Origin of the sequence: Mesorhizobium sp. M1307, assembly GCF_040318155.1 — a bacterium.
In the GTDB taxonomy this organism is placed as follows: domain Bacteria; phylum Pseudomonadota; class Alphaproteobacteria; order Rhizobiales; family Rhizobiaceae; genus Mesorhizobium.
Window position 1 is genome coordinate 1 of the sequence record NZ_JAMYLR010000001.1, and the last position, 229,333, is coordinate 229,333.

Consider the following 229,333-nt stretch of genomic DNA (forward strand, 5'->3'; position numbering starts at 1 on the left):
GGTCGGCGCCCGACAGCGTGAACTCGTCGGTGTGGCAGATGCCGGTTGCCTTGATCTCGACCAGCACCTCGCCATCACGCGGACCGTCGAGGTCGACCTCCATGATCTGCAGCGGCTTTCCGGCGGCGACGGCGACAGCGGCGCGCGTTTTCATCAGGCAATCCTCCCAAGGCAGTCTGCAATCCAGGTTAGATTTAACTTACCATTCAGCTCTGCGCTATGCACGAAGCGACGTTCTGACCCCGGATTTTCGTCAGCGCCCGCCGATTTGCATGCGGGATAGGCTCCGACTTTGCCTTGACCGGCCCCCTGAAGCCCATAAAACGGGAAGCCCGTAAAAGAAGGGCAGCCGAGGGACGAGGCCTGCATGTTCACAAAGATCCTGGTCGCCAACCGTGGCGAGATCGCCTGCCGCGTGATCAAGACGGCGCGCAAGATGGGCATCGCCACCGTCGCGGTCCATTCCGACGCCGACCGCGACGCCGTGCATGTCGAAATGGCCGACGAGGCGGTGCATATCGGGCCTTCGCCGGCTGCGCAAAGTTATCTGGTCGCGGAAAAGATCATCGCCGCCTGCAAGGCGACAGGAGCAGAGGCCGTGCATCCCGGCTACGGTTTCCTGTCCGAGCGGGCATCCTTCTGCGAAGCGCTGGAGCAGCAAGGCATCGTCTTCATCGGCCCGAAGCCCAAGGCCATCAAGGCGATGGGCGACAAGATCGAATCGAAGAAGTTCGCCAACGCGGCCAAGTTGTCGACGGTGCCCGGCTGGCTCGGCGTCGTCGAAAGCGCCGCCCATGCCGAAAGAATAGCCGGCGAAATCGGCTATCCCGTGATGATCAAGGCTTCGGCCGGCGGCGGCGGCAAGGGCATGCGCATCGCCTGGAGCAAGGCAGAGGTGCGCGACGGCTTCGACCGGGCGCGGTCGGAGGCGAAAAGCTCGTTCGGCGATGACCGCGTCTTCATCGAAAAATTCATCGTCGATCCGCGCCATATCGAAATCCAGGTGCTCGCCGACGCGCATGGCAACACGCTCTATCTCGGCGAGCGCGAATGCTCGATCCAGCGCCGCAACCAGAAGGTCGTGGAGGAGGCGCCGTCGCCGTTCCTCGACGCCAAGACCCGCAAAGCCATGGGCGAGCAGTCGGTGGCGCTGGCCAAGGCCGTCGACTACCAGAGCGCCGGCACCGTCGAGTTCATCGTCGACAGCGACAAGAACTTCTATTTCCTGGAAATGAACACGCGGCTGCAGGTCGAGCATCCGGTGACGGAACTCGTCACCGGCATCGACCTGGTCGAGCAGATGATCCGCGTGGCAGCCGGCGAAAAGCTCGCCATCAAGCAGAGCGACGTCAAGCTGAATGGCTGGGCGGTGGAAAGCCGCCTCTATGCCGAAGATCCGTATCGCAACTTTCTGCCGTCGATCGGCAGGCTGACGAAATACCGGCCGCCGGAAGAGGGAAAATTCGGCGAAATCGTCATCCGCAACGATACCGGCGTTACCGAAGGCTCGGAAATCTCGATGTTCTACGACCCGATGGTCGCCAAGCTGTGCACCTGGGCGCCGACACGGCTGGCGGCGATCGACGCGATGTCGGAAGCGCTGGACAGTTTCGTCGTCGACGGCATCGAGCACAACATACCGTTCCTGGCGGCGCTGATGCAGCATCCGCGCTGGCGGGAAGGGCGGCTATCGACGGCGTTCATCGCCGAGGAGTATCCCGACGGCTTCGCACCCATTGTGCCGAACAGCGAAGAAAACGCGGTGCTGGCCGCGATCGCAACCGCGGTCGAACTGCTGCGCCGCGACCGGCTCGACCGGCTGGGCGGGCGGCTGGCGCCGCATTCGGGCGCCTTGAAACGCGATTGGGCGGTGAAGATCGGCCGGGATTATCTTTCGGTTGCCATCGTCGAAGGCATGATTTCCATTCCGATGGAGCTCGACCTCACAATCGACGGCGGCAAACCGCTAACGGTGGCATCCGACTGGCGGCCGGGCGATCTCATCTGGCGCGGCACGGTCGGCGGCCGCAAGGTCGCGGCGCAAGTCAGGCCGGTGCTGAACGGGTTCCGCATCGCCTGGAAAGGCATCTCGGTGACAGCCCGCGCCATGCTGCCGCGCACCGCCGAGCTCGAACGGCTGATGCCGGAAAAAGTGGCGCCGGACACCTCCAAGATGCTGCTCTGCCCGATGCCCGGCCTCGTCGTCTCGATCGCCGTTGCCGAGGGGCAGGAGGTCAAGGCCGGCGAGACGCTGGCCGTGGTCGAGGCGATGAAGATGGAAAACGTGCTGCGCGCCGAGCGCGATCTCATCGTCTCGAAGCTCAACGCCAGGCCAGGCGACAGCCTTGCCGTTGATGCGGTGATCATGGAATTCGCGTGAGGCCGAAACCCCCGCCCTCGACGCCCGTCAGAAGTTGGCGGGACAGCGCCCCCCTCTGTCCTGCCGGACATCTCCCCCTCCAGGGGGGAGATTGGCAGCCTCGGCGCCTCGCTCGCTCCTGCAACGTTGGAAATTGGCGAAAGCCGAGATGATGGCCAATCTCCCCCCTCGTGGGGGAGATGTCCGGCAGGACAGAGGGGGCGCGAAGGAACGCGACTTTGCAATTGGTTGAGCATGCTCGCTTGAGGAGGGACAAGGCGAGGCCGTGAGGAATTCGCACTTTTTTGCCGTCACAACGTATTTTGTTCTTGCTTTGTGCCGGCAGCTATGCTAGTAATTTGGTGCTAATTGGCTCCAACGACCCGCCCGCTGTGGCGGGTTTTGTGTTTCCGACCTGAGGTTGGCGGGACAGCGCCCTCTCTGTCCTGCCGGACATCTCCCCCACGAGGGGGGAGATTGGCAGATTCGGCGGTTGCTCTAAACTTCCAAAGCTCCAATCACTACCGCTGGACTCGTGTTACCCGGTGCCGGACAATACATCTTCATCGACTGAGTCCTTGTGAGGCGGCGCGAAAAAACCATGGCGGATGAGAGACTTCCACGCGATCCCTTGCTGCGCGAGGCCTATGCAAAGGCGTCGCGGGCGGAGGCGGCGGCGCGTCGGTTCATTCATCTGCGCGTGCATTCGGCCTATTCGCTGCTCGAAGGTGCCTTGCAGCTCGGCAAGATCGTCGGCCATGCGGTGCAGGACGAATGCCCGGCAATCGCCGTCACCGACACCAACAATCTGTTCGGCGCGCTGGAATTCGCCCAGAAGGCGGTAAAGGACGGCATCCAGCCGATCATCGGCTGCCAGATCGACCTCGCCTTTTCCGGCGAGGCGAGCGACAGCCAGCGCGACCGCCGGCGGCAAGGACCGGAGATGCGGCCGGTCGTCCTGATCGCCGCAACCGAGGCCGGCTACGGCAATCTGGTCAGGCTGGTCAGCCGCGTCTACCTCGAGACACCGCCCTGCGAAGCGGTGCATCTGACGAGCGAGATGCTGCAGGGCCACACCGACGGATTGATCTGCCTTACGGGCGGGCCGCGCGGTCCGATAGGCACTGCATTGAAACAGGATCGCCGCGAACTCGCCGAGACCCGGCTCTCGGCGCTCAAGAGCCTGTTCGGCGACCGGCTCTATGTCGAGCTTGAGCGCGTGTCCGGCTATGACCGCGCCATCGAGCAGTCGTCGGTCGATCTCGCCTACCGCCACGATCTGCCGCTGGTTGCCACCAACGAGGCGTTTTTCTTCTCTCGTGAAGACTATGAGGCGCATGACGCCCTGATCGCCATCGCCGAAGGTTCCGTGGTTGCGGCCGACAATCGCCGCCGCCTTTCGCCCGACCACTTCCTGAGAGGCCAGGCCGATATGGCGAGGCTGTTCGCCGACCTGCCGGAAGCAATCGACAACACCGTCGAGATCGCGCTGCGCTGCTCGTATTACCCGAAGACCCGCAATCCGATTCTGCCGCGCTTTGCCGGCCGCGATGTCGCCGACGCCGATGCTGCGGTCAAGGCGGAGGCGCAAGAGCTTGCCAGGCAGGCGCATGAAGGGCTAGAGGCGCGGCTGGCGGCGCACGGGCCGACGCCCGGCTATACCGTCGAGCAATATCGCGAAAGGCTGGATTTCGAGCTCGGCGTCATCGAGAAGATGAAATATCCGGGCTATTTCCTGATCGTTGCCGACTTCATCAAATGGGCCAAGGCACAAGGGATTCCGGTCGGCCCGGGCCGCGGATCGGGCGCCGGCTCGCTGGTCGCCTATGCCACGACCATCACCGACATCGACCCACTGCGTTTTTCGCTGCTGTTCGAGCGCTTCCTCAATCCCGACCGCGTGTCGATGCCCGACTTCGACATCGACTTCTGCCAGGACCGGCGCGAGGAAGTCATCCGCTACGTCCAGCAGAAATACGGCCGCGACCAGGTTGGCCAGATCATCACCTTCGGCACGCTGCAGGCGCGCGCGGTGCTGCGCGACGTCGGCCGCGTGCTGCAGATGCCTTACGGGCAGGTCGACAAGCTGAGCAAGATGGTGCCGTCGAACCCGGCCAATCCGGTCAAGCTCGCCGACGCCATCGCCAACGAGCCGCGCTTTGCCGAAGAGGCGGAGCGTGAGCCGATCGTGCAGACGCTGCTCGATACGGCGCAGAAACTGGAAGGTCTTTATCGGCACGCCTCGACGCACGCCGCCGGCATCGTCATCGGCGACCGGCCGCTGTCGGAGCTGGTGCCGATGTACCGCGATCCGCGCTCGGACATGCCGGTCACGCAGTTCAACATGAAATATGTCGAGCAGGCCGGGCTGGTGAAATTCGACTTCCTTGGCCTGAAGACGCTGACGGTGCTGGACAGGGCCGTCAAGCTGATCCGCCGCCGCGGGATCGAGATCGATCTTGCCCACATTCCGCTCGACGACCCCGAAACCTACGCCATGCTGTCGCGCGGCGAGGTGGTCGGCGTGTTCCAGGTGGAAAGTGCCGGCATGCGCAAGGCGCTGATCGGCATGCGGCCCGACTGTATCGAGGACATTATCGCGCTGGTCGCGCTCTACCGGCCGGGGCCGATGGAGAACATACCGACCTACAACGCCAGAAAGCACGGCGAGGAGGAGATGGCGTCGATCCACCCGAAGATCGACCATCTCGTCAAGGAGACGCAAGGCGTCATCGTCTACCAGGAACAGGTGATGCAGATCGCGCAGGAGCTCTCCGGCTATTCGCTGGGCGAAGCCGATCTGCTGCGCCGCGCCATGGGCAAGAAGATCCGCGCCGAGATGGACAAGCAGCGCGAGCGCTTTGTTTCGGGCGCGGTCGAGCGCGGCGTCGGCAAGCCGCAAGCCGACTTCATCTTCGACCTGCTGGCAAAGTTTGCCGACTACGGTTTCAACAAATCGCATGCCGCCGCCTATGCCGTCGTCTCCTACCAGACCGCCTATCTGAAGGCGCATTACCCCGTCGAATTCCTGGCGGCATCGATGACGCTCGACATGGGCAATACGGACAAGCTCGCCGATTTCCGCCAGGATGCGCTGCGCCTCGGCATCGAGGTGGTGGCGCCGTCGGTCATGACGTCGTTCCGGGATTTCGAGGTCGGCGAGAACCGCATCTTCTATTCGCTGGCCGCGCTCAAGGGCGTCGGCGATGCGGCGGTCGAGCACATCGTCGCCACGCGCGGCGAAAAACCCTTCAAGAGTCTCGCCGATTTCTGTGAAAGGGTCGATCCGAAGATCGTCGGCAAGCGCGTCTTCGAAAGCCTGATCATGGCCGGCGCGCTCGACTGCTTCGGTCATGACCGCGCGGCGATGATGGCCGGCGTCGAGCGGATGATGGGGCTGGCGTCGCTGGCGCAGCAGAATGCCGTCACCGGCCAGCATGACATCTTTGGCGCCTCGCTCGGCGCACAGTCGCAGGCGCTCAACTTGCCGGCGACCGATCCCTGGCTCGCCGCCGACCGCCTGCATCGTGAATTCCAGGTGGTCGGGTTCTATCTCTCGGCGCATCCGCTCGACGAATACAAGGCGGCGCTGCAGAAAATGCGGGTGCAGACCTGGGGCGAGTTTTCGGCCGCCGTCAAACGCGGTGCTGCCGCCGGCCGGCTCGCCGGCACGGTGACCACCAAGCAGGAGCGCAAGACGCGCACCGGCAACAAGATGGGCGTCGTGCAGTTCTCCGACACGTCCGGCCAGTATGAAGCGGTGCTGTTTTCCGAGGGGCTGGCGCAATACCGCGACTTGCTCGAACCCGGCCGCTCGGTGGTGATCACCGTTTCGGCCGAGGACAGGCCTGAAGGCGTCAATCTGCGCATCCAGACCGTGCAGTCGTTGGAGGAAGAGGCAAGCCGTATCCAGAAAGCGTTGCGCATCTTCGTCAGAAATGACGCACCGGCATCGACAATCCAATCGCAGCTTGGCCAGCGTGGCGACAGTCAGGTGAGCATCATCGTCATCAAGGAAGGCGGCGAGGGCGAGGTCGAGATCGAGTTGCCCAACCGCTACCGCGTATCGCCGCAGATCGCGTCGGCGATGCGGGCGGTGCCGGGCGTGGTCGAGGTGGAACTGGTCTAAGAGTTAGCGCACGCTTATGAAGCGGCGATCTCCGCCGGTTGCGGTGCTCTCCGCTGCAGGTTGAGCAGATTTCCCATGAGGATCAGCAGGGCGCCACCGGCGGTGAAGGCGTCGATCTGCTCGTGATAGAGCAGCCATCCGATCACCGCCGACAGCGGCACGCGCAAAAAGTCCATTGGCGAGATGACCGTCGCATCGGCATAGACAAGTGCGCGGGCCATGCAGAAATGCGACGACATGCCGGTGAAGGCGATGAGCAGGATCCACGGCCAGAGCTCAAGCGGCGGGTTGCGCCATTCGTAAAGCGCCGGGACGAGGCCAAGCAGCGACTGGATGATCAGCATCCAGAAGATGATGCGCACGACGCTGTCCGTCCGCGTCAGCGACTTGACGAGGACCACCGAGACGCCGAAGCAGACCGCGGCTCCCAGCACGATGACATGTCCCGGATTGACCGCGCCGACGCCCGGACGCACGATGATCACAACGCCGATCAGCCCGAGCACGATCGCCGCCAGCCGTGGCCGGGACAGCCTTTCGCCGAGGAAAGCGACGGCCAGCAAAGCGGTCCAGATCGGCGTCGTGAATTCGATCGAGATCAGTACCGCAAGCGGGATCAGCGTCAGGGCGTAGAGCCAGGCAGTCTGGCCGGTATAGTGGACGACGTTGCGGGCGATATGAGCCAGCGGGCGTCCGGTGCGCATCGCCGCAAAACCGCCTGACATCATGACCAGCGGCAACAGGATGAAAAAGCCGATCACCGAGCGCAGCTCGAGCACCTGGAAGACGTTTAGTTCGGCCGTCGTGGCACGGCCGGCCACCGACATCGCCAGGAACGAGGCGATCGACAGCGCCATCCAGAACGCGGCCTTGGGGATCGAGGGTGCGGGTGCCATGCGGCTATGTCGCAAGCCGGAGCGCTCATCGCAACCGCTAGCCGACGCATTCGACTGGGCCAGCCGTGCAGCGTTGCAAACAGTGATGTTGAAGCCGGAACCCGCCGCTGAGGGAAGCGTTGGTCCCTCAGTGTTTGCGTGCTGTGTTTTGGATACCAACGAGGAGCGGTCCGATGAAATCACTTGCACGATTTGTACTTGCCGGCTGCCTGACGGCCGGGGCCGGGGCCGGGACAGCGCATGCCGACGATCCGGATTTTCTTCGCTCATTCCAGGGGAATTTCGCCGGCAAAGGCATCGTCAAGGTGACCACCGATGCGCCGACGGTGAATGTCTCCTGTTATTTCAATTCCGACGCAACGTCGAGCTCGCTATCGCTCGACGGCAGCTGCCGCGGTCTTATCGTGGTAACGCGCGCCATCAGCGCCGATCTCAAATCGAGCGGGACGAAATACACCGGCACCTATGTCGGATCGCGCACCGGGCCGGCGCAATTGAGCGGCAGCCGCTCCGGCAACGCAATCAATCTCGGCATCCGTTGGGCCAAGGAGGTCAATGGCGATCGCAAGGCGCAAATGACGGTCGAGAAGAACGGCGAGAATGGCATGCGGCTGATCGTCGTCGATACCGATCCGAAAACCGGGAAGAGTGTGGTGACCACCCGGATCGATCTGCAGCGCACGTGACTGGGGCAAGTTGATATTCAGGTGAGGCCGGCCTGCGAAAGGCGGTTTCCTGCGCATCCAGTGCTCACGTACTCACAAGTGCGCTCCGCTCCGGTTCTCGGAAACCACCCTTCTCGACTCGGCCTGACCTGAATCTCAAACATGCCGGTATCATTCCTCGACCGGTTCGGGCGGATGGGCATCGCGGCCCTTGCCGAAGGTATAGCCGGTTTCCACCGCCCTGCGGCCGAACTTGCCGCGCAGCGTGTCGATGGCGCCTTCGGCCATGGCGCGCTTGCGTGACTGGACGTCGACCAGATCGGGCGGGTCCGCCCGGTCATCGTCGGAGAGATCGCTGACGCCAATGCCGAGCAGCCGGTATTTCGTGCCATCCGCTTCCTTGCGCAGCAGCTCGAGCCCGGTCTGAAAGATGCGGTCGGCCAGCCGGGTCGGATCGCCGAGCTGGCGATTGCGCGTGCGGATCTTGAAATCCTGGGTCTTCAGCTTGAGGACGACGGTGCGTCCGGCAATGCCGGATTTCTTCAGCCGGGCCGAGACTTTTTCCGACAGCGCCCTCAGCACCGAAACCAGTTCGTCGACGGAGGCGATGTCGGTATCGAAAGTGGTTTCCGCCGAGACGCTTTTCGCGTCCTGGTCGGGAACGACGCGACGGTCGTCCTCGCCGCGCGAAAGCCGGTAGAGCCGGTCGCCCATGACGCCGTAGCGGCGCATCAGATCGCCACGTTCCATGCGCTGCAACTGGCCGATGGTGCGGATGCCGTCGCGCTCGAGGGTGGCGGCAAAGGCCTTGCCGACCCCCCAGATCAGCGTCACCGGCTGCTCGGCCAGGAAGCCGATAGCCTCGGCCTCGCCGATCACCGAAAAGCCGCGCGGCTTGCGGAAGTCCGATGCCACCTTGGCCAGGAACTTGCAGTAGGAAAGACCGGCCGAAACGGTGATGCCGATCTCCTTTTCCACGCCGAGTGCGAAGCGCGCCAGCACCACCGCAGGCGGCAGGCCATGCAGGCGCTCGGTGCCGGCGAGGTCGAGAAAGGCCTCGTCGATCGAGAGCGGCTCGACCAGCGGCGTCAGCGCCTGCATCATAGCGCGCACCTCACGGCCGACGCGGACGTATTTTTCCATGTCCGGCGGCAGGACCACCGCTTCCGGACAGGCTTCGAGCGCCTTGAACATCGGCATTGCCGAGCGCACGCCGTGGATGCGGGCAATGTAGCATGCGGTGGAGACGACGCCGCGCTTGCCGCCGCCGATGATCAATGGCCGGTCCTTCAACGCCGGGTTGTCGCGCTTTTCGACCGCCGCGTAGAACGCGTCGCAATCGATATGCGCAAGGCGCAGCCGGTAGAGCTCCGGATGGCGGGCGAGCCGTGGACTGCCGCAGCGCTCGCAACGGCGTGCCTCGCTGCACTGAAAACTCAGGCAGTCGCGGCAAAAACCGTGTTCGGAATTGTTGACAGGGGCCGCCATCGCTGCGAACATAAAGAGAACAAATGCAATGGTACGTCAGGACGGATGCCACGACAAGGCGGTGGGCCGGGAGAGAGCTCATGAATACGACCATAGCGCCGCTAGTGCCCGAGCTTTGGGCGGATTTCGAAGATCTTTTCGGTAGGCAAGGCGCCTGCTACGGCTGCTGGTGCACACATTTCCGGCTGTCGCCCGCAGCACGCCGCGCGAGCAACCGGGAGCGCAACAAGGACCACATCAAGGCGCGGATCGAGGCCGGGCCGCCGCCCGGCCTGCTGGCTTTCGAGGGTGGCCAGGCGGTCGGCTGGATGCAGATCGGCCCGCGTGCCGACGTGCCCGAATGGAACAACCAGGGCAGGGGGTCGGCGCCGATCGACCCCGCCGACGCCAGCGATCTGGGCGTCTGGGCGATCTCCTGCTTCTTCATCCGCACCAAAGCACGGGGCAAGGGCCTGTCGCACCGCCTGGTCCAAGGCGGCATCGAGTTCGCCCGCGAGAACGGCGCGCGGCTGATCGAGGCCTGCCCGATCGACCTGTCGAAGGATTCGCGCTCGATCGGGCTGTTCGTCGGCTCGTCGCGGGTCTTCGAAAAGGCCGGGTTCCAGCGATTGGTCGAACGTAAGCCAGGCCGACCGCTGGTGCGGCTGGTGCTTTAGCCGGATGCGCTTTTGGCCTACAGTCGGCGTCTTGCCGCTGTAACGCTGTTTCACTAACACAAGCAATGATTTGGCCCGAGACAACGGAGAATCGACGTGAAGCGTGTATTGCCACTTGTTCTCGCCGTCGCGTTTAGCGCGCCCGCTTTCGCCCAGACCGTCGACAGCCAAGGCGCGAAGAAGCTTACCGATGATCTGGCACATTATTTCGGCAGGCAGGGTTTCGATATCGGGCTGGTGAAAATCACTGCCGACGGCGATGCGTACAAACTCGCCGTCGATTTCAAGCCGCTCGTCGCTTTGCTGTCGAAACAGGATTCCTTCAAGTTCGACGTCACGCCTTACGACATGCGGGTCAAGCCGCGCCAGGACGGGCAGTGGGACGTGTCGGCGGATACGTCGCTGACCGGATCGTTCGATTTCAAGGGGCCTCAAGGGCCGCAGCACATCGACTTTTCGGTGTCGAACAACAAGTTCACCGGTGTATATGATCCGGCCCTGGTGGCCTTCGTCAGCGCCACGGGGTCAATGGACGCTATAACGATGAAAACCCGGGAGCCGAAGCAAGAGGCCGATGTCTCTGCCGGTGCCGGCACCGCCACGCTAAATTCGACGAAATCGGCGAACGGCGGCATCGATTTCACTGTCGCGGAAAAGATCTTGAATTTTGCTGAAGTCCTCAAAATCAACGATCCCGAGCGAGGGTTGAATTTCCCGGTCACCCTCAATGCGCCGGAACTTTCGGTGCATGCAAACGGCAAGGGTGTTCGGACAAAGCCGTTGATGGATCTGCTTGCTTTTGCCGTCGCTAATGAAGACGAGGCGAAACTGAAAGTAAATCAGGCGGAACTTAAGTCACGTCTCCTTGCGGCGTTGCCTGTCTGGGAAAGAATCGACGGAACGTACGCCTTCAAGGATTTCGCAATTGAGAGCCCAGTCGGCAAGTGGGGTGCGAAGCAGTTGGATTTGGCTAGCGGCATGGATGGCGTCTCCCAGAACGGCAAAATCAACTATGGGATCAAGGCCTCCGGTCTGACGATCCCCCGGCAATTGCTGCCCGCCTGGACTGGTCCACTGGTGCCGACGGATATCGACCTTAACTTCGGCGGTGCCAATATCGATCTCGACACGATGGCGAAGAAGGCGATCGAAGCCTTTGATCTCAATAAGAATCCGCCGTTGCCGGGGGAATTCGGCAAGGCTTTGGTCGCCGATTTCAAGGCCAAGAAACCCAAAGTAATCCTCGGCCACTCGACCGTGAAGAATGGCGACGTCGAAGTCGCCATGGAAGGCGAGATGACTTTCCCGGGCGGCGAAAAGCCTGATGCGACCGTGACCGTCGCTGTGGCCGGCTACGACAAGATCGTCGATGCCCTGAAGGAAGGCGCCAAGAGCGATGAGCAGATGGCGCAGGCCTTCCCCTTTGCGCTGGCCGTCAAAGGTTTTGGCAAGACGCTGCCGGATGGCCGGCTTGAATGGGTGATCAACACCAAGGCCGATGGGTCCGTTGCGGTCAACGGCGCCATGCTGAAGGGGCCGGATGAAGTCCAGGACGACAGCGCCGGCCAGGATGACAACTCGGGCGATGATGGCGCGAATGGAACGGACAATTCGACCGGGGGCGAGGATTCGGACGGCGGCGACAATGGCGGGGCAGGACCGAAGCTGCAGCCCTGAGCGCTCGCATTAAAGCCCCAGAGCGCTCGCGATCTTCGGCGCGGCGTCGCGCCAGTCTTCGACGACTCTGACGCCGTCCGGCGGCGGCGGCAGGAAAGCGCGCAGCGAATTGTCGGCCATCAGATGGAAGAGATACGCATCGGCGACCGAGTTCTGCACCGACACAAGATTGGACGGCTGATCGTCGACGAAAGCGACCGGGCGGCCCTTGTTGCCGCGCAATTTGGCCACCGCCGGTCCCTTGGCCATTTCGGTGGTCAAAAGCGGGTAGGGCAATCCGAACGCGTCGAGATGCGCACGGCGCACCACGCGGTGCTTGTGCGGCATGGCGGTTAGCAGAACGATCTCGGCGCTGTCGCTAAGCGCTGCAAGAGCATCCTCGGCACCGTCGGTGATGCTTTGCCAATCGGCCTGGGCGTCAAAGAATTCCCCCAGAAGTGCCGTAACCTGGGGCTGTTCGATCAAACGGCCGCTCGCCGTTTCGGTGATGTTGCCGGTGAGGCGGAAGGAAGCCAGCGTCAGGCCGAAGCCGCGCGATTTGAGGAAATGCGGAAACGGCCGGATGAATTCGAGCACGACGTCGTCGACATCGAGCACCAGCAGCGGCCGGTCGTCGTCGGCCAGCTCCTCGATCTGCCGCGCCGTCTCGGGATCGTCGCTCATACCGAACGCTCGTGGTCGTCGTCGCCGAGCGGCAGCGCCCGCAATGCCTTGCCGACTGCGGCGGGCGGCGTTCCGGTCTCCTCGGAAAAACGCATCAGCGTCGGCTCGTGGGCAAGGATGAACTGCAGCACGCCGGCCAGGAATCCCGGCTCGCCGGCCGCCCGGCGGATGGAATGGGCTTCGATGCCGGTGATCGCCAGGAAGCGGGGCAGAAGTTCCGGATCGGCGGCGACGAAGCCCAACGCCTTTACGGCAACCGTTTCCGCTTCCTCGCGCATTGACGCTGCGTTTGCCATCGCTACCTTCCTTCATGGGCGGAATCGTTCTGTTTTCGCAGTAGTGGCAAGTGTCGCCGGCAGCAAGCTCGCCGACCTGGAATCCGAACGCTTTTAGGGCGACCGGTTTCCGTTTCGTCAATCATATTGCCGTATAGTGGGAACAGGTTTGGTGCGTGCCGACAAGGGGCGCATGACGGCACCCTTCGAGTGGAAGGCCAGCCGGGACGGGAAATCGATGCCAAAGAAGGTTATGATCGTCGAAGACAACGAGCTCAACATGAAGCTCTTTCGCGACCTCATCGAAGCGAGCGGCTACGAGACGGTGCGCACACGCAACGGCCTGGAAGCGCTGGATCTGGCGCGGCAGCACAGGCCGGACCTCATCCTGATGGACATCCAGCTGCCGGAAGTGTCGGGCCTCGAGGTCACCAAATGGCTGAAGGAGGACGATGATCTCCACGTCATCCCGGTCATCGCCGTCACCGCCTTCGCGATGAAGGGGGACGAGGAGCGCATTCGCCAGGGCGGCTGCGAGGCATATATCTCCAAGCCGATCTCGGTGCCGCGTTTCATCGAAACCATCAAATCCTACCTGGGCGATGCCTGATGTCCCTTCTCAGCCGAGCCGGAGCTTTGTGAAATGACCGCGCGGATCCTCGTCGTCGACGACATCCCAGCCAATGTCAGGCTGCTGGAGGTTCGGCTGCTCGCCGAATATTTCGAGGTCCTGACCGCCACCAACGGGCCGGACGCGATCGAGATCTGCGAGAACGGCAAGGTCGACGTCGTGCTGCTCGACGTGATGATGCCCGACATGGACGGATTCGAGGTCTGCCGGCGGCTGAAGGGCGACCCGGCGACATCGCACATCCCTGTCGTGATGATCACCGCGCTCGACCAGGTTTCGGACCGGGTGCGCGGCCTCGAGGCCGGCGCCGACGATTTTTTGACCAAGCCGGTCAACGATCTGCAGCTGATGACGCGCGTCAAGAGCCTGGTCAGGCTGAAATCGCTGACCGACGAGCTGCGGCTGCGCGCCTCGACGACACGCAATATCGGCATCGAGGAGCTTTTGAGCCGCAACTTCGCTGCCGACGACGCGGTGCCGAAGGTGCTGCTGGTCGACGAGCGCAAATCCTCGTTCGAGCGCGTCCAGAAGATGCTGCGCGGCAGTGCCGATCTCGACGTCGCCAACGATCCGCATGCAGGCTTCTTCCAGGCCGCCGAGCAGCCGTATGAATGCGTGATGATCTCGACGGCCTTCGCCGATTTCGACCCGCTGAGGCTCTGCTCGCAATTGCGCTCGCTCGATCGCACCCGTTTCCTGCCGATCATCCTTCTGGCGGACGAGGGCGAGGAGGGGCGTATCATCCGCGGCCTCGAACTCGGCATCAACGATTATCTGATGCGGCCGATCGACCAGCAGGAGCTGACCGCGCGGCTGCGTACGCAGGTGCGCCGCAAGCGCTACAACGACCAGCTTCGCGCCAGCGTCACCCAGACCATCGAGATGGCGGTGACCGATGCCCTGACCGGCCTGCACAACCGCCGCTATCTCGACAGCCATCTGCAAACGCTGTTTGACCGCGCCGTGGCACGGCGCCGGCCGCTGTCGGTGATGATCACCGATCTGGACCGCTTCAAGAGCATCAACGACGCGCATGGCCATGACGGCGGCGACGACGTGCTGCGCGAATTCGCGCGGCGGCTGCGCAAGAATGTGCGCGGCATCGACCTGGCCTGCCGCTTCGGCGGCGAGGAGTTCGTCGTGGTGATGCCGGACACCGACGGCGCGGTGGCCGAAAAGGTCGCCGAGCGCATTCGCGCCGAAATCGCCCAACTGCCGTTTCCCGTCGGCGCCGAAGGCAAAGCCGTCGAAGTCACCGTCAGCGTCGGCGTTTCGTCGGTGCTGAAAGGGGTGGACACGGTCTCGGCGCTGATGAAACGCGCCGACCTTGCGCTCTACGAAGCCAAGAGCGGCGGCCGCAATCGCGTCGTCGCCAAGGCGGCTTAGCACCGAACACCAATTGCCGGGTCAACGCGACCGCAAGACCCGGAAAACGCTTGTTTTTTTCGCGGCAGCGACAGCGCCCTTTGAAATAGCCGGCTGGGCAGAGCGTATGCGCCCGCAGTCGGTTGACAGGGCCTGTCTTCTATGCAGAAATTGGTTGGACCATTGAGCCATTTGGTGACCCGTCGGCATGACCGAATTCGGCCTTTCCCCCATACAGGCAACTGCTCGCGACGACGCGGTGCTCAAGGCGCTGGCCGGCTTTGTGATGCGGGAAGCTCTCGGGCCCGGCCAGAGACTGCCGACCGAACGCATCCTTGCCGAGCGCCTCAAGGTGAGCCGCAACACCGTGCGCGAGGCGCTGACGCGCTGGGAAGGGCTCGGCCTGGTCGAACGGCGGCAAGGCAGCGGCACCTATCTCAAGGGAGTGGTCTCGCTGGACATGCTGCACATGCCGCTGACGCTGGCCGGCGGCAATGATTTCACCAGCCTGATGCAGACGCTGGAAATCCGCCGGGCACTGGAAGCGGAAGCCGCCGCCCTGTGCGCCGTCCGCGCGGGCCAGGCAGATCTCGTGGAGATCGGGCGCAAGCTCGACATTATGGAGCAGGCCTTCCACACCCGCGCCGGGATGTCGGCGGAGGAGGACTGGGAATTCCACCAGTCGATCTACCGCAGTTCCGGCAATCCGCTGTTCGAGCAGATCATCGCCGCCATGCACGAACTGTTCCATCGTTTCTGGGAGCATCCGCTCGGCGTGCGTGATTTCGGCCACGCCAGCTTTCCTTACCACCGCACCATCTACGAACGCATCGCCGCGCACGATCCGGAGGGGGCCCGGGCCGAGGCGCTCAAGCTGATCGCCACCGTCGAGGACGATCTGAAGCGCGGCGCGGCCAAACTCGAACTTTCAGGCCAGAAATGAGCGATCATCCCGCCGGTTTCGAAAACGACTATCTCGCCGAGGCAGCGACGCTTCTCGCCCATGACGAGCCTTTCCCCGGCGGCGCGGTGGTCCCGCCGATCTACCAGACTTCGCTCTTCACCTTCGCCAACTATTCCGAGATGGCCGACACATTCGCCGGCAGGCGACGTCAGCCGATCTATTCGCGCGGCGACAACCCGACGGTCATGGAGTTCGAGGCGCGTGTCGCCGCTCTCGAAGGCGCGGAGGCCGCGCGCGGCTTTTCCAGCGGCATGGCGGCGATCAGCGCCACGGTGCTTGCTTTCGTCGGTGCCGGTGAGCGCATGGTTGTCGTGCGCAATTGCTACGGCGATGCCTACCGGCTGTTCGAACGGCTTTTGCCACGGCTCAACATCAAGGTCGACTATGTCGACGGTTCCGATCCGGACGCGGTCGCGGCAGCACTTCCCGGCGCCAAGCTGCTCTACCTGGAAAGCCCGACGTCGATGATGTTCGAGCTCCAGGACATAACCCACCTGGCGCGGCTGGCCAAAGAGCAGGGCATCATCACCTCGATCGACAATTCCTGGGCGACGCCGGTGTTCCAGAAGCCGATTTCGCACGGTGTCGACCTGGTGCTGCATTCGGCCTCGAAATATCTCGGCGGCCACAGCGACACCGTTGCCGGTGTGGTGGCCGGTTCGGCCGCCCATATCCGACATATCAACGAGCAGACCTATTCCTATCTCGGCGGCAAACTTTCGCCTTTCGAGGCCTGGCTGTTGCTGCGTGGCCTGCGCACATTGCCGCTGCGGTTGCCGCATCACATGAAGAGCGGGCTGACCATCGCCGAACGGCTGAAAGCGCATGACCATGTCGAGCGGGTCAACCACCCGGCCTATTCCAACCATCCAGGCAAGGCGACGCTTGCCGGCTATGCCGGGCTGTTCTCGTTCGAAGTGACGGAAGACGTCGACATCCCGGCTTTCGTCGATGCCCTGAAACTCTTTCGCATCGGCGTCAGTTGGGGCGGCCATGAGAGCCTGGTCGTTCCGGCAAAGGCCTCGCTCGAGCAGACGCCGGGCCTGAATTCGATGGCGCGCTTCGGCGTCAGCCCACGAACCATCCGCTTCAGTGTCGGATTGGAAAGTGTCGAAGACCTGTGGGCGGATGTTGCCCAGGCCTTCGACAGAGCAAAAAGATAAAGGAGCCGTTCAAAATGGGAGTGCTGAACATGAAAAAACTGAGCATCCTTCTTGGTGCCGTCGCGGGTCTGGCGATTTCCGCCGGCAGCGTGCTGGCCGATTCCACGGTCAAGATGGTCGAGGTAATCACCAGTCCGCCGCGTACCGAATTCCTCAAGAAGCAGATCGCCGAATTCGAGGCGGCCAATCCGGGCGTCAAGGTCGAGCTGGTATCGCTGCCCTGGGGCCAGGCGTTCGAGAAGTTCCTCACCATGGTGCAGGCCGGCGACACGCCCGACATCGTCGAGATGCCGGAACGCTGGATGGGTCTCTATGCGACCAACGGCCAGCTCGAGGATCTCGGGCCATACATGGCCAAATGGGACGATGCCAAAACGCTGGGCGAGCGTGCCAAGCAGTTCGGCTCGACGGTCGATAACAAGCAGTACATGATCCCTTACGGCTATTACCTGAACGCGCTGTTCTGGAACAAGAAGCTGTTCAAGGAGGCCGGTCTGGACGGTCCGCCGGCGACGCTTGATGAATTCGTCGAGGACTCCAAAAAAATCTCGGCGATACCGGGCAAATACGGCTACTGCCTGCGCGGCGGCCCGGGCGCCTTCAACGGCATGCATATGTTCATGAACATCGCCGCCGGCAAGGGCGGCTATTTCAACGAGGACGGCACCTCGACCATCAACGAGGAAGGCTCGGTCAAGGGCCTGCAGATGCTCGCCGACATGTACAAGAACGGCCTGGCGCCGAAAGATGCGGTGAGCTGGGGTTTTAACGAGACCGTCACCGGCTTCTACAGCGGCACCTGCGCCATGCTGAACCAGGATCCCGACGCGCTGCTCGGCATCGCCGACAAGATGAGCGCCGACGACTTCGCCGTGGCGCCGATGCCGGTCGGGCCGAGCGGCAAATCCTATCCGACGCTCGGTTATGCCGGCTGGGCGATGTTCGCCAATTCCCAGCACAAGGACGATGCATGGAAGCTGATGGCGACGCTGTTGTCGCCCAAGGACAATCTGGAATGGGCAAAGGAAGTCGGCGTCATTCCAATCCACAACGGCGCCGACCAGGACGCCCACTTCAGGACCGAGCAATTCAAAGGCTGGTTCGAGGAACTGAACAACGGCGACAAATACGAGATGGTGACGCCTCCGACGCATTTGGAAAATCTCGGCAATTTCGTCGACCAGGTGGCGATCAAGAATTTTCAGGAAGTGCTGCTTGGTCAGAAGGCGGCCAAGGACGTGGCCGACGAATGGGCCAAGTTCCTGACCAAGGAACAGCAGGACTGGCTGGCCAAGAACAAGAAATAGCTTTTGTTCCTTCTCCCCGTTCACGGGGAGGGGGTGCCACGACGTGACGGATGAGGGGCGGCGCCAACCCGTCGCGGCTCGTGTTGCCTCTCATCCGCCTGCCCGTCCTCCGCAGCAGCTGCGCTGCAGCTGCGGAGGGTGGACCGGCATCTCCCCGCAAACGGGGAAGGCGCTGTCGCCAGCCCGTGCTTACCCAGGAGACGATCCAGTACCAATGACCTATGCCGTGTCCGAAATCCGATCCGCCGGCAGGCCGCGAAAGAAGCGGCTATCCCATGCCGCGATCGAGCCTTGGCTCTATCTTAGCCCGGCGATCGCGCTGCTGGTCGTCGTGCTCCTGGTGCCGCTGGTTATCGGTGTCGGCTACTCGTTCCGCAAATTCTCTGCTTTCAAATCCGAATATGTCGGGCTTGGGCAGTATCAGGCGATGCTGTCGGATCCTGTGCTCGGGCAGGCGCTCGTCAACACGCTATGGTGGACGGCAGCCAGCCTGTTCTTCCAATTTTTCCTTGGACTTGGCCTGGCGCTGCTGCTCGACACGCCGTTCCGGGGCAGAAAGATCGTGCAGGCGGTGGTGTTCCTGCCCTGGGCGGTACCATCCTTCCTCTCGGGCCTGACCTGGGCCTGGCTGTTCAACCCGATCATCGGGCCGCTGCCGCATTGGCTCTACGCCTTGGGGCTGAAAGCCGAGCCGACCAACGTGCTCTCCGATCCCTCGACAGCCATGTGGGGGCCGATCGTCGCCAATGTCTGGTTCGGCATTCCCTTTTTTGCCATCACGCTTTTGGCGGCGTTGAAGTCGATCCCGTCAGAACTGCATGAGGCGGCGGCGATCGACGGCGCCTCGCCGTGGCAGCGCTTCACCAAGGTGACGCTGCCGTTCCTGGCACCAACCATCGTCATTACCGTCATGCTGCGCACGATATGGATCGCCACCTTCGCCGACCTGATCTTCGTCATGACCGAAGGCGGGCCTGCCGGTTCGACCGCTACCGTCCCGGTCTATATCTACGTCAGCGCGTTCAAGTCGCTGGACAAAGGCTATGCCTCCGCGGTGGCGGTGCTGCTGCTTGTGCTGCTCATCGTCTATGCGATTGCACTGATCGGCATCCGTCGCTCGCTGGTGAGGCACGTCTGATGATTGCCGGACGCTCCGTCTCCTCGCGCATTCTCGGCGGCATCGGCCTTTACGGCGGCATCGGTGCCTATATGGCCTTCGCGTTGTTCCCGATCTTCTGGACGTTGAAGATCTCGGTTACGCCGGAGCGGCTGCTCTATTCCGAAGGCATCACTTTTTGGCCGTCGCAAGCGACGCTGCAGAACTTCGTCACCGTGCTCGAAGCCACCGACTTTCCACGCTATTTCCTGAACAGCGTTATCGTTTCGGTGTCGACGGCAGCCTTCGTAACGGTGATTGCCACGCTGGCCGGCTACGCCATGTCGCGATTTTCCTTCCGCGGCAAGGCGACCCTGGCCATCCTGCTTTTGCTCACCCAGACTTTTCCGCTGGTGATGGTCATTCCGCCGATCTACCGCATCATGGGGCAGATCGGCCTTATCAACAGCCTGACCGGCCTCGTCATCATCTACACCGCGTTCAATACGGCCTTTGCGACCTTCCTGATGCAATCTTTCTTCGACGGCATCCCGAGAGACCTGGAAGAGGCAGCCATGATCGACGGCTGCACGCGCCTGCAGGCGATGCGCAAGGTGATCGTGCCGCTGACGCTACCCGGCATGGGCGCGACGCTCGGCTTCGTCTTTACCGCCGCCTGGAGCGAGTTGCTGTTTGCGCTGATGCTGATTTCCAGCGACGACCAGAAGACCTTCGCGGTCGGCCTGCTCACCTATATCGGCAAATTCGCGGTCGACTGGGGACAGATGATGGCTGCTTCCATCCTGGCGCTGATCCCGGTCTGCGTCTTCTTTGCCTTCCTGCAACGCTACCTCGTCACCGGCCTTACCGCCGGCGCCGTCAAGGGATAGATCGATGGCCTCCGTTACACTCGACAAAGTCCGCAAAGACTATGGAGCCGTGCGCGTTCTGCACGCGGTCGATCTCGAAATCGCCGACGGCGAGTTCGTCGTTCTGGTCGGCCCGTCCGGCTGTGGGAAATCGACACTGCTGCGTATGATCGCCGGGCTGGAGGAGGTCTCCGACGGCGAAATCCATATTGGTGAGCGCCTGGTCAACGACATTGCGCCAAAGGACCGCGACATTGCCATGGTGTTCCAGTCCTACGCGCTCTATCCGCACATGGACGTGTCGAAGAACATGGGTTTCAGCCTGATGCTGAGAAAGGCCGGCAAGCCGGCGATCGATGCAAGGGTGGACAGTGCCGCCAAGCGGCTCGGGCTCGATGCGCTTCTGCAGCGCCTGCCTCGGCAATTATCCGGCGGCCAGCGTCAGCGCGTCGCCATGGGACGGGCCATCGTGCGCGATCCGAAGGTCTTTCTCTTCGACGAGCCGCTTTCGAACCTCGACGCCAAGCTGCGCGTTCACATGCGTGCCGAGATCAAGGCGCTGCACCAGCAATTGAAGACCACTTCGGTCTATGTCACCCACGACCAGACCGAAGCGATGACAATGGCCGACCGCATCGTCGTCATGCATGACGGCCTCGTCCAGCAGGTCGGTGTGCCGCTCGATCTGTACGACCGGCCGGTCAACATGTTCGTCGCCGGGTTCATCGGCTCGCCCGGCATGAATTTTCTGCCTGCCGTAGTTGAAAAGGGCGCCAAGCCGGATGCCATCCTGGCCGACGGCCAGAAGCTGAGGCTGCCGGACGGCCTGCCGCTCAGGGATGGCGATACGATCACCGTCGGCTTGCGGCCCGAGCATATCCGGCTCGCCGACAATGGTGCGCTAAAGGGCGAGGTGGGCGTCGTGGAGCCGCTCGGCCTGTCCACCCAGTTCTATGCCAGGCTTGCCGGCCAGCAGGTCTGCGTGTTTGCCATGGGCCGGGCCAGCGTGAAGCCGGGTGAGGCCGTGCGCCTGTCGGCTGATCCGGCATCGCTCCATCTGTTCGATCCGGCAAGCGGCGATCGCATCGGCTAGTCCTGAATTCCCGAAACGAAAAACGCCGCCCGGAAGGCGGCGTTTCAGTACTGCGAGAGAAACCCGATTACTTGATCTTGGTTTCCTTGAATTCGACGTGCTTCTTGGCGACCGGGTCGTATTTGCGGAACGACAGCTTGTCCGTCTTGGTGCGGCTGTTCTTGCTGGTCACGTAGAAGAAACCGGTGTCGGCGGTCGACAGAAGCTTGATCTTGATGTTTGCGGCTTTGGCCATGATATTCGTCCGTTAAATGTTCGTGGAGTTTTGGCCGCTGGAGCACGGGGAAACACCCGGACGCGGGAAACTTGCCGCGACACATAAAGAACGCGCCCGGAAAGTCAACCCTTGTCCAGGTTCTGTGTCGTAAGCAGATGAGTTGTCCGGATTAGGTAGCACATGAGTTGTCCGGGTTTATTGCCAGCCGATGGAGGCTGGGGACGAAGCGGACATTGATGTGCTACCAAAACCCGACAATTTGATTGGGTGCCGACAGCCGCGGGAGGCTCCTGTGTGCCTCCGGCCGTCCTCCGGGTGGCGTCTCAGTTTGAATGCTGGCTATGAGTATCGAGCGATGGACGGCTGATCGATCACCCAAAGCCAGTTCCCGTCACCTTGCCGGCGAGCGATTTCCGCAGTAACGGTGCCGTCGGCAAGGCGCGTGGAAGTGAGCGCCAAATCCCTGTTGATGATAGCCGGACGCTGATCTCCGAGATCAAACTTTCGTCCCGCTGCCACCAACTTGGCGTAAAATCGGCGGATGGCATCTCTGCCGCAGGCCAACTGTCCGTTGCCGGTATTGAGGATGGCACCGGGTTCGTAAAGAGCAGCCATTCCTTCCGCGTCTCCCGCTTGCTCACGAGAAACCAATAGCCGCGCCAGGTCCTGGGGATCGCTTGCCGGTTTGCGGTTTGCTTCATCATTCATCGGCAGGCTTCCTGACAGCCAAAATTCAAACCGAGATACGACCAGGTTCCGGTCACTCCGCCGCGACGGTTTCCGGTTGCAACGCCTTCTTCCAGTCTCCCGTCGTGTTCCACCAGCGGTTCGGGTTGGCGCGGTCGTCGAGACCCTTGGAGCGGCTGGCAAGCAGTGGCTGAATCCGGATCACCGGCTCCTGATAGCTGTGAACCTGGTAAATCGCTTCGACGACGCGAGCGGCGAGCTTCTGGTCATCGGGCAGTTCGAACGACACCTCGACAGTGCCCGACCGCCTGCGCAATTCCGTCTCGGCGCCGGCGGCGGCACCTTCAAGCGGCCGGTAACGTTCGATGCCGTCCGCCGACTGAAAGGCATTGCTGTCATATTTGCCCATTCCGAGCGGCGCGATCGCGACCACCGCTTCCATGATGCGGTCGACATCGGCTGCCGGTGCCTGAAAGGTCACCAGCAGCAGCAATTCCATCCGCAGCGATTTCGTTTCAAAGCCACTATCGATCATCCGAGGTCTCCCTGCTTATGCACTTTGGGGAGCATATACTCGAGCCCTCCTGACATGGTTGTGTCAGGAGTTGGTCAGCAGTGGGAGCGATGTCGGCAGCTGGCCGACTCAGAGGATTTTGCGGAGCAGCCTGGTGCCGACGAGCACGATATAGCAGGCGAAGAACAGGCCGAGCGCCCAACCGAAGCCCGACGGCCCGAAAGCGTCCATGCCGATGCCGATCGCCTGCGGGCCAAGCACCATGCCGACGCCGTAGCAGAGCACGAAGGCGGCGTTGGCGGAGGCCAATTCGTGGCCGGAAAGCTGCGAGCCGAGATGCGCCAGGCCGATTGTGTACATGGCAGCGACCACACCGCCCCAGACGAACAGAAGCGCTGCCATCAAATGCCAGTTCTGCGCGAAGTACGGCATGAAGACCGTGCCGGCAAGCCCGACGGTGGCACAGGCCATCAGCAGATAGCGACGGTCGCTTACGCGGTCGCTGATCATGCCGATCGGGATCTGCAACAGCACGTTGCCAAGCCCGATCATGGTGAGCAAAAGGGCGGCGTCCGCCTCTGAGTAGCCGATGCGGCTACCGTAGACCGGGAACAGTGCAAAGCCGCCGGTCTCGACTGCGCCGAACACCAGCACGGCCGCGGTCGCAGTCGGCACCAGCCAGATGTAACGCAGGAAATTGCTGGTTTCGCCGTCCGAGACGATCGTCGGGCTCTCGTTGCGTGCCGCCAGGACCGGTATGGCAGCGAGCGTAACCAAGGCGATGGTAACGCCGAAGGGCAGGAAGCCACTGCTGCCGAGATGGGCGAACAGCCAAGGCCCGGCGGCAAAGCCGAGAGACAGCACGGTGGCATAGATGCCGAGGACCAGTCCGCGCCGGTGTGGCGGCGCCGAGGTGCTGATCCAGAATTCCGACAGGATGAACAGCACCGTCAGCGCGATATGCAGCAGCACGCGCAGCGGAAACCACATCCAGAAAGCTGGCGCGAAATGGAAACCGACAAAGGCCAGCGCCCCGGCGGCGATCATGGCAAGCATCGTCCAGGCGACCCCGAACCGCATGGCGAGCGGGGTGGCGAGGGGCGCGCCGGCGATAGAGGCGAGGCCGGCGACCGCGGTGTTGAGACCGATCATCGACGCGGAATGGCCACGCGTTTCCAGGATCACGCTGAGCAGCGGCATGCCAAGGCCGATGGCAATGCCGACGACGCTGATCGACGAGATCGCCGCGACCATCGGCAGCCAGTGTACGCGTTCCTTGCCCTGCGGCTGGATGTCGACTGTCATGGAATGCCTGGCTGCTCTAGAGAATTTCGCGGACGAAGCGATTGCGGACAAGCCGGTAGAACGGCACGGGACCGCCGGGGCTCAGCAGCGGATCCCGGGCGAGCCGGGTTTCCAGCTCCTCCAGGACCGTGCGCGTGATGTCTGGAATATCGGCTTGCCGGGCCTTGGCCAGCGGCAGCCAAACGACGTCTTCCAACTCGTCGGTCGGACCGCCATCCGGCAGTTGCACGGCGACATCGTCGCGCCATGCGGCGAGAAAGCGCGTATCGAAGCGGCGCACCCGGTTGGGCGGGGTGATGGCGCGTGCGACGAAGCGCAGCGCTTGCAGTGATGGGATGACGCCGTGTTCGACAAAGCCCTGCCAGTCGCGCCTGCCGGTTGCGAACACGCCTTTTTGACCGATCAGCAGGCCGGCCTCCTCATAGGTTTCGCGGATTGCCGACAAGGCAATGGCGCGGGCGCGAGCCGGGCTGGTGCGACCGATGCCAGCGGTCAAACTCGCTTCTTCCTCGGGATGAAGTGCGGTGGCTATCGAGATGCGGCTGTCGGCCGGATCGGTGCGGCCGCCGGGAAACACGAATTTTCCTGGCATGAAGGCATGACGGGCGTGGCGCCGGCCCATCAGCACCAGGAACTCGTCGCCCTTGCGGTCGAGCAGGATCAGCGTCGCGGCGTCGCGCGGGCGTATAGGCTTGGCATCGAGCGCGATCCGCGCAACCTTGTCGATTTCCGCCTTGGTCATAACGTCCATGCGCTCGACCTAGCGGAATCTTCTCCGATGCGAAAGTGGCGTCCAGCCATGCCGATTTGCGCCAGCCTCGGTTTCAAGCCTCGGGATGCGACTCGATCAGATCTTCTTCACCGCCAAAGCCGTGCATATAAAACGCCCATTGCAGGCCGATGACAGCGCCCTTGACCGGCTGCAGCAGGACGACGGCGAGAATGATGGTCAATGGCACCCAGATGGCGATGTGCTGCCAGGTCGACAGCGTCGAGGTCGCTTCGACACCCATGAAGGCGCCGAGCACGATGTGGCCGACAATGACCACCACAAGATAGGCCGGCAGGTCGTCGGCGCGATGGTGGTGAAGTTCCTCGCCGCAATGATCGCATTTGTCGACGGTCTTGACGAAGGCGCGAAACAGCTTGCCCTCGCCGCAATGCGGGCAGCGGCCGAGCATGCCGCGCTTCATTGCCGTCCATAGCGGCCGGGCGGTCCGGCCCGAGTGATGTTCGCCGCCGAAAATCCGTTCTTCCACCTGCAGTTCTGTTGGCATTACCGTCTCCTGCCGCGCGAGCCTGGACGCGATTGCGACGCCCGGGCGCGGCCTTTGGCCTTGTGGAACGACCGTTTGGAGCCGGGCAGCGGCTTTGGCTCGGTCAGCATCTCGAAACGCATCGCGCCGGCCATCGGCGCCACCTCGATCAGGCGAACCTCGACGCGATCAGCAAGCTGATAGCCCTTGCCGGTGCGTTCTCCGAAAAGCGATCGAGCAGTTTCGTCGTATATATAGTAGTCGCCGCCCAGGGTTGAAACCGGAATGAAGCCATCCGCGCCATACTGCGGCAATTGGACAAACAGGCCCGATTTGGTGACGCCCGAGATGCGGGCGTCGAAACGGTCGTCGATGCGCTCGGCGAGATAGGCGGCGATCAGCCGGTCGACCGTGTCCCGCTCGGCGGCCATCGCGCGCCGCTCGGTCGCCGAAATCAGCGCCGAGACCTCTTCCAGCCGCTCCGCCTCGTCCTGCGTCAGGCCCGCCGGACCAAGGCCGAGTGCGGCAATCAGCCCGCGATGCACGATGAGGTCGGCATATCTGCGGATCGGCGAGGTGAAATGCGCGTAGCGCTTCAGGTTGAGGCCGAAATGGCCGATATTGGCGGGCGAATATTCGGCCTGGCTCTGCGAGCGCAGCACCACTTCGTTGACCAACCCCTCATTGTCGGCGCCGCGCACGCGAGCGAGGATGCCGTTGAACTGGTTCGGCCGCATTTGCGCGCCGCGGGCCAGCGACAGGCCGAGCGTCTGCAGGAATTCACGCAGCGATTCCTGCTTGGCGAGCGAAGGCGCATCGTGGATGCGGTAGACTAGCGCCTGCCGCTTCGCCTCGAGTGTCTCGGCGGCGGCGACATTGGCCTGGATCATGAACTCTTCGATCAGCTTGTGCGCGTCGAGCCGCTCCGGCACGACGACCTTGTCGACGGTGCCGTCCTGCTTGAGCAGGATCTTGCGCTCGGGCAAATCGAGTTCGAGCGGCTGGCGCGTGTCGCGGCCGCGCTTCAGGATCGCGTAGGCGTCCCATAGCGGCTTCAGCACCGTATCGACGATCGGGCCAGTCGTGTCATCCGGTGCGCCGTCGATCGCCGCTTGCGCCTGCTGATAGGCGAGTTTCGCCGCCGACTTCATCATGACGCGATGGAAGGAGTGTCTGAGTTTGTGGCCATCGGCCGAGAAAGTCATACGCACCGCTATCGCCGGACGATCCTGGCCCTCGCGCAGTGAACAGAGGTCGTTCGAGATGCGCTCCGGCAGCATCGGCACGACTCGGTCCGGAAAATAAACCGAATTGCCGCGCTTCAGCGCTTCGCGATCGAGCGCCGTGGCATAGCGCACGTATGCAGCGACATCGGCAATGGCGACGGTGACAACCACGCCGCCGGCGTTCTTCTCGTCGGTGTCGGGCATGGCGAACACCGCGTCGTCATGATCCTTGGCGTCGGCCGGATCGATGGTGAGCAGCGGCAGCTCACGCCAATCCTCGCGACCGGCAAGCGTCGCCGGCTTGACCGCCTCCGCCTCGGCGATGACGTCGGCCGGGAAAATATGCGGAATGTCGTGTGCGTGGATGGCGATCATCGAGACCGCCTTTTCGCTGGTCAGCGACCCCAACACCGCCAGAACCTTGGCTCGCGGCAGCCCGTAGCGCGAGGCCCGCGCCGGCTCGACCTCGACCAGATCGCCGTTCTTGGCGCCGTTCTGGAATTCCTTGTCGACGACCAGCTCCGGCTGGCGCCTTTCCACCGGCTCGATGCGGAACGTGCCGTCCTTCAGCACACGGAAAACGCCGAGAACCGCATCGGTGCGCTTCTCGAATATCTTCATCACCCGGCCGGTATAGGCGGGGCCTGCCGGATCGTCGGTCGGAAAGGTCTTGGCCAGCACGCGGTCGCCGATGCCAGGCGTCGGCCCATTGCCGCCGCGCGACACGCGGATCGCTATGACCGGAGGTTCGCCATTGCCAATCGCTTCGGTCGGGTGCGCCAGCAGCACACCGTCGGCGTCACGGCCGAAGATGTCGAGCACCGCGACGTGGGGCAGGGCGCCGACACGGGCAAGCCGCTTGCGCTCCTTGGTCAGCAGGCCTTCATCCTGCAGGTCGCGCAAGACGTCCTTCAGCCAGATACGGTCTTCGCCGCGCAGCGCAAACGCCTTGGCGATGTCGCGTTTTCCGGCGCGGTCCGGATTTTCGGCGATGTAACGCAGTATCTCGTCGCGTGAAGGCCGGTAATTGTCCCTGACCTTGGCACGGGTATCGGCGGTGCGCAGATCGCCGTGGCTTCTTCCGGAGACTTTGCGCGCCAACCCGTCCTATCCCTTTTTCCTGGCCGCCGGTTTTTTGGCCGCAGCCGATTTCTTCGCAGGCACGGCCGCTTTGCGGAAGGGCTTCCTGGCGCCATTGCCGCCCTTGGCTTCCTTTTCCGCAATGAGCGCCACCGCATCCTCGATCGTCACCGATTGCGGATCCTTGCCCTTCGGCAGCGTCGCATTGACCTTGCCGAAATTCACATAAGGCCCGTATTTGCCGTCGCGCACGACGATCTTGCCGCCGCCGGCAGGATGCTCGCCAAGTTCCTTGAGCGCAGCGGCTGTGCCGCCATTGCGGCCGCCTTTGCCCTTCAATTGCTTCTCGGCGATCACGGAGACGGCGCGATTGAGGCCGATCGAGAACACGTCCTCGATGCTGTCGAGATTGGCGTAGGTGCCGTCATGCAGCACGAACGGCCCGTAGCGCCCCAGCCCGGCCGAAATCATCTTGCCGGATTCCGGATGCTTGCCGACGTCGCGCGGCAGCGACAAAAGGGCGAGCGCCTTTTCGTGATCGATCGAATCGACCGTCCAGCCCTTGGGCAGGCTGGAGCGCTTGGCATCCTTGCCGTCGCCGCGCTGGATATAGGGGCCGAACCGGCCATTGCGCAGCGTGATCTCCTCGGCGGTATAGGGGTCCTTGCCCAGCACTTTGGTGCCGTCTTCGCCACCGCCGTTCTCGCCATTGGCATTGGCGGCGTCGCCGAGCTGGCGGGTGAAGGAGCATTCGGGATAGTTCGAACAGCCGACGAAGGCGCCGAACTTGCCGAGCTTCAGCGACAGGTTGCCGGTGCCGCATTTCGGACAGATGCGCGGGTTCGAACCGTCTTCCCGCGCGGGAAAGACCAGCGGCGCCAGTTCCTCGTTCAATGCATCGAGGACGTCGGTGACGCGCAACTCCTTGATGTCGGCGACGGCGCCGGAAAAATCCTTCCAGAAATCGCGCAGCACGTCCTTCCATGCGAGCTTGCCGTCGGAAATCTCGTCGAGCTTTTCCTCCAGCGAAGCGGTGAAGTCGTACTCGACATAACGCTCGAAGAAGCTTTCGAGGAAGGCTGACAATAGCCGGCCCTTGGCCTGCGGCACCAGCTTGCGCTTGTCGATGGTGACATAGTCACGATCCTCGAGCGTCTTCAGGATCGCCGTATAAGTCGACGGCCGGCCGATGCCCAACTCTTCCAGCTTCTTGATCAGCGAAGCTTCCGAATAACGCGGCGGCGGCTCGGTGGTGTGCTGGGTGGCGTTGATCGCCTCGCGTGTGAGCTGCTCGCCGGGACGGATCTCGGGCAGGCGGCGGCTTTCCTCGTCTTCCGAATCTTCTTCCTTCTGCTCGATGTAAGCGGCAAGGAAGCCGTCGAAGCGAACAACCGAGCCTACAGCGCGAAGCTCGGCGGTGCGCGGGCCGTTGACTGCCTCGATCTCGACCGTGGTGCGCTCTATCTCGGCCGGCTGCATCTGGCTGGCGATGGCGCGTTTCCAGATCATCTCGTAAAGCCGCGCCTGGTCGGCGTCGAGATACTGCCTGACGGAGGCCGGCGTGCGCATGAAATCGGTCGGACGGATCGCTTCGTGCGCCTCCTGGGCATTCTTGGCCTTGGCGGAATAGACGCGCGGCTTTTCAGGCAGGTATTTAGAGCCGAATTCCTTGGCAATCGCATCGCGCGCGGCAGAGATCGCCTCCTGCGCCATCTGCACGCCGTCGGTTCGCATGTAGGTGATCAGGCCGGTGGTCTCACCGCCGATCTCCATGCCCTCATAGAGCCGCTGCGCCACCTGCATGGTGCGGTTGGCCGAAAAGCCGAGACCCGATGAGGCTGCCTGCTGCAGCGTCGAGGTGGTGAAGGGCGGCCCGGGATTGCGCTTGGTCGGCTTGGCTTCGACAGACGCCGCCTTGAAGCTGGCGCCTTCGAGCATCGCTTTGATGTCGTCGGCCTGCGCCTTGTTGGAAATGTCGAGCTTTTGCAGCTTCTTGCGCTCGAAGGCGGTCAGCCGCGCCTCGAAATTTTCCTTGCGCGGCGTACCGAGAATGGCGGCGACCTGCCAGTATTCCTCGCGGATGAAGCGCTCGATCTCGGATTCGCGGTCGCAGACCAGACGCAGCGCCACCGACTGGACGCGGCCGGCGGAGCGGGCGCCGGGCAGCTTGCGCCACAGCACGGGCGACAGCGTGAAGCCGACCAGATAGTCGAGCGCGCGGCGGGCGAGATAGGCATCGACCAGCGGCGCGTCGATCTGGCGCGGATTGGCCATCGCCTCCAGCACCGACGCCTTGGTGATGGCGTTGAAGACGACGCGGCTGACCGGCTTGTCCTTCAACGCGCGCTTTTGCTTCAGCACTTCCAGGACATGCCAGGAGATCGCTTCGCCCTCGCGGTCCGGATCGGTGGCGAGGATCAGCCCGTCGGCGTCCTTGACCGCCTTGGCGATATCGGCGAGACGCTTTCCAGACGCGGTGTCGACGGCCCAGGACATGGCAAAGTCCTCATCCGGACGCACCGAGCCATCCTTGGCCGGCAGATCGCGGACATGGCCGAACGAGGCCAGAACCTTGTAGTTCTTGCCGAGGTATTTGTTGATTGTCTTGGCCTTGGCCGGCGATTCGACGACGACGACGTCCATACGGTCTCATATCAGTTGTGATGCGGCAGAAGAATTCCGCTGCGCGCGACGAAATCTCGTTCAATGTGTCGCTCACATGGCCGCGCTTTTGCATCCGGTCAAGGCCAAGCAGTCAAAATGCGGCCCTGTACCGAATGCGCAACCCAACGGCGCCATGCGATTTTCCGCAATCCTGGCTAAGGGAAATGGCCAGCTTATCGCTGGACAAGCCCGGCAATTGATCCTGGAGAACGGGACAAACTCTCCCGCGGATATAAGAGAAACATCGAGCACGCGCCAGCCCTGCTTGAACAGATGCTGTGAAGCGCGCAGTCGGTAGCCCGGCATTTTGCTCGGACAGTCGCAAGGAAGTACCGTGCTGAAAAGCTGGCCGCCGGGGCGGTTGAGTCGAGTTCCCAGCGACCAACCGTGTTACCGCCTGTTACAGCCGATCAGAAGCTCAAGGCCTAGTCGGCCTTGGCGATGTGCCAGACGCCGCCGACACCCTCGCCGGTCACGTCGCCGGCCTTCTTGTCCTTGATGAACGTGTAGAGCGGCTTACCTTCGTAGGCCCACATCCTGGTGCCGTCGGTGCGGTCGACGATCGTCCACTCGCCCTCGGCCTTGGCGTTGGCGTCAGCCTTCAGCGGCGGCCAATTGGCGGCGCATTTGTCGTAGCAGTTCGACTTGCCCGTCTCGTCCTTGTCGTAGGTGTAGAGCGTCATGCCGCTGGCGTCGGTGTAGATCTTGGTGCCGCCGACTTCCGCTTCCTTCCACGCCTCGGCGGCGAAGGATGCGGCAGTGCCGAGCAAAAGCGCGGCCGTGCCAATTGCGATCGTTTTCATGGACTTCTCCCTGGATCATTCGAAGAGCGCGCGGAACAACGCAGCTTCGTTTGATCAACGCTGCCTGGCTGCCCTTTCTTCCCGGGCGGGCGTCGACTTGCTACCCAATGTGATGGGGCCACGCGATGGTGATTGGCGGACGGCCGTTGTCGCGGCTATATGGCTGCGCAGTCATCGGGAGACGGAAATGGCATTGGACGTCGGCTATGTCAGTGCGATCGGGGCGGGAGCGATTTCGTTCCTGTCACCCTGCGTGCTGCCGCTGGTGCCGCCTTACCTGTGCTATATGGCCGGCGTGTCGGTCGACGATTTCCGCGGCGAGGCCGGCATTACGGCAAAGGCCGGTGCGCGAGGCGCGCTGGTTAATTCCTCCATCGCCTTCGTGCTCGGCTTTTCGACCGTCTTCGTCGCGCTCGGCGCCGGCGCCTCGACCATCGGCCATCTGCTGCGAGTCTGGCAGGAGCCGCTGGCAATGGCGGCCGGCGTGCTGATCATCCTGATGGGGCTGAATTTCCTCGGCGTACTGCGCATCCCTTTGCTTTCACGCGAGGCGCGCTTCCAGTCGCAAGGCAAGCCGGCCAGCCTGGTCGCGGCCTATGTCATGGGCTTGGCCTTCGCCTTTGGCTGGACGCCCTGCATAGGCCCGGTGCTGGGGCCGATCCTGACGCTTGCCGGCGGCCGCGAGACGGTGGGCGAGGGCGCGCTGCTGCTTGCCGCCTATTCGCTCGGCCTCGGTATTCCCTTCCTGGTCGCGGCGCTGTTTTCAGGCGCCTTCATGCGCTTTCTCGGAAAATTCCGCGTCCATCTCGGGCGTGTCGAAAAGGCCATCGGCGCGCTGCTGGTGGTCGCCGGCGTGTTTTTCCTGACCGGCGGCGTGCAGGCGGTGTCATACTGGCTGCTCGAGAATTTTCCGGTGCTCGGGCAATTGGGATAGGTTTGCCGCCCGGCCGAAGCGCGAGGCCGTAGCTGCGGCGCAAGGGCACCGCAGCTAAGTGATCCGTTCAGCCTTCGAAATAGCCCGGCTGGTCGATATCGGCGATGAGCCCGGGTCCGCTCGGCGCCCACCCCAGCAGCGCGCGAGTCCGCTCGCTCGAGGTCGGGACATCCATCGCCGCGAACATCGCGAACCAGCCAAAATGATCGGCGGCTTCTTCCGCGGACTTGGCGACGACCGGCACGTTCAGGCGCCGGCCGATCACGCCGGCGATGTCCTTGAACGGCACGCCTTCTTCGGCGATCGCGTGATATCGCCCGCCATCGGCTCCATGCTCGAGCGCAAGCCGGTAAACGCGGGCGGTATCGAACCGATGCACGGCAGGCCAGCGATTGAGCCCTTCGCCGATATAGGCCGACACGCCCTTCTTGCGAGCGAGGTCGATGAGAATAGGAACAAAAGCGTGGTCGCCCTGGCCATGGACCGACGGAGGAAGGCGCACAACCGACGCGCGCACGCCGCGTGCCGCCAGCGCGGCGGCTATCGCTTCGGAGGCGCGGGGATACGAAGCGGAAGAGGGGACAGGCGCATCTTCCTCGGTCGCGATACGGCCCCGCGCCTGGAGCGCGGTTCCGGAGGTGACGAGCAGGGGCCGCTCGGAGCCTTCGAGTGCACCGCCCAAGGCCTCGATGGCGCGCCGGTCCATCTCGCAATTTTGCGCGAATTTCGAGAAGTCGTGGTTGAAGCCGGTATGGATCACTCCATCAGCTGCCGCTGCGCCCCTGCTGAGGCTTTCGAGGTCTTCGAGGTCACCTCGATGCACCTCGGCTCCGGTGGCTGCAAGCGACTTGGCCGACGCCGCCGAGCGGGCGAGGCCGAGCACCTGATGGCCGGCGCCGATGAGTTCTTGAACGACGGCAGAACCGACGAATCCGGTCGCTCCGGTAACGAAAACACGCATCACGACTTCTCCTTGTTCGTTTCTGACCACGACCATTTTCGCGGCTCAGTTGTGTCGTGATAGGCGCTTGAGAAAATACGATCTATGCGGTAAAGTCCGTATTGTCTTCGCAATCGTCCGGAATGACCTGTGGATCCCCTTTCAGATGTGCTCTCGCTGCTGAAGCCGCGAAACTATATGTCGGCCGGTTTCGATGCTGGTGGTGAATGGTCGATCCAGTTCCCCGACCAGCAGCAAAGCATCAAGACCGGAGCGGTGGTCTCCGGTCGGTGCTGGCTATCTGTGGAGGGCGTTGCTGACGCAGTGCGCCTTGAGACGGGAGACTGCTTCCTGCTGCCGCGTGGACGGCCTTTCCGCCTTGCAAGCGACATGAGCTTGACGCCTGTTGAAGCCGTCAAGATTTTTCCGCCTGCGCGAGCCGGCGGTGTCGTGACCCACAATGGCGGTGGTGATTTCTTTCTGGTCAGCAGCCGCTTCGCGCTTGGCGGCAATCATGCCGGCATCCTGTTGCGGATGCTGCCAGCCATTGTGCATATCCGCAAAGAGTCGGACCAGTCGGCGCTGCGCTGGTCGGTGGAGCGGATGATGCAGGAGCTGCGCAAGCCGCAGCCGGGCGGCTTTCTGATGATCCAGCACCTCGCCCACATGATGCTGGTTCAGGCGCTGCGGCTGCATCTTTCGGAAGGATTGAAAGGTGGCATCGGCTGGCTCTTTGCCCTCGCGGATAAACAGATCGGCGCGGCGATCAGCGCGATGCATGACGATCCGGCGCATGGCTGGACGTTACAGGAACTGGCGGAACGGGCCGGCATGTCGCGATCGACCTTTGCGCTCAGATTCAAGGAGACGGTCGGCGCGTCGCCGATGGACTATTTGACGCGCTGGCGAATGCTGCTGGCCGGCGACCGGCTGACGAATTCCAGCGATCCCGTCGCCGTCATAGCGCTTTCGCTCGGCTACGAATCCGAAAGCGCCTTCAGCACAGCCTTCAAGCGGGTCATGAACTGTTCGCCACGGCAATACGGCCGTGGGCGAGCCTCCAGTTTCGCATCACGCAACGAGGCGGAAGCCGCCTGAGCCGATCGGTCTGAGCGTGTCGCGGGTTGGAGGTTCCACCGTCTCACCGGAATTTAACCGCATTGGTGCAGCATGGCGCCGGTGCTACTAACGCTTCGATTCCAGACCCCTTTCAACGGTTGCTGTCCCCATGAGCCAGAGATCCTGCCTGTCCATCATCCTCGCCGCCGGCGAAGGCACGCGCATGAAGAGTGCAGTGCCGAAAGTGCTGCACACAATCGCCGGCCTGCCGATGGTTGCCCATGTCGTCAAGGCGGCCGAAGCCGCCGGCAGCGGCGAGTTGGCGCTGGTGATCGGCCACGGCGCCGATGAGATGCGCAAGGCCGCACTCAAGTTTGCGCCGAAGGCCGAGGCTTTCGTTCAGGAAAAACGTCTCGGCACCGCGCACGCCGTGCTTGCCGCACGCGCAGCAATATCAAAAGGTTATGACGACATCTTGGTGATGTTTGGCGACACGCCGTTGATCGATCCGGAAGCGCTCGCGGCGGCGCGGCTGAAGCTGGCGGAAGGTGCGGCCGTCGTCGTGGTCGGCTTCCGTACGGAAAATCCTTCGGGCTACGGCCGGCTTATCGAAAAGGCCGGCAGGCTCGTGGCCATCCGCGAGGAGAAGGACTGCTCGGACGAGGAGAAGAAAATCACCTTCTGCAATGGCGGGCTGATGGCGGTCGCCGGCAGGCACGCGCTGAATCTGCTCGATCAAGTCGGCAGCAAGAACGCCAAGGGCGAGTATTATCTCACCGACATCGTCGAGATCGCCGCTGCGCAGGGACTTGATGTCGTAGCCACCGAAGCCAGTTTCGAGAACGCGCTCGGCATCAACAACCGTGCCGAGCTTGCCCAGGCGGAAGGTATCTGGCAGGCGCGCCGGCGGCGCGAGGCGATGCTTTCTGGCGTTACGCTGATCGCGCCCGAAACCGTGTTCTTCTCGCACGACACCGAGATCGGTGCCGACACGATCGTCGAACCCAATGTCTGGTTCGGGCCGGGCGTGAAAATCGCCACGGGGGCCAAGATCCATGCCTTCAGCCATATCGAAGGCGCCACCATCGCGTCGAATTGCGATGTCGGGCCGTTCGCGCGGCTGCGGCCCGGGGCCGATCTGAGAACCAAGGCCAAGGTCGGCAATTTCTGCGAGGTCAAGCAGGCGATCGTCGAGGAGGGCGCCAAGGTCAACCATCTGACCTATATCGGCGATGCCCGCATCGGCGCCGGCGCCAATATCGGCGCCGGCACCATCACCTGCAATTATGACGGCTATTCGAAATTCTTCACCGATATCGGCGAGGGCGCCTTCATAGGCTCGAACTCCTCGCTGGTGGCGCCGGTGTCGATCGGCAAGGGCGGCTACATCGCCTCGGGCAGCGTCATCACCGAAAGCGTACCCGACGATGCGCTGGCCTTCGGCCGCGCCCGCCAGCGGACTCTAGCCGGCAAGGGCAAGGAGTTGCGAGAGCGTTTTTCTCAGGCCGCGGCGGCCCGCAAAAAAGGGTAGACTAGCGGAACTCGGCGACAAGCTGGATTTCGCCAACGATTGCATTGTTGAACGTCGACAGGTCTTCGGCCGGGATCCAGTATTCCAGATGCGCCCGGCTGCCGGCATGCTGGACGCTGTAACGGTCCAGAAAGCTGCGACGCACCTCGAAACGCGTCACGAAACCTGATCCGCTCGCGGGCACATTCCAGTCTCGGGCGATCTGGGTGGCATAGGCCTCGCTGGTGACCGGATAGAAGATCGGCTGATCGGCAAGTCGAGGAGGAAAGGCGCGCATCCCTGCCCTCTGGATCAACTCCAGTTCGCGGGGGCCAACCGGACGCCAAAGCGTCACCGTGTCAATTCGTTCGTTCATAGCCGCATCATGTCTTTGACTGATTTCTGGAGCCGTTGAGCCGAGATAGGATACATAAGCGGAGAAACTGAGCAATTGCAGTAACCGGATTGCAAGTGCGCCCTGTCATGGTGCATCTGTGCAGGATAGTCCGGCTGATACCGGACGAAATGGAATGTGATTTTTCGCGACAGCCCGGCAGTCTCTAAATAGCGCCGGGTTTGAGGTCGGAATCGGGGGCAAGCGCCATGTGCGGTATCGTTGGAATTGTGGGTAACTCGCCGGTCGCGCCGCTTATCGTCGATGCGCTGAAAAGGCTCGAATATCGCGGCTATGACTCGGCCGGCGTCGCCACGATCGAGCATGGCAGGCTTGACCGCCGCCGCGCCGAGGGCAAGCTGGTCAATCTCGAGCGCCGGCTGAAGGACGAACCGCTCGACGGCATGATCGGCATCGGCCACACGCGCTGGGCCACACATGGCGTTCCAAACGAGAGCAATGCGCATCCGCATTTTTCCGACGGCGTCGCCATCGTCCATAACGGCATCATCGAGAATTTCGCCGAATTGCGCGACGAGCTGATGCGCGACGGCTACAGCTTCGCCTCGCAGACCGATACCGAAGTCGTCGCTCATCTGGTGGCGCGCGAACTGGCCAAGGGGCTGAAGCCGGTTGAGGCGGCGCACAAGGCGCTGAAGCGGCTGGAAGGCGCCTTTGCGCTCGCCATCATGTTCAAGGGCGACGAGGATCTGATCGTCGGCGCGCGCAATGGCCCGCCGCTCGCGGTCGGTCATGGCGACGGCCAGATGTTCCTTGGCTCCGACGCCATTGCGCTTGCCCCTTTCACCAATTCGATCACCTATCTGGAAGACGGCGACTGGGCGGTGGTGCGCCGCAACGAGGTCGATATTTTCGACATGGGCGGCAACAAGGTCGACCGCAAACGCCAACAGTCGCTCAGCACGAGCTTCATGGTCGACAAAGGCAACCGCCGCCATTTCATGGAAAAGGAAATCCATGAGCAGCCGGAAGTGATCTCGCACACGCTGGCGCATTATGTTGATTTCGTCAGCGGCGTCTCGAAGCCGCTCGACCTGCCGTTCGATTTCGCCAAGATCGACCGGCTGGCGATCTCGGCCTGCGGCACCGCCTATCTCGCCGGGCTGATCAGCAAATACTGGTTCGAGCGCTATGCGCGGCTGCCGGTCGACATCGATGTCGCTTCGGAGTTCCGCTATCGCGAGATGCCGCTGTCGAAGAACGATGCCGCTTTCTTCATCTCGCAATCGGGTGAGACCGCCGACACGCTGGCGTCGCTGCGCTACTGCCGCAAGGCCGGCATGAAGATCGGCGCGGTCGTCAATGTGCGCGAATCGACCATGGCGCGCGAATCCGACGTCATCCTGCCGACGTTGGCCGGCCCGGAGATCGGCGTCGCTTCGACCAAGGCGTTCACCTGCCAGCTTTCCGTGCTGGCCTCGCTGGCGGTGCGGGCGGGCGTGGCGCGCGGAACGATTTCGCAGGAGCAGGAGAAAACGCTGATACGCGAGCTGTCGGAAGCGCCGCGTTATGCGAACCAGGTGCTAAAGCTCGACGGGCAGATCGAAAAGGTCGCGCGCGACCTCTCGCACTACAAGAATGTGCTTTATCTCGGCCGTGACACCAATTTTCCGCTGGCCATGGAAGGTGCGCTGAAGCTCAAGGAGATCTCCTACATCCATGCCGAAGGCTATGCTGCCGGCGAGTTGAAACACGGCCCGATCGCGCTGATCGACGAGAACATGCCCGTCATCGTCATCGCGCCGCATGACCGCATCTTCGAAAAGACCGTGTCGAACATGCAGGAGGTCGCGGCACGCGGCGGCAAGATCATCCTGATCACCGACAGCAAGGGCGCTGCACACGCTACGGTGAAGACGATGGAGACGATCGTTTTGCCGGACGTGCCGGAAATCATCTCGCCGATCATCTACGCGCTGCCGATCCAGATGCTCGCCTATTTCACCGCCGTGTTCATGGGCACGGATGTCGACCAGCCGCGCAATCTGGCGAAATCGGTAACGGTGGAATAGGTCTCGTTTAAAAACTTCGCCATTCCAAAGCGCCTTGGGGTTCAGTAGTGTCGCGCTGCAAACACACGCTGCGGTGAACCATGTCGGATGCTCTCAAGACCTCAGGCATGACCCGGCTGAGAAACTATTTCCTGACCGGCTTCGTCGTTTGCGCGCCGCTGGCGATTACCGCCTACATTGCCTGGTCGCTGATCGGCTGGGTCGATTCCTGGGTGAAACCCTACATTCCGGTACGCTACAATCCGGACACCTACCTGCCGTTTCCAGTGCCGGGTTTTGGGCTGATCGTTGCCTTGATCCTCATCACCTTCATCGGCTTTATGACCGCCAATATCGTTGGCCGCGCCATCGTCAATTTCGGCGAGCGCCTGCTTGGCCGCATGCCGCTGGTGCGCGGCATCTACCGTTCGCTGAAGCAGATTTTCGAGACCGTGCTGTCGAACAAGGGCGACATGTTCCGCCAGGTCGGGTTGGTCGAATATCCGCGCAAAGGGGTCTGGTCGCTGGTCTTCGTCGCCAGCGAGAAGGAAACCGAGATCAACCAGAAGCTCGACCGGGAAGGCGATCCGCTGATTGCCGTATTCATGCCATGTACGCCCAACCCGACGACGGGCTTTCTGATGTATGTGCCGAAATCCGACATTGTGCTGCTCGACATGACAATCGAGGACGGAGCCAAGCTGATCGTGTCGGCCGGCTTGGTGGCGCCGGCGGTCAAAATGGTGACGGTGAACGGCGAGCAGATCCACGGCGCGCTTGCCAATCCTCCGCTCGACACGATGCCTCAGCCGGCACGCAGGAGCCGCACGGCCTCGTCGCGGCCGAACAGATAGAGCAACAGGCGCAGCGCCGTGCCGCGATCGGACTGCAATTCCGGATCGCGCGACAGGATCAGCCGCGCATCGTCGCGAGCGGCCTCGAGCAGGTCGGCATGCGCCTCGATGCGCGCCACCTGGAAGCCCGGCGTGCCGGACTGGCGGGTGCCGAGCAACTCGCCTTCGCCGCGCAGCTTCAGATCCTCTTCGGCGATACGGAAGCCGTCCTCGGTCTCGCGCATTACCGACAAACGGCGTTTTGCCGTCTCGCCGAGCGGATCCTTGTAGAGCAGCACGCACGATGAAGGCTTGTCGCCACGCCCGACCCGGCCGCGCAATTGGTGCAACTGGGTAAGGCCAAAACGCTCGGCATGCTCGATAACCATGATTGTCGCATCAGGCACATCGACGCCGACCTCTATCACTGTGGTGGCGATCAGGATACGGGTGTCACCCTGCTTGAAGGCGCGCATCGCCTCGTCCTTGTCGGCGCCTTTCATGCGACCATGCACCAGGCCGACGCGGTCGCCGAACAGCGGCTTCAGCGAGGCAAAACGGTCCTCGGCCGACATCAGCTTGATCTCCTCGGATTCCTCGACCAGCGGACAGATCCAGTAGATTTTCTGGCCATCGGCGACGGCGTCGAGCATGCGTCCGATCAGTTCGTCGAGCCGTTCAAGCGGCAAGGTGACGGTGCGGATCGGCTGGCGGCCGGCCGGCTTTTCCGTCAGCTTCGACACATCCATGTCGCCGAATGCAGTCAGCACCAGCGTCCGCGGTATCGGCGTTGCTGTCATCACCAGCATGTCGGGCGCATCGCCCTTGGCGGTAATGGCAAGGCGCTGATGGACGCCGAAACGGTGCTGCTCGTCGACGACGGCGAACACGAGGTCACGGAACGTCACCGTTTCCTGGAACAGCGCATGGGTGCCGACGACGATGTCGATGTCACCATTGGCCAGCCCGGTCAGCGTGTCGGCACGCTCGCGGCCCTTTTCGCGACCTGTGAGGACAGCGACACGCAGGCCGGCCCGTTCCGCCAACGGCGCAATCGTTGCCAGATGCTGGCGCGCCAGGATTTCGGTCGGCGCCATCAATGCCGCCTGGCCGCCGGCCTCGACGGCACGCGCCATGGCAAGCAACGCGACCACCGTCTTGCCGGAGCCGACATCGCCCTGCAAAAGGCGCAGCATGCGTTCGGGGTCACCGAGATCGGCGTTGATTTCGGCAAGCGCCATTTCCTGCGACATGGTCAGCGAATAGGGGAGTGCCACGCGCAGTTGTTCGACTATGCGGCCGTCGCCGACGAGTGGCCGGCCAGATAATCGGCGGACCTTGGCCCGCACCAGCGCCAGCGATACCTGGCCGGCCAAGAACTCGTCATAGGCAAGGCGCCGCCACGCTGCGCCGTCGACAGAGATGTCGATCGGGTCGGCAGGATTGTGGATGCGGTTGAGCGCATCGCTAAAAGCAGGAAAGGCATGGCGGCGCTGGAACTCACCGTCCTGCCATTCGGGCAGCACCGGCAGGCGGGCCAGCGCCTGGCCGATGGCCCGGCGCAGCACCTTGCCCGAGAGCCCGGCGGTCAGCGGATAGACCGGCTCGACCAGCGGCAGGTTTTCCGCGTCGCCGGCAAGTGCGATATGGTCGGGGTGAACCATGGTCGGGCGGCCGTTGAACCATTCCATGCGGCCGGAGACGACGACATGCTCGCCTGCGGGCATTGCTTTTTCGAGATAGGCGGCATGGGCATGGAAGAAGGTCAGCGCGATCTCGCCGGTGTCGTCATGGGCGTAGACCCGGTACGGGACCGACCTGTTGCCGCGTGGCGGCGGCTGGTGGCGGTCGATGCGGACGTCGAGCGTAACGATGGCGCCTTCCGCCGAGCCGGCGATGCCAGGCCGGTTGCGGCGGTCGATGACAGTATGCGGCAGCACGAACAAGAGATCCCCGGCGCGCGCGGCCCGGTCGCCGAGGTCGGCTGCCACGACTTTTTCGATCAGGGCGCCAACTTTTGGCCCGACCCCGGCAAGCGAGGTGATCGGGACAAACAGCGGATCGAGGAGGGAGGGACGCATGATGTCAGCTTATGTTGCGGCGACTGTAGCGCAAGGCTGACACCGCCTCCTATCCACGCTATATGCGCCGCCTGGGCAAGGATGTTGCAAGATGACCGGAACGAAACGATCAAGCGAGGGGCTCGATGCCCGCCGCCGCAAGCTTCTGTTTCGTTCGTGGCACCGCGGCATGCGCGAGATGGACCTTATACTCGGCAGCTTCGCCGACGCCGAGATCGGCGCCTTGACCGGCGACGAAATCGACCAATATGAGAGGCTCCTCGACATTCCCGACACCGAATTCCTGCCTCTCGTCACTGGCGAACGCCCGGTTCCGGCGGATATCGACTGTGCCGTCCTGCAAAAAATCCTGGCTTCGCGCCGGGAGATGACCTTCTGAACAACGTGTAGCCATGAGCCTTATCCCTACGATCGGTCTGCCGAAAGGCCGCGCCGGCCAGTTCATCGTCGATGGCGTCGCCGACGGCTACGAAGCCTTTGCGCTGGTGCAGGCTGCGCACGAGATCGCCCCTGACAAGCCGGTGCTGTTCGTGGCACGCGACGGCCAGCGTCTGCCGGCGATCGTCGAGGCGCTTGCCTTTGCGGCGCCGGGCCTGCCGGTGCTGGAACTGCCGGCCTGGGACTGCCTGCCTTACGACCGCGTCTCGCCCGGCGCCGACGCCGCCGCAAGGCGGCTCGATGCACTGGCCGCAATGATTGCGCTGGCGAAGAAGCCGCACCGAGCCGTCGTCCTCACCACCGCGAATGCGCTGTTGCAACGCATTCCGCCGGCTGAACTCGTCGAGGCGCAGACCTTCCACGCCAAACCCGGCAACCAGATAGACATGAACGTGCTGGTGTCGCGGCTGGAGAATTCCGGCTTCGAGCGAGTGCCGACGGTGCGCGGCATCGGCGAATTTGCGGTGCGCGGCGGCATTCTCGATCTCTTCGCGCCCGGCTGGACGGAGGCACTGCGCCTCGATTTCTTCGGCGATACGCTGGAATCGATCCGCGTCTTCGACACCGCAACCCAGCGCACCATCGGCCAACGCAAATCGATGGCGCTGCAGGCGATGAGCGAGGTGGCGCTGACGCCGGAAACCATCAGCCGCTTCCGCCGCGCCTACATCGAAGCCTTTGGCGCGCCCTCCCGCGACGATGGGCTCTATGCGGCGGTCAGCGAGGGCAGGCGGTTTGCCGGCATGGAGCACTGGCTGCCGTTCTTCTATGAGCGGCTGGAAACCGTCTTCGACTACCTGCCCGATGCGCCTGTGGTTTTCGACCATCTGGCGCATGAGGCACTGGCCGAGCGCCACACTCTAATCCTCGACCACTACGAAGCGCGCAAGAAGCAGGCCGACGGCGCCTTGAAGGACGCGGTGCCCTACAAGCCGGTGCCGCCGGATCTGCTCTATCTGTCGCCCGAGAACCTGATTGCCTCGCTTGGCCCGCGCGAGGCGATAGATTTCACGGCCTTCGACGCGCCCGATGCCGGCGCGAAAAAGGTGTTCCATGCCGGCTCGCGCCACGGCCGCAGCTTCGTCGAGGAACGCGCCGATCCTAACGCCAACGTTTTCGACGTCGTCGTAAAACACATTTCCGACGAGCGCGCTGGACGCCGCCGCGTCATCGTCGCCGGCTGGACCGAGGGTTCGCTCGACCGGCTTGGTCAGATCCTTGCCGAGCATCATCTTGGCAATCTGAAGCCGGTGGCGACGCTTGCCGAAGCCGAAAAGCTTGAGCCAGGGGAGGCGGCGCTGGCCGTGCTGCCGCTCGAATCCGGCTTCGAGACCGAGAAACTGGTCGTCGTCGCCGAGCAGGACATTCTCGGCGACCGGCTGATCCGGCGCTCGAAGCGCAAGAAGCGTGCGTCCGACTTCATCGCCGAGGCTTCGGCCTTGTCGTCAGGCGATATCGTCGTCCATGCCGACCATGGCATTGGCCGTTTCATCGGGTTGCGTACCATCGAGGCGGTTGGTGCGCCTCACGATTGCCTCGAGATCCACTATGCCGGCGACGATCGGCTATTCTTGCCGGTGGAAAACATCGAGCTGCTGTCGCGCTATGGCTCGGATTCGGCCGAGGCGACGCTCGACAAGCTTGGCGGTGGCGCCTGGCAATCGCGCAAGGCGCGGCTGAAGAAACGCCTGCTCGACATGGCCGGGCAGCTGATCCGCATTGCCGCCGAGCGGCAAATGCGGGCAGCACCGGCGCTGGTGCCGGCGGAAGGCCTCTATGGCGAGTTTGCAGCGCGTTTTCCTTATGAGGAGACCGATGACCAGCAGACCGCGATCGATTCAGTCGTGGATGATCTAGGCGCCGGAAAGCCGATGGACCGGCTGATCTGCGGTGACGTCGGCTTCGGCAAGACCGAAGTTGCACTTCGCGCCGCCTTCATTGGGGCGATGGAAGGCTTTCAGGTGGCCATAGTAGTGCCGACGACATTGTTGTCGCGCCAGCATTTCAAGACTTTCTCGCAGCGCTTCTCCGGCCTGCCGATCCGCGTCGCCCAGGCCTCGCGGCTGGTCGGCGCCAAGGAATTGGCGGAGACCAAGAAGGGCATCGCCCTAGGCCAGATCGACATCGTCGTCGGCACGCATGCACTGCTCGGCTCCTCGATCTCGTTCAAGAATCTTGGTCTGCTGATCATCGACGAGGAGCAGCATTTCGGCGTCAAGCACAAGGAGCGGCTGAAGGATCTGAAGACCGACGTCCACGTTCTGACTTTGTCGGCGACGCCGATCCCACGCACGCTGCAGCTTGCCTTGACCGGCGTGCGCGAGTTGTCGCTGATCGCTACGCCGCCGGTCGACCGCCTGGCGGTGCGCACCTTCATCTCGCCCTTCGATCCGCTGGTCATCCGCGAGACGCTGCTCAGAGAACGCTACCGCGGCGGCCATTCCTTCTACGTCGTACCGCGCATCAGCGATCTCGCGGAAATCCATGATTTCCTGCGCGAATCCGTGCCTGAGCTGAAAGTGGCCGTGGCCCACGGCCAGATGCCGCCCGGCGAACTCGACGACATCATGAACGCCTTCTATGACGGCCAGTACGATGTGCTTTTGTCGACCACAATCGTCGAATCCGGCCTCGATATACCGACCGCCAACACGCTGATCGTGCACCGCGCCGATATGTTCGGACTGTCGCAGCTCTATCAGCTGCGTGGCCGCGTCGGGCGTTCGAAGGTGCGCGCCTATGCGCTGTTCACGCTGCCGGCCAACCGCAAGCTCACCGATACGGCCGAGCGTCGGCTGAAAGTGCTGCAGTCGCTCGACACGCTCGGCGCCGGTTTCCAGCTGGCCAGCCACGACCTCGATATCCGCGGCGCCGGCAATCTGCTTGGCGAAGAGCAGTCGGGCCACATTAAGGAGGTCGGCTTCGAGCTCTACCAGCAGATGCTGGAGGAGGCGGTGGCCGAAGTGAAGGATTCCGGCGAGGTGCAGGACGGCGGCTGGTCGCCGCAGATCGCCGTCGGCACGGCGGTGATGATCCCGGAAAGCTACGTCCCGGATCTGCAGCTCAGGCTGGCGCTCTATCGCCGTCTTGGCGATCTCGAAAATACGGAAGAGATCGATGCTTTCGGCGCCGAGCTGATCGACCGGTTCGGGCCGCTGCCGGAAGAGGTAAAGCATCTGTTGAAGATCGTCTTCATCAAGGCGCTTTGCCGCAAGGCCAACGTGGAGAAGCTCGACGCCGGGCCGAAAGGCGTCGTCATCCATTTCCGCAAGCGGGAATTCCCCAATCCGGTCGGGCTGGTCAAGCTCATCGGCGAACAGGGCTCGCTGGCCAAGATCCGACCCGACCAGAGCGTCGTCTTCAGCCGCGACTGGGCGACGCCCGAGAAGCGGCTGGCTGGCTCAGCGGTTGTCATGACGCAGCTGGCGCGGCTGGTGGAGAAGGCGGCGTAGCAGCGCGTCGCTGGTGCTCTGGGCACAGCCGCACCGGCACTTTCGCAGTGCCGTGCTCATTCGCCACGCGACCACTTCCGGTCTAGAATAGGAAATCGGCTTCGTGTATGGAGCCGCGACCCCATATGGGGCGGATTGGCGGGCGATGGCGTCCGTGTGAAAGAGCGTTAGGTGTTTCGATGACGAAATGGTCGCCGAATTCGTGGAGAGCTAAGCCGATCCAGCAGGTTCCTGCCTATCCGGATCTTGCCGCGCTGAGGAACACGGAAGCCCAGCTTGCCACGTTTCCGCCGTTGGTTTTTGCAGGTGAGGCACGCAAGCTGAAGAAGCAGCTTGCGACCGTCGCTGCCGGAGACGCATTCCTTCTGCAGGGCGGCGATTGCGCCGAGAGCTTCGCCGAGCATGGCGCCGACAATATCCGCGACTTCTTCCGCGTCTTCCTGCAGATGTCGGTGGTACTGACCTTCGCCGGCGCGCAGCCGGTGGTGAAGGTCGGCCGTGTCGCCGGCCAGTTTGCCAAGCCGCGCTCGTCCGACAATGAGACCAAGGGCGGTGTGACGCTGCCGAGCTATCGCGGCGACATCATTAACGGCATCGAGTTCGACGCCAAGTCGCGCATTCCCGATCCTGCAAGACAGGAGATGGCGTACCGCCAGTCGGCGGCGACGCTCAACCTTTTGCGTGCCTTCGCCCAAGGTGGCTATGCCAGCCTGGAGAACGTGCATCAATGGATGCTTGGCTTCGTGTCCGACAGCCCGCAGGGGGAGAAATACGAGTCGCTCGCCAACCGCATCACCGAGACGATGGACTTCATGAAGGCCGTCGGCATCACCTCGGAGACCAATTACGCGCTGCGCGAGACCGATTTTTACACCAGCCACGAAGCGTTGCTGCTCGGCTATGAGGAGGCGCTGACCCGCGTCGATTCGACCTCCGGCGACTGGTACGCCACCTCCGGCCACATGATCTGGATCGGCGATCGCACGCGCCAGCCCGACCATGCCCATGTCGAATACTGCCGTGGCATCAAGAACCCGCTCGGCCTGAAATGTGGCCCGTCGCTGACGCCGGATGGCCTGTTGCAGCTCATCGACCTGCTCAATCCGGAGAACGAGCCCGGCCGGCTGACGCTGATCGCGCGTTTCGGTTCCGACAAGGTTGCTGACCACCTGCCGAAGCTGGTGCGCGCGGTGCAGAAGGAAGGCCGCAGCGTGGTGTGGTCGTCCGACCCGATGCATGGCAACACCATCGAGGCCGCCGGCTACAAGACACGGCCGTTCGACCGCATCCTGAAGGAGGTGCAGACCTTCTTCGAGGTGCATCGCGCCGAAGGCACGCATCCGGGCGGCATCCATGTCGAGATGACCGGCAAGAACGTCACGGAATGCACCGGTGGCGCCCGCGCCATCACCGCCGAAGAGCTGCAGGATCGCTACCACACCCATTGCGATCCGCGCCTCAACGCTGACCAGGCGATCGAGTTGGCGTTCCTGGTCTCCGATCTGCTCAAGAAGACCCATCCGGTGCAGCACAAGCAGGCCGTCAATGGCTGATACGATCTGAACTGTGATGTCATTGAAGAAGCGCCGGGCGAAAACCGGCGCTTTTTCTATTCAATCCCGCCGGTGTCGCATTTGCTCGTGCCTAACGCGCGCAAAACTGGAATCCTGCCAGGCGATGGCAATTGCATCGGGAGGCCGACATGACTGACAGTCACTGCGGATCATGCTTGTGCGGGGCAGTGCGGTTCCAGACACGAGGACCGCTACGCGGTGTCGTCTACTGCCATTGCTCGCAGTGCCGGAAGCAGAGCGGGCATTTTTATGCGGCGGCCAACGTTGCCGACCGCGACATCACAATCACCGGCGCGGAGAGCATCACCTGGTACGAGGCCTCTTCGTTCGCCAGGCGCGGCTTCTGCAAGACATGCGGCTCTCTGCTGTTCTGGAAGCCGAGCGATGACGGCTATGTTTCGGTCATGGCAGGGCTGTTCGACGCGCCAACCGGGCTTCAAGGAGAATGCCATATCTTCGTCGGCGACAAGGGCGATTATTACGCCATCGATGATGGGCTGCCGCAGTTCGAGAAGTCGACGCCGTCGATCAAGGTGGCAGGCGACTGATTTTGAAGAGGTCGCCTTATTCCCTTGGTCCAGCCATTGCGCTAATCCCCTGCCGGTGATTCCGAAGGGTTTTGGTATGCAGCGGCTGATCGACGCTTTTTACAATTCGGTGCGGGCGTTTCGCAAACTGGCGGCCAGCGAGGAGGCTTTCCAGCTGGAGCTGACACTGCTCGTGCTTGCCTTGCCGCTCGGCTGGTTCCTTTCGGAATCGTGGCGCGGCTATGCGTTGCTGATCGGCGCGGTGCTGCTCATGATCATGATCGAGGTGTTGAACACCGGCATCGAGGCGGCATGCGACGCGTTCAGCCGCGAATTCAACATCGATATCCAACTGGCCAAGGATTGCGGTTCGCTGGCGGTGCTGATTTCGGTGGCGATCGCTGCCGGCGTCTGGGGCGTCGCCGTCATCGAGCGGATCCTCGGGGTACCGATCTGAGGTTTCAGACACTACATGCCGTCACTGCATCTCTCGTTTTGACCATGATCTTTTCCGAAGACCGGTACCACTTTCGGGATCATGGTCTGAGGAAACCGATATGGCCGATACCGCCGGATTTCTGCTGCTCGAACGTGAGGGCCTGCCGGACGATCTTCGCTGGCTGGTTGAAAAATTTCCACGCGAGGTCTGGCAGGCGCATGCCAACATCCACGGCATAGCCAATATGTGGCTGCAGCGGCACGACATGTTCCGCGAGCTTGGCGGCATGCTCACCAGTGGTATTGGCGATTATCGGGATGGTAGGCTGAACGCGCAGGAATTCGCGCGCTGGTTCGCGCCGCGCCTCAACCATTTCCTCGGCAATCTCGACGGCCACCACAATGTCGAGGACCATCATTATTTCCCGGTCTTCGCCAGGGCCGAGACCCGTCTGAAGCGCGGCTTCGAAATCCTGGATGCCGATCACCACACAATCCATGAGGGACTGGAGCGCAATGCCCAGGCGGCAAATGCCTTCATCCGCACGCTTCAGGAGAGCGAAGACAAACAGCGTTTCGCCGCCGATGCCTATGCTGACGAGAACAGCCGGCTGATCGCCATGTTGACCCGGCATCTTGCCGACGAGGAAGACCTGATCATTCCGCTGATCCTCGAGAAGGGTGATCGTGCGCTCGGCATTGATTGACGATCAGCTTCCCTTGTGGAGTTCCTTCTTGGCGACGATATGGGCCGCGAGCCAGCCGAGGATGGCCACAACGAGGCCGATTGCCAGAGCGATCAGCAACCGCTCGTGGCGGGCCAGCGCCTGGCCGACGATGTGCTCCGCGCCCAGCCCGAAGACATAACCGACAGTGCAGAACAGTGCCGCCCAGACTACCGACGAGATGGCGTTGAGGATGATGAAGTGCGCCGCGGCGATGCCCGACAGCCCGGCCGCGATTCCGCCGACCAGTCGCAGGCCATAGATGTAACGGTTCGACAGCACGAAAATGTTGGGATGAGAGGTGACAAGGCGGTAGGCGTGGCTGAAGCCCGGCCGGGCTCGGAGCCTGATCACGAATTTATGGTCGGCGAAGCTCCGTCCCAAGATGAAGAAGAACGTGTCGCCACCGAAGGCGCCGAGCGCCGCCGCGAGGAAGGCCTGCCACGGGACGAAGACATGCTGATGCGCGAAAAAACCGCCGAGAATGGCGGCGCTTTCGCCCTCGGCGACGCAGCCCAGAAAAACCGCGACCAGCCCATATTGCTCAATGAGACGATGGATGACTTCCGTCATGAAGACGTTCGCTGCTTCGACAGAATGTCGTCGATGCGCTTCACCTGCTCGGCCAGCCGGGCGATCTCGTCTCGCATGCCGATGATCTGGCTGTGGCGCAGTTCGTCGAGCTTTTCGTGTAACGCCATGATCTCGATCTCGGCCTTGAGATTAACCTCATAGTCGTGCGCGGCGTCGATTCGATCGCGCTCCGTCTGGCGGTTCTGCGCCATCATGATCACTGGCGCCTGCAGGGCGGCAACCATGGAAAGCACGAGATTGAGGAAGATGAAGGGATAGGGATCGAAGGCGGCGCGCGACAAGAGCCAGACATTGCCTGCCGTCCACAGGATCAGGAAGCCAATGAATGCCAGGATGAAGGACCACGAGCCGCCGATCCGGGCGATGGTGTCGGCCAGGCGATCTCCAAACGTCTGGTGAAAGGCGACGGCCTTGTTGGTGTCCTTGGAGATCGTGGTGCGCTCGAGCGTAGATTGCAGTACCCGACTTTCGAGCGCGCTGAGGCCGTCCGGCTTTCGCTTCAGCCAGCGGCTTGCCAGGTCCTCGATCGTTTTGTTCATCGTCGCCTCCGTCGTCAGCGATGAGGTAGAAGCTGCCGGTTCATACGGGAAGTGGTAGATTGACGCGATGGGATCAGGAAACAATGGTGGATTTTCAGAAAATTCGCGCCCGTGCAGCGAAGCGCAAAGGCGGTGAGGCAGCGCTGACGTCGCTGCTGGGTCCTATGCCCGATAATGCCGCGGTGGCAAAGATTGCGGACGACCGGATCCTGTCGACCATGGCCGAGCGGGTTTTTGCCGCCGGCTTTGTCTGGCGCGTCATCGAGCAGAAATGGCCGGGTTTCGAGGAAGCATTTCTTGGCTTCGAGCCGAAGCGGCTGCTGTTCCAGCCTGACGATTTCTGGCACGATCTCACAGCCGACAAGCGCATCGTCCGCAATCCGCAGAAGATCAAATCCGTACGCGACAACGCAGCCTTCGTCGAGCGCGTGTCGAAGGAGCATGGCAGCTTCGGCAAGTTCCTGGCCAATTGGCCGGCGGATGACCAGGTCGGATTGATGGCCTATCTCGGCAAGCACGGCAGCCGGCTCGGCGGCAATACCGGCCAGTATTTTCTGCGCTGGCTGGAGTGGGACGCCTTCATCGTCTCGGCCGACATGGCGGCAGCGCTGCGCGACGCCGGGCTCGACCTCGCGCAGAGCCCGACATCGAAGAAGGACCTGGGCAAGATCCAAGTGCAGATAAACGCCTGGGCGGCGGAAACCGGGCTGCCGCGCCGGCACATTTCGCGCATTCTGGCAATGTCGATCGGCGAGAACCATCCGCCGGAAGCCTTGCGCGAATATATGGGCGAATAGGATCGACTGTTTGGTCCAAACGAACGCCATTGCCCGACGAATTTTGCCGCGCTAAACCCACGGGCATGACAGACAAGACCGCTCCAGACATATTGCGCATCGCCGTCGCCCAGCTCAATCCGACGGTCGGCGACGTCGCCGGCAATCTTGCCAAGGCACGCGAGGCGAGGGCGGATGCCGCCCGCCAAGGCGCCGACCTCGTGCTGTTTACCGAGCTTTTCCTTGCCGGCTATCCGCCTGAGGATCTGGTGCTGAAGCCCGCCTTCCTGAAGGCCTGCGAGCGGGCGGCGGAGGATTTCGCCGGCGATACCGCCGACGGCGGCCCGGGTTTCGTCATCGGCACGCCGTTGAAGCGCAAGACCGGCACGCACAATTCGATCATCTTTGCCGATGGCGGCAAGATCCTTGCCGAACGCTACAAGCTCGATCTGCCGAATTACGGTGAGTTCGACGAGAAGCGCGTCTTCCAGGCCGGCCCCGAGATCCAGGGGCCGGTCAATTTCCGCGGCGTGCGCGTGGGAGTGCCGATCTGCGAAGATATCTGGGGCGAGGTTGCCGTCTGCGAGACGCTGGCCGAAAGCGGCGCGGAAATCCTGCTGGTCCCGAACGGCTCGCCCTATTACCGCGGCAAGGTCGACGTCCGCCACCAGATCGTCATCCGCCAGGTCATCGAATGCGGACTGCCGATTATCTATGCCAACCAGCTTGGCGGCCAGGACGAGCTGGTTTTCGATGGCGCATCGTTTGCCATAGGTTCTGACAAGACGCTGGCCTTCCAGATGAGCCAGTTCGAGGAGACGGTCAACGTCACCACCTGGAAGCGAAAGAATGACATCTGGGTCTGCTCTGACGGACCGATGTCGAAAATCCCGGAAAAGGAGGAGGCCGACTATCGCGCCTGCATGTTGGGCCTGCGCGATTACGTCAACAAGAACGGCTTCAAGAATGTCGTGCTCGGCCTCTCCGGCGGCATCGATTCGGCGATCTGCGCGGCACTTGCCGTCGATGCGCTCGGCGAGGAACGGCTGCGCGCCGTGATGATGCCTTACCGCTACACTTCGAAGGACTCGCTCAAGGATGCCGAGGACTGCGCCCGCGCGCTCGGCTGCCGCTACGACATCGTGCCGATCTTCGAGCCAGTCGAGGGTTTCCTGCACACGTTGACACAGCTTTTCGAGGGCACCAAGGAAGGCATCACCGAGGAAAACCTGCAGAGCCGGGCCCGCGGCACCATCCTGATGGCGATTTCCAACAAGTTCGGCTCGATGGTGGTCACCACCGGCAACAAAAGCGAGATGTCGGTCGGCTACGCGACGCTCTATGGCGACATGAATGGCGGCTTCAATCCGATCAAGGACCTCTACAAGATGCAGGTCTATGCGCTGTCGCGCTGGCGCAACGCGCATGTGCCGCCGGGTGCGCTCGGTCCGTCCGGCGAGGTGATCCCGAACAACATCATCGACAAGGCGCCCTCGGCGGAACTGCGAGAGAACCAGACGGACCAGGATTCGCTGCCGCCCTATCCGGTGCTCGACGACATATTGGAGTGCCTGATCGAAAACGAGATGGGTGTCGACGACATCGTCGCGCGCGGCCATGACCGGGCGACGGTGACGCGCGTCGAGCACCTGCTTTACGTCGCCGAATACAAGCGCCGGCAGGCGGCGCCCGGTGTGAAGATCACCAGGAAGAATTTCGGCCGCGACCGCCGCTATCCCATTACCAACCGGTTCAGGGATGGCGGGTAGGCGATTGGCCTGTTTAACGGTTTAGCCATGGCCAACCTTGAAATCAGCTTTGACCCGTCGCGGATCGACTTCCGGGCGACGTCCGACATTTTGAAGGAGAGCTATTGGGGCAGTGGCCGCAGCGACGAACTGCACCGCCGCGCCTTCGCCAACTCACTGTGCGTCGGCGCCTATGTCGGCGGCAATCAGGTCGGCTTCGGCCGGGCGATCACCGACCGCACGGTATTTGCCTATCTCGCCGACATAATTGTCTGGCCCGGGTATCGCGGACAAGGCATCGGAACCCGGCTTGTCCAGGCGCTTATCGACCACTCGGACGTCAAGACGGTCACGCATTGGAGCCTGTCGACCAACGACGCCCATGCGGTTTACGAAAAGCTCGGCTTCAGGCCTTCCACCGACGGCCGCTATATGCGCTTCGACCGTATCCCGGCAACCTGAACAGAGGCAGCGCACAACCCGCGATTGTTGCAAAATCGTCTCACTGCTTGGACCAGATGCGCTTTTGGCTATCTACTGACTTGGCGCGGCGTTGAGGCGTCTCTATAAACACCTCTCCGCGATTCCCCTTCAGGAGGAACCGAATGCCAGGATTTGACATCGTTATGCGAGGCCGCGAAGCCTAGGTCTTGGTCAGTGCGCCGCGAGATAGCCTCGCGGCAAGGCTGAACCGAGGCAGGTATTTCGCCGCTGCCGGTCGCCGCCCCTCTACAGGGCCGCCAAATACGCCAAACCTCCGCATCTCCGGGCGCCAAACGGCGCCGACGCGGTTTTTCAATTTCTACTTTCGTGGGATCGGGCTCGTTTGCGCCCGAATGACATCATGACTCGTTTTCGAATAGATTTGCGCGCGGGCGCCTTTCGCAGCGTTCTTGGCTTCACGCTCAGCCATTGGCGACGTCAGCCGTGGCGGCTTGCCGGCATTATGGGCACGTTCCTGCTGTCGACCTTGGCCGACGTGCTGACGCCGCTCTATTCCGGCCGGCTGGTCGACGCCGTTGCCAGTAGTGCCACAGCCGACGATGCCGCATGGAATGCGGCGATGGCTGCCTTTTCGATGCTGGTGGCGCTGGCGCTCACCGGTGTCGTGCTGCGCAATCTCGCCTTCATGGCCATCGTCGAGCTGACGTTGAAGATGATGGCGGATATTGCCGCCGACGCCTTCCACCGCGTCCAGCGCTTTTCCACCGACTGGCATGCCAACAGCTTCGCCGGATCGACGGTGCGCAAGATAACGCGCGGCATGTGGGCGCTCGACCTGCTCAACGACACGATCCTGATCGCGCTGCTGCCATCGGTCGTCATGCTCGTCGGCTCGACGCTGCTGCTTGGCTGGTTCTGGCCGCTGATGGGTGCTGTCGTCGCCACCGGTTCGGTTCTGTTCATCGCGGTGACGACGATGCTGTCGCTTGGCTATGTCGCGCCCGCGGCAAGGCTTGCCAATGCGTGGGATACACGGCTTGGCGGCTCGCTGGCCGATGCGGTGAGCTGCAACGCCGTGGTCAAGGGTTTTGGCGCCGAGGAACGCGAGGAGACGCGGCTTGCCGAGGTCGTCGCCAAATGGCGCGGTCGCACGCGCCGCACCTGGATGCGCGGCACCGTCAACGGCACCACGCAAGGGACGATGCTGCTGCTTTTGAGGGCAGCGGTCATCGGGTTCTCCCTGCTGTTGTGGTCGTGGGGGCAGGCGAGCGCCGGCGATGTCGCCTTCGTGCTGACCTCATTCTTCGTGCTGCAAGGCTATCTGCGCGACATCGGCACACATATCCGCAATCTGCAGCGCTCGATCAACGACATGGAGGAACTGGTCGACTTCCAGTCCGAACCACTCGGCATTGAGGATCGGCCCGGCGCCAAACCGATCCGGATCACCGATGGCCGTATCACCTTCGACAATGTCACGTTCCATTATGGCAGCCACCGCCTGCCGCTCTATCGCGACTTTTCGGTGGACATCGCGCCGGGCGAGCGGGTCGGGCTGGTTGGCCATTCGGGCTCCGGCAAAACGACATTCGTCAAGCTGATCCAGCGCCTCTATGACGTGACCGCGGGAAATATCCTGATCGACGGCCAGGACATTGCCGGTGTCGCGCAGGCGTCGCTGCGCGCACAGATCGCCATTGTCCAGCAGGAGCCGATCCTGTTTCACCGGTCGCTGGCCGAAAACATCGCCTATGCCCGGCCGGCCGCCACGCAGGCCGAGATCGAGCACGCGGCGCGGTTGGCCAGCGCGCATGACTTCATCGCCAATTTGCCGAAAGGCTATGGCACGCTGGTCGGCGAGCGTGGCGTAAAGCTATCGGGTGGTGAGCGTCAGCGCGTTGCAATCGCACGCGCCTTTCTTGCCGATGCGCGCATTCTCATCCTGGATGAGGCAACGTCGAGTCTCGATTCGGAATCGGAGGTGCTGATCCAGCAGGCGATGGAGCGGTTGATGGTCGGCCGCACGACGCTGGTCATTGCCCACCGGCTGTCGACGGTACGGGCGCTGGACAGGCTTTTGGTGTTCGATCGCGGCCGCATCGTCGAAGAGGGCTCGCATGACCAGCTGATCCGGCTGCAAGGCGGCATCTACCGCCGGCTGTTCGAACGCCAGGCGCTTGAGCTGACCAAAAGCATGGTGATCTGACGGTTGCGGCGCCGCGCGTCCTGATGGACGCGTGGCGCTGCAGTCTTTTCTTCGCCTTCGTCATGTTCTATGTCTGCCGCCGAGCGCGGGGGCGCGTCTTGTCAACAGCAAAACCATCCGGTACGCCCCGCTCATGACAGTTACCGTCCGTTTCGCCCCGTCACCGACCGGCCGCATCCATATCGGCAATGCGCGCACCGCTTTGTTCAATTGGCTGTTTGCCATCAAGAACAAGGGCCGCTTCATCCAGCGCTTCGACGATACCGACGTTGCCCGTTCGACGCAGGAATTTTCCGACGCCATCCTTTACGACCTGCATTGGCTGGGCATCTTCCCCGACGCCACGGAGTATCAGTCGCGGCGGGTCGAAATCTATGATGCCGCACTGGAAAGACTGAAGGAGGCGCGCCTCGTCTATGCCTGCTATGAGACACCTGAAGAGCTCGACCTGAGGCGCAAGGTGCGCCGCACGCGTGGTCTGCCGCCAGTCTATGGCCGCGAGGCGCTGACGCTGGCACCCGAGCAGGTCGCGGAATATGAGGCCGATGGCCGGCGGCCGCACTGGCGCTTTCTGCTGCCCAACTTCACCGGCGATCCGCTGCAGCCGGAGCGCACTGAAATCCACTGGAACGATCTGGTGCGCGGCGAGGAGACCGTCGACCTCGCCTCGCTTTCAGATCCAGTTTTGCGGCGCGAGGACGGCACCTATCTCTACACGCTGCCTTCGGTGATCGACGACATCGAAATGGGCGTCAGCCATGTCATTCGTGGCGACGACCACGTCACCAATACCGGCGTCCAGATAGCCCTGTTCCGGGCGCTCAGCGCCGAGCCGCCGGTGTTCGGCCACCACAATCTTCTGACAACAGCATCAGGCGAGGGGCTTTCCAAGCGCACCGGCGCGCTGTCCATCCAGAGCCTGCGTGAGAGCGGCATCGAGCCAATGGCGGTCGCTTCGCTGGCGGTGCTCGTCGGTACCTCGGAAAACGTCGTGGCGGTGCCGACGATGGCTGAACTTGCCGAGCGCTTCGATCCGGCTGCAACATCGAAATCCGCCGCCAAATTCGATCCGGACGAGCTCTTCGTGCTCAACCGCACGTTGCTGCACCACATGCCGTTTTCCGAGGCGCGCGACCGGCTGATCGTGCTCGGCATCTCTGGCGAACAGGCCGAGCCTTTCTGGCTGGCGGTGCGCGGCAATCTCGACAGGCTGGCTGATGCGGCGATCTGGTGGCGTACGCTTCGAGACGGTCCAGAGGAGCCGGCGGAGTTTTCCGACGATGACCGCGACTTTCTTCGCCAGGCGTTCGAACTGCTGCCGGAGGAGCCTTGGAACGGCGCCGTCTGGAAAGACTGGACCGGCAAGATCCGAGAAGCGAGCGGTCGTAAGGGCAAGGCGCTGTTCATGCCGCTCAGGCTGGCGCTTACGGGACAGCCTTCGGGTCCGGAGCTTGCAGATCTGTTGCCGCTGCTGGGTCGGGAAGGAACGTTGGCCCGACGACCCTGACCTTGCGCTGTTCCGGCGGCGGCAGCGATGTCGGCGAAGGCACGGGCTTGACGGCAAGGCGTCTGATCGCCTCACGGTCGAGGCCGCCTTGCGCATTGGCCAAGGACTCCGGGTCGACGCCCGGATCAGGCTTGGCAACCGGCAGCGGCATGAACGGGGTACTCTCTACATTCGACTCAGATTGTTCCCGGGTTGGCGGGTTGCCGGCGATGATCTCGAAATTCTGCGCGGCATTGCAGCCGCAGGCCGGCGGCCGCGGCATGTCGGACTGCTTGTAGAGGTAGGCCGTCGGCAGTTCGATATAAGGCCTGCCGGTCACCGAAGACGTCATGGACGCCGAATCGCCATTCATGCCGCGCGTGTAGAAAACCTGCATTTCGGTGCCGGGGCAGCTCGATTCGCAATTCTTCTGGTCGCGCTCGAAATCGCCCAGTGAGGCGGCATTCGACATCGGGAAGAAATAACCGTCGCAGGTGCGCACGCACATGGTGCGGAATTCGCCTTGGGGCTGGCCCATGTCGGCGTTGTTGAGCATGGTGCGGATGTTGCCCGGCTGGCTTAGCTCTTCGGCCTGGCTGGGCCCTTCAGGCTGGTCGGGCGCGCCCGGTTCACTTGTGTCACTGCCCAAAAGCTGGTCGAGCAGGTTTCGGTGGCCGTTTTCACGGCTGGCTTCGCGGACCGGTGCGGGCGTCGGCGGCGCCGCATCATCGCGGCAGCCATTGGCGTCAAGCAACGTCAATATGCGCGCGCGATCGCGTCGCGAACCACCGCCGGCAAGGTCGGCGCGCTTGGCCTGCAGGGCGTCGAGATTGGCTGCCATGCGATCGATGGTGGCGTCAAGTGCCGCGCATGCGTTGGCGTTGCGGCGAGACAGCGAAAAGCCGCAGCCGGCGCTGCTGGCCTGGCTGACGGCCTTTGAAATCTGCTGGCGTTGCCGGACGATTGCGTCGTCATATTTCCTGAGCAAGGCCGGTTTGCCGCCGCCACCACGAGAAGCGGCGGCAAGATCGGCTTCAAGCTGGCGGCAGAGGCGCGGAGCGGCCTGCGCCTGAGTGACGGCAATGTCGCACAGTAGCAGGGCACCGAGCAGCGCGGCGGCACGCGTCAGCTTCCAACATGCGCCCGTCATCCCTCCGAAACTCCGCCTGCCTGTCGTTCAGAAAGCTACCGCGCTTGCGGTTAACCGTTTGTTTAGCATACCGCCGATTCCAGCTTCAGCCCAAATCGGCGATGGCTTGCGCCAGTGCGCGGCTTCGATCACGACGGTGCTGTCATATCGACCACGCCACACGACATATTCGGACAGAGCCAGAACCGCGACATCCTGGCGTTGCACGAAAAAAGGCGTATTCGCCCAGAAGAATGCCTGCATCCAGCAATGCCCGGAGGCTTGGCATGACCGCGATTACCCGTCGAGCCGCACTGCAATTTGGTCTTTTGTGCCTGGCGATGCCGGTTGCCATGGCGCAGGAAAAGCCCATCACGCCGGATTGGGGCACCAAATTGGTCGAAGCCGCCCGTGAGCAGATCGGCGTCACCACACTCTACGATCCGACCTATACACGCCTGGCCTATCCGGGCGGGGACGTTGAGCCCGAGCGGGGTGTGTGCACGGATGTCGTGATCCGTGCCTATCGCCGCGCCTTCGATGTCGATCTGCAAGAGCTGGTGCATGAGGATATGCGGGCCAATTTTGCCGCCTATCCGAAGGTTTGGGGCTTGAAAGCGCCCGACCGCAACATCGACCACCGCCGTGTGCCCAACCTTGCGGTCTATTTCGAGCGGCGCGGTGCTGCCTTGCCCGTCAGCCAAGACCCGGCCGACTATCGGCCAGGGGATCTCATCGCCCAGATGCTGCCCGGCAATCTGTCGCATATTGCCATCGTGTCGTCCAATCGCTCCACATTGGTACCGACAAGAAGACTGGTCATTCACAATATCGGCGGCGGCGCCAGGGAAGAGGACACTTTGTTTGCCTTCAGGCAGACAGGGCATTTCCGGTTCAGGCCAATCTGAGAAAGCCCGCGGCTACCCCAGATCGACGATGGCTTGCGCCTTGTGCGCGGCTTCCACCACGGCCAGTGCCGTCATGTTGACGACGCCGCGCGACGTGACCGACGGGGTCAATATGTGCGCCGGGCTATCGGTGCCGAGCAGGATCGGGCCGACATGCAGCGCGTCCATCATTGTGCGCAGTGCCGTCAGCGTGATGTTCGCCGAATCGAGATTGGGAAACACCAGCAGATTGGCTTCGCCCTTCAGCCGCGAATGCGGATAGACGCGTTGGCGCAGCTGTTCCGACAGTGCCGAGTCGGCATGCATCTCGCCGTCGCATTGCAGGTCGGGCGCGATGCGCGCCAGGATTGCCGCTGCCTGCCGCATCTTCATGGCGCTTGGCGAATCGCGGGAGCCGAAATCCGAATGCGAAAGCAGGGCTGCCTTGGGCTCGATGCCGAAACGCTGAATCTCCTCGGCCGCCAGAACGGTCATTTCCGCAATCTCCTCGGCGGTCGGGTCGACCGAGACATGGGTATCGGTGAGGAAAATGATGCCTCGCTGCGAGATCAGCATCGAAAGCGTCGACAGGTCGCGATCCCTAATGCCGGCGCGCGGTCCGATGATCAGCGTGACGTTGCGCAAATGGCGCTCGAAACGGCCTTCGAGGCCGCAGACCATGGCGTCGGCATCGCCGCGTTTCAGGGCAAGGGCGGCGATCACCGTATTGTCGGTGCGCACCATGGTGCGCGCCGCTTCCGTCGTCACGCCACGCCGGCCGGCAAGCTCGATCAAGAGATCGACGTAGTGACGGTAACGCGGATCGTCTTCCGGGTTGATCAAGCCGAAATCGACGCCCGGCTTGATGCGCAGCCCGTAGCGCTTCAGCCGCACCTCGATGACATGCGGGCGGCCGATCAGGATCGGTTCGGCAATGCCTTCCTCGAGCACGACCTGCGCGGCGCGAAGCACGCGCTCGTCCTCGCCGTCGGCATAGATGACGCGCTTGGCGCTCGACGTCTTGGCCATCGAGAATACCGGCTTCATGACCAGGCCGGAGCGGAAGACGAAGCGGTTCAGCTTGTCGATATAGGCGGCGAAATCGGTGATCGGCCGGGTCGCGACGCCGGTCTCGCAGGCTGCCTTGGCGACGGCAGGGGCAATGCGCAGGATCAGCCGCGGATCGAAAGGCGAGGGGATCAGGAACTCAGGACCGAAGATCGGCGTCTCGCCGGAATAGGCGCGGGCGGCGACATCGGACGGCTCTTCGCGGGCAAGGGCTGCGATCGCCCGCACCGCAGCCATCTTCATCTCCTCGTTTATGGCGCTGGCTCCGCAGTCCAGCGCGCCACGGAAGATATAAGGAAAACAGAGTACGTTATTGACTTGATTGGGGAAATCGGAGCGGCCCGTGCAGATCATCGCGTCGGGCCGTGCTGCACGTGCCGCTTCCGGCATGATCTCGGGATTGGGGTTGGCCAGCGCCAGGATGAGCGGCTTGGGCGCCATGTGGTGCAGCAATTCCGGTTTCAGCACGCCGGCGGCAGACAGGCCGAGAAACACGTCGGCGCCGGGCAGAACGTCGGCCAGCGTGCGCGCTTCGGTGTCCTTCACATAAGGGTCTTTCCAGCGGTCCATCTCCTCGACGCGGCCCTTATGGGCGACGCCGAACCGGTCGGTGACCCAGATGTTTTCGACCCGCGCGCCGAGCGAGACCAGAAGGTTGAGGCACGCAAGCGCCGCAGCGCCGGCGCCTGACGTGACGATCTTGATGTCCGAGATGGACTTGCCGGCGAATTCCAGCCCGTTGAGCACGGCGGCGGCGACGATGATGGCGGTGCCGTGCTGGTCGTCATGGAAGACCGGTATGCCCATGCGCGCTTTCAACTGCTCCTCGACCTCGAAGCATTCAGGCGCCTTGATGTCTTCCAGGTTGATGCCGCCGAAGGTTGGTTCCAGCGCCGAGATCGTCTCGACCATGCGCTCGATGCCCGGTGCGTCGATCTCGATGTCGAAGACATCGATGCCGGCGAACTTCTTGAACAGCACCGCCTTGCCTTCCATCACCGGCTTGGAGGCGAGCGGGCCGATATTGCCGAGGCCCAACACCGCCGAACCGTTGGAGACGACGCCGACCAGATTGGCGCGCGCCGTATAGTCGGCCGCGGTTGCCGGATTGTCGCGGATCTCCAGACAGGGCGCCGCCACGCCGGGCGAATAGGCGAGCGCCAGGTCGCGCTGGTTGCCGAGGGGCTTCGTTGCCTGGATTTCGAGCTTTCCGGGCCTCGGGTGCTTGTGGAAGTAGAGGGCGGCTTCGTCGAGGTCGGATCGGGCCGCCTTCTTGCTTTCGCCTGTCATGACGGCCGCCTCCTCAGTTCAGTCCGTTTGATGTTTTGAGTCTCTTAGCATGCAGCCGAGCCTTTTCGAGGGGTGATATGTCGCAAGCGCGAGCTTACGGCTTGCACCCCCGCCCTCCTGTGCGGTCTGCCATTGAGATGTTGGGGCGATAGGCGGGGTGCTGCGGCGAGGTACGCCGCCCAGTTCGAATGTCTGGTGGCGCTCGTCACTCACAGAGGCCTCGCGGCGAAACAAGTCGACATTGCAGTTCTCCAAAATCCGTGAGATTCTTCGAAAAGTCGCACGAAATAGCGTGCGAACAACAAAGCGCCCCGACGTTTTCGGCGGACATCCAAACGCGTCACAGATCGTGCCCCTGATTGTCGGTCGGACTGCTTAACCTGCCAAGGGAGGACGACAATGACTGTACGGCCAGACCCGACTTTCCACGCGACTGCCAAGCTCGCAATGCAGGCGCCAGTCGAAAATTTTGCCTACACTTTGATGTTGAGTCCCGACTTCTCTCAGCCAGATGGACTAGCCATAGTTGACGTAAACCCGAAGTCGAAGGACTACGGCAAGGTCGTCCATAGCGTGATAATGCCGAACAAAGGCGACGAGTTTCACCATTTCGGCTGGAACGCGTGCTCGTCGGCCCTTTCGCCGCTGAATGGTCACCCGTTTCTCGAGCGCCGCTTTCTGATCATTCCCGGTATTCGATCTTCGCGCATTTACGTCATAGACACCAAGGGCGGACCGACCAAGGCCAAGATCCACAAGGTCATCGAGCCAGAAGAGGTGTTTGCCAAGACGGGCTATTCCAGGCCTCATACGATTCACTGCGGTCCGGAAGGTATTTATGTCTCGACGCTTGGGGGCGGTGGCCCTGACGGCACCGACGGACCTCCCGGCATCTTTGTCATGGATTGCCAGACGTTCGACGTCATCGGGCGCTACGAGATCGATCGCGGGCCGCAGGACAAGCAATATGATTTCTGGTGGAACCTGCCACGCGACTACATGGTGTCGAGCGAGTGGGCCCTTCCGCCCCAGTTCGAGCAGGGCATCGTGCCTGAAGACCTCCTGTCGAACAAATATGGACACCGGGTGCATTTCTGGAATTTGCGCGAACGTAGGAACGTGCAGACCATCGATCTGGGCGCCAACCACCAGATGGCGCTGGAAGTCCGCCCCGCCCATGACCCGGTCAAGGAATACGGTTTCCTTGGAGTGGTCGTCGACACGACAAACCTCGAGGGATCGATCTGGACCTGGTGGCGCGAGGGCGGCAAATTCCATTGCGAAAAGACGGCGACCATCCCGCCCGAGGCAGCCGCCAAGGATGACCTGCCGCCGTTGCTTCAGGGCTTCGAGGCGGTGCCGCCGCTAGTAACCGACATCGACCTGTCGCTCGATGACCGATTCCTCTACGTATCCTGCTGGGGCACCGGCGAGATGCGCCAATACGATGTGACCGATCCGATGAAGCCTAAGGTTGCAGGGTCCATCCATATTGGCGGCATCACGCGCAAGACCAAGCATCCCGGCGGCGGCGACTACAGGGGCGGACCGCAGATGGTCGAGATCAGCCGCGACGGCAAACGCGTTTACTGGACCAACTCCCTGTATTCGACTTGGGACGACCAGTTCTATCGCGATGGTATTCCGGCAGCCATGGTCAAGGCCAATGTCGGCGAGAACGGTGGGATCACCCTGGACAAGAACTTTTATGTCGAATTCCCCGAGGGGTATCGCTCCCACCAGATTCGTCTGGAAGGCGGCGATTGCTCGACGGATTCGTTCTGCTATCCGTCGGTGTAACCGACTGCCCGGGTCAATGAAGCGATGAGCGAGTGGACGACGGCCGGTCTCTGGCTGGCCGTCGTCGCCAGCGGTATTTATCACGGTATCAATCCTGGCATGGGCTGGCCGTTGGCCGTTTCGACCGGACTTTTGGACAGACGTGCCGGCGAATTGTTCCGGGCGCTCGGCCTTTTGGCAATGGGCCACTTTGTGGCGATGATCGGTATCCTGCTGCCCTTCGGCGCGATGCTGACGCTCATCGTCTGGGAACGACAGATTCGCATCGCGGCGGGATTGATTGTGATCGCAGCCGGGATCTATCTCCTGATCAACCGGCGCCACCCGCGTGTTCTTGCCCGTATCCCGCCGGCACAACTGGCCTTGTGGTCCTTCGCGGCCGCCACCGCGCATGGCGCCGGGCTGATGCTGGTGCCGATTTATCTCGGCCTGTGCCAGGCAGGCGATCTCGATGTTGGACACCAGGCGGCTATCACGCTCATGGCAGGTAATCTGATCACCGCCACCGCCGTCTCCGTAGTCCATACGGCCGCGATGATTGTAAGCGGCGGTGTTATCGCCATTGCCGTCTATCGATGGCTCGGACCCAAGTTCATCTCACAAAGCTGGTTCAATCTCGACACTGTGTGGGCCGTGAGCCTGATCCTGGTGGGGGGAATTGGGATCGCGAGTATCGGATTCGCTCGGTAGGTTGCATGCATTGGCAAAGGAATTCTCCCTTCTCCGGATGTCAGGAAAGATCAGATCGCATCATGCGGCGCTCGCAACCCAACAACCGCAAAGGGTCGTTCTTCCGCCGTCCAGAGGGTAACCAAGCCTTGGATTCTGCCACTAAAACGCGCTGACGTAGAGGCCGCCGTCGACCGGTATGTTCTGCCCGGTCAGGTAACCGGCATGAACCGAGCACAGGAAGGCGCAGATCTGGCCGAATTCCTCCGGTGTACCGAGCCGTTTGGCCGGAACGTTGGCTGCTGCTTGCGCTTTGCGCGCGGCGGCGGCGGCCGGATCTTCGGGCGTGCCGGCCTCGTGCGGGCCGCGCAGCCGGTCGGTATCGAGTTTTCCCGGCAGCATGTTGTTGATCGTCACATTGCGGTCGATCACCGTGCGCGCGACGCCGGCGAGGAACGAAGTGAGGCCGGCGCGGGCGCCGGACGACAGGTCGAGGCCGGGGATAGGCACATAGACCGACAGCGAGGTGATGTTGACGATGCGGCCGAAGCCGCGCGCCGCCATGCCGTCGATCACGGCCTGAACCAGTTCGACAGGGGTCACCATGTTCTGGGTGACGCCCTCGAGGATCTTTTCGCGGTCGAGCGCGCGGAAATCGCGAAACGGCGGACCGCCATTGTTGTTGACGAGGATGTCGGGATCGGGGCAGGCGGCAAGCAGCGCCTTCTGGACATCGGGCTTGGATACGTCGCCGACGATTTCGGTCACCTTGACGCCGAATTTCTCGCGCAGTTCAGCGGCGGTTTTGGCCAGCACGTCGGCGTTGCGGCCATTGATCACCAGATCGCAACCTGCCTCTGCCAGTGCCATGGCGCAGCCGCGTCCCAAGCCTTTGCTCGAAGCGCAGACGATGGCCTTCTTGCCGCGAATGCCGAGATCCATGGTGATTTTCTCCTCTGATTGCCGCGGCAACCTATCCGGATGGCTGGACCAATCGCAACCGTCATACGGTTGTTGCATGAATCGGAGCATAGGCTCAGGCGAAAGCAACGGTGACAAATGATGTCCGGCGCAGAGCCTCGCACTTTCCGCAGCATGTTCATCTCCGACGTCCATCTCGGATCGAAGGCGGCGAAGGCCGAATTCCTGATCGATTTCCTGCGCCATCACGATGCCGATATCATCTATCTCGTCGGCGACATCGTCGACGGCTGGCGCCTGAGACGAAGCTGGCATTGGCCGCAAAGCCATAACGACGTGATCCAGAAATTGCTGCGCAAGGCGCGCAAGGGCGCCAGCATCACCTACATCGCCGGCAACCATGACGAGTTCGCGCGACAGTTCCAGGGCGTTCATTTCGGCGGCATTGTCGTCGCCGACCGCGCCATCCACGAGACCGCCGACGGCAAACGCCTTCTTGTCATCCATGGCGACCAGTTCGACACCGTCGTCCATAATGCGCGCTGGCTGGCCTATCTCGGCGACTATGCCTACGACGCGGCGATCCTGCTCAACCGCGTCATCACACGTCTGCGCCAGGTGCTCGGCCTGCCTTACTGGTCGTTCTCGTCCTGGGCCAAGGTCAAGGTCAAGAAGGCGGTGAATTTCATCGGCTCGTTCCAGACCGTGCTGACCGAGGAGGCGCGCCGCTCGCATGTCGACGGCGTGATCTGCGGGCACATCCACCATGCCGCGATCGAAAGCTATGAGGACGTGCAATACATCAACACGGGCGACTGGGTGGAGAGCTGCACGGCGGTGGTCGAGCATTTTGACGGCAGGATGGAGATCCTGCACTGGGCGCATGTCCTGCCGGAGACTCCGGTCGGCAGCGAGGTGCTCGTGCCGATCGACATCAAGGGCAGGGCAGTCCAGGCGGCTTGACCAAATCCGGCCGCATCTCGCTTCAATCGGTTAGTCCAGCGGTTTCATCGACTTTTTCGCCGTGTTAAGCAGCGGCAGGTGTGGCGGGCCGACCCGGCTGAATGCCGTGCCGACGGATCGCCTGTCAATGTCCTCGCTGCCGCCGCTTTCGCCCGAACAGCTCGTCAAGCCACGCCATTTCGAACTGCGCATGAGCTTGATCTTCTTTACGCTCTTCGTTCCGCTCGGGACGCATGTGCCGTATTTCCCGCTGTGGCTGCAGGCGAAGGGGTTCCATGCCGAACAGATAGCCGTGATCCTCGCCGCGCCGATGTTCCTGCGCGTGGCGACGACGCCTTTTCTTACTGCGCTGGCAGACAAAGCGAGCGACCGCGCCAATGTCTATGTTGCGCTGGTCGCCGCATCGCTGATCCTGTCCGCCGGCTACCTCCTGCCGCCGACCTACGCAACGGTACTTGCCGTGTCGCTGGCCCTGACGGTCGTCTGGACGCCGCATTCGCCGATTGCCGATTCGCTCGCCCTTTCAGGTGTTCGCCGCTTCGGCTCGAATTACGCAAGCATGCGCAAATGGGGCTCGATCTCCTATCTCTGTGCCAATCTCGCCGGCGGTTTCATCCTGTCGGCGAGCGGTGCCCAGGCTGTCCCGGTGATCATCTTCGCGGCGCTGTGTGCCGCGCTAGCCGCCGGACTGATTGCGCCGCGCCTTGGCCGTCCACGCCGCGCCTCGCCGCTTTCGGCCGCCGATATCCAGCAATCGGCACCGAAACTCCTCAACCGGTACTTCCTCTATTTTTCGACAGGCGTCGGCGTCATCACCGCCAGCCACGCATTTCTCTACGGTTTCGTGTCGATCTACTGGAAGTCGATCGGCATCAGCGATTCGGTTGTCGGGCTTCTGTGGGGGTGGGGCGTCGTCGCCGAGATATGCATGTTCGTCGTTTTCACCCGCGCTTTCGCCTCCTTCTCGGTCGTCTCGATCATGCTGATTGCCGGGATCGGCGCGATCGTGCGCTGGTTCGCCTTTCCGCTGATCTGGCCGCTTGGGCTTGGCGTTGGCGGGTTTTTCGCGATCCAGACGCTGCACGTGGTTTCGGTGGCGCTGGTGCTGATCGGCCTGCAAAAGATGATCGGTGAGACGGTCGCGGAAGAACGCACCGGGGCGGCGCAAGGCATCGCCTACTTCTCCAATGGCTTCTTCATGGCGGCGGCGACGCTGATTTCCGGTCCTCTTTACGACCGCTTCGGCGCGAATGGCTTCTTTGCGATGATCCCGATCGCCCTGACGGGCCTGGCTCTGATCGGGCTTGCCGCGCGTTCAGCCCCACAGCGCCCGCTCGGGCGGTGACACCAGCGAACCTTGGTAGACGAGACCGGGAACGCGGTCGCGGGCCAGCAGCAGCGGACCGTCGAGATCGACGAAATCGGCATCCTGCGCCAACAGCACGGCCGGCGCCATCGCAAGCGATGTGCCGACCATACAGCCGACCATGACACCAAGACCCAGTTCCCGGGCGCGGTCGCGAAGCACGAGTGCAGCGGTCAGGCCACCCGATTTGTCGAGCTTGATGTTGACGGCGTCGTAAAGGCCGACAAGCGCTTCAAGGTCCTTCGCCTCGTGCACGCTTTCGTCGGCACAGATCGGTACCGGATGTGCGATGTGGCGAAGAATACCGTCATGTCCCGCCGGCAGCGGCTGTTCGATCAAGGCGATACCGTGCTCGGCGGCAAAGGCGAGGTTTGCGACGATATTGTCGTCATTCCAGCCCTCATTGGCGTCGAGAATGATTCGGCTGTCGGGTGCTGCCGCCGTCACTGCACGGATGCGCGCGATGTCGTTGTCGCCGCCGATCTTGACCTTGAGTAGCGGGCGCTGGGCGTTAGCGCGGGCCTGCCCCGCCATCGCCTCCGGCTCGGCGAGCGACAATGTATACGCCGTCTCAAGCGGTCGTAACGGAACGGTTCGTATCGTATGCGCCACGGGTGTTCCGCTGATCTTCGCTTCCAGGTCCCAGAGCGCGCAGTCGATGGCACTGCGTGCCGCGCCGGCAGGCATGGCATCGAGCAGGGCGATGCGGCTGATGCCGCGCGCGATCTCGCTGCGCATCGCCTCGATCGCGTCGCGCACATCCTCCATGGTTTCGCCATAGCGCTTGTAAGGGACGCATTCGCCGCGTCCTGTACGGCCGTTTTCGGTGATGGCGCAGGAAATCACCTCCGCTTCGGTCTTCGAGCCGCGCGAAATGGTAAAGGTCCCGGCTATCGGAAAGCGCTCGGCCTCGACCGAAATGACACGCGCCATATTTTTCTGCTCCGGCTGTGCAACAAGGAGGATATCGGCAAATCGACAGGTCGGCCCCGTCAGGCTAAACAGGACGCCATGTTGACCATCCGCAAACGCGACGCAAGCGGCCCTGCCAAGGAGCCCGACCACCAGCCGCGCATCGCGATCGGCGAGGAGGGCGGCGTTCTCGGCTGCGCTTTCTCGGGAACCTGGACGACGCGCACCGTGGCGCTGGTCGATGCCGAGATGCGCAAGATCGAGAAGCGCAGCGGCTTCAAGACGCTGGCGCTCGACCTTTCACAAATCGAGAAGATGGACACAGCCGGGGCGTGGCTGATCGACCGCCTGGTCAGCAGCTTCGAAAAGAAGGGCGTCGAGATCACGATGCAGGGGCAAAGCGAGATTGCCTCGATCCTGCTCGGCGCCGTCGGTGATGCGGTCCGACGCGAGCCCGAATCAGGTCCGGCAAAGCCGCCCAACTTCATCATTCGCGGGCTCGAGGCGGTTGGCCGGCGCGTTTATGAGATGCGCGACGATTTCCTGGCCGCAATGAATATCCTCGGCGCCACGATACGCGGCTCGCAGATGAAGCTTGGCCGTGGCCATGCCGTCAACATGGCGGCGATCTTCAACCAGATCGATCGCATGGGTGTCGGCGCCATACCGGTAGTCGTGCTGATGTCGGCCATCGTCGGTGCGATCGTCGCCCAGCAAGGCGCTTATCAGCTCAGCTATTTCGGCGCCGACATCTTCGTCGTCGACCTGGTCGGGGTGCTGATCCTGCGCGAGCTCGGCGTGCTGATGACGGCGATCATGATCGCCGGCCGCTCCGGCAGTGCGATCACCGCCGAGATCGGCTCGATGAAGATGCGCGAGGAGGTCGATGCGCTGAAGGTGATCGGTCTTAATCCAATCGGCGTGCTGGTGTTTCCGCGGCTGGTCGCGCTGGTCATCGCGCTGCCTTGCCTGACGATCGTCGCCAACTTTGCCGCGTTGGGCGGCGGCATTTTGGCTGCATGGCTCTACTCCGATATTGCACCGGCAGCGTTCATCGACCGGCTGCGTGTCGCAATCGACCTCAGCACCATCTTTGCCGGCCTGATCAAGGCGCCGTTCATGGCCATGATCATCGGCATAATCGCCTCGGTCGAGGGCATGAAGGTTGGCGGCAGCGCCGAATCGCTTGGCCAGCATGTGACCGCCTCAGTGGTGAAGTCGATCTTCGTGGTCATTATCCTCGACGGGCTTTTCGCCATGTTCTATGCAGCGATCGAGTTCTGAGATGGCGCTGCCGGGCACAAACACGACCAAGGTGGCGGCGAAAGCCAAAGAAGACGAGATCGTGCTGTCGGCGCACGACGTCACGGTGTCGTTCGCCGATCAGGTCGTTCTCGACAAATTATCGCTCGATATCTGGCGCGGGGAGATTCTCGGCTTCGTCGGTGCCTCCGGTGCCGGCAAATCTGTTCTCTTGCGCACCATCCTTGGCTTGACGCGCAAGCAATCGGGAACAATCAAACTGTTCGGGGTCGACGTCGAGAGGGCAACCGAAAGGGAGCGCCTTCGCATCGACATGCGGCTTGGCGTGCTGTTCCAGCATGGTGCGCTGTTTTCGGCGCTGACCGTCCTCGAAAACGTCCAGGTGCCGATGCGCGAATATCTCGATTTGCCGAAGAAGCTGATGGACGAACTTGCCATGCTCAAGGTCGAGTTGGTGGGATTGCCGCCGGATGCGGCGCAGAAATTCCCCTCCGAGCTCTCCGGCGGCATGATTAAGCGTGCTGCGCTGGCGCGCGCTCTGGCGCTCGATCCGGATATCGTCTTCCTCGACGAACCGACTTCCGGGCTCGATCCGATCAGCGCGGCTGAGTTCGACGAATTGGTCGTCAAACTGCGCGATACGATGGATTTGACCGTGTATATGGTCACGCACGATCTCGACACGCTGTTTACCGCGTGCGACCGCGTGGCGGTGCTCGGCAACAAGAAAGTGCTGGTCGAGGGCACGATCGACGACATGCTCAGGAGCGAAGAACCCTGGGTAAAATCCTATTTCCGCGGAAAACGCGCCCGGCAACTTGATCTTGCGGCGCGCGCATAGCCATAAGTGAGCAATGGAAACCAGGGCCAACTACGTCATTGTCGGCATTTTCACGCTGGCCGCGATCCTCGCGGCTTTCGCTTTCGTCTATTGGACGGCGGCAATCGGCGAAAAGGGTGAGACGACGGTGCTGCGCGTGCGCATTCCAGGCTCCGCTTCGGGGCTCGGCCGTGGCAGTTTCGTGCTGTTCAATGGCGTCAAAGTCGGCGACGTGCGCCGTGTCTATATCGACGTCGACAATCCGACCGCTGCTATCGCCGACACCGAAATAGACCGGAATACGCCTATCACCAAGTCGACGCAGGCCGATATCGGGCTTGCCGGCCTCACCGGCCAGGCCAACATCGAGCTCAAGGGCGCCGACCCCAAAGAGCCAAAACTTCTCGACGAGGCGGAAAAGGAAGGCCGTGTCGCCGAGATCGTTGCCAACCCGTCGGCGGTCACCAATCTGCTACAGACAGCGCAGAACATCTTCACCCGCGCCGACAAGGTCCTTTCGGAGCTCGAAGGCTTCACCAAGGATGTTCGCGGGCCGCTGACGCAGACCGTCAACAATGTCCAGACCTTCTCCGATGCACTGGCCAGGAATGCGGACGGCGTCGACAAGTTCCTGGCCAGCGTCAGCTCGCTGGCGGACGAACTGAAGGGTGTTTCGGGCAAACTCGACGGCACCCTGAAGGCGGCGGAAGGGCTACTCAACGCCGTCGACAAGGACCAGATCAAGAGCATCGTCGCCAATGTCGACACGGTCACTTCCAACCTCAAGGAAACCAGCAAGCAGTTCGACACGGTCATCAAGAACGTGGACACCGCGGTCGGCTCGATCAACGACTTCGCCCAGAAGACGCAAGGCACACTGGCCAAGGTCGACGGCGTTCTCGACGGCATCGATCCGGCTGAGGTTCGCACCGCGCTGGCCAATATCCAGAAGGCCAGCGAAAACGCCAACGAGGCTGCCGCCGACATCGCCAAGGTGACCAACAAGTTCGCCAACCGGGCCGACGACATCGACGAAACCATCAAAGACGCGCACCAACTCGCAGGACGCCTCAACGATGCCTCGGTGCGAGTCGACGGTATCCTTGCCAAGGTCGACAAACTGCTCGGCTCCGGTCAGGCCGACGGCGTCATGGCCGATGCCAGGGCGACGCTCAAATCGTTCAAGCAGGTCGCCGACACGCTGAACGCCCGCCTCGGCACCATCACCGACAATCTGGCGCGGTTCTCGGGACAGGGGCTGCAAAACGTCGAATCGCTGGTCCAGGACAGCCGTCGTTCGATCAACCGCATCGAAGAGGCGGTGACCGACCTCAGCCGCAATCCACAGCGGATCCTGTCCGGCGGCGAGGGTGAGGTCCGGCAGTTCGACGGCAGGGTGCGCCGTTGACTTCGGCCTGCGCCCACCGCAAGAACATAGCTGGCAGATGCGCATTGTTTCCACGATCCGGGGGGGATCGCGTTTGAAGTCGATCAGTTCAGGCAGCGTCAGATCGAGTGGGTTCAAGGCCGGAGTGGCACTGCTGGCGCTTTCGCTCGCCGGCTGCGCGGCGCTGGGCGGCAAGCCGGCGCCGCTGGATACGTTCGAGCTTTCGGCGCCGTCGCTGGAAGCGCGTGCCCACAGCCGTCGCCAGATCCTCATCGCCCAGCCATCGGCGCTCAAGGCGCTGGACAGCCAGAACATCGTCATTAAGCCATCGCCGCGATCGATCCAGTATCTCAAGGGCGCGCAATGGGCCGACCGGCTGCCGATGATCGTACAGGCGCGGCTGGCAGAGACGTTCCAGCGCTCGGGCAGCTTCACCGGCGTTGGCAAGCCAGGCGAGGGGCTGGCGATCGACTATCAGGTGATCGTCGAGATCCGCTCGTTCGAGGTGCGTGTCGACGGCGGCGAACATGCCGAGGTCGAGCTGTTCGTGCGCCTGTTGAACGATCGCAACGGTGAAGTGCGGGCGTCGAAGACGTTTAGCGCCATCGCGCCCGTTTCGGGCAATGGCAACCAGGCCTATGTCGGCGCGCTCGATGCCGCGTTCGGCGATGCGGCAGGGCAAATCGTCCGCTGGACGGACACCGTGATCTGACACAGCCGAAACTGCCGGCACGGCACTCTACAGCGCCAATGGAATTCAGTACGGCATAAAAAAGGCGGGAAATCCCGCCTTTTCGTTTGTTCTCTGTCGCCCGCTTAGTGCAGGCGGCCGCTGGCGTGGGCCAGCATGGTGTAGACCTTGCCGGTATCCGACGTCAGGTAGGTCTGTGCCATGATGTTGTCGCGGTCGTTGCGCGACACGTCCTTGAGCAGCTTTTCGAAATCGTCACAGTAACGATCGACAGCAGCGCGGAACTCCGCCTCCGACTGATATTTGCGGCGGATCTCGTCGAACGTCTGCTGGCCCTTCAGCGTGTAAAGTCGGCGCGTGAAGACGTCGCGCTCGCCGCGCCGGTAGCGGTTCCACAGCTCGATCGAGGCATCGTGATCGATGGCGCGTGCGATATCGACCGAGAGCGAGTTCAGCGATTCCACGACATGAAGCGGCGACCGCGCAGCGGGAGCCGGGCGCGGCGCTTCGGCAGGCGCTGCCGGCTTGGCGTCGTCTTCGCGTGATGCACCGGTCAGGAGGTCACGCACCCAACCGCCCTGCGGCGTGCGGCCGTTGGGGTCGCGCTGGCGCGGCGCTTGGTCTGCGGGACGTTCGAGGTCGAGCGTGCCGCGCAGCGCCGTCTCGCCCGAAGGCGCCTGCGGTGCACGGCGCTGTTCGGGAGCCGGAGCCGGGCGACGTGGCGGTTCGGCGGGGCGTGCGGCAGGCGCTTGCGGCGCCGGACGCAGGTTGCGCTGTTCCGAACTGTCGGCGCTGCGGCCAGATTTCGCAACGATTTCAGAAAGTTCCTTCAGCGCGTTGATCTGCTCTGAAACGGCACGGCGGATAGCCGTGGTTGATTCCTTTGCCTCTTCCGGCATCTCGATGACGCCTTTCTTAAGCTCGGCCCGGGTGAGGTCGAGCTCGCTCTTGATCGAGCCGGCGGTACGCCGCATCTCCTCGGTCGCATCGGCAAAGCGCTTGGTTGCCGAATCGACCACTTCGGAAATCGCGGTACGGATCTTGTCGGCGGATTCCAGCGTCTTGCCTTCGGCGTTCTGCAGCGTCTGGCCGACCAGATTCTCGAACGAGCGCATGACCCTTTCGAGATCTTCCGATTTCTTGACAAGACCGACGGCAAGGTCCTCCAGCGACGATTGCCTTTCGAGCGTGTGCTCAAGATTGCTCTGGGCCGAGCTCAACAGGTCCGAGGCACTGGAAAGCAACCGGCTGTGCTCGTCGAACTTGGTGGCGATTGAAGCAACCTCGCGCAAGGTCGACGACGACAGCTCGGTGAGCCGCGTCGTGTTCGAATCGACCAGACGCGCCGAACTGGCGAAGGTCTGCGCGGTCTTTTCCGTGGTCGCCGCGAAGCTTTGCGTGCTCCCGGTCAGGCGTTCGTCGACCTGGCCGAGATTGGTCGCCGCCTGCTCGATCAACTGACCGAGCTGCGAGCTGGAGGTGGTCATGCGGCCGATGAGGTCGGCAACGCTGTCGGCAAGCGTCGAGCGCGCGCCTTCGACGGCCGACAGGGTTTCGGCCGTACGGCTGGCGAGGGCGTCGACGAGGGCGGCGTTTTGAGTGCGCAGCTTCTCGGTCGCACGTTCGGTGACCTCTTCCATGCTCTTTTGCAGCTCGGAGCCGCCCTGGGCGAAGCGCTCGACCAGAGGCCGTGCCGTCTCGTCCAGGATTTTCGATATTTCGGCCGAACGTGCCGCAAGCATCGTATTGAGCTCGCGAGTATTGGCACCGATGGTCTTTGCAGCGTCATTGGTGCTCTGGCCGATATGCTGGCCGACCGCGGTGAAGGTTTCGGCGATCGAGTTGGCGCGCGAGACCAGTTGCGCCTCGGCACCCGAGACTTGTTCGTTGAGCTTTTGGCCCATTGTCTCGGCGGAGTAGGCGAGGCGGTTCTCGACGGTGGCGACCTGCTCCTCGACGCGGGCCGCAGTGGCGGCAGCACTCGATGCCAGGCGTTCGTCGGCACCGGCAAGCAGCTGCTCGATTTCACGGGCATGGACGGCGAGTTCCTGGCCAGTCTGCCTGGCGCGTTCGGCAACCCGCTGCTCGGTGCTGGTGAAGGCACCGACAATGGTGTCGGCATGTTCGCCGATTGCGGTGCTGCTGTCAGCGATACGGGCCACCAGGCGATGATCGGCCTCCTCGAAGATGCGGCCGATCTCGGACGCACGGGCCGAAAGTGCTTCAGAGCCTTCGGCAATGCGCGAAATAAGTTGCTGGTCGGCGGCATCGAAAATGCGACCGAGATCCGACGCACGTGCCGCGAGCGCTTCGGCGGATTCGCCGATGCGCACGCCCAGCCGCTCGTCGGCTGTTTCGAAATTGCGCAGGATGTCGCCGGCACGCGCAGCCAGCGACTGGGCCGTTTCGATGGCGCGAGAGACCAGCCTGTGGTCCGCCGCGTCGAAGGTACCGGCAATCTCACTTGCCCGGGCTGCCAGCTGATCGGCCGTTTCCTGGGCACGCGCGAACAAGGTGTTCGACGTGTCGTCGACGCGGGCAATCAGTGCGCTCGACGTATCCTCGGCGCGGGCGGCGAGGCGACGATCCGCCTCCTCGAAGGTGCGGGCGATGTCCTCCGCCCTGGCGAGCAGGGCGGCCGAGGTCTGCTCGGCGCGCTCGGCGATCTTGCGGTCGGCATCGCTGAATGCCGCGCCCGCCTGCTCATGCAGCGCGCTGGTAACTTCCATGACCTTCTCGCGCAGCGCGCCGGCGACGAAGACCGCGCTTCTTTCGAGCACACTGCGCACGTTGTCGACACCCGTCGACAGCGCCCGCTCCATTGTGCTGGCGCGCTCTTCAATGATGCCTGTCTGCCGGCTGAACGCCTGCTCGATCTTTTCTACGTCCGCAGCGATCGCATCGGAGATGTCGGTGCTCCTGGCGGCGATCTGGTCGATATGGCCGGACAGCGAACGGTCGACATCCTTGCGCGTTTCGGCGAGCCTGGAGAGATCGTCCTGCAATGCGCGGGTCAGCACGTCGCGGCCCTCGCTCAGCTTGCCGACATGACCGGCGACGATCTCGTCGACTTCGCTGCGGCTCATTGCAAGCCTCTCCAGATCGGCTTCCAACGCGCGCCTGAGTATGTCGCGGCCTTCCGCCAGTTTCTCAACCTGGCCGGCAACCAGCCCATCGATGCTCGAGCGGCTTTCGGCCAGCTTGGCGAGATCGTCCTCGAGCGCCTTCGACAGGGTCGAGCGGTCCTGGACGAGCTTCTCTGCGTGGGTTGCGACAAGGCTGTTGACGTTGCCGAGATCGGCTTCCAGCGCACGCGAAAACTGCGCGCGATTATCGGTCAATAGCTGCGACTGATCGGCGATGGCGCCCCTGATCGTGCTGAGATCGGCCTCCAAGGCGCGCTTGAGGATGTCGCGGCCTTCGGCCAGCTTCTCGACCTGGCCGGAAACCAGTCCGTCGATGCTCGAGCGGCTTTCGGCCAGCTTGGCAAGATCGTCTTCCAGCGCGCGCTTGAGGATGTCGCGACCCTCGGCCAGCTTCTCGACCTGGCCGGAAACCAGTCCGTCGATGCTCGATCGGCTTTCGGCCAGCTTGGCAAGATCGTCTTCCAAGGCGCGCTTGAGGATGTCGCGACCCTCGGCGAGCTTCTCGACCTGGCCGGCGACCAGCCCGTCGATGCTCGAACGGCTCTCTGCCAGCCTGGCAAGATCGTCCTCGAGCGCTTTCGACAGGGCCGAACGGTCTTCGGCAAGCTTGTTCATATGTTCGGAGACAACGCCCCGCACGGTCTCGAGATCGGTCTCCAGTGCCCGCGACAGCTGACCGCGATCCTCGGCCAGCTTCTCGGATTGACTGGCGATAATGCCCTTGACGGTGCTCAGATCGGCTTCGAGCGCACGCTTGAGGATGTCGCGGCCCTCTGCCAGCTTTTCGACCTGGCCGGCAACCATCACATCGATGCTCGAGCGGCTTTCGGCCAACTTGGCGAGATCGTCTTCGAGCGCCTTCGAAAGGGTTGAACGGTCTTCGGCGAGCTTGTTCATGTGATCGGAGACAACGCCCCGCACAGCCTGCAGGTCGCTCTCCAGTGCCCGCGACAACTGGCCACGGTCTTCCGCCAGCTTTTCGGACTGGCCGGCGATGACGCCCTTGATAGCGTTCAGGTCCGATTCCAGCGCGCGCTTGAGGATGTCGCGGCCTTCGGCCAGCTTCTCGACCTGGCCGGCAACCAGCCCATCGATGCTCGACCGACTTTCGGCCAGCTTGGCAAGATCGTCTTCAAGCGTCTTCGAAAGCAGGCTGCGATCATCGGCGAGCCTGCCCGAATGATCGGCGATCAGGCTCCTGAGGTCGGACAGGTCGTTATCGAGTGACTGGGAAAGCCCACTGCGGTCTTGCGCCAATTTCGCCGAATGGGCCTCGATGAGGCCATTGATGCCGGCAATGTCGGCTTCCAGCGCACTGGCGAGTATGGCGCGGCCCTCGGCGATCTTTTCGACTTGACCGGCGACGAGGCCGTCGATGCTGGCGCGACTCTCTGCCAGTTTGCCGAGGTCGGCCTCGAGCGCGCGCGAAAGGATGCTGCGGCCTTCGGCGAGCTTGCCGACATGCCCGGCAACCATTTCATCAATTATCGTGCGGGCTTGCACGAGTTTTCCAGAGTCTTCGTTCAAGGCCTGGGCAAGCCTGTTGCGACCCTCTTCAAGGCTTTCGAGATGGCTGCCCAGCGAAGCGTCGATCGCTGCGCGCGATTCGTTGACCTTGCGCAGATCCTCTTCAAGGGCGCGCGAGATCAGGCCGCGGCCTTCGGCTAGCTTCTGCACCTGGTTAGCCACCGCTGCGTCGATTTCGGCGCGACCTTCGGCGAACTTCGCCAGATCGGCCTGCATTGCCGCCGCCATCCGGTCGCGGCTTTCGGAAAGCTTGCGGCTGTGGTTCTCGACGGCTTCCTCGATGCCGGCGCGAGCATCGGCAAGCCGCTCGATGTCCGTATCGAACGAACGCGATACGACATGGCGCGCCGCTTCCATGCGCCCGGCGAAATCGCCGGCGCGGGCTTCAAGCATGGTCGAGGTCGATGAAATGATGTCGGCCATGTCGGCGCCGATCTGGGTCTTGCCCTGATCGATCATCGCCGACAGCGTCTCCTTGCTATCCTGGAAGGTGTGGGCGATTTCGCGGGCGCGCTCGACCAGCGTCTCGTTGATCTGGCGTGCGCGAGCCTCCAGCGCGGCGTTGAGCTTCTGCGTGCCGGTGTCGAGCGCCTCGGCGCGGGTCTGGAACTCGCTGATCAGCGCCTGGCCACGTTCGGCAAGCGTCCGCTCGATGCCGTTGAGGCTGGCTTCGAATTCCGAATTGAGTGTGCGGGCGGCACCGCCGAGCAGCGACACCATGCCGCTCGTGCGGTCGTCGAGCAGGTCGGTCAGTGACCGCGTCAGGCCATCGGTGGTGTCCGTCAGCTTGGCGATCCGGGTGTCGAGCAGGCTGGCGAAGGCCTCGCCCGACGTCGACAGCCGATCGGTGATCGATTCGAGCCGGCCTTCCACCGAATCGAAGATCGACATCGAGCTTCCGTTGATCCTGTCGATCAGCGTGTCGCCGGATTCGTTGATCGTCATCGACAGCTTGGTCGAGGCGTTGAGAATGCTGTCGCGAATGATATCGCTGGCGGCGTTGATCTCGTCTTTCAGTGTCTCGTGGGCGCCGGTGATCGAGGCGCGCACGCGCTCGGCATGGGTGACGACCGCTTCGCGCTCGCTGCCCAGCCCGTCGACCAGCGAGCGGATGCGGGACTCGTTCTCTGAATAGGAGCGCTCGATCTGGTTCACCTCGCTGTGGACCAGCGTTTCGAGCTCGACGGCACGCGCAAGCGTGCGTTCGATGCCTTCGCCCATGGCTGCCACCTCGCGGCGAACCGCTTGGCCGATCATCATGACGCGATCCTGGGCAAGATTTTCCGGCTCGGCCAGACGGAAGGCCACCTCGGTCATCGACTGCGCGGCAAGGCGCATCTCCTGAGCGCGGCGAATCATCACTGCGAATGCCCAGAACAGGATGACGGGCACGATTGCCGCGACCGCCAGGCCGATCAGCTCCGGACGAGCGAAAAACTGATCGAAGGTGCGGATGTTCCAGATGCCAGGTCCGAACAACAGGTTCGCAAGGCCGCCAGCGCCGGCGATCCAGGCCAGCGAAACGAAAGCCACGACCCAGTAGATCGTGTTCGAGGCGCGCCGATTGAGGGTGTGCAGGAGCGTCTTATAGTCTTTTTGACGATCGTCGTTGGCCGGCGAGAAAGCTGCCGGCTGCGAGCCATTGCGCGTTGCGACAGGACGCAACTCAGCCGGCTTGGCCTTTGGCGCGGGATTTGCGATCTGGCTTTGATTGGCGGCAGGTGCCGCGTTCTGGGTCTGGTCCGGGGCAGGCGCTTCGTTCTGGCTGCGACCTTCGCGCGCCAGCTCGTCGGCGGCTTGCGATATTTGCGCTTCGAGATCTTCCATGGATGCAGCCATGTCGAAGTCGCCGCCGGCATCGCCGCTCAGATCGATATCAAGTGCCTTTTCAAGTTCCCTGGCTACGTCGCTGTCGAGCGTTCTTGTCGTCGTTGGTTTCTTCGCCATGCCTTCGCTACCCTGTACAAGCTGCCGCGGGACTTATGGTTCTGCTTATTGATTCTGCCTAGCGTGTCCCGCGCAGGAGGCTGAAAATGGACCTGTCGTATCGTAATGACACAGCCGGGTAAAGAAAACATGCATTCCGCCCGATACGTAAAACTTTAAATATAAGGTTAACACAGCCGTGATTCCGGCGCCGTTATCGCGACATTTTTCCGGGCCAATCATTAACCCGTTGTCCACCGGATACGCCTAGTTTTTGCGGCGGTCGAAGAACGGAGTCTCAAAGTGATACGTGGCGAAAACGGCATTGCCTTCTCGATGCCCGGCGGCGACGTGTCGGGGACAGCCGGGGCGCGGCCGATCGACCTGGCGCATCTTGCGCGCCAGACGATGGGCGATCGGAGCCTCGAGCAGGAGGTGCTGGCTCTGTTCGTGCAGCAGGCGCTGTCGGTGCGCGACAAGATCGTCGATGCGGATGTCAGGCAGCGGCTGCTATTGGCACACGGGCTCAAAGGCTCGGCGCGCGGGGTCGGCGCCTTCGCCATTGCCGATTGCGCCAGCGCGATCGAATGCCGGCCCGAAGACGCCAGCACGCTGAAGCGGCTTGGCTCGCTGATCGAAGAAGTGCGCGACTTCGTCGCCGCCATCAGCCGGTAGCGCTTATTCCCAAAACGCCACACAGCGGCGCTTTGGCGCCGCAGTTGACTTGTCCGGCAGAGTGATTATGTCGGCTCAGACTCCCTTCAGGTGACAAATGACCAAGCTGACCTTCATCGCCCATGACGGCACGCATTTTGACGTGGATGCCGAAAACGGCTCGACCGTCATGGAAAATGCGATCCGCAATGCGGTGCCGGGAATAGAAGCGGAATGCGGCGGCGCCTGCGCCTGCGCGACCTGCCATGTTTATGTCGACGAAGCCTGGACGGCGGAGGTCGGCGAGCCGGAAGCCATGGAAGAGGACATGCTGGATTTCGCCTACGAGGTCCAGCCGAACTCGCGGCTGTCATGCCAGATCAAGGTGCGCGACGCCCTCGACGGGCTGGTCGTGCGTGTGCCGGCCCGCCAGGGCTGAAGCCGATTTTTGCGGCTGCCGCTTGGCAGCGGACCAATGGTCATGCAGTGTCGCGCCGTTTTCCCATAAAGGCGCATGCTTCATGACCGCTATCACCAAGACGGACGTACTCATTGTCGGGGCAGGGCCTATCGGCCTGTTTGCCGTATTCGAGCTCGGCCTCTTCGACATGAAGTGCCATCTGATCGACATACTCGACCGGCCCGGCGGGCAATGCGCCGAACTCTACCCGGAAAAGCCGATCTACGACATTCCGGCTTGGCCCTCGATCTCGGCGCAAGGCCTGGTCGACAAGCTGCTTGAGCAGATCGCGCCGTTCAAGCCCGAATTCACCTATAGCCGCATGGTTTCGAGCCTGGAAAGGCTGGACGACGGCAGCTTCCGCGTCATTACCGACGAAAACGAGGTGTTCGAAACCAAAATTGTGGTGATTGCCGCCGGCGGCGGTTCGTTCCAGCCGAAGCGGCCGCCGATTCCAGGCATCGAACCCTATGAAGGCAAGAGCGTGTTCTACTCGGTGCGCCGGATGGAGGACTTTCGCGGCCATGACCTCGTCATCGTCGGCGGCGGCGATTCGGCGCTCGATTGGACGCTGAACCTGCAGCCGGTCGCCAAGAGCGTGACGCTGGTGCACCGGCGGCCCGAATTCCGCGCAGCGCCCGACAGTGTCAACAAGATGTATGCCATGCAGGAGATGAAGCAGCTGGAATTCCAGGTTGGACAGGTGACTGGCCTGACCGGCAGCGACGGCCAGCTAGTCTCGGCCACGATCAAGGGGCCGGAGGGCGATGTCGAAGTGCCGTGCACGCGGATGCTGCCGTTCTTCGGCCTGACGATGAAGCTCGGCCCAATCGCCGAATGGGGGCTCAACCTCCACGAGAACCTGATCCCGGTCGACACCGAAAAATTCCAGACGTCGGTTCCCGGCATCTTCGCCGTCGGCGACATCAACTGGTACCCCGGCAAGCTGAAGCTGATCCTGTCGGGCTTCCACGAGGTCGCCTTGATGGCGCAGGCAGCCAAGCGCATCATCAGCCCCGGCGAGCGCATCGTATTCCAGTATACGACCTCGTCGACCAGCCTGCACAAGAAGCTCGGCGTGGTCGACTGAAGCTCGCCGGATTTCGCCGGACAGGTCTATTCGGCCAGGGTTGGGGCCACAGCCTCGGCATGGCCGCGAAGCGTTTTCTCCGGCATCAGCCAGAGCGTGATGAGCGACAACAGCAAGATCGCGGCCGCGGCAAGAAAGATCATCACGAACGGCATGGCCGAGGCGATATGGCCGGCCGGCTGCGTGCCTTCGCTGGCCAGCGGCAGCCCGTAACCAAGGGCGACGGCACCGAGCATAGCGACGCCAAGCGCGCTGCCCAGCGAGCGGAGGAAGGTGAGAACGCCGGTCGCCACGCCAAGGTGCATACGATCGACGGCGTTCTGGACCGAGACGGTGGCAACCGGAAAGGTCGTGCCTGTGCCCAGGCCTACGCAGGTCGTCAACACCTCGACGAGCAACAGTGAGGCATGCCCGGCGACCAGGCTGAGCACGCCGAGGCACAGGATCGAGAAAACAGTTCCGATCATGGCAATGCGTTTATAGTGAAAAAAGCGCGGGATCATTCGCGCGCTGAAGGTCGCACCGGCCACCGTGCCGAGCATCAGCCCAAGCAACGCGGTGCCCGATTGACTGACTGACAGGCCGACGACCGACTGCAGGTAGACCGGCAGATAGACCGACAAGCCGACATTGGCGGCCTGCAGCAGGAACATCGACAATGTGCCGGCGAGAACGATCGGATTGCCGAGCACTTCGAGCGAGATCAGCGGTTCGGCCGCGCGCATGAGTCGCAGCGCGAACGCGCTCCAGAACACCGCCGAGCAGGCGAGCAGTCCAAGGATTTCAGGCGACAGCCACGGATACTCGCTGCCGCCCCAGTTCAAGGCAAGCAGCAGCAGCGAGGTGGCCGCGACCAGAAGCAGCGCGCCGAGGCCGTCGATGCGGTGATGTTTTGCGGCGATCGGCAGCTTCTTGAGCGGGTTGTTGATGATCGCCATGGCCAGCAGGCCCAGCGGAATGTTGATCCAGAAGATCAGCGACCAATGCAGATGTTCGGCGAAGGTGCCGCCGAGCAGCGGCCCGGCGATGCTGGCGACGGCCCATGTGCCCGAGATCCAGGCGGCGTATCGGGCCCGCTCGCGCGGCGGCACGAGGTCGCCGATCACGGTCTGCGTCAGGGCGAACAGACCACCGCCGCCGGCGCCCTGGATCGCCCGGCCGACAACCAGGACCAGCATGTTGGGGGCCGTGGCGCTGACCAGCGAACCGGCGAGAAAGATCAGGATTGCAGCATAGACGGTCGGCCGGCGACCATAAATATCGGAGATCTTGCCGTAGAGCGGCGCCACGGCGGTCGCGGTCAGAAGATAGCCGGTCACGATCCATGGCAGATATTCGGCATGCCCGAGCAGACGTGCCATCGTCGGCATCGCCGGCGCGACGATGGTCTGGTCGAGCGCCGCCAGCAGCATCGACAAAAGCACGCCGCCGATGATGGCGTTTTTCTCGGTTTCGGTCAGCGGCGCGCTGGTTTCCACCATCGTTTGCTTGTCGACAGCCTGGTCCATATCCGTTCATCCATTATGCCTGCGTGCACGTCCGCGACGGGCTGGGAAGCATCTAGTACGCCGATTGGCGTTTGCCGGAGGCTGATCCCTGCGAACCTGGCATATGTCGTTCGCTATAGGCCGATTTCGACAGCGGCTCGAAAGTTTTCCGAAGCTGGCACTATGTTTCGGCAAAATTGGCTTTGTCCGACGACGCGGAGTTCAGCCGGGAGCGAGCCGGCCGTTCTCAATGCGCTCGATGCGATAGTGCAAAAGCCGCAGGATGCGGCTTTGGAAATTGGCGCTTTCGACGCGATCGAAGCGCATCTGGTCCTGGTCGTGTTTGGCAAGCATGGCCGCAGTGATTTTTGCGGCTTGGGCCTTTGCCAGTTCGCAGGTCTTTTCCGGGTAGCTCGCCTTCAAGGCGTCTTCTAGTTCGCGGCCGTGGTTCTTGGCAATCTCGACGTGGCGTTCCTCATGGCGCTTGATGTCGGCGGACAACGTATCCCAGAACAGCCTGACGCCGGCATCGGCTTTGCGCGGGCGGCGCCACTCAGGAAGGATGACCTTGACCTTGACGGTGACGACAGCGTCGGCAATCCAGCACGAGCCCGGCTTTTGCGCATAGCTGACGCGGGTGGTGAACGCCATCTGGGTAGCTCCCGGATGCCGCGACCCGGTGCTTTTCACCTGAGGCCCGAGTTTCGACAGCTGGGTCTCGATGTCGTCGAGCGTCCTGCCGCCGATCGGGAAATAACTATATGTCTTGACGAGAGTTGCAGCGCCGGCCGGGAATGCGGTCAGAGCGAGCATCAGGGCGCAAAGGAGGGATCGTTTCATCGTGTTGCCTCTTTCCCCACCTTGCTTTACCGCCGTCCTCGGCGCAACGGAATTGATCCCCCGCCACGCCGCGGGATCGAACATGGTTGATGGGCAATGATGACAGGGCGATGGCAGTTGGCGCACGGACGCCATCTCGACCTTGACGGCAAGGCCGTGATCGTCGGCATCCTCAACATCACGCCGGACAGTTTTTCCGACGGCGGCCTGTTCGATGCGCCGGAAAAAGCAGTGGCCCAGGCGCGCCGCATGGTCGAGGAGGGGGCCTCCGTCATCGACATCGGCGGAGAATCGACACGTCCCGGGGCGTCTGCGGTCTCCGCAAAGGAAGAGCAGGCTCGCATATTGCCGGTCATCGAGGCGCTCGCGACGTCTGGCGGAACGCTGATCTCGGTCGATACCTATCGCGAGGATACGGCCCGGCTTGCCGTCCAAGCCGGCGCGCATATCGTCAATGACGTCTGGGGCCTGCAGCGCGAACCGGGCATTGCCCGCGTCGCGGCCGAAACCGGCGCTGGCCTTGTCGTCATGCACACGGGACGGGACCGGCAGAAACTGCCCGACGTGATTGCCGATCAGCTCTTCTTCCTCAGGAAGTCGCTGGAAATCGCGCGGCGGAGCGGTGTTGCCGACGATCATATCGTGCTCGATCCGGGCTTCGGCTTCGCCAAGGAGACGGCCGCGGAAAATCTTGACCTGATGGCACGGTTTTCCGAACTTCATGCGCTGGGTTTTCCACTGATGGCCGGCACATCGCGAAAGCGCTTTATCGGCACAGTCACCGGCCGCGACGCAGCCGCAAGAGGCGCCGGGACCGCGGCCACCAGCGTCATCCTGAGGCTCAAAGGCGCGCATCTCTTTCGCGTCCACGATGTCGCAATCAACGTGGATGCGCTGGCCATCGCCGATGCTATGCTGGCACGTGAGATCGGGGAAAGCTGAGCCAATGTATGTCATCCGCATGAAGAACTGCGCCTTCTTTGCCCGGCACGGTGTGCTGGACGAAGAAGAGACGCTCGGCCAGCGCTTTTATGTCGATGCGGCACTCACGGTGGATCCCGGGCGGGCGCTGGTCGAGGATTCCATCGAGGACACCGTCAATTACGGCATCGCCTTTGCGGTCATCGAGAAGATCATTACCGGCGAACGGCGCTTTCTGATCGAAGCGCTGGCGCTCGAAGTGGCGAGGGCGCTGACGGCGCGGTTTCCGCAGATCAAAAAGGCCGAGATCACCGTGCGCAAGCCGAACGCCCCGGTGCCGGGTGTGCTCGATCATGTCGAGGTGACCGTTGTCTGGCCAGAATAGTAACAACAACAACACCGTCTATCTCAGCCTTGGCGGCAATCTCGGTGATCCGGCGACGTCGATGGCTGCGGCACTGGGCATTCTGGATGCCAACGAGAGAACGCGCGTCGTTGCCGTTTCGTCGCTCTACCGCACGCCGCCCTGGGGCAAGCTCGATCAGCCGGATTTCCTCAATGCTGCGGCCGAAATCTCGACCGCGCTCGCGCCACGGGCTTTGCTCGACCTTTGCCTCGACGCCGAGCGAAAACTGAAGCGGGTGCGCGAGGAGCGCTGGGGTCCACGCCTGATCGATATCGACATTCTGGTGTTCGGCGACCGCATCATCCACGAGACCGGACTGGAGGTGCCGCATCCGCGCATGCTGGAGCGCGCCTTCGTGCTGGCGCCGCTGGCAGAAATTGCGCCGGAGCTTGTGGTCGACGGCAAGAGCGTATCGGAGCGGCTGGCCGCCGTCGACACATCGGGCATTGAACGGCTGCCGTCAGGCCGGGATTGGTGGAAAACCTGACGCTGCCGCCATCGGTGCCTGAAATCAGCCGGAGAACCCACCTCCGTCGAGGAACATTTGTTCGTCCGGTGTCGTCTCGCGGCCAAGCATCCTGTTTCGATGCGGAAAGCGGCCGAAGCGCTGGATGATGTCGCGATGCTCGATCGCATATTTCAGATAGATCGGGGCTTTGGCGGCGGTAAGCTCTACCGATTTGAGCTGATCGGCGAGGTCCTCCGAATGCTCATAGGGCAGATAGAGAAAAACGCGGAGCTCTTCGTCGAGTGCCAAGTCATGGCCGGCAGCGATCGCTTTCCCGGCGAAATGCCGCGCCAGCGGGTCCGTGGCGTACATGTGGCCGGTGGCGCGAAAGCAGTTTCGCGGAAACTGGTCGAGCAGGATCATCAGTGCCAGCGACCCTTCGGCGTGTTCGGACCAGCCGTCGCATTCGCGGCGGGCGGCGGCAAAGTGCAGATCGAGAAACCGGGTGCGGAAGTCGGCATCAAAGGCGTCGTTCTTCTCGAACCACGCGTCCTCCCCGGCGTCGCGCCAGAATCTGGTGATGGAGACAGCGCGGTCGTCCAGTTCGTTCATCATTCGCGTCTTTCCAACGTTTAATCGGCCGGTTCGGATTTCTGCAGCACGCCGGCGGTCTCCTCGTTGAGCGCCTGGCCCACGCGCCGTGGCGTGCTGAGCGGCGTCGGGATGGGGGTGCCGATATTGCCTTTGAGGAAGCGCCGCCCGGCGCGGATGCCTTCTGCCTGTTGAAGTTCGAAACGGGCAGCATCGCGGCGGCGGACGTCCTCGACTACTTCGGCGACCTCTTCCGGATCGACGCCGAGAGCTTCCAGTGTCGAGCCGCCGAAGACAAGCGCCGATTCGAACGTCTCGCGGAGCTGATAGTCGACGCCGGCACGAATGAGCTGCAACGCCGTGCCGCGGTCGAAAGCCCGCGCCAGCACTGTCAGCAACGGAAACTCCGCCTTGATGAGCTCGGCGATGCGCACGGCGGCATCGGGCTTGTCAACGCAGATCAGCACGGCGCGTGCGCGCCCGGCTCCCGCGGCACGCAGGATGTCCAGCCGCGTGCCGTCGCCGTAATAGACCTTGAAGCCGAAATCGGCCGCCGCCTGGATCATCTCGACCTCATTGTCGATGATCGACACATCAATCCCGCGCAACAAAAGCGGCTGGCTGGCGATCTGGCCGAACCGGCCAAAGCCGATGATCAGCACGCTGCCGGTCAGGCCTTCGGCGACATCGACGCCTTCAAGCGACTGCTCGTCGCGTGGCGTCAGATACCGCAATGCTATGATCGCTAAGGGCGTCAGCACCATGGAAATGATGACGATGGCGGTCAGCATCGCATTGGCCTGGCTATCGATGATACCGACAGCCGCCGCTGCGGAATAGAGGACGAAGGCGAATTCGCCGCCTTGCGCCATGAAGACCGCGCGCTCGAGCGCTTCCCGGTGGCCGGTTTTGAGAATGCGGGCGACGATATAGATGCCGATCGCCTTCATCATCATGTAGGCGACGACATAGATGGCAATGAGCTGCCAGTTGACGACGACCACATGCAGGTCGAGCGACATGCCGACGGCGAGGAAGAACAGTCCGAGCAGAATGCCGCGGAATGGTTCGATGTCGGCCTCCAGCTGATGGCGGAAGGTCGATTCCGACAAAAGCACGCCGGCCAGGAAGGCGCCCATGGCCATCGACAGGCCGGAAAGCTGCATGGCGAGCGCCGACCCAAGCACGACCAGAAGGGCGGCTGCGGTCATCACCTCACGGGCGCGCGCATCCGCCAGGATACGGAAGAACGGATTGAGCAGATAGCGTCCTGCAAGCACCAGCCCGACGATCGCGGCAAGGCCGATGCCGACCTCCGTCAACCGATCCGACAGGCTCATATCGGCGCCGCCCGGCGCGAGGAAGGCGATCAGCGCCAGCAGCGGCACGATGGCCAGGTCTTCCAAAAGCAGGACCGAAACGATGCGCTGGCCCTTGGGCGTGGCCAGTTCGCCGCGTTCTTCCAGCAATTGCATGACGATTGCCGTCGAGGTGAGCACGAAACCGGCGCCGGCGACGAAGGATTGCGCGATAGGAAAACCTCCCGCCAGCCCGACGCCGGTCAGCAGGACCGCGCAGACGCCGACCTGCAGCGCGCCAAGCCCGAAAATCTCGCGGCGCATGCCCCATAGCCGTGACGGCTGCATCTCCAGCCCGATGATGAACAGAAACATGACGACGCCGAGTTCGGCGACATGAAGAATGGCTTCCGATTCGGAAAAGATGCGCAGCCCGAACGGACCGATCACGACGCCGGCCGTCAAATAGCCGAGGATGGAGCCAAGTCTGATGCGCCTGAAGATCGGCACCGCAACGACGCCGGCGGCGAGCAGCGCCACCACCTGGATCAGATCGCTGTTCGATGCTTCTGCCGCCATGCCTGCCGTTCCGCTCTCTTGCAACAAGCGGCCAAGATAGGGGCTACGGGGCGGATCGAACAGTGCGAATCCGGCGCGTTGTGAAGGCGATATTGCAGGCGCACTGAATAGGATAATGGGCTCCCGGGCGTTGCTTGTTCCAGCAATCCGGCGCTAAGGACGCCCGGCTTCGGCCAGTGAAGGGCGAGCGACGATCAAGTCGCGGCCCTTTCAGGCGGTGACAACCAAGTATCAGGGCGGCACGACAGCAGCCGAGGCCTGCAAGGCCTATGACGAGGTGACTGCCGCGATCAAAGCCTGAGCGCCCAGTTGCATGTCAAAGAGGGCGGCGCCGTTTGGCTGCCGCCTTTTTTCATGCCGGGGGCTCAGTTCGGAGAGATGGAGCCAACTTCTACCGCATCGACCCGCTTCAACTTCATGCCGATGACCGGGACCAGCTGCTGGTCGACGCGCACGGCAACGGTCACCGTCATTGAATTGTCGTCGGGGACAAGCGCCTGCATAACGCCGCGCAACTGATTGCGATTGATGGTGAAAACCACCTTGTGCGCATCGACGACATTGCCGCCGATAATGTCGAGGCCGGAGCCGGCGGCCCCGCCCATAAAGCTGCCCTTGTAGCCCTGCCGGCCCTTGTGTTCGATCGTTGCCGACATCTGCTGGGTGAACATGCCTACCCGGCAGCCGCCGTCGAGCGACATGCCGACCTTGCCGTCAGGCGTCGAGCCGATGAAGCTGCAGGTGAACTTTGTGCCCTTGTATTTGCCGGCAACGATTTCCCCGGGGCCGACCCATTTGCCTTCGACCGACCGAAAGAACTGCTTGTCCGGTTCCGCCGCCGAGGTCTTTCCGGCAATGCCGACGGTTGCGACAAGCGCGAGCGCCACGGGCAGCCCGCTGGACAGAATAACGCTTTTCATCGACGACACCCGGCAACAAAGAGACTGGTTTGGACGCTTCCGACCATGGACAAGATTGGTTAATGCTTTGTCACCCCAAGGCAATAGTCATGTTCCGGAAGCGGATGTTTCTTTTTCTTTCTTTGCTGCAAAGGAGGTCAGCGCGGAGAGGAAATCGCCCAATCCGGGGCGCCTGACCGCGTAAAAGGGCAGGGGCCTTGCGGTTTCCATCGCTGCAATGCCGATGCGCGCAGTCATCATGCCGTTGACGACGCCTTCGCCGAGCTTGGCCGAGAGCCGGGCGGCAAGGCCGTGGCCGACGATCTGCTGGACGAAACTGTCGCCGACGGCGATCGACCCGGTGACCGCGAGATGGGCCAGAACGCTGCGCGCCAGGCGAAAAAAGCCAAGCGTGCCGGGGCGGCCGCCATAAAGCTCCGATAGCCGGCGAATCAACCGGCCGGCTTCGAACACGACATAAGCGACGTCGACCAGCGCGCGGGGGCTGACCGCGGTCACCAGGGAGACGCGCTTCGCCGCTTCGAGGATCATCACCCTGGCGCGGGCATCGAGCGGGCCGAGTATCTCGGTCTCGGCCAGCCGCACCAGATTGCCGCCGTCAATGATCTCGCCGCGCAATTCGGCCAGCGAGCGCCTGCCGGCCGCGGTTTCAGGCTTGGCCGAGACAAAGACCGACAACTCGTCGACCACGGCGCGGGCGGCCTTCGGATCGTCACGGGCAATCGCATCGAGCGCCCGCTTCTGCAACTTTTCGACCTCGGCAAGGCGGGCAATCGCCATGAATTCGCGCACGAGGATGATCAGAAGCGCCAGGATGGCGATCGCGGCCATAGCGGCAGCCAGCCAGCCCAGCCACTCGGCGCGCTCGAACAGGTCGCGAATCAGCTGGTCGGTCCAGAGGCCGACGGCGAGCGAAACCAGAACGCCCAGCGCGCCGAAGAACAGGCTGCCAAGCGGCGAACGTTTTCGCGGCGCAATCGCCGGCGGCGGTTCGGCAGCGACGATATCAGGCTCGTCGAAGACGTCGATCTCCGCCGGTGTGACCACGGCAAGATCCGCCGTCACGGTACGCGGCTTTCGCGCCGGCGCGGCCTCGGACGCAGCATGGTGAGCCGTCGAATCTTCCTTCTGCTGGGGCTCCGGCTCTATGCGAAAGGCCGCCGGTCTGCGGGGCGCACTCATGCGAGATGATCTCCGATCAGGAACTGCAGCGCGCGGTCGAGCCTGATATGCGGCAGCGACAGCGTCACACCCTCGGCGGTGCGCTCGAGTTTCGGCGGGCGAAAGCGCACGAAGCGGATCGCGGGGTCGTCATTGTTCTGCGGGCGGGTCGATTCGGAAACGTCGAACACCGCATCAACTTTCTCCGGCAAGTCACCGGGAAATATGGCTGTTTCGGTCTTTCCGTCAAAGGTTTTGCCATCGATTTTTTCGCCGCGCAATGGCGTGCCGATAATGACCGGCAAAGTCTCGCGGCCCTGCTTGACCGTGCCTTCCCGGGTCGCGCGCATGGCAGCCATAGCGACGACGTCGACGTCGGCGCCGGTGAAATTCGCCCGCGCCACGGCTCGGTCGGCTAGCCGCCGCACGATCGCCTGCAGCCGGTCGTGGCTTTCGTGGTGCAGATGGTCGGCCTTGGTCGCGGCCACCAATATGCGGTCGATACGCCTCGAAAACAGGTCGGTCAGGAAGTTGCCCCGGCCGGGCCGGAAACAGGACAGGATTTCGGTGACCGCGCGCTCCAGATCGGCCATCGCACCGGGGCCGGCATTCAATGCCTGCAATGCGTCGATGAGCACGATCTGGCGGTCGAGACGCGTGATGTGTTCGCGAAAGAACGGCTTGACGACATGCGTCTTGTAAGCCTCGTAGCGCCGCTCCATCATAGCCTGCAGCGATCCCGAGCGGGCGCGCCGGCCGCCCAGATTCGGCAGCGGCGCGAAGGTGAGAGCGGGCGAGCCTTCAAGATCGCCGGGCATCAGGAAGCGGCCGGGCGGCAGGGTCGAAAGCGCCCGCTCGTCAAGTTTGCAGGCCTTGAGATAGGCGGCGAAGCTCTCGGCGAGACGGCGCGCCGTCATCTCGTCGGCGTCGGCGTTGGGGTCGACGGAGGCGGAGAGCGCCTGCCATTCCCGCGAAAGATCGACACGCACCGGCAACACGGCCATCTCGAAGGCCTCACGCGAAAAATCGGCGTAGGACTTGCCGAGCAGCGGCAGGTCGAGCAGCCATTCGCCGGGATAATCGACGATGTCGACCGACAATTTGCCGGCGGAAAACATGCGGCTCCAGCCAGAGGCCGATTCGTATTCGATGGTCAGCCTCAGTTCGGAAATCGCACGCGTCGAATCCGGCCAGACGCGGTCGTCGACAAGAGCCGCGATGTGATCCTCGTACTGGAAGCGTGGTACGGCGTCGTCCGGCTGCTCTTCGAGAAAAGCGCGGGCGATGCGCCCCGATTTTTGTGCCTCAAACAGCGGCAAGCGTCCGCCATGGACCAGATTGTGCACAAGGGCCGAGATGAACACCGTCTTGCCGGCGCGAGACAGCCCGGTCACGCCAAGACGCAGTGACGGAGCGAAAAGCCCGGCAGCGCGGCCTGACAACGTATCCAAGGCAATCTTCGCCTCGTCGGTAAAAGTCGTCAGCGATGATGCCAAATCTGTTCTCGCGGGCCGGTCAGGATCCGATATAGGCTTTGATGCGCGGCTTTGAAATGGCCTCAGATATCGGCAGGCGTCAGGAAGGCTTCGAGATAGCCGGTGCCTGGCGCAGCCTCGGCAAGTCTGCCGTTGAACCGGACCACCGCAAGTGCGGAGGTCGGGAAGCCGTGGTTCAGCATGGCCCGCGCGGTCTCGTCGCCGTCGCCTGAGAGCGCCATGGCGAGATCCTCAATCATCGGATTGTGGCCGATGACGAGCAAGGCATCCAGCCCGCCATTCTGCCGGATGGCAGTGAGGTATGCGGCGGCATCGTCGCTGTAGAGGGTGTCACAGAACAGCACCCGGCCCGTGTCCGTATGGCCAGCCAAGCTTTCCAGCGTCTGGCGGGCGCGCCTGGCGCTTGAGCAAAGGGTGAGGGCCGGTGCATATTTGCGCGAACGCATCAGCACGCCCATCGCTTCGGCATCGGCGAAGCCGGATGGATCGAGCGGGCGGTCGAAGTCAGCCACGCCAGGCAGCGCCCAGCCGGCCTTCGCATGCCTCAGGAGGTAAAGTCTGATCACCGGGTCCCCGTTGTGCCGGGCACCGAACCCGTCAGCACGCCGCAGGATTTGCCATCAGAAGAGCTCCGTGCGCAATGGCAAGCACCCCTCAAGCATAGCGAATCATGTACGGATTCGGTCGTATTCTTCGCAAAAAGGGCATCGCCGATGCTGGTTTGTCCGAGACTAACAATTGCGTGAAACTGTTGTCGATTGACCTTGTGCAGCTTTCGGTCCGCGAATATATAGGCGCCAAATTTGGGGTTTGTTGGGTGAGTCGAATGAACGACATCGTTACCGCCGATTACGTGCCCTCCGAAGACGAGCCGTTCATGAACGAGCGGCAGAAATCCTACTTTCGCATGAAGCTCGTCACCTGGAAGAACGACATCTTGCGCGAAGCGCGCGAAACTCTCGAAATCCTGCAGCAGGAAAACGCCAACCACCCCGACCTCGCCGATCGCGCCTCCTCCGAAACCGACCGCGCCATCGAACTTCGCGCCCGCGATCGCCAGCGAAAACTCATCTCCAAGATCGATTCGGCCCTCCAGCGCCTTGACGAAGGCACTTACGGTTATTGCGAGGAGACGGGCGAGCCGATCGCGCTGAAGCGGCTCGACGCGCGCCCGATCGCCACCTTGTCGATCGAGGCACAGGAGCGCCATGAGCGGCGCGAGAAGGTCTACCGCGACGACTGAGTCGCCGGGAAAAACAGCGGCATCGGTAAAGCGTTCACAATGGCCGGTTTTCCGGCCATTTTCATTGGCCGTTCGCTATCGGCCTATCTTTTCTGATTGGACAACTCGCCGAGGAGCTTCGTCATCTCGTCGTCGAGAGAGGGCGATGCCTTCGCCACCGGCTTGCTCGGCGTTTGGCTGAAGCGTGGCTCGTCGAGGGAAACCTCCAGCTCCTTCATCAGCGCATCGTCAATCGACTCGTGCTGTGCCGGCGGCTCGTATCTTGCCGGGGAGTCCTGTCTTGCCGGCGGCTGCGCATGCCGCGAGGCATTGGCGTTGACGGATCCATAACTTGGCAACGGTGTGACGTTCGATGCCGGTTTCGGCGCCGGCGCCGGCATTGTTGCCGGCATCGTCGCCGTCTGGCGGGCTTGGACAGGGGTCGCGGTTACGCTTGCCGGCTGCGGTGGCGCTTGCCTCACCGGCGCGGCTGTGGTCGAAGCAGACCTTGCTGCCGGCTGGTGGCCGTTGTCTCCGGTCAATGCCGGGCGCCGCAACGCCGAGAGCCTGATGTCGCGCTCGACGACGACGTCGGTCGGACCACCGATCAAGAGCAGGTGCTCGATATCGTCACGGCGCACCAGCACCAGCCGCCGGTGACTGTCGACCGCTGTGGCATCCATGACAGCCAGCCGCGTCTTGCGGTTCCTGCCGCCGGCGACGAATGTCCCGAACGTCAGGCTGCGGATCAGCCTGATGATAAGAAGAATGATGAGCAGAAGGACAAGTACTGCAAACGTCCATAGGATTGCTGCGGCATAACCAGGACCCGCCACGCCATCCAGCCATTGCAGCATTGGTTCCCCCAAAATCAGCTTTCGAAGAGAAGCGACACTAGACTGTTGCGGCAGGCCACCGCAAGTTGCCTTTCACGCTTCGTGAACAGCTTGAAACGCCGGGAGCCGAACGGCGTCATTTTTAGCGGACATCTGCAGCCGGGCCTTTTCCCAACCCTGAGAATATGATTCAACCGACACCGGAATTCACGAGCAGGGGGCACATGGCCAAGGAAGCGCGCGGCGATTTCTATCCGGTACCTATCGTCGACCAGAACACGCGACCGGGAGCGGTCACCCGGCTCATCGTCTTCATCGTCGTCCTGACTGGGGCAGCGATCGTCTTCGGCCTTTTCCGCGAGCGCCTTGGCGATCCATTCCTGCTTGGCATGCTTGGCGTGCTGGCGATGATCGGCGTCGGCTTTCTATTCGCCACTGCGATCGGCTTCGTGCACATCACGCCGCGCTCGACAAGCGACGAACTGTCGAAAGCTTTCGTCGATTCGATGTCGCAAGGTCTCCTGGTCACCGACACCAAAGGCCGTATCATCTACGCCAACCGGACCTATGCCGATATGACGGGTGCCGAGTCGGCCGCCGACCTCAAGACCGTCGAAGGTTTGCTTTCAGACGTTCCCGAGGCCTCGGTGACCATATACCGGCTGGCGTCCGGCCTGCGGGACGGCCAGCCGGGCGACGGCGAGTTTCGGCTCGCGCAGTCCATTCGGCCAGGCGCCGAACCGGGCGCGCGCTGGTACCGCGTTCGGGCCCGCGCCTTCAGCGTTCCCGGCCAGCGGCTGCCCATGCTTGCCTGGCAGCTTGCCGATATCTCGCGGGAACGGGCCGAGCAGGAGCGGTTCTTTCTCGACCTCCAAAAGGCGATCGATCACCTCGACCATGCGCCGGCCGGTTTCTTTTCGGCCGACCAGGAAGGCCGCGTCACCTATATCAACGCGACTCTTGCGGAGTGGCTGGGCATCGACCTGGCCAGCTTCACTCCCGGCGCCATCACGCTGCCGGAGATCGTCGCCGGGGACGGCATGGCGCTGGTCCGTTCGGTCAAGGCCGACGCTGGTACCACGCGCAATGCCGTTATCGACCTCGATCTGACGACGATGACCGGCGAGGCGCTGCCGGTGCGCTTCATGCATCGTGTCTCGGCCAGCCGAGAGGGTCTCAACGGCCCGACTCGCACCATCGTGCTCAACCGGACGCAAGGCGAGGACGCTTCGGCCGACCTCCGCGCATCGGAAATACGCTTCACGCGGTTCTTCAACTCGACGCCGATGGCGATAGCCGGCGTCGACCATGCCGGCCGCATCCTGCGCACCAATGCGCCATTCCTGTCGCTGTTTTCCTCGGTCGTCGACCGCGACGCGGTCGATCGGCGTGTGCGGCTGGATACGGTGATCCACGAGCGCGACCGGCCGGCTTTCGCCGCGGCCTTTGAAAAGGCACGCCAGCAACAGGCTGACATCGAGCCGATCGATACGGTGCTGCCCGGCAATGAGGAGCGCCACATACGCTTCTACGTCAACGCGGTCGCAGACGGTACCGGTGGCGAGGGCGCCGAGGAATCGGCCATCGTCTATGCCGTGGAGACTACTGAGCAAAAGGCCCTCGAGGGCCAGATGGCGCAGAGCCAGAAGATGCAGGCGGTCGGCCAACTCGCCGGCGGCATCGCGCATGATTTCAACAATGTGCTGACCGCCATCATCATGGCCTCGGACCTGCTGTTGACCAACCACCGGCCGTCCGATCCGTCATTCCCGGACATCATGAACATCAAGCAGAATGCCAACCGGGCGGCCTCGCTGGTGCGGCAGTTGCTGGCCTTCTCGCGCAAGCAGACGCTGCGGCCGGAGGTGCTCAACCTGACCGACGTGCTCGCCGATCTCAGAATGCTGCTTGCCCGGCTGGTCGGCAACGATATCAAGCTCAAGATCGACCATGGCCGCGACCTGTGGCCGGTCAGGGTCGATATCGGGCAGTTCGAGCAAGTGGTGGTCAATCTGGTGGTCAATGCGCGCGATGCGATGCCGGCCGGCGGCGACCTCACGGTGCGCACCCGCAACGTCAGCGCCGGAGAGTGCAAGACCTTTTCCTACCGCGAACTTACTCCGGCCGACTATGTGCTGGTCGAGGTCGAGGACAGCGGCAGCGGCATCGCGCCTGATGTGCTGAAAAAGATCTTCGAGCCCTTCTTCACGACAAAGGAGGTTGGCAAGGGAACCGGACTCGGCCTGTCCATGGTCTATGGCATCATCAAGCAGACAGGCGGCTTCATCTTCTGCGATTCCGAAGTCGGCAAGGGATCCGTGTTCCGCATCTTCCTGCCGCGGCACATTGCGGAGGCAAGGAAGGCGGGCGAGGCTGGAGAAGTGCCGGCCGCCCCCGCCAAGATCGCCGACTCAGCCAAGGATCTGTCGGGCTCGGCCACGGTGCTGCTGGTCGAGGACGAGGACGCCGTGCGCATGGGCGGCATGCGGGCGCTGAAATCGCGCGGCTACACCGTCCACGAGGCGTCGTCGGGCGTCGAGGCGCTTGAAGTCTACGAAGCGCTCGGCGGCAAGGTCGACGTCGTGGTGTCGGACGTGGTGATGCCGGAAATGGACGGCCCGACGCTGCTTGGCGAATTGCGCAAACGGCAGCCCGACATCAAGTTCATCTTCGTGTCCGGCTATGCCGAAGACGCGTTCGCCAAGAACTTGCCGGCCGACGCGCATTTCGGCTTCTTGCCGAAGCCGTTTTCGCTCAAGCAATTGGCCACGATCGTAAAGGACATGCTGGAATCCTGACCGCTTCCAACGCTCCGCTTGCGCAATGTCGTGAGACTGCCATGATTGCAGGCGAAACGGGCGACGGGTTTTGGAAAGCATGCCGTGACGCCACACAACGAGGCTAGCAAAGGCGACTACGCAAGCACGGTGCTGCTGCCGGGCGACCCGCAGCGCGCTGAATGGATGGCGGAGACCTTTCTGGAAGCGCCGCGCTGCGTCAACCGCCGCCGCGGCGCGCTCGGCTTTACCGGGTTGTTTCGCGGCAAGCCTGTCAGCGTCCAGTCCACCGGCATCGGCGTCCCGTCATTCCTGGTCTACGTGCACGAGCTGCTGGATTTCTACGGTGCGAAAACGTTGATCCGCACCGGCACCTGCGGTGGCCTGACCGCCGAGACGGCGCTGCGCAGCCTGGTGATCGCACAATCGGTGCGTGGCGAAAATGCGGAGAGCGGCCAGGTTTTTGGGCTCTATCGTGCCGATGCCGGCCCCGATCCGGCATTTTTGGCCCAGGCGTTGGCCCGGGCTGCGGAACTCGGCATCGACCATCGGGCCGGGCTGACGATCTGCAGCGACATTTTTTATCATCCGCTGGGGCGCGAACGCTTTGCCGAAGCACAGGCACAGGGGGCGCTCGCCGTGGATATGGAAACCAGCGCACTCTACCGCATTGCGGCCGATTTCGGCGCCCGGGCGCTGTCGATCCTGACCGTCGTCGACAATGTGGCAACCGGCGAGCAGACCGACTATTCCGAACGCCAGGGCCTTTTCACCGATATGACCCGGCTGGCGCTCGACATGGCGGCGGAGAGCTAGGCGGCTTCTACTTCGGAGTAGGGAAGCTCGCCAGGTTCCGTACTTTTCAACGCTTCGTGCAGGTCGAGGCGGTAAAGGCGCCGTCTGGCTGCTTCATGATGATGTCGAAGGACGGGGTGGTTCCGCTTTCCAGCGTCGCTTGCGTAAGCGAGATCGAGTTGCCACCGCTGGTGTAGCCGCCCAGCGGACCCAGCCAGGTAATCACCCCGTCTGCATCCATCTGGTAGTTATAACTCTGCGGCGCGGTGCCGAAGCTAACCGGACCGCCATAGACGTTTCCCTTGATGGTAATGTCGCCGAGGCTGAGGAACATGCCCAGCAGATAGACTTCGCAATGATAGGAGCCGTCCGGCAGCTTGCCGTCGCTGAAGCCGGTGCGCGCTACGGTCGTCGTCGCCAGCAGAAGCATGGTGATGAAAATGCAAGACGTTCGGAAGGCCATGGCGTCGCTCGTTTAAGGGTTCGAACTTGCCCCATTTCGCTGCGGCGCTGCAATCCTCGCCAGTGCTCATATGATGCTGCTCAAAATTCGGGCATTTGCCTGTATATGAGTAAAACTTAGGCTGATACGAGTGATCTTTTCTCATTTCAAACCTGGCAGGCGAGGTTCATCTCCTGCGGCTAATACATTAACCGACTGACAGGGCTGGGAAATCTCAAACCCTCCGATCTTTCGCCGGTGATTGGCACAGCCGTTGCATGGTCTGTTCCGATGCAGTTAACCAGCTTGGGAGTTTAAAAGTATGAGGGGCAGTTTCTCGACAATAACAAAAATGTTTTCGGCCGGCGTGGTCACCGCCGGCCTGCTGATGAGCGTTCCCGCCAAGGCGGCCGACGACACCATCAAGGTCGGCATCCTCCATTCGCTGTCGGGAACCATGGCGATCTCGGAGACGACGCTGAAGGACGCCATGCTGATGCTCATCGAAGAGCAGAATGCCAAGGGTGGCCTGCTCGGCAAGACGCTCGAGGCGGTGGTCGTCGATCCGGCTTCCAACTGGCCGCTGTTCGCCGAAAAGGCGCGCGAGCTGATCTCCAAGGACAAGGTCGCGGCGGTGTTCGGCTGCTGGACCTCGGTGTCGCGCAAATCGGTGCTGCCGGTGTTCAGCGAACTCGACAACATCCTTTTCTATCCCGTCCAGTATGAGGGCGAGGAGAGCGAACGCAACGTGTTCTACACCGGTGCGGCGCCGAACCAGCAAGCCATTCCCGCGGTCGACTATCTGATGAGCGAGGACGGCGGTTCGGTGAAGCGCTGGGTTCTCGAAGGCACCGACTACGTCTACCCGCGCACCACTAACAAAATCCTCGAGGCCTATCTGAAGGCCAAGGGCGTCGCTGCGGAAGACATCATGGTCAACTACACGCCGTTCGGCTTCTCCGACTGGCAGACCGAAGTTTCGGCGATCAAGAAGTTCGGCTCGGCCGGCAAGAAGACCGCCGTGGTCTCGACCGTCAATGGCGACGCCAACGTGCCGTTCTACAAGGAGCTCGGCAACCAGGGCATCAAGGCCGAGGACATCCCGGTCATGGCCTTCTCGGTCGGCGAGGAAGAGCTTGCCGGTCTGGACACTGCGCCGCTGGTCGGCCATCTCGCCGCCTGGAACTATTTCGAGAGCGTCGACACGCCCGAGAACGCGAAGTTCATCGCCGACTGGCACAAATTCATCAAGAACGACAAGCGCACCACCAACGACCCGATGGAAGCCCATTATATCGGCTTCAACATGTGGGTGAAGGCGGTCGAGAAGGCCGGCACCACCGATCCGGACAAGGTAATCGACGCCATGGTCGGCGTCTCGGTGCCGAACCTGACCGGCGGTTATTCGACGATGATGCCGAACCATCACATTACCAAGCCGGTGCTGATCGGCGAAATCCAGGCCGACGGCCAGTTCGAAACCGTTTCGCAGACGCCCGGCCTGGTGATGGGCGACGAGTGGTCCGACTATCTGCCTGACTCCAAGGACCTGATCTCCGATTGGCGCGCGCCTCTGTCCTGCGGCAACTTCAACGTTGCCACCGGCAAATGCGGCGGCAAGGGAACCAACTGATCCTCCCGGTCTGTCCTCCCAGACCCGCAAGCCTCCGGGCAGGCTCCTCCTCCAGCCTGCCCGGAGGCGACATTCAATCTTCATGAGCCACCAGAAACCAATGATCCTGATCCGCGCGATTGGCCTGATGCTGCTCCTTCTCCTGGGGATGCTGCTGCCGTCGAACGCCAGCGAAGCAGATCTGCGCGTGGTCATCGCCAAATTCGCTACCGCCGCCAATTTTCCGGCGATAGAAGCCGTGGTGCGGGAGCTTGCGGCTTCCGGCGATCCGGCCGTAGAACGGCCGCTTGCCGCGCTTGCGGAGGGCAGCCTTTACGTGCGCAAGGCCGATTCACTGGTCTTTGTCGGCAAGGAGAGCGGCGACGGCATCGAGCTGCTCGATGCGCTTACCGGCGAAAGATCGGGCGAAGCTGCCAAGGCCGACATCACCAAGATCAAGGTCAACAACACGCTGCGCCGCGTTATCCGCGACGCGCTGGGCACACTGACGCTTGGCTCCAAGGATCCGGCCGTGCGCATTGCCGCCGCCGACACAATGTTCAAGACGCCGGACGCGGCAAACATCGAGCCGCTCGACACCGCGATCGCAAATGAGAGCGTGGCAAGCGTCAAGGCGCTGCTAGAACAGGCCCGCGCCGCGTCGATTCTCGTTTCCGACAGGCCGGAGGCCGACAAACTGGCGGCAATCGGGCTCATCGGTGCGCGCAGCGACCGCGATGCGGTGTCGCTGCTCACGTCGGTAGAGGCCAATTCCGAAGGTGCGGTGAAGGACGCGGCGACGGCTGCGATCGCCAACATCAATTCGACGCTGGCGCTGTGGGATGCCGGCCAGAATATCTGGTATGGCATATCGCTTGGATCGGTGCTGCTGCTGGCGGCGATTGGCCTGGCCATCACCTTCGGCGTCATGGGCGTCATCAACATGGCGCATGGCGAGATGGTCATGCTCGGCGCCTACACGACCTTCGTCGTGCAGGAGGTTATCCGCAATTCCTTTCCCGGCCTGTTCGACTGGTCGCTGGTCATCGCCCTGCCGCTGGCCTTCCTGGTGGCGGCGCTCGTCGGCCTTGTCATCGAGCGCGGGCTGATCCGCTTCCTCTATGGACGGCCGCTGGAGACGCTGCTGGCGACATGGGGTGTGTCGCTGATCCTGCAGCAGGCCGTACGCACCATCTTCGGGCCGACCAACCAGGAGGTAGGCAACCCGTCATGGATGTCCGGCTCGTTCAATATCGGCCAGCTTGCCGTGACCTGGAACCGGCTCTGGATCCTGGTATTCGCGCTCGGCGTGTTCGCGGTGCTGCTCTACGTGATGAAACGCACGCCCTGGGGGCTGCAGATGCGTGCCGTCACCGCCAATCGCCGCATGGCCGCCTCGATGGGCATCAGGACGCCTTGGGTCGATGCGCTAACGTTTGCACTCGGCTCCGGCATTGCCGGCATCGCCGGTGTCGCGCTCAGCCAGATCGACAACGTCTCGCCCAATCTCGGCCGCGGCTACATCATCGACAGCTTCATGGTCGTCGTTTTCGGCGGTGTCGGCAATCTTTGGGGCACGCTGGTCGGCGCTTTCTCGCTCGGCATCGTCAACAAGTTCCTCGAACCTTATGCCGGAGCAGTGCTCGGCAAGATCGTCGTCCTGGTGCTGATCATCCTGTTCATCCAGAAACGCCCGCGCGGTCTGTTCGCGCTAAAGGGCAGGTCGGTGGAAGCATGATCACGGGACGCTTCTTTGCCGCCGGCGCCGACCGCCGCGTCGCCATCACCATCTTCATCCTACTGGCGGTTGCAATCGTCGTGCCGCTGCTCAATCTTGCGGTCTCGCCGACAAGTGCGTTTTACGTGCCGTCCTATATCGTCGCGCTCACCGGCAAATACCTCTGCTATGCACTGCTCGCCTTGGCGCTCGATCTCGTCTGGGGCTATTGCGGCATCCTCTCGCTCGGCCACGGCGCCTTCTTCGCACTCGGCGGCTATGCGATGGGCATGTATCTGATGCGCCAGATCGGCTCGCGAGGCGTCTACGGCAATCCGTTGCTGCCGGATTTCATGGTGTTCCTTAACTACAAGGAATTGCCATGGTTCTGGTATGGTTTCGACCATTTCTGGTTTGCCGCGGTCATGGTGCTTGCGGTGCCCGGCCTGCTCGCCTTCGTCTTCGGCTGGTTTGCCTTCCGCAGCCGCGTCACCGGCGTCTACCTGTCGATCATCACCCAGGCGATGACCTATGCGCTGCTGCTTGCCTTTTTCCGCAACGACATGGGTTTCGGCGGCAATAACGGCCTGACTGATTTCAAGGACATTTTGAGCTTCAACGTGCAGGCCGACATGACGCGCTCGGCGCTGTTCGCGGCCAGCGCCGTCATGCTGGCGTTTGCCGTCTTCGTCACCTGGGCAATCGTCGGTTCCAAGTACGGCAAGCTTTTGATGGCGGTGCGCGACGCCGAAAGCCGCACACGCTTCCTCGGCTGGCGGGCGGAGAACGTCAAACTGTTCGCATTCACCCTGTCGGCGGTGATGGCCGGCATCGCCGGTGCGCTTTACGTGCCGCAGGTCGGCATCATCAACCCTGGCGAATTCGAGCCGTCCAATTCGATCGAGGTGGTGGTGTGGGCGGCCGTCGGCGGGCGCGGCACTATCGTCGGGCCGATCATCGGCGCGCTTCTGGTCAATGCCGGTAAATCCTGGTTCACCGGCGTGCTGCCTGAATTCTGGCTGTTTGCGCTGGGCGGACTGTTTGTCGCCGTCACGCTGTTCCTGCCCAAGGGCATCATCGGCATGTGGGATTCCTGGCGCGGCAACGCCAAGGCGCTGCGGGCGGCCTCGGTTGCCGAGGAAGTCGGCATCGATCCCGATGCGCCGGTGCCGCCGAAAACCGACCGCTCGGCGGCGAGAAGGCCGGGCGACTGGTCGGCCTCCGGCGCCGAACCGCAGCCGGCGGAGTGATGGCCTGATGTCGAAGAGCAACACCATCCTCTATCTCGACGGCGTGTCGGTTTCCTTCGACGGGTTTCGCGCCATCAACAACCTTTCGCTGGTGCTCGACAAGGGCGAGATGCGGGCGATCATCGGCCCCAACGGCGCAGGAAAGACGACGATGATGGACATCGTCACCGGCAAGACGCGGCCCGACGCGGGTGAGGTTTTCTTCAACGGTGAGGTCGACCTAACCAAACACGACGAGGCCGAAATCGCCATGATGGGCATCGGCCGTAAATTCCAGAAGCCGACCGTCTTCGAAAGCCACACGATCGAGGACAATCTGATGCTGGCGCTGAAAGGCCCGCGCTCGATCTTCCCGGCATTGTTCCATCGTCGTTCGGCCGCGGACGTGCGGCAGATCGACGACATCCTCGGCATCATTCGGCTTGGCGACAAGCGTGACGAACTCGCCGCCAATCTGAGCCACGGCCAAAAGCAATGGCTCGAGATCGGCATGCTTCTGGCGCAGGATCCGAAGCTGCTGCTGGTCGACGAACCGGTTGCCGGCATGACCGACGCCGAGACCGAGGAAACCGCGCGGCTGCTCAGGGACATCGCGCGCGACCATTCTGTCATTGTCGTCGAGCACGACATGCATTTCGTGCGCGAGCTCGGCGTCAAGGTCACCTGCCTGCACGAAGGCTCGGTGCTTTCCGAGGGCAGTCTCGACTTCGTTTCGGCCGACGAGCGCGTCGTCGAAGTCTATCTGGGGAGATGAACATGGTCTGGCGCGTTCCGTTCCATCATTTCGACCTTTCGTTCTTCACGCGTTGGAGAAAGCGCTGACCATGCTCGAAGTCTCCAATGCCACGCTGCACTACGGCGCTGCCCAGGCGCTGCGCGGCGTCTCGCTGAAGGCCGGCGCCGGCAAGATCACCTGCGTGCTCGGCCGCAACGGCGTCGGCAAGACCAGTTTGATGAGATCGATCGTCGGCCATCACCGGCTGACGAGCGGAAGCGTTGCCTTCGAGGGGAAGGCGCTCGACCGGAGCGCGGCGTATGATCGCGCCCGGTCGGGCATCGCATTCGTGCCGCAGGGCAGGGAGATATTTCCGCTGCTTACGGTGCGGGAAAATCTCGAATCCGGTTTTGCGCCGTTGAAGCGCGCCGATCGCAACATTCCCGCTCACGTCTTCGAATTGTTTCCGGTGCTGAAGCAGATGCTCGCGCGCCGCGGCGGCGATCTTTCCGGCGGCCAGCAGCAGCAGCTTGCCATCGGCAGGGCGCTGGTGATGCGGCCGAAGCTGCTGGTGCTCGACGAGCCGACCGAAGGCATCCAGCCGTCGATCATCAAGGACATCGGCCGCGCCGTCCGCTATCTGCGCGACCAGGCCGGCATTGCGGTGCTTTTGGTCGAACAATATCTCGATTTCTGCCGGGAATTGGCCGACGAGGTCAATATCATGGACCGCGGCCAGATCGTCCATACCGGCCCCGCCGAGGATCTCGACCGGGCGGACGTCCGCAAATTCCTGACTGTCTGAATTCTTATTGATTCCATTGGTTTGCAACTCTGGCGCGCCGAAGATTGCGTGCTAGATTTTGCTTGGCCTTGGTGAGTCGGCCGCTTTCCGTACCAGTTCCAATTTGGCAGATCAGGGGAAGGCGCGGGCCGCGCCGGCACGCTTGCGCGCAAGCCGTTCCAACGATCTGTTGTCGTCCAACATTTCGGGTGCTTGGGAGCCAGGGCCAGACGATGGAGCGCTATGTCGAGGACTACCAGAAACGACGGCTCACGGAGCGCGTCGATATCCTGACAGCCATCAACATTCTGAAATCGCAGGGGTATGACCACGACGAACTCATCGCGGAGATCACCAAGGTCTTCTATGTCGATCTCGATGCTTTCAACGAGATCGTCAGGGTTGATCGGCGTCCGGACGAACGCGCCGCATAGCCGGTAGTTTAGGACCAAGCCAGGCGGACCACCGACAGCGGGGCGTCAGCCTGCGACCCGCTTCATCAGCGCGATGGCGCCGAATGGAGCGCGGACCTTGCCCTCGGTGATGAAGTAGACGAACACATCGCGTGGCTTGACCGGCGCGTCGGTTGAAGGATCGGCGCGCGATAGGTCGGCCGGCACCTTGCCTTCCGCCCAGGTTTTTGCGCGCGCCGCCCATTCGTCGAGCGCCTTTGGCGTATAGCAATCGGGATTGTCGTCGCTGCCGGTCTGCAGCCGCGCATAGATGAAATCGCCGGTAACGTCGGCAATCCCCGGATATTTGGCGTGGTCGGCATAGACGATGGCGGCCTTGTGCTTTCGCGCCAAGGCGGCGAACTCCGGCACGACGAAGCTGTCGTTGCGCACCTCGACCGCGTGGCGCAGCGCAACGCCGTCCTGCTTTTCCGGCAACAGCTTGAGGAAGGCCTCGAAATCGTCTGGGTCGAATTTCTTGGTCGGCGCGAACTGCCACAGGATCGGCCCGAGCTTGTCGCCAAGTGCCGCGACGCCCGACCCGAGGAAGCGCATGATCGATTCCCCGGCCTCGCCGAGCACGCGGCGGTTGGTGACGAAGCGGTTGCCCTTCAGCGAATAGACGAAACCATCCGGCGCCTCGTTGGCCCATTTGACGAAGATCGGCTCCTTGAAGCTCGAATAATAGGTGCCGTTGACCTCGATAGTGGGCACCTGCCGGCTGGCATAATGCAGTTGCTTGGCCTTCGACAATTTGTCCGGGTAGAAGGACGTGTCCCACGGCTCGAAGGTCCAGCCGCCCATGCCGGCGCGGATTGTTCCTGATTGAGTCATGGTCGTCCTCCCGGTTTGCAGAAAAGGATCACGCGATGGCGGTCGTCTCGACGGCTTTCGCCATGTCGACGACCGTCCATCCTGGCCGATATGGATTGGGCCGGCGACCCGTTTCGCGAAAGCCGTAGGCCTTATACAACGAAACGTTCCGTTCCATTCTGGCATTGGTGTAGAGTCGGATTTCAGGCAAGCTCCACAGGCGCGTCTGCTGCTCGGCCCAGTCGAGCAGCCCGATGCCGAAACCCTTGCCCTGAAAGGCGGGCGCAACGGCGACGCTGAAGATCATTGTATGGTCCGCATGTCGTTCGAGAACGATCAAGCCGGCCGGCTGTCCGTCCTGCTCCGAAAGCCAGACCTCGCCGCGTTCTATGCGCGGCGCATAGTCCTCGGTGACGGGGATCGGCGGCGCTCCGAACAGGGCAGTGTAGGGCGCGTAGGCGTCGGTGGTGAGCGAGATGACGGCAGGCAGGTCAGGGTGGTGAGCGCTTCTGGGCTTCAAGAGATATGCCGCTTGTTGGGTCAAGGTCATCATTCACACCCTTCAGTTTTCATAGCGTTCTAGGAGGTACTTCCTTAGCAAGAAGTTCAAATTCATATCTGGTTGCGTGGCTCCGGATGAGGCGCTGTATAAGAACGATCAAAATTCCTGTCGCAAATCTAAGGCTGTCATATTCCTCACTAGGTCGATTTGACTGATCATCGTCATCTCTAAAGGCAGATCTTATCTGTCTATTCCCGTGAATCATCTTTGAACGATAGCTATACATCTGCTCGGCGGACTGGAGGAGCCAGTCGCATTTTTCGTGTCCCCTAAAGAGAGCGTCAAGCTTGCCCTTTAACTGCCCGATCGAGGATCGGCCAGCATCAACGAGTAACGCCTCCAAAGCCGCAACAGCCCAAACCAGATCAGAAATCTCGTCATTGCGAAAAGTTCTGACGAACAGCCTAGTGAAGTAGTTCAAAGCCCTCGAAGCGGGCGTATCGCTTCGTCCGGAGAACATGCCGTTTTGTGTACAAACCCAATTAAGAGCTGCTTCTGGTTTGATTTGACGATCGGGCGGAAATCCACTTTCTACCATATAATCTACCCATTCGTTGACTACGGAAACATATGATGATGAATGGTGATGGCGTCTTCCATCGACTAACCAGACGTTTTTCATGGTATTGAAGCCGCCAGGGAATGCCAAGCTCAGCGAAAGGATGTATGTTTGAACGTCTAAATCGAGAAGAGATGGCATCACAGATACCCATATACTTTTAAGTTCTTCGTCGCTATACGATGTTTCACTTCCATCGCTTTTTTTAATATCGAATTCAGCCCTTCCAGGAAAATTGAAACTTGATTCAAATCGCAAAACAGTATCGCCGGAGTTGAACACAAATTGGTCTTGAAAGTAGCGGCGTTTTGTAGAGGCCGAACACTGCTCGACCCAAACGCGAAGCGATTTGCCCCGGTGCCCCTCAGAGCCCAGGATGTTCATTGTCCTTGGCGTCGACAGATAAGCAATGGTGTCACAATAGACGTCATAGTGAAAATTCGTGTGAAACTTCATCGGCGGATAGAGGGCAAAGAGTGCCGTAAACTTCATGTCAAAACCGCCAAATGACGAATTCCCCCGGCGCGTTCTCTCCTGTGCTCATCACTCCGCCGCTTCGCGCTTGCCTCCGGGGCGCCGCTCCAGCAATTCCCTCAGGAACTGCCCGGTATAGCTGCGTTTTTCGCGACCGATGTCCTCAGGCGTGCCGGACGCTACCAGCTCGCCGCCGCCGTCACCACCTTCGGGGCCAAGATCGAGCACCCAGTCAGCGGTCTTGATCACCTCTAGATTGTGCTCGATGACGACGACCGTGTTGCCCTGGTCGACCAGCTCGTGCAGCACTTCAAGCAGCTTGGCGACGTCGTGGAAATGCAGGCCGGTGGTTGGCTCATCGAGAATGTAGAGCGTCTTGCCGGTCGCTTTGCGCGACAGTTCCTTGGCAAGCTTGATGCGCTGCGCCTCGCCGCCCGACAAAGTCGTTGCCTGCTGGCCAACATGGATGTAGCCGAGGCCGACCCGTTTCAGCGTCTCCAGCTTGTCGCGCACACCGGGCACGGCGGCGAAGAAATCGACGCCTTCCTCGACCGTCATGTCGAGAACGTCGGCGATTGATTTGCCCTTGAACAGGACGTCGAGCGTCTCGCGGTTGTAGCGCTTGCCGTGGCAGACGTCGCAGGTGACATAGACGTCGGGCAGGAAATGCATCTCGATCTTGATGACGCCGTCGCCCTGGCAAGCCTCGCAGCGGCCGCCCTTGACGTTGAACGAGAAGCGGCCCGGCTGGTAGCCGCGCGCCTTGGCCTCCGGCAGGCCGGCGAACCAGTCGCGGATCGGCGTGAAGGCGCCGGTGTAGGTGGCGGGGTTGGAGCGCGGGGTGCGCCCGATCGGCGACTGGTCGATATCGATGACCTTGTCGAGGAATTCGAGCCCCTCGATGCGGTCGTGCTCGGCCGGATGCTCGCGCGAGCCCATGATGCGGCGCGACGCCGCCTTGAACAAGGTCTCGATCAGGAAGGTCGACTTGCCGCCGCCGGATACGCCGGTGACGGCGGTAAAGGTGCCGAGCGGGATTTCGGCGGTGACGTTCTTCAGATTGTTGCCGCGCGCGCCGACGACCTTCAGCCGGCGGTTCTTCTTGGCCTCACGCCGCGCTGCCGGCGTCGCCACTTCGAGCTCGCCCGACAGATATTTACCGGTGATCGAAGCGGGCGTCGCCATGATCTGCTGCGGCGTGCCCTGGGCGATGATGTGGCCGCCATGAATGCCGGCCGCCGGGCCGATATCGACGACGTAGTCGGCATGCAGGATGGCGTCCTCGTCATGCTCGACGACGATGACCGTGTTGCCGATGTCGCGCAGATGCTTCAGCGTGTCGAGCAGGCGGGCATTGTCGCGCTGGTGCAGGCCGATCGACGGCTCGTCGAGCACATAGAGCACGCCGGTCAGGCCGGAGCCGATCTGCGAAGCCAGCCGGATGCGCTGGCTCTCGCCGCCCGACAACGTGCCGGAGTTGCGCGACAGCGTCAGATAGTCGAGACCGACATCGTTGAGGAAGCGCAGCCGCTCGCGGATTTCCTTGAGCACGCGCACCGCAATCTCGTTCTGCTTGTCGTTGAGCGAAGCGGGCAGATCGGTGAACCACTGGTCGGCCTTGCGGATGGACAGCTCGGTGACCTCGCCAATGTGCTTGCCGGCGATCTTGACCGCGAGCGCCTCGGGCTTCAGCCGATAGCCGCGGCAGGCCGGGCAGGGCGTGGCCGACATGAAGCGCTCGATCTCCTCGCGCATCCAGGCGGATTCGGTTTCCTTCCAGCGGCGCTCGAGATTGGGGATGACGCCCTCGAAGGTTTTCGTCGTTTTGTAGGAGCGCAGACCGTCATCATAATGGAAGGTGATTTCGCGCTCGCCGGTGCCGTGCAGGACGGCTTGCTTTGCCTCCTCGCTCAAATCCTTGAACTTGTCGCCGAGCTTGAAGCCATAGGCAATGCCCAGCGCTTCCAACGTCTGCGCATAGTAGGGCGAGCTCGACTTCGCCCAAGGGCTGACGGCGCCGGCGCGCAGCGAGACATTCTCGTCGGGCACGACCAGGCTGGCATCAATGGCGCGTTGGCTGCCGAGCCCGTCGCAGGTCGGGCAGGCGCCGAACGGATTGTTGAAGGAGAATAGCCTGGGCTCGATCTCGGGAATGGTGAAGCCGGATACCGGGCAGGCGAACTTTTCCGAGAACAGCATGCGTTCATGCGTCTCGTTCTTCGATTTGTTGACCGAATCCTCGCCGGTCTGGCTGGCGTCGAGCGGCTTGTCGGCAAATTCCGCCACTGCCAGCCCGTCGGCCAGCTTCAGCGCGGTCTCGATGGAATCGGCGAGCCGCGTCGCCAGATCGCCGCGCACGACGATGCGGTCGACGACGACGTCGATGTCGTGCTTGTACTTCTTGTCCAGCGCCGGCACGTCGGCGATCTCATAGAAGACGCCATCGACTTTGACGCGCTGAAAACCCTTCTTCTGCAGCTCCAGCAGTTCCTTGCGGTACTCGCCTTTGCGGCCGCGCACCATCGGCGCCAGAATGAACAGCCGGGTGCCTTCCTCGACAGCAAGCACCCGGTCGACCATCTGCGAAACCGTCTGGCTCTCGATCGGCAGGCCGGTGGCCGGTGAATAGGGTACACCGACGCGGGCGAACAAAAGCCGCATATAATCGTAGATCTCGGTGACGGTGCCGACCGTCGAACGTGGGTTCTTCGAGGTGGTCTTCTGCTCGATGGAGATGGCCGGCGACAGGCCGTCGATCTGGTCGACGTCAGGCTTCTGCATCATTTCGAGGAATTGCCGTGCATAGGCCGAAAGGCTCTCGACGTAGCGGCGCTGGCCCTCGGCGTAGATGGTGTCGAAGGCAAGCGACGACTTGCCCGACCCCGACAGGCCGGTCATGACGATCAGGCTGTCACGCGGCAGGTCGAGATCGACATTCTTCAGATTGTGTTCGCGTGCCCCGCGAATGGAGAGATATTTATGGTCGGCCATCGCCGGTCGCCGCCTCAGAATCTGGAATTCGTGGGATGGGCGGGTTTTCCCGACCATCCCCTATGTAGGTAATTTCGCCGCCTTTTCGAGAGACGCCACAACTCTCGACCAAAGCGTTTAACCGCCTTTCGCGCGAACGGGCAAGCGGAAAGAACAAAGGCCGAACACGCTCCTGACAAAAGCTGCCCGCGCAGCCGGCTTCACAAAGCGTCTCGCGATCACATTTTTCGGCAACCCGGCTATTCAAGGTTGACGTCCCCGCGTCATGGGGGCAGAATCCAATTGTCAACGAAGCCGGCCGTCTTTCGATGGCCTCGCGGCCTGGGGCTAGCCTGCGAGACGCCGCGGGTTATGCGATGAGCGCTTCGACGACAGTCGCAACGAACAGAAGGAGAGCAGAGGCATGACTCCACCGGATTGTTCCTTGAGGCTCCACGTGTCGCTGGAGCCGCGGCAGGTATAAGTGGCCAGGGTCAGGCGTTTTCGCTGCCCGCCAAACGGACCTGCCGATCCCCATAAAATCAGAGACTGCTAGTCGGATCGTCGGCTGAATGCCGCGAAGCATCCGAAATAAAAAGCCGGCAGTACACTCCCGGCAATTTGGATTTCAGATCCAAGAAGCCCCGTCAGTTGCAAAAGCAATGGCGGGGCTGTTCGTTTGAAGCGCAATATTTGTGGTTCACACCAGGCGAACTTAGCGGCTGGAGGGCCTGATCCCGCCGGTAGCGACATCGATGGTGATGCTGCCGGAAATCCGAACGTCGGTATCGCCAATCTTGAAGGTGCCGTTGCCGTTGCCTGGAGCCACGTCGTCAGGCTCAGGCTGCGGCGCTGGCTCGGCGATGCGATAATCGCTGGTCACACCGGGCAGGGCGCCCTTTTGCGAAGACGTCGAATTATCTTGGGCAAGTGCCATACCCACCAGCATGTTCGTGCCGGCAACGGTGGCGACGGCAAGGCATAACACGCTGGATAAACGGTTCGCGATCATCACCGGACTATAGTGCGGCGATAGCGCCGAAGCCAGACCAACGGCGCTGAAAGTTGCCGGCGCTCATATCGCTCAGTTCCGTTGGAAGGTGCCTCACGCGGCCTGTTTGCGAGTACCGAAAACATGGTCGACGAGGCCCCAATCCTTGGCCTCCTGCGCGGTCATGAAAAAGTCTCGGTCGAGCGTGCGTTCCACTTCATCGTAGGTGCGGCCGCAATGGTGGGCGTAAAGATCGGTCATGCGCCGCTTGGTGCGAAGGATGCCCTCGGCATGGCGCTGGATGTCGGAGGCTTGGCCCTGGAAGCCGCCGAGAGGCTGATGCAGCACGATGCTAGTGTTGGGTAGCGCGATGCGCCGCCCCGGTGTGCCGGCCATCAAAAGGAACGAGGCCATGGAGGCGGCGAAGCCCATACAAACGGTGGAGACCGGGCAGCTGATATACTGCATCGTATCGTAGATGGCGAAACCGCTGGTCACCACGCCGCCCGGCGAGTTGATGTAGAGCGAGACCTCCTTGTCGGGATTGTCGGATTCCAACGACAGAAGCTGGGCGCAGACCAGCGCCGAGGTGCCGTCGTCGATCGCCCCGTTGATGAAGACGATGCGCTCGCGCAGCAGCCGCGAAAATATGTCGAAGGCACGTTCGCCGCGGCTCGACTGCTCGATCACCATCGGCACCAGATTGGCAAGGCCGCTCATCGGTTGTCTCCGTTGACTGTTGTCGTTCAGGCCGCGCGCAGGAAGAGGCGCGGGGTGTTTGCGGCGACCTGCTTGTGCCTGGGAGTGCGCGCTTCAAAGGAAAGCCGGCAACCGGCGCCTGCCATCGCGATCTCCGGCACTGCTGCCCGAGCAAAACCATCATGGACGATACGCAGATGCGTGCCGCCGGAAACGGTGCGGTCGAGCGTAAAGGTGACGATGCTGTCCACTGGGCTGTCGTTCATTGCGCTGTCCAGGGGGCTGCCGGGCGGCACCTGCGTATCGCCGGGCGCCGGCCGCTCCCGCCAGGAATAGCGCAGCAGCCGTCCGGGATCCGCGTCGAGGATTTCGCACTCGATCGGCGCATTCGGCGCTTTAAAGGCAAAGCGGTTGCCGATTTCGGGCTTGATGTCGTTCGGCATCATCCAGGCCGCGAGCAGGTCCGGCACCGTCAGCGCCCGCCACACCTTTTCCGGCGGTTCGGGCAGCTCGCACTCGAACTCGATCTTGTCTGCGGCCATTTCGGCGCGTTCTTTGCCTCGGCTGGTCATTGGTCCATGTCCTTCAAAACCGTCTTGAGCCTTTCGATGCGCTCTGGCCAGAACGCACGGTAGCGTTCGATCCAGCCGAGCAGTGGCGCAAGCCCCTTCGGATCGACGCGGTAATAGGCGTTGCGACCGGCCCGGCGCTCGACCACGAGGCCGGCGCCGCGCAGCACTGCGAGATGTTGCGATACCGCCGGCTGCGATACCGGTATGCCAGTGCGCAGTTCCGACACCGTCATCTCGCCGTCGGCGAGCCGCTCATAGACGGCGCGACGCGTTGGATCCGCTAGTGCCCGAAAAATGTCTGCTTCGATCATGCCGAAAGCATAAGTCAATACTTATCTGTTTGGCAAGCCGTGTTTTTTAAGACAGGCGGTGTTTTTTAAGACAGGCGAGGTTTTACAAACTCGCCGGAAGCCAGCGTCTCACCATGTCCGGGGATCCCTTGAACGTCGCCTCGAAAACTGGTGACGCGAGCACGGCATGGATGTGAAGCAATTCGGAGCCGATGTTTCGGAAGCCATGTTGCCTGTGCGCGGCGACAACAAGCGACTGTCCCGCAGTCAAGACGAGATGCTCTTCGTCGATCCACATCTCGGCCCTGCCAGCGATGACGGTAAGCACTTCCTCGACCGGGTGCCAATGTGTCGGGGCGCCAACCGCCGGTTCGACCCACTGTTCGAATATGCAAAGTTGAGTTGCGCCGTTGCGGGCAGAGACATGCATGCGGGTCTTTACTCCCGTCCGCCATTCTTCTTGCGGCTGATCGTCATGCTCGACCATCTTCATGCGGTCGCCTCGATCCCATGGTCTGTGGAAATTCGACGCCAAGACACTACTTCTTACTGACAACTATTGACAGTGCAGGGCCTCTCCTATAGAACGAAAAGAGAACAAAAACCTTGTGGGAAAAGGCAGCGACGGCAGGCAGGGATTGTCCATAGCCTGTAAGGTGCGGCGACAAAAATTCGGTTTCGGATGAGCGCGGAGAAGTATCATGGCGGGTAGCGTCAACAAGGTCATTCTGGTGGGCAACCTCGGGGCGGACCCTGAAATCCGCCGCCTGAATTCGGGTGACCCGGTCGTCAACATCCGCATCGCGACGTCGGAAAGCTGGCGCGACAAGACATCCGGAGAGCGCAAGGAAAAGACCGAGTGGCACAATGTCGTGATCTTCAACGACCAGATCGCCAAGGTGGCCGAGCAGTATCTGAAGAAGGGCATGAAGGTCTATGTCGAGGGCCAGCTGCAGACGCGCAAATGGCAGGACCAGACCGGCAATGACCGCTATACGACCGAAATCGTGTTGCAGAAATTCCGCGGCGAGCTGCAGATGCTCGATGCGCGGGGCGAGGGCGGCGGCCAGGTCGGCAACTATGCCGGTGGTGGTGCGAGCCGCGGTTCCGATTTCGGCCAGTCCGGCCCGGGCGAAAGTTTCAATCGCGGTGGCGCCAACAAGGGCGGCGGCGGCGGTTCGTCGCGCGAGCTGGACGACGAAATCCCGTTCTGATTTCTCGGGGCGGACTGCCCTTGCGACGAAAAGCGCCGGCACCTTGGCCACGAAATGGCGTCCCGAAAATCTGTCTTGGATTTTCGGGACGTTGTGCGTTTGAGCGGTGAAAGGACGTATCAGGTGAAGGCAAGGGTCAAGTGGGTCGAGGAGCGCACTTTCGTTGGCGAGTCCGCCAGTGGGCACAAGCTGGTGCTAGGCACTGCGTTCGGGCCGGAGGGCAAGACGCCGGGGCCGAGCCCAATGGAACTGGTGCTGATCGGCACTGGCGGCTGCTCGGCCTATGACGTGGTCCATATCCTCGAAAAGGGGCGCGAGGCGGTCGAAGATTGCGTGGTCGAACTCGATGCCGACCGTGCAGAAGCCGATCCCAGGGTGTTCACCCGCATTCACATGCATTTTGTCGTCAAGGGCCGGGCGCTATCACACGACAAGGTGAAGCGGGCGATTGGGCTTTCGATCGACAAATACTGCTCGGCCTCGTCAATGATGGCCAAGACTGCCGAGATTACCCACGACTTCGAAGTCATTGAAACGACAGCGAAGTAGGGCTGTTCCTACGTCGCCATCAGCGCCTTGATGCCGTCGGCGACGAACTGTACGGCGAGCGCCGCCAGGATGACGCCGAGCAGCCTTGTCAGGATCGAACGGCCGGTTTGGCCGAGGATACGGTCGATGCGCTCTGACAGCACGAACACCAGGTAGGTGATGACGAGGCAGATGGCGATGATGCCGACAAGGGCTGTCTGCGCGCCCAAACCCTGAAACGAGCTTGAGAGCAGGACGGTCGCCGAAATCGCGCCGGGACCGGCAATAAGCGGGATCGCCAGCGGAAAGGCGGCGATGTTGTGGATCATGTCCCTGGTGATGGCGACGTCGCCGATCTTCTCCTTGCGGTCCTGCCGGCGCTCGAACACCATTTCGAAGGCGATGAAGAACAGCAGAAAGCCGCCGGCGACGCGGAAGGCCGGCAGAGTGATGCCGAAGACTGACAGGATCGACGCGCCGGCGATTGCGAACAACGCCATTACCAGGAAGGCGATGACCGAGGCGCGCACGGAGACCTGGTTGCGCTCCTCGCGGTTCATGCCGCGGGTCACGGCGAGGAAGAGCGGCGCCAGGCCGGGCGGATCGATCGTCACCAGTATGGTGACGAAGGCGTTGAACAGGCTGTCGAAGCTCGGCATGCTGACCCTCCCCGCCGGCAAAGCCGGATAACGGGATTGGTAGAGCAAAGCGGAGCCAGTGGAAACCGTGCGGATCAGGGGCTGACGGCCCGGCGCGCCAGAAACTCGACTTCGAGACGCCAGGTGGCGCCGTCGTCCTGTGAGCGTTCGCCCAGCCAGCGGAACGAATGTTCGGTGATGCGCGAAAAGCTCCAGCGCACAGCAGATCCGGTGCCGTCTGCGCCTTGCTGGATAATGGTGTCGTCCTCGGCACGGCCGAGCTGGCGGCTGTAGTACTGATTGCGCGGATCGCTCCAGAAGATGTGCCAGGCGTCAACGCCGGGATCGTAGACGCGCAACGTCGTGCCATAGAAGGTCCATTTGCCGAGCGAGGGCGAGGGGCCGGCGTCACGGGCAGGCAGGATCCATACGTCCTGGATCGCGCGGCCTTCGAGCACCCAGCCGAAATGCACTTCGCCGCGCCCGGTCAGCACCTGACCGTCCTCGAGATGGCGCGTGGCGTCGAACGTCCAGGCGCCGACGAAGCGGCCATAAAGATTCAGTTTCTCGGCAAGGGCCGGTACGGGCCCATCGCTGTGCAGGGCCTTGGCAAAGGAATTGGACATGGCTTCGCTCTCATCTTGTCAGGAGACCGGCAAGCATAGAGGCCGACAGGGGTTCTGCGCTTGGGAAAAGTTGCTATGTTTCGGCGATGACGACGAGCGCGCACAGGCTGGCGTCGGGCCGAGGCTGGCAGGTGTCGGATGTCATCTGCACCGCCAGCGCCGCCGACAGGCCATTCGAGGAGGAGCATCGGGATTTCTGCGTTGCCGCCGTAACCAACGGCACCTTCCGCTATCGTACGCGCGAGGGCACGGCGATGCTGGCGCCGGGCGCGCTCCTGCTCGGCAATCCCGGCACATGCTATGAATGCGGTCACGAGCATGGCGCCGGCGACCGCTGCCTCTCCTTCCATTTCGGGCCGGCCTATATGGAGCGGATCGTCGCCGACGTGCCGGGCACGAGGACGCTCGATTTCGGCACGCCGCGCCTGCCGCCCTTGCCGGCGCTGGTGCCGCTGCTTGCCGAAGCGGAGGCGGCGCGCGAGATGGCTGACACCGGCGCGTTCGAGGAACTCGCCCTGCGCATTGCCGGTGCCGCGGTAACAGCGGCTTGCAGCGCTACGGATCGGGGACGGACGCCGAGCCGCCGTGACCAGAAGCGTGTCGCCGAAGCGGTGCGGCGCATCGAAGTCGATGCCGACCGGCCGATCTCGCTTGCCGAACTCGCCGACGAGACCGCCACCAGCCCTTACCATTTCCTGCGCACCTTCCGGCACGTTGCCGGCATGACGCCCTACCAGTTCCTGCTGAGAGCGCGGCTGCACAGGGCAGCCGTGCGGCTGCGGACGTCGGATCAGGCGATTTCGGCGATTGCCTTTTCGGCGGGGTTCAACGATCTATCAACCTTCAATCGCCGTTTCCGGCGGCTGATGGGCGAGGCGCCGGGTACTTATCGCGCCCGCCGGCGACGCCCGTGAAAGGGTGCGACGGCCATATCGTCGCAATTGGTTTATCCTTTTGAATTTGCCGCTAAAAACCACACTGGAAAACTGCCACGATTGTTGGAGTTTCGGGCCGGCTTCCTATATAAGCACCAAGTGATTCCTGATTAGATTGTGATCCGATTTGACCGACCAAAAGACACCGCGCGGCGCCGACGGCGGCCCCACCGGCATCGAGCCGATATCCATCATCGAGGAGATGCAGCGCTCCTATCTCGATTACGCCATGAGCGTGATCGTCAGCCGCGCGCTGCCGGACGTGCGCGATGGCCTCAAGCCGGTGCATCGCCGCATCCTCTACGCCGCCTATGAGAGCGGCTATCACTGGAACCGCAAATATGTGAAATCGGCACGCCCGGTCGCCGACGTGATGGGTAAATACCATCCGCATGGCGACGCCTCGATCTACGACGCTTTGGTGCGCATGGCGCAGGATTGGTCGCTGCGCGTGCCGCTGATCGACGGGCAGGGCAATTTCGGCTCGATCGACGGCGATCCGCCGGCGGCGATGCGCTACACGGAATCGCGGCTGACCAAGGTCGCGCATGAGTTGCTGGAAGACATCGACAAGGACACCGTCGATTTCCAGGACACTTACGATGCGTCGGGCAGCGAACCGAAAGTCCTGCCGGCGCGCTTCCCGAACCTGTTGGTCAACGGCTCCGGCGGTATCGCCGTCGGCATGGCCACCAACATCCCGCCGCACAATCTGGGCGAGGTCTGCAACGGCGCCATTGCCCTCATCGATAATCCGGCCATCGACCTTCCGGCGCTGATGGAGATCATTCCGGGGCCGGATTTCCCGACCGGCGGCATCGTGCTCGGCCGCTCCGGTATCTACAGCGCCTATTCGACCGGCCGCGGCTCCATCGTCATGCGCGGCCGCGTCAACGTCGAGGCGCGCGGCAACGATCGTGAATCGATCGTCATCACCGAGGTTCCCTATCAGGTGAACAAGGCGTCGATGATCGAGAAGATGGCCGAGCTGGTGCGCGACAAGCGCATCGAAGGCATTTCCGACATTCGCGACGAGAGCGACCGCCAGGGCTACCGCGTCGTCATCGAACTGAAGCGCGACGCGGTCGCCGATGTCATCCTCAACCAGCTTTACCGCTTCACCCCGCTGCAGACGTCCTTCGGCGCCAACATGGTGGCACTGAACGGCGGCAAGCCGGAATTGCTGACTCTGACCGACATGCTGAAGGCGTTCGTCGCCTTCCGTGAGGAGGTGATCAGCCGGCGCACGAAATTCCTGCTGCGCAAGGCGCGCGACCGCGCCCATGTGCTGGTCGGCCTTGCCATCGCTGTTGCCAACATCGATGAAGTCATCAAGCTGATCCGCAGCGCTCCGGACCCGCAGACGGCGCGCGAGCAGTTGATGGAGCGGCGCTGGCCTTCGGGCGACGTGGAATCGCTGATTCTTCTGATCGACGACCCGCGCCATCGCATCAACGAGGACGGTACCTACAATCTCTCCGAGGAGCAGGCGCGCGCCATCCTCGAACTGCGCCTGCAGCGCCTGACCGCGCTCGGCCGCGACGAGATCGCCGACGAGCTGAACACGATCGGCGACGAGATCAAGGACTACCTGGACATCCTCTCGTCCCGCGCCCGCGTCCAGCAGATCGTCAAGGACGAGCTCATCGCCGTGCGCGACGAGTTCGGCACGCCGCGCCGCACCGAGCTCGCCGAGGGCGGGGCGGACATGGAAGACGAGGACCTGATCCAGCGCGAGGACATGGTCGTCACGGTCAGCCATTCCGGCTACATCAAGCGCGTGCCGCTGTCGCTCTACCGGGCGCAGCGCCGCGGCGGCAAGGGCCGCTCCGGCATGTCGACCAAGGAAGAGGATTTCGTCACCCGGCTGTTCGTCGCCAACACGCACACGCCGGTGCTGTTCTTCTCCTCGCGCGGCATCGTCTACAAGGAAAAGGTCTGGCGCCTGCCGATCGGCAACCCGCAATCGCGCGGCAAGGCGCTGATCAATATGCTGCCGCTCGAACAGGGCGAGCGCATCACCACGATCATGCCGCTGCCGGAGGATGAGACGAGTTGGGGCGAGCTCGACGTCATGTTTGCCACCACGCGCGGCACCGTGCGTCGCAACAAGCTGTCGGACTTCGTCCAGGTCAACCGCAACGGCAAGATCGCCATGAAGCTGGACGAGGAGGGCGACGAGATCCTCGGCGTCGAGACCTGCACCGACAATGACGACGTGCTTTTGACGGCAAGTTCCGGCCAGTGCATCCGCTTTCCGGTCAGCGACGTACGCGTCTTCCAGAGCCGCAATTCGGTCGGCGTGCGCGGCATTGCGATGGCCGATGGCGACCGGGTGATCTCGATGGCGGTGATCGAGCATGTCGATGCGCCGCCGGCGGAACGTGCCGCCTACCTCAAGCGGGTGGTGGCCGAACGCCGGCTCGCTGCTGACATCGCGGCCGGCGAGGAGGAAGAAATCCAGCTCACCAATGAAGAGGTCGGCGAAGAGGCGGAGCTTTCCGACGACCGCTATGAGTTCCTCAAGGCGCACGAGCAGTTCGTGTTGACAGTGACGGAATATGGCTACGGCAAGCGTTCATCGTCCTACGATTTCCGCCTGACTGGCCGTGGCGGCAAGGGTATTCGCGCCACCGACGTCTCGAAAACGGCCGAAATCGGCCGCTTGGTGGCGACCTTCCCGGTCGGCAATGACGATCAGATCATGCTGGTTTCGGATGGCGGCACCGTCATCCGCGTCCCGGTCAACGGCATTCGTTTCGCCAGCCGCGCCACCAAGGGCGTTACCATCTTCAATACCGCAGAGGGCGAGAAGGTCGTTTCGGTGGAGCGGATTTCAGAACCGCAAGCGGATGAAGAGATCGAAGAGAGTGTCGATGCTGAAAGCGGCGCTGTTGCCGATGCCGAAGGTAGGGAGCCCGATACATCCCTCGAGTGAGTTTGCCACGACGACGCCAGCCCTATGGGCCGGCGTGTGAAGACACCCGCAATCTAGAAGTGGCGATAAGGCTTGCGGTTGCCGAAGCCTTCGAACCGCTTGGTATTGGCCTTGGCGCGGACGCGCTGTGCTTCCTGATGCAACCCGAATGCGGTAGCGATCAGCATGGCGACGGTCATTGCGGTGGCGAGCATGTAGATCAGCATGTGCGTGTTCTCCTGCGCCTAACAACGATTAGATGGGTGTTTGGTTTCATCTTCTGCAGCTGCAACTTAGTGAACACTGCGTGAAGCTGTTGCGAGCGGCACATTCATCTGTCGTTCACGTCGGCCAAAAGGTTCATGGGGCGGGCTGGCGATCGGATTTGCCTTTAGGGGAGAGGCTCGCTAGAAGCACCTGCCATGACCGAACGCATCGCCCTTTATGCCGGCTCTTTCGACCCGCTGACCAACGGCCATCTCGACGTGCTGAAGGCGTCGCTGGCCGTGGCGGATACAATCTATGCGGCGATCGGCATCCATCCCGGCAAGAAGCCGTTGTTTTCCTTCGAGGAACGGGTTGGCCTGATCGAAACGGCCGCGAAGGCGGAATTCGGCAGCGACGGTGCGCGTATCAAAGTAGTCGCCTTCGACGGGTTGGTCATCGATGCGGCCAGGAAGCATGGCGCCTCGATCATGATCCGCGGCCTGCGCGACGGCACCGATCTTGACTATGAGATGCAGATGGCCGGCATGAACGAGACCATGGCGCCGGAGCTGCAGACGGTGTTCCTGCCCGCCAGCCCTTCAGTGCGCACCATTACCGCCACACTTGTGCGCCAGATAGCTTCGATGGGAGGCGACATCCGCCCCTTCGTGCCGGCGGCCGTGGCCGGCGCGCTCACCGCCAAATTCGCGAAATAAATGCATGTCACCCAAAAGTGGAACCCGGCTTCGGGTAACGACATGCATGAACGAAGATATTCGGAGAAAGATCCCATGCAGCTGAAAAAGCTTGCCTTCTTGCTTGCCGTGCTTGCCGGTCTTGTGACCGCATCCGTGTCGGCCTTTGCCGCCGATCCGGAAAACACCATGATCGTAACGCTGAAGGACGGCGACGTGACCATCGCGCTGAGGCCCGACCTTGCGCCGAAGCACGTCGCGCAGATCAAAACGCTGGTGCGCCAGGGCGCCTACGACAACGTCGCCTTTCACCGCGTCATTGACGGCTTCATGGCGCAGACCGGCGACGTCAGGTTCGGCAACATGAAGAGCGGCTTCAATGCCGACGCTGTCGGCACCGGCGGCTCCGATCTTCCTGACCTGCCGGCCGAATTCTCCAGCACCGAGCACTACCAGCGCGGCGTGGTCGGCATGGCCCGCTCCGACGATCCGAATTCCGCCAATTCGCAATTCTTCATCATGTTCGCGCCGGCACCGCCGCTCGATGGCCAGTACACCATCGTTGGCAATGTCGTCAGCGGCATGGAGCTGGTGGACCACATCAAGAAAGGCGACGAGGCGCAGAACGGGACGGTGACCGACCCCGATCGCATGATCAAGGTGCGCATCGCCGCGGACGGCAAGTAACCCCAATTGTTCAAAAGGATATTTCTGACATGGCCGAAATCAAGGACCGCGAGAACGCGCTTATCATGGACACGACCAAGGGCAAGGTCGTCATCGAATTGTTTCCAGATCTGGCGCCCGGCCATGTCGGCCGTATCAAGGAGCTGGCGCGCGAAGGCGCCTATGACGGCGTGGTCTTCCACCGCGTCATCGACGGCTTCATGGCGCAGACCGGCGACGTGAAGTTCGGCAATTCCAACAAGCCGTCTTTCGCGCCATCGCGCGCCGGCACTGGCGGTTCCGACAAACCCGACCTGAAGGCCGAGTTCTCCAACGCCAACCACGGCCGCGGCACCTGCTCGATGGCGCGCTCGCAGAACCCGAACTCGGCCAATTCGCAGTTCTTCATCTGCTTCGACGATGCCGCCTTCCTCAACCGCCAGTACACGGTATGGGGCCAGGTCATCGAAGGCATGGACAACGTCGACAAGATCAAGCGCGGCGAACCGGTGCAGGATCCTGACAAGATCGTGTCGCTCAAGGTCGCGGCCGACGTGAAATGACCGGCCGGGCTGTCGCGGCCATCGCATTTGTGCTCGTCGCGGCGGCCACTCCGGCGCTGGCGACGGAATCGATCGTCTGCAGCGCCGACGGCGGCGCGGCATCGATTGACGTTTTGATGGGACACACGGCCGTCATTGCGGTGGCGCGTGTGTGGCTGGATGCCGGTGGCAAGACATGGACCACGGACGGACAGCCAGGCTCAACGAAAGTCATCGTTGGACAGGCATTCGAAGACGACGAGCGCATGCTGATCGATCTGACTGATGAGGGCCTCAGCTCGATCGTCGCCAGATTGCGGCTGGTCAAGGCCAGCGAGCAGTCCAGCTTCGCAATGGGCGGTACGCTGAGCATAGACAGTGTCGGCGCCTGGGCGGTGACCTGCCCGGAACCTTGAGGCGGGGATTTCTTGCGCGTCGACCTTTTCGACTTCGATCTGCCGGAGGAGCGCATCGCGCTTCGCCCAGCCGAGCCGCGCGACAGTGCCAGGATGCTGGTGGTCAGGCCGGGTGAGGGGCTCGAAGACCGGACGGTGCGCGACCTGCCGGCCCTGCTCAAGGCCGGTGATGTGCTGGTCTTCAACGACACCAAGGTCATTCCGGCACAATTGAAGGGCATCAGGCGGCGCGGCGAAGCAGCAGCGCAGGTCGAAGCCACGCTGCATATGCGGATGGCGCCCGACCGGTGGCTCGCCTTCATGCGTCCGGGCAAGCGCATCGCCGCCGGCGATCGCATCCATTTCGGTCATGACGCCAATTCCTGCTTTCTCGGCCAACTCGATGCGACCGTGATCGAGAAGGGGGAAGGCGGCGAGGTGCTGCTCGGCTTCGACCTGTCAGGTCCGTTCCTCGACGAGGCGCTGCACGCTGTCGGCCACATCCCGCTGCCGCCCTACATCGCCTCCAAGCGTGACGACGACGAACGCGACCGCAGCGATTATCAGACCATTTATGCGAGGGAGGAGGGCGCGGTCGCCGCGCCGACGGCAGGGCTGCATTTCACGCCGGAGCTGTTTGCGACGCTCGACGCCAAGGGCATAGAGCGCCGTTTCGTCACGCTGCATGTCGGCGCCGGTACGTTCCTGCCGGTGAAGGCGGACGACACCGCCGACCACAAGATGCACGCCGAAACCGGTTCGGTCAGCCCGGAAACCGCCGAGGCGCTGAATGCGGCGAAAGCAAAAGGAGGGCGCATTATCGCTGTCGGCACGACATCGCTGCGCTTATTGGAGAGCGCGGCCGGCGAGGACGGCAGGCTGGCCGCATGGTCAGGCCCGACAGACATCTTCATCACGCCCGGCTATCGTTTCAAGACCGCAGACATGCTGATGACCAATTTCCATCTGCCGCGTTCGACGCTGTTCATGCTGGTTTCGGCCTTCTGCGGTTTGCAGACAATGCGGGCGGCCTATGCGCATGCCATCGAGAATCGCTACAGGTTTTATTCCTATGGAGACGCAAGTCTTCTGTTCAGGGAGGATACCGATGGACGATGACCTGGAAACCTTCGACCGGGAAGCCTTGATCGCCGAGGTCAGGAAACTGCGGGCTGGCATCCGCCAACACCGCGACGCCACCGGCCATGATCTGTGCTGGCATCATCCCGACCTCTGGTCACTTTTGCCCGAAAAGACCGAGCCGGCGATTGCCGTGCCGCCGTGGCCGAAATTCATGCGCGGCTGCATCCGCTACCGGCAATCACTCGACAAGCAGGCCCCGGACGCGCCGGTATTCGACAAGGAGTTCGATGGCTAGGGAATTCAATGACTGACGCATTCACCTTCAAGGTGCTGGCGACCGACGGCAGGGCGCGGCGTGGTGCAATCACCATGCCGCGCGGGGAAATCCGCACGCCTGCCTTCATGCCGGTCGGTACCGGCGGCACGGTGAAGGCCATGTATATGGATCAGGTGCGCGGCGTCGGCTCGGACATTATCCTCGGCAACACCTACCACCTGATGCTAAGACCCGGCGCCGAGCGCGTGGCGCGGCTCGGCGGCCTGCATGAATTCGCCCGCTGGCCGCATCCAATCCTGACCGACAGCGGCGGCTTCCAGGTGATGTCGCTGTCGAAGCTGCGGAAACTGACCGAGAACGGCGTTACCTTCCGTTCGCATATCGACGGCGGCGCCTACGAGATGTCGCCGGAGCGTTCGATAGAGATCCAGGGGCTGCTCGATTCCGACATCCAGATGCAGCTCGACGAATGCACGGCTCTGCCGGCCAAGCAGAACGAGATCGAGCGTGCCATGGAGTTGTCGTTGCGCTGGGCCGAGCGTTGCAAGACGGCATTCGGCGAGCAGCCCGGCAAGGCGATGTTCGGCATTGTGCAAGGCGGCGACGTGCCGGATCTGCGGCTGCGCTCGGCACAGGCACTGAAGGCAATGGAGCTGAAGGGCTACGCGATCGGCGGGCTGGCTGTCGGCGAGCCGCAAGCGGTGATGCTGGAGATGCTCGACATCACTTGCCCGGAGCTGCCGGCTGACCGGCCGCGCTACCTGATGGGCGTCGGCACCCCGGACGACATTTTGAAGTCGGTGGCGCGCGGCATCGACATGTTCGACTGCGTGATGCCGACGCGGGCAGGGCGCCACGGCCTTGCCTACACACGGCGCGGCAAGGTCAATCTGCGCAACGCCCGCCATGCCGACGATCCGCGTCCGCTCGATGAAGAAAGCGACTGCCCGGCCGCACGCGACTATTCGCGGGCCTATTTGCACCATCTGGTGCGCTCGCAAGAGGCGCTTGGGGCGATGCTCCTGACCTGGAACAATCTGTCCTATTACCAGCAGCTGATGCGCGACATTCGTGAAGCGATCGAGGCTGGCAGGTTCGCCGAACAAGCCGAGATCATCGCGCAGCAATGGGCAAACGGTGACCTCGCCGTCCGGTAGGCATGCCCGCCAGGAATCCGGCTCCAGGGAGGAGTTGCCCCTGCCATGAACTGTTTTGAAACGACTGCCTAATAAGCATTGCCGGACGACATCGGGCGAGGATCAAGAACCTGTTCGTTTCGGGGCAAGTTTCAGTTCCTGGCACGCCGGTGCGGACGAACGGCATCGCTGCACCTTCGCCCTCCGTGGCTGTCCAGCAATGGACGGCGGGGTCGTTGCTTGCCGCTCTGATGATCGCCGTGACCGGCCTGGTCTTGCGCTCGCTTGGCGCGCGCGGCGACCTTTGGCTGGACGAGATCTGGAGCTTTGCGCTGATCGAGCCGCTGACCTCGATCGACCAGATATTCTGGCGCGTCAATCACGACAACAATCATTTCCTCAACTCGGTCTATCTCTATCTCATTGGCCCCGATGCTTCGCCGCTGATGCAGCGAGGTCTGTCGATAGCATTAGGTGTTGCCACGATCGCTGCGGCGGCAGCGAGCGCCGCATCGCGCGGACGACAGGCGATGATCGCCACAAGCCTGTTGTTTGCCGTGAGCTACCCAATGGTCCATTACGGCTCGGAGGCGCGCGGCTATGCCGGCCTTGTGCTGTTCACGCTGCTTTCGGTGGTTTTTCTGGAGCGCCGGCTCGACAATAGACGGTGGTCTGGCGCGGCCTTGGCAGCGGCGATCCTTTTCGGCTTCCTGTGCCATCTCACCATGATCGGAATGGTGGCGGTCCTCGCAATCTGGACCGCTTGGCTCGCCTGGCAGCGTACGGCGAAGGTCGGCCGTGTCGTTGCGGACCTGGCGTCGATCTTCCTGCCGGGCTTGCTTGCCGTGCTGCCGCTGGCTGTCGGCGTGTTTGTCGGCTGCAGGCTGTTCGGCTTCAGTGTCGGTGGTGTTTCGCCGTTCTCGATTGCCGCCTTCGCGCAGGGCTATGGCGGGATGATCCGCTCTCTGTTCGGGCTGCCACCCTGGTTCGGCGACGGGCCCTACATCGTTGCCGCCTGCTGTCTTGTCGGCCTCTCCGCCGGTGTCTGGCGCGGTCGCCGAGCCAGCCTTCATGCGATCGGGATTATCGGACTGCCTTTGCTCATGGCGGCGGCGCATCTGCCCAACCTCGAGTTCCCACGCTATTTCATCATCAGCGGAACATTGCTGCTGCTCTGGGCCGGCGAGATGATTGGCCGCGGCCTGGATGCTCGCGGGACTGCAAGGCTACTTGCGATGGGAGCGCTTGCGATCGTGGTGAGTGGAAGCATTTCGTCGCTGCTCCAGCTCTATCAATATGGACGCGGCTCCTACGCCGCTATCGTCGATGAAATGACCAGGAACGGCGCAACCACCTATGCCAGCGACGGCAATTTCCGCACCCCCATTGTCGTCGACTATTTTGCGGCGCGAATGGATCGTCGGGCATTGCTGGTTCCAGACGACGGGATGTGCACCGAACGGCCCGCCTGGCTGGTCCTCGAGGGGGACGTGGACAAACAAGCCGAACATGTCCAACCGACGGCCGCATGCGCTCTGGCGTATGAACGGGCCGATGCGTCGAGGCATTGGGGGTTTTCAGGCCTGAGTTGGACGCTCTATCGGCGACAGGATTGAAACAACCCTTTAGGTGCTGAGCGACGTGGACGCACGCAGGCTGCAGCCGGTGATCCGAAAGCTGCCGTCAGGCTGTAGTTCGAGCGTGTAGACCGCCTCGTAGTCCTTGCCATCCGGGCCGACGATCAGCACTTGCTGGATGATCGAGGTCGGGCTCGTCTCGCGAACCTTGCCGAAGGAGTAGGTCTGCGGTTGGCGCACCGGCGGATAGCCTTTTGTCACCATGTTCATGAAGGTATCGACGGTCGGAAAGACGCGTTTCACATTCGGTGCGGCAAAGCTGTAGGCCGTCATTCCGTCATTGGCGATGAAGGCCCTCAACTGCCCATCGATGACCGTCTGCGCCGCTTTGACTTCGGCGTCGCCAGCAAAGGCCTGGGATGCGAAAATGAATGGAACGACTGCGAATGCGAAAAACGCGCGGCGCATGGCCTGTCTCCGTTGTCCCTGAGAAATCGCTGCCTGAAGGTACATGATACCATACGCTTTGCAGTGCTTCAGGGTTTCAGCCGAGCGCAAACATTCGGCGTGGCAGTCCGTGTCCAGACCGAGATGCATTGTCGAGGCGAGAACAGCCTGAGCGATTGCCGATGCTTGAAAGGCGAACGGCAGTCTGCCACAAGGGCCGCTCGATTATACCTAGAGCGTGCGATGTGAGCAGGACCAGGCAATGAAGGCATTTTTCGTGCAGATAAAGTGCGATCTGGGCAAGGCCTACGACGTTGCCAGCGCCCTGGCCGATGCCGAGATTGCTTCGGAAATCTACTCGACAGCCGGAAACTACGACCTGCTCGCCAAATTCTATGTCGACGACGAGGAAGACATCGGCCACTTCGTCAACGAGAAAGTGCAGATTCTTCCCGGCATCAAGGACACGTTCACGGTCGTCACCTTTCGCGCGTTTTGATCCCCATCCGGCATCTGCCCGGACACCAGGCAAAGCCTGATCAAGGCCCTATTGGTGCTGCCTTAATTTTAGGCAAGTGCGATATACTGATCGCCGGCGCCCAACAAATCACCGATTGCGCTTGATTTTCTCCAGCGAGGCCAGTGAAATGGCGCCACAGGGGAGTATGCGATTGGCAGCGTTCGATGAAATGCTTCCGGAAGTTTCCGGGCTGAGAAAACCGTATTCGGCTTACGATCGCTGGCTGAAGGAACAGGACCCGGCCAGACTTACCGAGAAGATGCAGGACGCCGAACGCGTCTTTCGCAAGACAGGCATCACTTTCGCCGTCTACGGCGAGCAGGAAGCATCGGAGCGGCTGATACCCTTCGATATCGTTCCGCGCATCATTTCGGGCAATGAATGGCGACGGCTGACGCAAGGCATCGAGCAGCGCGTCCAGGCGCTGAACGCCTTTCTCGACGACATCTACCATCGCCAGGAGATCTTGCGCGCCGGCCGGGTGCCGAAGGAGTTGATCGCCAAGAACGAGGCGTTCCTGCCCGAGATGATCGGGGTGCGGCCGCCGGCCGGCGTCTATACCCACATCATCGGCGTCGACATCGTACGCATTAGCGAGAACGAGTTCTACGTGCTGGAGGACAACGCGCGCACGCCGTCCGGCGTCTCCTACATGCTGGAGAACCGCGAGACGATGATGCAGCTCTTTCCCGAGCTGTTCCAGCAGATCAAGGTGCGGCCGGTTGAGAATTACCCGCAGCTCTTGCGCCAGTCGCTGGCGGCAGTGCGGCCGCAAAGCACCAAGGGCGCGCCGACCATTGCCGTGCTGACGCCGGGTAGCTTCAACTCGGCGTATTTCGAACATGCTTTCCTTGCCGACCAGATGGGCGTGCAGCTTGTCGAGGGGCAGGATCTGCGCGTCGTCGATGGCCATGTCGCGATGCGCACCACCGAGGGCTACAAGCAGATCGACGTGCTTTACCGGCGTGTCGACGACTCGTTCCTCGATCCGCTGACCTTCCGCCCCGACTCGGCACTTGGCGTGCCGGGCATTATGGACGTCTACCGCGCCGGCAACATCACGATCGCCAATGCGCCGGGAACCGGCATCGCCGACGACAAGGCGATCTATTCGTACATGCCCGAGATCGTCGAATTCTACACCGGCCGCAAGGCGATGCTCGGCAACATCCCGACCTGGCGCTGCTCGGAGCCGGACAGCCTGAAATACGTGCTCGAGCACATCGATGAATTGGTTATCAAAGAGGTCCACGGGTCCGGCGGTTACGGCATGCTGGTCGGTCCGGCGGCGACCAAGAAGGAGTGCGAGGATTTTTCCAAAAAGCTCGCGGCAAAACCGTCGAACTACATTGCTCAACCGACGCTGGCGCTGTCGACCTGCCCGATCCTGACGGACAAGGGGCTGGCGCCGCGCCATGTCGATCTGCGCCCCTATGTGCTGGTTTCCGACCGTATCCAGATCGTGCCCGGCGGGCTGACCCGAGTAGCGCTCAAGGAAGGCTCGCTGGTCGTCAATTCCTCGCAAGGCGGGGGCACGAAGGATACGTGGGTGTTGGATGATTAGAGTGGAAGTAGCGAGTAGTGAATAGTGAATAGTGAATAGATAAGGATATGCGTCGTTAATGTTGGTGAAATGCCCTGAAGTGAAACGCGCGGCATCGTGCCCTAGAATCTGGACAGTCACCATTCACCATTCAGCATTCACTATTCACCACAGGACCGCCTGACATGCTTCTCGGCCGCACCGCCAACGGGCTCTACTGGATGAACCGCTATATCGAGCGGGCGGAAAACATGGCGCGGCTGGTGGATGCCGGCTTGCGCATGGCGCTGACTCGTACCCAGAACGCTTCGGAGGAGTGGAATTCGGTGCTGCTCAGCGCCGGTTCAGACGCCAGCTTCACGCAGAAATATTCCGACTACACCGCCGCCAATGTCGCCGACTATCTGCTGCGCGACACATCGAACCCGTCGAGCACGATGTCGTCTATCGAAACGGCCCGTAACAATGCCCGCATGGTGCGCACGGCATTGACGCGTGAAACCTGGGAAAGCATCAACGAAGCCTGGATGTCGCTGAAGCGGCTGCTGGCCAAGCCGATCGACGAGCGCGACCTGCCCAACGCGCTCGACGCAATCAAACGCGAGACGGCGCTGATCCGCGGCTCGTTCTACGGCACGATGCTGCGCAACGAGATTTTCGATTTTTCGCAGCTCGGCACGTATGTCGAACGCGCCGACAACACCGCGCGCATCCTGGATGTGAAATACTACGTGCTGTTGCCGTCGATCTCCTGGGTCGGCTCGACGCTCGACAACTACCAGTGGGAATCGATCCTGCGCTCGGTGTCGGCGCACCGTTCCTATCGCTGGGTCTATGATGCCGACTACAAGCCGAGCAACATCGCCGATTATCTGATCCTCAACGTCCGCATGCCGCGCTCGCTGACCTTTTGCTACCGCTTCCTGACGGAGCATCTCAAATTCCTGGGTGACGACTATGGGGAGCGCCACGCCTGTCATGCGACGGCTGCCAAGACCCAGGCCATGCTGACCGCCGGGTCGATCAAGGATATTTTCGACGCCGGCCTGCACGAATTTCTGGCCAATTTCATCCGCGACAACACCAGGCTCGGCGACGAGATCGCGCAGGATTACAGGTTCTATTGAGCATGACCCCAAAAAGCGGAGACCGGTTTTCGGAAAAGCTCATGCTCCAGGGACGAGAGCGATGCGGCTGAAGATCACCCACCGGACGGAATACCGCTACGATGCGCCGGTGCATTATTTGTTGCAGCGTTTGCGGCTGCTCCCGGTGAACGGGCGCACCCAGACGGTACTGTCCTGGGGGCTGGAGATCGAAGGCGCACGCGAGGAAGTGCGCTTCACCGACCATTTCGGCAATGATACCCGGCTGTTGAGCGTCGAGGGCGAGCGCGACTTCATCACCGTCGAAGCAGCCGGCGAAGTGGTGACGCGCGACACCGCTGGCGTCTGCGGACCGCACCAGGGTTTCGCGCCGCTCTGGCTGTTCGGCCAGGAAACGCCGCTGACGACGATCGGCAGCGGCATTCGCGAGCTTGCTGCCTCGGTCGGCAAGGGTACCGACATCGAAAGGCTGCACCGGTTGATGGCGGTGATCGGCGAGCGCGTCGCTTATACGCCGGACACCACCAACGTGACGACGCCGGCCGAAGAGGCCCTGGCGCTCAAGACCGGCGTTTGCCAGGACCACAGCCACATCTTCGTTGCCGCGGCGCGTGCCATGGATTTTCCGGCCCGCTATATCAGCGGCTACCTGATGATGGATGCGGCCATCGAGCAGGCGGCAAGCCACGCCTGGGCCGAGGCGCATGTCTCGGGCCTCGGCTGGGTCGCCTTCGATGTCGCCAACGGCATTTCTCCGGACGAGCGTTATGTGAAGGTGGCGACCGGCCGCGATTATCGCGACGCCACGCCGGTATCTGGAATTCGGCTGGGACAGGCGGAAGAACAGCTTGCGGTCACTGTCACCGTGGAGCAGTAATCCCCGGCAAGATTATTGCCAAAGAGATTCGATGACCTATTGCGTCGGCCTGAAGATCGATCGCGGGCTCGTGTTCATGTCGGACACGCGCACCAACGCCGGCATGGATTCGATCTCGACCTTCAGGAAGATGCATGTCTGGGAAGAGCCGGGCGAGCGCGTCATCGTTTTGATGTCGGCCGGCAATCTGGCGACGACGCAGGCCGTGGTCAGCCTGCTCGACGAACGCACCAAGGCAGTGGCGGAGCGTCGTGCCACGCTGCTCGAAACGCCCTCCATGTACCAGACAGTCCGGTTGGTCGGAGACACCGTCAAGGAGGTCATCGCCAGTTCGTCGCCGGCTGGCGAAAAGGCGGATTCCTACTTCAACGCCTCCTTCATCCTCGGCGGTCAGATCAAGGGCAGTCCGCCGCGCCTGTTCATGATCTATCCGGAAGGCAATTTCATCGAATCCACCGACGACACGCCGTTCTTCCAGATTGGTGAGACCAAATACGGCAAGCCGATCATTATCCGCGCTTATGAAAGGACGATGAGTTTCGCCGAGACGGTGAAATTGCTGCTGGTGTCGTTCGACTCGACGCTGAAGTCGAACCTGTCGGTCGGCCTGCCGCTCGACCTGCTGTTCTATGAAAAGGACACTTTCAAGGTCGGGCTCAAAAAGCGAATAACCCAGGACGATCAATATTATCGTACGATCTCGGATAGCTGGTCGAACGCGCTGAAGACCGCCTTTGCCAGTCTGCCTGATTTTCCCGAATGAAAACCTTCGTTTTTCGTGCTCTTTGATCGCGGCTCGATGAGGCGCCACGGAGGCGAAGAAGATGAATAGCAACGAATTCCGCGAGTGGTCGCTGCGAGCGGCTGAATGGGGCGTCGACTACAGAAACAGCCTTCGCGAGAGACCGGTGCGGCCGCTTGTCGAGCCGGGCGAAATCTTCAAAAGCGTCGATGCCGCGCCGCCGGAAGACGGTGAAACGATGCAGGCAATCTTCGCCGATTTCGAACAAAAGATCCTGCCTGGCATGACGCACTGGCAGCATCCGCGTTTCTTCGCCTATTTCCCGGCCAATGCGGCACCGGTCTCCGTCGTGGCCGAGTATCTGGTTTCCGCGATGGCCGCGCAATGCATGCTCTGGCAGACCTCGCCGGCGGCAACCGAGCTCGAGACGCGGGTCGTCGATTGGATGCGGCAGGCGCTTGGTTTGCCGGAGGGATTTTCCGGCGTCATGCAGGATTCGGCTTCATCGGCGACGCTTGCCGCCGTACTGACCATGCGCGAGCGCGCGCTCGACTGGCAAGGCAACAAGAACGGCTTGCAAGGGCAGCCGGTCGTGCGGATCTATTCTTCCGACCAAGTCCATACTTCTATCGACCGGGCGATCTGGGTGTCGGGCATCGGCGAGGCGAACCTCGTGCGCATTCCGGTCGCCGGACGCTTCCGCGCCATGCAGACGGCGGCTCTGGAAGCCGCGATCGTTACCGACCGCGAAAACGGCATGCTGCCGGCGGGCATCATCGCCAGCGTCGGCGGCACAAGTACCGGCGGCACCGACAATGTGGCGGCTGTTGCCGAGGTGGCGAAGCGGCACGGGCTCTACCTGCATGTTGATGCCGCATGGGCCGGCTCCGCCATGATCTGCCACGAGTTCCGGCATTTCTGGGCCGGCGCCGAAAATGCCGATTCCATCGTCTTCAACCCGCATAAATGGTTGGGGGCACAGTTCGATTGCTCGATGCAGTTCATCCGCCAGCCGGAAGACCTGGTCCGCACGCTGGCGATCAAGCCCGAATTCCTGAAAACGCATGGCCGCGACGGGGTCATCAACTACTCCGAATGGTCGGTGCCGCTCGGACGGAGGTTCCGCGCTCTGAAACTTTGGTTCCTGCTGCGTGCGCATGGGTTGGAAAATCTGCGGAACATGATCCGCAACCATGTCGCCTGGAGCGAGAGCCTCGCCGCGCGGCTGGCTCGGGAACCGGATTTCGAGATCGTCACGGAACCGATGCTGTCGCTATTCTCATTCCGCCATCTCGCGGCTGCGGCCATCGACTCTGACGAGCACAATTTGCGGTTGGTCAGCGCGATCAACGATGACGGCCGCATTTACCTGACGCAGACCCGGGTGGACGGGCAGGTGGCGATCCGCTTTCAGGTCGGGCAGTTCGAAACGACTGCGGCGGACGTCGATACTGCTTTCGAGGTCATCACTGAGATCGCGCGGGGGCTGAGTTGATAGCCTCGTCGAGATTGCGCCGGAGCTTTTCTCGCTGCAGTCGCCCGATTTTCATTAGCCGGCCCATACCTGTTCATGGCTTTCGTTTTCAGCTATAGACGAGAAAAACGAAAATGAGAGGTTGCTAGATGTATCTGTCGCCGCGTCATTCCGAAATCATCCAGATGGCCAAGGACCATGGCCGCGTACTGGTCGAGGAACTGGCGACGCATTTCAACGTGACGCCGCAGACGATCCGCAAGGATCTCAACGATCTCTGCGACCAGCGGCTTTTGTCCCGCATCCATGGCGGGGCATTGTTCCCCTCCGGCATCGAGAACATGGAATATGAGGCTCGGCGCAAGATCGCCGCCGAGGAGAAGGAGGCGATCGGCCGCGCAGCAGCCCGGCTGATCCCCGATAACGCGTCTCTGTTCATCAATATCGGGACAACGACGGAAGCTGTCAGCAAGTCGCTGCTCGATCACAGCGGCCTGATGGTCATCACCAATAACATCAATGTTGCCAACAGGATGCGCATATATCCTTCGATCGAGGTGGTGATCGCCGGCGGTGTCGTGCGCGGTTCCGACGGCGGTGTGGTCGGCGAGGCCGCGGTCGATTTCATCAGGCAGTTCAAGGTCGATTTTGCGGTGATCGGCGCCTCGGCCATCGACCATGACGGCGCACTGCTCGACTTCGATTTTCGCGAGGTGAAGGTGGCTCAGGCGATCATCGCCAACGCCCGACATGTGATCCTGGTGTCGGACCAGACCAAATTCGAGCGCACCGCGCCCGTCCGCATCGGCCATCTGTCGCAGGTCAACACCTTTATCACCGATCGTTGCGACATCCCGTCGGTGCGTAAGATCTGCCAGGAGGCAGAAGTTCAGCTGATCGAAACGTCGCTCTCCTAGAGATGCCGTAGCGGCATCTTCCGCTCATCATATTTCGTTTGACATTCGTTATCATTTCGAAATAATTCCGCTACGGTTTCGCAAGAACCCAAAAATGCTGCAATGCGAAGTCGAGGGAGGATTCTTTGAGCGCATCACCGATTCATGACATTTTCGTCATCGGTGGCGGCATCAATGGCTGCGGCATCGCCCGCGATGCCGTTGGACGTGGCTTTTCGGTTTTTCTTGCCGAGATGAACGATCTGGCCAGCGGGACCTCTTCCGGCTCGACCAAACTGATCCACGGCGGCTTGCGCTATCTCGAATTCTACGAATTCCGTCTGGTGCGCGAAGCGCTGATGGAACGCGAGGTCCTGTGGAGGAACGCGCCGCACATCATCTGGCCGATGCGCTTCGTGCTGCCATACGCCAAGGGACTGCGTCCGGCCTGGCTGATCCGGCTCGGGCTTTTCCTCTACGACCATATTGGCGGGCGCAAATTGCTGCCGCCGACGAAAACGCTGGACATGGCCAAGGATCCGGCCGGCAAGCCGCTGAAGCCGCTGTTTCGAAAGGCGTTCGAATATTCGGACGGTTGGGTCAACGATGCCCGGCTGGTTGTGTTGAACGCCCGCGACGCTGCCGAGCGCGGCGCAACCATTCGAACCCGAACAAAGGTCGTCAGCGCACGCCGCGAAGGCAATCTCTGGACGGTCAGGCTTGAAAATGTGCGGACCGGCGATACCGAGGAGGTCAAGGCGCGGCTGCTGGTCAATGCCGCCGGCCCGTGGGTCGATCAGGTGCTGTCGGCCACCGTCGGCTTGAACGACGTGCACAATGTCCGCCTCGTACAAGGCAGCCACATCGTCGTGGGCAAGAAATTCGACGACCCACGCGCCTATTTCTTTCAGAACAAGGACGGGCGCATCATTTTCGCCATCCCTTACGAGGACGAGTTCACGCTCATCGGCACCACCGACCGTGACTATCCCGGCGATCCGCACAACGTCAGGATCAATGACGCCGAGATCGACTATCTCTGCGCTGCGGCAAGCGAATATTTCGCGCAGCCGGTCAAGCCGTCGGATATCGTCTGGACCTATTCCGCGGTGCGACCGCTCTACGACGATGGCGCCTCAAAGGCGCAGGAAGCCACCCGAGACTATGTGCTGAAGGCCGATGGAGGCGAGGGTGCCGCCCCGATTGTCAACGCCTTTGGCGGCAAGATCACGACCTACCGCCGATTGTCGGAATCGATGCTTGAGAAGATCGAGGGTTTTCTCGGCAAGCGCGGCAAACCATGGACGGCAAACGCGCCGCTGCCCGGCGGTGACTTTCCCGTCACCGGCTTCGATGCCGAGGTGGCGAAACTGAAAACGGCGTACCCGTTCCTCGACGCCCGGCTGGCCCGCCGGTTAACCCGGCTCTACGGCACCCGCGCAAGGAAGCTGCTGGGCCTCGCCAAGTCGAACGTCGATCTTGGCCGCAACTTTGGCGCCGATCTCTACGAAGCCGAGGTGCGCTACCTCGTCGAAAACGAATGGGCGATGACTGCCGAGGATGTATTGTGGCGCCGGACCAAGCGCGGCCTGCGTCTCAGCCGTGAGCAGGCGGCAGTGCTCGACGAGTTCATGCGCGGAATAAGCCGGCAGCACGTAGCGGCTGCCGAATAGGAACGGCCGACTGATGCAGAAAGCCTGGGAGGAGGCATCATGCTTGAACTGAGAAACGTGACGAAGACGGTGGGTGCGGCGGAACATATCCGCGACGTCTCGCTGACGCTTCAGCACGGCTCGCTCAACGTCCTGCTCGGGCCGACGCTCTCCGGCAAGACCAGCCTGATGCGGCTGATGGCGGGCCTCGACGTGCCGACCTCGGGCTCGGTCTGGTTTGATGGCAAGGATGTCACCGGCATGCCGGTGCAAAAGCGCAACGTCGCCATGGTCTACCAGCAATTCATCAATTATCCGGCGATGACGGTCTACGAAAACATCGCCTCACCGCTGCGGGTGGCCGGCACGGATCAGGCAACGATCGACAGGGAGGTGCGCAATGTTGCCGCCCTTCTCAAACTAACGCCCTATCTCGACCGGACGCCTCTCAGTCTGTCGGGCGGCCAGCAGCAGCGCACCGCGCTGGCCCGCGCCATCGTCAAGAATGCCAGCCTCGTGCTGCTCGACGAGCCGCTCGCCAATCTCGACTATAAGCTGCGTGAAGAATTACGCGCGGAACTGCCGAAAGTCTTCGCGGCCGCCGGTACAATCTTTGTTTATGCCACGACCGAGCCGCACGAGGCCTTGCTGCTCGGCGGCAACACGGCAACGCTTTCCGAGGGCAGCATCACCCAGTTCGGGCCGACCATCGAAGTGTTCCGCAAACCGGTCGATCTGGTGACGGCGAGAACCTTCGCCGATCCGCCGCTCAACACCATCGTGCTTGCCAAGAAGGGCCTGGATTTCCTGCTCGAGGGCGGCGTGAAATTGCCGGTGCCGGCGGAACTCTTCGGCGTCGCCGATGCGATCTATACGATCGGCTTCCAGCCGCATCATCTGTCCCTCGATCGGCCCAACGCCGCCGCAGTGCCGGTGCGCGCAAAGGTGACGATCACCGAGATCACCGGATCGGAAAGCTTCATCCATCTCGATTTTGCCGATGCGCGCTGGGTCATGCTGACCCACGGCATTCGCGACTTCGAGCCGGACGAGGAGGTCGAGGTGTTCATCGACCCGCGCCACATCATGGTCTTCGACGAGCACGGCCGCGCGATGGCCGCGCCGAAGCTGGCGGCTTAGGAGGAAGCGATGGCGCGCATCGACGTCAATCATATCCGCCACTCCTATCTGCAGAACCCGCGCACGGATGCCGATTTCGCGCTGAAGGAAGTGCACCACACCTTCGAGGATGGCGGCGCTTATGCGCTGCTCGGCCCATCCGGCTGCGGCAAGACCACGCTGCTCAACATCATTTCGGGATTGCTGCATCCCTCGCACGGCCAGCTGCTGTTCAACGGCAGGGACGTGACCAATCTGTCGACCCAAGAGCGCAACATTGCCCAGGTCTTCCAGTTCCCGGTGATCTACGACACGATGACCGTCTACGACAATCTGGCGTTCCCGCTGCGCAATCGCGGCGTGCCGGAGGCCGACGTCGACCGTAAGGTGCGCGAGACGCTGGAGATGACCGGGCTGGCCGATATGGCCAAACGAAAGGCGCGCGGACTGACCGCCGACCAGAAGCAGAAAATCTCGCTCGGACGCGGGCTGGTGCGCTCCGACGTCAATGCCATCCTGTTCGACGAGCCTTTGACCGTCATCGACCCGCATATGAAATGGGTGCTGCGCTCGCAGTTGAAGCAGCTTCACCGCCGCTTCGGTTACACCATGGTCTACGTCACGCACGACCAGACCGAGGCCTTGACCTTCGCCGACAGGGTGGTCGTCATGTATGACGGCGAAATCGTGCAGATCGGCACACCGGCGGAGCTGTTCGAGCGCCCGCGCCACACTTTTGTCGGCTATTTCATCGGCTCGCCCGGCATGAATGTCATGCCGGTGGCGATCGACGGCAAGACAGCGAAGCTGGGCTCGCAGCAGATCGAACTGCCGGGCGTGCCCAAGGCGGGCGGCGGCGCCATCGAGCTCGGCATCCGTCCCGAATATGTGCGCCTGGGCAGCCAGGGCATGGCCGTCCGGGTCAGCAAGGTCGAGGACGTCGGCCGCCATAAGGTGGTCCGTGCCAATCTCGAAGGACGCGAGATCGCCGCCGTCATCGGCGAGGACGAGACAGTTCCGGCTGATCCGAAGGTGCGGTTCGACCCGGCCGGCATCAACATCTATGCCGATTCCTGGCGCGTCGAGATGGGAGCCTGAAGTGGAAAAGACCTGGAACAACAGAGCCTGGTTCCTGGTGCTGCCGGTGCTGCTGCTGGTGGCGTTCTCGGCGGTCATACCGCTGATGACGGTCGTCAATTATTCGGTGCAGGACACTTTCGGCAATAACGTCTTCTTCTGGGCCGGCACGGAATGGTTCGAGGAACTGCTTTCCTCCAGCCGCTTCTGGCAGGCGATGATCCGCAACCTTGTCTTCTCCTTCATCATCCTGGCGATCGAAGTGCCGCTCGGCATCTTCATTGCGCTCAATATGCCGAAGAAGGGTTGGGGCGTGCCTGTTTGCCTTGTTTTGATGGCGTTGCCGCTGCTGATCCCGTGGAACGTCGTCGGCACCATCTGGCAGGTGTTCGGGCGCAACGACATTGGCCTGCTCGGCTATTACGTCAACGCGCTCGGCATCGACTATAATTATGTGCAAGACCCATATGACGCCTGGGTCACGGTCATCATCATGGACGTCTGGCATTGGACCAGCCTCGTCGTTCTGCTCTGCTACGCCGGCCTGGTCTCGATCCCGGATGCCTTTTATCAGGCGGCCAAGATCGACGGTGCCTCGCGCTGGGCGGTGTTCCGTTACATCCAGCTGCCGAAGATGAACCGCGTGCTGCTGATCGCCGTGCTGCTGCGCTTTATGGATAGCTTCATGATCTACACCGAACCGTTCGTGGTGACCGGCGGCGGACCCGGCAACTCGACGACCTTTCTTTCGATCGATCTCGTCAAGACCGCGCTCGGCCAGTTCGACCTCGGCCCGGCGGCGGCGATGTCGCTGGTCTACTTCCTTATCGTCCTGTTGTTGTCATGGGTGTTCTACACCGTGATGACCAATTACGACGCGGAGCGCTGAGATGAGCCGCACCGAAGAGAGAGCCGATAGGGTGAGCGAGACGACAGCTTCGGAAGGGCTCGCCAGCACGCTACGGCAGGACGAGATCGCACGGCTGATGCGCCGTCGCGGCGAGGAGTCGCGTTGGTGGTGGATCGTGCCGACGCTCTACATCATCGTTCTGCTTTTGCCGATCTACTGGCTCATCAATATGAGCTTCAAGACCAATGGCGAGATCGTCTCGTCGCTGACGCTCTACCCGCACGCACCGACATTGGCGAATTACCGCACCATCTTCACCGACGCGTCCTGGTATTCGGGCTACATCAACTCGATCACCTATGTGGTTATGAACATGGTGATTTCGGTGGCTGCGGCACTGCCTGCTGCCTATGCCTTTTCGCGCTATCGCTTCCTCGGCGACAAGCATCTGTTCTTCTGGCTGCTGACCAACCGCATGGCGCCGCCGGCGGTGTTCGCGCTGCCATTCTTCCAGCTTTATTCGGCCTTCGGCCTTATCGACACCCACATCGCCGTGGCTCTGGCGCATTGCCTGTTCAACGTGCCGCTGGCGGTGTGGATCCTCGAAGGCTTCATGTCGGGCGTACCCAAGGAGATCGACGAGACCGCCTATATCGACGGCTATTCGTTCCCGCGCTTCTTCATCAAGATCTTCATGCCGCTGATTGCGAGCGGCATCGGCGTGGCGTGCTTCTTCTGCTTCATGTTCTCGTGGGTGGAGCTCTTGATCGCCCGTACGCTGACGACAACCGATGCCAAGCCGATCGCCGCGACCATGACCCGCACCGTTTCGGCCGCCGGCATGGATTGGGGGCTGCTCGCCGCAGCCGGCGTGCTGACGCTGATTCCTGGCGCGCTCGTCATCTGGTTTGTGCGCAACTACATCGCCAAGGGCTTTGCCCTGGGGAGGGTATGATGGAGCAGGTCGACAGAAGCCCATGGTGGTGGGCCGTGCTGCTTCTCGCCATAGTCGTCGTGGCCTGGGTGGCACTTCAAATCGATTTCGTGGCAATAACGGTAGGCTTCAGCGATCCGGCTAATATCCGCCTGTGGGGATTTAACCTCTCGTCCAACCTCGATTTTTCGTGGATGGCTTGGACGTGGCCGACCGCGGCCTTCTTTGGAACCATCTTTCTGCTGCTTTGCGGCATGGCGGTGTGGGAATACGTCTCGCCGGGCGGCAATCCGCGCGTCGGCGTGCTGCGGTTCGAAACGACGCGTGGCGACCGCCTGTTCCTGTCGCTGCTTGGCAGCGCCTTTATCCATCTCGCTTGGCTGGGTCTAGTCGGACCCAATCTGTGGTGGGCTCTCGCTCTCTCCGTGGTCTACGCCGTCGGCGTGTTCCGCTACGTATAGAGGGGGAAACTGTTGGAACGGCGGCGTGCCGGCCGCCGATCCAGATCGCACTTTGAACTTTAACAGTGGAGGAAATACATGCGACGGCAATTCTTGACATCAACAACTGCGCTTGTCCTATTGCTCGGGGCAAGCAATGCCTATGCCGGAATGGACGAGGCCAAGGCCTTCCTCGATAAGGAAATCGGGCCCCTTTCGACGCTTTCGCGCGCCGACCAGGAAGCCGAGATGCAATGGTTCATCGATGCCGCGAAACCTTTCGCCGGCATGGATATCAAGGTGGTTTCCGAAACCATCGCCACGCATCAGTATGAATCGCAGGTGCTGGCGCCGGCCTTTACGGCCATCACCGGCATCAAGGTTACGCATGACGTCATCCAGGAAGGCGACGTCGTCGAGAAGATCCAGACCCAGATGCAGACCGGCCAGAACCTCTATGACGGCTGGGTCAACGATTCCGATCTGATCGGCACGCACTGGCGCTACCAGCAGGTGCGCAACCTGACCGACTGGATGGCAGGCGACGGCAAGGATGTCACCAACCCGAATCTCGACCTGAAGGATTTCATCGGCACTTCGTTCACCACCGCGCCCGACAAGAAACTCTACCAACTTCCCGACCAGCAGTTCGCCAACCTCTACTGGTTCCGTTACGACTGGTTCAACGACGAGAAGAACAAGGCGGACTTCAAGGCCAAATACGGCTACGACCTTGGCGTGCCGGTGAACTGGTCGGCCTATGAGGACATTGCAGCGTTCTTCACCGGGCGTGAGATCGACGGCAAGAAGGTCTACGGCCATATGGACTATGGCAAGAAGGACCCCTCGCTCGGCTGGCGGTTCACCGACGCCTGGCTGTCGATGGCCGGCAATGGCGACAAGGGCATTCCGAACGGTCTGCCCGTCGACGAATGGGGCATCAAGGTCGACGAGAATTCGCGTCCGGTCGGTTCCTGCACGGCGCGCGGCGGCGACACCAATGGTCCGGCTTCCGTCTATGCCATCCAGAAGTACCTCGATTGGCTGAAGGCCTATGCACCGGCGGAAGCCCAAGGCATGACCTTCTCCGAATCGGGGCCAGTTCCGGCGCAGGGCGCGGTTGCCCAGCAGATCTTCTGGTACACCGCCTTCACCGCCAGCATGGTCGACGCCAGCGCCAAGGCGGTGCTGAACGACGACGGCACGCCGAAGTGGCGCATGGCGCCGTCGCCGCATGGCGTCTACTGGAAGGACGGCATGAAGCTCGGCTATCAGGACGTCGGTTCCTGGACGCTGATGAAGTCGACGCCGACCGACCGCGCCAAGGCCGCCTGGCTCTACGCGCAGTTCGTCACCTCGAAGACGGTCGATGTGAAGAAGAGCCATGTCGGCCTGACCTTCATCCGCGAGAGCACGATCCACGACAAGAGCTTCACCGAACGTGCGCCAAAGCTCGGCGGCTTGATCGAGTTCTACCGCTCGCCGGCACGCGTCCAGTGGTCGCCGACCGGCACCAACGTGCCGGACTATCCGAAGCTGGCACAGCTCTGGTGGCAGGCGATCGGCGATGCTTCGTCGGGCGCCAAGAGCGCGCAAGAAGCAATGGACTCGCTCTGCGCCGAGCAGGAAAAGGTGATGAGCCGCATCGAGAAGTCGGGCGTCCAGGGCGATATTGGCCCGAAGATGGCCGAAGAGCATGACCTCGCCTACTGGAATGCGGACGCGGTCAAGAAGGGCAATCTCGCTCCTCAGCTCAAGATCGAGAACGAGAAGGAAAAGCCGGTCACCATCAACTACGACGAGCTGGTGAAGAGCTGGCAGCAATAGGACCGTTTGATGCGGGCGTCCGCGCCCGCATCGCCATGCTCAGGGGAGGCGGCATGTTGCCGTCTCCCCTGTTTGCGTGAACGGCTCCGCGCCATCCGGCGTCGAGACATCGTTGCACCTTGAAGTCGCTTCGACGGGAGAGAGAATGACCGGATATATCCTTGCAATCGACCAGGGGACGACATCGAGCCGGGCGATCCTGTTCGACGACAAGATGATGGTCGTCGGCAGCGGGCAAAAGGAATTCACCCAATATTATCCGGCCTCCGGCTGGGTCGAGCACAATCCCGAGGAGATATGGGCAAGCGTCGTGGAAACGGTGAACGCCGCGCTGAAGACAGCCGGCCGCAACGCAGCGGAAGTCGCCGCGATCGGCATCACCAACCAGCGCGAAACCGTCGTCATCTGGGACAAGGAGACCGGCAAGCCGATCCACAACGCGATTGTCTGGCAGGACCGCCGCACCGCGCCGCTATGCCAGAAACTGAAGAAGCTGGGGCTGGAGAAGAAATTCACGAAAAAGACCGGCCTGCTGCTCGATCCCTATTTCTCCGGCACCAAGATCGCCTGGATGCTGGACAAGGTGAAGGGCGCCAGAAAACGCGCCGAGAAGGGCGAACTGCTGGCTGGCACCATCGACAGTTTCCTGATTTGGCGCCTGACTGGCGGCAGGGTCCACGCCACTGACGCCACCAATGCCTCACGCACACTGGTCTACAACATCGAACAAAACGCTTGGGACGACGAGCTGCTGGCCATTTTCGGCATACCTGCAAGAATGCTGCCGCAGGTGAAGGATTGTGCCGATGATTTTGGAATCACCGACAAAAGCCTGTTTGGTGCAGAGATCAGAATCCTCGGTGTGGCCGGCGACCAGCATGCGGCGGCGATCGGCCAGGCCTGTTTCGAACCGGGCATGATGAAATCCACCTACGGCACCGGTTGCTTCGCGCTGCTCAACACCGGAAGCGATCTGGTGCGTTCTAGGAACCGGCTTTTGACCACCATCGCCTACAGGCTGAACGGCAAGACCACCTATGCGCTGGAGGGCTCGATCTTTATCGCCGGCGCCGCCGTGCAATGGCTGCGGGACGGCATCAAAGTGATCGGCAAGGCCGAGCAGAGCGGCAAATTGGCGGCGGAAGCCGATCCAACGCAGAACGTCTATCTGGTGCCGGCTTTCGTCGGGCTCGGCGCACCGCACTGGGATGCCGAGGCGCGCGGCGCCATCTTCGGGCTGACCCGCAATTCGGGGCCGGCGGAATTTGCCCGCGCGGCACTGGAATCCGTTGCGTTCCAAACACGCGACCTGCTTGACGCCATGCGCAAGGACTGGAAGGCCGCCTCGGCCAAGACCGTCCTCAGGGTCGATGGCGGCATGGTGGCGTCGGACTGGACCATGCAGCGGCTGGCCGACATTCTCGATGCGCCGGTAGACCGGCCGACAATTCTCGAGACGACCGCGCTTGGTGCGGCATGGCTGGCCGGCTCGAAGGCCGGTGTCTGGCCGAAGGCGCGGGAATTCGCCAGGAGTTGGGCGCTCGAGCGCCGGTTCAAGCCGGACATGGATGCTTCGACACGTGCGGCCAAGCTGGCCGGTTGGCGCCACGCTGTGCGCAGGACGCTAAGTACGCAATAGGCAGGGATGCCCCGATGCCCGGGATTCGCACTAATGAAAAACCCGCGCCGTTTCGGGCGCGGGCTTGCAGCCTCTAATCTGGGACTCAGTAAGGCGACCGGCACTGCCGGCGCGGACCGTAATTGGGCTGGTAAGTGTTGTCAGAAGCGCGATAGCTCCGATAACGGTCATAGCACCACTGCACGTGGGCATCGCCACGATAGACACGATTCTGGTTGACGATCGCGCCGGTAATCAGCGCTCCGGTAGCAAACGCAGCCAGCGGGAACCAGAAGTCGCCGTGACGGCGATAGCCGCGACGATATTCGCGATAGCCGCGATGGCCACGCCAGTACATGCCGTCGTCACGCGCAAAATTGCGACGGAAATCGCGACGCGAGAAATCGCGATTGAAATTCCGGTGCCTCCGCCACGGCTCGTACTGGACGGTCTGGATATTCGAGGTGAGCCCCTGGGCCGGGGGCGCATAGCTGGGCTGAGCGTTGACTGGCACGATCTCCGCGGCAGCGAATGAGATCGAAAGAGTGGTCGCCAGCAGGCCCGACATGATCCTATTCATGGTCTTCTCCTTGAAACGCATGTCCCTTATCGCGGGAAACGGGCAGGTTGCGCAAATTGTTCCGCCAAAAATCCCAAGTTGCTGATCCGCAAAGGTTCTTCCGATTCGTTGCTTGTGCTTGTCCCGCAAAAGCGCGAGCTTCGGCCTTGCGCGGGAGGGAGGCCGTTCCCTCGACGCCGAGGCGCTTCGCAAGGCATGACGACACTGCTGGAAAGCCCGGTGTGCGAGCCGTCTTTTTCTGGTTGACCGGCAGAGGCACTCTCCCTATGTTCCGCGCAATTTCGAGGGCGGCCTTTCTGAGCCCGCGGGAGCGCGTAGCTCAGCCGGTAGAGCAACTGACTTTTAATCAGTAGGTCATGGGTTCGAATCCCATCGCGCTCACCAAAATCCGATGGTCTATTCTGGACACATAGGTTACATTTTATACCGGAGACATGGGTAACACTTTTGGCCCGAAGGGGTTTTGGAGTGGTTCGAGCCTGCATGTCTTATCATCAAAGTATCCCAAATCATGATGCATGAAGGAGACGAGCCAAATGACCGTCGTCACTTCCTTGATGCCGAGCCTTCACCGGCGAGCACGGTGGAGACGTTGTTTTTCTTTCGATGCAATGCAGATGCGGCCGCAGGCGGTGACGAGAATAACACCGGTCAGGGATTCTGGCTGGACACACTTGCTCACGGATGACAATTGTCCGCGCTGAAATGTTGGGGGAACATATGATAAATGAAGAAGAACTTGAAGCAATTTGGGCCGACGATCTGCTAGGCCGCAAACAAGATGCATCATTCTTACAGCAGTTTTTGGTAGCTCGAGTTACCGAACGCCAAGCAGCAGGAAAGACCGGGTCGTATGTCATCGATATCGACGCTCAGTGGGGCGCTGGAAAATCGTTCTTTGTCGACCGATTTGCCACTCAATTAAAAAAATCTGGACACCTCGTGGCAACAGTGAATGCTTGGCGGGATGATCATATGGATGATCCATTTGTGGCTATACTAACTTCGATTGATGCTGCGCTTGCTCCGTTCACAAAGAAAAAGTCCGACAAAGCGTCAGTGACTTGGAGCGCAGTTAACAAGAGCGCCACTCCTATAATTGGACGAGTTGTTGCAGGCGCGGCGAAGACGCTAGTCAAACGATACACTGGCGAAAGCGTGGATGCGTTGCTTGAGCACGTTACTGGAGCCGATGAGACCAGAGAGGGTATCGTGAAAGCTGAAAAGGCGGGATCTCTGATAGATGATGTTGTCTCGTCTGCAGCTGAAGTTGCCTCAATCGAGATCGAACGTATAATCGATCAAAGCGCCGAACAGCTAATCGAAATCTTTCAGCGGAAAAACGAGGCAATCCTGGATTTTCGTATCAAGTTAGAAACGGCCCTTGTTGCTCTTTCGGAAGTCAAGCTTCCATTGTTCGTCTTGATCGACGAGTTGGACCGTTGCCGACCATCATACGCGATCGCTCTTCTGGAGCGGGTGAAACACCTGTTCGACGTTGATAATGTCGTTTTCGTTTTCGCTAACAACAGCGAGCAACTCAAGCACACTATTTCGGGCGCGTATGGCGAATACTTTGACGGGTTCCGCTATCTAAAGAGATTCTTCGATAGAACCTATGTGTTTGAAAGGCCCTCTCTGGACGAGTTCATTAAGACCCTACTAGCTGACGTAGACGTCAAGAAACTCAGGTCTCCAATACAAAGCCCATCCGATTTCCTTGTAATCGCATCCGATCGGTATGGCATGGAGCTTCGTGAGGTGCAGCATGTTCTGGACATTGTTCGAACCGTGACCACCATTTGGAGTAGTACGATCCCTATCGATCTGGTGCTTCTGTTCCCCCTTGCAACCACATTTTACCGCACTGGAAATGTCGAGTGGGACTCTGTCAAAATGCCAGACAACTCCACAATCGCGCTGGGCATGCGGTATGCTCGCGGGCTTTCCCCAAGATACGAAAGAGAACTCGCCCCCCGTGAGTTCTCTATCTCGGAAGCGTTCAAATTGTCGACAGAGATATTTGATTCTATGCAAAAGATGATGGACTTTGGAAACTCAGATTCAATATCGCCAACTGCGGATTACGTCAGAATGACTTTTACGCCGGAATGGAATGGGGTGCGCGTCATGCGCGACGCCCCCAGCATACAGCGACAACTCGCTGGATTTGTTCGCAGTGCGGGTAGGCTGGCGCAGGTCGAGTTCGGCCTAAAGGAAGCTTCGTAACCAAGCCTGACAAAGATGGCGGCTAGCAAAGACGTGGCCTGTCCAATCTCCAAGTTAATGTGTGCCATCGCGCTCGGCAGAAATTTCAAGAATTTCCAAACACCAGCGAGACATTGCCGCCAGCATGGCGCTCGAGCCGTCCGGCTAGGTCGAGCTCCAGCAGCACCATGAACACCTGGGCGGGATGCAGGCCGGTGTGGCGGATGATCTCGTCGACTGCTACCGGCGTCGGGCCGAGCGCCTCGACGACGCGGTCGCGGTCGTCCTCGCGCGGCGGCGGCGTTGCCGAAAAGTCGGGCGGCTCCTCAAGCGGCGATGTCCTTGGGGCCCAGGCGCCGACCAGCGGGGCGATCGCACTGGTGATATCGGCGGCCTCGGTGACAAGGCTTGCGCCGTCCTTGAGCAGGCCATTGGCGCCGGCGGCGCGTGGATCGAGCGGCGAACCGGGAACGGCAAAGACCAGCCGGCCCATCTCGCCGGCAAGCCGGGCGCTGATCAGCGAGCCGGAGCGCTGTGCGGCCTCGACCACCACCAATCCCAATGCAGCACCGGCGACGAGCCGGTTGCGGCGCGGAAAATCCTGTGCGCGCGGCTGCCAGCCAAACGGCATTTCGGAAATGATGGCGCCGCCGCGCTCGGCGATCTCGTCGCACAGGCCGGCATTTTCGGGCGGGTAGGGCAAATCGAGGCCGCCGGCGAGCACGCCGATTGTGCCAGTCGCAAGGCTGCCATGGTGCGCGGCCGTATCGATGCCGCGCGCCAGGCCGGAGACGATGCCATAACCGTCGCGGCCGAGATCCGCCGCCAGCATCCGCGCCATCTTGATGCCGGCCAGCGATGCGTTGCGAGCGCCGACGATGGCGACCGCTGGCAAGCGGAACACCGCGCTATTGCCCCTGACCGCGAGCAGCGGCGGCGGATGATCCATGCTTTTCATCAGCGGCGGATAATCCGCTTCGCCGATGCCGACGAAGCGGGCGCCAGCCCGCCGGGCGGTCTCCAGCTCCGCCTCGGTCTCGGCAATGGACGGGATGCGGACGATTTTTTTGGCGCCACCCGAAATCATCAGCTCGGGCAGCATCGATAGCGCTGCTTCGGCCGAACCGAACCGGTTGATCAGGTCGCGAAAGGAAGCCGGGCCGACATTCGGCGTGCGGATCAGACGAAGCCAGCTCAGCCGCTGCCGGTCGCTGAGGCGCGGCCCGGCGTCGGGCTCGCTCACTCCTTGGCCCCGATCTTACCCTCGGTGCCGGCAAGCAGCCGCGCAATGTTGCCGCGGTGCTTTACGATGACGATTAGGCTCATCGCCGCGAAAAGCCCGGCAATCTGCGGCGTGCTCAGGAAATACAGTGCCATGGGCACCACAACTGCTGCCGTCAGCGCCGCGAGCGAGGAGTAGCGGAACAGGAAAGCCACCGCCAGCCAGACGACGGCGAAGATCAGCGCCGCCTGCCAGGCAAGGCCGATCAGCACGCCAAGGTAAGTGGCGACACCCTTGCCCCCCTTGAAGCCGAGCCAGACCGGAAAGAGATGACCTAAAAACGCGCCGAAGCCGGCCCAAAGTCCGAGCTCGGGCGCAAAGCGGCCTGCGATCAGCACCGCCGCGGTGCCTTTAAGGGCGTCGAGCAGAAGCGTGGCCGCGGCCAAGCTCTTGTTGCCGGTGCGTAGCACATTGGTGGCGCCGATGTTGCCGGAGCCGATGTTGCGCACGTCGCCGAGGCCGGCGGCACGGGTGATCAGCAGGCCAAACGGGATCGAGCCGAGAAGATAGCCGAACACCAATGCCAAGACGGGACTGTAAGCCATTGTTCCCCCGAACTTTCCTTGGCTGAGCGGATTTTAAGCCGTGACGCCTGTTTTCGTCCTAGGCCGAAAACACTGTGCGGCCCGCCACCATCGTTTGCAAGACCTTGCCTTGCAGTCGAGCGCCTTCGAAACAGGTGTTTTTCGAGCGTGAGCGGATGCCGCTCTCGCTGACGACCCATGGCTCGTCCAGATCGACGAGCGAAAGGTCGGCCAATGCCCCCGGTTTCAGCGTGCCGCCGGGCAGGCCGAACAATCTTGCCGGCGCGGTCGACAGTGTCTCGACCAGCCGGAGCAGCGTCACGTCGCCATTGTGATAGAGCCGCAGCGCTGCGCCTAGCAGCGTTTCCAGGCCGATGGCGCCGGCCGCGGCATCGGCAAAGGGAAGGCGCTTGGTGTCGACGTCCTGCGGGTCGTGCGAGGAGACGATGAGATCGATGGTGCCGTCCTTGATCGCTTCGATCATCGCCAGCCGGTCTTCCTCCGCGCGCAGCGGCGGCGTCAGCCGGAAGAAGGTGCGGTACTCGCCTACATCATTCTCGTTGAGCGACAGATTGTGGATCGACACGCCTGATGTGACATTGGCGCCATCGGCTTTCGCGCGTGCTACCGCGCTTGCCGCCATAGCCGTCGAAATCTTGGCAGCGTGATAGGCGCCGCCGGTCAGCCGAGCCAACGCGAGATCGCGCTCCAGGGGGATCGATTCGGCTTCGCGCGGAATGCCGGCAAGGCCAAGCCAGCTTGCGTAAAGGCCTTCGTTCATCACGCCGGCCGAAGCGAGGTCGGCGTCTTGGGTTTCATGCGCGATGACGCCACCGAAATCGCGCGCATAGGTCAGCGCGCGGCGCATCACCAGCGCGCTGGCAATCGAATGCCGGCCATCGGTGAAGGCGACCGCGCCGGCCTCGCGCAGCAGGCCGAATTCGGTCATCTCGCGGCCTTCCAGCCCCTTGGTGATCGCTGCTGCCGGCAAGATGTTGACGATTGCGGTGTCCTTGGCGGTGCGCAGCACGAACTCGACCAGTGCGACATTGTCGATCACCGGGTCGGTATCGGGCATCATGACGATTGAGGTGACGCCGCCGGCCGCCGCAGCGATGCTCGCCGAAGCAATGGTCTCCCGGTGTTCGCCGCCGGGTTCGCCGATGAAGACGCGCGCGTCGATCAATCCAGGGATGATAGTCTTGCCGGCGCAGTCGATGATGGTGGCGCCTTCGGGCGCGCCCTGGTTCAAAGCCGCCTTGCCGGCGGCAACGATTTTGCGGCCTTCGACGATGACGGTGCCGACCTCATCGATGCCGCGCGACGGGTCGACGATGTGGGCCCGGCTGAAGACCGTTATGCTCATCAGGCGCGGCCCTCGTGGTTTCGACGGGGGTCGAGCAGCGCTTCCATTACCGCCATGCGCACGGCGACGCCCATCTCAACCTGTTCCTGGATAACGCTTTGCGGGCCGTCGGCGATCTCGGAGGCGATCTCGACGCCGCGGTTCATCGGGCCGGGATGCATGACCAGCGCACCGTCCTTGGCCGCCTTCAGCTTCTCCGCGTCGAGGCCGAAATAGCGGAAATATTCGCGCACCGACGGTACGAAAGCGCCTTCCATGCGTTCGCGCTGCAGGCGCAGCATCATCACCACGTCGGCGTCCTTCAGACCCTCGGCCATGGAACGGGTGACGACGACGCCCATTTTCTCGATGCCGGCGGGCAAAAGCGTCGAAGGGGCGACGACCCTGACCTGGGCACCAAGCGCGTTGAGCAGGATGATGTTGGAGCGGGCCACGCGCGAATGCAGGATGTCGCCGCAGATCGCCACGATCAGCTTCGACAACGGACCCTTGACGCGGCGGATGGTCAGTGCGTCGAGCAGCGCCTGGGTAGGGTGCTCATGGGCGCCGTCGCCGGCATTGACCACCGAACAGCCGACTTTTTGGGCAAGAAGTGCTGCCGCGCCGGCCGATTGATGGCGGATGATCAATATGTCGGGACGCATGGCATTCAGCGTCATCGCCGTATCGATCAGCGTCTCGCCCTTTTTCACCGACGAACTCGCTACGGACATGTTCATGACGTCGGCGCCGAGCCGTTTGCCGGCCAGCTCGAATGACGATTGCGTACGGGTCGAGGCTTCGTAGAAGAGATTGATCTGGGTGCGGCCGCGCAGCGTCGATGTCTTCTTGTCCGACTGCCGCGAGATGGCAACGGCCCTGTCCGCCCGGTCGAGCAGAAGCTCGATGTCGGCAGGGGAAAGATCGCGGATGCCCAGAAGATGGCGGTGGGGATACAGCGGCAGGGACGATACGTCGGTCATCTCAAGTCGCTGCTATAGGGGGGAGGCTCCGCGGCTGCAAGCACCGGCTTGGGATTGGATTGGTTCTCCCCGGTATTTTCGTCGCGCGCCGCTGGCCATAGGCTATAAACCGCCTTGGCTTTGGATTCGCTGCCTTCAGGTGATAAGGACGAAGCGTGACTGACGACGTGACCAACCAGCCGCCGCCGCTGGCCGGCGGCAACGCCTGGCGGGGCGATCCGTTGCTGATCCAGCTTGCCGAGCGCTTTTCCGAACCGGTGCGCAAGGACCTCGACGGGCTTGGCCGTTTCGTTCTGACCCATGAGGCGCAGGAACTGGCCCGTCTTGCCAATGTCGAGACGCCGAAGCTCAGGACCCACGACCGCCAGGGTCGGCGCATCGACCAGGTCGAGTTCCATCCCGCCTATCACGCACTGATGCGCCGCTCGGTCGCCAACGGGCTGCATTCGTCGGTCTGGGAGAATGGCGATGCCGAGATAGGCCGCCGCCACCAGGTGCGCGCCGCGCGCTTTTACCTCACGGCTGAGCTCGAGACCGGGCATCTCTGCCCGATCACCATGACCAGCGCTTCGCTGGCGGCGCTGATGGCCAGCCCGAAGCTGTTTCGCGAATGGGCGCCCCGGGTGACGACGCGCAAATACGATCAAAGCCAAAAGCCGCCGGTCGAAAAAGCCGGGCTGACACTCGGCATGGGCATGACCGAGAAGCAAGGCGGCACCGATGTCCGCGCCAACGTCACCAGGGCGGAGCGCGCGGGCAGCAGGTTTTATCGCCTGACCGGCCACAAATGGTTCATGTCGGCGCCGATGTCGGATGCCTTCCTGGTGCTCGGACAGGCGCCGGAGGGACTGTCGTGCTTTCTCGTACCCCGCCTGCTCGGCGACGGATCCGGCAACGGCTTCCGCTTTCAGCGGCTGAAGGACAAGCTCGGCAACCGCTCCAATGCCTCGTCGGAGGTGGAATTCGTCAACGCCATCGGCGAGATGGTCGGCGAGCCGGGCGCGGGCGTGAAGACGATCATGGACATGGTGACCCTGACGCGGCTCGACTGTGCCGTCGCCTCATCGGCGATCATGCGGGCCGGACTGGCCGAGGCCGTCCACCACACGCGCCACCGCAAGGTGTTTGGAACCAATCTGATCGAGCAGCCGCTGATGCAGCGTGTGCTGGCCGATATGGCGCTCGACGTTGCCGCCGCTACCGCGCTGTCGTTCCGGCTGGCGCGCTCCTTCGACGAGGCGGCCGGCGACCGCGGCGAGGCGGCCTTCGCGCGCGCCATGACGCCGGTGGTCAAATACTGGGTCTGCAAGATTGCGCCGCCGCTGCTCTATGAAGCGATGGAGTGCCTCGGCGGCAATGGCTATGTCGAGGAGGGGCCGCTCGCCCGCTACTATCGCGAAGCTCCGGTCAACGCGATCTGGGAGGGATCCGGCAACGTCATGGCGCTCGATGTGCTACGTGTGCTGGGGCGTGCACCCGGCCTGTTCGATGACGTGCTGGCCGGCATCGACCGCGATCTCGGCGCCGGCGGACGCGGCACCGTCGGCGTGCTCAAGGCGGCAATGCAGGTCGCTGCAACCGACGAGGGCTCGGCGCGGCTCTTGACCGAGCAATTGGCATTGTCGGCGGCGGCAGCAGAGCTTCGCAGGCTGGGGGCAGGGCGGATCGCCGACGCCTTCGTCGAAACGCGCCTCGCCGGCCAGTGGCGCAATACCTATGGCATGATCGATTCCCGCCATGATGCGCGCATGATCATCGATACGCTCTACCCGCCGATCAACTAAGGGCCGTCGCCCAATTCGCTGCCGCTCTCGCGACCCTGTGGATGGCCGTTAACCTTAACGAATGGTTTCCGTTGCGGCGGCCGGTGGCAAAGCCCAGTGTTATGGTTAAGGCAAGGATTGTTCAGCTTGAGCGGCTTTGCCCTGCGAAGCAGGAGCGTCATGCGGCATATTCTGAGCTCTTTTCTGGCATTGCATTGGGCGGCCGTTTTCGCCCTGCTGGCGTTCATTTGCATCGACGGGAATCGAGGCGTGGCGACGGCCCTTGGCGTACTGGGCGTTCCCGTCCAGAACACTCGATCTGCCGATCTCGAAAACGCCGTCGTCGTGGCGCCGCTCGCCGTGGCACTGCTTGTCGTCGCGGTGCTGTTCTGCTGGGCCTTTGTTGAAGCACTGACCAGCGACAGGACCAACCCGGATCCCGCCGATAGCGTCATGCGAATCGCCTTCATTTCCGCCTTGGGCGTGCTGTCGCTGATCGTCATCGGCGGCGCCGCGCAAGGCATCAATGGGCTGTTCATGATTGTCGCGGTGCAATTGGCGGCACTTCTGGCGTCCTATGTCGCGATGCTCGCGGAGCGGCGGTCGACCGTTGCCGCGGCAGTTCCAGGGACCGGCGAAATCCGAGCGGCCGCGCATGTGATGGCCAAGGCAGCGGCGCATAATTCCTCGCTTGCCCGCATTTCCGGCCGGCTGGATTCGAGGGATGACCGCTGATGCGCACCTTGTTCGCGCTGTGGGCGGCTCCGCTCCTCTTGTTTTGGGGCTGGTTCTTTCTGTCGCTCAACGACATCAATTTCGGCTATGTCATGCTGAGCCGCCAATTACACGATCTCGTCTTCCAGCTCTATGGACAGATGCTCGGCGTTGATCCGGCGCTTATTCCGGGCATGGTGGCGAAAGCTTGCGTGTTCGATGGGCTGCTGCTGGTGGCGTTCTGGGCATTTCGCCGCCGCAAGGCGATTGGTGGCTGGATCACGGCGATGCGCAACCGCTATTTCGACCAGGCATCGACGCCGAGCGCCTGAAGCCGGTCGAGAACACCTTGGAGGATAAAAGCGGCCGCCGCAGAATCGATCTTGCCGGCGCGTTTCTTGCGGGAAAAATCCATCTCGATCAGCGTCCGCTCGGCCGCCACCGTCGACAGCCGTTCGTCCCAAAAGAGGAAGGGCAGATCGGTCAATCCAGCCATGTTGCGCACGAAAGCGCGGGATTTTTGGGCGCGCGGGCCCTCGGAGCCGTCCATGTTGATGGGGAGGCCGATCACCACGGCGCCGGCATTTTCCTTCTGCAGCAGAGCGAGCAGCACTGCGGCATCGAGCGAGAATTTCCTGCGCATGATGACAGGGCGCGGGTGCGCGAACGACAAGCCGCGGTCGGAAACCGCCACGCCGATTGTCTTGTCGCCGAGGTCGAGACCGGCCAGGGTCTTGCCGCCGCCGAGCCGGGCCGGCAACTCCTCGGTGGTGATGATGCCCAACGGCTTTTCCTTTGACCGCGACGCCGCACGTCCTATACGCGCAAAGCGTGCGCGGCACTTTAATTTCGCCGTCGGCGTTCTATCCTCTACCGAAGCAAAAATCGAGGAAAGCATTGATGAAACTGACCTGGTACGGACATTCGGCATTCCGAATCGAAATCGAAGGCGCGAAAATCCTCATCGACCCCTATCTGGTCGGCAATCCGTCATGGACGGGCGGCTGGGAAGGGCCGGCCGAAGGGATCACGCACGTGTTGCTCACCCATGGCCACAGCGACCACATCAGCGGCGCCATCGAAGTGCTCAAGAAGAGCGGCGCGATGCTGGTCGCCAATTTCGAGATTTTCATGTACCTGGTCGGCAAGGGCGTCGGTGACAAGCAGATCAATCCCGGCAATATCGGCGGCACAGTCGATTGCGGCGGCTTCACCACAACCTTCGTTCAGGCTCTGCATTCATCGTCCTTTCCGGGCGAGGGTGGCCAGAATACCTATCTCGGCAATCCGGGTGGGCTCGTCCTGCACTTTCCCGAGGACAAGACGCTTTATCATATGGGCGACACCGACATTTTTTCCGACATGGCGCTGATCAACGAGTTGCACGAACCGAAGATCGGCATCGTGCCGATCGGCGACCGCTTCACCATGGGTGGCGCGGTAGCAGCCCTTGCCTGCCAGCGTTTCTTCAAGTTCGAGACGGTCGTTCCCGCTCACTTCGGCACATTTCCGATGATCGATCAGACCGCCGACAAATTCGTGGCCGGGCTGGATGGATCGGGTGTGAAAGTTGCGTTGCCGAAGATCGGCGAGACGATTACGCTGTAAAGAAAGCCGGTCCGGAACGATACGATGCGCTTGAGAAATTCTCTTTGCCTTTCCATGCTGGTTGCCGCGTCGCCGACGCTGGCCGCGGAAAATTTCATCGAGGGCGTCTATCTGCAATCGGAGGACCTCTGCGCGCAGGCCAAAAAGGATACGCTGCAGACGGTGATCGAGGGCGGCAATATCGTGCTGTCGGCAAATGGCCTGGAAAGCATCGAATATAATTGTGAATTCCTGCAGATCACCAAAGCGACACGCTCACCAAGCTGGGCGGTGACCGCTATATGCCAGGAGCCGGGCTACGTCTTTCCCGATGTTCTCTCACTGACACAGATGAGCCCGAAGCAGATCGACCTGGTATCGGTTCGGCCTGCCGCCGACGAAGGCGAGCAGAGCGGCAACGGCGGCAGTTATTTCCTCTGCGACGGCGTGGCGATGCCATAGGGCAGTTGAAGGCACGATGCATGTTGCGCGGCACGCGCCGCGCCGCTATAGCGCTGGTTTTCCCCGAGGCACAAACATGTCCGTTGATATAAAAACCGTGAAGCGCGTCGCGCATCTTGCCCGTATTGCGGTGAGCGAGGAGGATGCAGAGCGCATGACCGGCGAATTGAACGCCATTTTGGGCTTTGTCGAGCAGTTGAACGAGGTCGATGTTTCCGGCGTCGAGCCGATGACCTCGGTCACGCCGATGGCAATGAAAAAGCGCCAGGACGTCGTCACCGACGGCGGCAAGGCAGCCGACATCGTCGCCAACGCGCCGGCGACCGAAGAGAATTTCTTCCTTGTGCCGAAGGTCGTGGAGTAGCAGGCCGATGGCAATCGACATCGCGGCTGAGACGCCGCTGCAGGACGATGTGCGTGGGCTGGTCGAGGAGCTCAACGCCACATTGCTGGAGCTGACGCCGCCGGAGCATTGCTACCATTTGACGGTCGAGCAGATGGCGGACCGCGACACGACCGTCTTCATCGCCCGCGACAACGGCCTTGCCATCGGTTGCGGCGCACTGAAGCGCCACGATGCTGTCGTCGGCGAGGTCAAGCGCATGTATACGCGACCTTCGCATCGCGGCCACAAGATCGGCGCGAAGATTGTCGAGCGTATCGAGGCGCTGGCGCGCCAAGAAGGGCTTAAGCGTCTGGTGCTGGAGACGGGCAACCGTCATCCCGCCGCCTGGACCGTCTACGAACGCGCCGGTTTTTCGCGCTGCGGCCCGGTACTGGATTATCCCGATTCCGAGTGGTCGGTGTTTTACGAAAAGAGCCTTGCCTGATGAGCGACCTTACCCAGCTGACGATTTCGCAGGCCCGCGCCAAATTGCGCTCCAGGGAGATCACCGCCACCGAAATCACCGAGGCTTATCTATCGGCGGTCGAGCGAGCCAATCCGGCGCTCAATGCCTACGTGGTGGTCACCGACGACAAGGCGCGCGACATGGCCAAGGCCTCCGACGCGAAACTGGCCAAGGGCGAGGGCGGGTCGCTCGAGGGTATCCCGCTCGGCATCAAGGATTTGTTCGGCACCGAAGGCGTCCACACCCAGGCCTGCAGCCATGTGCTGGACGGCTTCAAGCCGCGCTACGAATCGACGGTCACCGCCAATCTGTGGGCGGATGGCGCCGTCATGCTCGGCAAGCTCAACATGGACGAGTTCGCCATGGGCTCGTCCAACGAGACCTCGTATTACGGGCCGGTCATCAACCCGTGGCGGCGTTCGCGCCTCGACACGGTGGTGATGCCGACGACGCATCAGGGCGAGGGCGGCTTCGTTTCGGCGGGCGGCACCAGGACCGCGCGCACGTTGGACAATGCCCAACTGGTGCCGGGCGGTTCGTCCGGTGGCTCCGCATCAGCGGTCTCGGCCTTCCTGTGCGCCGGCGCCACCGCCACCGATACCGGCGGCTCGATCCGCCAGCCCGCCGCCTTCACTGGCACAGTCGGCATCAAGCCGACCTATGGCCGCTGCTCGCGCTGGGGGATCGTAGCCTTCGCCTCGTCGCTCGACCAGGCCGGGCCGATCGCGCGCGACGTGCGCGATGCCGCGATCCTGTTGAAGTCGATGGCTTCGGTCGACCCGAAGGACACGACGTCCGTCGACCTGCCGGTGCCGGACTACGAGGCGGCGATCGGCCGCCCGATCAGGGGCATGAAGGTCGGCATTCCCAAGGAATATCGTGTCGACGACATGCCCGCGGAGATTGAGGCGCTGTGGCAGAAAGGCATTGCCTGGCTGCGGGATGCTGGTGCCGAGATCGTCGATATCTCGCTGCCGCATACCAAATACGCGCTGCCGGCCTATTACATCGTGGCGCCGGCCGAAGCCTCGTCCAACCTCGCCCGTTACGACGGCGTCCGCTATGGCTTGCGCGTGCCCGGCAAGGACATTGTCGATATGTATGAAAAGACCCGCGCCGCCGGCTTCGGGCGGGAGGTCAAGCGCCGCATCATGATCGGCACCTATGTGCTTTCCGCCGGCTACTACGATGCCTACTATCTACAGGCGCAGAAGGTTCGAACCCTGATCAAGCGTGACTTCGAAAATGTGTTTGCAGCAGGCGTCGACGTCATCCTGACGCCGGCAACGCCTTCCGCCGCCTTCGGCATCGCCGACGAGGACATGGCCGCCGACCCGGTCAAGATGTATCTCAACGACATTTTTACGGTGACGGTGAACATGGCCGGCCTGCCCGGCATAGCGGTTCCGGCTGGGCTCGACGCCAAGGGGCTGCCGCTCGGCCTGCAGCTGATCGGCCGGCCCTTCGACGAGGAAACGCTGTTCCAGACTGCCCATGTCATCGAAAAGGCGGCCGGCACATTTCAGCCGGAAAAATGGTGGTAAGATCGTTTCTCATCTGAGGGGGGTGAGGGATGTTCTTCTATGTCTCCAAGGTTCTCGGGTTCTTCGTCGAGCCGTTGAATCTCGCGATCTTCCTGCTGCTGGCGGGGCTGGTCGCGGCGATGTTCGGGCGGCGACGGTTGGCGACCGCCGGCAGCGCTCTTGCCTTCCTCATTCTGGCGGTTTCGACATGGAGCCCGCTCGGCCCCATGATGCTCAATCGGCTGGAGGAACGCTTCCCCAGGCCGCCGCTGCCGGAAAAGGTTGACGGTATCATAGTGCTTGGCGGCAGTCTGGATGGCGCCGTCAATCTGGTGCGTGGCGGCTATGAAATGAACTCCAGCGGCGACCGGATGGTCGAGGCGGTCGTGCTGGCGCGGCGCTTTCCGACAGCGAAAGTCGTTATCTCCGGTGGCAGCATCGAAACGTTCCGCGGCGGCGAAGGCGATGCAGATACCGCGCCGCGTCTTTTTGCCGCTTTCGGCGTGGCGGCCGATCGGCTGATCCTCGAGAACAAATCCCGCAGCACCTACGAGAACGCTGTCTTTACCAGGGAACTGGTGACGCCGAAACCGGGCGAAACCTGGTTGCTGGTGACCTCGGCCTTCCATATGCCACGCGCCAAGGCGCTGTTCGACAAAGCCGGCTTTTCGACCGTTCCGTGGCCGGCCGACTATCGCACTTCCGGCAAGGAAAGCATCGGCACCTTGCCTTATCCCGGCGACTGGCTGGAGGTCACCACTGTTGCGATCCGCGAATGGATAGGGCTCACCGCCTATTGGCTGTCGGGCCGCATCGATCGGCCTTTCCCCGGACCGGGCGGGTGACCGAGCACCGCCTGCCGCGCCGCCGAGAAAAACTGGCGGCGCACCAGAACCGCCAGAAGCAGCAGCGTCGATAGCACGAAGACGGTGGGATCGACGAACCAACCGAGATAGCCGATCGAGAAGAACACGCCGCGCAGGCCCGAATTGAAATGCTTTCCGGCCAGCATGTTCATGCGCGCGGCACGCCACACCGCCGTTTCGGTGACCGGATTGCGCGACGCCTCGCCATGTGGAATCGGCACGGCGCCGATCAGGATCGAGCAATAGTTGAACAGCCGGTAAGCCCAGCCGAACTTGAAGAAGGAAAAGGCCAGGATCAGCACCAGCCCGAACACCTTCGTCTGGAAGGCCGCGCGTGAGGACGTGGCGCCAAACGGCAGGTCGCTGAGCACGGTCAGAACCTGATCGGAGGCGCCGAGCAGGGCAAAACAGCCGCCGATCGCAATCAGCGAACTGGAGGCAAAGAAGGCGGTCCCCTGTTGTAGCCCGCTCATGATAGCGGTGTCGACGATGCGGATCTCGCGTTCGGCCATGGTCCGCATCCAGGCCTCGCGCTGCGCGTTCATAGCCCTCGTCAGCGACATGCGGCTGACCAGCATTCCGTCGGCGGCGAGCGTATGCAGCACCCACGCGGCAAGGAAGAACCCCAGCGCCGCAAGGTCGGCCATCGATAGATGAAAGGAATCGCTCATGCGTTGCTTTTACCACAGGCGGAGGGGACGCTTCGATGGCCGAAGCTGGAATGTCGCTGCCGGAGCAAACGAGGTCGGCAGGCGCAGCGCGGCGGTCCTTAAAACAGCGGAAAACATCATGGGAATTCCTATATGTAGATCTCAACAGGGTCCCAGGAGAAAACGCCCACGTGTTCCTTTCGGTTTTCGACTTGTTCAAGATCGGCATCGGCCCATCGAGTTCGCACACGATGGGGCCGATGACGGCCGCGCGGCGGTTTCTCGACGAGATTGCGGGAGACGACTGGCCGCGCCCGGCCGGCGCCAAGGTCGACCGGATCGCGGCCAGCCTGCATGGCTCGCTCGCCTATACCGGCATCGGCCATGGCTCCGATCGTGCCGTGGTGCTCGGCCTCGCCGGCCAGACGCCGCAGACTGTGGATCCCGACCTAGCAGACGGCATCGTCGCTCGCATCGCCGCCGAGAAGCGGATTTCGCCGCCCGGCCATCCGTCCTACCGTTTCGACCCGGCAACGGATCTTGTGCTGGATCGCAGGACGCCGCTGCCGGGTCACGCCAACGGCATGGCCTTCTCTGCCCATGATGCCGGCGACCGGTTGCTGCTGAGGCGCGTCTATTATTCGATCGGCGGCGGCTTCGTAGTGTCCGAGGAAGAACTGCAGCGGATGAAAGCAAGGGGCTCGGCGACAACCGAACGCAAGAAGGTTCCGTATCCGTTCAAGAACGCCGTCGAAATGCTGTCCATGGCAGCGAAAAGCGGGCTTTCCATTGCCGAGATGAAGCGCGTCAACGAGGAGACACAGATGTCGCGCGGGGAGCTCGACGCCGGCCTCGACGGCATCTGGAGCGCCATGAAGGGCTGCATCGCGCGCGGCCTGTCGCAAGACGGCATCATGCCGGGCGGACTCAAGGTGCGCCGCCGTGCCCGGATGCTGCACGACAAGCTGCAGGAGCAATGGCAGCAGAACCGGCCTAACCCGCTGCTCGCCAACGACTGGCTGTCGATCTATGCGATGGCGGTCAATGAGGAGAACGCTGCCGGCGGCCGTGTCGTCACCGCGCCAACCAATGGGGCGGCCGGCACTCTGCCCGCAGTGCTGCGCTACTGGTTGCATTTCCATCCCGAAGCCGACCAGCCCAGCATCCGCGATTTCCTGCTGACGGCGGCGGCCGTCGGCGGCATCATCAAAACCAATGCTTCGATCTCGGGCGCGGAAGTCGGCTGCCAAGGCGAGGTCGGTTCGGCTTCGGCAATGGCTGCGGCGGGATTGTGCGCCGTCATGGGCGGCACGCCCGAGCAGGTCGAGAATGCTGCCGAGATCGCGCTGGAACATCATCTCGGCATGACCTGCGATCCGGTCGGCGGCCTGGTGCAGGTGCCGTGTATCGAGCGCAACGCGCTTGGTGCCGTCAAGGCGGTGACCGCCGCTTCGCTGGCCATCAAGGGCGACGGCGTTCATTTCGTGCCGCTCGATGCCGCGATCGAGACGATGCGCCAGACCGGCCTCGACATGAACGAAAAGTACAAGGAAACCAGCCTTGGCGGATTGGCCGTCAATGTCGTGGAGTGCTGAGCGCCAATCTGGCGGCATGGACCACCACTGTGGAGAAGTCGATCAGGCCGTTGACGCGTTCGCGTGCTGGACTAAACCTTAAACGATGTCTCTCAATCTCATAAAGCTTTGCGTCGGCTGTGACAGCGTCGAGGATCTGGAAGAGTGGATTGCCTTCCGTCTCGACGAGCGGCGCCGCGCCGGCGAACCGGCCGAGCACTACCACACCACCCGCATGGTGCCGACGCGTGGCGCCGAGATTACCGACGGCGGCTCGCTCTACTGGGTGATCAAGGGCAATGTCCAATGCCGCCAGCTGATCACCGAAATCCGGCCCTTCACCGATGACGAGGGCATCGGCCGTTGCCATCTGATCCTCGATCCCGAGGTCGTGCGCACAGACTGGCAACCGCGCCGTGCATTCCAGGGGTGGCGCTACCTGAAGCCGGCGGACGCGCCGGCCGATCTCGGCAAGGGCAAAGCCGGGCTGATCGAGATGCCGCCGAAGCTCAGGCGTGAGCTTGCCGATCTCGGCCTGCTCTGACGCCGAGAAACGCAACGCCAAGACCACCAGCCGAAGCGTTGTCCGCAGGTGCCATCATCACAGGTCCTCCAGGTCACCTCATCTGGGCTTGCAAGCCGGGGAACAACGCCACATCTTGAATGTCATGAGCGACAAGAAGCAGCCCGTGCCTGCAAGGGCCAATCCTGCGCCGGTCGAGTCTCAATCGAGCACCGGCGAGATCGACGCGTTTCTCCGTCAGGCAAGGACGCTCGCTGCATCCGCCACCGGTTCAGGCAGGCTGATCCTGTCCCTCGACGCGACAATGAGCCGCCAGCCGACCTGGGATCTCGCCTGTGCGCTGCAGGCCGAGATGTTCGACGCCGTCGGCAAGGCCGGGGCGCTCAAGGTTCAACTTGTCTATTTTCGCGGCCTTGGCGAGTGCCGCTCATCCGCATTCGTCACCGATACCGCAGCTCTGAAACAGCTGATGACGCGCATCAACTGCCGCAGCGGCCATACCCAGATCGGCAAGGTGCTCGCCCACGCGCTGAAACAGACGGCGGCGGCCAAGGTCAACGCGCTGGTCTATATCGGCGACGCGATGGAAGAAAACATAGATGATCTGGCCGAAAAGGCCGGCAGCCTCGGTCTGCACGGCGTTCCTGTCTTCGTCTTTCAGGAGGGCCATGATGCCGCTGCGGAAAAGGCGTTCAAGGAAATTGCGCGGCTGTCGAAAGGGGCCTGGTTCCGGTTCGATCGGCGGGCTGCCGCGACGTTGGCCGGCCTGCTTTCGTCCGTCGCCGTGTTTGCGACCGGCGGGCTGAAGGCACTGGAGGCCCGGGGCAGGCCGGAGGACCGGCTGATGATCGAGCATATGCGGGGCGGCGGAAACTGATGGGCGCGATTATCGCTTTCGTAGCATTGCTTCTGGTGTTTCTCGGCATGCTCACCATCTTCCTGCGCGCCGATCCGGCGAAGCTTGCAGGCGGCATGAGGACGCTTGGACCTGTGCTGCTCGGGCTGGTCGGCGTCGCCGTGCTGCTGGTCGGGCGCGAGGGCATCGGCGGCTTGATCCTGTCGGCTGCGCTCGCCTGGTACGGCTCCATGCGCATGAATCGGCCGGCAGCCAAACTGGCAACAGGCAAGCGTTCGACAGTTCGTACGGCGGCGCTTGAGATGGAACTCGATCACGATACCGGCGGCCTCGAAGGCCTTGTGCTGGCCGGGCGCCATGAAGGCAAGATGCTTGGCTCGATGGGGCTTGCCGAATTGCAGCAACTCTATCGCGAACTCTCCGGCGATCCGGAGAGCCGCCAATTGCTAGAGACGTATCTTGACGGCAGATTTCCCATCTGGCGCAAAGACGCTGATGCGAATGGTGGCGAAGGGCTGGGTGTTGCGCCAGGTTCTGGCGCCATGACTAAGGAGGAGGCCTACAAGATCCTTGGTCTTGAAGCGGGGGCTGCCGCGGCGGATGTCCGCAAGGCGCACCGCCGCCTGATGCAGCGCCTGCACCCCGATATCGGTGGCACGTCTTTCCTGGCGGCGCGGATCAATGAAGCCAAGGACGTCTTGCTCTCCAATCACAACTAGTCTCCTTCGACGCAGAACCTTCGGGAAAGATATCGTTTCGCGCCCTTACTGCTGGACGGCGTAGCACTCGATCTTCTTCTTTTTCAAAGCGTTACAGGCCTTCCAGGCGGCGGTCTTCGAACCGAAACCACCGAACCGGGCGCGGTAGTAGGTGACACCGTCCTTGTCGAAGGCGACGGTGAAACCGGAGGCATCGGTCAGAACGGAGGGCGCCTGCTTCGTCGCCTTGTCGAGGAAAGCCTTCGCTTCGGCCTGTTTTGGGGAAGAGGCGACCTGTATTGCCCAGCCGGATGGCACTGACGCGGTGCTGACCGGATCGACCTCTGCCGCCGGTTCGGCATAGGCTGCGGCGACCCGGGCTGTCGCCACGTCGTCCACCGTCGACACAGCCGTCGTCTTGACCCTCTTGGCCTGGACGACCGGAGCGGTCTCTTCAACGACGGGCGCATTTTCCTCGACAAGAGAGGCAACGGCATCGTCGTCCGGCTTACCGTCCGGTGTCGGCGCGTCATGCTTCGGTAGAAGCACCTTGGCCAAGGCTGAAATCGGATTGCCGCCGCCGGCCTTGGCAATCAGCACGCCGCCGCCGCGCGACGACGCCTGCGGCATGTAGGCATTGATCAACCCGGCCATCTGGCTGTCGCGGCTGCCGCCGGACCTGCCGCCCATGACCACCGCTACGATGCGCCGATCGCCATCCGAGACCGAGGAGACCAGATTGTAACCGGAGGCGCGGGTGTAACCGGTCTTGATGCCGTCGACGCCCTTGATGCGTCCGAGCAGACGATTGTGGCCGTTGATGCGCTGCCGCCCGTAAAGAAAGGAGCGCTGCGAGAAATAACCGTAGTATTGCGGGAAATGCTCTCTCAGGGCGATGCCGAGCATCGCCATGTCGCGCGCGGTCGTGAACTGGCCGGGATCAGGCAAGCCGTTGGCGTTGCGGAAAACGGTTCCCCTCATGCCCAGCGCCCGCGCCTTGGCGGTCATCATGCGGGCGAAATTGGCTTCGTTGCCGCCGAGCATCTCGCCAAGCGCTGTTGCGGAATCGTTTGCCGATTTGGTCACCATCGACAGGATCGCGGTCTCGACCGTGACCGAGCCGCCCCGCTTGACGCCGAGCTTCGTCGGCGGTTCGGCAGCGGCATTGGCCGAGAACACGACCGGGGAATTCTTGCTGATCCTGCCCTTCGCCAACGCCTCGAACGTCAGATAGAGCGTCATCATCTTGGTAAGCGACGCCGGATAGCGCCGGCCATCGGCGTCCGACGAATAAAGCACCTTGCCGGTCTTGGCATCGATGACGATGGCCGCCGACTTGGCCGCCATGGATGAGGCCGCGTCCGCGACGACGAAGCTCATCGCCATAGCGAGGATCATGATCGTTTTGAGGGGGGACGCGGATTTGGAAACGAAGCCCGACAACGCCTTACGCACTGATAGTTCCTTTGAATTTCCGTTGCCTTGGAGGCGGCAAAGGGTCCTGCCTCACCTCCGGCCACGCTAACGCGGGCAGCGTTACCAATCCGTTTATGGTAACCGCCGCGTTCACCATTTTCTGTGTGATTGAGCTTCTCTTTATTCGAATCTTAGCGATTGCCGGCAGCTCACGATGCGCATTGCCGCGGGAATCTTGACTTTTGTGCACTGCACAATATATTTACACGCATTGCACAACGCGGCCCGGACAAGCCGCGTCTATCGTCCAAGGCAACCGTTCAAGGAATGCGTGAAATGACCCAGACCTATGAAGATTTCAGCAAATACGGCAAGGAATTTGCGGACACCGGATTGAAGAGCTTCGCCTCGCTGTCCAAGGGTGCGCAGGCTATCGCCGCCGAGGCGGGCGAGTACACCAAGAAAAGCTTCGAAGCCGGTAGCGCCGCTGTCGAGAAGCTCTTTTCCGCCAAGTCGCTGGACAAGGCGATCGAGATCCAGTCCGACTATGCCAAGCAGTCCTATGAGAGCTTCGTCACGGAAGCCACCAAGCTTGGCGATCTCTATGCCGAACTCGCCAAGGAAGCCTACAAGCCGTTCGAATCGATCGTCGCCAAGGCGAAGTAAATTCGACGAACATTCCGAGCCGGCCCCCTGGGCTCGCAAAGACAGACCCGGTCGCGAACGCGCGGCCGGGTTTTTTCATGCCAGCTCGAAATCGGGGGCCTGCGGTCTTCACGATTTGAAAAATCGGTCAAGTTTGGCCACCTAGCCATATTGTCAGCTAAACAGAAGGGCTTAAAATCGTCCATCGAACACCTACATGTCGAGCATGCATGAGGATTCGAAAGAGGCAGGACTACGTGACTACAGGTTTGACTGCCACGAGCTACGTGGTGCGAATGCAGAACGGCAGCAACGGCAATGAGGCCGGTCGCGGCACGGCCGTCATCACGCGCACAAAAACCAAGACCAAGAAGCCCAGTCTGTATCGGGTTCTCATTCTTAACGACGACTACACACCCATGGAATTCGTGGTCCACGTGCTGGAGCGCTTTTTCCAGAAGGACCGCGAAGCCGCCACACGCATAATGCTTCATGTTCACAATCATGGGGTGGGCGAGTGCGGGGTCTATACATTCGAGGTGGCCGAGACCAAAGTGGCTCAGGTCATGGATTTCGCCCGACAGAATCAGCATCCGCTGCAATGCGTGATGGAGAAGAAGTGAGGTAACATGCCGGCTTTCTCCCAAGGCCTGGAAAAGGCGCTTCACCAAGCGCTGACGCTCGCCAATGAGCGGCACCATGAATATGCAACCCTTGAACATTTGCTGCTCGCCCTGATCGACGACACCGAGGCGGCGGCCGTCATGCGTGCCTGCAACGTCGATCTCGACGAGTTGAAGCATACGGTCCTCACCTATATCGACACCGAGCTCGACAACCTCGTCACCGGCTACGATGAAGATTCCAAGCCGACTGCCGGTTTCCAGCGCGTCATCCAGCGCGCGGTGATCCATGTGCAGTCGTCAGGCCGCGAGGAGGTGTCCGGCGCCAACGTGCTCGTCGCCATCTTCGCTGAGCGCGAGAGCCACGCCGCTTACTTCCTGCAGGAACAGCAGATGACCCGCTACGACGCGGTCAACTACATCTCGCATGGCATCGCCAAGCGTCCCGGCGCTTCCGAGACGCGGACGCCGCGCGGCGCCGACGACGAGCAAGGCAGCCAGAGCGGGGCCGAGCCGCAAGAGGAAGGCGGCAAGAAGAAGCAGCAGCAGGACGCGCTGACTGCCTATTGCGTCAACCTGAACAACAAGGCCAAGGCCGGCAAAATCGATCCATTGATCGGTCGCGAGAGCGAGATCAACCGGACCATCCAGGTGCTGTGCCGCCGCTCCAAGAACAACCCGCTCTATGTCGGTGATCCCGGCGTCGGCAAGACGGCAATCGCCGAAGGCCTCGCCAAGCGCATCGTCGAGGGCGACGTTCCCGAAGTGCTGCACAATGCCACCATCTTCGCGCTCGACATGGGCACGCTGCTGGCCGGCACCCGCTATCGCGGCGATTTCGAGGAGCGGCTGAAGCAGGTCGTCAAGGAGCTCGAGGATTATCCCGGCGCCGTGCTGTTCATCGACGAAATCCACACCGTGATCGGGGCAGGGGCCACCTCCGGCGGCGCCATGGATGCGTCGAACCTGTTGAAGCCGGCGCTGTCTTCGGGCGCGATCCGCTGCATCGGCTCGACCACCTACAAGGAGTTCCGGCAGTTCTTCGAGAAGGACCGCGCGCTGGTGCGGCGCTTCCAGAAGATCGACGTCAACGAGCCGACCGTCGAGGACGCCATCGAGATCATGAAGGGCCTCAAGCCCTATTTCGAGGAGTTCCACAAGGTCCGCTACACGAGCGAGGCGATCAAGGCTTCGGTCGAACTCTCGGCGCGTTACATCAACGACCGCAAGCTGCCGGACAAGGCGATCGACGTGATCGACGAGACCGGCGCCTCGCAGATGCTGGTGCCGGAAGCCAAGCGCAAGAAGACCATCGGCATCAAGGAGATCGAAGCGACGATCGCCACGATGGCGCGCATCCCGCCGAAGACAGTTTCCGCCGACGACGAGAAGGTGCTGCAAGGCCTCGACATCGAGTTGAAGCGCGTCGTCTACGGCCAGGACACCGCGATCACCGCGCTGACCTCGGCCATCAAGCTGGCGCGGGCCGGCCTGCGCGAACCGGAAAAGCCGATCGGCTCGTACCTGTTCTCGGGTCCGACCGGTGTCGGCAAGACGGAAGTGGCCAAGCAGCTCGCCGCCTCGCTCGGCGTGGAGCTGATCCGCTTCGACATGTCGGAATATATGGAACGCCACACCGTTTCACGGCTGATCGGCGCGCCTCCCGGCTATGTCGGCTTCGACCAGGGCGGCCTTCTGACCGACGGCGTCGACCAGCATCCGCATTGCGTGCTGTTGCTGGACGAAGTGGAGAAGGCGCATCCGGATCTGTTCAACATCCTGTTGCAGGTCATGGATCACGGCAAGCTGACCGACCACAACGGCAAGCAGATCGACTTCCGCAATGTCATCCTGATCATGACCACCAATGCGGGCGCGTCCGACGCGCAGCGCGCGGCCATTGGTTTCGGTTCGACCAAGCGCGAAGGCGACGATGTCGAGGCGATCAACCGGCTGTTCACGCCGGAGTTCCGCAACCGTCTCGATGCGATCATTCCGTTCGGCTCGCTGCCGGTGCCGGTCATCCATCAGGTGGTGCAGAAGTTCGTCATGCAGCTGGAAGCACAGCTTTCCGAGCGCGGCGTGACCTTCGACCTGTCGCAGGAGGCGATCGCATGGCTGGCCGACAAGGGCTATGACGAGCGCATGGGCGCCCGGCCGCTTGGCCGTGTCATCCAGGAGCACATCAAGAAGCCGCTGGCCGACGAGGTGCTGTTCGGCAAGCTCAAGAAGGGCGGCACAGTACGTGTCACCGTCGAGAAGAAGGAAACCGGCGAGACCGGCCTGAAGCTCGAATCGCTCGCCGACGAGGCGCCGGTGAAGCCGAAGAAGGAAGAGCCGGACGACGCGCCGAAGGCCAAGAAGGCGGTGGCGAAGAAGCCCGCCGCGAAAAAGGCGGTGGCGCAGAAGCCGGAGCCCAAGGGTAAGGACGGCGGCAAGCGCAGCCTTGTGCCGCAACTGCCGCGTAAGAACTGACGAACCAGCCAGTAAAAAAGCCCCGGAAACGGGGCTTTTTTTGTGACACCTTCCGGTTAAGCACTCGGCGCCTGCCGGAGCGGTTTGCGCCGGTTCAGCTTGCCAGCGCCATCCGTATCTTGCCGGCGTTTTCGGCCAGGACTTCAGGCTTTTCCATCTGTCCGCTGTGCGGTTTCAGGGGAATGCCCTCGAAGCGCGGAATGACATGGACGTGAAGGTGAAAGATAGTCTGCCCCGAAGCTGGTTCGTTGAACTGCATAACCGTGACGCCATCGGCATCGAAGGCCTTCTTTACGGCCCGCGCAACTTTCTGGACGTGAGCGAAGAGCGGGCCAAGCACCGCCGGATCCGCGTCAAGCAGGTTGCGCGACGGCGCTTTCGGCACCACCAGCGTGTGACCCTGTCCTTGCGGCATCACATCCATGAAGACGATGACCGCGTCATCCTCGTAGACGCGGTGCGAAGGGATTTCTCCGCGCAGGATTTTGGCGAAGATGTTGCTGCTGTCGTAGGTTGCTTCGGCCATGGCGCGCGCTCCGGTTCTTGGCTCGCTGTCTCGTGTAGCGAAGCTGTTCCGGGCGGGCAAGACGATCGGTCGACATCGGCCGTGCCGGCCCGCTCGGCTGAGCGATTGGGGCTCGCTACTCTACTCCGCCATGTCCTTGCGGAACGGGGTGTGCTCTTCCAGATATTCGCTCATCCGCTCGACTTCGCGCCGCTCGCGTTGGAGGTAGTCGGCCACTGCATTGCGCAGACCTGGATGGGCGATGTAGTGCGCCGAATGCATCGTCACGGGCCGGTAGCCGCGCGCCAGCTTGTGCTCGCCCTGCGCACCGGCTTCCACCACCTTCAGGCTGCGCGAGATGGCGAAATCGATCGCCTGATGGTAGCAGACCTCGAAATGCAGGAACGGGTGGTCCTCGATGCAGCCCCAATTGCGGCCGTAGAGCGCGTCTGAACCGATGAAGTTGATGGCACCTGCAATGTAGCGCCCGTTGCGTTTGGCCATGACCAGCAGGATGTCGTCGGCCATGCGTTCGCCGATCAGCGAGAAGAAATCCCGGTTGAGGTAGGGCCGGCCCCATTTCCTGCTGCCGGTATCCATGTAGAACGCGAAAAAGTCGTCCCAGGCCTTTTCGGTCAGATCCTTGCCGGTCAGCCAGTCGATCGAGATGCCGTCGGCGAGGGCCTCGCGCCGCTCTTTCTTCATTGCCTTGCGCTTGCGCGAGGCTAACGTTGCGAGAAAATCGTCGTAGCTCGAAAAGCCTTCGTTGAAGAAGTGAAACTGCTGGTCGGTGCGATGAAGGAAGCCGGCCGCCGCCAATATCTGGACGTCGTCCTCCGGCGCGAAAGTAACATGCGCGGAAGACACGCCGAGCTTATCCGTCACCGCCTTCAGGCCGGTCGCAAGACCGGCCTTGACGGTGGGGCTGTCCTCGCCCCTGCCGACCAGCAGGCGAGGGCCGGTGACGGGTGTGAACGGCACCGCGCATTGCAGCTTCGGATAGTAGCGCCCGCCGGCGCGTTCGAACGCGTCCGACCAGCCATGGTCGAAGACATATTCGCCCTGGCTGTGCGACTTCAGATAGCAGGGGACCGCCCCGAGCAGCTTGCCTCGCGCGGTTTCCAGCCTGAGGTGATGGCCTTGCCAGCCGGTGCGCCGAACAGCGCAGCCGGAATCTTCCAGCGCGCTCAAAAAAGCGAATGAAACAAGTGGGTTGTAGCCGTATTCTGCATCGCCGCGTGTAGTGCCGCCGAGGCTGTCCCATTCAGCGCTGGTAAAGGCGCCGATGCCTGCGGCGATGCGGATCGACAGCTCCGCATTCGCCGTTTGTCTTTCGCAGTCGTCCCCTTGATCCATGAGGCTTACTTAAGCTCGCTGCGGACCCATACAAGCCCGCTCAGGCGAGCCGTACCAGATCGGGCTCGAATCCTTCGAACGTCATTTGGTCGGCATATTTGAAGGTCAGGTCGACGGCAGGCTGGTCGTGCACGGTCCAGGTGATCACCGGCATGCCGAGTCTCTCTCGCACGAAGGAGACGAACCGGTTCGGCAGGTCGCCGGCAGCGTAGGAGGTGAAGGCGATGTCATGCGCCAGCATGGCGAAATGCGCCTCGATCAGGTGGTTGTCGTTGCCGTAGGCGGTCAACCCGCCGGGTATGCCGGGTGCATATTTCGGGAAGTCGCGGATCAGCCAATGGTCGAACGACATGATCGCGGTCTTGCCCTTGTAATGCTTGAGCATCTTGCCGACGCTTTCGACCAGGCCTTCGTCGTGCCCGGCAGCACCTTTCAGCTCGACAACCATCGGCACACGGCCGTCGACCAGATCAAGCGCCTGCTGCAGCGTCGGCAAATGGTCGGCGGTGCCGCCGACCTTCAGCGCCGTGATCTCGGCAGCCGTACGCTGCCAGACGAAGCCGTCCTCGCCGGTCAGCCGCCGCAGATCGCCATCGTGGATGATGACGGGGACGCCGTCGGATGATAGGTGCACGTCGCATTCGATCGCGTAGCCGCGCTCGGCCGCCGCAGCGAAGGCGGAAAGGGTGTTCTCCCAGCGCGTCTTGTTCATGTCGTGGAGGCCGCGATGGGCGACGGGCCGGGCGGTCAGCCAGGAAAGATCGGTCATGGTTGCAGTCCCGGTCATTCGACTTCGAAGATCGCTTCGATTTCCACTGCGGCATTAAGCGGCAGGGAGGCGGTGCCGACGGCGGAGCGAGCGTGCTTGCCGCGATCGCCGAGCACGGCGGCGAGAAAATCCGAGGCGCCGTTGGCAACCAGATGCTGTTCGACAAAATCCGGTGCCGAGGCGACGAAGACGGTGATCTTCACCAAGCGACGGATTTTCTCGAGATCGCCAAGTGCCGCCTGAGCCTGGGCCAATATGTTGATCGCACAGTATTTTGCGGCTTCCTTGCCGGTCGCGGTGTCGACATCGCGGCCAAGCAGTCCGCTCGCCTGGAGCTTGCCCTCCTTGAGCGGCAACTGCCCGGCGGTGAACAGCAGATTGCCGGTCCGGCAATAGGGCACGTAATTGGCGGCGGGCGCGGCGGCGGCCGGCAGCGTCACGCCGAGATCGCTTAGCCGCTTTTCGATTGTTTCGCTCATGCTATTTCCCTATTGCTTGAAGGTGCCGCGCAGGCCGGGCCGAAATTGCTATTTTTGCCTCGCTTCCGCCACGACTTTTTTTAAGCTGGACCATCTTTCCATGCGGCTTGCCATTAGCCGCGATGATCGGAGCACCCCATGCGCGCAACGCGCCTCGCATTCAACGCCGTTCTCTTGACAGCGGCTTCCTGGGCGGCTCCCGCTTTTGCGGTGCCTGCGCTGCAGGCGCATCGTGCTGTTTACGACATTTCACTCGACAAGGCTTCAGACCGTTCCGGCATTACCGGCATCACCGGCCGCATGGTCTACGAGTTCAACGGCTCGCCTTGCGAGGGCTATACGGTAAAGTTTCGTTTGGTGACCCAGATCGTAACCAGCGACAACACCAGGCTGACCGACCAGCAGATGACCACCTTCGAGGATGCCGAGGGCAAGACCTTCTCCTTCGTGAACAAATCCTTTGTCGACCAGAACCTCGACAAGGAGGTCAAGGGTACCGCAACGAAGGAAGCCAACGGTCTCAAGGTCGATATCGACAAGCCCGAGAAGAACAGCCTGGAACTCGCGCCGACCCAGTTCCCGACCCAGCAAATGGTCGAAATGATCGGCAAGGCGGAAAAGGGCGAGCGTTTCTACGAAACCAACCTGTTCGACGGCTCTGAGGATGCCAACAAGGTGGTGACCACCACCGTCGTCGTCGGCAAGCAAGCCGATGCCGACAATGCCGATCCGGAAGCGCCGGCGCTGGCCAAGCTCGCCACCGACAAATACTGGCCGGTCGACATCGCCTATTTCGATGATGCCGACAAAGGCGGCGAGGAGGTGCCGGAATACCGGATCAGCTTCAAGCTGCACAAGAACGGCATCACGCGCGATCTCGTCATGGACTATGGCGAGTTCTCGATGACCGGCAAATTGGTCAATCTGTCACTGTTCGATCAGCCAAAGACCTGCCCGTCTAAATAAGCTCGAGTGAACGGCAAGCCGCCGGCCGCTATCCGGGATAGTAGCGCTTAATCTTGCGCGGCAAGTCGCATCGACTTGAGCATGCCGCAATTGCCTATCAACGTCTTATGACGGTATGCGCCGCGGGGGAGCAGGTTGAGCAGGATCGACGTTTTTGTGGCGCCGCGGCCCAATGCGACGCTGATCAACGCCATGACATTCGTCAACCGGATTGTCATGCTGCACGGCATTCCAGGCTTTCGCGACCTGTTGCCATTCAACCGTCTGGCCGGTTTGCGCGGCGTCGCCAACGTCCGCCACATCGATTTTCCAGAGGATGACCGGCAAAGGCTGAAGGCTTGTTGCGGCGCGGGCAAGGCGACGTTCATCACGCCCAACCATCCCGAATTCTTTACCGACTGGATGATCGACAAGGAGGTCGTCTCGCGGGTGAGCCCGCTGGCGGCATCCTGGGCCACGCACGGCGTCGTCAACGGGCTTGGCCGGCTGATGCAGAAATTCTGGTTGGCCAACAATCTGATCGCGCAAATCCCGGGCAACAGCGCGGCCGCCAAGGAACATTCGGTGGCCTGGGCGCTGAAGGGGCACGGCGTGCTCCTGCATCCCGAAGGCGGTGTCGGCTGGCATGCCAACATCATTGCCCCGCTGCTGCCGGGCGCGGTCGAAATGGGGTTCGAGGCGCTGAAGCGCGGCCGCCTGACGGATCCGGATTTCAAGGTTTGGATCGCGCCCGTGATCTGGAAGCTTGCTTTCACGGGGAATGTCGAGGCAGCGCTGGCAAGGGAATGCGCCTATGTCGAGCACAGCTTGAAGATCGAACGCTGTGCCGCCGATTCGCTGCCGGAGCGCATCCATCATATCTATGCGACGTTGCTGTCGCGCGATGAGGCTGCATATGGCCTGCGGTCCGATGAGCGGGCTTCGTATGACGCACGTCAAAAGGACCTGCTGACCCAACTCGGCCGTCGCCTTGCCGAACTTGTCTCGGTCGACGCCGGCACGCTCGACAATGCCGACCTTTTGCGCCGTTCGCGGCGCTGGCTGCGGGAAGACACGGATGGCAGTGGAAGCCAGAAGCAGGTCCGAATGCTGGCGGATACAATCCAGCGCGTGCAGCGTGTCGGGCCGTGGGCTTCAGCCAACCCGCGCACCACGCAGGAGGAGATCGCCGAACATTTGAAGCGGATCCGCAACGATTATTGCAAGGGTACGCTGCGCGATACGATCAACCGTTTCGTGCCGCAGCCGGCAGGCCCACGCCGCGCCTATGTCCGGGTACCGGAGCCGCTAGGTTTGCACGCCTATCAAGGCTCCGTCGAGGAGGCACTCGCCGAACTGCACGACCGGATGCAGGAGACCGTCACCAGGACGATGACGCAACTCGAGGCCGGCGGCGGCTTCATTTTCTATGCCAATCCCTTCTATCATCGTTAGCGATGTGTTGGTCGGCGCAAGATGAAGGAGTGCGGCAAGCCTCATGGCGGTCTATGTCGATGCGGCGATCTGGAAATGGGTCGGCCACCGCTGGTGTCATCTGCTGGCAGACGACACCGACGAGCTGCATCGCTTTGCCGGGCAGCTCGGCATCAAGCGCGCGTCCTACCAAGGACCGCCGAAGACATCGGCACCGCATTATGACATAACCGGGTTCGAGCGCGACCGCGCAGTGCGGCTAGGCGCCATCGAATGCACCCGCGAGGAGATCATCGCTGTTTTCCGGCGTGTGCGGGTGCCGAAGGGGAAGATGCGGCGATGACACCGGTGCGCTGATCGCCGCACGCTGAAACACAAGACGCCACAACGCTTGCGTTTGTCGCGCTTCCCCTCTATATGCGCGCTCATTCCACACACGGACTTTGGTGTCTGCCCGGGAGAAATCCGGCTGAAACCTCCGGTGGCGTTCGAGGACAAAGTCCAAAAATGCCTGTGTCCGTGGAGGCTAACCGGAAAGGAAATAAGAATGGCTCTGCCTGATTTCAGCATGCGCCAGCTATTGGAAGCTGGTATTCACTTCGGCCACCAGACCCACCGCTGGAACCCGAAAATGGCGCCCTATATCTACGGCGCCCGCAACAACATACACATCATCGACCTCTCGCAGACGGTGCCTTTGCTGCACCAGGCGCTGAAGCAGGTTTCCGACACTGTTGCCAAGGGCGGCCGCGTGCTGTTCGTCGGCACCAAGCGCCAGGCCTCCGACATCGTCGCCGATGCCGCGCAGCGCTCGGCCCAGTACTATGTCAACTCGCGCTGGCTCGGCGGCATGCTGACCAACTGGAAGACGATCTCGAATTCCATCCAGCGCCTGCGCAAGCTCGACGAAATGCTGGCCGGCGAGGCTCAGGGCCTGACCAAGAAGGAGCGCCTCAACCTCGACCGCGAGCGTGAGAAGCTCGACAAGGCGCTGGGCGGCATCAAGGATATGGGTTCGACGCCCGATTTGATGTTCGTGATCGACACCAACAAGGAAGCGATCGCCATTCTCGAGGCCAAGCGTCTCGGCATCCCGGTCGTTGCCATCATCGATTCCAACTGCGACCCGGACAAGATCGACTTCCCGATCCCCGGCAATGACGACGCGGCCCGCGCCATCCAGCTGTATTGCGATTTGATCGCCAAGGCAGCTATCGACGGCATCGCCCGTCAGCAGGGCGCGCTCGGTGTCGATATCGGCGCATCGGTCGAGGCTCCGGTCGAGCCGGCGCTCGATCAGACCCCGGCCGCCGAGAGCCCGGTAGCCCAGACCCCGGAAGCATAGTAGCGAAGGCCGGCTGCGGCCTTCATCTTTCCAATATGTTGGCGCGGTAAGCGCTACCAGCACCAGGCGCATCATCGAAAATCGATGGTGCGTCAGTGCATTTAGACAAAGAGGCGACAATGAGCATTTCGGCTGCACAGGTCAAAGAACTCCGCGACTTGACCGGCGCGGGCATGATGGACTGCAAGGCGGCGTTAAACGAGACCAACGGCAATATGGAAGAAGCCATCGACTGGCTGCGCAAGAAGGGCATTTCCAAGGCCGACAAGAAGGCTGGCCGTACCGCTGCCGAAGGCCTGATCGGCGTAGATTCCGGCGTCCGCGAGGCAGCGATCGTCGAGGTCAATTCCGAGACGGACTTCGTTGCCCGCAATGCTGCGTTCCAGGAGATCGTCGCCAATGTCGCGAAGGTCGCGCTTGCCTATGGCGGCAAGACCGAGGCCGTTGCCGCCGCTCCCTATCCGGGCTCGGGCAAATCGGTCGCCGAGACCATCAAGGACGCTGTCGGCACCATCGGTGAGAATCTGGGCTTCCGCCGCTCGGCCAAGCTCACTGTCGAGCACGGCGCTGTCGCAACCTACGTTCACAATGCGGTCGCCGACGGCCTTGGCAAGCTCGGCGTGCTGGTGGCCATCGAGACGACGGGCAACGCGCATGCCGCCAACGCCTTCGCCCGTCAGGTTGCCATGCATGTCGCTGCCACCAATCCGATGGCCCTGACCACCGAAGAGCTCGATCCGGCCGCAGTGGAACGCGAGAAGGCGATCTTCGCCGACCAGGCGCGCCAGTCCGGCAAGCCGGAAGCGATCATCGAGAAGATGGTCGAAGGCCGTTTGCGCAAGTTCTATGAAGAGGTCGTGCTGCTCAAGCAGGCTTTCGTGCTCAATCCCGACATTACCGTCGAGAAGGCGCTGAAGGATGCCGAGAGCGAAATAGGCGCGCCAGCCAAAATCGCTGCCTATCTGCGCTTCGCGCTCGGTGAGGGTATCGAGAAGGAAGAGACCGATTTCGCGGCGGAAGTCGCGGCAGCGGTCAAGAAGTAACTATTCGTTTGAAAGGCTTTTTTCGGCCGGGTATCCGCGAGGATGCCCGGCCGATTTCTTGCGCGGTGTCGATGAAGGCGCGGAGCTTCGGGGCCATCGCGGCGCGGCGCGGGAAATAGAGGAACAGTCCCGGTTCCTCGATCGATGCCTCGCCAAGGACTTCGACCAGCCGGCCTGCCTCGATGTCAGGCTTGACAAGCGGCTCGAACAGATAGGCGAGGCCGATGCCGGCAAGCGCCATTTCCCTTGCCGACAGCGGATCGCTGACGACCACGCTGCCGCGTGTCTCGACGCTGATATCCTTGCCCTGATCGGATAGATCCCAGCGATAGAGCGCACGTGATCGCAACAGCCGATAGCCGATGCAGTTGTGCGCGGCGAGATCGGCCAACGCCCATGGCCGCCCGCGCCGGCCGACATAGGCCGGCGAGGCAACGATGATGCTGCGGAAAGGCCCTGTCAGTCGCACCGTCACCATATCCTCGGCGATCATCTCGCCCAGCCGGATGCCGGCGTCGAAACCCTCGCCGACGATATCGCTCAGACGTTCGTCGGTGACGATCTCCACCGTCACGTCAGGGTAACGTTCCGCCATCGCCGTCAGGATGGGCATGAGCGCCAGAGGCAGCGCCAAACGCGGCGCGTTGATCCTGAGCAGTCCGCTTGCCCGGCCTTTGACAGACCGGATACGTTCGATCCGGTCGGCAATGTCTTCCAGCGCCGGCTCCGCCGCAGCGACAAGCGCGGTGCCAGCCTCGGTCAGCGAGACGCTGCGCGTGGTGCGGGCAAACAACGGCTGGCCGATTCGCTCCTCTACCAGCCGAACCGCATGGCTGACCGCTGACGGGCTCATGCCGAGCTCGGCGGCTGCCGGCGCGAAGCCGCCACGCCGCGCGACGGCAACGATTATAGGTAGGTGGCTAAGCAGATCGCGGTCCATTCATGCATGATATCGCATAGTCCATTCGGATAATGCAATCTTATCGGTGGGGAAAGGAGGTCGCATCTTTGGCTGCATCACACGGCAATCGCCGAGCAGCCAAGGAGACGTCTAATGACCGACCTCGATTCCGAACGAACCCGTAATCTCGAGACCGTGCGTAAATTCTTTGATCTGATGCACCGCAAGGACATTGAGGCATGGGGCGACCTTTGGGCTGAAGATGGCCGGATACTTGTCTTCTACCCGCCGGCAGGATTTGGAAACAGCATCGATGGTAAGGCCGCGATCCTGGCGGCCTTCCGAGGCCTCTTCGGTAATTTCGAATCCTTCGATTCGCAGCTGACAGCCATCTATCCGGCAGCGGATTCGGACGCGATCGTCGTCGAGTACAAGAACCGCGCGGTGCTGATCGGCGGCACTGAATACACCAACAGCAATATCGCGATTTTCCACTTCAAGAGCGGTCTGATCAGCGCCTACCACGATTATTTCGATCCGCGCCGCTTCCAGGTGGTGGTCGATGCGCTGGCCAAGGCCTGACTGCGTATCCCAGGCAAGACCTCAATCCCGCTTTTCAAACTTCAGGAGAAATCCATGACCATGTCCTACTACACGCTCGGCAACAGCGGGCTGCGTGTCACCCGCCTGGCGCTCGGCACCATGACGTTCGGCACGGAATGGGGCTGGGGCGCGGAGAAGGAAACCGCGCGCGCCTTGGTTGATGCCTATGTCGAAGCCGGTGGCAATTTCTTCGATACCGCCGATCTCTATACCGGTGGCACGGCCGAAACCTGGCTCGGCGAATTCATCGCCGAGCGTGGGCTGCGCGACAAGGCGGTGATCAGTACCAAATTCACCTACAACGCCGAACCGGGCAACCCGAACGCCGGGGGCAACGGCCGCAAGAACATCCTGCGAGCAGTAGACGGTTCGCTGAAGCGGCTCGGCACCGACTACATCGACCTCTACATCCTCCATACCTGGGACAGGCTGACGCCGCCGGAGGAGGTGATGCGGACGCTGGACGATCTGGTGCGCGCCGGAAAGATCCGGCATGTCGGTCTATCCGACGTGCCGGCCTGGTACGCAAGCCGGGCGCAGGCCGTCGCCGAGCATCGCGGCTATGAACCGGTTTCGGCGCTTCAGCTCGAATATTCGCTGGCCGAGCGCAACATCGAGCACGAGTTCGTGCCGTTCGGCACGCGCTATGGCGCCGGAATCATGGTCTGGAGTCCATTGGCCAGCGGCCTGCTCAGCGGAAAATACCGTTTCGATACAATCGTCGAGGATGGTGGCCGGCTGGAGACAATGCGTGGTTCGACCAACCCCGGTTTCCAGAAATTCACCGATCGCAACTGGCAAATCGTCGCCGAACTGGAGAGGGTTGCCGGCCAGCTCGGCCGCAGCATGGCCCAGGTCGCCCTGAACTGGACGGCAAACAGGCCAGGCATTGCGTCCGTCATCGTCGGCGCCACCAGGCTTGACCAGCTCAAGGACAATCTCGGCGCGCTTGATTTCGACATTCCCGAAGATCTTCGGGCACGGCTCGATGCGGTGAGCCGGCCGGTCACGCCCTTTCCGTATTCATTCTTCGGCCCTGAAATACAAGGCGGCCTGACCGGTGGGCAGGCGGTTGGCGGTAAGCCGGCAAGCTATCTGCCGGATCTGCTCATGCGAGGCACTTTTGCCGGCGTGAGCTGACGGCTATCCCGGTCCACGATCTCAACTTTCCGGCTCGGGCGCCGCGTGACATCGCGGTGCCCTTCGTGTATCGGAACGCCCAGTGTTTCGGGGCGCACCGAAACGCGTCACACGCACGATGACGAGGACCAGATGACGGTGAAGCCCCTCTACCGACGTGTCTTGCTGAAAGCGTCGGGCGAAGCGTTGATGGGCGAGCAGCATTTCGGCATCGACGTATCGGTGGTCGACCGCATCGCCGCCGACATCGCCGAGGCCCGCGCATTGGGCATCGAAGTCGGTGTCGTCATAGGCGGCGGCAACATCTTCCGTGGCGTCGCGGTTGCGTCAAAAGGCGGAGACCGCGTCACCGGCGACCATATGGGCATGCTCGCCACGGTTATCAATTCGCTCGCGCTGCGCACCTCGCTCAACAAGATCGGCGTCGACGCCGTGGTGCTGTCGGCGATCGCCATGCCCGAGCTTTGCGAAAGTTTTTCGCAGCGTCAGGCGACCGCCTACATGAACCAGGGCAAGGTCGTCATCTTCGCCGGCGGCACCGGCAATCCGTTCTTCACCACCGATTCGGCTGCAGCCCTTCGCGCCGCCGAGATCGGCGCCGATGCTCTGTTCAAGGGCACCCAGGTCGATGGTGTCTATTCGGCTGATCCCAAGAAGGACCCGCATGCGACACGTTTCGAGCGGATCAGCCATGACGAAGTCATCAAACGCGGGCTTTCGATCATGGATACGGCGGCGATTGCACTTGCGCGCGAAAACAACATTCCGATAATCGTCTATTCGATCCACGAGAAGGGTGGCTTCGGCGATATCCTGAGGGGCGGCGGCCGTTGCACGGTTGTCGCAGACGATTGACCGGACCATGAACCCGAAAGGGACCGGTTGCGGATGAGGCTCGAACAGGGCCTAAGCAGTGAACCCGGGTTAACGGGTCGAGGAGACGATGATGAGTGGCGAGTACGACGATCTCAAACGGCGCATGGACGGGGCGATCGCCGCGTTCAAGCATGATCTGGCTTCGCTGCGCACCGGCCGCGCGTCGAGCAACCTGCTCGATGCCGTCCAGGTGCAGGCCTATGGCACCACCATGCCGATCAACCAGGTGGCAACAGTGTCGGTGCCGGAACCGCGCATGATTTCGGTTTCGGTCTGGGACAAGTCGATGGTCAGCGCAGTCGACCGCGCCATCCGTGAAGCCAATCTCGGCTTCAATCCTATCGTCGACGGTACCAATCTCAGGATTCCGCTGCCCGAGCTCAACGAACAGCGCCGCAAGGAACTGGTCAAGATCTCGCACGGTTATGCCGAGAATGCCCGCGTCGCCGCACGCCACGTTCGCCGGGACGGCATGGACTTTCTGAAAAAGGCGGAAAAGGACGGCGACATCAGTGAGGACGACCACCGCAAACGGGCCGACCAGGTTCAGAAACTGACCGACGAGACAATCAGCACCATCGACCACCTGCTTTCCGACAAGGAAGCGGAAATCATGCAGGTCTAGGGTCTGGCCACGCCTGGCCCGGAAGCGAGAATATGGCAACGCCCGCGCATGTCGCGATCATCATGGACGGAAACGGACGCTGGGCCAAGGCGCGCGGCTTACCGCGGCTGGCCGGTCACCGCGCCGGCGTCGAGGCGCTGCGCAAGACAGTGCGCGCCGCCCCCCGCCTCGGCATCTCCTTCCTGACCGTCTACGCTTTTTCGTCGGAAAACTGGTCACGGCCGAAATCCGAAGTCAGCGACCTCATGGGCCTGCTTAAACTTTTCATCCGACGTGACCTCGCCGAGCTGCACCAGAGTGGGGTGCGGATCAGGGTCATCGGTGACAGGGCAGGGCTGCAGCCCGACATAAGGGGGCTGCTCGAGGAAGCCGAAACGCTCACTCTCGGCAACGAGGCGCTGACACTGGTCATTGCCTTCAATTACGGCGGGCGCGACGAGATCGTGCGCACCGCGCGCAAGCTCGCAGCGGCGGTGGCGCGCGGTGAGATCGAGAGCGAGGCGATCACGGCCGATTCCTTTGCCAGCTCGCTCGATACAGAGGGCATTCCGGACCCGGAACTGGTCATCCGCACCAGCGGCGAGCTTCGGCTGTCCAACTTCCTGTTATGGCAGGCCGCCTATAGCGAACTCGTTTTCCTGCCTTGCTACTGGCCCGACTTCAGTCGCGAGCACCTGTCCGATGCACTGCGCGATTTCGCCGGCCGCGAGCGCCGCTTCGGCGGACTTGCCGCCCAAGATGTCGCCTCAGGCTGAGGAATGAGCAACCTCCAACTCCGGGTCATTTCGGCCGTCGTGCTTGCCATCGTCACGCTTGCCCTGACCTGGCTCGGCGGACTGTCCTTCCGGTTGCTTTGCGCCGCCATGGCGGCGGTGATCTTCTACGAGTGGACGCGGATGAGCCGCCCCGTTGCCCCGGCAGGTGCTGGTGCTACGGCAGGTCTCGGCTTTCTGCCCGAGGCGCTGATCGTGGTCTTTATTGGTGCCCTCGTCGCCGGCCTGCCTGCGTCTTTGCTGCTGCCGCTCGTCGCGGCTCTGGTTGCTGTCACTGCCGTCGCTTCTTCCATGCGCAGGGCAGGACCGTGGGAAGCATCCGGCCTTGCCTATGCGGCCGTGTCCGGCTTGTCGCTGGCCTTCTTGCGTGACGGCGACCATTCAGGGCTGCTGGCCATTCTGTTCCTATTCGCCGTGGTTTGGGCGACCGATATCTTTGCCTATTTCGTCGGCCGCTCCATCGGTGGTCCAAGGCTGGCGCCGTCGATCTCGCCGGGCAAGACGCGGAGCGGGGCGCTCGGTGGGGTGGTCGGCGGCGTAGTGGCCGGGCTGCTTCTGGCCGCCGTAGCCGGAACGGGCAACCTCGTCGTGCTTGGCGTGGTCGCACTGGTGCTTTCGATTGTCGCGCAGGCCGGCGACCTGTTCGAATCATGGGTCAAGCGATGCCACGGCCGTAAAGATTCCGGCACGCTGATACCCGGCCATGGCGGCATCATGGATCGGGTAGATGGGCTTGTTGCGGCGGCTTTCGCCCTATACGTCATCGCCTGGATTTCCGCTACCGCCGACCATCCGGCACAGGGGCTGTTTCCGGTTTGAACGGCATCGTCAGTGGGCCGGCGCGGGGCTGCGTCATGGATTCGCCTGGATTGATGTCACAGTCGCGGCGTGATCTGTGCCGTGGATGAATTTGAGGGCATGAATTGAACGAGATTTTTCACGCGGTTTTCAGCACAGAGGGCTTTGTCCTCGGCACGCTGGTGCCTTTCCTGTTCGTGCTGACCGTGGTCGTTTTTGTCCACGAAATGGGCCATTACCTCGTCGGGCGCTGGTGCGGTATCGGCGCAAAAGCCTTTTCGATCGGTTTCGGCCCAGAGATCATCGGCTTCAACGATAGCCGCGGCACGCGCTGGAAGCTTTGCGCCATACCGCTCGGCGGCTACGTCAAGTTCGTCGGCGACATGAACGCGACGTCGAGCCAGCCCAGCTCGGAGGAGATCGAGGCGCTGAGCGACGAAGAACGCAAGGTTGCCTTCCACACGCAGCCGATCTGGAAGCGGGCGGCGACCGTCGTGGCGGGGCCGCTGTTCAACTTCCTGCTGACGATCGCCGTCTTTGCCGTGCTGTTTTCCGTCCACGGCCGGCCCGTGCTGGAGCCGATGGTGGCTGAGGTCACCGTCGGCAGTCCGGCCGCCGCGGCCGGCATTATGCCCGGCGACCGATTCGTCAGCGTCGACGGCAGCAAGGTCGAGACCTTTGCCGACGTCCAGCGTCTGGTCTCTGGCCGCGCCGGCGACAGCATCACCTTCGTCATGCTACGCGGCGGCAAGGAAATCACCGTCACGGCGACGCCGCGCTTGATGGAACAACAAGACGCACTGGGCAACAAGGTCCAGGTGGCCGTGATCGGCGTCGTCAACAACAAGGAACTCGGCCAGCCACGGCTGATCACCTATAGTCCGGCCGGGGCGGTCGGGGCAGCGGTCCAGGAAACCGGACACGTCATCCAGCGTACCGGCCAGTTCCTGCAACGTTTCGTTGTCGGTCGCGAGGACAAGTGCCAGCTGGGCGGCCCCATCAAGATCGCCAAGATGTCGGGTCAGGCGGCAAAGCTCGGCTTTGAATGGCTCGTGCAGCTTGTTGCATTCCTGTCAGTCGGGATAGGGATTCTCAACCTTTTGCCGATTCCCCCCCTCGACGGAGGGCATCTTCTGTTCTACGGCGTGGAGGCTGTCATCCGGCGGCCGGTGTCCGAACGCATGATGGAAATGGCTTACCGAAGCGGCCTCATATTGGTGCTCGGGTTCATGGGCTTTGTTTTCTGGAACGATCTGTTTGGGTGCTGAAATCATGAAGGAATTTGGCTTCGGCACGAGCAATGTTGAGACGCCGTTTACCATGCGTGGGGATATGCGTGACGCGAAAGCCACGCCGCAGGGTTAAGTAAATACAAATTAACCAGAAGCCTTGCGTGTAGGGAAAATCCGGTTAATACGGTAGGGGAAATTACCGCACGTCCGGTTTTCTCGCCGTGGGGACTTCGAGAAAAGGTACAAAAGCCCGATGAAGGCAGCATCCAAGTTTCTGAGCGCCGCGTCCGCGGTGGCTATGTCCGCCGCTCTGGTTGTACCAGGCGCGCTCGCAGTGCAGTTCGTTGCCACATCGGCCGCCGAGGCGGCTGTCGTCTCCAGAGTCGAAGTCACCGGCAATCAGCGTGTCGACGCGGACACCATCCGCAATTACGTGACGATCAAGCCAGGGAAGGCGTTTTCCAGTTCGGATATCGACGATGCGGTCAAGGCGCTGTTTGGCACCGGGCTGTTTTCGGATGTGCAGATCAACCAGGTCGGATCGACGCTGGTCATCAAGGTGTCCGAATACCAGGTCGTCAACCAGGTGCTGTTCCAGGGCAACAAGAAGCTCAAGGACAACGCGCTTGAGGCCGCGGTGCAATTGAAGCCGCGCGGCACCTTCTCGCAACAGCAGCTCGATGCCGATGTCGAGGCGGTCAAGGCCGCATACCGGCGTATCGGCCGCGACGATGCCGCCGTGACCACCCAGATCATGGATCTCGGCGACAACCGGGTAAACGTGGTCTTCAACATCAACGAAGGCGGCCGCACCCAGATCGCAGCGATCAATTTCGTCGGCAACAGCGCCTATTCGAGCCGCCGGCTGTCGGACATCATCTCCACCAAGCGTTCGTCCTTCCTGTCGTTCGTGCTGCGCGACGACGTTTATGACGAGGACAAGCTGCGCGCCGACCAGGAGCTGCTGCGCCGCTTCTATTATAATCACGGCTATGCCGACTTCCAGGTCGTCTCGGCTGTCGGCGAACTCGACGACACCACCAACAAATACACCGTCACCATCACGGTACAGGAGGGCGAGCGTTATACGTTCGGGGATGTCAGCGTCGAAAGCACGATCCCCGAGGTCGACGCCAAGTCACTTGAATCGGTGGTCGAGACCCACAAGGGCGATGTCTACAACGCCAAGAACGTCGAGGACACGATCATCGCCTTGACCGAAAAGGTCGCTGGATCCGGCTATGCCTTCGCCCAGGTGACGCCGCGCGGCGACCGCAACTTCGAGAACCACACGATCTCGGTCGTCTATACGGTCGATCAGGGGACCAAGGCCTATATCGAGCGCATCGAGATTCGCGGCAACGATCGGACGCGCGACTACGTCATTCGCCGCGAGTTCGATGTCAGCGAAGGCGATGCTTTCAATCAGGTGCTCATCCAGCGCGCGAAGAGGCGGCTGGAAGCGCTCGATTATTTTGAAAAAGTCGAAATTTCCACCGTTCCGGGTTCTGAGCCGGACCAGGTTGTTCTGGTGGTGGATGTGGTCGAGAAATCGACCGGTGAGTTCACGGTCGGCGCCGGTTATTCGAGCGGCGGTGAAACGTCAGGTCCGTCCGTCGAAGGTTCCGTCAGTGAGCGCAACTTCCTCGGTCGCGGCCAATTCATCAAGGTGGCGGCGGGCGGTGGCAAGAACTCGCGCGACTACAGCTTCTCTTTCACCGAACCCTATTTCCTCGGCCGCCGGATCGCGGCCGGCTTCGACATCTACAAGCAGAGCCGAAACTACGACCATTACGACAGCGACACGACAGGCGCGACCGTCCGCTTCGGTCTGCCGATCACCGACAATATCTCAACGCAGCTGGCTTATAATATTGCGCAAGAGAAGTACGAGTTCGACGAGGGCTGCGTTCCCGTTATCAATGGTGGCACCTGCGACGTCTCCCAGGCGATCGTAAACGGCGTTGAAGAGAGCCCATGGCTCAAGTCCTCGGTCAGCCTCGGCCTGATCTACAATACCATCGACGACATGAAGAACCCGCATGACGGTATTTATGCCAATGTCGGCACCGAAGTGGCTGGCGTCGGCGGCGATGCCAAGTTCATCAAGGTCACGGCGCGCGGCAGCATTTATCAGACGCTGTCCGAACAATTGGACCTGGTGGGCCTCATTTCGGGCGGCGCCGGCCATGTCCAAGGCTATGGCAACGGCGATCTGCGCGTCTTCGACCATTTCCAGAGCAGCGACCGTATGATCCGCGGTTTCGAATACGGCGGCATCGGCCCGGTTGCTTCGGACAACAGCAATGACCATCTCGGCGGCACCACCTACTTCAATGCCTCGGCGGAAGCTCAGTTCCCGCTGCCGGTCATCCCCGAAAGCTTCGGTTTGCGTGGCGCTGTGTTCGCCGATGCGGCAACGCTCTACGGCAGCAAAATCGCAAGTGGCCTTGTCAATTCTTCGACAACCGGCATGGAATGGCGCGCTTCCGTCGGTGTCGGTTTGATGTGGGCATCGCCTTTCGGCCCGATCCGCATCGACTATGCGATCCCGGTCAAGAAGGAAAAGACCGACGACGTGCAGGAATTCAACTTCGGCATATCGACCCGCTTCTGATGTGCGGGCAATGATGCTTCCGGCTCGTTTGGATCCGGATGGCAGTGATCCGACACTACAGCGCAGCGCGTCCTATCGGACGCGCAAAGGACGTTGTAGCATTTTGATTTGCGCATGATCCTTTCCGAGGGTCGATTTCCGATTTTCGGGTCATGCGCTAGCTGGATATTGCTTCTGGAATGACCGATCCGGTGTTCTTCGCGCCCTCACGCCGGTATACGGCCGGCGAAGTCGCGAATCTGACCGGCTCGACGCTTGTTGATTCCGGTCTCTCCGACGTATCGATCGAGGCTCTGGCGCCCGCCAACGAAGGCGGCGAGAACGCCCTTGTCTTCGTCGATGGCAGGCGCAATTTCGCCCTGATGCAGTCACTGCGGGCGGCGGCGGTTCTCTGCCCTGCCGAATTTGCCGGCAAGGCGCCGGCGGGCATCGCGGTGCTGGTGCATCCGCGCCCGCAGCAGGCCTTCGCAATGGTCGGGCGTCTGCTTTTTCCGGCGGCTGCAACGCCTGGACCGATGACCGGCGAAACCGGTATCTCGCCGCACGCCCATATCGATGCGACCGCCCATGTCGAGGCCGGCGCGATCATCGAAGCGGGTGCGATCATCGGACCTCGCGCTGCCATCGGCAGCGGGACCGTCATTGCCCCGCATGCGGTCATCGGTCCGTCTTCGCAGATTGGCCGCGACGGCTATGTCGGTCCAAGTGCCAGCGTGCAATATGCGTTGATTGGCAATCGCGTCATCATCCATGGCGGTGCCAGGATCGGCCAGGATGGCTTCGGTTTCGTGGCCGGCGCCAAGGGTCCGGAGCGGGTTCCGCAGATCGGCCGCGTCATCATCCAGGACGACGTCGAGATCGGGTCGAATACGACCGTCGATCGCGGCGCCATGTCCGACACGATCATCGGCCAGGGCACCAAGATCGACAATCTGGTGCAGATCGCGCACAACGTTCGCATCGGCCGCAATTGCATAATAGCCGGGCTTTCGGGTATTTCCGGTTCCGTGACGGTAGGCGACAACGTCACCATGGGTGGCGGTGTCGGCCTTGCGGATCATTTGACCATCGGGTCCGGGGCCAAGCTTGCGGCAAGAAGCGGGTTTATGAGCAATGTGCCTGCCGGTGAGATTTGGGGAGGATATCCGGCGCAGCCGATGGCGGAAGCCATGCGCGAGATAGCGGCCTTGCGCAGACTTGCACGGACGCGCAAACAGGGTGAGGGGGGAAATGGCTGACATCGCAGCGGCGACGCTCGAAGCGGTTGACATAATGCGGCTGATGAAGCTCCTGCCGCACCGCTATCCGTTCTTGATGATCGACCGTATTGTCGACATAGATGGCGACGAATCCGCCATCGGCATCAAGAACGTCACCATAAACGAGCCGCATTTCCAAGGTCATTTCCCCGACCAGCCGGTCATGCCCGGCGTGCTGATCATCGAGGCGATGGCGCAGACGGCCGGCGCGATCTGCATCCGCAGCCTTGGTACGGAAAAGCCGTCGCTGGTTTATTTCCTGACCATCGACAATGCCAAGTTCCGCAAGCCGGTCGTTCCAGGCGACCAGCTGAAAATTCATGTGAAGAAAATCAAGAAACGCGGCAATCTTCTCAAATTCGCTTGCGAGGCCCTCGTCGATGGCGCCAAGGCGGCGGAAGCCGAGATCTCGGCGATGATGGTCGCAAGCGGCTGACAAACGAATGCTAATGAAAATCCAGACAGTCATCCATCCATCCTCGGTCATCGAGGCAGGCGCCCAAATCGGCGAAGGCGCCCGCATCGGGCCCTTCTGTCACGTCGGCCCAAACGCCGTGATCGGCGACCGCGTCGAACTGGTCAGCCATGTCTCGGTGATTGGCGCGACCACGATCGGTGCATCGACCAAGGTCTATCCGATGGCGATACTGGGCGGGCCGCCGCAGAACACCAAGCACAAGGGCGGCCGTACCACGCTGGTGATCGGCGAGAACTGCACGATCCGCGAAGGTGTCACCATGCATGTCGGCACCGATTCCAGCCGCGGCGAGACGACGATCGGCGACAACGGCAATTTCCTTGCCTATGCCCATATTGCCCATGACTGCGTGGTCGGCAAGAACGCCACCTTCGCCAATCAAGCGACGTTAGGCGGGCATTGCGAAGTCGGTGACAATGTCTACATCGGCGGCCTTACCGCAGTTCATCAGTTTGTCCGCATCGGCGATAACGCCTTTCTCGGCGGTTGCTCGGCGATCGTCGGCGACGTCATTCCTTACGCCATCGCCGTTGGCAACCGTGCCAGCCTTCGCGGCCTCAACATCATTGGCCTGAAGCGCGCCGGCCTGCCGCGTTCGGAGATCCACTTGCTGCGCAAAGCCTACAAGACGATCTTCGATCGCTCCCGGACCGTCGGCGAAAACATCGAATTTGCCAAGGCGGAATTCGCCTCGTCGCCGACTGCCATGAAGATCGTCGACTTCATCGCCGGTCGCGGCAAGCGGCACTACGCCGTGCCGTCCCTCAAGGGTAGCGACGGCGACGATACCGATGATGAAGACTGAGGGCAGATGACGAAGATTGAGGCTGCCGGAAAAGGCCTTGATCTCGCGCCAGATGCCAAGGTCGGCATCATCGCCGGCGGCGGCAGTCTCCCGGTCGAAATTGCCCGAGCGCTCGCCCGGCAAGGCAAATTGCCCTTCGTCGTGATGGCGGCCGGCGAGGTCGATCGCATAGCCGATTTCGAGCCCTATGAGCAGGCAACCTTGAGGCTGGAAGACGTCGGCTCGCTGCTGCCGATCCTTAAGCGGCACCACGTCACGCATCTCGTAACCGCGGGTCATATCACGCGCCGCCCCAGGCTGAGCGCCATGCGCCTCAATTTGGGCCTGCTCGCGTGGCTACCCAGCCTCTTCGTCGGTGTAACCCGGGGGGACGATACGGTGCTGAAACTGTTCGTGCGCAGGATCGAGCGCAGCGGCATCAAGGTCGTCGGCGCTCACGAGATCGTGCCGGAGCTGGTCGCCGCCGAAGGCCTGCTGACCAAGGCGGCGCCACGCAAATCCGACTGGCGTGACATCGAGGCGGCGCACGCGGCGGCAAAAGCCATCGGCGCGCTGGATATCGGCCAAGCGGCTGTTGCGGTCGGCGGCCGCGCCATTGCGTTGGAAGGCGTCGAAGGCACCGACGGGCTGCTCGAGCGGACAAGGGAGTTGCGCGGGCACGGCAGGCTGGCCGGCGGGAGCCGCGGTGTTCTGGTCAAATGCGCCAAGCCCGGTCAGGAACTGCGTGCCGATCTGCCCTCCATCGGCCCGCTGACAGTCGAGGCCGCGCATGCCGCCGGACTGGCCGGCATTGCCGTCGAAGCCGGTCGCTCGCTAGTGCTCGAAGGTCCCGCCACCATCGGACGTGCCAATGCGCTCGGCCTGTTCGTGATCGGCCTGCCTGCTGCGGAGCCGGCGCATGGCGAATGAGCGGCCGTTGAAGATAGCCATCGTCGCCGGCGAGGAGTCCGGCGACCTGCTTGGCGCCGACCTTGTGCAGGCGCTCAAGCGCATGACCGGGCGCGAAGTTCGGCTTGTCGGCATCGGCGGCCGCCATTTGCAGGCGCTCGGCCTGGCGCCATTGTTCGACGGCAGCGAGATCGCACTGATCGGGCTTAGCGCCATCCTGCGCGACCTGCCGCGCTTGATACGGCGGATCGGCCAGACGGCTAACGCGATTGCCGGTGAAAAGCCCGATTGCCTTATCACCATCGACAGTCCGGACTTCTCGCTGCGCGTCGCCAAGAAGGTGCGTGCCGCCGATCCGACTATCCCGATCGTCCACTATGTCTGCCCGAGCGTGTGGGCTTGGCGGCCGGGCAGGGCGGCGGCGATGAAGCCATATGTCGATCACATTCTTTGCATCCTGCCGTTCGAGGTGAAGGAACTCGCTCGCCTGGGCGGGCCGCCCGGCACCTATGTCGGGCATCGCCTTACACACGATCCGGGCATAGTCAGTGCCGCAAGGGCGCAGGCGCAGCCGCGTAACCTCGCCGCTGACCGTGTGAAAACGTTGCTTGTATTGCCCGGTTCGCGTCGCGGCGAGGTGCGGCGCCTGGTTGGGCCGTTCGGCGAAACGCTGTCGATCCTGCGGGCGCGCGGGCACCGCTTGCGCCTGCTGTTGCCGACGGTGCCGCACGTCGCCGACCTGGTCAGGACCTCGGTCGCGAGCTGGGACGAGAAGCCGGAGATCATCCTTGATGCCGAACGCAAATGGCAGGCCTTCGGCAAGGCGGATGCGGCGCTGATCGCGTCGGGGACGGTATCGCTGGAACTGGCACTGGCGGGTGTGCCAATGATCTCCTGCTACCGGCTCGATCCGGTCATGCGCATGGCGCAGCCGCTGATCAAAGTATGGAGCGCAGCCTTGCCCAATCTCATTGCCGACCGGCCGGTTGTGCCGGAACACTACAATCAATATGTGCGGCCGCATTATCTGGCGCGGCAGTTGGAAGCGCTGTGCTCCGATACCGCCTACCGCACCTGGCAGAAGCATGGTTTTGCCGACATTGCCGGGCGTATGGCAACCGCCAAGCCGTCAGGCGAGATTGCCGCGGGGGTGGTGATGGGGATGGTGAGGAAGTGAGTGAATTATGAATTGTGAATAGTGAATTGTGAATAGCGGTTTCTATGGACAGGGAGCGACGCTTCGCTACTCCCATTCACCATTCACCATTCACCATTCACCATTCACCATTCACCATTCACCACCTTCACCGCTTCGCGATTGGCACGTAGTCCCGTTCCGGCGCGCCGGTATAGAGCTGGCGCGGGCGACCGATCTTCTGGTGCGGATCCTCGATCATCTCCTTCCACTGCGCGATCCAGCCGACGGTGCGGGCGACCGCGAACAGCACGGTGAACATGGTGGTGGGAAAGCCCAGCGCCTTCAGCGTGATGCCGGAATAGAAATCGACGTTCGGATAGAGCTTCTTCTCGATGAAATAGGAATCGGTCAGTGCGATCCTTTCCAGCTCCATGGCGATGTCGAGCAGTGGATCGTCCTTGATGCCGAGCTCGCCCAGGACCTCGTGCGCGGTCTTCTGCATGATCTTGGCGCGCGGATCGTAATTCTTGTAAACGCGGTGGCCAAATCCCATCAATCGGAACGGATCGTTCTTATCCTTGGCGCGCGCAATGAATTCCGGGATGTGATCGACATGACCGATCTCGCCCAGCATGTTCAGGGCTGCCTCGTTGGCGCCGCCATGTGCGGGACCCCACAGGCAGGCGATGCCGGCAGCGATACAGGCAAAAGGATTGGCGCCCGACGAGCCGGCCAGGCGGACGGTCGAAGTCGAGGCGTTCTGTTCGTGATCGGCGTGCAGGATGAAGATGCGCTCCATCGCGCGGGCCAGCACCGGATTGATCTTGTATTCCTCGCAAGGCACGGCGAAGCACATATGCAGGAAATTGGCTGCGAAATTCAGCTCGTTCTTCGGGTAAATGAATGGCTGGCCGATGTGGTATTTATAGGCCATCGCCGCGATCGTCGGCATCTTGGCGATCAGCCGCATTGACGCGACCATGCGTTGATAGGGGTCCGAGATATCGGTGGAATCGTGATAGAAGGCCGACAGCGCGCCGACCACGCCGCACATCACCGCCATCGGATGCGCATCACGGCGGAAGCCGGTGAAAAAGCGCGACATCTGCTCATGCACCATGGTGTGGCGCGTCACCCGGTAGTCGAAATCGTCCTTCTGCGCCTTGGTCGGGAGTTCACCATAGAGCAAGAGATAGCAGACTTCGAGGAAGTCGCCGTGCTCGGCCAATTGGTCGATCGGGTAGCCGCGGTGCAAAAGAATGCCGGCATCGCCATCGATGAAGGTGATTTCCGATTCGCAGCTCGCCGTCGACGTAAAACCGGGATCGTAGGTAAAGACGCCGGCGGTGTTGTAGAGCGAACCGATGTCGATGACGTCAGGTCCTACCGAACCACTTCGTATCTTGAATTCATGGGTTTTGCCGCCGAGTTCCAGCTTGGCCGTCGATGCCTGGGTTTTGCCGCCAAATTCCATTTTTGTCGCAGGTTCGGTCATAGCAAACTCCTTTTTGTTTCCTCAGGCCGGCAAAGGCAAAATATCTGAACCCAACACGTCAAAAGCATCGGAATACGCACATTTGCGCCCGCAATTGAATCTGCGCGGCAGATTAGGCCAAGACCCAATGTTGCACTGCGAAACACACCTTTCAATGCCAATCTTCTTGGGCCAGTTTGCTAATCGATTTGATCAGCGATCCGCGCCAGGCTTTCCTCGCGGCCAAGCACGGCAAGCACATCAAAGACACCTGGCGAGGTACTTTTGCCGGTGAGCGCGGCGCGCAAAGGTTGGGCCACGGCGCCGAGTTTATGGCTGGCGGCCTGCGCATAGTCGCGGATCGCGGCTTCGGCTGAGGCGGCAGACCACTCCGAAACCGTGGCTAGTGCCGCATGAGCGCCCCGCAGGATCGCGCGCGCCTCACCGCTGAGCAGCGCCGCCGCCTTCTCGTCGACCGGCAGCGGCCGCTCGACGAAAAGGAATGCAGCCCCTTCAACAAGTTCGACCAGCGTCTTGGCGCGCTCCTTCAGGCCCGGCAAAGCGGCAAGCAGTTGCGCCCTGCGTCTGTCGTCGAGGCGCGCGGCGATTGCCGGGCCGCCTTCAAGATAGGGCAGAGTGGCGATGAAGATGTCGAGCAGCGCCGCGTCGTTCATCCGGCGCATATGCACGCCGTTAAGCGCCTCGAGCTTGGCGAAGTCGAAACGGGCGGCGCCCTTGTTGACGTCGCCAATGTCGAACCATGCAATCATGTCGGCGATCGACATGATCTCATCGTCGCCGTGGCTCCAGCCAAGCCTCGCAAGATAGTTGAGCAGCGCCTCCGGCAGGTAGCCCATGGCGCGATAGGCTTCGACGCCAAGCGCACCGTGCCGCTTCGACAGCTTGGCGCCGTCGGCACCGTGGATCAGCGGGATATGCGACATCGACGGCACCTTCCAGCCCATGGCCTGATAGATTACGGTCTGGCGTGCGGCGTTGGTCAAATGATCGTCGCCGCGGATGATGTGGGTGATGCCCATGTCGTGATCGTCGACGACGACGGCATGCATGTAGGTGGGATTGCCGTCCGAGCGCAGAATAATGAAATCGTCGAGATCCTTGTTGGGAAAGCGCACGTCGCCCTGGACGCGGTCATGCACCACCGTCTCGCCGTCTGTCGGCGCCTTGATGCGGATCGCCCCCTTGGCGCCGGGCGGCGCCTCCGACGGGTCGCGGTCGCGCCAGCGTCCATCATAGCGGGGAGGCAGCCCCTTGGCGCGTGCGCTCTCGCGCATTGCCTCTAGTTCGGCAGGCGTCGCATAACAATAATAGGCCTTGCCCATACGAACGAGCTCCTCGGCCACCTCGCGATGGCGCGGCGCACGCTCGAACTGCGAGACAGGCGCGCCGTCCCAGGTGAGTCCGAGCCAGGAAAGCCCGTCGAGAATGGCTGCCGTCGCCGCATCCGTCGACCGCTCACGGTCGGTATCCTCGATGCGCAGCAGCATCGTGCCGCCCGTGTGCTTGGCGTACAGCCAGTTGAACAGCGCCGTGCGCGCGCCGCCAATGTGCAGATAGCCGGTGGGCGAGGGGGCAAAACGGGTGACGACCTTATCGGGCATGGAACTCTCAGGCGGGCGAAGGAAGTGGGTTTGCGGACTTTCGCGCGTTGCGCGTTCATGTAGCATAGGAGGTCGAGGGCGCAAGGGGCAGACCCGATGGCTGTGCGAGGCCGTGGTGCGGGCAAGGGCGAGGACGTTGGCAGCGGCGTCAGCGAACGCTTGCTGTTTGCCGCTCCCCCGCCCGTCCTGCCGGCACCGGCATTGCTACCTGCTCCGCGCTTCGATGCTCCGTCGCTGCCGGCCAGCGACCCAGCAGCGGTTCTCGTGCCCGCGGGCGAGCCCATCGTACGCCTGCCCAGGCGTTTCCGCCTCCCGTCACCGTCCCGTATCCGCAACAGCGTAACCACGGCAGCCGGCCTGGAACTCGACCGCGGCATCGCCTTCCTGCTGGTGCCGGTGTTCCTCGCATGCGGGGTGGTCGTTTATTTCGGGCTGTCGGTGGAGCCGGCCTTTCCACAGCCGATCGCAATCGCGCTCCTCGCGACCCTTTGTGCCGTCGTCTCGCGGTCATGGCCCAGGACGCGCCTGTGCTTCATGGTGGCGCTGCTCTGCGCGCTTGGCGTACTTGCCGCCAAGTTCGAGACATGGCGTGTCGGAACGCATATGCTCGGCTCCGAAATCTCGACGCGGCTGACGGGTCGCGTCGTATCGTACGAGCCCATGGCGAGCGGCCGCATCAGGCTGACAATCGATGTGATCTCAACGGCCAGGCCGACACTGCGCTACATGCCGGAACGGGTCCGCGTTTCGGCGATGAAGATACCGGCTGAGCTGACCGCCGGTTCCGAGATCACGGGCTATGTGCGGCTGCTGCCGCCGACCGGCCCGGTGCGGCCCGACAGCTATGATTTCTCCTTCGACAGCTATTTCGCCGGTATCGGCGGCAGCGGCTTTTTTCTCGGCAATCCGAAAGTCGTGTCGTCGGGCAGCATGCCGCTTGCCGCGCAGCTTTCTTCCGCGATCGAAGACGCGCGCGAATCCATCGCCGACCATATCCGCAGCCGCATCGGCGGTGCCGAGGGCGAGATTGCTGCTGCGCTGATCGTCGGCGTGCGCGCCGGCATTCCCGAGGAGATCAACGAAGCGATGCGGCGCACCGGCATCTACCACATCATCTCCATCTCGGGGCTGCATATGGCGTTGGTCGCCGGCACCATCATGGCGCTGCTGCGGGGTGCCTTCGCGCTGTTTCCCGATTTCTCATCGCGACGGCCGGTCAAGAAATATGCCGCGGCCGCCGCGCTTTTTTCGATTGCGGCCTACCTCGTCTTTTCCGGCATTGTCGTGGCGGCCGAACGCAGCTTCATCATGCTGGCGGTGATGCTTATCGCCGTGCTGTTCGACCGGGCCGCGCTCACCATGCGCAACCTGGCGATCTCGGCCATCGCGGTCATCCTGGTGTCGCCGCACGAGGTGGTCGGTCCGAGTTTCCAGATGTCCTTCGCCGCGACGGCGGCCCTTGTCGGCGCCTAGCAGGCTGGTCCGATTACCGCGCCGGCAGGGCCACCATGCCGCCGCCGCGGCTGTCGCCGCTACGCTTTGCCACGCGAAAGGTCCTGCTGGGCATGTGCGGTCTGGCGATGACCTCGATCATTGCAGGGAGCGCCACGGCGCTTTTCGCCATATGGCATTTCCAGCGCGTGGCGCCGCTCAGCCTGTTCGCCAATCTGGCCATCATGCCCATCGTGTCACTGGTCGTCATGCCCTTCGCCGTTCTCAGCGCGCTGGCGATGCCGTTCGGTGCGGATGGCCCTTTCCTCTATGTCATGGGCAAGGGGCTGACGGCGATGATCGCCCTGTCCGGGTGGATCTCGGAGCGCTCGCCGATCGATGCGGTCGGGCTGATTTCGCTGAGATCCGTCCTTCTGGTGACGATCGCCCTCGTCATTGCCAGCATGGCGACGACCTGGTTGCGGCTGGCGGCACTTCCTTTTGCGCTCGCCGGCTTGCTGACGACAACGCAGACACGCATACCCGACGTATTGGTCTCGGAGGACGCACGGCTGGTCGCGCTGCCGATCGGCAGCGGTGAACTCGCGGTCAACCGGGCACGCCCGAATGAGTTCACCATCGACAACTGGAAACGCGCGCTCACATCAGAGGCTATCGTCGCGCCGGAAACACCTGGACAGAACGACCCGCAATTCGACATTGCCGATCCGGCCGACCTACCGCCGGGCATGCCGTTCATTTGCACGGACGGCCTCTGCCTTGCCAGGCATCCATCCGGCGCGATCATCGCGCAAGCCAAGGACCGCGATACTGCGCGGCCAGCCTGCGCCTTTGCCAGCTTGATCGTCATCGACGACGCCACCGCCCATAACCCCTGCTACTACGACCGGCTGGTCCTCGTCGTCACCAAACGGCAACTGGCGCGCGCGGGAAGTGCCGCCGTCTACTTCGATCCACAAGCGGCAACGCGCGCCGAAATCCGTTTCGCGGTCGAAAAATCATACCGGCCCTGGCACGTGCAGCGGAAATTTTCACGCGCGGCACGGGGCCTGCCGCCATACCGCAGGGCCGACAACCCCAAAGCCGGCGCCAAGGGCGGGGCTCAGTAGCGGCGGATCAGTCCGACGAGCTTGCCCTGCACCTTGACCCTGTCTGGTCCGAAGATGCGCGTCTCGTAGGCCGGATTGGCGGCTTCCAGGGCGATCGAGGCGCCCTTGCGGCGGAACCGCTTCAGCGTCGCTTCCTCCTCGTCGACCAGTGCCACCACGATCTCACCGGGGCTCGCCGTATCGGCATTGCGGATGATCACCGTGTCGCCGTCGAAAATGCCGGCCTCGATCATCGAATCGCCTTTGACCTCGAGCGCATAATGCTCGCCGCCCATGATCATATCCGGCGGCACCGAAATCGAATGCGTCTGGTGCTGGATGGCGTCGATCGGCACACCGGCGGCGATGCGGCCCATCACCGGGATCGAAACGGCGGCGACGACATCGTCGTCATTTCCGGCTGCGGGCACGCGCGACGATGTCGGCTTGCCTTGCCGAGGACCGCCTTGCCCAAGACTGCCCTGGATGACACTCGGCGAGAACTTGCGTGCCGCATTGAGGCCGGGGGCGATCGAGTCAGGCAGGCGCAGCACCTCCAGCGCACGGGCCCGGTTGGGCAAACGGCGAATGAAGCCGCGCTCCTCCAGCGCCGTAATCAGCCGGTGGATTCCGGATTTGGAAGCCAGGTCGAGCGCTTCCTTCATCTCGTCGAAGGAAGGCGGGATACCGCTTTCCTTCAACCTTTCGTGGATGAACATAAGCAGTTCGTGTTGTTTGCGTGTCAGCATAGCGACCCCCAACAGAATCAGAAAAACAAACCCAGAACAAACACTATCTGTTCCAGTTGTGTTCCGCAACTGTTTAAAGTTTAATGAATGCGTTAAGGCTCGGGAAACAAACGACGTCCCCTACCGGCGTATCGCATTTTCACCGCCGCGAGCCTCATCGCCTTGATTCTGCTTTCGTTTGCGCCCTTCTGGCATCCTAGAAGGCGGCACTGGCATCGGCCGTCGGTCGGCAAAAGGCACGGAATTGAACCCGTATCGACTGTACGGTTTGGTCAATGCACCGTGAACGAAACGAACTCAAAACGCCAACCTCGGGTTAAGTCCCGGTTTCCACCGCCTGGTCAGGCTGCTTCTCGCCGGTGGAGCCTTGCTGCGCGCAACCAGGTAATGGAAGAACAGTCGATGCGTGTCCGGCGTTGCGTTGGATCCTGGGGAGCAGACAAATCATGACAGGAATTCCCGATCTCGTGGCCATAAAGGCGATGGATGCCGCGGATCCGCTGCGCGCGATGCGCGACCGCTTTGTGTTGCCGCAAGGAGTGATCTATCTCGACGGCAATTCGCTAGGAGCTGCTTCACGTGCCGCTTTCGATGAACTGCACAAGGCCGCGACCGAAGAATGGTCACATGATCTCATCCGCGCATGGAACACGGCCGGCTGGTTCAACATGCCGCTTGAACTTGGCGACCAGCTCGGGCGCCTGATCGGTGCCGCGGCCGGCCAGACGGTGGTCTGCGACACGACATCGGCTAACATCTACAAGCTGCTGCACGCCGCCATGGCCATGCGACCGGAGCGGCAGGTCATCGTCGCCGAGGGCGATAGTTTTCCGACGGACCTCTACATGGCCGAGGGTGTGGTTTCGACGCGAAAAGATACGCTGCTGCGCCTCTCGGGGGTCGACGCGCCGACCATCGAAGAGCTGATCGACGAACGCACCGCCGTGGTGCTGGTCAACCACGTCAACTATAAGTCGGGCGAACTGCGCGACATGCCGGCGCTGACGCGCAGGGCTCAGGAAGCCGGGGCGATGATCGTCTGGGATCTCTGCCACACCCCCGGCGCGATGCCAGTCGAGCTCGACAAGGCAAACGCCGATTTTGCCGTTGGCTGCACCTACAAATATCTGAATGGCGGCCCGGGCGCGCCTGCCTTCATCTATGCGGCTGAGCGGCATCTTTCCTACATCCAGCAGCCGCTCACCGGCTGGTGGGGCCATGCACGGCCCTTCGCCTTCGAGCCAGGCTATGCGGCCGGCACCGGCATCCGCCGGTTTCTGTGCGGCACGCAGCCGGTCCTGTCGATGCGCACGCTGAAGGGCGCGCTCGACATCTGGAACGATGTCGACATGACGGCGGTGCGCAAGAAGAGCATCGCGCTGGCGGATCTGTTCATCGAGCTTGTCGAGGCAAAGTGCGGCACTTACGGGCTCACGCTCGAAAGCACGCGCGATGGGGAAAACGCGGCAGCCAGATTTCATTCATGCATGAGTATGGCTACCAGGTCATGCGCGCGCTGATCGAACGTGGCGTGATTGGCGATTTTCGCGCGCCATTGACCATGCGCTTCGGCTTCACCCCGCTCTATGTCGGCTATGCCGATGTCTGGCAGGCCGTCAAAGTGCTTGAGGACATCCTGCGCACCGGTGCGTGGAAGGATGCGCGCTTCGCCATCAAAGCAGCTGTCACTTGAGATTGATGCGAGAGCTGGAATCGTGAGGCTGGCGACGACGCGCCGCGCGATGCTCACGGCTACGTTGCAAGGCCATATTGCCAGGGAGGCGCAGGGTGTTCGAACGTCACATTGCCGATTGGGACAACGCCTATGCCAACAGCGCCAACATAGCCGGCAGCGATCGGTGGCCGGCGGCCTGGATCGAGCCCGCGCGGGTTTTCCGCGACGTGCTTTCGACCGAGGGCAGGGCGCGGCTCGACATGGCCTATGGCGACAACCCACGCAACCGGCTCGATCTTTTCCTGCCGGCCATCAAGCCCAAGGGACTCGTGGTGTTCGTTCATGGCGGCTACTGGATGGAATTCAACAAGAATTTCTGGTCGCATCTTGCCACTGGCTCTGTTGATCGCGGCTATGCGGTGGCGATGCCGTCCTACACGCTCTGTCCGCAGATACGCATTGGCGGCATCGTCAAGGAAGTCGGCGCGGCGATCGGCAAGGCGGCGGCGATGGTCGCAGGGCCGCTAATGCTGACCGGGCACTCGGCCGGCGGCCATCTTGTTAGCCGGATGGTTACGGCGACGACGCCGCTGGCGCCCGAAGTGGTCCGGCGCGTTCGTCATGTGGTGTCGATCTCGGGGGTGCACGATTTGCGCCCGATCATGCGCACCGGCATGAACGAGACGCTGGCGATCGATGAGGCCGAGGCGCAGGCCGAAAGCCCAGTGCTGCTGCGCCCGATGGACAAGGCCCGCCTGACCTGCTGGGCCGGCGGCGGCGAGCGCGCCGAATTCCTGCGTCAGAGCGCGTTGCTGGCCAACATCTGGATCGGCCTGGGTACCGCGACCAGCTTGGTGGTCGAGCCTGACCGGCATCATTTCAACATCATCGACGGTTTGGCCGATCCAGATCACCCGCTGACCCGGACCTTGATTTCGGAGTGAGGCAGGGTTCAGCGTAGCATCAGTACGTCGCAGGGGGAGCCCGCCGCCGCGGCAGGAGCGAACGGCGCGCGAACGATCAGCCCGTCGGCATCGGCCAGCATTTTCAGCATCGAGGAGTCCTGGATGCCGAACGGCGTCGCCACGAGCGTACCGGCGTCATCTATGACAACAGCCCGCACATAATCTTGCCTGAGATCGTTGGCCGGCATGGCAGCACCGAGCCGTGCCCGACGTATATCCTGCTGAAAGGCGCGGCCGCCGAGCCGCGCCAGCAGCGGCTTCAGGAAGAGCTGAGTGCAGACCAGGCTTGCCACCGGATTGCCGGGCAGGCCGATGCAGCGAATGTCTCCCAGCCGCCCGAACATCAGCGGCTTGCCCGGCCGCATGGCGATCTTCCAGAAATCGAGCGTCATGCCTTGCCCGGTCAGCACGTCATGGACGAAGTCGTGGTCACCGACCGAGGCACCGCCCAGCGTGACGATGACGTTCGCGCCAGCCTTCACGGCCTTTTCAACCAGCGCAGCGATCGCCTCCCTGCGGTCCGGCGCGATGCCAAGGTCGAGCGCGCGCGCACCGACCGACTGTGCGGCAGCGGCGACACCATAGGCGTTGGAGGAGATGATCTGGTCGGGGCCAAGATCGCTGCCCGGCGGCAGCAATTCGTCGCCGGTGGCGATGATGGCGACCAGCGGCCGTTTGACCACGCGCACCTCGGGGTGATTGGCCGATGCCGCCAGCGACAAGGCCGCCGGGTCGAGCAGGCGGCCTTTGGGCAGCAGGACATCGCTCTTGGCGAAATCGAGCCCGAGGCGGCGGATGTTGCGCCCCTGCACCGTCGGTTCCGTCACTTCGACGCTGCCGCCGCCGAGATCGCGGACGTTCTCCTGGATGACGATGGTGTCGGCGCCTTCGGGAAGCGGCGCGCCGGTAAAGATGCGCACGGCCTGCCGCTGCTGCACCGTTCCGGCAAAGCCGCGTCCGGCCGGCGCCATGCCGACCACCGAAAGCCTTGCCGGTACGGACGCGATATCGGCCGCCCGCACGGCATAGCCGTCCATGGCGGAGGCATTGAACGGCGGCTGGGTTCGGAGCGCCACGACCGGCTCCGCCAACACGCGGTCTGCGGCATCCAGCAGTGCGACGCGTTCACCCGGTAGCGCTGCTGCGCCGTCCAGCAGGCGCTCGAGCGCCTCGGCAACTGGGACCAGCGCCATTATCGGCCTGCCTCGGTGGCCTCGTCTCCGGTGATCTTGTAGTCGCCGGATTTGCCGCCGGTCTTTTCAACCAGCCTGATGCCGGAGATGACCATGGCGCGGTCGACCGCCTTGGCCATGTCGTAGATGGTCAGGCAAGCGACCGAGACGGCACTCAGAGCCTCCATCTCAACGCCGGTCTTGCCGGTGACGCGGGTCAATGCTGTCACCTTCAGGCCGGGCAGCGCGGCGTCCGCCTCGATATCGACAGATATCCTGGTCAGCAGCAGCGGATGGCAAAGCGGGATCAGTTCATGCGTCTTCTTGGCCGCCATGATGCCGGCAATGCGCGCGGTGCCCAGCACGTCGCCCTTCTTGGCGTCGCCGGCGAGGATCATGTCCAGCGTCTCGGGCCGCATCGCGACAAAACCTTCTGCGACTGCCGTGCGCACCGTCTCAGCCTTGTCGCCGACATCGACCATGTTGGCTTCGCCCTGCGCGCCAAGATGGGTGAGGGCGGCCGCCATCCTCAAACGACCTCTGCCGGCGCCTTGCCCGTCAACAGCAGGCGCGTTGCCGCGGCCACGTCCTGCTGGCGCATCAGGCTCTCGCCGACCAGGAAAGTCGCAATGCCGCTCTGCTCCAGCCGGCGGCAATCGTCGTGCGAAAAGATACCGCTCTCGCTGACCAGATGGCGGTCGGCCGGCACCATCGCTACCAGCCGCTCCGAGGTCTGTAGGCTGGTTTCGAAGGTCCGGAGATTGCGGTTGTTGATTCCGATCAGCCGCGACGACAGCTGCAGCGCGCGTTCCATTTCAGCCTCGTCATGCACTTCGACCAGCGCGTCCATGCCGAGCCCGAACGCTGTCGCTTCGAGTTCTCTTGCCAACGCGTCGTCGACGCTGGCCATGATGATCAGGATGGCATCGGCGCCCCATGCCCTGGCCTCGTAGACCTGATAGGGGTCGAACAGGAAATCCTTGCGCAATGCAGGCAGCTCGACGGCAGCGCGCGCAGTGGTGAGGAATTCGGGCGCGCCTTGGAAGGAGGGTGCGTCGGTCAGCACCGAAAGGCAGGCGGCACCGCCCTTCGCATAGGCCCAGGCCAGCGTCGGCGGATCGAAATCGGCGCGGATCAGGCCTTTGGATGGACTAGCCTTCTTGATTTCGGCAATCAGCGCGAACCTGCCGGATTTGCGCGTTGCTTCAAGGGCGGAAAGAAAGCCGCGCGGCGCGTCGGCATCCGTCGCCCGTGCCTTGATCTCGGCCAATGACACGCGTGCCTTGGCCGCCGTGATCTCGTCGCGCTTGTAAGCCTCGATCTTGCGCAGGATGTCGGACATGGTTTTAACCGTTCGAAATCTCGATCAGCCTGTCGAGCACTTTCAGCGCGCGGCCGCTGTCGATGGCCTGCGCCGCCGTTACTATGCCGTCGGCAAGCGTCGTCGCTTTGCCGGCCACCACCAGCCCGGCGCCGGCATTCATCAGCACCGTATCGCGAAAGGCGCCGGCTGCGCCGGCCAGCATGTCGCGCAGTGCCTGGGCGTTGTGGGCGGCGTCGCCGCCGCGCAACTCGTCCTTGGTGTGCCGCTTCAGTCCGACGGCTTCCGGGGTCAGCGTAAAGCTGCGGATCTCGCCGCCGGCCAGTTCGGCGACAAGTGTCTCGCCGGTGGTGGTGATCTCGTCATAGCCGTCGCCATGGACGATCCAGGCATGGTCGGCACCAAGTTCCTTCAACGTTTCTGCCACCGGCATGATCCATTCGGGCAGGAACACGCCGACCATCTGCCGTCTGACACTCGCCGGATTGGAAAGCGGGCCCAGCAGGTTGAAGATGGTGCGGGTTCCGAGCTCGACCCGGGTCGGGCCGACATGCTTCATCGCCGGGTGATGCGCCGGCGCGAACATGAAGCCAACGCCGGCCTCGTGAATGCAGCGGCCGATCGTCTCCGGAGGGATGTCGATCTTGACGCCCAATGCGATCAGCACATCGGCGGCGCCGGTCAGCGAGGACAGTCCGCGATTGCCGTGCTTGGCGACGGGCACGCCGCTGCCGGCGATGACGAAAGCGGATGCGGTCGAAATGTTGACGCTGTGCGAATTGTCGCCGCCGGTGCCGACAATGTCGATGGCGCCCTCGGGGGCTTCGACACGCAGCATCTTGGCGCGCATGGTGGCGACGGCGCCGGCGATCTCGCTGACGGTCTCACCGCGCACGCGCAATGCCATCAAGAAGCCGCCGATCTGGCCGGGGGTAGCATCGCCCGACATGATAATGTCGAAGGCCTCGCGCGCCTCCTCGAAGGAAAGAGCGCTGCCGGCGGCGACCTTGGCGATGTGGATCTTCAGCGCGCTCATCTGGCCAGGGCTTGGGTTACGGCCGTCTGATCGATGCGGACGTCATATTGCGTCTGCAACTGCGCTACCAACTGGTCGAGCAGGTCGTCGGACATGCCGGATGTGAAGGACTTCTGTGCGTCCTCGGGTACTGAGCTGGCGTCGGCCCCGGCGGGCTCGAATACCTCGGCAACCTTGAACAGGATCTGTCCGTCGCCCGTGGGCGAGGGGATCAGCCCGGTGCCGCCTTCGCCGACGCCGAACATCGCGGCGGCGCCTTCCTTGCCGAAATCGACGTCGTCAGCATCGCGCTTGACGCCGCGCTTGGTCTGCTTTTCGAGCTTGAGCTCACCGGCGATCACCTCGAGCGTGGCGCCAGCCTTGAGACGCTTCTCGAGCTCCTGTGCTTTTGCGGTGAGCCGTTTGGTGGTGTCCGCCGCGGTCCAGTCGGCCACGACCTTCTGGCGGACTTCGTCCAATGTGCGGTCGCGGGCAGGCGTGATCGCGCTCACGTCGTAGAAGACGAAGCCGTTATCGGCGGTGGTGAGGCCTTCATTGTCGGTTCCGGGTTCGGATTCGAACACCGCCTTGATGAGTGCCGGCGATTCCGGCAGGTCTTTGACGATGCTTCCATCCGGCCGTTGGCCGGTGCGATCGATGGCATCGATGGTGACGACCTTCAGCTTCAATTTGGCGGCTGCCTCGGCGAGCGAACTGCCCGAGGCGCGCGTATCCTCGTAATTGTCGTGCACGTCCAGCAAGATGCGGCTTGCCTCGCCCAGTGCCAGGTCCTTGCGGATCTGCTCGGATACTTCAGCCAGCGGCTTCACCACTTCCGGCTTGATCTCGGTGACGCGCAGCAGAACGGGACCAAATGCGCCTTGTACGACCGGGCTGACCTCATTGACGTTTAGTTTGAAGGCAGCGTCGGCGACCGCCTTGTCGGCGATCTTGTCCTTGGCCAGCGTGCCGAGCAGCGTGTCGGCCGGCGTCTTGCCTTCGGCAGCGACGATCTTGTCGAAGGTCGCGCCGGTCCTGAGCGAATCGAGCGCCGCCTTTGCGGCATCAGGTGTCTTGAACACAAGCTGCTCGATGGTGCGCATCTCCGGTGTGGTGTAGCGCGCCTTGTTCTTATTGTAGTCGTCGCTGACCTGTTGGTCGGTCACCGCGCTCAAATCCATGATGTCTTCCGGTTCGAGCCTGACATAGGAGAACTTACGGTATTCGGGCGCGGCGTAGGTTTTCTTGTTTTCCTCGAAATAGGCCGAAAGCGCGCTGTCGGACGGCGCTTCTATCGGTTCGACCAGCGATTTCGGCAAGGTCAGGTAGTCGATGGTGCGATCTTCGCCGCGATAGAGCGCGACCGCCTTGAAGAAAGTATCCGGGGCCTTGAGGCCGTCCGAAACCGCCTCGACGATCTGCTGGCGGACCGCGACCTGGGCGCGGTTCTTCAAATAGTCTTCCGGCCGCATTCCGATCTGCCGAAGCAGGTACTCGAAGGTTCTCCTGTCGAAGCTTCCGGCAGGCCCTTTGAACGCCGGGTCTTCACGCGTCAGTTCGGCGAGCCGGTCCTTTGACAGGCCGAGTCCGAGCTTGCGGGCCTGCTCGTCGAGGACGGCGCCCGACACGAGTTGCGCCAGCACCTGGTTGTCGATGCCGAGCGCCGTCGCTTGCTCACGGCTGATGCGCTGGCCGAATTGCTGCGACATGACGCTGAGCTGGCGATCGTAGGCGAGGCGGTATTCGTTGATCGAGACCTTGGTGCCTCCGGCCGTGATCACGGCATCATGGCCGGCAAGACCGCCCATCAGGCGGCCCGAGATGCCCCAGACGGCGAAGCTCAACACCAACAATGACAGCAGCAGTTTAGCGACCCAGGTCCCCGCCGCGCTTCTCAACATACCAAGCATGAGTACTTCCGATTTTTGCGCATTTCGCATGCGCCGAGTCTGAAACAAGCGCAATAGCGCCCTTCCTGCCCACTGTCGATTGCTTTGTGGCCTGATTTTGATAGTGAGGGCCAGCTGGAAATTGCCCGGAGAAACAAATCCCATGACGCCTGGAATCCGCCCGCTCGTCGCCGGCAACTGGAAAATGAACGGCACCAGCGCCTCGCTCAACGAGCTCAGGATGATCGGCAACGGCTTCATGAGTGGGCTCGACGCCGAGACCGAAGCGGTGGTCTGCGTGCCGGCGACCTTGCTTGCGCACGCCGCCGAGATTCTGTCGCGCACGCCGGTGCGGGCCGGCGGAGAGGATTGCCACACCGAGGAAAGCGGCGCCTACACCGGCTGCATTTCGGCCGAGATGCTGAAGGATGCAGGTGCCAGCCATGTCATCGTCGGCCATTCCGAATGCCGCGCCGATCGCAAGGAGGACGATGCCTTGGTCCAGGCCAAGGCCTCCGCCGCATGGCGCGCCGGGCTGGTGGCCATCATCTGCATTGGTGAGACAAGAGCCGAACGAGAAGCAGGAGCCACGCTCGACGTGCTGTCGCGCCAGGTCGCTGGCTCGGTCCCGCCAAACGCCACGGTTTCCAACACCGTCATTGCCTATGAGCCAATATGGGCGATTGGGACCGGCTTGACCCCGACCGCCGCCGACGTCGCTGAGGCACATGCGCATATCCGCGAAGAACTGGCACGGAAGCTCGGCAATACGGCGGCCAAGATGCGCATTCTCTACGGCGGCTCGGTCAAGCCGTCCAACGCCGTCGAGTTGCTCGGCGTCAGGAATGTCGATGGCGCGCTGGTCGGCGGCGCCAGCCTGAAGGCGGCGGACTTCCTCGGCATCGCGGAAGCCTATCGAAACATCGCTTGATACAAGGACTGCTTGCTGCATTTGAGCGGACGGCCGGCGCCGAAATCGTTGCAAAGGACGCATTGCTTCCCATATTCCGGCCACGGGCTTGGAAATGCCGTCAAAGCATTGTATTGAGCCGCCTCCAAATCAGCGGCCGCACAAGGCCTTGCCAGGGTAAATTATGGAAACCGTACTGATCGTCGTCCACCTCATGGTCGTGCTCGCGCTTGTCGGCGTGGTGCTGCTGCAGCGCTCCGAAGGCGGCGGCCTCGGCATCGGCGGCGGATCGGGCTTCATGACCGCGCGTGGCGCCGCCAATGCGCTGACGCGGGCGACGGCGATCCTGGCTGCCGCTTTCTTCGTCACTTCGCTGACACTGTCGATCGTTGCGCGCTATGGCGAGAAGCCGATCGACATTCTCGATCGCGTGCCGGCGACCTCGGACGGAGCAGGCAAGGGCGTACTCAACCAATTGCCTGGAACCACGACGCCGACGCCGCCTTCGGGCACCACGGCGCCGACCCCGCCGTCCGGCAATGGCGCGGCAACGACGCCGCCGGCAACCGCTCCGGCGACGCCGCCAGCGACAAACGGCGCCACCGCGCCGGCCACGCCGCAGGTCCCCAACCAGTAATAGGGCAACTTATGCCGCGATCTGTTGTCGTTTGAACACAGTCGCGGCAAATGCCGCATGATCACGAAGATTCGACTGCGCCTCACGCTTGAGGCGCTTCCGGCTAATCGATTATACGTTGCACGCGGCATTCTCGGCGTCCTTGGGGGGCGCCGGGCGACGCCGTGGGCAACAAGCATTGAACGATCGGATCTTCCCCATGCAGCTTCGCAGCTTCATTTTTGCCGGCCTTTGTGCCGTGCTCAGCCTAGGTGCGCCCGCTTACGCGGCCATGCCGACGGCAAACTCGGCCCACAAAGCCGCGACAACAACCGACGTCGTCAAGGTCGCTGCCAAAAGCGATGCAGCGCAATTGAAGCTTCTCAAGAAGAAGAAAGATCCGACGCCGGACGACCTTGCGCAGATCCGCAAGATCGAAGCCAAGATCGCAGCCGACAAGGAAGCCGCTCGCGCCAAGGCACTCGAAGCCAGGAAGCTGGCGATGCGTGAGGCGGCGAAAGCCAAAGCCGATGCGGAACGGCAGGCGTTCCTTGCCAAGAAGAGCCAGCCGCTCGCAACGGCCAAGGTGGCTGACGCCACGCCGGCCAAGAAGAAGACCGTCAACATCATCGAACCGATTACGCCCATTGCGCCGATCCAGTCGGCCGAGCCGATCCCGGCCGAGGCCATGAACGTTGCGCTGACCGGCAACAATGGCGAGTTGCGCAGCGAACCGGTCGGGCAGAAGCCTCAGAGCGTCGGGCTTTTCGCGGGACTGTTCGGCGGCACATCCTCTTCGTCGATGTCGCTGCTTCCGGAAACACGCGCGCTCGACGCCGCGCTCGAAAGGAAGCAGGCCAAGCGGCAGTTCAAGGTCAAGGCGGAATTCGTGCCGCAGGAGGTCGAATTCACCGGCTACAACCCCGGCACCATCGTCATCGACACCAGCGCCCGTCGTCTCTACCTCGTCGAATCATCGTCAACCGCCCGCCGTTATGCCATCGCGGTCGGCCGGGAAGGCCTGCAGTTCAAGGGTACGGTTGCCGTCGGCGACAAGCAGGAATGGCCGCGCTGGATTCCGACGCTGGATATGCAAAAGCGCGAACCCAAGCACTATGGCCAGTACAAGGACGGCATGCCCGGCGGCGGCGACAATCCGCTCGGTGCGCGCGCCATCTATCTTTACGACGGCAAGAAAGATACCCACCTGCGCATTCACGGCACCATCGCGCCGCAGTCGATCGGAACCAGCGCCTCCAATGGCTGCTTCCGCATGATCAACGAGCACGTCATGGACCTTTACCGCCGGGTGAAAGTAGGCACCAAAGTCGTCATTATCTGACGCTTTGACAGATCGTGCCAAAAGGGCCGGCCTCGCCGGCCCTTTTGTTTTGATACGCCAACGACCAGAGCGCCTTCTTGGGAAAAAGCCTTCGCGGCGGTTTTTTCTCTGGCGGAATCAATTCGGCCGCGTTAAGCGATGACTCCCATGGCGCGATATGTATTCATCACAGGCGGCGTGGTTTCCTCACTTGGAAAAGGCATTGCTGCAGCGGCCCTTGGGGCTCTCTTGCAGGCGCGGGGCTATCGCGCACGCATCAAAAAGCTCGATCCCTATCTCAATGTCGATCCCGGCACGATGTCGCCCTATCAGCACGGCGAAGTCTTCGTGACCGATGACGGGGCCGAGACCGATCTCGATCTTGGCCATTATGAGCGCTTCACCGGCCGCTCGGCCAACCAGCAAGACAACATCACCACCGGCCGGATCTATAAGAACATCATCGAGCGCGAGCGGCGCGGCGACTATCTCGGCGCTACCGTGCAGGTCATTCCGCACGTCACCGACGAGATCAAGAATTTCGTCCTCAACGGCAATGACGACTACGATTTCGTGCTGTGCGAGATCGGCGGCACCGTCGGCGACATCGAAGCGATGCCGTTCCTGGAGGCGATCCGCCAGCTCGGCAACGACCTGCCGCGCAACAACGCCGTCTACGTCCACCTGACCTTGATGCCTTACATTCCGACGGCGGGCGAACTGAAGACCAAGCCGACGCAGCATTCGGTCAAGGAGTTGCGCGGCATCGGCATTGCACCCGACATACTGCTGGTCCGCGCCGACCGGCCGATCCCCAAGGAAGAGCGCAGAAAGCTGTCGCTGTTCTGCAATGTCCGCGAAAGCGCCGTCATCCAGGCGCTCGACGTCCCGCATATCTACGACGTGCCGATGGCCTATCACAATGAAGGGCTGGATTCGGAAGTGCTGGCGGCCTTCGGCATCGATCCCGCGCCGAAGCCGCGCATGGAACGGTGGCAAGCGGTGTCCAACCGCATCCACAATCCGGAAGGCGAAGTGACCATTGCCGTCGTCGGCAAATATACCGGCCTCAAGGACGCCTACAAATCGCTGATCGAGGCGCTGTCGCATGGCGGCCTCGCCAACCGGGTCAAGGTCAAGCTCGACTGGATCGAAAGCGAGATATTCGAGAAGGAAGACCCGGCGCCGTGGCTGGAGAAGGTCCATGGCATTCTCGTCCCCGGCGGTTTTGGCGAGCGCGGCTCGGAGGGCAAGATCCTGGCGGCGAAGTTCGCGCGCGAGCGCAAGGTGCCGTATTTCGGCATCTGCTTCGGCATGCAGATGGCCTGCATCGAGGCGGCGCGTTCGCTGGCTGGCGTCGAGCGCGCATCATCGACCGAGTTCGGTCCAACCGAGGAGCCGGTCGTCGGCTTGATGACCGAATGGCTGAAGGGCAACATGCTGGAAAAGCGCAGGGAAACCGGCGACCTTGGTGGTACCATGCGGCTCGGTGCCTACCAGGCCGACCTCGCCAAGGGATCGAAGATCGCCGAGATCTATGGCGATACGCAGATTTCCGAACGCCATCGCCACCGCTACGAGGTCAATGTCGACTACAAGGAGCGGCTCGAGGATTGCGGCTTGGTGTTTGCCGGCATGTCGCCGGACGGCGTGCTACCGGAAACGGTCGAATATCCCGACCACCCCTGGTTCATCGGCGTGCAGTACCATCCCGAGTTGAAAAGCCGGCCGCTCGATCCGCACCCGCTGTTTGCCAGCTTCATCGAGGCGGCGGTAGAGCAGTCGCGGCTGGTCTAGACTAGCCGCCCATGCAAACTTACGTCGCGCTGCTCTACAGCATTGTCCTGGGCGAGGGGCAGCGGGTCGTCATGTCCGATCTGAAGGCGATGGCCGAAGGCCTGGGTCTGAATAACCCGCGCACGCTGGTAGCGACCGGCAATCTGGTCTTCGAGGCGCAAGAAACAGAACTTGCGACGTTGGAGCAGCGGCTGGAGGCGGCGTTCGCAAAGACTTTCGGCCGCCACGTCGACATCATCGTGCGCCGCGCCGACGGCTGGCTAAGGCTGGCGGCCGGCAATCCGTTCCCAGCTGAATCGGCTGAGACCGCGGACCAGGTGGCGGTGCGCGTGATGCGAGCGCCCGTTCCCGCCGAGACCGCCGTGGCGCTTGAGGCATATGCCGGCAAGGACGAGAAGCTGCGGATTGTCGGCGGCGACATCTGGATCGTCTTTTCCCGCGAGATGCCGAGTTCGCGGCTGCTTGCGGCGGTGAGCCACAAACGTCTCGGCATCGGCACCTCGCGCAACTGGAATACCGTGCGCCGCCTGGCCGAAATGATCGCAGAATGAACGGGGCGGCTCGCGCCGCCCCGACTCCGTTCAGGCCTTGGCTATCCTGGCTCTGGCACCGAGTGCCATCGTGCGCAGCACGTAATAGATGACGCCGGCAATTGCCACGCCGAAGAACCAGCCATAGACGCCCCACCAGGACGGCAGCAGGCTGGTGAAGTTGGGCAGGATCGAGGAGAAGACCGCGCCGATACCGGCGGCGATGAAGGCATTGACATGCCAGCCGCCCTGAAAGCGGAATTCGCCATTCTCCCTGTAGAGCGCCTCGACGTCGACCTCGCCCTTCCGGATCAGGTAATAGTCGACCATCATCACGCCGAAGATCGGCCCCATCGTCGCGCCAATGATGTTGACGAAGGAGGCGGCACTGCCTTCCCAGGGCGCGAATGGATAGAGCACCAGCGCGATCAGCGCCGCGATGTAGCCGCCCTTCTTGAAGTCGATCTGGCGTGGAAAGACATTGGAAAAGTCGAAGGCCGGCGACACGAAGTTCGCCACCACATTGATGCCGAGCGTCGCCACCGCAAAGGTCAGGGCTGCGAGCGCCGCCAGGAACCAGCTGTCGAATTTCGCCGAAATCTGGTCGGGATGCAGCAGCACCTCGCCATAGACGTCGAAGGCGGCGATCGTGGTAACGCCTGCGACCAGCGAGAACAGGATAAGATTGACCGGCAGGCCCCAGATGTTGCCCTTGCGCAGCGATGCCTTGTCCGGGGCGTAGCGCGCGAAATCGCAGAAGTTGAGATAGAGCGCGGAGAAATAGGTCACCCAGATTGCGGCCACCGCAAACAGCGAGGTCCAGGAGCCCGGCGTGCCCGGCACGCCCGCGTCCTTTGTCTTTTCCAGCAGCACATCCATCGGGATGTCGCTGGTGAAAGCGAAAGTGCCTGCCTTGATGCAAAGATAGATCGCCAGGATCAGCATCATCACCCACACCGCCGGTCCGGCCCAATCCTGGAAGCGGCGCACCGTTTCCATGCCTCTCTGGATGATCAGGAGCTGCAGCGCCCAGATGACGGCGAAGCAGATCACCTCGAGCCCGGAGTGGCCGAGGAAATGGGTGCTCTGGTTGAAGTCGGCGAACCATTGCGAGCGGATCAGCAGGGCTACGATCGCCCCGGAGGCGGCCGCCGTCTGCGCGCCGTACCAGAAGCAGGCGACGATGGCGCGCACCAGCGCCGGTATGTTGGCGCCCCAGATGCCGAAGGAGGCACGCGCCAGGACAGGGTAGGGCACCCCGGTCTTCACGCCGGCATAGCCGACCATGTTCATTAACGCATAGATGATCAGCGAGCCGATACCGATGGCGATGATGAAGTTGACGAAGCCGCCGCAGAACAGGAACAGGCTGGCAGCGAGATAGTAGCCCCACAGGCTGTGGACGTCCGACGTCCAGACGTTGAAGATCGAGAACGGTCCCCAGTTTCGAACCTTCGCCGGTGCGAGATCCTCATTGTACAGGTCCGGTGATGCGTCTTGTATGGTCATTGCTATGTCCTCCCCTTGTTACCGCACGCGCCTCCACGCATGGCACGCAGGTTAAGCCTGACGCAGGGGAACCGGCAAGCAGACGATTTGCCGGCGTTGGGCTTAAAGTCATTCAATGAGAAACGCGCTTATCGGCGTGGCGTCGTTGAGCTTCTAGCGCCGACGATTCGGGGGGTGACACCGATCGCTCGACCTAAGCTCCCGAGTCCACCTTGTACGTGATCAGGGCGGCAAGCTTTTTGGGCGCTTGTGCGCGATAACTCTCATCGAGCCATGACTTCAGTTGTCCGATCGGTGGCAGTTCGTCCGGTGCTGGTTCGAATGTCACCCATCCGCTCTTGCCAAGGCCGTACTCCGCCGGCGACGCATAGTGGAGCTTTCTCGCCTCGTCGCCGCTGTAGGGGAGTTTGAGGGAGATGCTGAACGGTTCGCCTTCCAGGCTCAAATAAGCAAAGGTCTTGCCTTTCACCGCGAGATCGTCGTGACCAGGCCACGGACTCTTTGTCTCGGCGCCCGGATAGGTGAGGCCGAAGGCGCGCAGTTCCTTGAGAACGGCATCGGTCGAAGCGCGCGATTTCCTACTCATCAACTCTCCTCCATCGCTGTCAGCGGCTTACGGTCCGGCTTCGAGAAAAGCCCGGGCAAAACCGGGCTGCACGGCTTCTATCGTTCCATCGGGCAACTTCAAAAGCCGGTCGATTGCGATGCCGTAGAACCGCAATCGGCCCTCGAGCAGCCGCGCTGCTTCGTCGATATTACCCTGTTCGGCCTGTAGCAGGGCGCGGTGCATCACGTCCCGAAAGGTCAGCCGGAGTTGCAGGAACATCTCGGCAAAAGCTTGCGGGTCGGGCACGTCGAGAATGCCTTCCTCGCTTCCCTTCCTGAGCAGATTTGTGATTATCGGCTCGGCCAGTTCCCTGGCCGCCTGGTCGACCCGATGGAAGAGGGCAAGGTTCTCGGGCCGGAACACGACGAAGAACGTTTTTCGCAATTGCGGGGCAAGCTCGATGTTCAGCCGTCGCGAGCCGGCAAAGAGCGCATTGAGCCGGCCAATCCCATCGAGTGACGGGTCGTCGAGGAGGGGTTGCAGCTCGGCAAGGCTGTCACGTGCGAGACGTCTGGCGAGCGCCTCCAGCAGGGCCTCCTTCGACGCGAAATAGTGATAGAACGCACCCTTCGACAAGCCGGCCTCGCGGATGATGTCGTTCACCGTCGTGTTGTCGTAGCCATGCTCGAAGAAAAGCCGCTGGGCACAGTCGAGGAGCTCGGCGGATCGTATCTCCGGCGGCTTTATTACTCGGGGCAAAATCAACCTCAAAAAGTACAGGGGGCAAGAGGAGCACGAACCGTTTCTTTATGCAACTTTTATAGACCGACGGTCGGTCTAATGCTATGTCTGCCACCGCTCCGACGTTCGCATTCGATGGTGGAGGGAGAGCTTCTTGCGACGGATACGTTGGACTGTCGGCATCGTTCTTGTCGCGGCGACTGCTGCTTTCGGCGCTTGGTATGTGTTGCAGCCGGCCAAGGTTTCGGTCGTGACGCCACAACGCGGCGACGCGGCGGAAATTGTCTATGCGAGCGGCTCCGTCGAGCCGCGAACCTGGGCCAAGGTGGCTCCCGTGGTTCGCGAGCGGATCGTCGAGCAATGCAATTGCGAGGGGTCGCGAGTTAGGCAGGGCGACGTACTCGCCAGGCTCGACGACAGTGAAGCGCGGGCGGCGCTTGGCGAACTCGAGGCGCGTCAAGCACTTGCCCAGGAAGAGCTCCGGAGGCTGACCGTGCTTGCCGAAAGGCGTGCGGCAAGCCAGCAGGCGCTCGATCGCGCGCAAAGCGAGCTTGGCCAGATCGAAGCGCTGGTTGCCGGACAGAAAGCGCGGCTCGACACCTACGTCTTACGAGCGCCGAGCGCCGGCGTCGTGCTCAGGCAGGACGGGGAGGTGGGTGAGGTCGCCGAACTCGGCACGGTGTTGTTCTGGGTCGGCGAGCCGAAGCCGCTCCTGGTGGTCGCCGAGGTCAACGAGGAGGACATTCCACGGGTCGAGATCGGCCAGCGCGCGCTGCTTAAATCCGACGCGTTCCCTCGGCAGAATCTGGAAGCGGTGGTCGACAGCATCACGCCCAAGGGCGATCCGGTGACGAAGACCTATCGCGTCCGCTTCCGCCTGCCGGACAATACGCTGCTTCGCATAGGCATGTCGACCGACGTGAACATCGTCATCCGCGTCTCGAAAAACGCGCTGCTGATCCCGTCCGTCGCGATCGAAGGGAACAATGTGTTCATGGTCGAGGGCGGCAAGGCCGGGCGCCGTGAAATCCGCACGGGCATTCGTGGCACCAATGGCGTCGAGGTACGGTCAGGCATCGACGAGAAGGCCAGCATCGTCTCGCCCTATCCCGCTGACCTCGGCGACGGTGCGCGCGTGAGCATCGCCGCCGCGCAGGAGAGATAGGCAACGATGGCGCTGATCGTCGACATTGCCGTAACGCATATCGCCGGCCGCGGCCGCCAGACGCTGGTCGCCATAGTCGGCGTCGCGGTGGGTGTCGGCTTCTCAATTGCGATGGCGGCGCTGATGCAGGGCGGGCAGGACGATTTCGTCAGGCAGCTCGTCGACACGATGCCGCATGTCGACATCACCGACGAGCAGCGCACCGCCCGCCGGCAGCCGGCCGAGGACTACTTCGAGACCGCCGCCATCTCGGGGCTCCGGCCACGCGACGATCGACGCGGCATTATCAACCCGACCGCCGCGACCTCTTGGCTGGAGAGCTGGATTCCCGGCCGGTTCGCAGCAAGCCTCAAGACGCAGGGCGTGATCCGCTATTCCAGCCGCGAAGTGGGCGCAGCTATCATCGGGGTCGATCCGCAGCGCGAGACCGGCGTTTCACCGATCGTCGGAGAGTTCGTCGAAGGCAGCTTTTCGGAACTTGCCGCGGGCGGCAACAACGTGCTGATCGGCAACACGATGGCGAGCCGGCTCGGTGCCGGGTTCGGCGATACGATAACGGCGGTCTCCTCGGAAGGGCTCACGCGCAATTTCAAGATCGCCGGCCTTTTCCACACCGGCACCACCGCGCGCGACGAAGGCGAAGCTTATGTGCTTTTGAAGAACGCGCAGATTCTCTCAGCGCGGCCAAACGCCATCAACGAGATCCGCATCAAGCTCGACGACCCCAACCGCGCTCCGGCGGTGGCGCATCGTGCAGAGGCCGAACTGGGCTACAAGGCCGTGGCGTGGCAGGAGGCCAATGAATCGATCCTCGAAGCACTCGTCGTGCGCAACGTCATCATGTACACCGTCGTCGGCGCGATCATGCTGGTTGCTGGCTTCGGCATCTACAACATCATCTCCACCATCACGCACGAGAAGGCGCGCGACATCGCCATCATGAAGTCGCTTGGCTTCCCGGAGTCCGACATGCGCCGGCTCTTTTTGCTGGAAGGCGTGGCGATCGGCGCTGCCGGCTCTGTGCTCGGCGGGGTGCTTGGCTTCTCCATGACCTATGCACTGTCGCTGGTGCGTTTCGAGATCGCCGCGACTGGCCAGGAGATGACCCGGCTGCCGATCGCTTGGAGCTTGATGCACTACGTCATCGCGTCGGCTTTCGCGCTGGGCTCGGCGGCAGTGGCCGGCTACCTGCCGGCGCGCCGTGCGGCGCGCCTGAACCCCGTCGAGATTATCCGAGGCGCGTCATGAGCGCACTCATCGAGACCGAGAGACTGACCCGCATCTTGCCCGAGACGGTCCCCGTTACGCTGGTCAAGGACATCACGCTCACGATCAACGACAACGAATTCGTCACCGTGACCGGTCCCTCCGGCTCCGGTAAGTCCTCGCTGCTCTATCTGCTTGGGTTGCTCGACCGGCCGACAGGCGGGACCTTGAGGATAGGCGGACGCGATAGCGAGCCTATGAATGAAAGGGAGCGCGCGCAGACACGGCTTTCGACGCTGGGCTTCGTCTTCCAGTTTCATTTCCTTCTGCCGGAATTCACGGCGCGCGAAAATGTCGAAATCCCGATGCGCAAGCTTGGTCGGCTGGCCCGACCCGTGATGCGCGAACGGGCGGGCGAGTTGCTGTCATCCCTTGGACTCGGCGAGCATCTCGACAAGCGGCCTGACCAGCTCTCCGGCGGCCAGCGTCAGCGCGTCGCGGTGGCACGTTCGCTCGCCAACGACCCGCCGCTTATCCTCGCCGATGAGCCGACGGGGAGCCTCGACAGCAAGAGCTCCGAGCAGGTCTTCACGATCCTGCAGAATCTGGTGCGCGAGCGCGGCAAGACCGTCGTGGCGGTTACGCACGATCTCGACATGGCGGCGCGCATGGATCGCCGCATTCACATCGTGGACGGCAAGATCGAATAAGGCGTGTTGATATTCAGATGATCAAGAGACCGGCAAGGCCTCGAAATTGGCCTCGAGCCAGGCTATTGCGCCGGTCACGTCGTCGAGGGCATAGTTTGCGGTCGTCGGTCCGTTCGGCTTCACGCGGATGGAGATGCCGCCAATTTTATTGATCGCCTCGAAACCGTGTTCGTCCGATGTATCGTCTCCGAGGAATATCGGCCGCCCGCCGACAAAGGGCGGAATGTCCATGAAACGCCGGATGGCAGCACCTTTGACGGCTTCCAAAGGCATGAGCTCGACGCCGGCGTTTCCCGGAAGCACCCGATAACCCTTCGGAAGCCGGGCCAATGCCTGTTCGACGAGCTGGATTGCGGGTGCAAGCAGTTGCGGTGCTGCTCTTGTATGAACGGCAAGGACCGGCCCCTTGCGCTCGACATAGACCTTGCCGCTGCCCAGTTCGGCCTCGATCTCGTCCGCAAGGGCGGCGATGTCGGCCGGCGCGTCGGCGGCATCGATCGGACCGCTCGGCGTCAGCCGGTGCTCCAGCCCATACAGTCCGGCGATCCGCAGCTTCAGCGGATGGAACAGTTTGTCCACGGCGGGAATCGATCGGCCGGTGATGAAGGCGACCGCACCATCCAGCCGCCGCTCGATGCGTTCGAGCAGATTGCGCAATTCCTCGCCGACGAACACCGCGTCGGGATGGGCAGCGTGTTCCAGCAGGGTTCCGTCGATATCGAGGAACAGCGCCCATTGCCCTTCCGACAGGTTCAACGCCGGCGGTTGTTCAAAGCTTTTCACGACGCTGCCTTCCGAGCCCGCTCGAACATCGAGATGACGTTGTTGGTGTTCGATGGCGGGCGCTCGCCGGTTCCGGTCACCCTGTCGAGATCGCCGCGTTTTCGCAGGCGCGCGGCGTCCAGCAGCATACTGCCGGCCCAGCGGTAGACATTGTTGTCGCGGACCATCTCGCGCATCGGCCGCAAACGTTCGCGCTGCTCTTCCGGCGTCATCGTCAGCGCCTGCAACAGCGCCTCGCTCATCATGGCCGCATCGTAGGGGTTGACGATCAGTGCTTCCAGCAGTTCGCGCGAGGCACCGGCGAAGGTGCTGAGCAAAAGCACGCCCTGTTCGTCGTCGCGCGCTGCGACGAATTCCTTGGCGACAAGGTTCATGCCGTCATGCAGACTGGTGACCATACAGATGTCGGCGGCGCGATAGACCTCGTAGACCTGCTCCTGCCGATGATGTTCGGCGACCATCAGGATAGGGCTGTATGTCTCGCTGCCATAGCGCCGGTTGAGCTCCTCGGCACAGCGGCGGCATTCGTCGTGGAGTTGCTGGTAGGCGGGCAATGTCCCCCGGCTCGGCGCGGCGATCTGCAGGAAAACCACCTTGCCTATCCATTCGGGATATCTCGTGAACAATTCGTCCAAGGCATGGAAGCGATCGAGAATGCCTTTCGTGTAGTCGAGGCGCTCGACGCCAACGCATAGTTTGGTATCCGCAGACAGGCCGAATCTGTCGCGCACGCTGGCGCGGCACTCCTCCACAGACGGCAGTTTTGCCAGCAATTGGGCCGGCCATTCTATGGAAATGGGATAGGCGTGGACCAATGTGGTCTGCCCACCATAGGAGATTGCCGCGTCTGCCCGTTCGATCCGGCTCTCCAGAAAGCGGTCGACACTTTCGGTGAAGTTGTTGGCATGGAATTGGGTATGAAAGCCGATGATCGAACTGCCGAGCAGTCCTTCCAGGATCCGCTCACGCCACGGACAGATGCTAAATACTTCCGAATTGGGCCAAGGGATATGCCAGAAGGTGATGACTATCGCGTCCGGCAGGCGCTGGCGGATCATGCGCGGCAGCAGCGCGAAATGGTAGTCCTGCACCAGCACGATCGGCCGTTCGTTGCGGGCTTCGGCAACCACCGTATCGGCGAATTTGCGGTTGACGGCCTCGTAGGCGTCCCAGTCCGAGGCGCGAAACACGGGGCGGGTGAAGGCGATATGGCAAAGCGGCCATAGGCCCTCATTAGCGAAGCCCAGATAATAGCCCTGATATTCCTCCTCCGTCAGCCAGACCCTGCGCAGCGTGTAGGACGGATTGCCTGGCGGCACCTGCACCCGGTCGTCCTTGTCGACGGTGAGGCGGTCTGCCGTGCCGCCGCCATAGGCGATCCAGGTGCCGGCACAGGCGCGGGTGATGGGCTCGAGTGCCGAAACCAGCCCGCTGGCCGGCACCAAAAGTTGGACCCCGTCGTCCTTGATGTTGTGGATGTAGGGTTCGCGGTTGGACACCACGATGACCTGTGCGTCCGGCAGGTCGTCGGCCAGGATCTTGCGCAACGTGTCGGGCGACCATGTGACCAGTGCCGCATCGGCCGACTGGCCGTTCTTTTCGAACTCGCGCAGCACCTTGCGTGCCGCTTCCGACGCGACATCCTCGCTCGGCGTGTATGCGGCCGCCGTTGCGCGGCCGCGACGCTGGCGGGATATCGACAGGAGAATGGCAAAAGCAGAAAAGCCAAAACTTGCAATCAGCAAAACCCAGAGCAGGTTTACAGTATAATCTGACATGGAATGTGATCTCGCCTCCGGCCGGCCGATAGCCGTTTTTTATTTGTTTTCTGGTTCGCCGCCATATGACAGCAACACCATCCCCGCCCCGCCCATTTTTGCAACGCACAAAGAGGCTATCGGTTCCGGGACGATTGCAATGCCGCACGTCATTTTCAATGCGCCGCAGCGCGGCGGCATCAAGTGCGCACGATGAGCGGCACCATCCCCTCATACCGATCGGCGAGAAAGGCAACGACCCGGTCGCCGACACGCTGGAATGTGAGGTCGACCACTGTCGAGCCGACACCTAGATGCCGCAATGTCAGCGTGTCGATGCCGATCGGCAGCCTTGGGCGGGTGACCCGGATTTCGCTGTTCCAGCCGTCGATTTCGAGCCCAAGGCAGGCCTGCATCAGCATGAAGGCCGATCCCGCCGACCAGGCCTGCGGCAGGCACGCGACGGGATAGGCGATGGGCGCTTCGCCCGGCGACCGGGTAAAGCCGCAGAACAGTTCCGGCAGCCGCATGTTGAAATGGACAGCCGATTCGAACGTGCCGCTCATCAGCCGGACCACACTGTCGCGCACGCCATAACGTGCCAGGCCGGCACCGCACATGGCGGTGTCGTGCGGCCAGATCGAACCATTGTGGTAGGACATCGGATTGAAGAATATCGCATCGTCGGCCAGCGTCCTCACTCCCCAACCAGAGTGGAACGACGCAGAGAGCAGCTGATCGGCGACCATCTGCGCCCGTTCCGGCTCGGGCAGCCCGACAAAGAGAAGATGGCCGGCATTCGACGTCCGTACCTTGCAGAGCTCGCCTGCACCATCGATCGCCAGTGCATAGAAATTGAGATCGTCCATCCAGAAATGGCGTTCCACCGCGGCGCGCATGGTTTCGGCGCGTTCCTCCCAATGATCGGCCTTGTCGTCCTCGCCGCGGCGGCGGGCGAGCGCCGCCAGCCCACGGAACGCGGCAAAGACGTAGCCTTGCACCTCGACCAGGGCGATCGGCCCCTTGGGCATGCGGCCATCGGCATGGAAGACGGAATCGAAACTGTCCTTCCAGCCCTGGTTGGCAAGGCCGGTCTCGGCGCCGCGCTGGTAGGTAACGAAGCCGGTCGCGCGGCTTGTCTCCTCCGTCCATTCGGCCGCTGCACAGAGCGATGGCCACAGGCTGTCGACGAACGCCATGTCGCCGGTACGATCCGCATAGGCGCAAGCGAGATGAATGTAGAGCGGCGTGGTATCGACGCCGCCGTAATAGCGGCCGAACGGGAGCTCCCGCAGTGCCGCCATCTCGCCCTTGCGGGTCTCGTGCATGATCTTGCCCGGCTGCGAATCGCTGAACGGCGACGTTTCGGTCGCCTGATGCTGGGCGAGAAAGGCGAGTACGCCGCGCGCCAGCCCTGGATTCAACCACAGCATCTGCAATGCGGAAATCACCCCGTCGCGGCCAAATGCCGTCGAGAACCAGGGTATGCCGGCATAGGGGTAGGGTCCGGTTGAAAGCTCGGTGGTCAGCAACGCCACGTCCGCGCGCGCGCGTTCGATCCAGTCGTTGAAGACGCGGCCGGAGCTGTGCACCGTCGCGCCGTGGCGGCGTTTGGCGCGCATGCCGAAGCGAGCGCGGGCGGCGGCAGCCCGAAAACGGTCGCGGTCGGGTGTCTCCGCCACTTCCGGGCCGACCTCGATATAGAGGACCTCGCTGCTGCGCTTCGTCACCGCAACCAGGAAATCCGCGCGGCTGGCGGTCAAATTGTCCGGCGCCTGCGAGAACGAGATCGCTGACAGGCGCACGAGCTGGTCCAGCCCGTCATATCGAAGCACCACGGATGTCGGACTGGTCTCGGCGGCGTGGGCTATTCCGCGCTTGAGCCGGGTCGAACCGCGCACCTCGAACATGTCGCGGAAATCTGCTGCGAAATGCAAGGAAACCCGAATGGCCGACGATTCCTGGCTGTAGTTGGAAAGGGTGATGCGCTCGAACAGCCGGTCCTGCCAAAGCAGCCTGACGCGTTCTATGTGGATCGCGCCCTGCGGAATGTCGCGACCACCGACACTCTGGATCGGCAGATTGGTCAGGTTCGAGGTGAAAAGCACATTATCCTGGCTGAGCGAGGCGCCGAGCAACGACATTTGCCGGCCACCGACCGTCAGCCGGAATTCCGAAAGCACACGCGTGTCGTCTCGGAAAAAGCCATCGCCGGCGCCGCGGATGTCGCCATAGGCGTCGGCCACCGCGAAGCAGTCGGCTTGCTTGAGGGCGAACAGCCGGTGCGGCTCCCGGGGCGCAACCTCGTCGAGGGAGGCAAGGGCTACGGCGGGATCAAGCTTACGCTCGTCGAGTTGATTCATACGTCACAAGCTCTGTCGTTTCGTTCCAACGTCCACAATGACGCCGATCAGGACGCTCTCGCTTCACCGGGAGTACCGATCAGGCGCGCATAGGCAGCCACATAGTCGTGGGCCATTCTCGTGGCAGAAAAACGGTTTTCGAACACGGCTCTCACCTGTCGCCTGTCGAGGCGCAGCAATTCCGGTATCGAGGTGACCGCGGCATCGACCGTATCGACAAGGAAACCGGTCACGCCGTGGTCGATGATCTCCGGCAGGGCACCGCATTTCCAGGCGATTACCGGCGTGCCACAGGCCATAGCCTCTATCGCGGCAAGACCGAACGGCTCCGGCCAATCGATCGGAAACAGCAGGCCGGCCGCCTTGCCGAGGAATTCCGCTTTTCTGTCCTCTTCGATCTCGCCGATATAGTCGACACGGTCGCCGTCGATCAGCGGCTCGACCGTGTCGTGGAAAAAAGCGCGGTCGTCGTGGCCGATCTTTGCCGCAAGCTTCAGTTTCAGCCCGGAGCGCAAGGCGATCTCAATGGCACGCTCTGGGCGCTTGTCGCGCGACAGCCGGCCGAGAAAGGCCAGATACGGCTCGTCCACCTCCGTCTCGAAAGTCGGCTTGTACATATTGATCGGTAGCCCGTGATGGATGGTCGCCAGCCAATTGGCCCTGGGTAGCCCGGTTCTCTGGCTGCGCGAAATCGAGATCATCGGAAAGCGCGGAAAATGTTCGTAGGCCGGGGCCAGGTCGACATAGTCGAGCCTGCCATGCGGTGTCGTCACCGTCCGGTCGGGCATGTGTTCGAAGAAAGGAAAATGCAGGAAGTGGCTGAGATGGAAATGGATGATGTCGAACTGTTGCGCACGGCTCCTCACCTCGGCGAGCATCGAGAGATGCGCCGCGGTTTCGGATTTGTGCGGGCGTGGATCGAGACGGAGCGCGCGCTCGCGACACGCCACCAATTTCGCCGACGTCTTGGTATCGCCGCTGGCGAACAGGGTCACGTCATGGCCAAGCTCGAGCAATCCTTCGGTCAGATAGGAGACGATGCGCTCCGTCCCTCCATAGAACCGGGGTGGCACGGATTCATGGAGCGGCGCCACATGGGCTATTCTCATGTTTTGGCATTTCCCTCAAAAAGACTGCTCGTGGCATCGAAATGCATCAGCCGCGCTAACGTTCCCGTACAATGGCAAGATGTCACCCAATTGGGGCAAGATGTCACCCAATTGAAGCTGCCGGGCGCTTCCACCGCTGCTCGTCTCGTCCAGCCAACATTTTTCAGGCCAAGCCCTCTTTTGCCGGGAACCAAAGTCGGGTTCGCGAGTTTAGTGGGGTTCGATCGCACGCATCCGGTCGACGGGGAGGAAATGATGGACCGCTTGCAATTCTTTTCGCCCGTGCGGATTTTGCGCGGACAGGGACAGCCCGTGGAGGAGATCGACAGCGTTGCCGAAGCAATGGCATTCTTGCGAAAATGGCCGGCCGGGCGGCGCGGGCCGGTTTACCAGTGCGCCGTGAATTGCTGCGCTGCGGCCATGGCCGGCCGGATGTCGGCCGAGGAAGCGCGAAAGGCTTTTGCCGGCTTCGCCCGGATCACCCGCCTGCTCGAGGGCGATCGGCCGTTACCGATGAGCGGCGAGGATCGGCATCGCGATCACGCCTTGAGGCGATAGCACCGACTGCCGCAGATCGTCCGAGCAAGGATGGCATTCAGCCGGAGCACCCGATCGGCGACCGACGAGCAACGCCGGCAAGGTGTCGTAGAGCGCTGCCCAGTAGGGGGCGTAAAACTCACACCGGTATTCCGGCACTATCCAGTAGTGCCGCTTGAGCTGCTGGCGCCGCTCGATCCGCCGCTGCTTGAGCCGCCGATGGGCCTCTTGTTGACGTTGCGTGGGGAGGGATGGTTGTTAGCGCCCTCGTTTACATTTTCGCAGGTGCACTTGCGCTGATATTTGGTGCCGAAGGCACTGCCTTCATTGCTCGCCTTCTGGCAGACCGACCCATGGCAAATCAAAGTCGCTTCGGTTGTCACGGGGGTAAGGCCCGTGATGACTAGTGCGGTTGTCGTGGCTGCCATGGCCATGATTGTGAACCGGAGTAAATTCCGAAAATTTGCATAGATACCTCGCTTTCTGACGCCTCGCTTCTCGGGCTCACGCCCAAGCGTCCTCGTTGTCGAGTGGGTGTTTGCGACAAGCCCGCATACGGATCGCTTACGCCTCAGCGGTCGGGGCTCAGGGGCGGCATAAAAAGTTGGACGAAGCGCAGACAATGGTGCCGCATTGCGGTATTTCGACCGGAAAAGGCCAAAGATGCACTTTTGGGGGAATGGAAAATGTCGAAACGGCTTAGACTGGTGCTGGGAACGGCCGGCGCAATTGCCGTCGCCATTGTCTGGGGAATCATCGCCACGTCGATGGGTGTGCCATCGATTCTGATCACTCTAGGAGCGGTCGCGATCGGCGCGGGCATCTACAGCTATGTCGATCGAAGCCGAAGCTGATCCGGTTATCAGGTACGGGCATAGCGCAAAAATCCCACGGTCGCAGACTGTCTGTGCCAATGCTCAGTGTACGAAAATTACCAACGACAGCGTTCTGTGGAACGAGTGGCCTGCCGAAGCTATTGTGGTGGCGGTCCGAGACACCCCGCCTCGGGTCATTGGCTCACCCAGCCGAGTGGTCCGCTGCTACCCAATGGCAGCGGACCTTCATCCGGAGGACAGACCCGGAAGACGGACATTGTGCCGAATCGAGGGAGAACGATGGTCGTTGACGAGATTGCCGCGCGGCGCCTGAAAATTCTGCTCGAGCAATACATGGAGACCAGGAAGAGGCGCCACGATGCGGTTTCCACCGCAGCGGCTGAGATCGCGATCAGGGCTGTCATGCCGAATTGCCCGGTCTCCGGAAAAGCCCTGGACGACATGATTGCGGCATGTGCGTTCGAACACGGGCTGGGGGTGCTGTTCGATCAACCTGACGCATGAAGGCCTAAACGCCATGAATCCGAACGCCAAAATCGCACGGTGCTGTCGTGCACAAATCCGACGCTGTTCCTGAGGCGCTCGCCACTAATGCGCATCGCGTCGATCGGCCTCATGCGACGCGCTTTAAGTGCTTGTTTTTGTGCATGTCGTTGCCGCTAAACCGCTGCACAGTTTTGCGCGACATGCATTAGAGAAACCGACCGACCGGAGCAGCCATGCCGAGATATTTTTTCCATTTCCGAAACAATGAGGGCCGCTTGACGGAAGATTTCGAAGGTCAGGAGTTGGACGGTTTGTCCGCGGCTCAGGATAACGCAATGGCTTCGGCCAAGGAAATCCTGGCCGAGGGTCTGCTCAGCGGCGGCCCAGTCCTGACAGGCCTTTCCTTCGAAATCTGCGACGAGAACCGGAAGCTGCTTTTCCGATTTCCATTCTCGGAAGCTGCCGAAAAGGCCGGCGCTCGACCTTGATTGGCCAAAAAGCCCGGCGATGCGGGCTTTGATCGAGCCTGGCTGAAAAACCGCATGTCGTGGCAAGACGGTCGTTGGTGCAAATCAGCACCATAGGCAAATTAGTAGCATAGCTGCCGGCACAAAGCAAGAACAAATATGGCTTGCCTTGCCGACGGGCCATTACTTATGTCCCTGCGTGTGCCGGCCCGGGCTATCGTGCGTTTCAGGAACTCGAGGGCAGGCACGGGTAGGGGGCGCCAAGCGACGTTGCCATTTCCAACCAGTATGTCGATTTGTCGGGGCCGGGTGTTCGTCAACTTACCGAAACGTCTTCGCAGGATGCTGTGATCAGGAGTTCCTTTCTCCCGCGGTTGCGTTTACAGGACGCTCAGGACAGTGTCGTTTGCGCGCCAGCAACTGGACCGAGTTAGGCCGGGCGCACGGTCCCCCTCCGTCAAGGAAAACTAGTTCGGCGCCGTTTTTGGAGAACAATGATTTGTGGTGGTCAAATAAGCAAAAGAGATTCAAGGGAACGTGGGACGACAGACTGGACGGCCTATTCTCAGCAGAGGTCGACTACGCCGGGAAATCCATTCTCGATGTTGGCTGCAACATGGGTGTTGTCGCCTATGAGATATCCAAGCTAGGACCGAGTGCGATCCATGGGATCGACATTCTCAAGCCGCATATCGAGACGGCCAGGATGATCTTCCTGGGTTGTCCGGTCCAAAGCCGGTTCGATTGTCTCGATCTTGGCAGCCGGAAGCTGCAAAATGTTCTCCAACCGCAGTACGACATTGTCATGCTGCTGGCGGTCTACCATCACATGCAGTGGAGCCTCGGCGCGGACAAGGCGCGACGCGTGCTGTGCGACATCGCCGGGCGTGCTCAAACGATCGTTGCCCGCGTCCCTCCTGGCAAGGATAACGAGATGATCGCGGTGCTTTCGGATGTGGGCTTTTCAATCAAAAGCAATCACACATCGCCTCTTGGAAGCCATCTCATGGTCCTCGCGAAACACTGACCAGGCATAGCGCGGCCGACGACGAATGGCGCAAGAGCCGCGTGGCTGGGGTCCGCTATGCTCGCATGCGAGGAACCGACGGTCATAAGCCGATGACGTGCAAGGATCCGGTTCGGCATTGACTGCGCTCGGGAACGAAGCCACAGACAGGTGATCGAAACCGTCTCGCGCTTCAAGATAACGCGAAGACCGGACGGGATCGCAACGGGCGGCGACGAGATGATTACAAAGAAACGAGTGTCAACGGCCCCAGCATATCCGCTGATCAAGCGTCTGATTGGCGAAAATCTGCCGCCGCACAAGATGCTGTATGTGACAGGTTTGCTGTGCTCGATCGCCGCTGCTGCGGCGACCGGCGCGGCGGCCTGGATCATGAAAGTCATGATCAACACCATCTATGTCGAGCGAGACGCTGCCGCTGTATCGGGTATCAGCGCCGTCATCATCGGCATTTTCCTGGTCAAGGGCATAGCTGCCTACTGCCAGACCATCACGACGGGAAAGATTCGCCGGGCTATCGTTTCGGACCTGCAAAACCGGCAATTTTCCCGAATGGTGTATTTCGACATCAGCCGTTTCGCGAACCAGCATCCGGCAAAATTCATCTCCAAAATCATGTTCAACGCGCGCGCCGGGGCGACCGTTATTCTCACCCTCACGAGCAGCGCCGTCTCTGATCTGCTGACCCTGATTGCCTTGGCCAGCGTCATGGTCAAGCAGGACCCGGTGATGTCGCTGATATCCGTGGCGGTTCTGCCGATGCTGTTCCTGTCAGTCGGCGCGATAACAAGGAAGCTCAAGGCGCTGGCGAGGGGCGAGACGGAATTGGCCGCACAAGTCCAGTCGATCGGCACGGAAGCCGTCGAAGGCATCCGCACCATCAAGTCCTTCCAGCTCGAGGACAAGGCCGTCGCCAGCTTTGCAAAGGCCGTCCGCAAGATGGAAAGACGTGGCATCCAGATCAATCGGACGTCAGCATTGATGAGCCCATTGATGGAGACCGGCGGCGGCGTGATCATCGGGCTTTTCGTTATGTACGCCAGCTGGCAGACGCTCGGCAACGGCAAGACGCCCGGCGAATTCATGGCCTTCATTACCGCGTTCCTGCTTGCCTATGAGCCTGCCAAGAGGTTGGCCCGGGTCAATGTCGACATCCAGAAGCAAATGGTCGCCGTCGAGCAGATGTATGATTTGATCGACACGCCCGAGCAGCGGCGACTCGCGATCGCGGGCGAGCGTCTGACCGACGTCGATGGTGGTATCCGCTTTGAAGATGTGGCCTTTTCCTATGACGGCAACAGCCCCGCGCTCGAGGGTGTTTCCTTCGACGTGCGACCTCGTGAGAAGCTGGCGATCGTCGGCCGCTCCGGCGCCGGCAAGACCACCATCGTTAATCTGATCCTGCGCCTGATGGAGCCGGACAAGGGCAGGATCCTGATCGACGGAAAGGACATTTCGAAGATCAGCCTGGCCGACGTTCGCGATAACATCGCACTGGTATCCCAGGACGTCTTCCTGTTCGAAGGCTCGATCCGCGACAACATTCGCGACGGCCGCCCGAATGCCACGGATCAGGAAATCGAGTCCGCTGCGAACCTCGCCCGGGTCACCAGCTTTGCTTCGGCGCTCGAAAACGGGCTCGACACGCTTGTCGGGCCAAGCGGCACCAACCTGTCCGGCGGCCAGAAACAACGCGTTGCCATCGCGCGCGCCCTGCTCAAGAATGCTGCGGTAATCGTCTATGACGAAGCGACATCGGCGCTTGACGGTGAAAACGAACGGGCGGTTATGGAGGCAGCCTTCGACAACACATTTCAGCGCACGGTGATCTGCATTGCGCACAGGCTGTCTACAATCAAGGCGGCCGATCGTATTCTCGTGTTTGACGCCGGACAGCTTGTCGATGCTGGAACGCATGACCAGCTTGCCAAGCACAGCGAGATATATCGTTCGATATTCCACCTGGAGACGCCCGATCCGATGGTCGAAAGCGGCAAAAAGCTGCGGCAGAGCGTATTGCGCTGAAGGCCGATGACCAGCTTTTATCACGGTTCCTATGTCCGGTATGTGATTGGTGGACTGGGCCTTCAGGTGCGCCGGTACAAAAAGGCGGTGCGCAGGTTGTTTTTCAGTCCCAAGCAGCCTCGTTCCATTCTTGAGCTGCAGGCCAAGGTTGAGGCCCTGATCGTGCGCAGGGACTGGAAAGGCCTTGAAGCCGGTACCAACGAGATGGCTGTCACGGCCGATCATAATCGCGACCCGGAGCTGATGCAGAAGGCGGGCCAGGCGTTCGAACGCCTTGGCAACTTTGCGCGGGCAGCTGAGCTTCGGCTTTCCGCTCGCCGGCTGCGGAAAGGGAAAAGCGCCAACGAGTGGACCGGCGAGAATCTCGGATCGGATACACTGCTGATCGATCTTGTGGAGGATGACCCGCGCAGCCTTGGCCGGGTTATCCGCCACGCGCGACTGGCCGGCGCTGCCGCTGCCTATGCCCAAAGCGCAACAATTCGGGTCGAGCCGCGCCTGGTATCAATTCTGCAGCGAACGTTCCCGAAGGCGACCGTGGTCCCGGCGCAGCGGGATGTGGTCGGCGACAAACACGCGACTTTCGAAGATCTCGCCTGGGTGTTCGGACGCGACGCCGAAAAGCTTGCTGCCGACTTCGTACCGCTGCGGGCAGATCCTGAACTCGTCGAGACATTCCGCAAGCGCTATCGCTCGATGACGGATCTGCCGCTGGTCGGCCTCTCCTGGGGCAGCAAGTCCCATACCAAGGACGTGCCTGATTTTCCTGAATGGGCACGGTTCATCGCCCAGACGCCAGCGACATTCGTTTCGCTCCAGTACGGGCAGATCAAGCCGGCGTTGCGGCGCCTTCGCAACGGCAACGACGCGCGTCTGATCTTTGACGACAGCGTCGACCAGATGGTCGACATGGACCGTTTCGCCGCACAGGTCGCCGCACTCGATGCTGTCGTGACGATCAGCAATACGGCGGCCCATCTTGCCGGAGCCATTGGCGTGCCGACTGTTTTCCTCATCGACGATAATTTTCAGACGGCATGGCCGGTGACCGGCGACCGGACACCTTGGTATCCGAAGGGCATTGTCATTCGCAAGGAGGGGCGCCCTTGGTCGCTGGTGCTCGACGAGGCCGGCCGGCGGCTCTCGTCGATCCTGACGACGCTTTCCGACGCTCCCCGAGGACGATAGAACATCGCCGTGCAGAACAGACGAACCATCCTTCAGAAGGCAAAAACCGCCGATCTGCGCCCGCAAGGCGCCGTCGGCAAGCGGCTGCAGAAGGTCCTCGAGCGGGCAAAGGAACTTCTTAGACGTCCCTCGCGCCACGCCGACGAAAGCGCCGAACGGCATATGAGGCTGATGGAGGAAAGCGTGCAGCGTGGTGATTGGCAAACTGCTCGCGACCATGCACTGGCGCTTGGCGTGCTTGGCGAGCAGCTTGGCGATCTCGGCCTGATCAAGAAAGCGGGGCGTGGACTGAGGCGTCTCGACGGAGGAAATCGCATCTGGCAGTTGATGGCGGCGAGCAAGCAGCTGCGCGGCAGGCCCGATTGGGATGGCAGTGATCTTGCGGGTCGCACGCTTCTCGTCGATCGTCGCGAAGGCGACCTGGCGATCTTTTTCCAGTTCGCGTCTTTGCTTGGTCCAGCAGCTGCGGCTGCGGGTCGATGCATCGTCTTCGTCGAGCCGCGACTGGCACCGCTTTATCGCAGAACATATCCTGCGCTCGATGTCAGGATTGAAGGGGAAGAGGACATGGCGGCGGTGGACGCCGATGTCGTTGCCGGTTTCGAGACACTCGCAAAGCATTTCTGGCCGGACGACCCGGCGGCACGCGCGCCCTTCGTTCCGCTGGAGCCGGACCGCCGACTGGTTGCCGAGCTGCGCGGCACCTATCTCGATGGCGGCCCAGGTCCCCTGATCGGATTTGCCTGGGGAAGCCTCAACAAGAGCAAGGATCTGCCGGCCCTGGACGATTGGCGGACGCTGTTCAGCAGCCTGCCGGGGCGCCTCGTCAGCTTGCAATATGGCGATGTCGGGCCGGCCCTCTCCGAGTTCGAGCGCCACGCGCCGGGGCGCATCATCCATGACGCTACCGTCGACCAGTTGACGGACATGGACCGCTTTGCCGCCCAAATTGCGGCGCTCGACGCGGTGGTGACGATCAGCAATACCGGCGCCAACCTGGCCGGAGCGCTCGGCGTGCCGACGATTGTCATGCTCGACGACGGGTTTCGACTGTCCTGGCCTGCCTTCGGTGAGACCGTCGCCGTATATCCGAGCGTTCGACTGGTCCGAAAAGGCGGCCGAGCCTGGGCGTCGGCAGTGCAGGAAGCAGGCGGACGGGTCATGCAAATCATCAGCGGAGTTGGCGATGGAAGGTAGCCTACTTCTCGGCCGGTTGCGCCGCGCTGTCGCGCTTGCAGGCTACAAATACAAGGTCTGGTTCCGACGTCACCGCCGGCAGCTCTTCCTTCGCTGGCGCGACGGCGACATTGCCGATCAGATGGCGGATTATCGGCGAAGCGTCGAGTCCCGCGATTGGCCGGCGGCACTGCCGAAAGCCCTGGCTCTTGGATCCATTGCGAAGTCGAAGGGCGAGGTCCACCTGATCGACGAGCTCAGCAAGGCGCTGATGCGGATGGGCGCTTATGGCGCAGCCGCCGAACTCAGGATCGCCCGACGCCACATCGTCAACGGCCGCGTCGATGGCGAGTGGCTGGGCCAGGATATTTCTGGCCAGACACTGCTGATCGATCTGATGGAAACCGAAAAGCAGGGTCTGGCCACCGCGATCCATCATGCGAGTTCCGTCGGCTGTGCCCTGGCGCGCGCCGCCCGCTCCATCGTGCTGGTCGAGCGCCGCCTGGTACCGCTCTTTCAGCGCACTTTTCCGACCGCCGACGTGCGGCCGGTCGGCGCTGGCGGCAAGGCCGCCTATGCCGAGGCGCAGGCCTTCGCCGGCGTCCAGCATCTGACTGCCGTTTTCGAAACCGACGAGGCGACGATCCGCGAGCATTTCGTGCCCCTTAAGCCGGATCCGGCCCGGGTCGCTGAACTTCGCGCCCGCTACCGGAAGGAAGGACGGCCGTTGGTCGGTATCGCATGGGGCAGCTCCAATCCCGGCAAAGACCTGCCGCCGCTTGCCGCCTGGCGAAACCTGATCGGCCGACCGGACCTCCGGTTCGTCTCGCTGCAGTACGGCCAGATCGAGACCGATCTGAAGATCCTGACCGACGGTGAGCCGGAGCGCATTCTTCATGACAGATCGGTCGATCAGCTCGTCGACATGGATCTTTTCGCCGCGCAGGTTGCCGCGATGGACGCCGTGGTGACCATCAGCAATACCGGAGCGCATCTGGCCGGCGCGCTCGGCATCCCCTCGGTTTTCATTCTGGGCGACGGCTTCAAACGCTCCTGGCCGGTCGAGGGCGACCGCACGCCCTACTATCCATCGGCCGTGCTGGTCTCGAAACGGGAACGCCCCTGGTCCGTGGTGATGGGCGAGGCCGAGGCCATCCTGGCGCCATGGATCACAAAAGTAAGTGGCTAATGCATGTCGTCCGAAAGCGCGTCACTGAATACGCTTCGACGCGATGCGCATTAAGGATTCGGCCGCCGGATCGCGGAACGGAGCGCCCGCGTCGAACAGTCGTCGCAACAGGCCAAAAAACATAAGGCATTCCGAACCGGGATATAGTAAAGGCCAATTCGCCCCGCAGAGGATCGCAATTCTTGCCGGCATTTCTGCCTTGTGTTCGAATCAGCCGTAGGCTTAGGCGCCCAGTAATGGGGTTGGTCTGGCCGGCAGCGGTTCGGGCGCCAGCTCTGATAATCTAAAGGAGGTCTCTCCATGTCCTTTCTAAACATGTCCTTTCTAAAATTTTTCCAGGCCAAAGCGCCGCCTCTTCCTCTTATCGTATCCTTTCCAAAATCGGGGCGCACGTGGCTACGTGTCATGCTGGACGATCTCGGAGTTGAAGTTCAATACATTCACGACGGAACCGACCACAAGTTACTTCGACCGATATCGGGCCTAAAGGAGAATAAATCTCGATACAAGAAGAGAAGAACAATAATGCTTGTTCGCGACCCAAGAGATACGGTGGTCTCAGGGTACTTTCAGGTTCAGAAGCGCCACATGCTTCCAGCGGGATCGTTCAGCGATTTTATCAGAAGCGACAATCATGGGATTGAAAAGATCATCAGATTTAATCTGCATTGGTTCGCGGCCATGCCCCGGATGCGCGAAATCCGGTATCTTCAATATGAAGATATGCATCGGGATACGGCTGGTGTCCTTCGCGCGATCCTTGGATTCCTGAACCAGCAGGCTGACGATCGGACGCTTGTCGAGGTGGCGAACAACCGAACGTTCGACAAGATGAAAGTGAGTGAATCGACCGGTGATCTGTCCGATCGATACGGCAAGATACTACAGCCGCGCGATGCGAATGATCCCGAAAGCTTCAAGGTGCGCAAGGGCAAGATAGGCGGTTACGGCGAATATCTTTCCGAGGACGACGTGGCCTTTTGTGACGAGCAGTTGGCTAAGTTCGAATATTGGGAGAAGCTGGACAAGGTTTTTAGCACGAACGGCTTGTGCTACGCTCGCGTCGATAACCGCGCCCGGGTCGCCTTGGGTTAGGGAGCATTGCCGACATGGTGATGCGGACCGGATTCATTTGCGGCTGCGGCCATAGCGGGACGACGTTGATTGCGACGATCCTTGCGTCGCATCCCGACGTCTACCTGCCGCTCCAGGAAACCAACATTTTCTTCAAGTGGACGCCACTGGCCATGTTCCGCTTCTGGAAACTGAAGCGGGCGGCGCTCGATGCTGGAAAGAACGTGCTGCTTGAAAAAACACCGCGGCATATCCGCCGTGTCGCCCGCATTCGCCGGCTCGTGCCCGGCGCGCGTTTCGTCATGCCGGTGCGAGATGGGCGCGACGTCGTAGCGTCCCTGATCAAACGACTTGGCGACCCAGCGGAGGCTCTCGACCGCTGGATCAACGACAATGCGCTGGTTCTTGCGGAACGGGGAAAGCCGGATGTGCTGATCTATCGCTATGAGGACCTGGTCGAGAATCCGGCCAAAGTCGTCGAGCAGATATGCGGCTTTCTCGATGTAACCTTCAGCCCGGATCTCCTCGATTATCACAAGAACCCGCAGCAGTGGTTCAAGCCGACCGACGCCAGCGGCGAGACGCCACATGCGGTGCTCCGGAACCAACAGGTCAATCAGCCGATCTATGACGGGAGCGGAAGATGGCGCTCCGAACTTGGAAACGCCGAGCTACAGGACCTGGTACAAGGACGAGGTGCCCAGCTTATGAAAGCATTCGG

Annotated in this window: 210 protein-coding genes, 1 tRNA gene and 4 pseudogenes (1 of these 215 cut by a window edge); 138 read left to right on the plus strand and 77 right to left on the minus strand. The window is 62.2% G+C overall.

What is annotated here, in order from left to right; all coding sequences use genetic code 11:
• Window positions 1-154, minus strand: a pseudogene (locus NKH16_RS00005) (S-(hydroxymethyl)glutathione dehydrogenase); the annotation flags it as partial.
• A gap of 213 nt (window positions 155-367) precedes the next feature.
• On the opposite strand from NKH16_RS00005, the gene NKH16_RS00010 reads away from it, so the two are divergent.
• Both NKH16_RS00010 and dnaE read left to right on the plus strand, forming a co-directional pair.
• Window positions 368-2,380 (plus strand): acetyl-CoA carboxylase biotin carboxylase subunit, encoded by a 2,013-nt coding sequence (locus tag NKH16_RS00010; protein WP_352742533.1) that lies wholly within the window; start codon window positions 368-370, stop codon window positions 2,378-2,380.
• Window positions 2,381-2,960: 580 nt separating this feature from the next.
• Window positions 2,961-6,488 (plus strand): DNA polymerase III subunit alpha, encoded by a 3,528-nt coding sequence (gene dnaE, locus NKH16_RS00015; RefSeq protein ID WP_352742535.1) that lies wholly within the window; start codon window positions 2,961-2,963, stop codon window positions 6,486-6,488.
• A 14-nt stretch (window positions 6,489-6,502) separates the two neighbouring features.
• Here dnaE and NKH16_RS00020 read toward each other — a convergent pair whose 3' ends face one another.
• The gene (locus tag NKH16_RS00020) at window positions 6,503-7,384 is read right to left on the minus strand and encodes a DMT family transporter (protein ID WP_352742537.1); all 882 of its coding nucleotides are present in this window, start codon (window positions 7,382-7,384) and stop codon (window positions 6,503-6,505) included.
• Window positions 7,385-7,557: 173 nt separating this feature from the next.
• Here NKH16_RS00020 and NKH16_RS00025 point away from each other — a divergent pair, with 173 nt between their 5' ends.
• Entirely contained in the window at window positions 7,558-8,070 is a 513-nt protein-coding gene (locus tag NKH16_RS00025; RefSeq protein ID WP_352742539.1) for a hypothetical protein, read from the plus strand.
• Window positions 8,071-8,220: 150 nt separating this feature from the next.
• Here the strand turns inward: NKH16_RS00025 and NKH16_RS00030 are convergent, their stop codons facing one another.
• The gene (locus tag NKH16_RS00030; protein ID WP_352742541.1) at window positions 8,221-9,549 is read right to left on the minus strand and encodes a DNA polymerase IV; all 1,329 of its coding nucleotides are present in this window, start codon (window positions 9,547-9,549) and stop codon (window positions 8,221-8,223) included.
• A 68-nt stretch (window positions 9,550-9,617) separates the two neighbouring features.
• Here NKH16_RS00030 and NKH16_RS00035 point away from each other — a divergent pair, with 68 nt between their 5' ends.
• Both NKH16_RS00035 and NKH16_RS00040 read left to right on the plus strand, forming a co-directional pair.
• On the plus strand, window positions 9,618-10,193 hold the full coding sequence (locus NKH16_RS00035; protein ID WP_352742543.1) for a GNAT family N-acetyltransferase: 576 nt from the start codon (window positions 9,618-9,620) through the stop codon (window positions 10,191-10,193).
• 96 nt (window positions 10,194-10,289) lie between these two features.
• Window positions 10,290-11,870, plus strand: a complete 1,581-nt coding sequence (locus NKH16_RS00040) for a hypothetical protein (protein WP_352742545.1) — start codon at window positions 10,290-10,292, stop codon at window positions 11,868-11,870.
• A 9-nt stretch (window positions 11,871-11,879) separates the two neighbouring features.
• On the opposite strand, the gene NKH16_RS00045 is transcribed toward NKH16_RS00040, so the two are convergent.
• Both NKH16_RS00045 and NKH16_RS00050 read right to left on the minus strand, forming a co-directional pair.
• Window positions 11,880-12,533 carry a hypothetical protein gene (locus NKH16_RS00045; protein WP_352897888.1) on the minus strand — a complete coding sequence of 218 codons (654 nt, stop codon included), beginning with the start codon at window positions 12,531-12,533 and terminating at the stop codon, window positions 11,880-11,882.
• Complete coding sequence (locus NKH16_RS00050) at window positions 12,530-12,829, minus strand: DUF3572 domain-containing protein (RefSeq protein WP_352897891.1); 300 nt, start codon at window positions 12,827-12,829, stop codon at window positions 12,530-12,532. Before NKH16_RS00050 ends, NKH16_RS00045 begins: the two co-directional genes overlap by 4 nt.
• 172 nt (window positions 12,830-13,001) lie before the next feature.
• Between NKH16_RS00050 and NKH16_RS00055 the strand changes: the two genes are divergently transcribed.
• From NKH16_RS00055 to NKH16_RS00090, 8 genes are all read left to right on the plus strand, one after another.
• A complete protein-coding gene (locus NKH16_RS00055) occupies window positions 13,002-13,418 on the plus strand; it encodes a response regulator (RefSeq protein WP_348625950.1) in 417 nt (138 codons plus the stop codon).
• A gap of 33 nt (window positions 13,419-13,451) precedes the next feature.
• Window positions 13,452-14,825, plus strand: coding sequence for a PleD family two-component system response regulator (locus NKH16_RS00060; protein ID WP_352897894.1), 1,374 nt, complete (start codon window positions 13,452-13,454; stop codon window positions 14,823-14,825).
• 187 nt (window positions 14,826-15,012) lie between these two features.
• A complete protein-coding gene (locus tag NKH16_RS00065; protein WP_023679986.1) occupies window positions 15,013-15,747 on the plus strand; it encodes a FadR/GntR family transcriptional regulator in 735 nt (244 codons plus the stop codon).
• On the plus strand, window positions 15,744-16,931 hold the full coding sequence (locus NKH16_RS00070) for a PLP-dependent transferase (protein ID WP_352594496.1): 1,188 nt from the start codon (window positions 15,744-15,746) through the stop codon (window positions 16,929-16,931). Before NKH16_RS00065 ends, NKH16_RS00070 begins: the two co-directional genes overlap by 4 nt.
• Before the next feature lie 29 nt (window positions 16,932-16,960).
• A complete protein-coding gene (locus NKH16_RS00075; RefSeq protein WP_031212851.1) occupies window positions 16,961-18,238 on the plus strand; it encodes an ABC transporter substrate-binding protein in 1,278 nt (425 codons plus the stop codon).
• Between the two features lie 214 nt (window positions 18,239-18,452).
• Window positions 18,453-19,376: a carbohydrate ABC transporter permease gene (locus tag NKH16_RS00080; RefSeq protein WP_023679983.1), complete on the plus strand. Its 924-nt coding sequence runs from the start codon at window positions 18,453-18,455 to the stop codon at window positions 19,374-19,376.
• Window positions 19,376-20,224: a carbohydrate ABC transporter permease gene (locus NKH16_RS00085; protein ID WP_352684119.1), complete on the plus strand. Its 849-nt coding sequence runs from the start codon at window positions 19,376-19,378 to the stop codon at window positions 20,222-20,224. Before NKH16_RS00080 ends, NKH16_RS00085 begins: the two co-directional genes overlap by 1 nt.
• Before the next feature lie 4 nt (window positions 20,225-20,228).
• Window positions 20,229-21,296: an ABC transporter ATP-binding protein gene (locus tag NKH16_RS00090; RefSeq protein WP_352742555.1), complete on the plus strand. Its 1,068-nt coding sequence runs from the start codon at window positions 20,229-20,231 to the stop codon at window positions 21,294-21,296.
• Between the two features lie 67 nt (window positions 21,297-21,363).
• On the opposite strand, the gene rpmG is transcribed toward NKH16_RS00090, so the two are convergent.
• From rpmG to NKH16_RS00135, 9 genes are all read right to left on the minus strand, one after another.
• Entirely contained in the window at window positions 21,364-21,531 is a 168-nt protein-coding gene (gene rpmG / locus NKH16_RS00095; protein WP_006201775.1) for a 50S ribosomal protein L33, read from the minus strand.
• A 321-nt stretch (window positions 21,532-21,852) separates the two neighbouring features.
• On the minus strand, window positions 21,853-22,221 hold the full coding sequence (locus tag NKH16_RS00100) for a YybH family protein (protein WP_352742557.1): 369 nt from the start codon (window positions 22,219-22,221) through the stop codon (window positions 21,853-21,855).
• A gap of 52 nt (window positions 22,222-22,273) precedes the next feature.
• Entirely contained in the window at window positions 22,274-22,735 is a 462-nt protein-coding gene (locus tag NKH16_RS00105) for a YqfO family protein (protein WP_352619858.1), read from the minus strand.
• 108 nt (window positions 22,736-22,843) lie between these two features.
• Complete coding sequence (locus tag NKH16_RS00110; RefSeq protein ID WP_352742559.1) at window positions 22,844-24,019, minus strand: MFS transporter; 1,176 nt, start codon at window positions 24,017-24,019, stop codon at window positions 22,844-22,846.
• A gap of 16 nt (window positions 24,020-24,035) precedes the next feature.
• A complete protein-coding gene (locus tag NKH16_RS00115) occupies window positions 24,036-24,770 on the minus strand; it encodes an NUDIX hydrolase (RefSeq protein WP_352742561.1) in 735 nt (244 codons plus the stop codon).
• A 73-nt stretch (window positions 24,771-24,843) separates the two neighbouring features.
• Window positions 24,844-25,296 carry a DUF983 domain-containing protein gene (locus tag NKH16_RS00120; RefSeq protein ID WP_023679976.1) on the minus strand — a complete coding sequence of 151 codons (453 nt, stop codon included), beginning with the start codon at window positions 25,294-25,296 and terminating at the stop codon, window positions 24,844-24,846.
• Window positions 25,296-27,602 carry a ribonuclease R gene (gene rnr / locus NKH16_RS00125; RefSeq protein ID WP_502895041.1) on the minus strand — a complete coding sequence of 769 codons (2,307 nt, stop codon included), beginning with the start codon at window positions 27,600-27,602 and terminating at the stop codon, window positions 25,296-25,298. Before rnr ends, NKH16_RS00120 begins: the two co-directional genes overlap by 1 nt.
• 6 nt (window positions 27,603-27,608) lie before the next feature.
• Window positions 27,609-30,224 carry a type I DNA topoisomerase gene (topA, locus tag NKH16_RS00130; RefSeq protein WP_352742563.1) on the minus strand — a complete coding sequence of 872 codons (2,616 nt, stop codon included), beginning with the start codon at window positions 30,222-30,224 and terminating at the stop codon, window positions 27,609-27,611.
• Window positions 30,225-30,670: 446 nt separating this feature from the next.
• Window positions 30,671-31,048, minus strand: a complete 378-nt coding sequence (locus NKH16_RS00135; protein ID WP_352742565.1) for a COG4315 family predicted lipoprotein — start codon at window positions 31,046-31,048, stop codon at window positions 30,671-30,673.
• A 187-nt stretch (window positions 31,049-31,235) separates the two neighbouring features.
• On the opposite strand from NKH16_RS00135, the gene NKH16_RS00140 reads away from it, so the two are divergent.
• Window positions 31,236-31,982, plus strand: a complete 747-nt coding sequence (locus NKH16_RS00140) for a cytochrome c biogenesis CcdA family protein (protein ID WP_352742567.1) — start codon at window positions 31,236-31,238, stop codon at window positions 31,980-31,982.
• Window positions 31,983-32,049: 67 nt separating this feature from the next.
• Here NKH16_RS00140 and NKH16_RS00145 read toward each other — a convergent pair whose 3' ends face one another.
• The gene (locus NKH16_RS00145; protein WP_352742569.1) at window positions 32,050-32,943 is read right to left on the minus strand and encodes an SDR family oxidoreductase; all 894 of its coding nucleotides are present in this window, start codon (window positions 32,941-32,943) and stop codon (window positions 32,050-32,052) included.
• Between the two features lie 129 nt (window positions 32,944-33,072).
• Between NKH16_RS00145 and NKH16_RS00150 the strand changes: the two genes are divergently transcribed.
• Together NKH16_RS00150 and glmU are read left to right on the plus strand one after the other, a co-directional pair.
• Complete coding sequence (locus NKH16_RS00150; RefSeq protein WP_352742570.1) at window positions 33,073-34,020, plus strand: AraC family transcriptional regulator; 948 nt, start codon at window positions 33,073-33,075, stop codon at window positions 34,018-34,020.
• Between the two features lie 130 nt (window positions 34,021-34,150).
• Window positions 34,151-35,512: a bifunctional UDP-N-acetylglucosamine diphosphorylase/glucosamine-1-phosphate N-acetyltransferase GlmU gene (glmU, locus tag NKH16_RS00155; protein WP_352742572.1), complete on the plus strand. Its 1,362-nt coding sequence runs from the start codon at window positions 34,151-34,153 to the stop codon at window positions 35,510-35,512.
• Window position 35,513: 1 nt separating this feature from the next.
• On the opposite strand, the gene NKH16_RS00160 is transcribed toward glmU, so the two are convergent.
• On the minus strand, window positions 35,514-35,867 hold the full coding sequence (locus NKH16_RS00160) for an ADP-ribosylation/crystallin J1 (protein WP_352742573.1): 354 nt from the start codon (window positions 35,865-35,867) through the stop codon (window positions 35,514-35,516).
• 227 nt (window positions 35,868-36,094) lie between these two features.
• Here NKH16_RS00160 and glmS point away from each other — a divergent pair, with 227 nt between their 5' ends.
• Window positions 36,095-37,918, plus strand: a complete 1,824-nt coding sequence (gene glmS, locus NKH16_RS00165; RefSeq protein ID WP_352455656.1) for a glutamine--fructose-6-phosphate transaminase (isomerizing) — start codon at window positions 36,095-36,097, stop codon at window positions 37,916-37,918.
• An 80-nt stretch (window positions 37,919-37,998) separates the two neighbouring features.
• Window positions 37,999-38,751, plus strand: a complete 753-nt coding sequence (locus tag NKH16_RS00170) for a DUF502 domain-containing protein (protein ID WP_023680026.1) — start codon at window positions 37,999-38,001, stop codon at window positions 38,749-38,751.
• Here NKH16_RS00170 and recG read toward each other — a convergent pair.
• Window positions 38,703-40,811 carry an ATP-dependent DNA helicase RecG gene (recG, locus tag NKH16_RS00175; protein WP_352742575.1) on the minus strand — a complete coding sequence of 703 codons (2,109 nt, stop codon included), beginning with the start codon at window positions 40,809-40,811 and terminating at the stop codon, window positions 38,703-38,705. The genes NKH16_RS00170 and recG overlap by 49 nt on opposite strands.
• Before the next feature lie 91 nt (window positions 40,812-40,902).
• On the opposite strand from recG, the gene NKH16_RS00180 reads away from it, so the two are divergent.
• The 6 genes from NKH16_RS00180 to NKH16_RS00205 all read left to right on the plus strand — a co-directional run bounded on the left by NKH16_RS00180 (window position 40,903) and on the right by NKH16_RS00205 (window position 47,947).
• Entirely contained in the window at window positions 40,903-41,190 is a 288-nt protein-coding gene (locus NKH16_RS00180; RefSeq protein ID WP_023680023.1) for an FAD assembly factor SdhE, read from the plus strand.
• Window positions 41,191-41,203: 13 nt separating this feature from the next.
• Window positions 41,204-44,701: a transcription-repair coupling factor gene (gene mfd, locus NKH16_RS00185; RefSeq protein WP_352742577.1), complete on the plus strand. Its 3,498-nt coding sequence runs from the start codon at window positions 41,204-41,206 to the stop codon at window positions 44,699-44,701.
• Between the two features lie 179 nt (window positions 44,702-44,880).
• Window positions 44,881-46,254: a class II 3-deoxy-7-phosphoheptulonate synthase gene (locus NKH16_RS00190; protein ID WP_352742579.1), complete on the plus strand. Its 1,374-nt coding sequence runs from the start codon at window positions 44,881-44,883 to the stop codon at window positions 46,252-46,254.
• A 149-nt stretch (window positions 46,255-46,403) separates the two neighbouring features.
• Complete coding sequence (locus tag NKH16_RS00195; RefSeq protein ID WP_352448711.1) at window positions 46,404-46,823, plus strand: GFA family protein; 420 nt, start codon at window positions 46,404-46,406, stop codon at window positions 46,821-46,823.
• Window positions 46,824-46,899: 76 nt separating this feature from the next.
• Window positions 46,900-47,259: a diacylglycerol kinase gene (locus tag NKH16_RS00200; RefSeq protein WP_352742581.1), complete on the plus strand. Its 360-nt coding sequence runs from the start codon at window positions 46,900-46,902 to the stop codon at window positions 47,257-47,259.
• 100 nt (window positions 47,260-47,359) lie between these two features.
• On the plus strand, window positions 47,360-47,947 hold the full coding sequence (locus NKH16_RS00205) for a hemerythrin domain-containing protein (RefSeq protein WP_352448713.1): 588 nt from the start codon (window positions 47,360-47,362) through the stop codon (window positions 47,945-47,947).
• A 3-nt stretch (window positions 47,948-47,950) separates the two neighbouring features.
• Here NKH16_RS00205 and NKH16_RS00210 read toward each other — a convergent pair whose 3' ends face one another.
• Window positions 47,951-48,538, minus strand: a complete 588-nt coding sequence (locus tag NKH16_RS00210) for a DedA family protein (protein WP_352448714.1) — start codon at window positions 48,536-48,538, stop codon at window positions 47,951-47,953.
• Window positions 48,535-49,098: a DUF1003 domain-containing protein gene (locus tag NKH16_RS00215; RefSeq protein ID WP_023680015.1), complete on the minus strand. Its 564-nt coding sequence runs from the start codon at window positions 49,096-49,098 to the stop codon at window positions 48,535-48,537. The genes NKH16_RS00210 and NKH16_RS00215 overlap by 4 nt, the downstream gene beginning before the upstream one ends.
• An 83-nt stretch (window positions 49,099-49,181) precedes the next feature.
• Between NKH16_RS00215 and NKH16_RS00220 the strand changes: the two genes are divergently transcribed.
• The 5 genes from NKH16_RS00220 to gltX (NKH16_RS00240) all read left to right on the plus strand — a co-directional run bounded on the left by NKH16_RS00220 (window position 49,182) and on the right by gltX (NKH16_RS00240) (window position 55,779).
• On the plus strand, window positions 49,182-49,895 hold the full coding sequence (locus NKH16_RS00220; protein ID WP_352540625.1) for a DNA-3-methyladenine glycosylase I: 714 nt from the start codon (window positions 49,182-49,184) through the stop codon (window positions 49,893-49,895).
• Between the two features lie 65 nt (window positions 49,896-49,960).
• On the plus strand, window positions 49,961-51,643 hold the full coding sequence (locus NKH16_RS00225; RefSeq protein ID WP_352540624.1) for an NAD+ synthase: 1,683 nt from the start codon (window positions 49,961-49,963) through the stop codon (window positions 51,641-51,643).
• A gap of 27 nt (window positions 51,644-51,670) precedes the next feature.
• Window positions 51,671-52,084 carry a GNAT family N-acetyltransferase gene (locus NKH16_RS00230; protein WP_352619846.1) on the plus strand — a complete coding sequence of 138 codons (414 nt, stop codon included), beginning with the start codon at window positions 51,671-51,673 and terminating at the stop codon, window positions 52,082-52,084.
• A 382-nt stretch (window positions 52,085-52,466) separates the two neighbouring features.
• Window positions 52,467-54,272 carry an ABC transporter ATP-binding protein gene (locus NKH16_RS00235; protein WP_352742584.1) on the plus strand — a complete coding sequence of 602 codons (1,806 nt, stop codon included), beginning with the start codon at window positions 52,467-52,469 and terminating at the stop codon, window positions 54,270-54,272.
• Window positions 54,273-54,405: 133 nt separating this feature from the next.
• A complete protein-coding gene (gene gltX, locus NKH16_RS00240) occupies window positions 54,406-55,779 on the plus strand; it encodes a glutamate--tRNA ligase (RefSeq protein WP_352742586.1) in 1,374 nt (457 codons plus the stop codon).
• Here the strand turns inward: gltX (NKH16_RS00240) and NKH16_RS00245 are convergent.
• Both NKH16_RS00245 and NKH16_RS00250 read right to left on the minus strand, forming a co-directional pair.
• The gene (locus tag NKH16_RS00245) at window positions 55,697-56,908 is read right to left on the minus strand and encodes a DUF2865 domain-containing protein (RefSeq protein ID WP_352742588.1); all 1,212 of its coding nucleotides are present in this window, start codon (window positions 56,906-56,908) and stop codon (window positions 55,697-55,699) included. The genes gltX (NKH16_RS00240) and NKH16_RS00245 overlap by 83 nt on opposite strands.
• Before the next feature lie 27 nt (window positions 56,909-56,935).
• Window positions 56,936-57,151 (minus strand): hypothetical protein, encoded by a 216-nt coding sequence (locus NKH16_RS00250; protein ID WP_352448721.1) that lies wholly within the window; start codon window positions 57,149-57,151, stop codon window positions 56,936-56,938.
• A gap of 23 nt (window positions 57,152-57,174) precedes the next feature.
• Here NKH16_RS00250 and NKH16_RS00255 point away from each other — a divergent pair, with 23 nt between their 5' ends.
• On the plus strand, window positions 57,175-57,795 hold the full coding sequence (locus tag NKH16_RS00255; protein WP_352742590.1) for a DUF1287 domain-containing protein: 621 nt from the start codon (window positions 57,175-57,177) through the stop codon (window positions 57,793-57,795).
• A 12-nt stretch (window positions 57,796-57,807) separates the two neighbouring features.
• On the opposite strand, the gene NKH16_RS00260 is transcribed toward NKH16_RS00255, so the two are convergent.
• A complete protein-coding gene (locus NKH16_RS00260) occupies window positions 57,808-60,132 on the minus strand; it encodes an NADP-dependent malic enzyme (protein ID WP_352742592.1) in 2,325 nt (774 codons plus the stop codon).
• A 399-nt stretch (window positions 60,133-60,531) separates the two neighbouring features.
• Between NKH16_RS00260 and NKH16_RS00265 the strand changes: the two genes are divergently transcribed.
• Both NKH16_RS00265 and NKH16_RS00270 read left to right on the plus strand, forming a co-directional pair.
• Window positions 60,532-61,932, plus strand: coding sequence for a selenium-binding protein SBP56-related protein (locus NKH16_RS00265; RefSeq protein WP_352897909.1), 1,401 nt, complete (start codon window positions 60,532-60,534; stop codon window positions 61,930-61,932).
• A 24-nt stretch (window positions 61,933-61,956) separates the two neighbouring features.
• A complete protein-coding gene (locus NKH16_RS00270) occupies window positions 61,957-62,622 on the plus strand; it encodes a hypothetical protein (RefSeq protein WP_352448725.1) in 666 nt (221 codons plus the stop codon).
• Window positions 62,623-62,763: 141 nt separating this feature from the next.
• On the opposite strand, the gene NKH16_RS00275 is transcribed toward NKH16_RS00270, so the two are convergent.
• A complete protein-coding gene (locus NKH16_RS00275) occupies window positions 62,764-63,543 on the minus strand; it encodes an SDR family oxidoreductase (RefSeq protein WP_352502482.1) in 780 nt (259 codons plus the stop codon).
• A gap of 120 nt (window positions 63,544-63,663) precedes the next feature.
• Here NKH16_RS00275 and NKH16_RS00280 point away from each other — a divergent pair, with 120 nt between their 5' ends.
• Together NKH16_RS00280 and NKH16_RS00285 are read left to right on the plus strand one after the other, a co-directional pair.
• Window positions 63,664-64,485: a UDP-2,3-diacylglucosamine diphosphatase gene (locus tag NKH16_RS00280; protein ID WP_352742595.1), complete on the plus strand. Its 822-nt coding sequence runs from the start codon at window positions 63,664-63,666 to the stop codon at window positions 64,483-64,485.
• 127 nt (window positions 64,486-64,612) lie between these two features.
• Window positions 64,613-65,830: an MFS transporter gene (locus NKH16_RS00285; RefSeq protein WP_352742597.1), complete on the plus strand. Its 1,218-nt coding sequence runs from the start codon at window positions 64,613-64,615 to the stop codon at window positions 65,828-65,830.
• On the opposite strand, the gene dgcA is transcribed toward NKH16_RS00285, so the two are convergent.
• Entirely contained in the window at window positions 65,801-66,784 is a 984-nt protein-coding gene (gene dgcA, locus NKH16_RS00290; protein WP_352742599.1) for an N-acetyl-D-Glu racemase DgcA, read from the minus strand. The two genes, NKH16_RS00285 and dgcA, sit on opposite strands and share 30 nt — an antisense overlap.
• Before the next feature lie 78 nt (window positions 66,785-66,862).
• Between dgcA and NKH16_RS00295 the strand changes: the two genes are divergently transcribed.
• From NKH16_RS00295 to NKH16_RS00310, 4 genes are read left to right on the plus strand one after another with little or no spacing between them, the layout of a single operon-like run.
• Window positions 66,863-68,047: an ABC transporter permease gene (locus NKH16_RS00295; RefSeq protein WP_352742600.1), complete on the plus strand. Its 1,185-nt coding sequence runs from the start codon at window positions 66,863-66,865 to the stop codon at window positions 68,045-68,047.
• 1 nt (window position 68,048) lies between these two features.
• A complete protein-coding gene (locus NKH16_RS00300) occupies window positions 68,049-68,867 on the plus strand; it encodes an ABC transporter ATP-binding protein (protein WP_352593549.1) in 819 nt (272 codons plus the stop codon).
• Between the two features lie 13 nt (window positions 68,868-68,880).
• Window positions 68,881-70,254: an MlaD family protein gene (locus NKH16_RS00305; protein ID WP_352540616.1), complete on the plus strand. Its 1,374-nt coding sequence runs from the start codon at window positions 68,881-68,883 to the stop codon at window positions 70,252-70,254.
• A gap of 37 nt (window positions 70,255-70,291) precedes the next feature.
• Window positions 70,292-70,945 (plus strand): ABC-type transport auxiliary lipoprotein family protein, encoded by a 654-nt coding sequence (locus NKH16_RS00310; protein ID WP_352742602.1) that lies wholly within the window; start codon window positions 70,292-70,294, stop codon window positions 70,943-70,945.
• 104 nt (window positions 70,946-71,049) lie between these two features.
• Here NKH16_RS00310 and NKH16_RS00315 read toward each other — a convergent pair whose 3' ends face one another.
• Entirely contained in the window at window positions 71,050-77,544 is a 6,495-nt protein-coding gene (locus NKH16_RS00315; RefSeq protein ID WP_352742603.1) for an apolipoprotein A-IV repeat region-like domain-containing protein, read from the minus strand.
• A gap of 285 nt (window positions 77,545-77,829) precedes the next feature.
• On the opposite strand from NKH16_RS00315, the gene NKH16_RS00320 reads away from it, so the two are divergent.
• The 3 genes from NKH16_RS00320 to NKH16_RS00330 all read left to right on the plus strand — a co-directional run bounded on the left by NKH16_RS00320 (window position 77,830) and on the right by NKH16_RS00330 (window position 79,727).
• Window positions 77,830-78,198 (plus strand): Hpt domain-containing protein, encoded by a 369-nt coding sequence (locus tag NKH16_RS00320; protein ID WP_292660938.1) that lies wholly within the window; start codon window positions 77,830-77,832, stop codon window positions 78,196-78,198.
• A 97-nt stretch (window positions 78,199-78,295) separates the two neighbouring features.
• Window positions 78,296-78,616, plus strand: coding sequence for a 2Fe-2S iron-sulfur cluster-binding protein (locus tag NKH16_RS00325; protein WP_023674833.1), 321 nt, complete (start codon window positions 78,296-78,298; stop codon window positions 78,614-78,616).
• An 82-nt stretch (window positions 78,617-78,698) separates the two neighbouring features.
• Window positions 78,699-79,727: an NAD(P)/FAD-dependent oxidoreductase gene (locus NKH16_RS00330; protein WP_352448733.1), complete on the plus strand. Its 1,029-nt coding sequence runs from the start codon at window positions 78,699-78,701 to the stop codon at window positions 79,725-79,727.
• 26 nt (window positions 79,728-79,753) lie between these two features.
• Here the strand turns inward: NKH16_RS00330 and NKH16_RS00335 are convergent, their stop codons facing one another.
• Both NKH16_RS00335 and NKH16_RS00340 read right to left on the minus strand, forming a co-directional pair.
• On the minus strand, window positions 79,754-81,235 hold the full coding sequence (locus NKH16_RS00335) for an MDR family MFS transporter (RefSeq protein ID WP_352455682.1): 1,482 nt from the start codon (window positions 81,233-81,235) through the stop codon (window positions 79,754-79,756).
• Window positions 81,236-81,436: 201 nt separating this feature from the next.
• On the minus strand, window positions 81,437-82,054 hold the full coding sequence (locus NKH16_RS00340; protein WP_352742606.1) for a DUF922 domain-containing Zn-dependent protease: 618 nt from the start codon (window positions 82,052-82,054) through the stop codon (window positions 81,437-81,439).
• 96 nt (window positions 82,055-82,150) lie between these two features.
• Here NKH16_RS00340 and folP point away from each other — a divergent pair, with 96 nt between their 5' ends.
• The 3 genes from folP to folK are packed head-to-tail and all read left to right on the plus strand — an operon-like array spanning window position 82,151 to window position 83,868.
• The gene (folP, locus tag NKH16_RS00345) at window positions 82,151-82,996 is read left to right on the plus strand and encodes a dihydropteroate synthase (RefSeq protein WP_352448736.1); all 846 of its coding nucleotides are present in this window, start codon (window positions 82,151-82,153) and stop codon (window positions 82,994-82,996) included.
• Between the two features lie 4 nt (window positions 82,997-83,000).
• Window positions 83,001-83,360, plus strand: a complete 360-nt coding sequence (gene folB / locus NKH16_RS00350; protein WP_023674838.1) for a dihydroneopterin aldolase — start codon at window positions 83,001-83,003, stop codon at window positions 83,358-83,360.
• Entirely contained in the window at window positions 83,344-83,868 is a 525-nt protein-coding gene (folK, locus tag NKH16_RS00355) for a 2-amino-4-hydroxy-6-hydroxymethyldihydropteridine diphosphokinase (protein ID WP_352448737.1), read from the plus strand. Before folB ends, folK begins: the two co-directional genes overlap by 17 nt.
• A 24-nt stretch (window positions 83,869-83,892) precedes the next feature.
• Here the strand turns inward: folK and NKH16_RS00360 are convergent, their stop codons facing one another.
• The 6 genes from NKH16_RS00360 to NKH16_RS00385 form a co-directional block, all read right to left on the minus strand.
• Window positions 83,893-84,441: a DUF924 family protein gene (locus NKH16_RS00360; RefSeq protein ID WP_352471797.1), complete on the minus strand. Its 549-nt coding sequence runs from the start codon at window positions 84,439-84,441 to the stop codon at window positions 83,893-83,895.
• A gap of 20 nt (window positions 84,442-84,461) precedes the next feature.
• Window positions 84,462-86,297, minus strand: coding sequence for a monovalent cation:proton antiporter-2 (CPA2) family protein (locus NKH16_RS00365; protein WP_352875320.1), 1,836 nt, complete (start codon window positions 86,295-86,297; stop codon window positions 84,462-84,464).
• Between the two features lie 365 nt (window positions 86,298-86,662).
• The gene (locus tag NKH16_RS00370) at window positions 86,663-87,217 is read right to left on the minus strand and encodes a hypothetical protein (protein WP_352742610.1); all 555 of its coding nucleotides are present in this window, start codon (window positions 87,215-87,217) and stop codon (window positions 86,663-86,665) included.
• Between the two features lie 87 nt (window positions 87,218-87,304).
• Window positions 87,305-88,399: a YcjF family protein gene (locus NKH16_RS00375; RefSeq protein ID WP_352448741.1), complete on the minus strand. Its 1,095-nt coding sequence runs from the start codon at window positions 88,397-88,399 to the stop codon at window positions 87,305-87,307.
• The gene (locus NKH16_RS00380; protein WP_352705766.1) at window positions 88,396-89,874 is read right to left on the minus strand and encodes a YcjX family GTP-binding protein; all 1,479 of its coding nucleotides are present in this window, start codon (window positions 89,872-89,874) and stop codon (window positions 88,396-88,398) included. Before NKH16_RS00380 ends, NKH16_RS00375 begins: the two co-directional genes overlap by 4 nt.
• A gap of 62 nt (window positions 89,875-89,936) precedes the next feature.
• Window positions 89,937-90,440: a SixA phosphatase family protein gene (locus NKH16_RS00385; RefSeq protein WP_352448743.1), complete on the minus strand. Its 504-nt coding sequence runs from the start codon at window positions 90,438-90,440 to the stop codon at window positions 89,937-89,939.
• Between the two features lie 260 nt (window positions 90,441-90,700).
• Between NKH16_RS00385 and dksA the strand changes: the two genes are divergently transcribed.
• Complete coding sequence (dksA, locus tag NKH16_RS00390; protein ID WP_023674847.1) at window positions 90,701-91,117, plus strand: RNA polymerase-binding protein DksA; 417 nt, start codon at window positions 90,701-90,703, stop codon at window positions 91,115-91,117.
• A gap of 83 nt (window positions 91,118-91,200) precedes the next feature.
• On the opposite strand, the gene NKH16_RS00395 is transcribed toward dksA, so the two are convergent.
• Window positions 91,201-91,953 carry a hypothetical protein gene (locus NKH16_RS00395; protein WP_352742615.1) on the minus strand — a complete coding sequence of 251 codons (753 nt, stop codon included), beginning with the start codon at window positions 91,951-91,953 and terminating at the stop codon, window positions 91,201-91,203.
• Window positions 91,954-92,156: 203 nt separating this feature from the next.
• Here NKH16_RS00395 and cckA point away from each other — a divergent pair, with 203 nt between their 5' ends.
• Complete coding sequence (cckA, locus tag NKH16_RS00400; RefSeq protein WP_352742617.1) at window positions 92,157-94,730, plus strand: cell cycle histidine kinase CckA; 2,574 nt, start codon at window positions 92,157-92,159, stop codon at window positions 94,728-94,730.
• An 84-nt stretch (window positions 94,731-94,814) separates the two neighbouring features.
• Window positions 94,815-95,525, plus strand: a complete 711-nt coding sequence (locus NKH16_RS00405) for a purine-nucleoside phosphorylase (RefSeq protein ID WP_352742619.1) — start codon at window positions 94,815-94,817, stop codon at window positions 95,523-95,525.
• Window positions 95,526-95,571: 46 nt separating this feature from the next.
• On the opposite strand, the gene NKH16_RS00410 is transcribed toward NKH16_RS00405, so the two are convergent.
• Window positions 95,572-95,967, minus strand: coding sequence for a hypothetical protein (locus tag NKH16_RS00410; protein WP_352742621.1), 396 nt, complete (start codon window positions 95,965-95,967; stop codon window positions 95,572-95,574).
• 301 nt (window positions 95,968-96,268) lie between these two features.
• On the opposite strand from NKH16_RS00410, the gene urtA reads away from it, so the two are divergent.
• From urtA to NKH16_RS00440, 6 genes are all read left to right on the plus strand, one after another.
• Window positions 96,269-97,579 carry an urea ABC transporter substrate-binding protein gene (gene urtA / locus NKH16_RS00415; RefSeq protein ID WP_352742623.1) on the plus strand — a complete coding sequence of 437 codons (1,311 nt, stop codon included), beginning with the start codon at window positions 96,269-96,271 and terminating at the stop codon, window positions 97,577-97,579.
• A 100-nt stretch (window positions 97,580-97,679) separates the two neighbouring features.
• Window positions 97,680-99,296 (plus strand): urea ABC transporter permease subunit UrtB, encoded by a 1,617-nt coding sequence (gene urtB / locus NKH16_RS00420; RefSeq protein ID WP_352742799.1) that lies wholly within the window; start codon window positions 97,680-97,682, stop codon window positions 99,294-99,296.
• Window positions 99,293-100,525: an urea ABC transporter permease subunit UrtC gene (gene urtC, locus NKH16_RS00425; RefSeq protein ID WP_352742625.1), complete on the plus strand. Its 1,233-nt coding sequence runs from the start codon at window positions 99,293-99,295 to the stop codon at window positions 100,523-100,525. Before urtB ends, urtC begins: the two co-directional genes overlap by 4 nt.
• 7 nt (window positions 100,526-100,532) lie before the next feature.
• The gene (gene urtD / locus NKH16_RS00430) at window positions 100,533-101,279 is read left to right on the plus strand and encodes an urea ABC transporter ATP-binding protein UrtD (RefSeq protein ID WP_023674855.1); all 747 of its coding nucleotides are present in this window, start codon (window positions 100,533-100,535) and stop codon (window positions 101,277-101,279) included.
• 70 nt (window positions 101,280-101,349) lie between these two features.
• The gene (urtE, locus tag NKH16_RS00435) at window positions 101,350-102,045 is read left to right on the plus strand and encodes an urea ABC transporter ATP-binding subunit UrtE (protein WP_023674856.1); all 696 of its coding nucleotides are present in this window, start codon (window positions 101,350-101,352) and stop codon (window positions 102,043-102,045) included.
• A 212-nt stretch (window positions 102,046-102,257) separates the two neighbouring features.
• A complete protein-coding gene (locus NKH16_RS00440) occupies window positions 102,258-102,458 on the plus strand; it encodes a hypothetical protein (RefSeq protein WP_023674857.1) in 201 nt (66 codons plus the stop codon).
• Window positions 102,459-102,503: 45 nt separating this feature from the next.
• On the opposite strand, the gene NKH16_RS00445 is transcribed toward NKH16_RS00440, so the two are convergent.
• The 9 genes from NKH16_RS00445 to NKH16_RS00485 all read right to left on the minus strand — a co-directional run bounded on the left by NKH16_RS00445 (window position 102,504) and on the right by NKH16_RS00485 (window position 110,899).
• Window positions 102,504-103,310 (minus strand): DUF72 domain-containing protein, encoded by an 807-nt coding sequence (locus NKH16_RS00445; RefSeq protein ID WP_352742627.1) that lies wholly within the window; start codon window positions 103,308-103,310, stop codon window positions 102,504-102,506.
• 28 nt (window positions 103,311-103,338) lie between these two features.
• Window positions 103,339-103,809, minus strand: a complete 471-nt coding sequence (locus tag NKH16_RS00450; protein ID WP_502894864.1) for a GNAT family N-acetyltransferase — start codon at window positions 103,807-103,809, stop codon at window positions 103,339-103,341.
• A gap of 49 nt (window positions 103,810-103,858) precedes the next feature.
• Complete coding sequence (locus NKH16_RS00455; RefSeq protein WP_352742631.1) at window positions 103,859-104,902, minus strand: hypothetical protein; 1,044 nt, start codon at window positions 104,900-104,902, stop codon at window positions 103,859-103,861.
• Window positions 104,903-104,953: 51 nt separating this feature from the next.
• Window positions 104,954-107,875 (minus strand): excinuclease ABC subunit UvrA, encoded by a 2,922-nt coding sequence (uvrA, locus tag NKH16_RS00460; RefSeq protein ID WP_352742633.1) that lies wholly within the window; start codon window positions 107,873-107,875, stop codon window positions 104,954-104,956.
• Between the two features lie 694 nt (window positions 107,876-108,569).
• Window positions 108,570-108,866: a hypothetical protein gene (locus NKH16_RS00465; protein WP_352448962.1), complete on the minus strand. Its 297-nt coding sequence runs from the start codon at window positions 108,864-108,866 to the stop codon at window positions 108,570-108,572.
• Between the two features lie 93 nt (window positions 108,867-108,959).
• Window positions 108,960-109,565 (minus strand): ATP-dependent Clp protease proteolytic subunit, encoded by a 606-nt coding sequence (locus tag NKH16_RS00470; RefSeq protein WP_352448757.1) that lies wholly within the window; start codon window positions 109,563-109,565, stop codon window positions 108,960-108,962.
• Window positions 109,566-109,591: 26 nt separating this feature from the next.
• Entirely contained in the window at window positions 109,592-110,116 is a 525-nt protein-coding gene (locus NKH16_RS00475; protein WP_352742635.1) for an SRPBCC family protein, read from the minus strand.
• On the minus strand, window positions 110,113-110,427 hold the full coding sequence (locus NKH16_RS00480) for an ArsR/SmtB family transcription factor (RefSeq protein WP_352448759.1): 315 nt from the start codon (window positions 110,425-110,427) through the stop codon (window positions 110,113-110,115). Before NKH16_RS00480 ends, NKH16_RS00475 begins: the two co-directional genes overlap by 4 nt.
• Window positions 110,428-110,509: 82 nt before the next feature.
• Window positions 110,510-110,899, minus strand: coding sequence for a cupin domain-containing protein (locus NKH16_RS00485; protein ID WP_352448760.1), 390 nt, complete (start codon window positions 110,897-110,899; stop codon window positions 110,510-110,512).
• Between the two features lie 208 nt (window positions 110,900-111,107).
• On the opposite strand from NKH16_RS00485, the gene NKH16_RS00490 reads away from it, so the two are divergent.
• Together NKH16_RS00490 and NKH16_RS00495 are read left to right on the plus strand one after the other, a co-directional pair.
• On the plus strand, window positions 111,108-111,620 hold the full coding sequence (locus NKH16_RS00490) for a single-stranded DNA-binding protein (protein WP_352448761.1): 513 nt from the start codon (window positions 111,108-111,110) through the stop codon (window positions 111,618-111,620).
• Window positions 111,621-111,743: 123 nt separating this feature from the next.
• Complete coding sequence (locus tag NKH16_RS00495) at window positions 111,744-112,169, plus strand: OsmC family protein (protein WP_352448762.1); 426 nt, start codon at window positions 111,744-111,746, stop codon at window positions 112,167-112,169.
• A gap of 8 nt (window positions 112,170-112,177) precedes the next feature.
• On the opposite strand, the gene NKH16_RS00500 is transcribed toward NKH16_RS00495, so the two are convergent.
• Complete coding sequence (locus tag NKH16_RS00500) at window positions 112,178-112,807, minus strand: MarC family protein (RefSeq protein ID WP_023674869.1); 630 nt, start codon at window positions 112,805-112,807, stop codon at window positions 112,178-112,180.
• A gap of 74 nt (window positions 112,808-112,881) precedes the next feature.
• Complete coding sequence (locus tag NKH16_RS00505) at window positions 112,882-113,412, minus strand: hypothetical protein (protein ID WP_352448764.1); 531 nt, start codon at window positions 113,410-113,412, stop codon at window positions 112,882-112,884.
• 86 nt (window positions 113,413-113,498) lie between these two features.
• Between NKH16_RS00505 and NKH16_RS00510 the strand changes: the two genes are divergently transcribed.
• Both NKH16_RS00510 and gyrA read left to right on the plus strand, forming a co-directional pair.
• On the plus strand, window positions 113,499-114,326 hold the full coding sequence (locus NKH16_RS00510) for a helix-turn-helix transcriptional regulator (protein WP_352742638.1): 828 nt from the start codon (window positions 113,499-113,501) through the stop codon (window positions 114,324-114,326).
• A 148-nt stretch (window positions 114,327-114,474) separates the two neighbouring features.
• On the plus strand, window positions 114,475-117,285 hold the full coding sequence (gene gyrA, locus NKH16_RS00515; protein WP_352742640.1) for a DNA gyrase subunit A: 2,811 nt from the start codon (window positions 114,475-114,477) through the stop codon (window positions 117,283-117,285).
• 53 nt (window positions 117,286-117,338) lie between these two features.
• On the opposite strand, the gene NKH16_RS00520 is transcribed toward gyrA, so the two are convergent.
• Window positions 117,339-117,491 carry a hypothetical protein gene (locus NKH16_RS00520; RefSeq protein ID WP_352742642.1) on the minus strand — a complete coding sequence of 51 codons (153 nt, stop codon included), beginning with the start codon at window positions 117,489-117,491 and terminating at the stop codon, window positions 117,339-117,341.
• Window positions 117,492-117,686: 195 nt separating this feature from the next.
• Between NKH16_RS00520 and coaD the strand changes: the two genes are divergently transcribed.
• The 8 genes from coaD to NKH16_RS00560 all read left to right on the plus strand — a co-directional run bounded on the left by coaD (window position 117,687) and on the right by NKH16_RS00560 (window position 123,881).
• Window positions 117,687-118,187 (plus strand): pantetheine-phosphate adenylyltransferase, encoded by a 501-nt coding sequence (coaD, locus tag NKH16_RS00525; RefSeq protein WP_352448768.1) that lies wholly within the window; start codon window positions 117,687-117,689, stop codon window positions 118,185-118,187.
• 75 nt (window positions 118,188-118,262) lie between these two features.
• Complete coding sequence (locus NKH16_RS00530) at window positions 118,263-118,853, plus strand: peptidylprolyl isomerase (RefSeq protein ID WP_502894862.1); 591 nt, start codon at window positions 118,263-118,265, stop codon at window positions 118,851-118,853.
• Between the two features lie 29 nt (window positions 118,854-118,882).
• The gene (locus NKH16_RS00535) at window positions 118,883-119,395 is read left to right on the plus strand and encodes a peptidylprolyl isomerase (RefSeq protein WP_254817363.1); all 513 of its coding nucleotides are present in this window, start codon (window positions 118,883-118,885) and stop codon (window positions 119,393-119,395) included.
• Entirely contained in the window at window positions 119,392-119,790 is a 399-nt protein-coding gene (locus NKH16_RS00540) for a hypothetical protein (RefSeq protein WP_352742644.1), read from the plus strand. The genes NKH16_RS00535 and NKH16_RS00540 overlap by 4 nt, the downstream gene beginning before the upstream one ends.
• A gap of 12 nt (window positions 119,791-119,802) precedes the next feature.
• Window positions 119,803-120,888, plus strand: coding sequence for a tRNA preQ1(34) S-adenosylmethionine ribosyltransferase-isomerase QueA (gene queA / locus NKH16_RS00545; protein WP_352742645.1), 1,086 nt, complete (start codon window positions 119,803-119,805; stop codon window positions 120,886-120,888).
• Window positions 120,878-121,147: a hypothetical protein gene (locus NKH16_RS00550; RefSeq protein ID WP_352448773.1), complete on the plus strand. Its 270-nt coding sequence runs from the start codon at window positions 120,878-120,880 to the stop codon at window positions 121,145-121,147. Before queA ends, NKH16_RS00550 begins: the two co-directional genes overlap by 11 nt.
• 8 nt (window positions 121,148-121,155) lie before the next feature.
• On the plus strand, window positions 121,156-122,286 hold the full coding sequence (tgt, locus tag NKH16_RS00555) for a tRNA guanosine(34) transglycosylase Tgt (RefSeq protein ID WP_352742647.1): 1,131 nt from the start codon (window positions 121,156-121,158) through the stop codon (window positions 122,284-122,286).
• Between the two features lie 215 nt (window positions 122,287-122,501).
• The gene (locus NKH16_RS00560) at window positions 122,502-123,881 is read left to right on the plus strand and encodes a glycosyltransferase family protein (protein ID WP_352448775.1); all 1,380 of its coding nucleotides are present in this window, start codon (window positions 122,502-122,504) and stop codon (window positions 123,879-123,881) included.
• Window positions 123,882-123,890: 9 nt separating this feature from the next.
• On the opposite strand, the gene NKH16_RS00565 is transcribed toward NKH16_RS00560, so the two are convergent.
• Window positions 123,891-124,310 carry a DUF4864 domain-containing protein gene (locus NKH16_RS00565; RefSeq protein ID WP_352448776.1) on the minus strand — a complete coding sequence of 140 codons (420 nt, stop codon included), beginning with the start codon at window positions 124,308-124,310 and terminating at the stop codon, window positions 123,891-123,893.
• Between the two features lie 241 nt (window positions 124,311-124,551).
• Here NKH16_RS00565 and NKH16_RS00570 point away from each other — a divergent pair, with 241 nt between their 5' ends.
• The 15 genes from NKH16_RS00570 (at window position 124,552) to glpK (ending at window position 140,985) form a co-directional block, all read left to right on the plus strand.
• Window positions 124,552-124,788 (plus strand): Lrp/AsnC ligand binding domain-containing protein, encoded by a 237-nt coding sequence (locus NKH16_RS00570; protein WP_023674883.1) that lies wholly within the window; start codon window positions 124,552-124,554, stop codon window positions 124,786-124,788.
• 172 nt (window positions 124,789-124,960) lie between these two features.
• Entirely contained in the window at window positions 124,961-126,373 is a 1,413-nt protein-coding gene (locus NKH16_RS00575; protein WP_352448777.1) for a circularly permuted type 2 ATP-grasp protein, read from the plus strand.
• Window positions 126,374-126,537: 164 nt separating this feature from the next.
• Window positions 126,538-127,479 (plus strand): alpha-E domain-containing protein, encoded by a 942-nt coding sequence (locus NKH16_RS00580; RefSeq protein ID WP_352897932.1) that lies wholly within the window; start codon window positions 126,538-126,540, stop codon window positions 127,477-127,479.
• Window positions 127,480-127,540: 61 nt separating this feature from the next.
• Window positions 127,541-128,335: a transglutaminase family protein gene (locus NKH16_RS00585; protein WP_352897934.1), complete on the plus strand. Its 795-nt coding sequence runs from the start codon at window positions 127,541-127,543 to the stop codon at window positions 128,333-128,335.
• Between the two features lie 31 nt (window positions 128,336-128,366).
• Window positions 128,367-129,098 carry a proteasome-type protease gene (locus tag NKH16_RS00590; RefSeq protein WP_352742651.1) on the plus strand — a complete coding sequence of 244 codons (732 nt, stop codon included), beginning with the start codon at window positions 128,367-128,369 and terminating at the stop codon, window positions 129,096-129,098.
• 61 nt (window positions 129,099-129,159) lie between these two features.
• A complete protein-coding gene (locus NKH16_RS00595) occupies window positions 129,160-130,572 on the plus strand; it encodes a pyridoxal phosphate-dependent decarboxylase family protein (RefSeq protein WP_352742653.1) in 1,413 nt (470 codons plus the stop codon).
• A 128-nt stretch (window positions 130,573-130,700) separates the two neighbouring features.
• Window positions 130,701-131,468, plus strand: a complete 768-nt coding sequence (locus NKH16_RS00600; protein ID WP_023674889.1) for a DeoR/GlpR family DNA-binding transcription regulator — start codon at window positions 130,701-130,703, stop codon at window positions 131,466-131,468.
• A 125-nt stretch (window positions 131,469-131,593) separates the two neighbouring features.
• Window positions 131,594-133,120: a glycerol-3-phosphate dehydrogenase gene (glpD, locus tag NKH16_RS00605; RefSeq protein ID WP_023674890.1), complete on the plus strand. Its 1,527-nt coding sequence runs from the start codon at window positions 131,594-131,596 to the stop codon at window positions 133,118-133,120.
• Between the two features lie 39 nt (window positions 133,121-133,159).
• Window positions 133,160-134,239: an ABC transporter ATP-binding protein gene (locus NKH16_RS00610; protein ID WP_352897939.1), complete on the plus strand. Its 1,080-nt coding sequence runs from the start codon at window positions 133,160-133,162 to the stop codon at window positions 134,237-134,239.
• 9 nt (window positions 134,240-134,248) lie between these two features.
• Window positions 134,249-135,316, plus strand: a complete 1,068-nt coding sequence (locus NKH16_RS00615; protein WP_352455722.1) for an ABC transporter ATP-binding protein — start codon at window positions 134,249-134,251, stop codon at window positions 135,314-135,316.
• A gap of 1 nt (window position 135,317) precedes the next feature.
• Window positions 135,318-136,184 (plus strand): carbohydrate ABC transporter permease, encoded by an 867-nt coding sequence (locus NKH16_RS00620; protein WP_023674893.1) that lies wholly within the window; start codon window positions 135,318-135,320, stop codon window positions 136,182-136,184.
• Between the two features lies 1 nt (window position 136,185).
• Window positions 136,186-137,100 (plus strand): carbohydrate ABC transporter permease, encoded by a 915-nt coding sequence (locus NKH16_RS00625; protein WP_352448784.1) that lies wholly within the window; start codon window positions 136,186-136,188, stop codon window positions 137,098-137,100.
• 173 nt (window positions 137,101-137,273) lie between these two features.
• Window positions 137,274-137,540 carry a DUF2160 domain-containing protein gene (locus NKH16_RS00630; protein WP_031193610.1) on the plus strand — a complete coding sequence of 89 codons (267 nt, stop codon included), beginning with the start codon at window positions 137,274-137,276 and terminating at the stop codon, window positions 137,538-137,540.
• A gap of 78 nt (window positions 137,541-137,618) precedes the next feature.
• Window positions 137,619-139,346, plus strand: coding sequence for an ABC transporter substrate-binding protein (locus NKH16_RS00635; RefSeq protein ID WP_352682868.1), 1,728 nt, complete (start codon window positions 137,619-137,621; stop codon window positions 139,344-139,346).
• Window positions 139,347-139,491: 145 nt separating this feature from the next.
• Window positions 139,492-140,985 (plus strand): glycerol kinase GlpK, encoded by a 1,494-nt coding sequence (glpK, locus tag NKH16_RS00640; protein ID WP_352742658.1) that lies wholly within the window; start codon window positions 139,492-139,494, stop codon window positions 140,983-140,985.
• Window positions 140,986-141,070: 85 nt separating this feature from the next.
• On the opposite strand, the gene NKH16_RS00645 is transcribed toward glpK, so the two are convergent.
• Complete coding sequence (locus tag NKH16_RS00645; RefSeq protein ID WP_352744256.1) at window positions 141,071-141,544, minus strand: BA14K family protein; 474 nt, start codon at window positions 141,542-141,544, stop codon at window positions 141,071-141,073.
• Between the two features lie 308 nt (window positions 141,545-141,852).
• Here NKH16_RS00645 and NKH16_RS00650 point away from each other — a divergent pair.
• Window positions 141,853-141,928 (plus strand) — tRNA-Lys (locus NKH16_RS00650).
• Window positions 141,929-141,965: 37 nt separating this feature from the next.
• Here NKH16_RS00650 and NKH16_RS34970 read toward each other — a convergent pair.
• Window positions 141,966-142,187 (minus strand): annotated as a pseudogene (locus NKH16_RS34970) (IS481 family transposase); the annotation flags it as partial.
• A gap of 77 nt (window positions 142,188-142,264) precedes the next feature.
• Here NKH16_RS34970 and NKH16_RS00655 point away from each other — a divergent pair.
• Window positions 142,265-143,773 carry a KAP family P-loop NTPase fold protein gene (locus NKH16_RS00655; RefSeq protein WP_352897942.1) on the plus strand — a complete coding sequence of 503 codons (1,509 nt, stop codon included), beginning with the start codon at window positions 142,265-142,267 and terminating at the stop codon, window positions 143,771-143,773.
• An 85-nt stretch (window positions 143,774-143,858) separates the two neighbouring features.
• Here NKH16_RS00655 and dprA read toward each other — a convergent pair whose 3' ends face one another.
• From dprA to NKH16_RS00675, 4 genes are read right to left on the minus strand one after another with little or no spacing between them, the layout of a single operon-like run.
• A complete protein-coding gene (gene dprA, locus NKH16_RS00660) occupies window positions 143,859-144,995 on the minus strand; it encodes a DNA-processing protein DprA (protein ID WP_352742662.1) in 1,137 nt (378 codons plus the stop codon).
• Window positions 144,992-145,579: a glycerol-3-phosphate 1-O-acyltransferase PlsY gene (gene plsY / locus NKH16_RS00665; RefSeq protein WP_352448789.1), complete on the minus strand. Its 588-nt coding sequence runs from the start codon at window positions 145,577-145,579 to the stop codon at window positions 144,992-144,994. The genes dprA and plsY overlap by 4 nt, the downstream gene beginning before the upstream one ends.
• A 58-nt stretch (window positions 145,580-145,637) precedes the next feature.
• Window positions 145,638-146,924 (minus strand): dihydroorotase, encoded by a 1,287-nt coding sequence (locus tag NKH16_RS00670; protein ID WP_352742664.1) that lies wholly within the window; start codon window positions 146,922-146,924, stop codon window positions 145,638-145,640.
• Window positions 146,924-147,886 (minus strand): aspartate carbamoyltransferase catalytic subunit, encoded by a 963-nt coding sequence (locus tag NKH16_RS00675; protein WP_352742666.1) that lies wholly within the window; start codon window positions 147,884-147,886, stop codon window positions 146,924-146,926. The genes NKH16_RS00670 and NKH16_RS00675 overlap by 1 nt, the downstream gene beginning before the upstream one ends.
• 155 nt (window positions 147,887-148,041) lie before the next feature.
• Between NKH16_RS00675 and NKH16_RS00680 the strand changes: the two genes are divergently transcribed.
• From NKH16_RS00680 to NKH16_RS00690, 3 genes are all read left to right on the plus strand, one after another.
• Window positions 148,042-149,670 carry a DNA alkylation response protein gene (locus NKH16_RS00680; protein ID WP_352742668.1) on the plus strand — a complete coding sequence of 543 codons (1,629 nt, stop codon included), beginning with the start codon at window positions 148,042-148,044 and terminating at the stop codon, window positions 149,668-149,670.
• Window positions 149,671-149,829: 159 nt separating this feature from the next.
• On the plus strand, window positions 149,830-150,384 hold the full coding sequence (locus tag NKH16_RS00685; protein WP_352742669.1) for a hypothetical protein: 555 nt from the start codon (window positions 149,830-149,832) through the stop codon (window positions 150,382-150,384).
• A complete protein-coding gene (locus NKH16_RS00690) occupies window positions 150,384-150,695 on the plus strand; it encodes a DUF6105 family protein (protein WP_352455732.1) in 312 nt (103 codons plus the stop codon). The genes NKH16_RS00685 and NKH16_RS00690 overlap by 1 nt, the downstream gene beginning before the upstream one ends.
• Here the strand turns inward: NKH16_RS00690 and ruvX are convergent.
• Window positions 150,662-151,147, minus strand: a complete 486-nt coding sequence (ruvX, locus tag NKH16_RS00695) for a Holliday junction resolvase RuvX (RefSeq protein WP_352742671.1) — start codon at window positions 151,145-151,147, stop codon at window positions 150,662-150,664. The two genes, NKH16_RS00690 and ruvX, sit on opposite strands and share 34 nt — an antisense overlap.
• Window positions 151,148-151,263: 116 nt before the next feature.
• Here ruvX and NKH16_RS00700 point away from each other — a divergent pair, with 116 nt between their 5' ends.
• From NKH16_RS00700 to NKH16_RS00725, 6 genes are all read left to right on the plus strand, one after another.
• Window positions 151,264-151,971, plus strand: coding sequence for a metal-dependent hydrolase (locus NKH16_RS00700; protein WP_352742673.1), 708 nt, complete (start codon window positions 151,264-151,266; stop codon window positions 151,969-151,971).
• Window positions 151,972-151,995: 24 nt separating this feature from the next.
• Window positions 151,996-152,412 (plus strand): hypothetical protein, encoded by a 417-nt coding sequence (locus NKH16_RS00705; protein ID WP_352636760.1) that lies wholly within the window; start codon window positions 151,996-151,998, stop codon window positions 152,410-152,412.
• A gap of 76 nt (window positions 152,413-152,488) precedes the next feature.
• Window positions 152,489-152,776, plus strand: a complete 288-nt coding sequence (gene gatC / locus NKH16_RS00710; protein ID WP_023674910.1) for an Asp-tRNA(Asn)/Glu-tRNA(Gln) amidotransferase subunit GatC — start codon at window positions 152,489-152,491, stop codon at window positions 152,774-152,776.
• 7 nt (window positions 152,777-152,783) lie between these two features.
• Window positions 152,784-153,242, plus strand: a complete 459-nt coding sequence (locus NKH16_RS00715) for a GNAT family N-acetyltransferase (RefSeq protein WP_352897949.1) — start codon at window positions 152,784-152,786, stop codon at window positions 153,240-153,242.
• Entirely contained in the window at window positions 153,242-154,807 is a 1,566-nt protein-coding gene (locus NKH16_RS00720) for an amidase (protein ID WP_352593462.1), read from the plus strand. The genes NKH16_RS00715 and NKH16_RS00720 overlap by 1 nt, the downstream gene beginning before the upstream one ends.
• Before the next feature lie 29 nt (window positions 154,808-154,836).
• Window positions 154,837-155,631 (plus strand): YdcF family protein, encoded by a 795-nt coding sequence (locus NKH16_RS00725; protein WP_352742675.1) that lies wholly within the window; start codon window positions 154,837-154,839, stop codon window positions 155,629-155,631.
• Here NKH16_RS00725 and NKH16_RS00730 read toward each other — a convergent pair.
• Window positions 155,580-156,323 carry a DUF599 domain-containing protein gene (locus NKH16_RS00730; RefSeq protein WP_352742677.1) on the minus strand — a complete coding sequence of 248 codons (744 nt, stop codon included), beginning with the start codon at window positions 156,321-156,323 and terminating at the stop codon, window positions 155,580-155,582. The two genes, NKH16_RS00725 and NKH16_RS00730, sit on opposite strands and share 52 nt — an antisense overlap.
• A 170-nt stretch (window positions 156,324-156,493) precedes the next feature.
• Between NKH16_RS00730 and NKH16_RS00735 the strand changes: the two genes are divergently transcribed.
• The 4 genes from NKH16_RS00735 to NKH16_RS00750 all read left to right on the plus strand — a co-directional run bounded on the left by NKH16_RS00735 (window position 156,494) and on the right by NKH16_RS00750 (window position 159,974).
• On the plus strand, window positions 156,494-157,897 hold the full coding sequence (locus NKH16_RS00735) for an L-serine ammonia-lyase (protein WP_352897953.1): 1,404 nt from the start codon (window positions 156,494-156,496) through the stop codon (window positions 157,895-157,897).
• Between the two features lie 85 nt (window positions 157,898-157,982).
• The gene (locus tag NKH16_RS00740; RefSeq protein WP_352466463.1) at window positions 157,983-158,420 is read left to right on the plus strand and encodes a DUF1489 family protein; all 438 of its coding nucleotides are present in this window, start codon (window positions 157,983-157,985) and stop codon (window positions 158,418-158,420) included.
• 124 nt (window positions 158,421-158,544) lie between these two features.
• Window positions 158,545-159,276: a vWA domain-containing protein gene (locus NKH16_RS00745; protein ID WP_352471664.1), complete on the plus strand. Its 732-nt coding sequence runs from the start codon at window positions 158,545-158,547 to the stop codon at window positions 159,274-159,276.
• Window positions 159,276-159,974, plus strand: a complete 699-nt coding sequence (locus NKH16_RS00750) for a DnaJ domain-containing protein (RefSeq protein WP_352742681.1) — start codon at window positions 159,276-159,278, stop codon at window positions 159,972-159,974. The genes NKH16_RS00745 and NKH16_RS00750 overlap by 1 nt, the downstream gene beginning before the upstream one ends.
• A 45-nt stretch (window positions 159,975-160,019) precedes the next feature.
• Here NKH16_RS00750 and NKH16_RS00755 read toward each other — a convergent pair whose 3' ends face one another.
• Window positions 160,020-161,408 carry an SPOR domain-containing protein gene (locus NKH16_RS00755; RefSeq protein ID WP_352742683.1) on the minus strand — a complete coding sequence of 463 codons (1,389 nt, stop codon included), beginning with the start codon at window positions 161,406-161,408 and terminating at the stop codon, window positions 160,020-160,022.
• 297 nt (window positions 161,409-161,705) lie between these two features.
• Here NKH16_RS00755 and NKH16_RS00760 point away from each other — a divergent pair, with 297 nt between their 5' ends.
• From NKH16_RS00760 to clpA, 3 genes are all read left to right on the plus strand, one after another.
• Window positions 161,706-162,035, plus strand: a complete 330-nt coding sequence (locus NKH16_RS00760; RefSeq protein WP_023674920.1) for a phasin family protein — start codon at window positions 161,706-161,708, stop codon at window positions 162,033-162,035.
• Window positions 162,036-162,310: 275 nt separating this feature from the next.
• On the plus strand, window positions 162,311-162,637 hold the full coding sequence (gene clpS, locus NKH16_RS00765) for an ATP-dependent Clp protease adapter ClpS (protein ID WP_023674921.1): 327 nt from the start codon (window positions 162,311-162,313) through the stop codon (window positions 162,635-162,637).
• A 6-nt stretch (window positions 162,638-162,643) separates the two neighbouring features.
• On the plus strand, window positions 162,644-165,112 hold the full coding sequence (clpA, locus tag NKH16_RS00770) for an ATP-dependent Clp protease ATP-binding subunit ClpA (protein ID WP_352742685.1): 2,469 nt from the start codon (window positions 162,644-162,646) through the stop codon (window positions 165,110-165,112).
• Window positions 165,113-165,206: 94 nt separating this feature from the next.
• Here the strand turns inward: clpA and NKH16_RS00775 are convergent, their stop codons facing one another.
• From NKH16_RS00775 to NKH16_RS00790, 4 genes are all read right to left on the minus strand, one after another.
• Window positions 165,207-165,638 (minus strand): HIT family protein, encoded by a 432-nt coding sequence (locus NKH16_RS00775; protein WP_352502384.1) that lies wholly within the window; start codon window positions 165,636-165,638, stop codon window positions 165,207-165,209.
• Window positions 165,639-165,758: 120 nt separating this feature from the next.
• Window positions 165,759-166,973, minus strand: coding sequence for a GNAT family N-acetyltransferase (locus NKH16_RS00780; protein WP_352742687.1), 1,215 nt, complete (start codon window positions 166,971-166,973; stop codon window positions 165,759-165,761).
• A gap of 40 nt (window positions 166,974-167,013) precedes the next feature.
• Window positions 167,014-167,742, minus strand: coding sequence for a glycerophosphodiester phosphodiesterase (locus NKH16_RS00785; protein ID WP_352742689.1), 729 nt, complete (start codon window positions 167,740-167,742; stop codon window positions 167,014-167,016).
• Between the two features lie 14 nt (window positions 167,743-167,756).
• Window positions 167,757-168,221 carry a RidA family protein gene (locus tag NKH16_RS00790; RefSeq protein ID WP_352448812.1) on the minus strand — a complete coding sequence of 155 codons (465 nt, stop codon included), beginning with the start codon at window positions 168,219-168,221 and terminating at the stop codon, window positions 167,757-167,759.
• Window positions 168,222-168,359: 138 nt separating this feature from the next.
• Here NKH16_RS00790 and NKH16_RS00795 point away from each other — a divergent pair, with 138 nt between their 5' ends.
• The 5 genes from NKH16_RS00795 to tsf all read left to right on the plus strand — a co-directional run bounded on the left by NKH16_RS00795 (window position 168,360) and on the right by tsf (window position 172,988).
• Window positions 168,360-169,187: a cell envelope integrity EipB family protein gene (locus NKH16_RS00795; RefSeq protein WP_023674927.1), complete on the plus strand. Its 828-nt coding sequence runs from the start codon at window positions 168,360-168,362 to the stop codon at window positions 169,185-169,187.
• 135 nt (window positions 169,188-169,322) lie between these two features.
• A complete protein-coding gene (locus NKH16_RS00800) occupies window positions 169,323-170,621 on the plus strand; it encodes a lysophospholipid acyltransferase family protein (RefSeq protein WP_352742691.1) in 1,299 nt (432 codons plus the stop codon).
• Window positions 170,622-170,664: 43 nt separating this feature from the next.
• On the plus strand, window positions 170,665-170,943 hold the full coding sequence (locus NKH16_RS00805) for a DUF4031 domain-containing protein (protein WP_352742693.1): 279 nt from the start codon (window positions 170,665-170,667) through the stop codon (window positions 170,941-170,943).
• Window positions 170,944-171,147: 204 nt separating this feature from the next.
• Window positions 171,148-171,945 (plus strand): 30S ribosomal protein S2, encoded by a 798-nt coding sequence (gene rpsB / locus NKH16_RS00810; protein ID WP_352742695.1) that lies wholly within the window; start codon window positions 171,148-171,150, stop codon window positions 171,943-171,945.
• A 119-nt stretch (window positions 171,946-172,064) separates the two neighbouring features.
• Window positions 172,065-172,988: a translation elongation factor Ts gene (tsf, locus tag NKH16_RS00815; protein WP_352471655.1), complete on the plus strand. Its 924-nt coding sequence runs from the start codon at window positions 172,065-172,067 to the stop codon at window positions 172,986-172,988.
• On the opposite strand, the gene NKH16_RS00820 is transcribed toward tsf, so the two are convergent.
• Window positions 172,978-173,928 carry a LysR family transcriptional regulator gene (locus NKH16_RS00820; protein ID WP_352742696.1) on the minus strand — a complete coding sequence of 317 codons (951 nt, stop codon included), beginning with the start codon at window positions 173,926-173,928 and terminating at the stop codon, window positions 172,978-172,980. The two genes, tsf and NKH16_RS00820, sit on opposite strands and share 11 nt — an antisense overlap.
• Window positions 173,929-174,042: 114 nt before the next feature.
• On the opposite strand from NKH16_RS00820, the gene NKH16_RS00825 reads away from it, so the two are divergent.
• The 13 genes from NKH16_RS00825 (at window position 174,043) to lpxB (ending at window position 187,160) form a co-directional block, all read left to right on the plus strand.
• Entirely contained in the window at window positions 174,043-174,471 is a 429-nt protein-coding gene (locus tag NKH16_RS00825; RefSeq protein ID WP_352624878.1) for a nuclear transport factor 2 family protein, read from the plus strand.
• A 54-nt stretch (window positions 174,472-174,525) separates the two neighbouring features.
• Window positions 174,526-175,632 (plus strand): aldo/keto reductase, encoded by a 1,107-nt coding sequence (locus NKH16_RS00830; protein ID WP_352821611.1) that lies wholly within the window; start codon window positions 174,526-174,528, stop codon window positions 175,630-175,632.
• Between the two features lie 132 nt (window positions 175,633-175,764).
• Window positions 175,765-176,487, plus strand: coding sequence for a UMP kinase (gene pyrH / locus NKH16_RS00835; protein WP_023674934.1), 723 nt, complete (start codon window positions 175,765-175,767; stop codon window positions 176,485-176,487).
• Between the two features lie 91 nt (window positions 176,488-176,578).
• Window positions 176,579-177,133: a ribosome recycling factor gene (gene frr / locus NKH16_RS00840; protein WP_084640965.1), complete on the plus strand. Its 555-nt coding sequence runs from the start codon at window positions 176,579-176,581 to the stop codon at window positions 177,131-177,133.
• A gap of 32 nt (window positions 177,134-177,165) precedes the next feature.
• The gene (locus NKH16_RS00845) at window positions 177,166-177,888 is read left to right on the plus strand and encodes an isoprenyl transferase (protein WP_352742700.1); all 723 of its coding nucleotides are present in this window, start codon (window positions 177,166-177,168) and stop codon (window positions 177,886-177,888) included.
• A 3-nt stretch (window positions 177,889-177,891) separates the two neighbouring features.
• On the plus strand, window positions 177,892-178,725 hold the full coding sequence (locus NKH16_RS00850; protein ID WP_352742702.1) for a phosphatidate cytidylyltransferase: 834 nt from the start codon (window positions 177,892-177,894) through the stop codon (window positions 178,723-178,725).
• 104 nt (window positions 178,726-178,829) lie between these two features.
• The gene (gene rseP / locus NKH16_RS00855; RefSeq protein WP_352448821.1) at window positions 178,830-179,972 is read left to right on the plus strand and encodes an RIP metalloprotease RseP; all 1,143 of its coding nucleotides are present in this window, start codon (window positions 178,830-178,832) and stop codon (window positions 179,970-179,972) included.
• Window positions 179,973-180,189: 217 nt separating this feature from the next.
• A complete protein-coding gene (gene bamA, locus NKH16_RS00860; protein ID WP_352474279.1) occupies window positions 180,190-182,553 on the plus strand; it encodes an outer membrane protein assembly factor BamA in 2,364 nt (787 codons plus the stop codon).
• Between the two features lie 179 nt (window positions 182,554-182,732).
• Window positions 182,733-183,791, plus strand: a complete 1,059-nt coding sequence (gene lpxD / locus NKH16_RS00865; RefSeq protein WP_352742705.1) for a UDP-3-O-(3-hydroxymyristoyl)glucosamine N-acyltransferase — start codon at window positions 182,733-182,735, stop codon at window positions 183,789-183,791.
• On the plus strand, window positions 183,784-184,248 hold the full coding sequence (gene fabZ / locus NKH16_RS00870; RefSeq protein ID WP_023674942.1) for a 3-hydroxyacyl-ACP dehydratase FabZ: 465 nt from the start codon (window positions 183,784-183,786) through the stop codon (window positions 184,246-184,248). The genes lpxD and fabZ overlap by 8 nt, the downstream gene beginning before the upstream one ends.
• 13 nt (window positions 184,249-184,261) lie before the next feature.
• Complete coding sequence (lpxA, locus tag NKH16_RS00875) at window positions 184,262-185,095, plus strand: acyl-ACP--UDP-N-acetylglucosamine O-acyltransferase (protein WP_352742707.1); 834 nt, start codon at window positions 184,262-184,264, stop codon at window positions 185,093-185,095.
• 6 nt (window positions 185,096-185,101) lie between these two features.
• Entirely contained in the window at window positions 185,102-186,004 is a 903-nt protein-coding gene (locus tag NKH16_RS00880) for an LpxI family protein (RefSeq protein WP_352448825.1), read from the plus strand.
• Entirely contained in the window at window positions 185,994-187,160 is a 1,167-nt protein-coding gene (lpxB, locus tag NKH16_RS00885) for a lipid-A-disaccharide synthase (protein WP_352897965.1), read from the plus strand. The genes NKH16_RS00880 and lpxB overlap by 11 nt, the downstream gene beginning before the upstream one ends.
• A 127-nt stretch (window positions 187,161-187,287) precedes the next feature.
• Here lpxB and gltA read toward each other — a convergent pair whose 3' ends face one another.
• The gene (gene gltA, locus NKH16_RS00890) at window positions 187,288-188,616 is read right to left on the minus strand and encodes a citrate synthase (protein ID WP_023674946.1); all 1,329 of its coding nucleotides are present in this window, start codon (window positions 188,614-188,616) and stop codon (window positions 187,288-187,290) included.
• A gap of 179 nt (window positions 188,617-188,795) precedes the next feature.
• Window positions 188,796-190,217, minus strand: coding sequence for a glutamate--tRNA ligase (gene gltX, locus NKH16_RS00895; RefSeq protein WP_352742711.1), 1,422 nt, complete (start codon window positions 190,215-190,217; stop codon window positions 188,796-188,798).
• Between the two features lie 96 nt (window positions 190,218-190,313).
• Between gltX (NKH16_RS00895) and NKH16_RS00900 the strand changes: the two are divergent.
• Window positions 190,314-192,778: pseudogene (locus tag NKH16_RS00900) on the plus strand (ComEC/Rec2 family competence protein).
• Here the strand turns inward: NKH16_RS00900 and lexA are convergent.
• Window positions 192,772-193,506 (minus strand): transcriptional repressor LexA, encoded by a 735-nt coding sequence (gene lexA / locus NKH16_RS00905; RefSeq protein ID WP_352448829.1) that lies wholly within the window; start codon window positions 193,504-193,506, stop codon window positions 192,772-192,774. The pseudogene NKH16_RS00900 and the gene lexA overlap by 7 nt on opposite strands.
• Before the next feature lie 446 nt (window positions 193,507-193,952).
• On the opposite strand from lexA, the pseudogene kynU reads away from it, so the two are divergent.
• Together kynU and NKH16_RS00915 are read left to right on the plus strand one after the other, a co-directional pair.
• Window positions 193,953-195,199 (plus strand): annotated as a pseudogene (kynU, locus tag NKH16_RS00910) (kynureninase).
• A gap of 95 nt (window positions 195,200-195,294) precedes the next feature.
• Window positions 195,295-196,125 (plus strand): hormone-sensitive lipase, encoded by an 831-nt coding sequence (locus NKH16_RS00915; protein WP_352742715.1) that lies wholly within the window; start codon window positions 195,295-195,297, stop codon window positions 196,123-196,125.
• A gap of 8 nt (window positions 196,126-196,133) precedes the next feature.
• Here the strand turns inward: NKH16_RS00915 and NKH16_RS00920 are convergent, their stop codons facing one another.
• The 5 genes from NKH16_RS00920 to NKH16_RS00940 are packed head-to-tail and all read right to left on the minus strand — an operon-like array spanning window position 196,134 to window position 201,564.
• Complete coding sequence (locus tag NKH16_RS00920; protein ID WP_352742717.1) at window positions 196,134-197,339, minus strand: molybdopterin molybdotransferase MoeA; 1,206 nt, start codon at window positions 197,337-197,339, stop codon at window positions 196,134-196,136.
• Window positions 197,339-197,845, minus strand: coding sequence for a cyclic pyranopterin monophosphate synthase MoaC (moaC, locus tag NKH16_RS00925; protein WP_352616142.1), 507 nt, complete (start codon window positions 197,843-197,845; stop codon window positions 197,339-197,341). Before moaC ends, NKH16_RS00920 begins: the two co-directional genes overlap by 1 nt.
• 2 nt (window positions 197,846-197,847) lie before the next feature.
• The gene (gene trpC, locus NKH16_RS00930) at window positions 197,848-198,660 is read right to left on the minus strand and encodes an indole-3-glycerol phosphate synthase TrpC (protein ID WP_352742720.1); all 813 of its coding nucleotides are present in this window, start codon (window positions 198,658-198,660) and stop codon (window positions 197,848-197,850) included.
• Between the two features lie 4 nt (window positions 198,661-198,664).
• Window positions 198,665-199,675 (minus strand): anthranilate phosphoribosyltransferase, encoded by a 1,011-nt coding sequence (trpD, locus tag NKH16_RS00935; RefSeq protein ID WP_352897970.1) that lies wholly within the window; start codon window positions 199,673-199,675, stop codon window positions 198,665-198,667.
• Entirely contained in the window at window positions 199,672-201,564 is a 1,893-nt protein-coding gene (locus tag NKH16_RS00940; protein ID WP_352742724.1) for a SurA N-terminal domain-containing protein, read from the minus strand. Before NKH16_RS00940 ends, trpD begins: the two co-directional genes overlap by 4 nt.
• A gap of 142 nt (window positions 201,565-201,706) precedes the next feature.
• Between NKH16_RS00940 and tpiA the strand changes: the two genes are divergently transcribed.
• The 5 genes from tpiA to NKH16_RS00965 all read left to right on the plus strand — a co-directional run bounded on the left by tpiA (window position 201,707) and on the right by NKH16_RS00965 (window position 206,738).
• Complete coding sequence (gene tpiA, locus NKH16_RS00945) at window positions 201,707-202,474, plus strand: triose-phosphate isomerase (RefSeq protein WP_352742726.1); 768 nt, start codon at window positions 201,707-201,709, stop codon at window positions 202,472-202,474.
• 163 nt (window positions 202,475-202,637) lie between these two features.
• Window positions 202,638-203,090 carry a preprotein translocase subunit SecG gene (gene secG, locus NKH16_RS00950; RefSeq protein ID WP_254817294.1) on the plus strand — a complete coding sequence of 151 codons (453 nt, stop codon included), beginning with the start codon at window positions 202,638-202,640 and terminating at the stop codon, window positions 203,088-203,090.
• Between the two features lie 199 nt (window positions 203,091-203,289).
• A complete protein-coding gene (locus NKH16_RS00955) occupies window positions 203,290-204,411 on the plus strand; it encodes a L,D-transpeptidase (protein ID WP_352448838.1) in 1,122 nt (373 codons plus the stop codon).
• Window positions 204,412-204,558: 147 nt separating this feature from the next.
• Complete coding sequence (gene pyrG / locus NKH16_RS00960) at window positions 204,559-206,187, plus strand: CTP synthase (protein WP_023674960.1); 1,629 nt, start codon at window positions 204,559-204,561, stop codon at window positions 206,185-206,187.
• 11 nt (window positions 206,188-206,198) lie between these two features.
• Entirely contained in the window at window positions 206,199-206,738 is a 540-nt protein-coding gene (locus tag NKH16_RS00965) for a DUF1697 domain-containing protein (protein ID WP_352705649.1), read from the plus strand.
• A 30-nt stretch (window positions 206,739-206,768) separates the two neighbouring features.
• Here NKH16_RS00965 and NKH16_RS00970 read toward each other — a convergent pair whose 3' ends face one another.
• The 3 genes from NKH16_RS00970 to NKH16_RS00980 form a co-directional block, all read right to left on the minus strand.
• Window positions 206,769-208,226, minus strand: coding sequence for an NCS1 family nucleobase:cation symporter-1 (locus tag NKH16_RS00970; protein WP_352448841.1), 1,458 nt, complete (start codon window positions 208,224-208,226; stop codon window positions 206,769-206,771).
• 193 nt (window positions 208,227-208,419) lie between these two features.
• Window positions 208,420-208,812, minus strand: a complete 393-nt coding sequence (locus tag NKH16_RS00975) for an MmcQ/YjbR family DNA-binding protein (RefSeq protein WP_352705647.1) — start codon at window positions 208,810-208,812, stop codon at window positions 208,420-208,422.
• Between the two features lie 27 nt (window positions 208,813-208,839).
• Window positions 208,840-209,532, minus strand: coding sequence for a TetR/AcrR family transcriptional regulator (locus NKH16_RS00980; RefSeq protein ID WP_352742729.1), 693 nt, complete (start codon window positions 209,530-209,532; stop codon window positions 208,840-208,842).
• Window positions 209,533-209,668: 136 nt separating this feature from the next.
• Here NKH16_RS00980 and NKH16_RS00985 point away from each other — a divergent pair, with 136 nt between their 5' ends.
• From NKH16_RS00985 to NKH16_RS00995, 3 genes are read left to right on the plus strand one after another with little or no spacing between them, the layout of a single operon-like run.
• Window positions 209,669-210,679: an efflux RND transporter periplasmic adaptor subunit gene (locus tag NKH16_RS00985; protein ID WP_502894916.1), complete on the plus strand. Its 1,011-nt coding sequence runs from the start codon at window positions 209,669-209,671 to the stop codon at window positions 210,677-210,679.
• Window positions 210,680-210,685: 6 nt separating this feature from the next.
• Window positions 210,686-211,927 (plus strand): ABC transporter permease, encoded by a 1,242-nt coding sequence (locus NKH16_RS00990; protein ID WP_352448844.1) that lies wholly within the window; start codon window positions 210,686-210,688, stop codon window positions 211,925-211,927.
• A complete protein-coding gene (locus NKH16_RS00995) occupies window positions 211,924-212,595 on the plus strand; it encodes an ABC transporter ATP-binding protein (protein ID WP_352742731.1) in 672 nt (223 codons plus the stop codon). Before NKH16_RS00990 ends, NKH16_RS00995 begins: the two co-directional genes overlap by 4 nt.
• Before the next feature lie 21 nt (window positions 212,596-212,616).
• Here NKH16_RS00995 and otsB read toward each other — a convergent pair whose 3' ends face one another.
• The 4 genes from otsB to NKH16_RS01015 all read right to left on the minus strand — a co-directional run bounded on the left by otsB (window position 212,617) and on the right by NKH16_RS01015 (window position 218,607).
• Window positions 212,617-213,378, minus strand: a complete 762-nt coding sequence (otsB, locus tag NKH16_RS01000; RefSeq protein WP_352448846.1) for a trehalose-phosphatase — start codon at window positions 213,376-213,378, stop codon at window positions 212,617-212,619.
• Window positions 213,375-215,156 carry an alpha,alpha-trehalose-phosphate synthase (UDP-forming) gene (locus NKH16_RS01005; protein WP_023674969.1) on the minus strand — a complete coding sequence of 594 codons (1,782 nt, stop codon included), beginning with the start codon at window positions 215,154-215,156 and terminating at the stop codon, window positions 213,375-213,377. Before NKH16_RS01005 ends, otsB begins: the two co-directional genes overlap by 4 nt.
• 179 nt (window positions 215,157-215,335) lie before the next feature.
• Entirely contained in the window at window positions 215,336-217,498 is a 2,163-nt protein-coding gene (locus NKH16_RS01010) for an amylo-alpha-1,6-glucosidase (protein WP_023674970.1), read from the minus strand.
• A gap of 47 nt (window positions 217,499-217,545) precedes the next feature.
• Window positions 217,546-218,607 (minus strand): glycosyltransferase family 4 protein, encoded by a 1,062-nt coding sequence (locus NKH16_RS01015; RefSeq protein ID WP_352897976.1) that lies wholly within the window; start codon window positions 218,605-218,607, stop codon window positions 217,546-217,548.
• Between the two features lie 255 nt (window positions 218,608-218,862).
• On the opposite strand from NKH16_RS01015, the gene NKH16_RS01020 reads away from it, so the two are divergent.
• From NKH16_RS01020 to NKH16_RS01070, 11 genes are all read left to right on the plus strand, one after another.
• A complete protein-coding gene (locus NKH16_RS01020) occupies window positions 218,863-219,165 on the plus strand; it encodes a DUF982 domain-containing protein (protein ID WP_352474284.1) in 303 nt (100 codons plus the stop codon).
• 665 nt (window positions 219,166-219,830) lie between these two features.
• The gene (locus NKH16_RS01025; protein ID WP_352448851.1) at window positions 219,831-219,998 is read left to right on the plus strand and encodes a hypothetical protein; all 168 of its coding nucleotides are present in this window, start codon (window positions 219,831-219,833) and stop codon (window positions 219,996-219,998) included.
• A 261-nt stretch (window positions 219,999-220,259) separates the two neighbouring features.
• Window positions 220,260-220,484, plus strand: coding sequence for a hypothetical protein (locus NKH16_RS01030; protein WP_352742735.1), 225 nt, complete (start codon window positions 220,260-220,262; stop codon window positions 220,482-220,484).
• Between the two features lie 215 nt (window positions 220,485-220,699).
• A complete protein-coding gene (locus NKH16_RS34975) occupies window positions 220,700-220,954 on the plus strand; it encodes a DUF6894 family protein (protein ID WP_502893791.1) in 255 nt (84 codons plus the stop codon).
• Window positions 220,955-221,417: 463 nt separating this feature from the next.
• Complete coding sequence (locus tag NKH16_RS01040; RefSeq protein WP_352742737.1) at window positions 221,418-221,960, plus strand: class I SAM-dependent methyltransferase; 543 nt, start codon at window positions 221,418-221,420, stop codon at window positions 221,958-221,960.
• Between the two features lie 237 nt (window positions 221,961-222,197).
• A complete protein-coding gene (locus tag NKH16_RS01045; RefSeq protein ID WP_198023529.1) occupies window positions 222,198-223,985 on the plus strand; it encodes an ABC transporter ATP-binding protein in 1,788 nt (595 codons plus the stop codon).
• 6 nt (window positions 223,986-223,991) lie between these two features.
• Entirely contained in the window at window positions 223,992-225,173 is a 1,182-nt protein-coding gene (locus NKH16_RS01050; protein ID WP_352742739.1) for a glycosyltransferase family 9 protein, read from the plus strand.
• A gap of 9 nt (window positions 225,174-225,182) precedes the next feature.
• Window positions 225,183-226,370 carry a glycosyltransferase family 9 protein gene (locus NKH16_RS01055; RefSeq protein ID WP_352742741.1) on the plus strand — a complete coding sequence of 396 codons (1,188 nt, stop codon included), beginning with the start codon at window positions 225,183-225,185 and terminating at the stop codon, window positions 226,368-226,370.
• A complete protein-coding gene (locus NKH16_RS01060) occupies window positions 226,360-227,538 on the plus strand; it encodes a glycosyltransferase family 9 protein (protein ID WP_352742743.1) in 1,179 nt (392 codons plus the stop codon). Before NKH16_RS01055 ends, NKH16_RS01060 begins: the two co-directional genes overlap by 11 nt.
• A gap of 300 nt (window positions 227,539-227,838) precedes the next feature.
• Window positions 227,839-228,633 carry a sulfotransferase domain-containing protein gene (locus NKH16_RS01065; RefSeq protein WP_352742744.1) on the plus strand — a complete coding sequence of 265 codons (795 nt, stop codon included), beginning with the start codon at window positions 227,839-227,841 and terminating at the stop codon, window positions 228,631-228,633.
• A gap of 14 nt (window positions 228,634-228,647) precedes the next feature.
• On the plus strand, window positions 228,648-229,333 hold the 5' portion of the coding sequence (locus NKH16_RS01070) for a sulfotransferase family protein (RefSeq protein ID WP_352448858.1). It continues 10 nt past the right edge of the window; 686 of the gene's 696 nt are visible here — the first part of the coding sequence; its start codon is at window positions 228,648-228,650; the stop codon falls past the right edge of the window.

Coding starts and splice junctions, on each gene's coding strand:
- NKH16_RS00010 (WP_352742533.1), top strand. CDS start 368: ATGTTCACAAAGATCCTGGTCGCCAACCGTGGCGAGATCGCCTGCCGC.
- dnaE (WP_352742535.1), top strand. CDS start 2,961: ATGGCGGATGAGAGACTTCCACGCGATCCCTTGCTGCGCGAGGCCTAT.
- NKH16_RS00020 (WP_352742537.1), bottom strand. CDS start 7,384: ATGGCACCCGCACCCTCGATCCCCAAGGCCGCGTTCTGGATGGCGCTG.
- NKH16_RS00025 (WP_352742539.1), top strand. CDS start 7,558: ATGAAATCACTTGCACGATTTGTACTTGCCGGCTGCCTGACGGCCGGG.
- NKH16_RS00030 (WP_352742541.1), bottom strand. CDS start 9,549: ATGTTCGCAGCGATGGCGGCCCCTGTCAACAATTCCGAACACGGTTTT.
- NKH16_RS00035 (WP_352742543.1), top strand. CDS start 9,618: ATGAATACGACCATAGCGCCGCTAGTGCCCGAGCTTTGGGCGGATTTC.
- NKH16_RS00045 (WP_352897888.1), bottom strand. CDS start 12,533: ATGAGCGACGATCCCGAGACGGCGCGGCAGATCGAGGAGCTGGCCGAC.
- NKH16_RS00050 (WP_352897891.1), bottom strand. CDS start 12,829: ATGGCAAACGCAGCGTCAATGCGCGAGGAAGCGGAAACGGTTGCCGTA.
- NKH16_RS00055 (WP_348625950.1), top strand. CDS start 13,002: ATGACGGCACCCTTCGAGTGGAAGGCCAGCCGGGACGGGAAATCGATG.
- NKH16_RS00060 (WP_352897894.1), top strand. CDS start 13,452: ATGACCGCGCGGATCCTCGTCGTCGACGACATCCCAGCCAATGTCAGG.
- NKH16_RS00065 (WP_023679986.1), top strand. CDS start 15,013: ATGACCGAATTCGGCCTTTCCCCCATACAGGCAACTGCTCGCGACGAC.
- NKH16_RS00070 (WP_352594496.1), top strand. CDS start 15,744: ATGAGCGATCATCCCGCCGGTTTCGAAAACGACTATCTCGCCGAGGCA.
- NKH16_RS00075 (WP_031212851.1), top strand. CDS start 16,961: ATGAAAAAACTGAGCATCCTTCTTGGTGCCGTCGCGGGTCTGGCGATT.
- NKH16_RS00080 (WP_023679983.1), top strand. CDS start 18,453: ATGACCTATGCCGTGTCCGAAATCCGATCCGCCGGCAGGCCGCGAAAG.
- NKH16_RS00085 (WP_352684119.1), top strand. CDS start 19,376: ATGATTGCCGGACGCTCCGTCTCCTCGCGCATTCTCGGCGGCATCGGC.
- NKH16_RS00090 (WP_352742555.1), top strand. CDS start 20,229: ATGGCCTCCGTTACACTCGACAAAGTCCGCAAAGACTATGGAGCCGTG.
- rpmG (WP_006201775.1), bottom strand. CDS start 21,531: ATGGCCAAAGCCGCAAACATCAAGATCAAGCTTCTGTCGACCGCCGAC.
- NKH16_RS00100 (WP_352742557.1), bottom strand. CDS start 22,221: ATGAATGATGAAGCAAACCGCAAACCGGCAAGCGATCCCCAGGACCTG.
- NKH16_RS00105 (WP_352619858.1), bottom strand. CDS start 22,735: ATGATCGATAGTGGCTTTGAAACGAAATCGCTGCGGATGGAATTGCTG.
- NKH16_RS00110 (WP_352742559.1), bottom strand. CDS start 24,019: ATGACAGTCGACATCCAGCCGCAGGGCAAGGAACGCGTACACTGGCTG.
- NKH16_RS00115 (WP_352742561.1), bottom strand. CDS start 24,770: ATGGACGTTATGACCAAGGCGGAAATCGACAAGGTTGCGCGGATCGCG.
- NKH16_RS00120 (WP_023679976.1), bottom strand. CDS start 25,296: ATGCCAACAGAACTGCAGGTGGAAGAACGGATTTTCGGCGGCGAACAT.
- topA (WP_352742563.1), bottom strand. CDS start 30,224: ATGGACGTCGTCGTCGTCGAATCGCCGGCCAAGGCCAAGACAATCAAC.
- NKH16_RS00135 (WP_352742565.1), bottom strand. CDS start 31,048: ATGAAAACGATCGCAATTGGCACGGCCGCGCTTTTGCTCGGCACTGCC.
- NKH16_RS00140 (WP_352742567.1), top strand. CDS start 31,236: ATGGCATTGGACGTCGGCTATGTCAGTGCGATCGGGGCGGGAGCGATT.
- NKH16_RS00145 (WP_352742569.1), bottom strand. CDS start 32,943: ATGCGTGTTTTCGTTACCGGAGCGACCGGATTCGTCGGTTCTGCCGTC.
- glmU (WP_352742572.1), top strand. CDS start 34,151: ATGAGCCAGAGATCCTGCCTGTCCATCATCCTCGCCGCCGGCGAAGGC.
- NKH16_RS00160 (WP_352742573.1), bottom strand. CDS start 35,867: ATGAACGAACGAATTGACACGGTGACGCTTTGGCGTCCGGTTGGCCCC.
- glmS (WP_352455656.1), top strand. CDS start 36,095: ATGTGCGGTATCGTTGGAATTGTGGGTAACTCGCCGGTCGCGCCGCTT.
- NKH16_RS00170 (WP_023680026.1), top strand. CDS start 37,999: ATGTCGGATGCTCTCAAGACCTCAGGCATGACCCGGCTGAGAAACTAT.
- recG (WP_352742575.1), bottom strand. CDS start 40,811: ATGCGTCCCTCCCTCCTCGATCCGCTGTTTGTCCCGATCACCTCGCTT.
- NKH16_RS00180 (WP_023680023.1), top strand. CDS start 40,903: ATGACCGGAACGAAACGATCAAGCGAGGGGCTCGATGCCCGCCGCCGC.
- mfd (WP_352742577.1), top strand. CDS start 41,204: ATGAGCCTTATCCCTACGATCGGTCTGCCGAAAGGCCGCGCCGGCCAG.
- NKH16_RS00190 (WP_352742579.1), top strand. CDS start 44,881: ATGACGAAATGGTCGCCGAATTCGTGGAGAGCTAAGCCGATCCAGCAG.
- NKH16_RS00195 (WP_352448711.1), top strand. CDS start 46,404: ATGACTGACAGTCACTGCGGATCATGCTTGTGCGGGGCAGTGCGGTTC.
- NKH16_RS00200 (WP_352742581.1), top strand. CDS start 46,900: ATGCAGCGGCTGATCGACGCTTTTTACAATTCGGTGCGGGCGTTTCGC.
- NKH16_RS00205 (WP_352448713.1), top strand. CDS start 47,360: ATGGCCGATACCGCCGGATTTCTGCTGCTCGAACGTGAGGGCCTGCCG.
- NKH16_RS00210 (WP_352448714.1), bottom strand. CDS start 48,538: ATGACGGAAGTCATCCATCGTCTCATTGAGCAATATGGGCTGGTCGCG.
- NKH16_RS00215 (WP_023680015.1), bottom strand. CDS start 49,098: ATGAACAAAACGATCGAGGACCTGGCAAGCCGCTGGCTGAAGCGAAAG.
- NKH16_RS00220 (WP_352540625.1), top strand. CDS start 49,182: ATGGTGGATTTTCAGAAAATTCGCGCCCGTGCAGCGAAGCGCAAAGGC.
- NKH16_RS00225 (WP_352540624.1), top strand. CDS start 49,961: ATGACAGACAAGACCGCTCCAGACATATTGCGCATCGCCGTCGCCCAG.
- NKH16_RS00230 (WP_352619846.1), top strand. CDS start 51,671: ATGGCCAACCTTGAAATCAGCTTTGACCCGTCGCGGATCGACTTCCGG.
- NKH16_RS00235 (WP_352742584.1), top strand. CDS start 52,467: ATGACTCGTTTTCGAATAGATTTGCGCGCGGGCGCCTTTCGCAGCGTT.
- gltX (WP_352742586.1), top strand. CDS start 54,406: ATGACAGTTACCGTCCGTTTCGCCCCGTCACCGACCGGCCGCATCCAT.
- NKH16_RS00245 (WP_352742588.1), bottom strand. CDS start 56,908: ATGACGGGCGCATGTTGGAAGCTGACGCGTGCCGCCGCGCTGCTCGGT.
- NKH16_RS00250 (WP_352448721.1), bottom strand. CDS start 57,151: ATGCAGGCATTCTTCTGGGCGAATACGCCTTTTTTCGTGCAACGCCAG.
- NKH16_RS00255 (WP_352742590.1), top strand. CDS start 57,175: ATGACCGCGATTACCCGTCGAGCCGCACTGCAATTTGGTCTTTTGTGC.
- NKH16_RS00260 (WP_352742592.1), bottom strand. CDS start 60,132: ATGACAGGCGAAAGCAAGAAGGCGGCCCGATCCGACCTCGACGAAGCC.
- NKH16_RS00265 (WP_352897909.1), top strand. CDS start 60,532: ATGACTGTACGGCCAGACCCGACTTTCCACGCGACTGCCAAGCTCGCA.
- NKH16_RS00270 (WP_352448725.1), top strand. CDS start 61,957: ATGAGCGAGTGGACGACGGCCGGTCTCTGGCTGGCCGTCGTCGCCAGC.
- NKH16_RS00275 (WP_352502482.1), bottom strand. CDS start 63,543: ATGGATCTCGGCATTCGCGGCAAGAAGGCCATCGTCTGCGCTTCGAGC.
- NKH16_RS00280 (WP_352742595.1), top strand. CDS start 63,664: ATGTCCGGCGCAGAGCCTCGCACTTTCCGCAGCATGTTCATCTCCGAC.
- NKH16_RS00285 (WP_352742597.1), top strand. CDS start 64,613: ATGTCCTCGCTGCCGCCGCTTTCGCCCGAACAGCTCGTCAAGCCACGC.
- dgcA (WP_352742599.1), bottom strand. CDS start 66,784: ATGGCGCGTGTCATTTCGGTCGAGGCCGAGCGCTTTCCGATAGCCGGG.
- NKH16_RS00295 (WP_352742600.1), top strand. CDS start 66,863: ATGTTGACCATCCGCAAACGCGACGCAAGCGGCCCTGCCAAGGAGCCC.
- NKH16_RS00300 (WP_352593549.1), top strand. CDS start 68,049: ATGGCGCTGCCGGGCACAAACACGACCAAGGTGGCGGCGAAAGCCAAA.
- NKH16_RS00305 (WP_352540616.1), top strand. CDS start 68,881: ATGGAAACCAGGGCCAACTACGTCATTGTCGGCATTTTCACGCTGGCC.
- NKH16_RS00310 (WP_352742602.1), top strand. CDS start 70,292: ATGCGCATTGTTTCCACGATCCGGGGGGGATCGCGTTTGAAGTCGATC.
- NKH16_RS00315 (WP_352742603.1), bottom strand. CDS start 77,544: ATGGCGAAGAAACCAACGACGACAAGAACGCTCGACAGCGACGTAGCC.
- NKH16_RS00325 (WP_023674833.1), top strand. CDS start 78,296: ATGACCAAGCTGACCTTCATCGCCCATGACGGCACGCATTTTGACGTG.
- NKH16_RS00330 (WP_352448733.1), top strand. CDS start 78,699: ATGACCGCTATCACCAAGACGGACGTACTCATTGTCGGGGCAGGGCCT.
- NKH16_RS00335 (WP_352455682.1), bottom strand. CDS start 81,235: ATGGACCAGGCTGTCGACAAGCAAACGATGGTGGAAACCAGCGCGCCG.
- NKH16_RS00340 (WP_352742606.1), bottom strand. CDS start 82,054: ATGAAACGATCCCTCCTTTGCGCCCTGATGCTCGCTCTGACCGCATTC.
- folP (WP_352448736.1), top strand. CDS start 82,151: ATGATGACAGGGCGATGGCAGTTGGCGCACGGACGCCATCTCGACCTT.
- folB (WP_023674838.1), top strand. CDS start 83,001: ATGTATGTCATCCGCATGAAGAACTGCGCCTTCTTTGCCCGGCACGGT.
- NKH16_RS00360 (WP_352471797.1), bottom strand. CDS start 84,441: ATGAACGAACTGGACGACCGCGCTGTCTCCATCACCAGATTCTGGCGC.
- NKH16_RS00365 (WP_352875320.1), bottom strand. CDS start 86,297: ATGGCGGCAGAAGCATCGAACAGCGATCTGATCCAGGTGGTGGCGCTG.
- NKH16_RS00370 (WP_352742610.1), bottom strand. CDS start 87,217: ATGAAAAGCGTTATTCTGTCCAGCGGGCTGCCCGTGGCGCTCGCGCTT.
- NKH16_RS00375 (WP_352448741.1), bottom strand. CDS start 88,399: ATGAGTGCGCCCCGCAGACCGGCGGCCTTTCGCATAGAGCCGGAGCCC.
- dksA (WP_023674847.1), top strand. CDS start 90,701: ATGAACGACATCGTTACCGCCGATTACGTGCCCTCCGAAGACGAGCCG.
- NKH16_RS00395 (WP_352742615.1), bottom strand. CDS start 91,953: ATGCTGCAATGGCTGGATGGCGTGGCGGGTCCTGGTTATGCCGCAGCA.
- cckA (WP_352742617.1), top strand. CDS start 92,157: ATGGCCAAGGAAGCGCGCGGCGATTTCTATCCGGTACCTATCGTCGAC.
- NKH16_RS00410 (WP_352742621.1), bottom strand. CDS start 95,967: ATGGCCTTCCGAACGTCTTGCATTTTCATCACCATGCTTCTGCTGGCG.
- urtA (WP_352742623.1), top strand. CDS start 96,269: ATGAGGGGCAGTTTCTCGACAATAACAAAAATGTTTTCGGCCGGCGTG.
- urtB (WP_352742799.1), top strand. CDS start 97,680: ATGATCCTGATCCGCGCGATTGGCCTGATGCTGCTCCTTCTCCTGGGG.
- urtC (WP_352742625.1), top strand. CDS start 99,293: ATGATCACGGGACGCTTCTTTGCCGCCGGCGCCGACCGCCGCGTCGCC.
- urtD (WP_023674855.1), top strand. CDS start 100,533: ATGTCGAAGAGCAACACCATCCTCTATCTCGACGGCGTGTCGGTTTCC.
- urtE (WP_023674856.1), top strand. CDS start 101,350: ATGCTCGAAGTCTCCAATGCCACGCTGCACTACGGCGCTGCCCAGGCG.
- NKH16_RS00440 (WP_023674857.1), top strand. CDS start 102,258: ATGGAGCGCTATGTCGAGGACTACCAGAAACGACGGCTCACGGAGCGC.
- NKH16_RS00445 (WP_352742627.1), bottom strand. CDS start 103,310: ATGACTCAATCAGGAACAATCCGCGCCGGCATGGGCGGCTGGACCTTC.
- NKH16_RS00455 (WP_352742631.1), bottom strand. CDS start 104,902: ATGAAGTTTACGGCACTCTTTGCCCTCTATCCGCCGATGAAGTTTCAC.
- uvrA (WP_352742633.1), bottom strand. CDS start 107,875: ATGGCCGACCATAAATATCTCTCCATTCGCGGGGCACGCGAACACAAT.
- NKH16_RS00465 (WP_352448962.1), bottom strand. CDS start 108,866: ATGATCGCGAACCGTTTATCCAGCGTGTTATGCCTTGCCGTCGCCACC.
- NKH16_RS00470 (WP_352448757.1), bottom strand. CDS start 109,565: ATGAGCGGCCTTGCCAATCTGGTGCCGATGGTGATCGAGCAGTCGAGC.
- NKH16_RS00475 (WP_352742635.1), bottom strand. CDS start 110,116: ATGACCAGCCGAGGCAAAGAACGCGCCGAAATGGCCGCAGACAAGATC.
- NKH16_RS00480 (WP_352448759.1), bottom strand. CDS start 110,427: ATGATCGAAGCAGACATTTTTCGGGCACTAGCGGATCCAACGCGTCGC.
- NKH16_RS00485 (WP_352448760.1), bottom strand. CDS start 110,899: ATGAAGATGGTCGAGCATGACGATCAGCCGCAAGAAGAATGGCGGACG.
- NKH16_RS00490 (WP_352448761.1), top strand. CDS start 111,108: ATGGCGGGTAGCGTCAACAAGGTCATTCTGGTGGGCAACCTCGGGGCG.
- NKH16_RS00500 (WP_023674869.1), bottom strand. CDS start 112,807: ATGCCGAGCTTCGACAGCCTGTTCAACGCCTTCGTCACCATACTGGTG.
- NKH16_RS00505 (WP_352448764.1), bottom strand. CDS start 113,412: ATGTCCAATTCCTTTGCCAAGGCCCTGCACAGCGATGGGCCCGTACCG.
- NKH16_RS00510 (WP_352742638.1), top strand. CDS start 113,499: ATGACGACGAGCGCGCACAGGCTGGCGTCGGGCCGAGGCTGGCAGGTG.
- NKH16_RS00520 (WP_352742642.1), bottom strand. CDS start 117,491: ATGCTGATCTACATGCTCGCCACCGCAATGACCGTCGCCATGCTGATC.
- coaD (WP_352448768.1), top strand. CDS start 117,687: ATGACCGAACGCATCGCCCTTTATGCCGGCTCTTTCGACCCGCTGACC.
- NKH16_RS00530 (WP_502894862.1), top strand. CDS start 118,263: ATGCAGCTGAAAAAGCTTGCCTTCTTGCTTGCCGTGCTTGCCGGTCTT.
- NKH16_RS00535 (WP_254817363.1), top strand. CDS start 118,883: ATGGCCGAAATCAAGGACCGCGAGAACGCGCTTATCATGGACACGACC.
- NKH16_RS00540 (WP_352742644.1), top strand. CDS start 119,392: ATGACCGGCCGGGCTGTCGCGGCCATCGCATTTGTGCTCGTCGCGGCG.
- NKH16_RS00550 (WP_352448773.1), top strand. CDS start 120,878: ATGGACGATGACCTGGAAACCTTCGACCGGGAAGCCTTGATCGCCGAG.
- tgt (WP_352742647.1), top strand. CDS start 121,156: ATGACTGACGCATTCACCTTCAAGGTGCTGGCGACCGACGGCAGGGCG.
- NKH16_RS00565 (WP_352448776.1), bottom strand. CDS start 124,310: ATGCGCCGCGCGTTTTTCGCATTCGCAGTCGTTCCATTCATTTTCGCA.
- NKH16_RS00570 (WP_023674883.1), top strand. CDS start 124,552: ATGAAGGCATTTTTCGTGCAGATAAAGTGCGATCTGGGCAAGGCCTAC.
- NKH16_RS00580 (WP_352897932.1), top strand. CDS start 126,538: ATGCTTCTCGGCCGCACCGCCAACGGGCTCTACTGGATGAACCGCTAT.
- NKH16_RS00585 (WP_352897934.1), top strand. CDS start 127,541: ATGCGGCTGAAGATCACCCACCGGACGGAATACCGCTACGATGCGCCG.
- NKH16_RS00590 (WP_352742651.1), top strand. CDS start 128,367: ATGACCTATTGCGTCGGCCTGAAGATCGATCGCGGGCTCGTGTTCATG.
- NKH16_RS00595 (WP_352742653.1), top strand. CDS start 129,160: ATGAATAGCAACGAATTCCGCGAGTGGTCGCTGCGAGCGGCTGAATGG.
- NKH16_RS00600 (WP_023674889.1), top strand. CDS start 130,701: ATGTATCTGTCGCCGCGTCATTCCGAAATCATCCAGATGGCCAAGGAC.
- NKH16_RS00610 (WP_352897939.1), top strand. CDS start 133,160: ATGCTTGAACTGAGAAACGTGACGAAGACGGTGGGTGCGGCGGAACAT.
- NKH16_RS00615 (WP_352455722.1), top strand. CDS start 134,249: ATGGCGCGCATCGACGTCAATCATATCCGCCACTCCTATCTGCAGAAC.
- NKH16_RS00625 (WP_352448784.1), top strand. CDS start 136,186: ATGAGCCGCACCGAAGAGAGAGCCGATAGGGTGAGCGAGACGACAGCT.
- NKH16_RS00630 (WP_031193610.1), top strand. CDS start 137,274: ATGGCTTGGACGTGGCCGACCGCGGCCTTCTTTGGAACCATCTTTCTG.
- NKH16_RS00635 (WP_352682868.1), top strand. CDS start 137,619: ATGCGACGGCAATTCTTGACATCAACAACTGCGCTTGTCCTATTGCTC.
- glpK (WP_352742658.1), top strand. CDS start 139,492: ATGACCGGATATATCCTTGCAATCGACCAGGGGACGACATCGAGCCGG.
- NKH16_RS00645 (WP_352744256.1), bottom strand. CDS start 141,544: ATGAATAGGATCATGTCGGGCCTGCTGGCGACCACTCTTTCGATCTCA.
- NKH16_RS00655 (WP_352897942.1), top strand. CDS start 142,265: ATGATAAATGAAGAAGAACTTGAAGCAATTTGGGCCGACGATCTGCTA.
- plsY (WP_352448789.1), bottom strand. CDS start 145,579: ATGGCTTACAGTCCCGTCTTGGCATTGGTGTTCGGCTATCTTCTCGGC.
- NKH16_RS00670 (WP_352742664.1), bottom strand. CDS start 146,924: ATGAGCATAACGGTCTTCAGCCGGGCCCACATCGTCGACCCGTCGCGC.
- NKH16_RS00675 (WP_352742666.1), bottom strand. CDS start 147,886: ATGACCGACGTATCGTCCCTGCCGCTGTATCCCCACCGCCATCTTCTG.
- NKH16_RS00685 (WP_352742669.1), top strand. CDS start 149,830: ATGCGGCATATTCTGAGCTCTTTTCTGGCATTGCATTGGGCGGCCGTT.
- NKH16_RS00690 (WP_352455732.1), top strand. CDS start 150,384: ATGCGCACCTTGTTCGCGCTGTGGGCGGCTCCGCTCCTCTTGTTTTGG.
- NKH16_RS00700 (WP_352742673.1), top strand. CDS start 151,264: ATGAAACTGACCTGGTACGGACATTCGGCATTCCGAATCGAAATCGAA.
- NKH16_RS00705 (WP_352636760.1), top strand. CDS start 151,996: ATGCGCTTGAGAAATTCTCTTTGCCTTTCCATGCTGGTTGCCGCGTCG.
- gatC (WP_023674910.1), top strand. CDS start 152,489: ATGTCCGTTGATATAAAAACCGTGAAGCGCGTCGCGCATCTTGCCCGT.
- NKH16_RS00715 (WP_352897949.1), top strand. CDS start 152,784: ATGGCAATCGACATCGCGGCTGAGACGCCGCTGCAGGACGATGTGCGT.
- NKH16_RS00720 (WP_352593462.1), top strand. CDS start 153,242: ATGAGCGACCTTACCCAGCTGACGATTTCGCAGGCCCGCGCCAAATTG.
- NKH16_RS00725 (WP_352742675.1), top strand. CDS start 154,837: ATGTTCTTCTATGTCTCCAAGGTTCTCGGGTTCTTCGTCGAGCCGTTG.
- NKH16_RS00730 (WP_352742677.1), bottom strand. CDS start 156,323: ATGAGCGATTCCTTTCATCTATCGATGGCCGACCTTGCGGCGCTGGGG.
- NKH16_RS00740 (WP_352466463.1), top strand. CDS start 157,983: ATGTCTCTCAATCTCATAAAGCTTTGCGTCGGCTGTGACAGCGTCGAG.
- NKH16_RS00745 (WP_352471664.1), top strand. CDS start 158,545: ATGAGCGACAAGAAGCAGCCCGTGCCTGCAAGGGCCAATCCTGCGCCG.
- NKH16_RS00750 (WP_352742681.1), top strand. CDS start 159,276: ATGGGCGCGATTATCGCTTTCGTAGCATTGCTTCTGGTGTTTCTCGGC.
- NKH16_RS00760 (WP_023674920.1), top strand. CDS start 161,706: ATGACCCAGACCTATGAAGATTTCAGCAAATACGGCAAGGAATTTGCG.
- clpS (WP_023674921.1), top strand. CDS start 162,311: ATGCAGAACGGCAGCAACGGCAATGAGGCCGGTCGCGGCACGGCCGTC.
- clpA (WP_352742685.1), top strand. CDS start 162,644: ATGCCGGCTTTCTCCCAAGGCCTGGAAAAGGCGCTTCACCAAGCGCTG.
- NKH16_RS00775 (WP_352502384.1), bottom strand. CDS start 165,638: ATGGCCGAAGCAACCTACGACAGCAGCAACATCTTCGCCAAAATCCTG.
- NKH16_RS00780 (WP_352742687.1), bottom strand. CDS start 166,973: ATGGATCAAGGGGACGACTGCGAAAGACAAACGGCGAATGCGGAGCTG.
- NKH16_RS00785 (WP_352742689.1), bottom strand. CDS start 167,742: ATGACCGATCTTTCCTGGCTGACCGCCCGGCCCGTCGCCCATCGCGGC.
- NKH16_RS00790 (WP_352448812.1), bottom strand. CDS start 168,221: ATGAGCGAAACAATCGAAAAGCGGCTAAGCGATCTCGGCGTGACGCTG.
- NKH16_RS00795 (WP_023674927.1), top strand. CDS start 168,360: ATGCGCGCAACGCGCCTCGCATTCAACGCCGTTCTCTTGACAGCGGCT.
- NKH16_RS00805 (WP_352742693.1), top strand. CDS start 170,665: ATGGCGGTCTATGTCGATGCGGCGATCTGGAAATGGGTCGGCCACCGC.
- rpsB (WP_352742695.1), top strand. CDS start 171,148: ATGGCTCTGCCTGATTTCAGCATGCGCCAGCTATTGGAAGCTGGTATT.
- tsf (WP_352471655.1), top strand. CDS start 172,065: ATGAGCATTTCGGCTGCACAGGTCAAAGAACTCCGCGACTTGACCGGC.
- NKH16_RS00820 (WP_352742696.1), bottom strand. CDS start 173,928: ATGGACCGCGATCTGCTTAGCCACCTACCTATAATCGTTGCCGTCGCG.
- NKH16_RS00825 (WP_352624878.1), top strand. CDS start 174,043: ATGACCGACCTCGATTCCGAACGAACCCGTAATCTCGAGACCGTGCGT.
- NKH16_RS00830 (WP_352821611.1), top strand. CDS start 174,526: ATGACCATGTCCTACTACACGCTCGGCAACAGCGGGCTGCGTGTCACC.
- pyrH (WP_023674934.1), top strand. CDS start 175,765: ATGACGGTGAAGCCCCTCTACCGACGTGTCTTGCTGAAAGCGTCGGGC.
- frr (WP_084640965.1), top strand. CDS start 176,579: ATGAGTGGCGAGTACGACGATCTCAAACGGCGCATGGACGGGGCGATC.
- NKH16_RS00845 (WP_352742700.1), top strand. CDS start 177,166: ATGGCAACGCCCGCGCATGTCGCGATCATCATGGACGGAAACGGACGC.
- NKH16_RS00850 (WP_352742702.1), top strand. CDS start 177,892: ATGAGCAACCTCCAACTCCGGGTCATTTCGGCCGTCGTGCTTGCCATC.
- bamA (WP_352474279.1), top strand. CDS start 180,190: ATGAAGGCAGCATCCAAGTTTCTGAGCGCCGCGTCCGCGGTGGCTATG.
- lpxD (WP_352742705.1), top strand. CDS start 182,733: ATGACCGATCCGGTGTTCTTCGCGCCCTCACGCCGGTATACGGCCGGC.
- fabZ (WP_023674942.1), top strand. CDS start 183,784: ATGGCTGACATCGCAGCGGCGACGCTCGAAGCGGTTGACATAATGCGG.
- lpxA (WP_352742707.1), top strand. CDS start 184,262: ATGAAAATCCAGACAGTCATCCATCCATCCTCGGTCATCGAGGCAGGC.
- NKH16_RS00880 (WP_352448825.1), top strand. CDS start 185,102: ATGACGAAGATTGAGGCTGCCGGAAAAGGCCTTGATCTCGCGCCAGAT.
- lpxB (WP_352897965.1), top strand. CDS start 185,994: ATGGCGAATGAGCGGCCGTTGAAGATAGCCATCGTCGCCGGCGAGGAG.
- gltA (WP_023674946.1), bottom strand. CDS start 188,616: ATGACCGAACCTGCGACAAAAATGGAATTTGGCGGCAAAACCCAGGCA.
- gltX (WP_352742711.1), bottom strand. CDS start 190,217: ATGCCCGATAAGGTCGTCACCCGTTTTGCCCCCTCGCCCACCGGCTAT.
- lexA (WP_352448829.1), bottom strand. CDS start 193,506: ATGCTGACACGCAAACAACACGAACTGCTTATGTTCATCCACGAAAGG.
- NKH16_RS00920 (WP_352742717.1), bottom strand. CDS start 197,339: ATGGCGCTGGTCCCAGTTGCCGAGGCGCTCGAGCGCCTGCTGGACGGC.
- moaC (WP_352616142.1), bottom strand. CDS start 197,845: ATGGCGGCCGCCCTCACCCATCTTGGCGCGCAGGGCGAAGCCAACATG.
- trpC (WP_352742720.1), bottom strand. CDS start 198,660: ATGTCCGACATCCTGCGCAAGATCGAGGCTTACAAGCGCGACGAGATC.
- trpD (WP_352897970.1), bottom strand. CDS start 199,675: ATGAGCGCGCTGAAGATCCACATCGCCAAGGTCGCCGCCGGCAGCGCT.
- NKH16_RS00940 (WP_352742724.1), bottom strand. CDS start 201,564: ATGCTTGGTATGTTGAGAAGCGCGGCGGGGACCTGGGTCGCTAAACTG.
- tpiA (WP_352742726.1), top strand. CDS start 201,707: ATGACGCCTGGAATCCGCCCGCTCGTCGCCGGCAACTGGAAAATGAAC.
- secG (WP_254817294.1), top strand. CDS start 202,638: ATGGAAACCGTACTGATCGTCGTCCACCTCATGGTCGTGCTCGCGCTT.
- NKH16_RS00955 (WP_352448838.1), top strand. CDS start 203,290: ATGCAGCTTCGCAGCTTCATTTTTGCCGGCCTTTGTGCCGTGCTCAGC.
- pyrG (WP_023674960.1), top strand. CDS start 204,559: ATGGCGCGATATGTATTCATCACAGGCGGCGTGGTTTCCTCACTTGGA.
- NKH16_RS00965 (WP_352705649.1), top strand. CDS start 206,199: ATGCAAACTTACGTCGCGCTGCTCTACAGCATTGTCCTGGGCGAGGGG.
- NKH16_RS00970 (WP_352448841.1), bottom strand. CDS start 208,226: ATGACCATACAAGACGCATCACCGGACCTGTACAATGAGGATCTCGCA.
- NKH16_RS00975 (WP_352705647.1), bottom strand. CDS start 208,812: ATGAGTAGGAAATCGCGCGCTTCGACCGATGCCGTTCTCAAGGAACTG.
- NKH16_RS00990 (WP_352448844.1), top strand. CDS start 210,686: ATGGCGCTGATCGTCGACATTGCCGTAACGCATATCGCCGGCCGCGGC.
- NKH16_RS00995 (WP_352742731.1), top strand. CDS start 211,924: ATGAGCGCACTCATCGAGACCGAGAGACTGACCCGCATCTTGCCCGAG.
- NKH16_RS01005 (WP_023674969.1), bottom strand. CDS start 215,156: ATGTCAGATTATACTGTAAACCTGCTCTGGGTTTTGCTGATTGCAAGT.
- NKH16_RS01010 (WP_023674970.1), bottom strand. CDS start 217,498: ATGAATCAACTCGACGAGCGTAAGCTTGATCCCGCCGTAGCCCTTGCC.
- NKH16_RS01015 (WP_352897976.1), bottom strand. CDS start 218,607: ATGAGAATAGCCCATGTGGCGCCGCTCCATGAATCCGTGCCACCCCGG.
- NKH16_RS01020 (WP_352474284.1), top strand. CDS start 218,863: ATGGACCGCTTGCAATTCTTTTCGCCCGTGCGGATTTTGCGCGGACAG.
- NKH16_RS01025 (WP_352448851.1), top strand. CDS start 219,831: ATGTCGAAACGGCTTAGACTGGTGCTGGGAACGGCCGGCGCAATTGCC.
- NKH16_RS01030 (WP_352742735.1), top strand. CDS start 220,260: ATGGTCGTTGACGAGATTGCCGCGCGGCGCCTGAAAATTCTGCTCGAG.
- NKH16_RS34975 (WP_502893791.1), top strand. CDS start 220,700: ATGCCGAGATATTTTTTCCATTTCCGAAACAATGAGGGCCGCTTGACG.
- NKH16_RS01050 (WP_352742739.1), top strand. CDS start 223,992: ATGACCAGCTTTTATCACGGTTCCTATGTCCGGTATGTGATTGGTGGA.
- NKH16_RS01060 (WP_352742743.1), top strand. CDS start 226,360: ATGGAAGGTAGCCTACTTCTCGGCCGGTTGCGCCGCGCTGTCGCGCTT.
- NKH16_RS01065 (WP_352742744.1), top strand. CDS start 227,839: ATGTCCTTTCTAAACATGTCCTTTCTAAAATTTTTCCAGGCCAAAGCG.